Source organism: Mycobacterium sp. ACS4054 (assembly GCF_001667275.1).
GTDB lineage: Bacteria > Actinomycetota > Actinomycetes > Mycobacteriales > Mycobacteriaceae > Mycobacterium.
In genome coordinates this window covers 113,849-340,156 of the sequence record NZ_LZHV01000061.1, presented here as the reverse complement: position 1 = coordinate 340,156, position 226,308 = coordinate 113,849, and the positions used below count along the sequence as shown (strand labels likewise).

224 protein-coding genes, 1 tRNA gene, 4 pseudogenes and 1 riboswitch (2 of these 230 only partly in view) are annotated in these 226,308 nt (G+C 68.0%); of the genes and pseudogenes, 103 read left to right on the top strand and 126 right to left on the bottom strand.

Features of this window, described 5'->3' with window-relative positions:
• The 6 genes from A5730_RS20210 to A5730_RS20185 form a co-directional block, all read left to right on the top strand.
• Positions 1-65, top strand: the 3' end of a protein-coding gene (locus A5730_RS20210) for an acyl-CoA dehydrogenase family protein (RefSeq protein ID WP_067904294.1). The gene continues 1,084 nt to the left of window position 1, outside the view; only the last 65 of its 1,149 coding nucleotides appear in the window; the start codon falls outside the window, past its left edge; the stop codon is at positions 63-65.
• Entirely contained in the window at positions 62-1,657 is a 1,596-nt protein-coding gene (locus A5730_RS20205; protein WP_067904291.1) for an acyl-CoA carboxylase subunit beta, read from the top strand. The genes A5730_RS20210 and A5730_RS20205 overlap by 4 nt, the downstream gene beginning before the upstream one ends.
• Positions 1,658-1,662: 5 nt before the next feature.
• Complete coding sequence (locus tag A5730_RS20200; protein ID WP_067904288.1) at positions 1,663-3,702, top strand: biotin carboxylase N-terminal domain-containing protein; 2,040 nt, start codon at positions 1,663-1,665, stop codon at positions 3,700-3,702.
• Complete coding sequence (locus A5730_RS20195) at positions 3,699-4,865, top strand: acyl-CoA dehydrogenase family protein (RefSeq protein WP_067904285.1); 1,167 nt, start codon at positions 3,699-3,701, stop codon at positions 4,863-4,865. Before A5730_RS20200 ends, A5730_RS20195 begins: the two co-directional genes overlap by 4 nt.
• On the top strand, positions 4,865-5,698 hold the full coding sequence (locus A5730_RS20190; protein ID WP_067904282.1) for an enoyl-CoA hydratase family protein: 834 nt from the start codon (positions 4,865-4,867) through the stop codon (positions 5,696-5,698). The genes A5730_RS20195 and A5730_RS20190 overlap by 1 nt, the downstream gene beginning before the upstream one ends.
• A 106-nt stretch (positions 5,699-5,804) precedes the next feature.
• A complete protein-coding gene (locus A5730_RS20185; RefSeq protein ID WP_055402732.1) occupies positions 5,805-6,407 on the top strand; it encodes a DUF1707 domain-containing protein in 603 nt (200 codons plus the stop codon).
• Between the two features lie 10 nt (positions 6,408-6,417).
• On the opposite strand, the gene A5730_RS20180 is transcribed toward A5730_RS20185, so the two are convergent.
• From A5730_RS20180 to A5730_RS20150, 7 genes are read right to left on the bottom strand one after another with little or no spacing between them, the layout of a single operon-like run.
• The gene (locus A5730_RS20180) at positions 6,418-7,266 is read right to left on the bottom strand and encodes an aldo/keto reductase (RefSeq protein WP_067904279.1); all 849 of its coding nucleotides are present in this window, start codon (positions 7,264-7,266) and stop codon (positions 6,418-6,420) included.
• A gap of 57 nt (positions 7,267-7,323) precedes the next feature.
• Positions 7,324-9,357 (bottom strand): VWA domain-containing protein, encoded by a 2,034-nt coding sequence (locus A5730_RS20175; RefSeq protein WP_082946914.1) that lies wholly within the window; start codon positions 9,355-9,357, stop codon positions 7,324-7,326.
• Positions 9,350-10,735, bottom strand: a complete 1,386-nt coding sequence (locus A5730_RS20170; RefSeq protein ID WP_067904272.1) for an ATP-binding protein — start codon at positions 10,733-10,735, stop codon at positions 9,350-9,352. The genes A5730_RS20175 and A5730_RS20170 overlap by 8 nt, the downstream gene beginning before the upstream one ends.
• A gap of 41 nt (positions 10,736-10,776) precedes the next feature.
• Positions 10,777-12,360, bottom strand: a complete 1,584-nt coding sequence (purH, locus tag A5730_RS20165; RefSeq protein WP_067904269.1) for a bifunctional phosphoribosylaminoimidazolecarboxamide formyltransferase/IMP cyclohydrolase — start codon at positions 12,358-12,360, stop codon at positions 10,777-10,779.
• Positions 12,357-13,004 carry a phosphoribosylglycinamide formyltransferase gene (gene purN, locus A5730_RS20160; RefSeq protein ID WP_067904266.1) on the bottom strand — a complete coding sequence of 216 codons (648 nt, stop codon included), beginning with the start codon at positions 13,002-13,004 and terminating at the stop codon, positions 12,357-12,359. Before purN ends, purH begins: the two co-directional genes overlap by 4 nt.
• Positions 13,005-13,025: 21 nt before the next feature.
• Positions 13,026-14,393, bottom strand: a complete 1,368-nt coding sequence (locus A5730_RS20155) for a DUF6350 family protein (RefSeq protein WP_082946913.1) — start codon at positions 14,391-14,393, stop codon at positions 13,026-13,028.
• 39 nt (positions 14,394-14,432) lie between these two features.
• Positions 14,433-15,308, bottom strand: a complete 876-nt coding sequence (locus A5730_RS20150) for a DUF5336 domain-containing protein (protein ID WP_067904261.1) — start codon at positions 15,306-15,308, stop codon at positions 14,433-14,435.
• Between the two features lie 243 nt (positions 15,309-15,551).
• Here A5730_RS20150 and A5730_RS20145 point away from each other — a divergent pair, with 243 nt between their 5' ends.
• Positions 15,552-16,400, top strand: coding sequence for an LLM class F420-dependent oxidoreductase (locus A5730_RS20145; RefSeq protein WP_067904259.1), 849 nt, complete (start codon positions 15,552-15,554; stop codon positions 16,398-16,400).
• A 78-nt stretch (positions 16,401-16,478) separates the two neighbouring features.
• Here the strand turns inward: A5730_RS20145 and A5730_RS20140 are convergent, their stop codons facing one another.
• From A5730_RS20140 to sucC, 3 genes are all read right to left on the bottom strand, one after another.
• Complete coding sequence (locus A5730_RS20140) at positions 16,479-17,999, bottom strand: acetyl-CoA acetyltransferase (RefSeq protein WP_067904256.1); 1,521 nt, start codon at positions 17,997-17,999, stop codon at positions 16,479-16,481.
• A gap of 66 nt (positions 18,000-18,065) precedes the next feature.
• Complete coding sequence (gene sucD, locus A5730_RS20135; protein WP_067904253.1) at positions 18,066-18,968, bottom strand: succinate--CoA ligase subunit alpha; 903 nt, start codon at positions 18,966-18,968, stop codon at positions 18,066-18,068.
• 12 nt (positions 18,969-18,980) lie between these two features.
• Entirely contained in the window at positions 18,981-20,144 is a 1,164-nt protein-coding gene (gene sucC / locus A5730_RS20130; protein ID WP_067904249.1) for an ADP-forming succinate--CoA ligase subunit beta, read from the bottom strand.
• A 323-nt stretch (positions 20,145-20,467) separates the two neighbouring features.
• On the opposite strand from sucC, the gene A5730_RS20125 reads away from it, so the two are divergent.
• Both A5730_RS20125 and A5730_RS20120 read left to right on the top strand, forming a co-directional pair.
• On the top strand, positions 20,468-21,517 hold the full coding sequence (locus tag A5730_RS20125; RefSeq protein WP_156745869.1) for a M23 family metallopeptidase: 1,050 nt from the start codon (positions 20,468-20,470) through the stop codon (positions 21,515-21,517).
• 1 nt (position 21,518) lies between these two features.
• The gene (locus A5730_RS20120) at positions 21,519-22,085 is read left to right on the top strand and encodes a hypothetical protein (protein WP_067904243.1); all 567 of its coding nucleotides are present in this window, start codon (positions 21,519-21,521) and stop codon (positions 22,083-22,085) included.
• Positions 22,086-22,106: 21 nt separating this feature from the next.
• Here A5730_RS20120 and pcrA read toward each other — a convergent pair whose 3' ends face one another.
• Both pcrA and A5730_RS24830 read right to left on the bottom strand, forming a co-directional pair.
• Positions 22,107-24,440: a DNA helicase PcrA gene (gene pcrA / locus A5730_RS20115; protein WP_067904240.1), complete on the bottom strand. Its 2,334-nt coding sequence runs from the start codon at positions 24,438-24,440 to the stop codon at positions 22,107-22,109.
• 151 nt (positions 24,441-24,591) lie between these two features.
• Positions 24,592-24,921: a hypothetical protein gene (locus A5730_RS24830; protein ID WP_156745868.1), complete on the bottom strand. Its 330-nt coding sequence runs from the start codon at positions 24,919-24,921 to the stop codon at positions 24,592-24,594.
• 64 nt (positions 24,922-24,985) lie between these two features.
• Here A5730_RS24830 and A5730_RS20110 point away from each other — a divergent pair, with 64 nt between their 5' ends.
• Both A5730_RS20110 and pgi read left to right on the top strand, forming a co-directional pair.
• Positions 24,986-25,315 carry a chorismate mutase gene (locus A5730_RS20110; protein ID WP_082946912.1) on the top strand — a complete coding sequence of 110 codons (330 nt, stop codon included), beginning with the start codon at positions 24,986-24,988 and terminating at the stop codon, positions 25,313-25,315.
• Positions 25,316-25,494: 179 nt separating this feature from the next.
• Positions 25,495-27,159 carry a glucose-6-phosphate isomerase gene (pgi, locus tag A5730_RS20105; RefSeq protein ID WP_067904233.1) on the top strand — a complete coding sequence of 555 codons (1,665 nt, stop codon included), beginning with the start codon at positions 25,495-25,497 and terminating at the stop codon, positions 27,157-27,159.
• 6 nt (positions 27,160-27,165) lie between these two features.
• Here pgi and A5730_RS20100 read toward each other — a convergent pair whose 3' ends face one another.
• On the bottom strand, positions 27,166-27,741 hold the full coding sequence (locus A5730_RS20100) for a TetR/AcrR family transcriptional regulator (RefSeq protein ID WP_067904525.1): 576 nt from the start codon (positions 27,739-27,741) through the stop codon (positions 27,166-27,168).
• A 92-nt stretch (positions 27,742-27,833) separates the two neighbouring features.
• Here A5730_RS20100 and A5730_RS20095 point away from each other — a divergent pair, with 92 nt between their 5' ends.
• Positions 27,834-29,153, top strand: a complete 1,320-nt coding sequence (locus A5730_RS20095) for an oxygenase MpaB family protein (protein WP_067904229.1) — start codon at positions 27,834-27,836, stop codon at positions 29,151-29,153.
• 53 nt (positions 29,154-29,206) lie between these two features.
• Here the strand turns inward: A5730_RS20095 and A5730_RS20090 are convergent, their stop codons facing one another.
• The 4 genes and pseudogenes from A5730_RS20090 to cobF all read right to left on the bottom strand — a co-directional run bounded on the left by A5730_RS20090 (position 29,207) and on the right by cobF (position 31,610).
• Positions 29,207-29,956 carry an SDR family oxidoreductase gene (locus tag A5730_RS20090; protein ID WP_067904225.1) on the bottom strand — a complete coding sequence of 250 codons (750 nt, stop codon included), beginning with the start codon at positions 29,954-29,956 and terminating at the stop codon, positions 29,207-29,209.
• A 41-nt stretch (positions 29,957-29,997) separates the two neighbouring features.
• On the bottom strand, positions 29,998-30,468 hold the full coding sequence (locus tag A5730_RS25255; RefSeq protein WP_231994734.1) for a zinc finger domain-containing protein: 471 nt from the start codon (positions 30,466-30,468) through the stop codon (positions 29,998-30,000).
• A 150-nt stretch (positions 30,469-30,618) separates the two neighbouring features.
• Positions 30,619-30,861, bottom strand: a pseudogene (locus A5730_RS25250) (DNA-formamidopyrimidine glycosylase family protein); the annotation flags it as partial.
• 5 nt (positions 30,862-30,866) lie between these two features.
• Positions 30,867-31,610, bottom strand: coding sequence for a precorrin-6A synthase (deacetylating) (gene cobF, locus A5730_RS20080; RefSeq protein WP_067904220.1), 744 nt, complete (start codon positions 31,608-31,610; stop codon positions 30,867-30,869).
• Positions 31,611-31,731: 121 nt separating this feature from the next.
• Between cobF and A5730_RS20075 the strand changes: the two genes are divergently transcribed.
• The 4 genes from A5730_RS20075 (at position 31,732) to A5730_RS20060 (ending at position 36,002) form a co-directional block, all read left to right on the top strand.
• Entirely contained in the window at positions 31,732-32,637 is a 906-nt protein-coding gene (locus tag A5730_RS20075; protein WP_067904218.1) for a diiron oxygenase, read from the top strand.
• 224 nt (positions 32,638-32,861) lie between these two features.
• On the top strand, positions 32,862-33,851 hold the full coding sequence (locus tag A5730_RS20070; protein WP_231994733.1) for a DUF4873 domain-containing protein: 990 nt from the start codon (positions 32,862-32,864) through the stop codon (positions 33,849-33,851).
• Positions 33,852-34,280: 429 nt separating this feature from the next.
• Positions 34,281-35,048 (top strand): STAS domain-containing protein, encoded by a 768-nt coding sequence (locus tag A5730_RS20065; RefSeq protein WP_197506296.1) that lies wholly within the window; start codon positions 34,281-34,283, stop codon positions 35,046-35,048.
• 87 nt (positions 35,049-35,135) lie between these two features.
• Positions 35,136-36,002 (top strand): LLM class flavin-dependent oxidoreductase, encoded by an 867-nt coding sequence (locus tag A5730_RS20060; RefSeq protein WP_055402690.1) that lies wholly within the window; start codon positions 35,136-35,138, stop codon positions 36,000-36,002.
• A gap of 39 nt (positions 36,003-36,041) precedes the next feature.
• Here the strand turns inward: A5730_RS20060 and A5730_RS20055 are convergent, their stop codons facing one another.
• Positions 36,042-36,839, bottom strand: a complete 798-nt coding sequence (locus A5730_RS20055; protein ID WP_197506302.1) for an enoyl-CoA hydratase/isomerase family protein — start codon at positions 36,837-36,839, stop codon at positions 36,042-36,044.
• An 83-nt stretch (positions 36,840-36,922) separates the two neighbouring features.
• On the opposite strand from A5730_RS20055, the gene A5730_RS20050 reads away from it, so the two are divergent.
• Positions 36,923-37,840 carry an SAM-dependent methyltransferase gene (locus A5730_RS20050; protein WP_067904215.1) on the top strand — a complete coding sequence of 306 codons (918 nt, stop codon included), beginning with the start codon at positions 36,923-36,925 and terminating at the stop codon, positions 37,838-37,840.
• On the opposite strand, the gene A5730_RS20045 is transcribed toward A5730_RS20050, so the two are convergent.
• On the bottom strand, positions 37,837-39,777 hold the full coding sequence (locus A5730_RS20045) for a fumarylacetoacetate hydrolase family protein (RefSeq protein WP_067904213.1): 1,941 nt from the start codon (positions 39,775-39,777) through the stop codon (positions 37,837-37,839). The genes A5730_RS20050 and A5730_RS20045 overlap by 4 nt on opposite strands.
• Complete coding sequence (locus tag A5730_RS20040; protein ID WP_067904210.1) at positions 39,774-42,041, bottom strand: ATP-dependent DNA ligase; 2,268 nt, start codon at positions 42,039-42,041, stop codon at positions 39,774-39,776. The genes A5730_RS20045 and A5730_RS20040 overlap by 4 nt, the downstream gene beginning before the upstream one ends.
• A gap of 36 nt (positions 42,042-42,077) precedes the next feature.
• Here A5730_RS20040 and A5730_RS20035 point away from each other — a divergent pair, with 36 nt between their 5' ends.
• Both A5730_RS20035 and A5730_RS20030 read left to right on the top strand, forming a co-directional pair.
• Positions 42,078-43,013, top strand: coding sequence for a carbohydrate kinase (locus A5730_RS20035; protein WP_067904206.1), 936 nt, complete (start codon positions 42,078-42,080; stop codon positions 43,011-43,013).
• Positions 43,014-43,103: 90 nt separating this feature from the next.
• Positions 43,104-44,012, top strand: a complete 909-nt coding sequence (locus tag A5730_RS20030; RefSeq protein ID WP_067904204.1) for a Ku protein — start codon at positions 43,104-43,106, stop codon at positions 44,010-44,012.
• A 10-nt stretch (positions 44,013-44,022) separates the two neighbouring features.
• Here A5730_RS20030 and pstA read toward each other — a convergent pair whose 3' ends face one another.
• The 4 genes from pstA to pstS (A5730_RS20010) all read right to left on the bottom strand — a co-directional run bounded on the left by pstA (position 44,023) and on the right by pstS (A5730_RS20010) (position 48,336).
• On the bottom strand, positions 44,023-44,925 hold the full coding sequence (gene pstA, locus A5730_RS20025; protein ID WP_055404760.1) for a phosphate ABC transporter permease PstA: 903 nt from the start codon (positions 44,923-44,925) through the stop codon (positions 44,023-44,025).
• The gene (gene pstC / locus A5730_RS20020; RefSeq protein ID WP_156745873.1) at positions 44,922-45,857 is read right to left on the bottom strand and encodes a phosphate ABC transporter permease subunit PstC; all 936 of its coding nucleotides are present in this window, start codon (positions 45,855-45,857) and stop codon (positions 44,922-44,924) included. The genes pstA and pstC overlap by 4 nt, the downstream gene beginning before the upstream one ends.
• A gap of 69 nt (positions 45,858-45,926) precedes the next feature.
• Positions 45,927-47,039: a phosphate ABC transporter substrate-binding protein PstS gene (gene pstS / locus A5730_RS20015; protein ID WP_067904197.1), complete on the bottom strand. Its 1,113-nt coding sequence runs from the start codon at positions 47,037-47,039 to the stop codon at positions 45,927-45,929.
• 184 nt (positions 47,040-47,223) lie between these two features.
• On the bottom strand, positions 47,224-48,336 hold the full coding sequence (gene pstS / locus A5730_RS20010; RefSeq protein ID WP_067904194.1) for a phosphate ABC transporter substrate-binding protein PstS: 1,113 nt from the start codon (positions 48,334-48,336) through the stop codon (positions 47,224-47,226).
• Between the two features lie 268 nt (positions 48,337-48,604).
• On the opposite strand from pstS (A5730_RS20010), the gene A5730_RS20005 reads away from it, so the two are divergent.
• From A5730_RS20005 to A5730_RS24825, 7 genes are all read left to right on the top strand, one after another.
• On the top strand, positions 48,605-49,396 hold the full coding sequence (locus tag A5730_RS20005) for an SDR family oxidoreductase (RefSeq protein ID WP_067904192.1): 792 nt from the start codon (positions 48,605-48,607) through the stop codon (positions 49,394-49,396).
• Positions 49,397-49,501: 105 nt separating this feature from the next.
• On the top strand, positions 49,502-50,578 hold the full coding sequence (locus A5730_RS20000; protein WP_067904189.1) for a diacylglycerol kinase: 1,077 nt from the start codon (positions 49,502-49,504) through the stop codon (positions 50,576-50,578).
• Positions 50,579-50,695: 117 nt separating this feature from the next.
• Entirely contained in the window at positions 50,696-51,922 is a 1,227-nt protein-coding gene (locus A5730_RS19995) for an Nramp family divalent metal transporter (protein WP_067904187.1), read from the top strand.
• Entirely contained in the window at positions 51,923-52,978 is a 1,056-nt protein-coding gene (locus tag A5730_RS19990) for a poly-gamma-glutamate hydrolase family protein (RefSeq protein WP_067904185.1), read from the top strand.
• A gap of 23 nt (positions 52,979-53,001) precedes the next feature.
• On the top strand, positions 53,002-53,826 hold the full coding sequence (locus A5730_RS19985) for an LLM class F420-dependent oxidoreductase (RefSeq protein WP_082946909.1): 825 nt from the start codon (positions 53,002-53,004) through the stop codon (positions 53,824-53,826).
• Positions 53,827-53,866: 40 nt separating this feature from the next.
• A tRNA-Arg gene (locus A5730_RS19980) sits at positions 53,867-53,939 on the top strand.
• Between the two features lie 653 nt (positions 53,940-54,592).
• Entirely contained in the window at positions 54,593-55,921 is a 1,329-nt protein-coding gene (locus tag A5730_RS24825; RefSeq protein WP_156745867.1) for a hypothetical protein, read from the top strand.
• A 137-nt stretch (positions 55,922-56,058) separates the two neighbouring features.
• Here A5730_RS24825 and A5730_RS19975 read toward each other — a convergent pair whose 3' ends face one another.
• From A5730_RS19975 to A5730_RS19970, 3 genes are all read right to left on the bottom strand, one after another.
• Positions 56,059-56,292 carry a hypothetical protein gene (locus A5730_RS19975; RefSeq protein ID WP_067904182.1) on the bottom strand — a complete coding sequence of 78 codons (234 nt, stop codon included), beginning with the start codon at positions 56,290-56,292 and terminating at the stop codon, positions 56,059-56,061.
• A gap of 42 nt (positions 56,293-56,334) precedes the next feature.
• Positions 56,335-56,475, bottom strand: a complete 141-nt coding sequence (locus A5730_RS24820; RefSeq protein ID WP_156745866.1) for a hypothetical protein — start codon at positions 56,473-56,475, stop codon at positions 56,335-56,337.
• An 85-nt stretch (positions 56,476-56,560) separates the two neighbouring features.
• On the bottom strand, positions 56,561-58,042 hold the full coding sequence (locus tag A5730_RS19970; RefSeq protein WP_067904177.1) for a DUF4185 domain-containing protein: 1,482 nt from the start codon (positions 58,040-58,042) through the stop codon (positions 56,561-56,563).
• Between the two features lie 318 nt (positions 58,043-58,360).
• On the opposite strand from A5730_RS19970, the gene A5730_RS19965 reads away from it, so the two are divergent.
• From A5730_RS19965 to A5730_RS19950, 4 genes are all read left to right on the top strand, one after another.
• Complete coding sequence (locus A5730_RS19965) at positions 58,361-59,746, top strand: MFS transporter (RefSeq protein ID WP_067904174.1); 1,386 nt, start codon at positions 58,361-58,363, stop codon at positions 59,744-59,746.
• Between the two features lie 221 nt (positions 59,747-59,967).
• Entirely contained in the window at positions 59,968-61,194 is a 1,227-nt protein-coding gene (locus A5730_RS19960; protein ID WP_067904170.1) for an acetyl-CoA acetyltransferase, read from the top strand.
• 1 nt (position 61,195) lies between these two features.
• On the top strand, positions 61,196-62,710 hold the full coding sequence (locus A5730_RS19955; protein ID WP_067904168.1) for a carotenoid oxygenase family protein: 1,515 nt from the start codon (positions 61,196-61,198) through the stop codon (positions 62,708-62,710).
• Complete coding sequence (locus A5730_RS19950) at positions 62,711-63,190, top strand: VOC family protein (protein WP_067904165.1); 480 nt, start codon at positions 62,711-62,713, stop codon at positions 63,188-63,190.
• Here the strand turns inward: A5730_RS19950 and A5730_RS19945 are convergent.
• The 7 genes from A5730_RS19945 to A5730_RS19915 all read right to left on the bottom strand — a co-directional run bounded on the left by A5730_RS19945 (position 63,187) and on the right by A5730_RS19915 (position 70,213).
• Complete coding sequence (locus A5730_RS19945; protein ID WP_055404151.1) at positions 63,187-63,615, bottom strand: hypothetical protein; 429 nt, start codon at positions 63,613-63,615, stop codon at positions 63,187-63,189. The genes A5730_RS19950 and A5730_RS19945 overlap by 4 nt on opposite strands.
• Before the next feature lie 40 nt (positions 63,616-63,655).
• Positions 63,656-64,129: an SRPBCC family protein gene (locus A5730_RS19940; protein ID WP_067904163.1), complete on the bottom strand. Its 474-nt coding sequence runs from the start codon at positions 64,127-64,129 to the stop codon at positions 63,656-63,658.
• 4 nt (positions 64,130-64,133) lie between these two features.
• The gene (locus A5730_RS19935) at positions 64,134-64,319 is read right to left on the bottom strand and encodes an antitoxin (protein ID WP_055404149.1); all 186 of its coding nucleotides are present in this window, start codon (positions 64,317-64,319) and stop codon (positions 64,134-64,136) included.
• A 62-nt stretch (positions 64,320-64,381) separates the two neighbouring features.
• Positions 64,382-66,754 carry a cation-translocating P-type ATPase gene (locus tag A5730_RS19930; RefSeq protein WP_067904160.1) on the bottom strand — a complete coding sequence of 791 codons (2,373 nt, stop codon included), beginning with the start codon at positions 66,752-66,754 and terminating at the stop codon, positions 64,382-64,384.
• Positions 66,751-68,328, bottom strand: coding sequence for a serine hydrolase (locus A5730_RS19925; RefSeq protein ID WP_067904156.1), 1,578 nt, complete (start codon positions 68,326-68,328; stop codon positions 66,751-66,753). Before A5730_RS19925 ends, A5730_RS19930 begins: the two co-directional genes overlap by 4 nt.
• A 38-nt stretch (positions 68,329-68,366) precedes the next feature.
• Positions 68,367-69,476 carry an MBL fold metallo-hydrolase gene (locus A5730_RS19920; RefSeq protein WP_067904153.1) on the bottom strand — a complete coding sequence of 370 codons (1,110 nt, stop codon included), beginning with the start codon at positions 69,474-69,476 and terminating at the stop codon, positions 68,367-68,369.
• Positions 69,477-69,481: 5 nt separating this feature from the next.
• Complete coding sequence (locus A5730_RS19915; RefSeq protein ID WP_067904150.1) at positions 69,482-70,213, bottom strand: enoyl-CoA hydratase; 732 nt, start codon at positions 70,211-70,213, stop codon at positions 69,482-69,484.
• 27 nt (positions 70,214-70,240) lie between these two features.
• Between A5730_RS19915 and A5730_RS19910 the strand changes: the two genes are divergently transcribed.
• On the top strand, positions 70,241-71,713 hold the full coding sequence (locus A5730_RS19910) for a carboxyl transferase domain-containing protein (RefSeq protein ID WP_067904147.1): 1,473 nt from the start codon (positions 70,241-70,243) through the stop codon (positions 71,711-71,713).
• Between the two features lie 102 nt (positions 71,714-71,815).
• Here the strand turns inward: A5730_RS19910 and A5730_RS19905 are convergent, their stop codons facing one another.
• Positions 71,816-72,367 carry a TetR/AcrR family transcriptional regulator gene (locus tag A5730_RS19905; protein ID WP_067904143.1) on the bottom strand — a complete coding sequence of 184 codons (552 nt, stop codon included), beginning with the start codon at positions 72,365-72,367 and terminating at the stop codon, positions 71,816-71,818.
• Positions 72,368-72,471: 104 nt separating this feature from the next.
• Between A5730_RS19905 and A5730_RS19900 the strand changes: the two genes are divergently transcribed.
• From A5730_RS19900 to A5730_RS19880, 5 genes are all read left to right on the top strand, one after another.
• The gene (locus tag A5730_RS19900) at positions 72,472-73,611 is read left to right on the top strand and encodes an FAD-dependent oxidoreductase (RefSeq protein ID WP_067904140.1); all 1,140 of its coding nucleotides are present in this window, start codon (positions 72,472-72,474) and stop codon (positions 73,609-73,611) included.
• Positions 73,612-73,787: 176 nt separating this feature from the next.
• Positions 73,788-74,498: a two-component system response regulator PrrA gene (gene prrA, locus A5730_RS19895; protein WP_156349628.1), complete on the top strand. Its 711-nt coding sequence runs from the start codon at positions 73,788-73,790 to the stop codon at positions 74,496-74,498.
• 15 nt (positions 74,499-74,513) lie between these two features.
• Positions 74,514-75,854, top strand: coding sequence for a HAMP domain-containing sensor histidine kinase (locus A5730_RS19890; RefSeq protein ID WP_067904137.1), 1,341 nt, complete (start codon positions 74,514-74,516; stop codon positions 75,852-75,854).
• 93 nt (positions 75,855-75,947) lie between these two features.
• On the top strand, positions 75,948-76,211 hold the full coding sequence (locus A5730_RS19885) for a DUF2630 family protein (protein ID WP_067904134.1): 264 nt from the start codon (positions 75,948-75,950) through the stop codon (positions 76,209-76,211).
• Positions 76,208-77,785: an NAD(P)/FAD-dependent oxidoreductase gene (locus A5730_RS19880; RefSeq protein WP_067904131.1), complete on the top strand. Its 1,578-nt coding sequence runs from the start codon at positions 76,208-76,210 to the stop codon at positions 77,783-77,785. The genes A5730_RS19885 and A5730_RS19880 overlap by 4 nt, the downstream gene beginning before the upstream one ends.
• A gap of 4 nt (positions 77,786-77,789) precedes the next feature.
• Here A5730_RS19880 and A5730_RS19875 read toward each other — a convergent pair whose 3' ends face one another.
• Positions 77,790-79,082 (bottom strand): citrate synthase, encoded by a 1,293-nt coding sequence (locus tag A5730_RS19875; protein ID WP_067904128.1) that lies wholly within the window; start codon positions 79,080-79,082, stop codon positions 77,790-77,792.
• 130 nt (positions 79,083-79,212) lie between these two features.
• A complete protein-coding gene (gene pdxH, locus A5730_RS19870) occupies positions 79,213-79,872 on the bottom strand; it encodes a pyridoxamine 5'-phosphate oxidase (protein WP_067904125.1) in 660 nt (219 codons plus the stop codon).
• A 72-nt stretch (positions 79,873-79,944) separates the two neighbouring features.
• Here pdxH and A5730_RS19865 point away from each other — a divergent pair, with 72 nt between their 5' ends.
• Both A5730_RS19865 and A5730_RS19860 read left to right on the top strand, forming a co-directional pair.
• Positions 79,945-81,066: a citrate synthase 2 gene (locus A5730_RS19865; protein WP_067904122.1), complete on the top strand. Its 1,122-nt coding sequence runs from the start codon at positions 79,945-79,947 to the stop codon at positions 81,064-81,066.
• Between the two features lie 122 nt (positions 81,067-81,188).
• Positions 81,189-81,647: a VOC family protein gene (locus A5730_RS19860; protein ID WP_067904119.1), complete on the top strand. Its 459-nt coding sequence runs from the start codon at positions 81,189-81,191 to the stop codon at positions 81,645-81,647.
• Here the strand turns inward: A5730_RS19860 and A5730_RS19855 are convergent.
• Positions 81,644-83,338, bottom strand: a complete 1,695-nt coding sequence (locus tag A5730_RS19855) for an FAD-dependent oxidoreductase (RefSeq protein ID WP_067904117.1) — start codon at positions 83,336-83,338, stop codon at positions 81,644-81,646. The two genes, A5730_RS19860 and A5730_RS19855, sit on opposite strands and share 4 nt — an antisense overlap.
• A gap of 20 nt (positions 83,339-83,358) precedes the next feature.
• Positions 83,359-84,384 (bottom strand): diiron oxygenase, encoded by a 1,026-nt coding sequence (locus A5730_RS19850; RefSeq protein ID WP_067904114.1) that lies wholly within the window; start codon positions 84,382-84,384, stop codon positions 83,359-83,361.
• Positions 84,385-84,628: 244 nt separating this feature from the next.
• Between A5730_RS19850 and serC the strand changes: the two genes are divergently transcribed.
• Both serC and sepH read left to right on the top strand, forming a co-directional pair.
• Complete coding sequence (serC, locus tag A5730_RS19845; RefSeq protein ID WP_067904111.1) at positions 84,629-85,747, top strand: phosphoserine transaminase; 1,119 nt, start codon at positions 84,629-84,631, stop codon at positions 85,745-85,747.
• A 118-nt stretch (positions 85,748-85,865) separates the two neighbouring features.
• Complete coding sequence (sepH, locus tag A5730_RS19840; protein ID WP_067904108.1) at positions 85,866-86,657, top strand: septation protein SepH; 792 nt, start codon at positions 85,866-85,868, stop codon at positions 86,655-86,657.
• A gap of 12 nt (positions 86,658-86,669) precedes the next feature.
• Here the strand turns inward: sepH and A5730_RS19835 are convergent, their stop codons facing one another.
• The 3 genes from A5730_RS19835 to A5730_RS19825 are packed head-to-tail and all read right to left on the bottom strand — an operon-like array spanning position 86,670 to position 88,194.
• A complete protein-coding gene (locus A5730_RS19835; protein WP_067904106.1) occupies positions 86,670-86,942 on the bottom strand; it encodes a DUF2537 domain-containing protein in 273 nt (90 codons plus the stop codon).
• The gene (locus tag A5730_RS19830) at positions 86,939-87,766 is read right to left on the bottom strand and encodes an RNA methyltransferase (RefSeq protein WP_067904102.1); all 828 of its coding nucleotides are present in this window, start codon (positions 87,764-87,766) and stop codon (positions 86,939-86,941) included. The genes A5730_RS19835 and A5730_RS19830 overlap by 4 nt, the downstream gene beginning before the upstream one ends.
• A complete protein-coding gene (locus A5730_RS19825; protein ID WP_067904099.1) occupies positions 87,763-88,194 on the bottom strand; it encodes a MarR family transcriptional regulator in 432 nt (143 codons plus the stop codon). Before A5730_RS19825 ends, A5730_RS19830 begins: the two co-directional genes overlap by 4 nt.
• 180 nt (positions 88,195-88,374) lie before the next feature.
• Here A5730_RS19825 and A5730_RS19820 point away from each other — a divergent pair, with 180 nt between their 5' ends.
• Together A5730_RS19820 and A5730_RS19815 are read left to right on the top strand one after the other, a co-directional pair.
• Positions 88,375-88,650, top strand: a complete 276-nt coding sequence (locus tag A5730_RS19820; RefSeq protein WP_067904512.1) for a DUF2530 domain-containing protein — start codon at positions 88,375-88,377, stop codon at positions 88,648-88,650.
• A 30-nt stretch (positions 88,651-88,680) separates the two neighbouring features.
• A complete protein-coding gene (locus A5730_RS19815) occupies positions 88,681-89,136 on the top strand; it encodes an SRPBCC family protein (RefSeq protein ID WP_067904096.1) in 456 nt (151 codons plus the stop codon).
• Between the two features lie 164 nt (positions 89,137-89,300).
• On the opposite strand, the pseudogene A5730_RS19810 reads toward A5730_RS19815, so the two are convergent.
• Positions 89,301-90,077: pseudogene (locus tag A5730_RS19810) on the bottom strand (DUF3027 domain-containing protein); the annotation flags it as partial.
• A gap of 130 nt (positions 90,078-90,207) precedes the next feature.
• On the opposite strand from A5730_RS19810, the gene A5730_RS19805 reads away from it, so the two are divergent.
• Entirely contained in the window at positions 90,208-91,860 is a 1,653-nt protein-coding gene (locus A5730_RS19805) for an MFS transporter (protein WP_067904091.1), read from the top strand.
• Positions 91,857-92,345, top strand: a complete 489-nt coding sequence (locus A5730_RS19800) for a DUF2771 domain-containing protein (RefSeq protein WP_082946907.1) — start codon at positions 91,857-91,859, stop codon at positions 92,343-92,345. Before A5730_RS19805 ends, A5730_RS19800 begins: the two co-directional genes overlap by 4 nt.
• Positions 92,346-92,361: 16 nt before the next feature.
• On the opposite strand, the gene A5730_RS19795 is transcribed toward A5730_RS19800, so the two are convergent.
• From A5730_RS19795 to A5730_RS19785, 3 genes are all read right to left on the bottom strand, one after another.
• Positions 92,362-93,366 carry a glutathione S-transferase family protein gene (locus A5730_RS19795; RefSeq protein WP_067904089.1) on the bottom strand — a complete coding sequence of 335 codons (1,005 nt, stop codon included), beginning with the start codon at positions 93,364-93,366 and terminating at the stop codon, positions 92,362-92,364.
• A gap of 27 nt (positions 93,367-93,393) precedes the next feature.
• Positions 93,394-95,322, bottom strand: a complete 1,929-nt coding sequence (locus A5730_RS19790) for an acyl-CoA dehydrogenase family protein (RefSeq protein WP_067904086.1) — start codon at positions 95,320-95,322, stop codon at positions 93,394-93,396.
• A 101-nt stretch (positions 95,323-95,423) separates the two neighbouring features.
• The gene (locus A5730_RS19785) at positions 95,424-95,837 is read right to left on the bottom strand and encodes a cold-shock protein (protein ID WP_067273548.1); all 414 of its coding nucleotides are present in this window, start codon (positions 95,835-95,837) and stop codon (positions 95,424-95,426) included.
• Between the two features lie 162 nt (positions 95,838-95,999).
• Here A5730_RS19785 and A5730_RS19780 point away from each other — a divergent pair, with 162 nt between their 5' ends.
• From A5730_RS19780 to A5730_RS19765, 4 genes are all read left to right on the top strand, one after another.
• Positions 96,000-96,404, top strand: a complete 405-nt coding sequence (locus A5730_RS19780; protein WP_067904083.1) for a YccF domain-containing protein — start codon at positions 96,000-96,002, stop codon at positions 96,402-96,404.
• Entirely contained in the window at positions 96,401-97,474 is a 1,074-nt protein-coding gene (gene moaA, locus A5730_RS19775; RefSeq protein WP_067904080.1) for a GTP 3',8-cyclase MoaA, read from the top strand. The genes A5730_RS19780 and moaA overlap by 4 nt, the downstream gene beginning before the upstream one ends.
• 4 nt (positions 97,475-97,478) lie before the next feature.
• Positions 97,479-97,757: a MoaD/ThiS family protein gene (locus tag A5730_RS19770; RefSeq protein ID WP_055400239.1), complete on the top strand. Its 279-nt coding sequence runs from the start codon at positions 97,479-97,481 to the stop codon at positions 97,755-97,757.
• 209 nt (positions 97,758-97,966) lie between these two features.
• Positions 97,967-98,180: riboswitch (cyclic di-AMP (ydaO/yuaA leader) on the top strand.
• Between the two features lie 12 nt (positions 98,181-98,192).
• Positions 98,193-99,008, top strand: coding sequence for a transglycosylase family protein (locus tag A5730_RS19765; protein WP_067904077.1), 816 nt, complete (start codon positions 98,193-98,195; stop codon positions 99,006-99,008).
• A gap of 77 nt (positions 99,009-99,085) precedes the next feature.
• Here the strand turns inward: A5730_RS19765 and A5730_RS19760 are convergent, their stop codons facing one another.
• From A5730_RS19760 to A5730_RS19745, 4 genes are read right to left on the bottom strand one after another with little or no spacing between them, the layout of a single operon-like run.
• The gene (locus A5730_RS19760) at positions 99,086-99,511 is read right to left on the bottom strand and encodes a molybdenum cofactor biosynthesis protein MoaE (RefSeq protein ID WP_067904073.1); all 426 of its coding nucleotides are present in this window, start codon (positions 99,509-99,511) and stop codon (positions 99,086-99,088) included.
• Entirely contained in the window at positions 99,508-99,990 is a 483-nt protein-coding gene (locus tag A5730_RS19755; protein WP_067904508.1) for a molybdenum cofactor biosynthesis protein B, read from the bottom strand. The genes A5730_RS19760 and A5730_RS19755 overlap by 4 nt, the downstream gene beginning before the upstream one ends.
• The gene (moaC, locus tag A5730_RS19750) at positions 99,990-100,517 is read right to left on the bottom strand and encodes a cyclic pyranopterin monophosphate synthase MoaC (protein ID WP_067904070.1); all 528 of its coding nucleotides are present in this window, start codon (positions 100,515-100,517) and stop codon (positions 99,990-99,992) included. Before moaC ends, A5730_RS19755 begins: the two co-directional genes overlap by 1 nt.
• Before the next feature lie 8 nt (positions 100,518-100,525).
• On the bottom strand, positions 100,526-100,726 hold the full coding sequence (locus A5730_RS19745; RefSeq protein ID WP_139273158.1) for a hypothetical protein: 201 nt from the start codon (positions 100,724-100,726) through the stop codon (positions 100,526-100,528).
• A 118-nt stretch (positions 100,727-100,844) separates the two neighbouring features.
• On the opposite strand from A5730_RS19745, the gene A5730_RS19740 reads away from it, so the two are divergent.
• Both A5730_RS19740 and A5730_RS19735 read left to right on the top strand, forming a co-directional pair.
• The gene (locus A5730_RS19740) at positions 100,845-103,103 is read left to right on the top strand and encodes a helicase-associated domain-containing protein (protein WP_067904067.1); all 2,259 of its coding nucleotides are present in this window, start codon (positions 100,845-100,847) and stop codon (positions 103,101-103,103) included.
• Between the two features lie 44 nt (positions 103,104-103,147).
• Entirely contained in the window at positions 103,148-104,797 is a 1,650-nt protein-coding gene (locus tag A5730_RS19735) for a DNA repair helicase XPB (protein ID WP_067904064.1), read from the top strand.
• 22 nt (positions 104,798-104,819) lie between these two features.
• On the opposite strand, the gene A5730_RS19730 is transcribed toward A5730_RS19735, so the two are convergent.
• Both A5730_RS19730 and A5730_RS19725 read right to left on the bottom strand, forming a co-directional pair.
• Positions 104,820-105,965 carry a thiolase family protein gene (locus A5730_RS19730; protein ID WP_067904062.1) on the bottom strand — a complete coding sequence of 382 codons (1,146 nt, stop codon included), beginning with the start codon at positions 105,963-105,965 and terminating at the stop codon, positions 104,820-104,822.
• A gap of 10 nt (positions 105,966-105,975) precedes the next feature.
• Positions 105,976-106,392: a Zn-ribbon domain-containing OB-fold protein gene (locus A5730_RS19725; protein ID WP_067904505.1), complete on the bottom strand. Its 417-nt coding sequence runs from the start codon at positions 106,390-106,392 to the stop codon at positions 105,976-105,978.
• Positions 106,393-106,524: 132 nt separating this feature from the next.
• On the opposite strand from A5730_RS19725, the gene A5730_RS19720 reads away from it, so the two are divergent.
• Entirely contained in the window at positions 106,525-106,818 is a 294-nt protein-coding gene (locus A5730_RS19720) for a putative quinol monooxygenase (protein WP_067904502.1), read from the top strand.
• Here A5730_RS19720 and A5730_RS19715 read toward each other — a convergent pair.
• Positions 106,815-107,804, bottom strand: a complete 990-nt coding sequence (locus A5730_RS19715) for an LLM class F420-dependent oxidoreductase (protein WP_067904058.1) — start codon at positions 107,802-107,804, stop codon at positions 106,815-106,817. The genes A5730_RS19720 and A5730_RS19715 overlap by 4 nt on opposite strands.
• 77 nt (positions 107,805-107,881) lie before the next feature.
• On the opposite strand from A5730_RS19715, the gene A5730_RS19710 reads away from it, so the two are divergent.
• Both A5730_RS19710 and A5730_RS19705 read left to right on the top strand, forming a co-directional pair.
• Complete coding sequence (locus tag A5730_RS19710) at positions 107,882-109,111, top strand: FAD-dependent monooxygenase (RefSeq protein WP_067904055.1); 1,230 nt, start codon at positions 107,882-107,884, stop codon at positions 109,109-109,111.
• Positions 109,102-109,965 carry an LLM class F420-dependent oxidoreductase gene (locus A5730_RS19705; RefSeq protein ID WP_067904052.1) on the top strand — a complete coding sequence of 288 codons (864 nt, stop codon included), beginning with the start codon at positions 109,102-109,104 and terminating at the stop codon, positions 109,963-109,965. The genes A5730_RS19710 and A5730_RS19705 overlap by 10 nt, the downstream gene beginning before the upstream one ends.
• 133 nt (positions 109,966-110,098) lie before the next feature.
• Here the strand turns inward: A5730_RS19705 and A5730_RS19700 are convergent, their stop codons facing one another.
• Positions 110,099-112,243 (bottom strand): 3-hydroxyacyl-CoA dehydrogenase NAD-binding domain-containing protein, encoded by a 2,145-nt coding sequence (locus A5730_RS19700; protein WP_067904050.1) that lies wholly within the window; start codon positions 112,241-112,243, stop codon positions 110,099-110,101.
• 4 nt (positions 112,244-112,247) lie between these two features.
• Positions 112,248-113,459, bottom strand: a complete 1,212-nt coding sequence (locus A5730_RS19695) for an acetyl-CoA C-acetyltransferase (RefSeq protein ID WP_067904047.1) — start codon at positions 113,457-113,459, stop codon at positions 112,248-112,250.
• A gap of 177 nt (positions 113,460-113,636) precedes the next feature.
• Here A5730_RS19695 and A5730_RS19690 point away from each other — a divergent pair, with 177 nt between their 5' ends.
• Entirely contained in the window at positions 113,637-114,815 is a 1,179-nt protein-coding gene (locus tag A5730_RS19690; RefSeq protein ID WP_067904043.1) for a pyridoxal phosphate-dependent aminotransferase, read from the top strand.
• Between the two features lie 7 nt (positions 114,816-114,822).
• On the opposite strand, the gene A5730_RS19685 is transcribed toward A5730_RS19690, so the two are convergent.
• From A5730_RS19685 to A5730_RS19670, 4 genes are read right to left on the bottom strand one after another with little or no spacing between them, the layout of a single operon-like run.
• The gene (locus tag A5730_RS19685) at positions 114,823-115,272 is read right to left on the bottom strand and encodes an SRPBCC family protein (RefSeq protein ID WP_082459728.1); all 450 of its coding nucleotides are present in this window, start codon (positions 115,270-115,272) and stop codon (positions 114,823-114,825) included.
• Positions 115,273-115,310: 38 nt separating this feature from the next.
• A complete protein-coding gene (locus tag A5730_RS19680) occupies positions 115,311-115,763 on the bottom strand; it encodes an SRPBCC family protein (protein ID WP_082459729.1) in 453 nt (150 codons plus the stop codon).
• Between the two features lie 57 nt (positions 115,764-115,820).
• Positions 115,821-116,900, bottom strand: a complete 1,080-nt coding sequence (locus A5730_RS19675) for a CaiB/BaiF CoA-transferase family protein (protein WP_067904040.1) — start codon at positions 116,898-116,900, stop codon at positions 115,821-115,823.
• Between the two features lie 5 nt (positions 116,901-116,905).
• Positions 116,906-117,349 (bottom strand): SRPBCC family protein, encoded by a 444-nt coding sequence (locus tag A5730_RS19670; protein WP_067904037.1) that lies wholly within the window; start codon positions 117,347-117,349, stop codon positions 116,906-116,908.
• A 35-nt stretch (positions 117,350-117,384) separates the two neighbouring features.
• On the opposite strand from A5730_RS19670, the gene A5730_RS19665 reads away from it, so the two are divergent.
• Complete coding sequence (locus tag A5730_RS19665) at positions 117,385-119,097, top strand: alpha-keto acid decarboxylase family protein (RefSeq protein WP_067904034.1); 1,713 nt, start codon at positions 117,385-117,387, stop codon at positions 119,095-119,097.
• A gap of 10 nt (positions 119,098-119,107) precedes the next feature.
• Here A5730_RS19665 and A5730_RS24485 read toward each other — a convergent pair whose 3' ends face one another.
• The 5 genes from A5730_RS24485 to A5730_RS19645 form a co-directional block, all read right to left on the bottom strand.
• Positions 119,108-119,293 carry a bacterioferritin-associated ferredoxin gene (locus tag A5730_RS24485; protein ID WP_082946906.1) on the bottom strand — a complete coding sequence of 62 codons (186 nt, stop codon included), beginning with the start codon at positions 119,291-119,293 and terminating at the stop codon, positions 119,108-119,110.
• A 12-nt stretch (positions 119,294-119,305) separates the two neighbouring features.
• A complete protein-coding gene (locus A5730_RS19660) occupies positions 119,306-119,932 on the bottom strand; it encodes a fatty-acid--CoA ligase (protein WP_067904031.1) in 627 nt (208 codons plus the stop codon).
• Positions 119,929-121,332: a FadD3 family acyl-CoA ligase gene (locus tag A5730_RS19655; RefSeq protein ID WP_067904499.1), complete on the bottom strand. Its 1,404-nt coding sequence runs from the start codon at positions 121,330-121,332 to the stop codon at positions 119,929-119,931. The genes A5730_RS19660 and A5730_RS19655 overlap by 4 nt, the downstream gene beginning before the upstream one ends.
• Positions 121,333-121,364: 32 nt before the next feature.
• Positions 121,365-122,555, bottom strand: coding sequence for an amidohydrolase family protein (locus A5730_RS19650; protein ID WP_067904028.1), 1,191 nt, complete (start codon positions 122,553-122,555; stop codon positions 121,365-121,367).
• An 85-nt stretch (positions 122,556-122,640) separates the two neighbouring features.
• Positions 122,641-123,063 carry a lipoprotein LpqH gene (locus A5730_RS19645; RefSeq protein WP_231994725.1) on the bottom strand — a complete coding sequence of 141 codons (423 nt, stop codon included), beginning with the start codon at positions 123,061-123,063 and terminating at the stop codon, positions 122,641-122,643.
• A 109-nt stretch (positions 123,064-123,172) separates the two neighbouring features.
• On the opposite strand from A5730_RS19645, the gene A5730_RS19640 reads away from it, so the two are divergent.
• A complete protein-coding gene (locus A5730_RS19640) occupies positions 123,173-123,919 on the top strand; it encodes an enoyl-CoA hydratase/isomerase family protein (RefSeq protein ID WP_055400288.1) in 747 nt (248 codons plus the stop codon).
• Positions 123,916-124,350: a hypothetical protein gene (locus A5730_RS19635; protein ID WP_067904025.1), complete on the top strand. Its 435-nt coding sequence runs from the start codon at positions 123,916-123,918 to the stop codon at positions 124,348-124,350. The genes A5730_RS19640 and A5730_RS19635 overlap by 4 nt, the downstream gene beginning before the upstream one ends.
• Here A5730_RS19635 and A5730_RS19630 read toward each other — a convergent pair.
• The gene (locus A5730_RS19630; protein ID WP_067904022.1) at positions 124,266-124,979 is read right to left on the bottom strand and encodes a TetR/AcrR family transcriptional regulator; all 714 of its coding nucleotides are present in this window, start codon (positions 124,977-124,979) and stop codon (positions 124,266-124,268) included. The genes A5730_RS19635 and A5730_RS19630 overlap by 85 nt on opposite strands.
• A gap of 195 nt (positions 124,980-125,174) precedes the next feature.
• On the opposite strand from A5730_RS19630, the gene A5730_RS19625 reads away from it, so the two are divergent.
• Complete coding sequence (locus tag A5730_RS19625; RefSeq protein ID WP_067904019.1) at positions 125,175-126,470, top strand: cytochrome P450; 1,296 nt, start codon at positions 125,175-125,177, stop codon at positions 126,468-126,470.
• Between the two features lies 1 nt (position 126,471).
• On the opposite strand, the gene A5730_RS19620 is transcribed toward A5730_RS19625, so the two are convergent.
• The 4 genes from A5730_RS19620 to A5730_RS19605 are packed head-to-tail and all read right to left on the bottom strand — an operon-like array spanning position 126,472 to position 128,946.
• Positions 126,472-126,756: a cytochrome C oxidase subunit IV family protein gene (locus tag A5730_RS19620; RefSeq protein ID WP_067904494.1), complete on the bottom strand. Its 285-nt coding sequence runs from the start codon at positions 126,754-126,756 to the stop codon at positions 126,472-126,474.
• Positions 126,756-127,352 (bottom strand): cytochrome c oxidase subunit 3 family protein, encoded by a 597-nt coding sequence (locus A5730_RS19615; protein WP_067904016.1) that lies wholly within the window; start codon positions 127,350-127,352, stop codon positions 126,756-126,758. Before A5730_RS19615 ends, A5730_RS19620 begins: the two co-directional genes overlap by 1 nt.
• Positions 127,352-128,164, bottom strand: a complete 813-nt coding sequence (locus tag A5730_RS19610) for a hypothetical protein (protein ID WP_067904013.1) — start codon at positions 128,162-128,164, stop codon at positions 127,352-127,354. The genes A5730_RS19615 and A5730_RS19610 overlap by 1 nt, the downstream gene beginning before the upstream one ends.
• A complete protein-coding gene (locus tag A5730_RS19605; RefSeq protein ID WP_067904492.1) occupies positions 128,161-128,946 on the bottom strand; it encodes a hypothetical protein in 786 nt (261 codons plus the stop codon). Before A5730_RS19605 ends, A5730_RS19610 begins: the two co-directional genes overlap by 4 nt.
• Positions 128,947-129,041: 95 nt before the next feature.
• On the opposite strand from A5730_RS19605, the gene A5730_RS19600 reads away from it, so the two are divergent.
• Entirely contained in the window at positions 129,042-129,635 is a 594-nt protein-coding gene (locus tag A5730_RS19600; protein ID WP_067904010.1) for a TetR/AcrR family transcriptional regulator, read from the top strand.
• Positions 129,636-129,656: 21 nt separating this feature from the next.
• Here A5730_RS19600 and A5730_RS19595 read toward each other — a convergent pair whose 3' ends face one another.
• Positions 129,657-130,040 carry a hypothetical protein gene (locus A5730_RS19595; protein WP_197506301.1) on the bottom strand — a complete coding sequence of 128 codons (384 nt, stop codon included), beginning with the start codon at positions 130,038-130,040 and terminating at the stop codon, positions 129,657-129,659.
• A gap of 218 nt (positions 130,041-130,258) precedes the next feature.
• Between A5730_RS19595 and A5730_RS19590 the strand changes: the two genes are divergently transcribed.
• The 3 genes from A5730_RS19590 (at position 130,259) to A5730_RS19580 (ending at position 132,181) form a co-directional block, all read left to right on the top strand.
• Positions 130,259-130,936, top strand: a complete 678-nt coding sequence (locus A5730_RS19590; protein ID WP_067904007.1) for a hypothetical protein — start codon at positions 130,259-130,261, stop codon at positions 130,934-130,936.
• Positions 130,937-130,989: 53 nt separating this feature from the next.
• The gene (locus tag A5730_RS19585) at positions 130,990-131,526 is read left to right on the top strand and encodes a hypothetical protein (protein ID WP_231994732.1); all 537 of its coding nucleotides are present in this window, start codon (positions 130,990-130,992) and stop codon (positions 131,524-131,526) included.
• Between the two features lie 133 nt (positions 131,527-131,659).
• On the top strand, positions 131,660-132,181 hold the full coding sequence (locus A5730_RS19580; RefSeq protein ID WP_067904488.1) for a hypothetical protein: 522 nt from the start codon (positions 131,660-131,662) through the stop codon (positions 132,179-132,181).
• A gap of 38 nt (positions 132,182-132,219) precedes the next feature.
• On the opposite strand, the gene A5730_RS19575 is transcribed toward A5730_RS19580, so the two are convergent.
• The 10 genes from A5730_RS19575 to A5730_RS19530 all read right to left on the bottom strand — a co-directional run bounded on the left by A5730_RS19575 (position 132,220) and on the right by A5730_RS19530 (position 144,884).
• The gene (locus A5730_RS19575) at positions 132,220-133,965 is read right to left on the bottom strand and encodes an MCE family protein (protein WP_067904001.1); all 1,746 of its coding nucleotides are present in this window, start codon (positions 133,963-133,965) and stop codon (positions 132,220-132,222) included.
• Positions 133,966-135,252 carry an MCE family protein gene (locus A5730_RS19570; protein WP_067903998.1) on the bottom strand — a complete coding sequence of 429 codons (1,287 nt, stop codon included), beginning with the start codon at positions 135,250-135,252 and terminating at the stop codon, positions 133,966-133,968.
• On the bottom strand, positions 135,249-136,667 hold the full coding sequence (locus tag A5730_RS19565; protein WP_369829899.1) for an MCE family protein: 1,419 nt from the start codon (positions 136,665-136,667) through the stop codon (positions 135,249-135,251). Before A5730_RS19565 ends, A5730_RS19570 begins: the two co-directional genes overlap by 4 nt.
• Positions 136,668-136,675: 8 nt before the next feature.
• Entirely contained in the window at positions 136,676-137,794 is a 1,119-nt protein-coding gene (locus tag A5730_RS19560; RefSeq protein WP_067904486.1) for an MCE family protein, read from the bottom strand.
• Positions 137,794-138,816, bottom strand: coding sequence for an MCE family protein (locus A5730_RS19555; RefSeq protein WP_067903993.1), 1,023 nt, complete (start codon positions 138,814-138,816; stop codon positions 137,794-137,796). The genes A5730_RS19560 and A5730_RS19555 overlap by 1 nt, the downstream gene beginning before the upstream one ends.
• Complete coding sequence (locus A5730_RS19550; RefSeq protein WP_067903990.1) at positions 138,813-140,075, bottom strand: MCE family protein; 1,263 nt, start codon at positions 140,073-140,075, stop codon at positions 138,813-138,815. Before A5730_RS19550 ends, A5730_RS19555 begins: the two co-directional genes overlap by 4 nt.
• Positions 140,076-140,094: 19 nt before the next feature.
• Positions 140,095-140,940 carry an ABC transporter permease gene (locus A5730_RS19545; RefSeq protein ID WP_055400314.1) on the bottom strand — a complete coding sequence of 282 codons (846 nt, stop codon included), beginning with the start codon at positions 140,938-140,940 and terminating at the stop codon, positions 140,095-140,097.
• A 9-nt stretch (positions 140,941-140,949) separates the two neighbouring features.
• Positions 140,950-141,768: an ABC transporter permease gene (locus A5730_RS19540; protein ID WP_067903987.1), complete on the bottom strand. Its 819-nt coding sequence runs from the start codon at positions 141,766-141,768 to the stop codon at positions 140,950-140,952.
• Between the two features lie 393 nt (positions 141,769-142,161).
• The gene (locus A5730_RS19535; protein ID WP_067903983.1) at positions 142,162-143,367 is read right to left on the bottom strand and encodes a CaiB/BaiF CoA-transferase family protein; all 1,206 of its coding nucleotides are present in this window, start codon (positions 143,365-143,367) and stop codon (positions 142,162-142,164) included.
• The gene (locus A5730_RS19530; protein WP_067903980.1) at positions 143,364-144,884 is read right to left on the bottom strand and encodes an aldehyde dehydrogenase family protein; all 1,521 of its coding nucleotides are present in this window, start codon (positions 144,882-144,884) and stop codon (positions 143,364-143,366) included. The genes A5730_RS19535 and A5730_RS19530 overlap by 4 nt, the downstream gene beginning before the upstream one ends.
• A 280-nt stretch (positions 144,885-145,164) precedes the next feature.
• Here A5730_RS19530 and A5730_RS19525 point away from each other — a divergent pair, with 280 nt between their 5' ends.
• The 6 genes from A5730_RS19525 (at position 145,165) to A5730_RS19500 (ending at position 149,544) form a co-directional block, all read left to right on the top strand.
• Complete coding sequence (locus A5730_RS19525; RefSeq protein WP_067903977.1) at positions 145,165-145,866, top strand: SDR family NAD(P)-dependent oxidoreductase; 702 nt, start codon at positions 145,165-145,167, stop codon at positions 145,864-145,866.
• A 48-nt stretch (positions 145,867-145,914) separates the two neighbouring features.
• Positions 145,915-146,115: a ferredoxin gene (locus tag A5730_RS19520; RefSeq protein ID WP_067903974.1), complete on the top strand. Its 201-nt coding sequence runs from the start codon at positions 145,915-145,917 to the stop codon at positions 146,113-146,115.
• A 46-nt stretch (positions 146,116-146,161) separates the two neighbouring features.
• Positions 146,162-147,526: a cytochrome P450 gene (locus A5730_RS19515; protein WP_067903971.1), complete on the top strand. Its 1,365-nt coding sequence runs from the start codon at positions 146,162-146,164 to the stop codon at positions 147,524-147,526.
• A gap of 119 nt (positions 147,527-147,645) precedes the next feature.
• Positions 147,646-148,077, top strand: a complete 432-nt coding sequence (locus A5730_RS19510) for a hypothetical protein (RefSeq protein WP_067903968.1) — start codon at positions 147,646-147,648, stop codon at positions 148,075-148,077.
• A 55-nt stretch (positions 148,078-148,132) separates the two neighbouring features.
• Complete coding sequence (locus A5730_RS19505) at positions 148,133-148,987, top strand: hypothetical protein (RefSeq protein ID WP_067903964.1); 855 nt, start codon at positions 148,133-148,135, stop codon at positions 148,985-148,987.
• Positions 148,984-149,544, top strand: coding sequence for a hypothetical protein (locus tag A5730_RS19500; protein ID WP_067903960.1), 561 nt, complete (start codon positions 148,984-148,986; stop codon positions 149,542-149,544). Before A5730_RS19505 ends, A5730_RS19500 begins: the two co-directional genes overlap by 4 nt.
• A gap of 22 nt (positions 149,545-149,566) precedes the next feature.
• On the opposite strand, the gene A5730_RS19495 is transcribed toward A5730_RS19500, so the two are convergent.
• From A5730_RS19495 to A5730_RS25450, 3 genes and pseudogenes are all read right to left on the bottom strand, one after another.
• The gene (locus A5730_RS19495) at positions 149,567-150,742 is read right to left on the bottom strand and encodes an acyl-CoA dehydrogenase family protein (protein WP_067903958.1); all 1,176 of its coding nucleotides are present in this window, start codon (positions 150,740-150,742) and stop codon (positions 149,567-149,569) included.
• Positions 150,726-151,736: an acyl-CoA dehydrogenase family protein gene (locus A5730_RS19490; protein WP_067903955.1), complete on the bottom strand. Its 1,011-nt coding sequence runs from the start codon at positions 151,734-151,736 to the stop codon at positions 150,726-150,728. Before A5730_RS19490 ends, A5730_RS19495 begins: the two co-directional genes overlap by 17 nt.
• 124 nt (positions 151,737-151,860) lie before the next feature.
• Positions 151,861-151,929, bottom strand: a pseudogene (locus A5730_RS25450) (nitroreductase); the annotation flags it as partial.
• A gap of 203 nt (positions 151,930-152,132) precedes the next feature.
• Between A5730_RS25450 and A5730_RS19485 the strand changes: the two are divergent.
• The 6 genes from A5730_RS19485 (at position 152,133) to A5730_RS19460 (ending at position 157,184) form a co-directional block, all read left to right on the top strand.
• The gene (locus tag A5730_RS19485) at positions 152,133-152,510 is read left to right on the top strand and encodes a carboxymuconolactone decarboxylase family protein (RefSeq protein WP_067903952.1); all 378 of its coding nucleotides are present in this window, start codon (positions 152,133-152,135) and stop codon (positions 152,508-152,510) included.
• Between the two features lie 9 nt (positions 152,511-152,519).
• Positions 152,520-153,404 (top strand): NAD(P)-dependent oxidoreductase, encoded by an 885-nt coding sequence (locus A5730_RS19480; RefSeq protein ID WP_067903949.1) that lies wholly within the window; start codon positions 152,520-152,522, stop codon positions 153,402-153,404.
• Between the two features lie 230 nt (positions 153,405-153,634).
• The gene (locus tag A5730_RS19475; protein ID WP_067904484.1) at positions 153,635-154,726 is read left to right on the top strand and encodes an amidohydrolase family protein; all 1,092 of its coding nucleotides are present in this window, start codon (positions 153,635-153,637) and stop codon (positions 154,724-154,726) included.
• Between the two features lie 29 nt (positions 154,727-154,755).
• Positions 154,756-155,901, top strand: coding sequence for an amidohydrolase family protein (locus A5730_RS19470; RefSeq protein ID WP_067903946.1), 1,146 nt, complete (start codon positions 154,756-154,758; stop codon positions 155,899-155,901).
• Position 155,902: 1 nt separating this feature from the next.
• A complete protein-coding gene (locus A5730_RS19465; RefSeq protein ID WP_055405450.1) occupies positions 155,903-156,301 on the top strand; it encodes a Rieske 2Fe-2S domain-containing protein in 399 nt (132 codons plus the stop codon).
• Positions 156,302-156,317: 16 nt separating this feature from the next.
• Positions 156,318-157,184 (top strand): alpha/beta fold hydrolase, encoded by an 867-nt coding sequence (locus tag A5730_RS19460; RefSeq protein WP_067903943.1) that lies wholly within the window; start codon positions 156,318-156,320, stop codon positions 157,182-157,184.
• A gap of 5 nt (positions 157,185-157,189) precedes the next feature.
• On the opposite strand, the gene A5730_RS19455 is transcribed toward A5730_RS19460, so the two are convergent.
• Positions 157,190-157,663: a hypothetical protein gene (locus A5730_RS19455; protein WP_067903940.1), complete on the bottom strand. Its 474-nt coding sequence runs from the start codon at positions 157,661-157,663 to the stop codon at positions 157,190-157,192.
• 36 nt (positions 157,664-157,699) lie between these two features.
• Here A5730_RS19455 and A5730_RS19450 point away from each other — a divergent pair, with 36 nt between their 5' ends.
• A complete protein-coding gene (locus tag A5730_RS19450) occupies positions 157,700-158,989 on the top strand; it encodes an NADH-ubiquinone oxidoreductase-F iron-sulfur binding region domain-containing protein (RefSeq protein ID WP_067903937.1) in 1,290 nt (429 codons plus the stop codon).
• Entirely contained in the window at positions 158,986-159,282 is a 297-nt protein-coding gene (locus A5730_RS19445) for a ferredoxin (RefSeq protein ID WP_055405454.1), read from the top strand. Before A5730_RS19450 ends, A5730_RS19445 begins: the two co-directional genes overlap by 4 nt.
• A gap of 24 nt (positions 159,283-159,306) precedes the next feature.
• Here A5730_RS19445 and A5730_RS19440 read toward each other — a convergent pair whose 3' ends face one another.
• Together A5730_RS19440 and A5730_RS19435 are read right to left on the bottom strand one after the other, a co-directional pair.
• On the bottom strand, positions 159,307-160,050 hold the full coding sequence (locus A5730_RS19440; RefSeq protein ID WP_067903934.1) for a hypothetical protein: 744 nt from the start codon (positions 160,048-160,050) through the stop codon (positions 159,307-159,309).
• A gap of 9 nt (positions 160,051-160,059) precedes the next feature.
• Positions 160,060-160,980 (bottom strand): NAD(P)-dependent oxidoreductase, encoded by a 921-nt coding sequence (locus A5730_RS19435; RefSeq protein ID WP_067904481.1) that lies wholly within the window; start codon positions 160,978-160,980, stop codon positions 160,060-160,062.
• A gap of 186 nt (positions 160,981-161,166) precedes the next feature.
• Between A5730_RS19435 and A5730_RS19430 the strand changes: the two genes are divergently transcribed.
• From A5730_RS19430 to A5730_RS19400, 7 genes and pseudogenes are all read left to right on the top strand, one after another.
• Positions 161,167-161,487, top strand: coding sequence for a hypothetical protein (locus tag A5730_RS19430; protein ID WP_067903931.1), 321 nt, complete (start codon positions 161,167-161,169; stop codon positions 161,485-161,487).
• 118 nt (positions 161,488-161,605) lie between these two features.
• A complete protein-coding gene (locus tag A5730_RS19425) occupies positions 161,606-163,273 on the top strand; it encodes an OB-fold domain-containing protein (protein ID WP_067903928.1) in 1,668 nt (555 codons plus the stop codon).
• Entirely contained in the window at positions 163,270-164,157 is an 888-nt protein-coding gene (locus tag A5730_RS19420) for an alpha/beta hydrolase (protein ID WP_067903925.1), read from the top strand. Before A5730_RS19425 ends, A5730_RS19420 begins: the two co-directional genes overlap by 4 nt.
• Positions 164,154-164,969 carry an NAD(P)-dependent oxidoreductase gene (locus tag A5730_RS19415; protein WP_067903922.1) on the top strand — a complete coding sequence of 272 codons (816 nt, stop codon included), beginning with the start codon at positions 164,154-164,156 and terminating at the stop codon, positions 164,967-164,969. Before A5730_RS19420 ends, A5730_RS19415 begins: the two co-directional genes overlap by 4 nt.
• A pseudogene (locus tag A5730_RS19410) lies at positions 164,963-165,778 on the top strand (NAD(P)-dependent oxidoreductase); the annotation flags it as partial. The gene A5730_RS19415 and the pseudogene A5730_RS19410, both read left to right, overlap by 7 nt.
• Before the next feature lie 113 nt (positions 165,779-165,891).
• Positions 165,892-167,097: a cytochrome P450 gene (locus A5730_RS19405; protein ID WP_067903919.1), complete on the top strand. Its 1,206-nt coding sequence runs from the start codon at positions 165,892-165,894 to the stop codon at positions 167,095-167,097.
• A 10-nt stretch (positions 167,098-167,107) separates the two neighbouring features.
• Positions 167,108-167,308 carry a ferredoxin gene (locus A5730_RS19400; protein ID WP_067903916.1) on the top strand — a complete coding sequence of 67 codons (201 nt, stop codon included), beginning with the start codon at positions 167,108-167,110 and terminating at the stop codon, positions 167,306-167,308.
• A gap of 5 nt (positions 167,309-167,313) precedes the next feature.
• Here A5730_RS19400 and A5730_RS19395 read toward each other — a convergent pair whose 3' ends face one another.
• The 9 genes from A5730_RS19395 to A5730_RS19355 all read right to left on the bottom strand — a co-directional run bounded on the left by A5730_RS19395 (position 167,314) and on the right by A5730_RS19355 (position 174,961).
• On the bottom strand, positions 167,314-167,547 hold the full coding sequence (locus A5730_RS19395) for a DUF1330 domain-containing protein (RefSeq protein ID WP_231633779.1): 234 nt from the start codon (positions 167,545-167,547) through the stop codon (positions 167,314-167,316).
• 69 nt (positions 167,548-167,616) lie between these two features.
• Positions 167,617-167,805 carry a ferredoxin gene (locus A5730_RS19390; protein ID WP_067903913.1) on the bottom strand — a complete coding sequence of 63 codons (189 nt, stop codon included), beginning with the start codon at positions 167,803-167,805 and terminating at the stop codon, positions 167,617-167,619.
• Positions 167,802-169,073, bottom strand: a complete 1,272-nt coding sequence (locus A5730_RS19385; RefSeq protein WP_067903910.1) for a cytochrome P450 — start codon at positions 169,071-169,073, stop codon at positions 167,802-167,804. Before A5730_RS19385 ends, A5730_RS19390 begins: the two co-directional genes overlap by 4 nt.
• A gap of 113 nt (positions 169,074-169,186) precedes the next feature.
• Positions 169,187-169,693, bottom strand: coding sequence for a hypothetical protein (locus A5730_RS19380; protein ID WP_067903908.1), 507 nt, complete (start codon positions 169,691-169,693; stop codon positions 169,187-169,189).
• Positions 169,690-170,304, bottom strand: a complete 615-nt coding sequence (locus A5730_RS19375; RefSeq protein WP_067903905.1) for a TetR/AcrR family transcriptional regulator — start codon at positions 170,302-170,304, stop codon at positions 169,690-169,692. The genes A5730_RS19380 and A5730_RS19375 overlap by 4 nt, the downstream gene beginning before the upstream one ends.
• Positions 170,305-170,424: 120 nt before the next feature.
• Entirely contained in the window at positions 170,425-171,573 is a 1,149-nt protein-coding gene (locus tag A5730_RS19370) for a thiolase family protein (RefSeq protein ID WP_067903902.1), read from the bottom strand.
• Between the two features lie 4 nt (positions 171,574-171,577).
• Complete coding sequence (locus A5730_RS19365) at positions 171,578-172,387, bottom strand: enoyl-CoA hydratase/isomerase family protein (protein ID WP_067903898.1); 810 nt, start codon at positions 172,385-172,387, stop codon at positions 171,578-171,580.
• Positions 172,384-173,550 (bottom strand): acyl-CoA dehydrogenase family protein, encoded by a 1,167-nt coding sequence (locus A5730_RS19360; RefSeq protein WP_067903895.1) that lies wholly within the window; start codon positions 173,548-173,550, stop codon positions 172,384-172,386. Before A5730_RS19360 ends, A5730_RS19365 begins: the two co-directional genes overlap by 4 nt.
• Positions 173,551-173,662: 112 nt before the next feature.
• A complete protein-coding gene (locus tag A5730_RS19355; protein WP_067903893.1) occupies positions 173,663-174,961 on the bottom strand; it encodes an amidohydrolase family protein in 1,299 nt (432 codons plus the stop codon).
• A gap of 433 nt (positions 174,962-175,394) precedes the next feature.
• Between A5730_RS19355 and A5730_RS19350 the strand changes: the two genes are divergently transcribed.
• The 8 genes from A5730_RS19350 to A5730_RS19315 are packed head-to-tail and all read left to right on the top strand — an operon-like array spanning position 175,395 to position 181,386.
• Positions 175,395-175,916: a carboxymuconolactone decarboxylase family protein gene (locus A5730_RS19350; RefSeq protein WP_067903890.1), complete on the top strand. Its 522-nt coding sequence runs from the start codon at positions 175,395-175,397 to the stop codon at positions 175,914-175,916.
• A gap of 14 nt (positions 175,917-175,930) precedes the next feature.
• Positions 175,931-177,208 (top strand): aromatic ring-hydroxylating dioxygenase subunit alpha, encoded by a 1,278-nt coding sequence (locus A5730_RS19345; RefSeq protein WP_067903887.1) that lies wholly within the window; start codon positions 175,931-175,933, stop codon positions 177,206-177,208.
• Entirely contained in the window at positions 177,192-177,515 is a 324-nt protein-coding gene (locus A5730_RS19340; RefSeq protein WP_067903884.1) for a hypothetical protein, read from the top strand. Before A5730_RS19345 ends, A5730_RS19340 begins: the two co-directional genes overlap by 17 nt.
• Positions 177,516-177,519: 4 nt before the next feature.
• On the top strand, positions 177,520-178,752 hold the full coding sequence (locus tag A5730_RS19335) for an amidohydrolase family protein (RefSeq protein ID WP_067903881.1): 1,233 nt from the start codon (positions 177,520-177,522) through the stop codon (positions 178,750-178,752).
• Positions 178,724-179,158, top strand: coding sequence for a nuclear transport factor 2 family protein (locus tag A5730_RS19330; protein WP_067903879.1), 435 nt, complete (start codon positions 178,724-178,726; stop codon positions 179,156-179,158). The genes A5730_RS19335 and A5730_RS19330 overlap by 29 nt, the downstream gene beginning before the upstream one ends.
• On the top strand, positions 179,155-180,243 hold the full coding sequence (locus A5730_RS19325) for an acyl-CoA dehydrogenase family protein (RefSeq protein WP_067903876.1): 1,089 nt from the start codon (positions 179,155-179,157) through the stop codon (positions 180,241-180,243). Before A5730_RS19330 ends, A5730_RS19325 begins: the two co-directional genes overlap by 4 nt.
• Before the next feature lie 60 nt (positions 180,244-180,303).
• Complete coding sequence (locus A5730_RS19320) at positions 180,304-181,062, top strand: acyl-CoA dehydrogenase family protein (RefSeq protein ID WP_082946919.1); 759 nt, start codon at positions 180,304-180,306, stop codon at positions 181,060-181,062.
• 60 nt (positions 181,063-181,122) lie between these two features.
• Positions 181,123-181,386 (top strand): DUF4190 domain-containing protein, encoded by a 264-nt coding sequence (locus A5730_RS19315; RefSeq protein WP_067903869.1) that lies wholly within the window; start codon positions 181,123-181,125, stop codon positions 181,384-181,386.
• Here the strand turns inward: A5730_RS19315 and A5730_RS19310 are convergent.
• A complete protein-coding gene (locus tag A5730_RS19310) occupies positions 181,383-182,558 on the bottom strand; it encodes an acyl-CoA dehydrogenase family protein (protein ID WP_067904477.1) in 1,176 nt (391 codons plus the stop codon). The genes A5730_RS19315 and A5730_RS19310 overlap by 4 nt on opposite strands.
• A gap of 242 nt (positions 182,559-182,800) precedes the next feature.
• Here A5730_RS19310 and A5730_RS19305 point away from each other — a divergent pair, with 242 nt between their 5' ends.
• From A5730_RS19305 to A5730_RS19295, 3 genes are all read left to right on the top strand, one after another.
• Entirely contained in the window at positions 182,801-183,451 is a 651-nt protein-coding gene (locus A5730_RS19305; protein WP_055401984.1) for a TetR/AcrR family transcriptional regulator, read from the top strand.
• Positions 183,452-183,611: 160 nt separating this feature from the next.
• A complete protein-coding gene (locus A5730_RS19300; RefSeq protein WP_067903866.1) occupies positions 183,612-184,460 on the top strand; it encodes a mycofactocin-coupled SDR family oxidoreductase in 849 nt (282 codons plus the stop codon).
• A gap of 11 nt (positions 184,461-184,471) precedes the next feature.
• Positions 184,472-185,302: an SDR family NAD(P)-dependent oxidoreductase gene (locus A5730_RS19295; RefSeq protein WP_067903863.1), complete on the top strand. Its 831-nt coding sequence runs from the start codon at positions 184,472-184,474 to the stop codon at positions 185,300-185,302.
• On the opposite strand, the gene A5730_RS19290 is transcribed toward A5730_RS19295, so the two are convergent.
• The 9 genes from A5730_RS19290 to A5730_RS19250 form a co-directional block, all read right to left on the bottom strand.
• Entirely contained in the window at positions 185,299-186,108 is an 810-nt protein-coding gene (locus tag A5730_RS19290; protein ID WP_067903860.1) for an SDR family NAD(P)-dependent oxidoreductase, read from the bottom strand. The genes A5730_RS19295 and A5730_RS19290 overlap by 4 nt on opposite strands.
• Positions 186,109-186,114: 6 nt before the next feature.
• A complete protein-coding gene (locus A5730_RS19285; protein WP_231994723.1) occupies positions 186,115-188,532 on the bottom strand; it encodes a CoA transferase in 2,418 nt (805 codons plus the stop codon).
• A complete protein-coding gene (locus A5730_RS19280; RefSeq protein WP_067903857.1) occupies positions 188,532-189,524 on the bottom strand; it encodes an enoyl-CoA hydratase/isomerase family protein in 993 nt (330 codons plus the stop codon). The genes A5730_RS19285 and A5730_RS19280 overlap by 1 nt, the downstream gene beginning before the upstream one ends.
• 2 nt (positions 189,525-189,526) lie before the next feature.
• Entirely contained in the window at positions 189,527-190,645 is a 1,119-nt protein-coding gene (locus tag A5730_RS19275; RefSeq protein ID WP_067903854.1) for a Xaa-Pro peptidase family protein, read from the bottom strand.
• Positions 190,635-191,876, bottom strand: a complete 1,242-nt coding sequence (locus A5730_RS19270) for a Xaa-Pro peptidase family protein (protein ID WP_067903851.1) — start codon at positions 191,874-191,876, stop codon at positions 190,635-190,637. Before A5730_RS19270 ends, A5730_RS19275 begins: the two co-directional genes overlap by 11 nt.
• 8 nt (positions 191,877-191,884) lie before the next feature.
• A complete protein-coding gene (locus tag A5730_RS19265) occupies positions 191,885-192,946 on the bottom strand; it encodes an amidohydrolase family protein (RefSeq protein ID WP_197506300.1) in 1,062 nt (353 codons plus the stop codon).
• Between the two features lie 159 nt (positions 192,947-193,105).
• Complete coding sequence (locus A5730_RS19260; RefSeq protein WP_067903848.1) at positions 193,106-194,350, bottom strand: cytochrome P450; 1,245 nt, start codon at positions 194,348-194,350, stop codon at positions 193,106-193,108.
• A gap of 1 nt (position 194,351) precedes the next feature.
• Entirely contained in the window at positions 194,352-194,546 is a 195-nt protein-coding gene (locus tag A5730_RS19255; RefSeq protein WP_067903844.1) for a ferredoxin, read from the bottom strand.
• 11 nt (positions 194,547-194,557) lie between these two features.
• Complete coding sequence (locus A5730_RS19250; protein ID WP_067903841.1) at positions 194,558-195,223, bottom strand: TetR/AcrR family transcriptional regulator; 666 nt, start codon at positions 195,221-195,223, stop codon at positions 194,558-194,560.
• Positions 195,224-195,424: 201 nt separating this feature from the next.
• Here A5730_RS19250 and A5730_RS19245 point away from each other — a divergent pair, with 201 nt between their 5' ends.
• Entirely contained in the window at positions 195,425-196,069 is a 645-nt protein-coding gene (locus A5730_RS19245; RefSeq protein WP_067903838.1) for a PAS domain-containing protein, read from the top strand.
• A gap of 9 nt (positions 196,070-196,078) precedes the next feature.
• On the opposite strand, the gene A5730_RS19240 is transcribed toward A5730_RS19245, so the two are convergent.
• Complete coding sequence (locus A5730_RS19240; protein WP_067903835.1) at positions 196,079-196,885, bottom strand: SDR family NAD(P)-dependent oxidoreductase; 807 nt, start codon at positions 196,883-196,885, stop codon at positions 196,079-196,081.
• A gap of 148 nt (positions 196,886-197,033) precedes the next feature.
• Here A5730_RS19240 and A5730_RS19235 point away from each other — a divergent pair, with 148 nt between their 5' ends.
• Together A5730_RS19235 and A5730_RS19230 are read left to right on the top strand one after the other, a co-directional pair.
• Positions 197,034-197,798 carry an SDR family oxidoreductase gene (locus A5730_RS19235; protein WP_067903833.1) on the top strand — a complete coding sequence of 255 codons (765 nt, stop codon included), beginning with the start codon at positions 197,034-197,036 and terminating at the stop codon, positions 197,796-197,798.
• Between the two features lie 100 nt (positions 197,799-197,898).
• Complete coding sequence (locus tag A5730_RS19230; protein ID WP_067903826.1) at positions 197,899-199,530, top strand: multicopper oxidase family protein; 1,632 nt, start codon at positions 197,899-197,901, stop codon at positions 199,528-199,530.
• A 4-nt stretch (positions 199,531-199,534) separates the two neighbouring features.
• Here A5730_RS19230 and A5730_RS19225 read toward each other — a convergent pair whose 3' ends face one another.
• Genes A5730_RS19225 through A5730_RS19190 form a run of 8 tightly spaced genes read right to left on the bottom strand, consistent with a single transcriptional unit; the run spans position 199,535 to position 208,679 of the window.
• Positions 199,535-200,356, bottom strand: coding sequence for an alpha/beta fold hydrolase (locus A5730_RS19225; protein WP_067904466.1), 822 nt, complete (start codon positions 200,354-200,356; stop codon positions 199,535-199,537).
• Positions 200,356-201,348 carry a cyclase family protein gene (locus A5730_RS19220; protein ID WP_067903823.1) on the bottom strand — a complete coding sequence of 331 codons (993 nt, stop codon included), beginning with the start codon at positions 201,346-201,348 and terminating at the stop codon, positions 200,356-200,358. Before A5730_RS19220 ends, A5730_RS19225 begins: the two co-directional genes overlap by 1 nt.
• Complete coding sequence (locus A5730_RS19215; protein WP_067903820.1) at positions 201,345-202,166, bottom strand: coniferyl-alcohol dehydrogenase; 822 nt, start codon at positions 202,164-202,166, stop codon at positions 201,345-201,347. The genes A5730_RS19220 and A5730_RS19215 overlap by 4 nt, the downstream gene beginning before the upstream one ends.
• A gap of 32 nt (positions 202,167-202,198) precedes the next feature.
• On the bottom strand, positions 202,199-203,506 hold the full coding sequence (locus A5730_RS19210; protein WP_067903817.1) for an LLM class flavin-dependent oxidoreductase: 1,308 nt from the start codon (positions 203,504-203,506) through the stop codon (positions 202,199-202,201).
• Positions 203,507-203,508: 2 nt separating this feature from the next.
• A complete protein-coding gene (locus A5730_RS19205; protein ID WP_067903814.1) occupies positions 203,509-205,248 on the bottom strand; it encodes an FAD-binding protein in 1,740 nt (579 codons plus the stop codon).
• Entirely contained in the window at positions 205,245-206,162 is a 918-nt protein-coding gene (locus A5730_RS19200) for a 3-carboxyethylcatechol 2,3-dioxygenase (RefSeq protein WP_067903811.1), read from the bottom strand. Before A5730_RS19200 ends, A5730_RS19205 begins: the two co-directional genes overlap by 4 nt.
• Positions 206,110-207,816 (bottom strand): bifunctional 3-(3-hydroxy-phenyl)propionate/3-hydroxycinnamic acid hydroxylase, encoded by a 1,707-nt coding sequence (locus A5730_RS19195; protein WP_067903808.1) that lies wholly within the window; start codon positions 207,814-207,816, stop codon positions 206,110-206,112. Before A5730_RS19195 ends, A5730_RS19200 begins: the two co-directional genes overlap by 53 nt.
• Positions 207,816-208,679, bottom strand: a complete 864-nt coding sequence (locus A5730_RS19190; protein WP_067903805.1) for an alpha/beta fold hydrolase — start codon at positions 208,677-208,679, stop codon at positions 207,816-207,818. The genes A5730_RS19195 and A5730_RS19190 overlap by 1 nt, the downstream gene beginning before the upstream one ends.
• A gap of 126 nt (positions 208,680-208,805) precedes the next feature.
• Here A5730_RS19190 and A5730_RS19185 point away from each other — a divergent pair, with 126 nt between their 5' ends.
• Both A5730_RS19185 and A5730_RS19180 read left to right on the top strand, forming a co-directional pair.
• Positions 208,806-209,483 carry an IclR family transcriptional regulator gene (locus A5730_RS19185; protein ID WP_055401942.1) on the top strand — a complete coding sequence of 226 codons (678 nt, stop codon included), beginning with the start codon at positions 208,806-208,808 and terminating at the stop codon, positions 209,481-209,483.
• Positions 209,484-209,497: 14 nt separating this feature from the next.
• Positions 209,498-211,114 carry an FAD-dependent oxidoreductase gene (locus tag A5730_RS19180; protein WP_067903802.1) on the top strand — a complete coding sequence of 539 codons (1,617 nt, stop codon included), beginning with the start codon at positions 209,498-209,500 and terminating at the stop codon, positions 211,112-211,114.
• 24 nt (positions 211,115-211,138) lie between these two features.
• On the opposite strand, the gene A5730_RS19175 is transcribed toward A5730_RS19180, so the two are convergent.
• Complete coding sequence (locus tag A5730_RS19175) at positions 211,139-212,359, bottom strand: sensor histidine kinase (RefSeq protein WP_067903799.1); 1,221 nt, start codon at positions 212,357-212,359, stop codon at positions 211,139-211,141.
• Positions 212,360-212,464: 105 nt separating this feature from the next.
• Between A5730_RS19175 and A5730_RS19170 the strand changes: the two genes are divergently transcribed.
• Positions 212,465-213,118, top strand: a complete 654-nt coding sequence (locus A5730_RS19170; RefSeq protein WP_067903796.1) for a response regulator transcription factor — start codon at positions 212,465-212,467, stop codon at positions 213,116-213,118.
• Here the strand turns inward: A5730_RS19170 and A5730_RS19165 are convergent.
• From A5730_RS19165 to A5730_RS19155, 3 genes are all read right to left on the bottom strand, one after another.
• Positions 213,111-214,004 (bottom strand): thiamine pyrophosphate-dependent enzyme, encoded by an 894-nt coding sequence (locus A5730_RS19165; protein ID WP_067904464.1) that lies wholly within the window; start codon positions 214,002-214,004, stop codon positions 213,111-213,113. The two genes, A5730_RS19170 and A5730_RS19165, sit on opposite strands and share 8 nt — an antisense overlap.
• Before the next feature lie 159 nt (positions 214,005-214,163).
• Positions 214,164-215,042 (bottom strand): methylmalonyl Co-A mutase-associated GTPase MeaB, encoded by an 879-nt coding sequence (gene meaB, locus A5730_RS19160; protein WP_067903793.1) that lies wholly within the window; start codon positions 215,040-215,042, stop codon positions 214,164-214,166.
• Positions 215,043-216,182 (bottom strand): thiolase family protein, encoded by a 1,140-nt coding sequence (locus A5730_RS19155; RefSeq protein ID WP_067903790.1) that lies wholly within the window; start codon positions 216,180-216,182, stop codon positions 215,043-215,045.
• 190 nt (positions 216,183-216,372) lie between these two features.
• On the opposite strand from A5730_RS19155, the gene A5730_RS19150 reads away from it, so the two are divergent.
• Positions 216,373-217,230, top strand: coding sequence for a proline iminopeptidase-family hydrolase (locus A5730_RS19150; protein ID WP_369829898.1), 858 nt, complete (start codon positions 216,373-216,375; stop codon positions 217,228-217,230).
• 9 nt (positions 217,231-217,239) lie between these two features.
• On the opposite strand, the gene A5730_RS19145 is transcribed toward A5730_RS19150, so the two are convergent.
• From A5730_RS19145 to A5730_RS19130, 4 genes are all read right to left on the bottom strand, one after another.
• Positions 217,240-218,007, bottom strand: coding sequence for an enoyl-CoA hydratase/isomerase family protein (locus tag A5730_RS19145; protein WP_067903787.1), 768 nt, complete (start codon positions 218,005-218,007; stop codon positions 217,240-217,242).
• A 165-nt stretch (positions 218,008-218,172) separates the two neighbouring features.
• Entirely contained in the window at positions 218,173-219,261 is a 1,089-nt protein-coding gene (locus A5730_RS19140; protein ID WP_067903784.1) for an acyl-CoA dehydrogenase family protein, read from the bottom strand.
• Positions 219,248-220,153, bottom strand: coding sequence for an acyl-CoA dehydrogenase family protein (locus A5730_RS19135; protein ID WP_067903782.1), 906 nt, complete (start codon positions 220,151-220,153; stop codon positions 219,248-219,250). The genes A5730_RS19140 and A5730_RS19135 overlap by 14 nt, the downstream gene beginning before the upstream one ends.
• Complete coding sequence (locus tag A5730_RS19130) at positions 220,131-221,534, bottom strand: class I adenylate-forming enzyme family protein (protein WP_067903779.1); 1,404 nt, start codon at positions 221,532-221,534, stop codon at positions 220,131-220,133. The genes A5730_RS19135 and A5730_RS19130 overlap by 23 nt, the downstream gene beginning before the upstream one ends.
• A gap of 124 nt (positions 221,535-221,658) precedes the next feature.
• Here A5730_RS19130 and A5730_RS19125 point away from each other — a divergent pair, with 124 nt between their 5' ends.
• Together A5730_RS19125 and A5730_RS19120 are read left to right on the top strand one after the other, a co-directional pair.
• Positions 221,659-221,994 carry a 2Fe-2S iron-sulfur cluster-binding protein gene (locus A5730_RS19125; RefSeq protein ID WP_067904458.1) on the top strand — a complete coding sequence of 112 codons (336 nt, stop codon included), beginning with the start codon at positions 221,659-221,661 and terminating at the stop codon, positions 221,992-221,994.
• A gap of 23 nt (positions 221,995-222,017) precedes the next feature.
• Positions 222,018-222,332, top strand: coding sequence for a DUF4286 family protein (locus tag A5730_RS19120; protein ID WP_067904455.1), 315 nt, complete (start codon positions 222,018-222,020; stop codon positions 222,330-222,332).
• A gap of 87 nt (positions 222,333-222,419) precedes the next feature.
• Here the strand turns inward: A5730_RS19120 and A5730_RS19115 are convergent, their stop codons facing one another.
• The 4 genes in view from A5730_RS19115 to A5730_RS19100 are tightly spaced (at most 47 nt apart) and all read right to left on the bottom strand, a layout consistent with a single transcriptional unit that may run on beyond the window.
• Positions 222,420-223,400 (bottom strand): CaiB/BaiF CoA transferase family protein, encoded by a 981-nt coding sequence (locus A5730_RS19115; protein WP_369829901.1) that lies wholly within the window; start codon positions 223,398-223,400, stop codon positions 222,420-222,422.
• A gap of 47 nt (positions 223,401-223,447) precedes the next feature.
• Positions 223,448-224,404 (bottom strand): LLM class F420-dependent oxidoreductase, encoded by a 957-nt coding sequence (locus A5730_RS19110; RefSeq protein ID WP_067903774.1) that lies wholly within the window; start codon positions 224,402-224,404, stop codon positions 223,448-223,450.
• Positions 224,389-224,811, bottom strand: a complete 423-nt coding sequence (locus A5730_RS19105) for a cobalamin B12-binding domain-containing protein (RefSeq protein ID WP_067903771.1) — start codon at positions 224,809-224,811, stop codon at positions 224,389-224,391. The genes A5730_RS19110 and A5730_RS19105 overlap by 16 nt, the downstream gene beginning before the upstream one ends.
• A protein-coding gene (locus tag A5730_RS19100; RefSeq protein WP_067903768.1) for a methylmalonyl-CoA mutase family protein crosses the window boundary here: on the bottom strand, positions 224,811-226,308 show its 3' portion. The gene runs 80 nt beyond the window's last position; 1,498 of the gene's 1,578 nt are visible here — the last part of the coding sequence; the start codon falls outside the window, past its right edge — the gene reads right to left on this strand; its stop codon occupies positions 224,811-224,813. The genes A5730_RS19105 and A5730_RS19100 overlap by 1 nt, the downstream gene beginning before the upstream one ends.

Sequence of the window (226,308 nt, the reverse complement as noted above, 5' to 3'; positions counted from 1 at the left end):
TCGGCGGCGGAACCACCGAGATCCTGACCGCACTGGCCGCGAAAACGCTTGGATATCAATCATGACCGTCCTGCAGTCCACGCTCGACCCGCAATCCGCCGCCTACTCCGACGCGGCGTCGACGGCGGCCTCCCGGCTCGAGGAGATCGACGCCGAACTCGCCAAAGCGCTTGCGGGCGGCGGCCAGAAGTACGTCGAGCGCCACCACGCCCGCGGCAAGCTGACCGCCCGCGAACGCATCGAGCTGCTCGTGGACCCCGACTCCCCGTTCCTGGAGCTCAGCCCGCTGGCGGCCTACGGCAGCGCGTTCACCGTCGGCGCCAGCACGGTCACCGGGATCGGCGTGGTGTGCGGGGTGGAATGCCTGATCGTCGCGAACGATCCGACCGTCAAGGGCGGCACCAGCAACCCGTGGACCCTGAAAAAGATCCTGCGCGCCAACCAGATCGCGTTCGAAAACCGGCTGCCCGTCATCTCGCTGGTGGAATCCGGCGGGGCGGACCTGCCCACCCAGAAGGAGATCTTCATCCCCGGCGGGCGGATGTTTCGCGACCTAACCCGCCTGTCGGCGGCAGGCATCCCCACCATCGCCCTGGTTTTCGGCAACTCCACCGCCGGTGGTGCCTACATTCCCGGCATGTCCGATCACGTGGTGATGATCAAGGAGCGCTCGAAGGTGTTCCTCGCCGGCCCGCCGCTGGTGAAGATGGCCACCGGTGAGGAGTCGGACGACGAGTCACTGGGCGGGGCCGAAATGCATTCCCGCGTTTCCGGTTTGGCGGATTACTTCGCGGTCGACGAGCTGGATGCCATCCGCATCGGTCGCCGCATCGTCGCCCGGCTGAACTGGCGCAAAGAGGGCCCGGCGCCCGGGCCGGTCATCGATCCGTTGTTCGACGCCGAAGAGCTGATCGGCATCGTGCCCGCGGATCTGCGCATCCCGTTCGACCCACGCGAGGTGATCGCCCGCATCGTCGACGGCTCCGAATTCGACGAATTCAAGGCCATGTACGGGTCTTCGCTGGTGACCGGGTGGGCCCGCCTGCACGGCTACCCGCTGGGCATCCTGGCCAACGCGCGCGGCGTGCTGTTCAGCGAGGAATCGCAGAAGGCGACCCAGTTCATCCAGCTGGCCAACCGCTCCAACACCCCACTGTTGTTCCTGCACAACACCACCGGCTACATGGTGGGCAGGGACTACGAAGAGGGCGGGATGATCAAGCACGGCTCGATGATGATCAACGCGGTCTCCAACTCGACCGTCCCGCACATCTCGCTGTTGATCGGTGCCTCCTACGGCGCCGGCCACTACGGCATGTGCGGCCGGGCCTATGACCCCCGGTTCCTGTTCGCCTGGCCCAGCGCCAAGTCCGCGGTGATGGGCGGCGCCCAGCTGGCGGGCGTCTTATCGATCGTCGCCCGCGCCGCCGCCGAAGCCCGCGGCCAGCAGGTCGACGAGGACGCCGACGCCGCGATGCGGGCCGCCGTCGAGGGGCAGATCGAGGCCGAGTCGCTGCCGCTGGTCCTGTCCGGGATGCTTTACGACGACGGGGTGATCGACCCGCGCGACACCCGCACCGTGCTGGGAATGTGTCTGTCCGCCATCGCAAATGGCCCGATCAAGGGGACGTCGAACTTCGGCGTCTTCCGGATGTGAGCCCCATGGTCACTCGAGTGCTGGTCGCCAACCGGGGCGAGATCGCCCGACGGGTGTTCGCCACCTGCCGGCGGCTGGGCCTGGGCACCGTCGCGGTCTACACCGACCCGGACGCCGCCGCGCCGCACGTCGCCGAGGCCGACGCCCGGGTCCGGCTGCCCAAGACCAACGACTACCTCAACGCGGAGGCGATCATCGCGGCCGCCCACGCCGCGGGCGCCGACGCCGTACATCCGGGATACGGGTTCCTTTCGGAGAACGCCGACTTCGCCGCCGCCGTGCAGGCCGCGGGCCTGACCTGGATCGGGCCGCCGGTGGACGCCGTGCGGGCGATGGGCTCCAAGATCGAGTCCAAGAAGCTGATGGCCGCCGCCGGGGTCCCGGTGCTCGACGAGCTCGACCCAGACACGGTCACCGAGGCGCAACTGCCGGTGCTGGTCAAGGCCTCCGCCGGCGGCGGCGGCCGCGGGATGCGGGTGGTGCGCGAATTATCGGCTCTCGCACGCGAAGTGGAGGCGGCGCGCCGGGAGGCGCAATCGGCGTTCGGCGACCCGACCGTGTTCTGCGAGCGCTACCTGCCCACCGGGCACCACATCGAGGTGCAGGTGATGGCCGACGCCCACGGCACCGTCTGGTCCGTCGGGGAACGCGAATGCTCCATTCAGCGCCGGCACCAGAAGATCATCGAGGAGGCCCCCTCCCCGTTGGTCGAGCGCACACCCGGCATGCGGGTCAAGCTGTTCGACGCGGCCCGGCTGGCCGCCGGGGCGATCGGCTACACGGGCGCCGGGACGGTTGAATTCCTCGCCGACGATGACGGCGAGTTCTTTTTCCTCGAAATGAACACCCGGCTGCAGGTCGAGCACCCGGTGACCGAGGAGACCACCGGCCTCGACCTCGTCGAACTGCAGATCGCCGTCGCCGACGTCGCCGAGCTCGACGCCGAACCCCCTGCCGCGCAGGGCCATTCGATCGAGGCCCGCCTCTACGCCGAAGATCCCGCGCAAGGCTGGCAGCCGCAGGCCGGCCACGTGCATACCGTCGACGTACCGGCCGTCGGTGCGCGGTTCACGACGCTCGGACACCGGACCGGGATCCGGCTCGATTCGGGCATCGCCGCCGGATCCACGGTGTCCATCCACTACGACCCGATGCTGGCCAAGGTCATCTCCTGTGCGCCGACGCGCCGCCAAGCGGCGCTGGTGCTGGCCGACGCGCTCGCCCGCACCCGCCTGCACGGTCTGCGCACCAACCGCGAGTTGCTGGTCAACGTCCTGCGCCACCCCGCCTTTCTCGACGGCGCCACGGACACCGCGTTTTTCGACACGCACGGCCTGGAGAAGCTGTCCGCTCCCCTGGCCGACGCCGCCACCGTCCGGTTGTCCGCGATCGCCGCCGCGCTCGCCGACGCCGCGCACAACCGCGCGGCCGCGCCCGTCCTGGGCTCGCTGCCCAGCGGCTGGCGCAACCTGCCGTCCGGCTACCAGGCCAAGACCTACCGCGATGCCGACGGCGGTGAGCACCGCGTCGAATACCGCTTCACCAGAACGGGATTGCGGCTGTCCGACGACGAACAGGTCCAGCTCGTCTCGGCCACGCCCGAGGAGGTGGTGCTGGCCGACGGCTCCGGGGTGGCGCGCGCCCTCACGGTCGCGCGCTACGGCGACGACGTCTACGTCGACTCGGCGCGCGGGCCCGTGCACCTGGTCGCGCTGCCGCGTTTCCCGGAACCGGGTTCGGCCGTCGAACAGGGTTCCCTGGTGGCGCCGATGCCCGGCAACGTGATTCGGATCGGCGCCGCGGTCGGCGACACCGTCGAGGCCGGCCAGGCGTTGATCTGGCTCGAGGCGATGAAGATGGAACACACCATCACCGCACCGACCGACGGGGTGCTCGCCGAACTCAATGTGAAGGTGGGCCGGCAAGTCGAGGTCGGCGCCGTCCTCGGAGTGATCGCAAGCGCGGCGGAGCCGGGCGCGGCGGGTCACGACCATCTCAACCTGGCAAGGGTGGAAGCGCCGCAAGCAGAAGGAGATCCAGCATGACCGACACCAGCTTCATCGAGAGCGAGGAGCGGCAGGCCCTGCGCAAGTCGGTGGCCGCCTGGGCCGCCAACTACGGCAGCGAGTACTACCTGCGCAAGGCCCGCGCGCAGGAGCACACCGACGAATTGTGGTCCGAGGCGGGCAAACTCGGCTTCCTCGGGGTGAACCTGCCCGAGGAGTACGGCGGCGGCGGCGCCGGCATGTACGAGCTGTCGCTGGTGATGGAGGAGATGGCGGCGGCGGGCAGCGCGCTGCTGCTGATGGTGGTGTCGCCGGCCATCAACGGCACGATCATCAGCAAGTTCGGCACCGACGAGCAGAAGAAGCGCTGGATTCCCGGCATCGCCGACGGGACCCTGACGATGGCCTTCGCCATCACCGAGCCCGACGCCGGGTCCAACTCGCACAAGATCACCACCACCGCCCGGCGCGACGGCGGTGACTGGATCCTCAAGGGCCAGAAGGTGTACATCTCCGGCATCGACCAGGCGCAGGCCGTCCTGGTGGTGGGCCGCACCGAGGAGGCCAAGACCGGCAAGCTGCGGCCCGCGCTGTTTGTGGTGCCCACCGACGCCCCCGGATTCACTTACACGCCAATCGAAATGGAGCTGATCAGTCCCGAACGGCAGTTCCAGGTATTCCTCGACGACGTCCGGCTGCCGGCCGATGCGCTGGTGGGTTCGGAGGACGCCGCGATCGCGCAGCTCTTCGCGGGGCTCAATCCCGAGCGGATCATGGGCGCCGCCAGCTCGGTCGGGATGGGTCGGTTCGCGCTCGAAAAGGCCGCCGACTACGTCAAGACCCGCCAGGTGTGGGGCACGCCGATCGGCGCGCACCAGGGGCTGTCACACCCGTTGGCGCAGTGCCACATCGAGGTGCAACTGGCCAAGCTGATGATGCAGAAGGCCGCCGCGCTGTATGACAGCGGTGACGACGCCGGCGCGGCGGAGGCGGCCAACATGGCGAAATATGCTGCGGCCGAAGCGGCTACCCGCTCGGTGGACCAGGCCGTGCAGTCGATGGGCGGCAACGGGCTGACCAAGGAGTACGGCGTGGCCGCCATGCTCGCCTCGGCGCGGCTGGGCCGGATCGCCCCCGTCAGCCGGGAGATGGTGCTCAACTTCGTGGCGCAGACCTCGCTGGGTTTGCCCCGGTCGTACTGATGGAAACGCTGGTCGAATACGCCGGTCCCGCCGACAGCGGCGGACCGTTCGCGCGCCTGACGCTGAACTCGCCCCACAACCGCAACGCGCTGTCGACCGCGCTCGTCGAGCAGTTGCACCGGGGCCTGCGTGACGCCGCGGCGGACCCGGATGTGCGCGCGGTGGTGCTGGGGCACACCGGCAACACGTTCTGCGCCGGGGCCGACCTGAGCGAGGCGGGCGGCGGGGACGCGAGTGGCGATCGCGAGGGCGGCGAAGCCGGGCGAAGCGGGTCGCCACCATCGGCATACGACATGGCCCTCGCCCGCGCCCGGGAATTGACGGCGGTGTTGCGGGCCATCGTGTCGTCGCCCCGGCCGGTGATCGCCGCCATCAACGGGCACGTCCGCGCCGGCGGGTTCGGGCTCGTCGGCGCGTGTGACATCGCCGTCGCCGGCCCGCGCAGCACCTTCGCCCTGACCGAGGCCCGCATCGGCGTCGCGCCGGCGATCATCTCGCTGACGCTGCTGCCGAAACTGTCGCCGCGCGCCGCGGCGCGCTACTACCTGACAGGCGAGACGTTCGACGCCGGCGCCGCGGCGGAGATCGGGCTCATCACGATGGCGGCCGAGGACGTCGACGCCGCCGTCGGCGGGCTGCTCGCCGACGTGGGCCGCGGTTCGCCGCAGGGGTTGGCGGCCTCCAAGGCGCTGACGACGGCCGGGGTGCTGGAGGGGTTCGACCGTGACGCGGAACGGCTCGCCGAGGAATCGGCCCGCCTCTTCGTGTCCGACGAAGCCCGCGAAGGCATGCTGGCGTTCCTGCAGAAGCGCGCCCCTAGCTGGGCAAGTTAGCCAGGTGTCAAACAACCGCCCCCGCTCGGACGGGGCGGCGCGGGGCAACATTGCAGTTTGACCAATCCTCTTGCGGCAATAGCCGGACGTCGTAGGCTCGTGGGTGATGAGCAACTCTGCACAACCCGATGCGAACGACACGCGCGACGAATCGTCGCGCGCGGCCGACACCGATCGCATCCAGATCGCACAGTTGCTGGCCTACGCCGCCGAGCAGGGCCGCCTGCAGCTCAAGGACTACGAAGACCGCTTGACCAAGGCCTATGCTGCGACAACGTACGCGGAACTGGACCAGCTGCGGGCCGACCTGCCGGGCGCACCGGTCAACCCGCGCCGGGGCGGCAAGCCCAACCCGGCGCCGTCCACGCTGCTGCTGGCCCTGCTGAGCGGCTTCGAGCGGCGGGGTCGATGGAACGTGCCCAAGAAGCTCACCACCTTCACACTGTGGGGCAGCGGGGTGGTCGATCTGCGCTACGCCGACTTCACCTCGACCGAGGTCGACATCCACGCGATGTCCATCATGGGCGTGCAGAACATTTTGCTGCCGCCCGAAGTCAACGTCGAAATCCACGGCCGCGGCGTGATGGGCAACTTCGACCGCAGCGTCCTCGGCCAAGGCACGCCCGGCGCGCCGACGGTGCGCATTCGCGGCTGGTCGCTTTGGGGCGGTGTCGGCATTCTGCGCAAGGCGCGCCGCCCGCGCGGGTAGCCCGCGGCCGTCAGCCCGGCACGTAGTCGAACTTGTCGGGGTTGGGCCCGTTGCGTCCCGACTCGCCCTTGTCCAGGGCTGAAATCGCTTCCATGTCGGAATCGTCCAACTCGAAGTCGAATAGCTCGAAGTTCTCTTTGACCCGCTCCGGGGTCACCGACTTCGGAAAGACGATGTCGCCGCGCTGAATGTGCCAGCGCAACACCACCTGCGCCGCCGACTTACCCCGGGCATCGGCGATGCGGTTGATCACCGGGTCGTCGAGCACCTTGCCCTGCGCGATGGGCGCCCACGCCTCGGTGGCGATGCCGTGCTCGCGTCCGTACGCCCGGACCTCCTTGTTGCCGAAGTACGGATGAAGCTCGATCTGGTTGACCGACGGCACCGTGTCGGTTTCGGTGGCGAGCCGTTCCAGGTGCGCCACTTGGAAATTCGAGACACCGATGCTGCGGGCGCGCCCGTCCCGGGCGAACTCTTCGAAAACCTTCCAGGTCGAGACGAAGTCGCCATCGTACAGCGTGGGCAGCGGCCAGTGGATGAGAAACAGGTCCACGTAATCGGATTCCAGCGCCTGCAGCGTTCGGTCGAACGCGCGGCGCGCATCGTCGGGTTTGTGAAAACCGTTGTTCAGCTTGCTGGTGACGAATACGTCGGCGCGATCCAGTCCGGCATCGCGAATGCCTTGTCCCACTTCGGCTTCGTTGCCGTACATCTCGGCGGTGTCGATGTGTCGGTAGCCGATCTCCAGCGCGGTCTTGACCGCCGCGGCCGTCTCGTCGGGCTTGATCTGGAACACCCCGAAGCCAAGCTGCGGGATGCTGACACCATTGTTGAGTTCGATCGTCGGAACCTTGCTCATGCGTCTCCTCCTTCTCGCTCCGTGTACCCGGTCGAGTGAGCACCTATCCCTTAAGGATCAGCGGCGGCGGGACCGGAGGTAGTCACCCACCACCGCCGCACCCAGGCCGTCGAGGTCGGGGACCACGACGCGACCCTCGACGCGCCGGGCGACCTGATCGATGAACCGGGCCAGGCCCGGGTCGCTGCCCAAGCGGAAGATGGTGATCTGCGCGCCGAGGCGGGCCATGTCGTCGAACCCGCGCACGGTGTGGGCGATGGTCCGCGGATGCGGCGGGTAGTCGAAGAACACGGTCGTACCCTCACCCTCGAAGTCCTCCAGGTGAGCGGTGGGCTCGCCATCGGTCACCACCAGCACGACGGGCTGCGCGTTGGGATGCCGTCGCAGGTGACGACCGGCCAGCGCCAACGCGTGATGCAGGTTGGTGCCCTGCTCGTAGACGCCCTCCAGACCGGTGAGCTCGGCGGCCGTCACCGTCCGCGCGTACCGTCCAAACGCGATGATCTGCAAGGCATCCGAACGAAATCGCGTGCACACCAGGTGGTTGAGCGCCAGCGCCGTCTGCTTCATCGGCAGCCACCGATTCTCCATCACCATGGAGAACGACGTGTCGACCAGCAGCGCCACCGCGGCCTGGGTGCGCGTCTCGGTCTCGGACACCTCGACGTCGTCGACCGTGATGTTCAGCGATCCGGCGGCGCCGTCCAGCGTGGCGGTGCCCGCCCGCCTCAGCACCGCGTTGGTCAGAGTGCGGGAGATGTTCCACGGCTCGGTGTCGCCGAACTGCCAGGGCCGGGTGGCGCCGGTCAGTTCACCGGCCGCGCCCGCCCGCCGATGGTCCCGCTCACCGCGCCGGCCGGAAAGCTGTTGCGCCACATCGCGCAATGCCGTCTCGCCGAGCCGGCGCATGGCCTTGGGCGAAAGCCGCCACTGGCCGTCGGAACCGCGGTCCAGGAAGCCCTGATTGACCAGGGCGCGTTCCAATTCGGCGAGCGTGCGGGCGTCGACGGCGGCCTGGTCGCCGAGTTGGCGCGCCAGGGCGTCGAGATCGACATCGTCCATGGTGGCGCCCGGGTAACTCTGCGAAAGCTGCTCGGCCAGTTGCTCGAGCTCCGCGACGTCGGCCAGCGCCTGGGTGCCCTCGCCCATGCCGAACGGATTGTCGCCGGAGAACTGCTCGGACCCCGTCCAGTCCTCCGCCGGCCGGGCTGCCTGCAAGTGCGCGTCGAGCCGATTCAGCGCCTGCATCAGGGAGGGCGACCCGAATGCCTGCTGCGCCAAGGCATCCAGCTCGGCGCGCTGGTCCGGGCTCAGGCTGTTGCGGAAGCGTTGCGCGGCCGCGGCGCGCTTGGCCAGCGAGTCCAGCAGCTCGTCGACATTGCGCGGGTTCTCCGGGAAGAACTCGCCGTGCTTATCCATGAATTCGTCGAAGTCTTGCTGGGTGTCGTCACCGCGGGCGTGCTTGTCGAGCAGCTCGTTGAGGTCGTTCAGCATCTCGTTGACGCGCTGGCGGTCCTCGTCGGTGGCGCCCTGCAGCGCCTCCTTCATGCCGGCGAAGCGCTGGTCGAGCATCTCGCGTCCGAGCAGATCCTTGATCTGGTCGTACTTTTCGCGGGCCTCGTTACTGCGCCAGTTGTAGTCGGAGAGCTCTTGGACGGCCTTGGCGGGTGAGGCGGGCAGCGTGTCGAGCTGCAGTTCGCCGAAGCGGGCATCGTCGTCGAGTGCGCGGGCGAGTTCCTTGCGCTCGGCCAGCACGGCCTCGTCGAGCAGCTTCTTGATCTCCTGCAGGGTGCCGTCCAAGTTGTTGCGGCGCAACAACTCCCGTCGCCGCCGGTTCGCCTCGGCCGCCAGCCGGTCGGCGCCGGGCATGTTCTTGGTGCCGCGGCGCAACAGCTCGGACAACGCGCGGCGCGGCGACGTGCCGGCCATGACGTCCTGGCCGATCTGCTCGAGGGCCTCGCGCAGGTCCACCGGCGGGGCCAGCGGGTCGGGCCCGCCGGTGTACGCCGAGTACCGGGACGAATGGCCTAGTGACGATCGCGAGCGCGGCGAAGCCGGGCGCTGCGGGTCGTCACCATCAGACCTAGCCATAGACGGTTTGGCCCTCCCCGGACACCTTGTCGATGCGCTTGGCCAGATAGAGCGCCTCCAGTGCGAGCTCGAGCGCCGCCGCGCGCTCGCCCTCGGACTGGGCGTTGACCTTGGCCGCGATCTTGTCCACCACCGGCAGGCTCGGGATGGCGGCCAGCACGTCCTTGGCCGACACCCGCTCGCCCGTCGTGACCGCCGAACCGCCCTCGACCGCGGACACCAACGATCCGACATCGATGCCGCCGAGCACCCGCGACGCGGTGTCGGCCGTCGCCCGGCGCAGCAGGTGTTCGAGCACGGCCTGCTCGCGGCCCTCCTCGCCGGATTCGAATTCCAGCTTGCCGCGCAGCACGTCGATCACCGTGCCGAGGTCCACCACCCGGGCCACCGGGTCGGTCTCCCCCAGCACCGCGCCGCGGTGCCGGGCGGCCGCCGCCACGGTCTCGGCCGCCGCGATCGCGAACCGCGCCGACACCCCGGAGCGTTGGTCGACCGAATTGGACTCCCGCAGATAGCGGGCGAACCGGGCGATCACCTGCATCAGGTAGTCGGGCACCTGGGCGCTCAGGTGGGCTTCCTGCACGATCACGCCCACCTCGGCCTCGAGCTCCAGCGGGTAGTGGGTGCGGATCTCCGCGCCGAACCGGTCCTTGAGCGGGGTGATGATGCGGCCGCGGTTGGTGTAGTCCTCGGGGTTGGCGCTGGCGACGACGAGCACGTCCAGCGGCAGGCGCAGGGTGTACCCGCGGACCTGGATGTCGCGCTCCTCCATCACGTTGAGCATCGACACCTGGATGCGCTCGGCCAGGTCGGGCAGCTCATTGACCGCGACGATGCCGCGGTGCGCGCGCGGGATCAACCCGTAGGCGATGGTTTCCGGGTCGCCGAGGCTGCGGCCCTCGGCCACTTTGATCGGGTCGATGTCACCGACCAGGTCGGCGACGCTGGTGTCGGGGGTGGCCAGCTTTTCGGTGTAGCGCTCGCTGCGGTGCCGCCACTCCACCGGCAGGTCGTCGCCCAGCGTCGCGGCCTTGCGGATGGACTCCGGCGTGATCGGCGAGAAGGGATGCTCCCCCAGTTCCGCCCCGGCGATCACCGGCGTCCACTCGTCGAGCAGACCGACGAGGGCCCGCAACAGCCGGGTCTTACCCTGGCCACGCTCGCCGAGCAGGACGAAGTCATGACCCGCGATGAGCGCCCGCTCCAGCTGGGGCAGCACCGTGTCGTCGAAACCCAGGATCCCCGGCCACACCTCGTCACCCTCGGCCAACGCCGTCAGCAGGTTTTCCCGGATTTCCTGTTTGACTCCCCGCTCGCGGTGACCGGCGGCACGCAGTTCGCCGACGGTGCGGGGCAGATTGCTGGGTGATGGCACCACTCCACGCTACGCGTTGCCCCTCCGGCTCACGCGCCGAGCGTTCAGTGAGCGAAGTGGCGGGCCCCGGTGAGATACAACGTGACGCCGGCGTTGGCTGCCGCCGCCGTCACCTCCTCGTCGCGCACCGACCCGCCCGGGTGGACGATCGCCTTCACCCCGGCCGCGGTCAGCGTCTCGAGGCCGTCGGGGAAGGGGAAGAACGCGTCCGAGGCCGCGACCGCGCCGCGCACCCGGTCGCCACCGCGTTCGACCGCCAGCCGGGCGGCGTCGACCCGGTTCACCTGACCCATGCCGACGCCGATGGTCGCGCCGCCGCCGGCGATCACGATGGCGTTCGACTTGACCGCGCGGCACGCGCGCCACGCGAAGACAAGGTCCGTCAGCGTGGCCGGATCGGCCGGTGATCCGGTCGCCAGCGTCCAGTTCGCCGGGTTGTCGCCGTGCGCGTCGAGCTCGTCACGTTGCTGGACCAGCAGCCCGCCGCTGATGGGCCGCAGCTCGGTGCCGCCGGTCAGCGGCTCGGAGGCCACCAGCACTCGGACGTTCTTCTTGCGCGTAAGGGCCTCCAGCGCCCCGGGCGCGTAGGCGGGGGCGATGATCACCTCGGTGAAAATGGTGCTCACATACTCGGCCATCTCGAGGCTGACCTCGGTGTTGGCGGCGATGACGCCGCCGAAGGCGCTCAGCGGATCGCATTCGTGCGCCTTGCGGTGCGCGTCGGCCACCGATTCCGACGAGATGGCGATCCCGCAGGGGTTGGCGTGCTTGATGATGGCGACGCAGGTCTGTTCGTGATCAAAGGCGGCCCGCCAGGCCGCGTCCGCGTCGGTGAAGTTGTTGTAGGACATCTCTTTTCCGTGCAGCTGCTCGGCCTGCGCCAGGCCCGGCCAGGCGCCGGGGTCGCTGTAGAGCGCCGCCTGCTGGTGCGGGTTCTCCCCGTAGCGCAGCATCGTGGAGCGACTCCAACTGCGCCCCAACCACTTTGGGAACGCCGTCGGCGGATGCTCGGGCGCCAGCGTCGACTCCATCCACCCCGCCACCGCGATGTCGTATTCCGCGGTGTGCTGAAACGCCAGCGCGGCCAGCTTTTTGCGCTCGGCGAGGGTGAAGCCGCCGTGGCGCACCGCCGCCAGCACGCCGTCATAGCCGCGCGGGTCGGTGATCACCGCCACGCTCGGGTGGTTCTTCGCGGCCGCGCGCACCATCGACGGGCCGCCGATGTCGATCTGCTCGACGCACTCGTCGATGCTGGCGCCCGAGTCGACGGTCTCGCTGAACGGATACAGGTTGACGACGACGAGTTCGAACGCCGCGATCCCGAGTTCCTCGAGCGCCGCGGCGTGTTCCGGTTTGCGCAGATCCGCCAGCAGGCCGGCGTGCACCCGCGGGTGCAGCGTCTTGACCCGGCCGTCGAGCACCTCGGGGAAGCCGGTCAGCTCCTCCACCCGGGTGACCGGAATCGCCTTCTCGGCAATGGTCTTCGCCGTCGACCCGGTCGAGACGATCTCCACGCCCGCGTCCGCCAGTCCCCGGGCGAGTTCGACGAGCCCGGTCTTGTCGTAGACGCTGATCAACGCGCGGCGGATCGGCCTTTTCGCCGTCTCCGGCCAGTCGTCGGTGCTCATCGATTGGTCGCCTTTCGTCCGATCGTCGCTGTTCTCCCGACCAGGGTCAGGCCGCCGGTCGCGATCTCGGCCACCACGTCCACCAGGAGCTTCCGTTCGGTGACCTTGATGCGTTCATGCAGGGTCTCCTCGCTGTCACCGTCGAGCACCGGCACGGATTGCTGCGCCAGGATCGGCCCGGTGTCGGTCCCGGCATCCACCAGGTGCACCGTAGCGCCTGTGACCTTGACGCCGTAGGCCAACGCGTCGGCCACGCCGTGTGCGCCCGGGAAGGCCGGCAACAGCGCGGGGTGGGTGTTGATGATCCGCCCGTAGAACCGGGAAAGAAATTGCGGCCCAAGTATTTTCATGAAGCCCGCCGACACCACCAGATCCGGGGAGTGCGCGGCGGTGGCTTCGGTGATGGCCGTGTCCCAGGCGCCGCGGTCGGGATGATCGCCGAGCCGGGCCGTGAAGGTGGGCAGCGCCGCCCCCGCGGCGATCTCGGTGGCCAGGCAATCGCGATCGGCGCCGACCGCGACCACGCGGGCCGGGTAGTCGCCGACGGCGGCCTCGAGTAGGGAGCTCAACAGCGAGCCGGTGCCCGACGCCAGCACCACCACCCGTGCCGGCGCACTCGGGGGCACCTGAAGCTGTTCGGCCACAGGGACAGAGCCTAGTGGGAGCTACTCGCCGGTCTCGCGGTCGGGCGCGGTCGGCTTGGCCTCGTCGGGAGGCGGCCCGTCGTCGTCACTCAGCGGGGCCTCGTCGTCGCTGAGGGGCGCGTCATGCTCGGCGGCGTCGTCCGGGTCGCGAAGATCGGTCGGCGCCTCGTCGTCCGGCCCTTCGAAGGCCTCCGCGAAGTCCGCCGGTTCCTCCGGCGGCGCGGGCTTGGGCCGCCGCGGCCGGGCCCGGATGCCCCCGCTCATCACCACCGTGATCCCGCCGACGACCGCGAACCAGAAGAACACCCCGCCCAGCAGGGTCCCCTGGTCGACGCCGACGTCGCCGAAGTTTCCCAGCCGGCCGCTGCCGCCGTAGGCGAGCAGGGACATCGCCAGCGCCCCGATCACCGACGCGACCAGAAGCTTGGCCATCGCCGGGATCAGCGGCAGCGCCCGCCGGGCGCACTGCTGCCCGACGGCCACCCCGGCGGAGGCGCCGATGATCAGCAGCGCCACCCATACCGGCCCGAGCGGCGGCCGGGGGGTCGCGGCCAGGATCGGCAGTGCCGGAATGTCACCACCGAAGACGGTGAACGAACTGAACGTCGCGAAGCCCACATGAGCGCTGGACCCGACCGCCATCGCCGCGGTGCCCACAATGACGTTGGGCGCGTACAAGATCGACAGCACCGTGAGGCTGAACTGCCCGAAGATCGAATCGGTGATGCCGTAGAGGTCTTGCATCGTTGCCCAATGCACCACCAGCGAGCCAGCGGTCACCAGGCCGGAGAGCCCGAGCAGCGCCAGCACGCCGGCCGACGCGGCGCGCAGCGCATCGCCCAGCCACAGCGGCAGCGACGCCGCCGCCAACGCCCGCCGCCCCACCCGCGACCACAGGCCGATCGCGGCGCCGAGGGCGTGCACGACGAGCACGCTGGCGAACGCGCGCAGGGCGCTGGGCGTCTGCAGCTCGGTGATCACCGACGACGCATCATGAATGACCGCCAGGGCGATGGCCGCGATCAGCAGCGGCCCGCCCAGCGCCGACGCGACGACCCAGCGGATCACCAGCCAGGAGGAATACGGGGAGGTGGCCCGGGCGGTGCTGCGCGCGGTCGCCCAGATCATCAACAGCACCGGCAGCAACGGCATGACGCCCAGCTCGCGGCCGCCGATCGAGATCGGCACCTGGTGCACGCCGAGCCACATGCTGGCGATCGCGCCCAGCGCCCCGGTCATGTCGCTGTTCGCGATCAACAGCTGCAGCAGCGTGACGGCGGCGATGATGACCAGGGCCACCACCGCCGGGCCGAACGCGACCCGGACTAGGTCACGCGCCTGGCGAGCGCCCGCCGGCCGGTTGTCCGCGCCCTCCGACACCCTCTTCACTCTTTGGCGTACGTCCCGACTAGCCGCGAGGGCGCACGGTTAGGAGGGCGCTGGACCCGACGGCGACGAGGGCGGCTGCTGCTGCTCCTGGCCGTAGGGCTGCTGGCCGCCGCCCTGTCCGGAGTAATTGGGCGCCGAACCCTCGGAACCGGCCGCGGGCGGCGGGCTGAAGCTGGGGAAGCCGGTGGGCGGCGTGTTAGGTCCTTGCTGCGCGGCCGGCTGGGGGCCCGACTGCGGCTGGGCGCCGAAGCCGCCGGTCTGCACCGCGGTCTGGGTCGGGGCCTGGCTGGGCTGGTAACCGCCGTACTGCGATCCGTAGCCCGGGTGCTGCGGTGACTGCTGCTGACCGTAGTAGGGCTGCTGGCCGTACTGGCCGTACTGCCCGTACTGGCCGTACTGGGCGTAGGGGTCGTATTTCGGCCGGGGCGCCGGCGCGGTGATGACGCCGGCCTCCAGCAGGACGGCGACGACGGCGGCGATCGCTTGCAGCACGGCGCACGCCACCAGCGGCCACATCGCCCAGCCGATCGAGACGCCCGTAGGCAGGTTGATCGTCTCGGTGATGGCCAGCAACGCACCCAAAACCGCGATGACCGCGACGATTCCGGTATAGCTCTTGGCCTTGGGCACCAGGCTCAGCCCCGCGAGCAGCGCGGCCAGGAGCGCGACGATGACCGCGGTGCCCGCGTCACCGGCGCGTCCACCGACGCCCGGGCCCAGGTCGGCGCCGATGGTGAACGTCGGCCCGAAGTTCAGCAGGTACACCGCCAGGCCCAGCACCACCACCGCGATGGTCAGGTAGAGCGGGAGCTTCGACGTGCCGTCGTCGTCCTTGGTGAACGACGGCGTGCCGCCGGTGTAGGAGCCGCCGGGCTGCGCGGGCGGGTATCCGGGGCTACCGGGCGAGTAGGTCATTGGCTCCTCCTGTTGCTGTGCCTTTGAAGTGCCGGTGCGGCCGCCGCGGTTGCATTGCGGCGCTGTGCTTGCGGGCGCGCCGTTCCGTAACCGCCGTGCCCGGCGGGTGCGTCGCGACGCGATCGATCAACCACGCTAGCGCACTTCCGAACGCCCGCGCCGTGACCACCGGCTTGGGCACCGATCCGTGCCGTCAGGGCGGCCGCTTGCTCCGCGGAGGTAGAACACGTTCTAATTCTCTGCATGGATTACGGGCTTGTGCTTTTTACCAGCGACCGTGGCATCTCCCCGGCGGCGGCCGCGAAGCTTGCCGACGAACACGGCTTCACGACCTTCTACGTGCCGGAACACACCCACATCCCGGTCAAGCGGGAGGCGGCCCATCCGACGACGGGTGACGAATCGCTGCCCGACGACCGCTACATGCGGACACTAGACCCATGGGTAAGCCTGGGCGCGGCCTGCGCCGTGACGTCGCGGGTGCGGCTGTCCACCGCGGTGGCGCTGCCCGTCGAGCATGACCCGATCACGCTGGCGAAAAGCATCGCCACGCTCGATCATTTGTCCGGCGGGCGGGTGAGCCTCGGCGTCGGATTCGGGTGGAACACCGACGAGCTCGCCGACCACGGCGTGCCGCCCGCCCGGCGCCGCACGATGTTGCGCGAATACATCGAGGCGATGCGGGAGCTGTGGACCAAGGAGGAGGCCGCCTACGACGGCGAGTTCGTGAAGTTCGGGCCGAGCTGGGCGTGGCCCAAGCCGGTGCAGCCCCACATTCCCGTGCTGGTCGGCGCGGCCGGGACGGAGAAGAACTTCAAGTGGATCGCCCGCAGCGCCGACGGCTGGATCACCACCCCGCGCGACTTCGACATCGACGAGCCGGTGAAGTTGCTGCAGGACACCTGGGCGGCGGCCGGCCGCGACGGCGCCCCGCAGATCGTGGCGCTGGACTTCAAGCCGATTCCGGAAAAGCTCGCCAAGTGGGCCGAGCTCGGGGTGACCGAGGTGCTGTTCGGCCTGCCGGACAAGTCGGAGGACGAGGTCGCCGCTTACGTCGAGCGGCTGGCCGGCAAGCTGGCCGCGCTCGTCTGACGCCGCGTCGGTTCCGCGAGACTGAAACCACGGCGGCCGGTTACGGCGTGTCGTGTGCGTGGTTTACGTGTCGCGAACTCAGGCCGGCGTGCAGCGGTTGCCGTAGTCGAAGGAGCGCACCCGCACCCGCTGGCCCAACGGGTCGCCGTCGACGAGCAGCGCGATCAATTCGTCGTCCTCGGTGGTGGACAGGAAGCGGCTGCCGTCGTCCAGGCGCCCGATGATGATCCCCGTCGGGCGGCCGTCGTCGCGGCGCACCGTATAGGTCTCGACGGTGCCGACACCGTCCGCCTGCTCGGTCACCGGCTCGGTCGCCCAGCTTGCGACCTGCTGCTGCGCCTGCGCGCTGCGGTCGGGCTTCCACTCCGACGGCCGGGTGGAGTACACGCCGACCGAGTACTTGCTCAGGATGCCGCCGTTGGCGCCGACCAGACCGAATTCGCCTGGTGCCCTTCGCATCTGCGCGACGGTCTCCGCGACGGCATGCATCGAGTAGTTGTTGCCGGCGCCGCCGAAGAAGGGCAGGCCACCGGTCAGGGTCAGGCCGCGCGGATCGTCGGGTGCGATCCCCATGCCGTCGCAGATGTTGAACACCGGCACCGGAAAGCAGCTGTACAGATCGAAGGTGGCGACCTCGTCGATGCCGATGCCGGCCATCGCCAGCGCCTCGCGCACGGCCAGCACGTGCGACGGCGCGTGCCCGAGATCGGGGCGTTCCAGCAGCGCCTGCTCCTCGAGGTCGGCGTGGCCGTGCAGGTACACCCAGTTCTCCTCGGGCACCCCGAGACGACGCGCCGCGCCGACCGACATCAGTAGCGCGGCCGCGCCCTGGTTCACCTGATCGCGGGCGACCATCAGCCGCGGGTAGGGCTCGGCGATCATCCGGTTCCGGTCGGTCACGGTGATCAGCTCGTCGACCGTGCGCTCGACCGGCGCGGCGGCGAACGGGTTGCCGGCGGCGATCTTGGTGAAGGGGGCGAACAGCTCGCCCATCCGCCGGCGGTACTCCGCCGGGCCCAGCCCGGTGCCGGCCCGCCGGGCGTTCTCCAGCAGTGCGTACTGGATCGGCGCGCTGGTCAGCCCGTGAATGACGGTGTAGCGCGAGACCAGCTTCTCGATGCCATAGCCCCGGTCCTCCAGGTCGCCGTCGACCGTCTCGGTGAAGTCCGGCTTGGCCTCCGCCTTGGCGAAGTAGCGCAGGGTCGAGGTGGCATCCGAACCGAACACCATCGCGGCCTGCGAGCGGCCCGCCGCGATTTCCGCCGCCAGCTCGCTGATCAGGTGCTGCGGCCCTTGCCCGCCAACGATTTCCAGGATCGCGCGGGACGGCGACGCACCGATGCGGTTGGCCACGGATCGTGGGTAGTTGTTGGACCGGCCCAGCGGGGCCTTGACCACACCGGAGATCTCGAACTGCCGCACACCGGCCACGGTGTCGATGGCCGCGGCCGCGTCCTCGACGCAGGAGTCGTCGATGGCGGCCCGGGCCGCCGCGGCGGCCAGTTCGACGGGCGACATCCCGCGGTAGGTCGGGTCGTCGATGCGCTCGGCGGCCTGACCAACGCCCACCACGACGGGGGTGTTCGGGTCGAGATTCATAGACCAACTATCTACCGCAGGTTGGTCTTCCCCGCCTAATCGGGGGTCAGGCGGCCGGCCCGGGGGCTACAGGCTCTGCAGGATCTCCCGGGCCAGCGCCGCGGTCTCCGACGGGGTCTTGCCGACCTTGACGCCGGCCGCCTCCAGGGCCTCCTTCTTGGCGGCCGCGGTGCCCGACGAGCCGGACACGATGGCGCCCGCGTGGCCCATCGTCTTGCCTTCCGGCGCGGTGAATCCCGCGACGTAGCCGACCACCGGCTTGGAGACATTGGCCTTGATGTAGTCGGCCGCGCGCTCCTCCGCGTCGCCGCCGATCTCACCGATCATCACGATGACCTTGGTGTCGGGGTCCTTCTCGAACGCCTCGATGGCGTCGATGTGCGTCGTCCCGATCACCGGGTCACCGCCGATGCCGATCGACGTGGTGAACCCGAAATCGCGCAGCTCGTACATCATTTGGTAGGTCAGCGTGCCCGACTTGGACACCAGGCCCACGGGTCCCGGGCCCGTGATGTTGGCCGGGGTGATACCCGCCAGCGCCTCGCCCGGCGTGATGATGCCCGGACAGTTCGGCCCGATGATGCGGGTCTTCTGCCCCTTGTCGACGTTGTAGGCCCACGCAAAAGCGGTGTCCTGCACCGGGATTCCCTCGGTGATGACGACCAGCAGCGGGATCTCGGCGTCGATCGCCTCGATGATCGCGTCCTTGGCGAATTTCGGCGGCACGAAGACCACGGAAACGTTGGCGCCGGTCTCCTTCATCGCCTCCGCGACGGTGGCGAACACCGGCAGTTCGACGTCCTTGCCCACTGGGTCGACGTGCGAGACCGTGGTGCCCGCCTTGCGGGCGTTCACGCCACCGACCACATGGGTGCCGGCCTTCAGCATCAGCGCGGTGTGCTTGGTGCCCTCGCCGCCGGTGATGCCCTGGACGATGACCTTGGAATCCTTATTCAGGAAGATCGACATGTGTTGGCTCCCTTACTTGTTCGCCAGCTCGGCGGCTTTGTCGGCTCCGGCGTCCATCGTGTCGGCCTGGATCACCAGCGGGTGGTTGGCCTGGGCCAGGATGCGCCGGCCTTCGTCGACGTTGTTGCCGTCCAGCCGCACCACGAGCGGCTTGTTGGCCTCGTCACCGAGCATGTTGAGCGCGGTCACGATGCCGTTGGCGACGGCGTCGCACGAGGTGATGCCGCCGAACACGTTCACGAAGACGCTCTTGACCTGCTTGTCGTTCAGGATGACGTCCAGCCCCGCGGCCATCACCTCGGCCGACGCGCCACCCCCGATGTCGAGGAAGTTGGCCGGCTTCACCCCGCCATGCTTCTCGCCCGCGTAGGCGACGACGTCGAGGGTCGACATGACCAGGCCCGCGCCGTTGCCGATGATGCCGACGGCGCCGTCCAGCTTCACGTAGTTGAGGTCGTGCTCCTTGGCCTTGAGCTCGAGCGGGTCGGTGGCGTCGCGGTCCTCGAACTCGGCGTGGCCGGGCTGGCGGAAGTCGGCGTTGGCGTCGAGGGTGACCTTGCCGTCCAGCGCCAGGATCCGGTCGTCGGGGGTGCGGACCAGCGGGTTGACCTCGACCAGCGTGGCGTCCTCGGCGACGAAGAGCTCCCACAGCTTGTTGATGGTCACCGCGGCCGCGTCGAGCACCTCGGCCGGCAAATGGCCCTTCTCGGCGATGGAACGCGCGGTCGCCAGGTCGACCCCCTGGACGGCGTCCACCGGGACCTTGGCCAGCCGCTCGGGCTTCGTGGCGGCGACCTCCTCGATTTCCATGCCGCCCTCGACCGAGCACATCGCGAGGTAGGTGCGGTTGGCGCGGTCGAGCAGGAAGGAGATGTAGTACTCCTCGGCGATGTCGCTGGCCTCGGCGACCAACAGCTTCTTGACGACGTGGCCCTTGATGTCGAGACCGAGGATGTTCTTGGCGTGTTCGTAGGCGTCGTCCGGGGTCGCCGCGTATTTGACGCCGCCCGCCTTGCCGCGCCCACCGACCTTGACCTGCGCCTTGACCATCACCGGAGCGCCGACCTCGGTCGCGATTTCCTTCGCGCCCTCGGCGGTGTCGGTCACCCGCCCCGGCGTGGTCGGTACGTTGTGCTTGACGAACAATTCTTTGGCTTGATACTCGAAAAGGTCCATGGGCTCTCTGTCTTCGCTCGACTCAACTGCTAGGCCTCTTGATGGGCGGTGCCGCGTTCGGCGACTCGCACGGACGAACTGTATCCACTGGCCAACCGGCTCTTACGGGCGCGTCCGGCGATGTGGCACAGCTCACGGCCTAGCGGCATACCCGGTTCGTGACTCAAATCACAATTTCCACCGGATTGCGCGACGAGGTTGCCAGGTCCGCAAGTCAGCGGATACCGTCCTAGGGTCCAGATAACGTTATGGTCACGATACGAGGACATTTCAGCTTGTCCCAGCACCGTTTGGCACCTTTTGCTGCCGAAACAGCAGACGTAGTGAGGGTTAGTCGTGCCGCCGGCGGCCGGGGTATCGAGCCCCACCGCAACGAAGTCACCGAAATCCTCCCGCTCGACGGCTTCGACTTCGACGACCTTGATTGGCGCGACGAGGCGGGCGATCTCGGCGACCTCGACTACAGCAACGACTCCACGTTCGACAACGCGGCGCAGGTGCTGCTGGCCCCCGAACTCGACGATCTGAACGACGCCGACGAACCGTCCCCCCGGTGGCTGGCCGCACCGGTGACCGAGGTGCTGCCGCGCGTGGTCATCGAACCCGCCGCCGCGCCGCGGCTCGGACGCGCGCACACCACCGATGTCGTCGGGGTGGCACGGCAGGGCGGGCAGCATCGCAAGCAACCGACCAGCGCGGCCCGGGGTCGCCTGCTGATCTCCGCGATGGCCGCGGGCGCCGCCGCCGCGGCGGCCCACACCGCCACCAGTCACGCCGACACCCCCAAGACCGAGGCCGTGCTGACCGCGAACGCGTCGGCGCTCACCGGGGGCTCCGGCAACAACACCATTCGCGGCGCCCAGGTGGTCGCCCTCGAGCCGGCCGCGACCGCCGCGCTGCACAACCAGGAGCTCGCCAAGGGCGTCGCGTTCGCCAACGATCGCGCGCAGCGCGAGGCGCGGTTGCAGCAGCCGCTCTACGTGATGCCGACCAAGGGCATCTTCACCTCCAACTTCGGGTACCGCTGGGGGGTGCTGCACGCCGGCATCGACCTCGCCAACTCCATCGGGACGCCGATCTATGCGGTGTCCGACGGCGTGGTGATCGATGCCGGTCCCGCCGCCGGCTACGGGGCGCTGGTCAAGCTGCGCCACGCCGACGGCACGGTGACCCTCTACGGCCACGTCAACACCACCCTCGTCAGCGTCGGCCAGCGCGTGATGGCCGGCGACCAGATCGCCACCATGGGCAACCGGGGCAACTCCACCGGTCCGCACCTGCATTTCGAGGTGCTCCAGGGCGGCACCGAACGCATCGATCCCGTCCCATGGTTGGCTAAGCGGGGTCTTATGGTCGGTAACTACGCTGGTTGAGGTGACCGCGCCGAACCAGCCACCTCCCGGTCCGCAACCGCCCGAGTCCACGTCGCCGTCGGATTCCAAGACGCGGATCATCCGTCGCGCACCCACCGGACCGCTCCCCATCGCGCCGGAGTCACCGACCACCCATATTCCGCCGCAACCGCCGCCCTATGCCGCTCCTGGCGCCGGGCCCCGTCCCGCGCTGGCGGGCGAGCCGGGCGGCCGGACGGCCGCCGCCGCCTGCGCCGTCAGCATCGTCAGCGGCTGGGCGACGTCGGTGGTGGCGACCGACCTGATCGCCGGCTGGTGGCGGTCCGACCGGCTGTTCTGCATCGCCGTCGCGTTTCTGGCCCTGGTGTTCGCCGCGGCCACCATTTCGGGCGTGATCATGTTGCTGCAGCGCCGGCCCTTTGGGCGCTGGCTAATCGTGGTCGGCGCGGTGGTCGCGGTGTTGACCTACATCGGGGTGTTCATCGCCGGCGCCCGGGTCGCGTGGATCGTGCACCTGCTGCCGCTACTGCCGATCGCCAGCGTGGTGCTGGTCCTGCACCCGCGAACCAAGCGCTGGCTGGAGGCCTAGCGGGCCCGGCGCCCGCGGCTCCTAGAGCTTGCTGATCGGGGCGTGGTTGTGCATCAGCTTGACCCGCCCCGCGCTGCCGAAATCGATGAGCGACATGGCCGATTCGCCCACCCCGGACACTTCCTCGACGCGGCCCAGCCCGTACTTGTCGTGCGTCACCCGGTCGCCGGGCTCGAGCACCAGCAGCGGGCGCTTGCCCGCGCCCGACCGGGTCGGCGCTGCGCGCGGCGCGCCGAATCGGCCCGCGCCGCTCACCGGCGCGGTGAACGCCGGGGCCGGCGCGGTGCGCCGCCACTCGATGAGTTCCTGCGGAACCTCGCGCAGGAAGCGCGATTCCGGGTTCAGCATCGGCTGCCCCCAAGACGACCGGACGATGGCCCTGCTGAGGTAGAGCCGCTGACGGGCGCGGGTGATGCCGACGTAGGCCAGCCGCCGCTCCTCGGACAGTTCCGTCGGATCGTCCAGCGCCCGCATGTGCGGGAACATGCCGTCCTCCCAGCCGGTGACGAACACCACCGGGAACTCCAGCCCCTTGGCGGTGTGCAACGTCATCAGGGTGACCATGCCGGCGCCGTCGTCGGGAATGTCGTCGCTGTCGGAAACCAGCGAAACCCGTTCCAGAAACTCCGCCAGCACACCGGTGTCCGGCACGTCTTCGTCCTCGGGCGCCTGCAACGACTCGTCCAACGCGGCCGCGTTGGCCCGGTCGGTGCTGAATTCGTGTGCGACGCTGACGAGTTCGTTGAGGTTGTCAAGGCGGGCCAGGTCTTGGGGATCGGTGGAGGACTCCAGCTCGCGGCGGTATCCGGTGCGTTCCAGCACCGACTCGACCAGGTCACCGAGATCCTCGTCGAGGCGGCCCCTGAGCTCGTCGAGCAGTTCGACGAAACCGGCGATCGCCTTCTCCGCGCGCGAATTCAGCATCGGCACTTTGCCTTCGGCGGCGGCCACCAGCGCGTCGGCGAAACTGGCGCCGGTGTTCTCGGCGTACACCGCGACGCAGGCCTCGGCGCGATCCCCGATGCCACGGCGCGGGGTGTTGAGGATGCGCCGCAGGCTGACCGCATCGCCGGGGTTGTCCAGCACCCGCAGATAGGCGACGATGTCGCGGATCTCCTTGCGCTCGTAAAAGCGCACGCCCCCAACGACTTTGTATGGAATGCCCGCGCGGATGAACACCTCTTCGAACGACCGCGACGAGTTGTTGGTGCGGTAGAACACCGCCACGTCGTTGTAGGTGATCTCGCCGCGGTCGGCGAGCGCGTCGATCTCCTCGGCGACGAACCTGGCCTCGTCGTGCTCGTTGTCCGCGACGTAGCCGACGATCAACTCGCCGGCGCCGGCGTCGGTCCACAGCCGCTTATCCCGGCGCCCGGAGTTGCGGGCGATCACCGAGTTGGCCGCCGAGAGGATGTTCTGCGTCGAGCGGTAATTCTGTTCCAGCAGAATGGTTGTCGCGTCCGGGTAGTCGCGCTCGAAGTCCTCGATGTTGCGGATGGTGGCGCCGCGGAAGGCATAGATCGATTGATCGGCGTCGCCGACCACGCACAACTCCGCCGGGGGCACGTCGTCGGCCGATTCCGTGACGCCGTGACCGACGAGTTCGCGCACCAGGACGTACTGCGCGTGGTTGGTGTCCTGGTATTCGTCGACGAGGACATGGCGGAACCGCCGCCGGTAGTGCTGGGCGATCTGCGGGAAGGCCCGCAGCACGGCGACGGTTTCGCCGATCAGGTCGTCGAAGTCCAACGCGTTGGCCGCGCGCAGCCGCCGCTGGTATTCGCCGTACACGGAGGCCACGGTGCGAACCAGGTCGTCGGAATCATCCGTCAGTCTGGCCACGGCGTCCGCGGGGTCGATCAGCTCGTTCTTCAGGTTGGAGATGGCGTTGGCCAGCAGCCGGGGCGAGTAGCGCTTGATGTCGAGCCCCATGTCCCGCCCGATCATCTGCAGCAGGCGGCGGGAATCGTCGGCGTCGTAGATGGAGAAGTTGGAGTTGAGGCCCTCGATCAACGACGCCTGGTTGCGCAGGATCCGTACACACGTCGAGTGGAAGGTGGACACCCACATGGCGCGGGCCCGGTTGCCCACCAGGCGCACCACCCGCTCGCGCATCTCCGCGGCGGCCTTGTTGGTGAAGGTGATGGCCAGGATCTGGCCGACCCCGACTCCGCGTGCCGCGATCAGGTAGGCGATGCGGCGGGTGAGGACCGCGGTCTTGCCCGAGCCCGCCCCGGCCACGATCAGCAGCGGCGAACCCTCGTGCACCACCGCCTGGCGCTGTTGCGGGTTGAGGCCTTCCAGCAGCTGATCTGCTTCGGAGGCCAGATTGGGATCGGTTACGTACACACTCATGTTGGTCCAAACTTACCGCCGCCCACCGACGCAACGCGCCCAGGCGTGAGACCAGGCTAGTGCCCCGGGCGGCCTTCGCCCGCCAAATCCGCCCATGGGAAATGGCGTGTTTCGCGTTGCAATGCTCGGCCGTTTCAAATTGGCGACGCAATTACACGTGAGTACAAAAAGCCGCGCTAAACGCATCGGAGTTTTTCGCCGCCGCCGACGGGGTGGAATCGAAATGGACGCGAACTTCGCTCATTGTTAAGGGAATCCACACCGGCACGCCACCGTGGCGCCCGCGGCCGGCGGCCTCGGACACCGCGCGGCGCCCGGACGTAATGGCCAGTTCATGCGCACATTTTTGCGCGTAAGCCGTTTTTAGTGGCACACTCGTTTTGTGCTCAACGCGCAGTGCCGTCGGCAGGCCTTCGCCCCGAACTGCCGCCGATTTTTCTACGGGTACCGGTTCGCGGTCCCCGTGGTCTAGCTGCTTCACCAGAGCCCCGTGGTCCGCTTCGGCGAAATCGGGGCTCGTCTCTTTTTGTGAGGCCCGAAACCGGATGAGACCACAACCCCCACATCCCGACAATGCGGAGTTAGCAGAGATGAAGGTTGACACGGTGGATACCCCACAGACCGCCGCCGAAGAGTTGAGCATCGACGACCTGCGCCACGAGATCGACCGGTTGGACGCCGAGATCCTCGCCGCGGTGAAGCGGCGCACCGAGGTGTCGCAGGCGATCGGCAAGGTACGGATGGCCTCCGGCGGCACGCGACTCGTGCACAGCCGCGAGATGAAGGTGATCGAGCGCTACAGCGAGCTGGGTCCCGACGGCAAGGACCTCGCGATCCTGCTGCTGAGGTTGGGCAGGGGCCGGCTCGGCCACTGAGGTGCCCAAAGCGCCGCGCTTGCGACCGTCACTAGCCCAATGGTGACGGCCCGCCGCGCCCAGTCCCCCGCAAGCGGGAGGTGCCCCCAGCGCTGCCCTTGCGACCGTCACTAGCCCAATGGTGACGGCCCGCCGCGCCCCGCTGCGCTGCCCTTGCGACCGTCACTAGGGTCGAAAGCATGACCTCCCTGCAAAGCCTCCCCGACATCACCGCCACCCCAGCGTGGGACGCCCTGCGCAGGCATCACGACCAAATCGGCGCGACCCATCTGCGCCAGTTGTTCGACGAGGACCCGGACCGCGGCCGCGAGCTCACCGTCTCGGTGGGCGACCTCTACATCGACTACAGCAAACACCGCATCACCCGAGAGACGCTGCGGCTACTGATCGATCTAGCACGCACGGCTAACCTCGAAGAGCGTCGCGACGAGATGTTCGCCGGCGCCCACATCAACGTCTCGGAGGACCGGGCGGTGCTACACACCGCGCTGCGCCTGCCCCGGGATGCCGAGTTGATCGTCGACGGCCACAACGTGGTCGAGGACGTGCACGAGGTACTCGACCGGATGGGCGACTTCACCGACCGGTTACGCAGCGGTGAATGGACCGGGGCGACCGGGAAAAGAATCCGCACGGTGGTCAACATCGGCATCGGCGGTTCGGATCTGGGTCCGGTGATGGTCTACCAGGCGCTGCGCCACTACGCCGACGCCGGGATTTCGGCCCGGTTCGTCTCCAACGTCGACCCGGCCGACCTGATCGCCACCCTGGCCGACTTGGACCCTGCCACAACGCTTTTCATCGTCGCATCGAAAACGTTCTCCACACTGGAAACGCTGACCAACGCGACCGCCGCGCGCCGCTGGCTCACCGACGCCCTCGGCGACGCCGCGGTGTCCAAGCACTTCGTCGCCGTCTCCACCAACAAGCGCCTGGTCGACGACTTCGGCATCAACACCGACAACATGTTCGGCTTCTGGGACTGGGTCGGCGGACGGTACTCGGTCGATTCGGCGATCGGCCTGTCGGTGATGGCGGCCATCGGCAAGGAGGCCTTCGCCGATTTCCTGTCCGGATTCCACATCGTGGACCGGCATTTCAAGACCGCCCCGCTGGAATCGAACGCGCCCGCGCTGCTGGGGCTGATCGGGCTGTGGTACTCGAACTTCATGGGCGCGCAGTCACGCGCGGTGCTGCCCTACTCCAACGACCTGGCGCGGTTCGCCGCGTATCTGCAACAGCTGACCATGGAGTCCAACGGCAAATCCACCCGTGCCGATGGCACGCCGGTCACCACCGACACCGGCGAAATCTTCTGGGGCGAGCCGGGAACCAACGGCCAGCATGCGTTCTACCAATTGCTGCACCAGGGCACCCGGTTGGTGCCGGCCGACTTCATCGGCTTCAGCCAGCCCCTCGACGACCTGCCCACCGTCGAGGGCACCGGCAGCATGCACGACCTGCTGATGAGCAACTTCTTCGCCCAGACGCAGGTGCTGGCGTTCGGCAAGACCGCCGAGGAGATCGCCGCCGAGGGCACGCCGGCCGACATCGTGCCGCACAAGGTGATGCCCGGCAACCGGCCGACGACCTCGATCCTGGCCGACCGCCTCACGCCGTCGGTGCTGGGCCAGCTGATCGCGCTCTACGAGCACCAGGTGTTCACCGAGGGCGTGGTGTGGGGCATCGATTCGTTCGATCAGTGGGGCGTCGAGCTGGGCAAGACGCAGGCCAAGGCGCTGCTGCCGGTGATCACGTCGGACGACTCGCCGGCGCCGCAGTCGGACAGCTCGACCGACGCGCTGGTCCGCCGCTACCGGACCGAACGCGGCCGCACCAGCTGACAGCCCTCAGCCGGTGCGGCTCATCATGTCGGAGCCCAATCGTCGTACGAAGGTGCGCAAACGTTCCACGGTGGCGGTCTGCGGCTCGCTCAGGTGCAGCTGCAGCAGTTCGCGTCCGGCCGCGTGCAGGATCCGCGCGGTGTATTCCGGGTCATTCACTCCGGGATTGATGCGCAGCAATTCGGTGACGAAGAACTCCAGCACGACGGCCTGCGATTGAGCCAGCCGCGCATACAACTCCGGCGGAGCGCCCTGCGGCGGGAACAGGAACAGCCGCCACGTTGCCGGATGGGCGTCGACCGCGGCGAGCACCCCGTCGAACGCGACGACGAGCGACTGGTCCCCGGCGACGGCATCAAGCCCGGAGACCGCCTCGGCGAATTGGGCGCCGGCCCGGGCCGCCTCACGGTCGATCAATGCGACGAAAAGTCCCGCCGGGTCGCCGAACAGCTGATAGATCAACGACCGATTGATGCCGGCGGACTCGGCGATGCGGTTGGGCGTGGCCGCGTGAAACCCCTCGGCGTCGACGATCGCGTGCGTGACATCGAGGATCTGCTCGCGCCGGCCCTCGGCGGTCATCCGCCGCTTCGGGCTGCCCGCACTCATGCTTGACAGCATAACTAACAACTTGTGAGTATTGCTCACGAACTGTTAGTTAATCGGAGGCAGCGATGGTCACGTACTACCCCGAGCTCGCCGAGCGCGTCCGCAGCCAGCGCGAATTGCAGCCCGACCTGTACGGAGACTTCGACTTCGACCGGCAGCCGGACCGGCTGGCCACGGAGGCGGACGTCGACTCGGCCCTGCCCGCCTGGATCGCCGACCGCGCACCGATTCTGCAGGACGACCGCGTGGTCGAGTTGATGAGCACGGCCACCCTGCTCGGCGACGTCGTCGCCGATCCCTATGCGGCACTGATGACTTCGCACAGCGTCGCCCAGCTGATCGACATGCTCAAGACGGCCTGCCGAGAGGGAATCGGGGCGGTGCCCGACGCGCCCCCCGAGCTGGTTTCGTTCATCGCCGCCATGGAGGCCACCCCGGAGTGGATCGACTTCGACCTGGTCCGGGAGGGCGCTCGCCAAGAGCGGATTCCCGCGGCGCTGCTGGCCCCCTTCATCACGCGCGGGGCCTTCATCGCGACGTTCACAAATACCTACGCCGCGCTGCCGATGGCTCTCACCGGCGCACTCTCGGGCAAGCGGGCCGCGCGCCGGGTGAACGAGACCGCCAGTTTCTTCGCCGTCACCACCCTGCCCGGTGCACTGGACCGATTCGGCCCCGGCTTCGAGGCGGCCGCCATGGTCCGGCTGATGCACTCGATGGTCCGCTACAACGCCCTGAAGAAATCCGACAAGTGGGATACCGCCATATACGGCATGCCCGTGCCGCAGGTCGACCAGATGCCGGCGGGGATGATCGGCCAGTACCTGCTGGCCCGCAAGGCGCGCCAACAGGGCCGGACGGAGTTCACCCCCGAAGAGCGTGCCGTCGTCGAATTCGCCAGGTATCGCTGCTTTCTGCTCGGACTACCGGAAGAGCTCTTGCCCGCGGAACCGGCCGACATCATCCATGTGATGCACGCGCGCTCCGCACTGCTGCGCGACGGATTCGACAGCATCTGTCAAGAACTCGTCCGCGGCACCATGTCGGCCTACTTGCGGCCCGACACCACGCTGTTCGACCGTTGCGCCGAAGCGGTCGAAAAGAGTTTCAGCAAACTCACTTTCGTTCGCACCTTCTGCAACGGGAATCGTGAGATCGCCGAGGCCATGGGTGTCTCGATGGGGCCGACGGACCTCATGCGCGTAGCCCTTACCGCGCCCTTCATCATCGGACGTTTCACGGCGGTGAGCCACGCCAGCCGCATGCCCGTGCTCAGGGACATCACCGACGCCTACGTGATCGGACTTCTCAAGCTACGGCTGGCGACGTACGGTAAGCCCGAATTCACCAGCGACGCAGACCATTACACGCCCGTTCCGCACTGATCGCTGGCATGAGCGTGCGCAGTTGTACGCGTTAGCCCCCCATAGATCAGGGGTCAGGCGAACCACTTGGTGAGCGGGGGCGGCAGCACCCGCATCACCTGCACCAGCGGGGCCCACGGCCACCATGGCACCGCCGCCCGGCCGGGCTCGCGTTCCATGGCGGCGACGAGCGCGTTGACGCCAGTCTCGTTGTCCACCATCAGCATTGTGCTGTTGGACTTGGCGGTCATCTCCGACTCGATGTAGCCGGGCTCGATGACGGAAACCTTGATGGGGCCCTTGGCGTATTCGGCGCGCAGGGATTCGCCCAGCGAGCTCAGCCCGGCCTTGCTCGCGGCGTAGGCGGCCTTGACGCCCGGCACCCCCTTGTTGCCGAGCACCGAGGAGATCAGCACCAGGTGGCCAGAGCCCGCGTCGTTGAACATTTCCAGCGCGGTCTCGATCTGCACCAGTGCGGCCACCAGATTGGTCTCGATGGTGGCCTTATTGGCCCACAGCTTGCCCGAGCCCAGCTTCGCGCCCTTGCCGATGCCGGCGTTGACGATGATCCGGTCGATCCCGCCGAGCTCGTCGCGCAGTTCGCCGAAGACCTTGGGCACCTGCTCGTGGTCGTTGACGTCCAGCGCGGCCACGGCGACCGTGATGTCCGGATACTGTTGCGACAGTTCGGCTTTCAGCTCGTCGAGCCGGTCGGTGCGCCGCGCGCACAGCGCCAGGTCGCGGCCCTTGGCGGCGAAGGCGCGAGCCATGCCGGCGCCCAGTCCGGAGCTGGCGCCCGTGATGAGGATCTTCTGACGAGTCACCCGGGCAGCATATCGACAGGTGTCAAGTCACGGCCCGCCGCCTACTTGAGCAGCCGCGACATCCGCCGGTCGGCCAGCACCTTGCCCCCGGTCTGGCAGGTGGGGCAGTACTGAAAAGACTTGTCCGCGAAGGAGACTTCGCGCACGGTGTCCCCACACACCGGGCAGGGCAGGCCGGTGCGGGCGTGCACCCGCAGGCCGGAACGCTTCTCGCCCTTGAGCGTGGCCGCCCCCTGGCCCACGGAGCGGGTCACCGCGTCGCGCAGCACCGACACCATCGCGTCGTGCAGCGTGGTGAGCTGCTCGTCGGTCAGCTTGCCCGCGGTGGCGAACGGGGAGATCTTGGCGACGTGCAGGATTTCGTCGCTGTAGGCGTTGCCGATGCCGGCGATCACCTTCTGATCCGTGATGACGGTCTTGATCCGCCCGGTGTTGCCGGCCAACAGGCCGGCGAGGTCGTCGGCGCTGAGTTCCAGCGCGTCGGGGCCGAGGGCGGCGATCCCGGGCACCAGCTGCGGATCGTCGACGAGCCAGACGGCCAGCCGCTTTTGGGTGCCGGCCTCGGTCAGGTCGAAGCCGGGCGCCTCGCCGGGCGTGCCCAGGTGCACGCGCAGCGCAATCGGGCCCTTGCCCGGCCGTAGCGGCGCGGCGGCCAGCTTTTCCGACCACCGCAACCACCCCGCCCGCGACAAGTGTGCGATCAGGTACAGCTCGCCGGCCTGCAGCCCGAGGTACTTGCCCCAGCGGTGGGCCCCCGTCACGGGCCGGCCGTGCAGGGCGCTGGGCGACGGGTCGAAGGTCTTCAGCACGGACAGCGCGCCGACGTCGACGCGTCCGATCGTCAGGCCGACGGCGTGGCGGCGCAGATGGTCGGCCAGCGCTTCGACCTCGGGCAGTTCGGGCACGCTCTTCAGTCTGCCGGTCTGAGTAAATAGGTGTCCATGATCCAGCCGTGCCGCGCCCGGGCCTGCGCCCGCAGCTCCGCGATGCGTGTCGCGACCTCGCCGACCGTTCCCGCCACCAACAGCTCGTCGTCAGTGCCTAGGTAGGCGCCCCACCAGATCCGGGTGTCGGGCGGGCACGCCTGGAAGGAGCACTCGGCGTCGAGCATGACGACCGCGGACCCGGCCAGCCCGTGGGCGCGCAGCTTTCTGCCGGTGGTGATCAGAACCGGTTCGCCGACCTCGTTGAGCGGGATGCGGTGCCGGGCGGTCAGCGCCTGCACGGCGGTAATACCGGGGATGACGTCGAAGGTGAAGTCGAGCTCCGCACCGACGGCGTCCAGGATGCGCAGCGTGCTGTCGTAGAGCGACGGATCGCCCCAGGCCAGGAAGGCGCCCACGCCGTCGGGTCCCAGCTCGGCGGCGATGGCCGCGGCCCAGACCCGCGCCCGCGCCGCGTGCCAGTCCGACACCGCCTCGCGGTAGTCGGCGTCGGCCGCCCGTTTGGGGTCGGGCAGCTCGACGAAGCAGTAGCCCGGTTCGCGGATGAATCGGGCGCAGATGGCCCGGCGCAGCGCCACCAGGTCGCTCTTGCGCTCGCCCTTGTCCATCGCGAAGAACACCTGGGTGTCGTTGAGCGCCTCGATCGCCTGGACGGTCAGGTAGTCGGGGTCGCCGGCGCCGATGCCGATGACGTGGATGTGCCGGCCCACGAAACCTCCTCCTCGCTGAGCCCAGATTGCCGAATCGATATCGAGAGGGCCTAGTCGGGACCAAAAGTACCCAGTACCATGGGTACCGTCTGCAGCACCCAATGAAGGGACGCCAGCGAGAATGACTACTGCGGTTAAACCAGATGGGCCCAGCCGGGAGGAGTTCTCGGAGCGTCTGCTGAAGGGCTCGGTCAAAAAGTCTTACGAGCCGGTCGTCGACATCGACTGGGACGCCCCGCTGGATCCCGACAAGTTCTACCTGCCGCCTCGGCTGGTGTCGCTGTATGGCACGCCGATGTGGGACGAGATGACCCGCGAACAGCAGATCGAGCTGTCGCGTCAGGAGTTGGTCAACACCCTGTCGGCCGGGATCTGGTTCGAGAACATGCTCAATCAGTCGTTGCTGCGGACGATCCTGCACGAGGACCCGACCAGCCGGTCGACGCACTACAAGCTGACCGAGCTGGGCGACGAGACCCGCCACATGGTCATGTTCGGCAAGGCCATCGAGCGCATCGGCGCAAAGCCGGTGCGCCCCGGGCGGTTTCACCGGATGATCATCAACGCGCTGCCCCTGGCCTTCCAGCGCGGCTCGATGCTGTGGGTGGCCGCGCTGATCGGTGAGGAGATCTTCGACTCGCTGCAGCGGCAGATGATGGACGACCCGGAGTTACAGCCGATCATCCAGCGGCTCATGCGAATTCACGTCACCGAGGAAGCGCGCCACATCCAGTTCGCCCGCGACGGCGCTCGCAAACGCGTCGCCGAGATGCCACGCCTCAACCGGTGGTTCATGGCCAATATCAACGGCCTGGGCGGCTACTTCTTCAATTACCTGTTCAGCAACCCGATCCCGTATGCGCGCACGGGCCTGGACCCGAAGCGGGCGCGACGGGCCGCGCGGACCAGCCCGCATCGCCGCGACATGCAGGTCGCCGGCTTCGCCCCACTGGCGGCGTTCCTGACCGAGGTGGGGCTGCTGGGTCCCATCGCACGCCGCGGCTGGAAGCGCAGCAGGTTTCTGTGACGCGGCCGCCCGCCCCCGGCGAGCCCCGCCACCCGATCGCCCTGCTCGGCGCGCCCGACGGCCCCCGCTCGGCGTTACTGGCTGCCGGCGTCACCGACTTCGTCGTCGTCCCCTCGGCGGTCCAAAGCACGTTCGACGACGCCACCGACACCTGGCTGTTGACCACGGCCGACGGGGAGGACGTGCAGGCGCGGGCCGTCGTCGCCGGCGGCCCGCCGCCGTTCGTGCCCTGGCTGCCGGACATCGCGGGCCGCGACGAGTTCGTCGGCGCGTCGTTTCACGCCGCCGCCTGGGACCCGGATTTCGATCCGTCCGGCAAGCGCATCGCCGTCGTCGGCGTCGACGCCACCGCCGGCCACCAAATCCACGGGCTGATCGAATCCGCGGCGTCGGTCACCGTCTTCGCGCACGCGCCGCGCCGCGTCGTCACCGAACTCCCGCGGTGGCCGACCCGCGCCAAACGCTGGCTGCGGCGCCGCATCCGGCCGCCGCGCGCGACGGTCAAGGTGGCCACCGCGCCGATCGAGGCGGTGACCGCGACGGGCCTGCGCACCCGCGACGGCGTCGAGCACCACCTCGACGCGGTCATCTACGGCACCGGGTTCTCGATCGCCGGCGAACTGCCCGACCGGGCCCTCGTCGGTTCCGGCGGGCTGACCATCCGGCGGGCGTGGCGCGACGGCATGGAGCCGTTCTACGGGATGGCGGTGTGCGGATTTCCCAACTACTTCTTCCTCACCGGCCCCGACACCGACGCGCAGGCCCGCTACGTCGCCGAGTGCCTGCGGCTGATGGAGCGCACGTCCAGCAGCCGCATCGAGGTGCGCGCCAGCAGCCTGCGGGTGTTCAACGACCGCGCCCAGCTGGCACCCGACCGGCCTCCCGCGGCCGCGGCCGTCTTCGACCTGTCGGCGAGCGCACCCGAGCGCGACGACACCTATGACGGGGCGGCGACGCTGGAAGTCGCCGGCGCCCGTCATCCGGTCCGGGTGCGGCTCGCCGGTCACCTCGACCCGATCGACGGCCGCTACCACTGGCAAGGAACGGTGTCCGGTTCGCCGTCGCGGCCGCTGCCCGACGATGCGCTCAAGCAAGCGCGAACCGCGACGCTGACGGTCGGCCGGCGCAGCGCCGCCGCGCGCATCGTCGAACAAACGCCGTGGGGCACGCACTCGATCGCCGGCGTGGGCGCGCCGCCGTACGCATCCCGCTGACCCCTTTTCGCCTGCTTATCGCGATATTTTCCGGGCGTTTGGGCACCCCCGCAACGGGGTAACCCCGGCGAGTGCGCGTGCTGCGCAGCGAATTCGAACGATATGTTCGGTGCGGTAGAGGCGGGGGCCTCGAACGGGTGGGGACTGGCACGCGCCTCACTCATACCGCGCCCCCTGCGTCGCGCGCTCGGCGCGCCGCCCCCGTGGGCTGCTCTTTCCGTTGGCGTCTTGGCCGCTGCACCCGAATTAGACTTTTGCCGCTGAGGGCGGATACTCAAGCAGTCGGCCCGGCAGTGATTCGAGGAGCAGCGATGGAACCCGACGGCAGGACCCAGATGGGCAGCCGCGTTGCGACGTCCCATCCGTCGTCGCCCGCCCGGGTGTTCGAGCGCCTCGACACCACCGGTCCGGCCACGGAGAGGGGTCGCGGTGGCGAGCTCGGTAGCTGAGTCCCCCAGCACGCTGGCCGTCGCGACGCGGACGGACGAATCGGTCACCGTGCTGACCGTCGACGGCGTGCTCGACACCACCAACTCCGCGGCCCTGCGCGACCACATCCTGCAGGCCACGTTGGACGAACCCGCCGCCGTCGTCGTCAACATCTCGGCGCTCAAGGTGCTCGCCGAACTGGCGTGGTCGACCTTCATCGGGGCGCACTGGCAAGTCCGCAGCAACCCCAATGTGCCGATCGTGTTGGTCTGCGCGCACCGCGGCACCCGCGAGTCGATCGCCCGCAGCGGCGTCGCCTACTTCATGCCGGTCTACTCGACCGAGAAGGCGGCGATGAAGGCGCTGGGTCAGCAGAGCCGGCGTGCGGTGCGCCGCGCCGACGCGCAGCTGCCCGCCGACCTGACCAGCCTGCGCGAATCGCGGCGCCTGGTCCGCGAGTGGCTGACCGCGTGGTCGCAGTCCACGCTCATCCCCGTCGCGCTGGTCGTGGTCAACGTGTTCGTCGAGAACGTGCTGGAACACACCGCGAGCGTGCCCGTGATGCGGATCGAGAGCCACGGCGCGACCGCGACCATCGCGGTGTCCGACAGCAGCCACGCCCCGGCCCTGCGGCTGCCGTCGTCGGGCCCCGGCATCGACGTCTCCGGCCTGGCGATCGTCGATGCGTTGTCCCGGGCGTGGGGCAGCACCCCCACGTCGTCCGGCAAGACGGTGTGGGCGGTCATCGGCCCCGAAAACCAGCTCTGACGCCTTATTGTCTGGGAACCCGCGCACGGGTAGAACTAGAACACGTTCTAATCTCGTGTGACGACCCGTTCCAGGAAGGCGGATCACGTGCGGTTCACCTACGCGGAGGCGATGACCGACCATCGGTACTACATCCCGCTGGCCCAGGCGGCCGAGGCGGCGGGGTATCACGCGATGACGATCGCCGACAGCATCGCCTACCCCTTCGAGTCCGACTCGAAGTACCCGTACACGCCGGACGGCGACCGCGAGTTCCTGGACGGCAAGGAGTTCATCGAAACCTTCGTGCTGACAGCGGCTTTGGGGGCGGTGACGACGAAGTTGCACTTCAATTTCTTCGTCCTCAAGCTGCCCATCCGGCCGCCGGCGCTAGTGGCCAAGCAGATCGGCTCGTTGGCGGCGATGACCAACAACCGGGTGGGTTTCGGCGTCGGCACCAGCCCCTGGCCGGAGGACTACGAGCTGCTGGGCGTCCCGTTCGCCAAGCGCGGCAAGCGCATGGACGAATGCATCGAGATCATTCAGGGCCTCACCACAGGTGACTACTTCGAGTTCCACGGCGAGTTCTACGACATCCCGAAGACCAAGATGACGCCGGCTCCCACCCAGCCGATCCCGATCCTGATCGGTGGGCACGCCGACGCGGCGCTGCGCCGCGCCGCGCGGCTGGACGGCTGGATGCACGGCGGCGGCGACCCGGAGGAGCTCGACGGGCTGATCGCCAAGCTCAAGCGGTATCGGGAGGAAGCGGGCAAGACCGGGCCGTTCCAGATTCACGTCATCTCGGTCGACGCCTACACCGTCGACGGCATCAAACGCCTCGAGGACAAGGGCGTCACCGACGCCATCGTTGGCTTCCGCATTCCCTACATCAAGGGCAAGGACACCGAGCCGCTGGAGACCAAGATCCGCAATCTGGAGATGTTCGCCGAGAACGTGATCGCGAAGGTCTAGCCTAGCGGCGGGCCGCCGCCATCAGGCAGCGGCGGTCCCTCACAGCCGATCCCACTTCGGGGCCCGCTTCTCCCGGTGCGCCATGGCCGCCTCGACGGGATTGTTGGTGAAACCGCTGAGGATCTGGGTGCGGTTCTCGATCTCGATGGCGTGGCGCAAGCTCGGCGCGTCCAGCGCCGCGTTGAGGCCGATCTTGGTCTGCCACACGCCGTAGGCGTTGTTCTCGGCGAACGAGCGGGCGACCTTCAGCGCGGCCGCCATGAGCTCGTCGGCGGCCACCACCTCGTGCACCAACTTGATGCGGTAGGCCTCGGCCGCGTCGATGATCCGGCCGGACAGCATGAGTTCGCGCGCCACCCCGGCGCCGACGATCTTCGGCAGGAGGTAGCTGGTGCCCATGTCCATCGACGAGAAGCCCGCCTTGATGAACGCAGACCCGAACCGGGCCTGCTCGGACGCGACCCGGACATCGGAGACAAGTGTGAACGCCAGCCCTCCCCCGACGGCGACGCCGTTGACCGCGGCGACCACCGGAATGGGCAACTCGTAGATCCGGATGAACAGGTCGGCGAGCCGGACCTGGGAGTCGTAGTTGACCTTGAACGGCGGGGTCGACGGCCTGGGCTTGGTCCACGGCTCGCCGGTGCCGCTCAGGTCGGCACCCGCGCAGAATCCGCGACCGGCGCCGGTCAGGATCGCGGCCCTGAACTCGCCGGCGGCGAGTTCGGCCAGGGCGTGGTCCACGCCGTCGATCAGCGATCCGTCGATGGCGTTGAGACGCTCGGGGCGGTTCAGGGTGACGAGGGCGATGTCGTCTTCGAGGGTTTCCAATTCCACTGCGGGCATGGAGAAACCGTAGGCGACGCGGAAGTTCACGGAAGGGGCATACGGTGGTTTTGCCGCGACGTCGAAGGAGAACCATGGCACGAACCGAAGGTGACAGCTGGGACCTGGCCAACAGCGTGGGAGCGACGGCCACCATGGTCGCCGCCGCCCGGGCCGCCGCGAGCAAGCGGCCGCAGCCGGTGATCACGGATGACTTCGCCGAACCCCTGGTGCGTGCCGTCGGGTTGGACGTCTTCACCAAGCTGGCCAGCGGTGAACTGGATTCCGACGAACTCGAGCGGACCGTGGGCTTCGCCCGGATGGTCGACACGTTCGCGGCCCGCGCGCGGTATTTCGACGACTACTTCGCCGCCGCCGGCGAAGCGGGGCTGCTGCAGGTGGTGATCGTGGCGTCGGGTCTGGATTCGCGCGCCTACCGGCTGCGCTGGCCGATCGGAACGATCGTGTACGAGATCGATCAGCCCGAGGTGATCGCGTTCAAGGCTGCGACGATGTCGGAGATCGGGGCGGCGCCCACCGCCAAGCTTCGCGAGGTCGGGATCGATCTGCGCGAGGATTGGCCGGCGGCGCTTCAGGACGAGGGCTTCGATCCGGCCCACCCCACCGCATGGCTCGCCGAGGGGGTGCTGATCGGATGGCTCCCCCCGGAGGCCGAGGTTCGGCTGCTGGATTCCATCATCCCGCTGTCCGCCGAGGGCAGCCGGTTCGCCGCCGACTACGGAACGGTGACCGGGACTTCGCCGGAGGCCCAGGAACAAGCCCGGCTGATGAACGAGGGCTGGCGACGATGGGGACTCGACATGGATCTCGGCAAGTTGACGTACCCGGGCGAGCACACCGACGTCGCCGCGCATCTGCACGACAACGGGTGGAACACCAACCAATCCCGGCTGACCGATTTGTTCGCCGCCGCGGGGCTGCCCGAGCTGGGGCCGGCCGCGCAGCAGGTTCCGTCCACCACCATCAGTTTCGTTCGGGCCGTTCGGGTTTAGCCGGCACCCCGCTTGGCCAGCCACTCGGCCTGCATCACCAGCAAGGCCATCACCTCCAGCTGCGGGGTCTCGGGGTCCAGTTCGCGGTAACGCTGGTAGACGTTGACGACGACGCGCTCCGCGTCCAGCCAGGTCCCGTACTTGCCGAGGTCTATGGTGTCCGCCGCCTCGGACCACGACAGGCCGCGGCGATACGCGGCCTCGGCCTGTTCGGACACATGCGCGAGATACCCACGGACGGCGCGGATTCCGTCCGGGTCGCTGACGGGCCCGTGGCCGGGCACCACCGTCGGCGCGTCGAGCCCGATCATGGTGTCGCACGCGGTGATCCAGTTGGCGATCGGGCCGGCCCACACGATCGGGGTGCAGCCGATGAACAGCAGGTCGCCGCCGAACAGCACCCCGGCGTCGGGCACGTGCACCACCGAATCCGCGGCGGTGTGCGCGGGGCCCAGGTTCAGCAGGTCGACGCGCCGCCCGCCCACCTCGATGGTCAGGTCGCGCTCGAAGGTCTGATCGGCATTGCGCACCGTGATGCCGCTGAAGTCGAAGTGCCCGAATCGGTCTCGCGTGTAGGGCGTCGCGACCGGGCCGAGGTTCGCGGTCTGCGCCATCGCCAGCATCTCGGGCGCCATGCCGTGCGCGATCTCCTCGGCGGTGCCCCTCGCGGCGATGATCCGCACCGAGGCGTCGAGCAGTTGATTGCCGTGGGTGTGGTCCCCGTTGGAGTGCGTGATCAGCGCGTCGGTGATGGGTGCCGTCGAGGTGAGATCTCGCATGGCGGTGAGCATTTCACGAGTCAGCGCCAGGTCGAACAGGGTGTCGACGAGCAGCGACGCCCCGTCTCCGGCGACCAGCCCGGCGTTGCTCCAGCCGTAGCCGCCGTCCGGCAGCGTCCAGGCCCATACCCGGTCGGCGATTTGGTGCAGGCCGCGAGTGTAGGGCACCTTCGCCGGCGCGCGGTTCACCCGGGGAGCGGCGGGCGCGGCGTCCGGGTTGGGCCGGGCCGCCAGCGGGTGCGGCTCGCCGCTGGCGCGCACGGTCTGCCGGGTCTCGCCGAGCCCCTGGACTTGCAGCGTGACGACGTCACCGTCGTGCAGCCAGCCGGGGAACGCGTCCAGCGCCGCCGGGTTCAGGTGCTCGACCAGCGTGCAGGTCGGCACGGTGCCCGACCCGATGACGTCGCCGGGGGCGAGGGTCACGCCGCGCGAGGCGTAGGAGATGACTTCGCCGAAGCTCCAATCCATTTGGGCGGTCGACCCCGATCCGATCACGGCGCCGTTGACCAGGGCGGTGACCTGCAGGTCCAACTTGCCGTCCCGTCGGTAGGGCTCGAGTTCGTCCGGCGTCACCAGGTACGGGCCCAGCGTGACGCCGCTGTCCTTGCCCTTGCCCTGGCCGATCCCCAGTTGGCTTTCCATCTGCTGCAGGTCGCGCGCGGACCAATCGTTGAAGATGGTGTAGCCGGCGATCGCCCGCTCGGCCTCGTCGACGGAAAGGTCCCGCCCGCCGGTGCCGATGACCGCGGCGATCTCCAATTCGAAGTCCTGCCACGCGCTTCCGGGCGCGGTCGGGGCGTCGTCGTAGGGGCCTAAAACGGTTGCGGGGCAGGCGAAGTAAAACGCGGGGATGCGATACCAAGTGTCGGCGAGTGTCCGCCCGGCGCCGAGCGCCGCCTGGCAGTTGCGCATGTGATCCAGAAAGCACAACGAGTCGCGGATGGACGGCGGGCGCGGGATGGGTGCCAGCAGCCGCACCCCATTCACGGGCACCGGCGCCGCGGCCTGCAGCGCCTCCTCGCCCGCCGCGCGCAAGCCCTCGGCGCCGCGCCCGATCAGCTCGAGCAGCGTCACACCCGCGGGCATCGCGTGGACGGCGTCACCGGAGAGCACCCCGGTGCGTTCACCGTCGGCGTCGGCGTAGGTCACCCATTTCATTCGCGCACCACCTCACTCGGGTCCTTGTCGGGCCTTAGCCCACGCCAACTCGATTGGCGCAGCCGGTCATCCGGGGTCCACTCGCTATAGCGCACCTCGCCCACCAGCACGGGCTCGACGTACGTCACGCCGCGGGCCTCGCTGCGGGGAAGGGGCGGGTCGAACGGGGATCGGTCGGTGTGCAGCGGCGCCAGGGTCTTCTTCAGGTTGGCCAGGTCGCGTTCGGTGAAGCCTGTGCCGACCCGCCCGGCGAAGTGCAGGCCGCCGTCGGTCGGGATGCCCATCAGCAGTGAGCCGATGCCGCTGCTGCGCCCGCCCTCTCCGGCCTTCCACCCGCCGATCACGACTTCCTGCGTGTTCCAATGCTTGTCCTTGATCCACGACGCCGAGCGGCGGCCGGGCTGATAGGTGGAGTCGCGCTTCTTGGCGACCACGCCCTCCCAACCGTGTTTGGCGGAATGCTCCAGCGCCTGCTTGCCGTCGCCCGGCAACAACTCGGGGACGATGAGGCCGCCGCCACTGGCCAGCATTTCCAACAGCTTTCGGCGGTCCTGGTAGCGCGCCCGCAGCAACGACCGCCCGTCCAGGTACAGCAGGTCGAACGCCCAGAATTCCACCCGGCTCCCCCGCCCCCGGTTCTGCATCGCGTGAAAGCTCGGCACCCCGTGCGCGTCCAAGACGACGGCCTCGCCGTCGAGGACCACGTGGTGGTCGGCGAGATCGGCTGCCAGCGTACGCAATTGGGGATACTCGTTGGTCACCTCGCGGCCCCGCCGGGACCGCACCCGCAGGTCGCCGTGGTCGATCTCGACCAGCAGCCGGTAACCGTCCCATTTGCCTTCGAAGGCCCATTGGCCCGCCTTGCGCGCCGCGATCGAGCCGTGGGTGGCGAGCATGGGTGCGATCCCGTCGAAGTCGAAGGCCTTCTGCTCCTTCATCCGGTGCGCCAGCCACTGGTTGCCGTTCGTTTGAATCAGGGCGTAGCGGCCGGAGACCTTGTTGCCGTGCAGGTTGACGATGACCTCGTCCTCCAGGAACTTCTCCGCCTCGTAGGTGCCGGCGTCCCAGATGATCACCTTCCCGGCGCCGTACTCCCCTTTGGGGATGTTGCCCTCGAAGGTGGCGTATTCCAGCGGATGATCCTCGGTGTGCACCGCCAGGTGGTTCACCGAGGTGGTTTCGGGCAGGTTCTTCGGCACCGCCCACGACACCAGCACGCCGTCGCGCTCCAGCCGGAAGTCATAATGCAGCCGGCGGGCGTGGTGCTCTTGGATGACGAACGAATTGCCTTGTCCGGTGGTGGGTTTGGTCCGCGGAACCGGCTCCGGGGTTTTCGATGCGTCTCGCATGCTGCGGTACTTGCTCAGCCGGTCCGGGACGGCGACATCCTGGTCGAGGGCCGCCAGCAGGTCGCCGTCGCGCGCCACCCGCTCCAGGACCTCGTCGTAGCGCAGCTGGCGCAGCGCCGGATCGCCGATCTCCGCCCAGGTGCGTGGCGCCGCTACCGTCGGATGTTCGCGTCCGCGCAACGAATACGGTGCGATGGTCGTCTTGGATCCGTTGTTCTGGCTCCAGTCGAGGAACACCTTTCCCGCCCGCAGGCTGCGGGTCATGGTTGACGTGACCAGCTTGGGCATCGACCGCTCCAGTTGCTGGGCAACCCGTTTCGCCAATACCGTGGCGCCCTTGCTGCTCACCGGCTCCGCCAGCGGGGCGTACAGGTGCAGGCCCTTGCTGCCGCTGGTGAGCGGGAACAGCGTCAGCCCGATCCCGTCCATCAGATCGCGGACGGCGTGGGCCACCTCGCACAGCTGCGCCATGGTCACGCCTTCGCCGGGGTCGAGGTCGAACACCAGGCGGGTGGCCGGGCCGGGCTTGAGCTCCTCGGCCTTGCTCCGCGTCCACTCGGCGACGAACCGCCACTGCGGCACGTGCACTTCCAGGGCGGCCTGTTGCGCGATCCAGGCCAGCCCCTCCGGGGTGTCGATGATCGGATACGTCGTGGTGCCGGACCGGTGCGTGACGCTGGCGCGCGGCAGCCAGTCCGGCGCCGACGAGGCCAGTTGTTTTTCGAAAAATGAATCCTGCTCGACGCCGTTGGGCCAGCGCTTGCGGGTGGCCGGGCGGCCCGCGACGTGCGGGATCATCACCTCGGCGATCCGGGTGTAATAGTCGAAGACGTCGCGCTTCGTGGTACCGGTGGCGGGGTACAGCACCTTCTCGGCGTTGGTCAGCCGCACCCGGGGCGCCGCCGTCGCACTCATAGTGTCAACGTACGTCGTCTGGCGAGGGGTGAGGTTATGGCCCGCGGGCTGGTGATCGGCGAGGCGCTGATCGACAGGGTCGAAAACTTCGGTGATGCCGGGCGCGGAGTCGCCGAGCATGTCGGCGGCAGCCCGCTCAACGTCGCGGTGGGGCTCGCCCGGCTCGGCCACGAAATCGACTTCTTGACCCACATCGCCGACGACGAAGCCGGCAGGCGCATCGCCGAACACCTCACATCCGCTGGCGTCCAGCTGGTTCCGGGAAGCACGTCGGCGCGCCGGACGCCGACCGCGCGCGCGACGATCGGTGAGGACGGCACGGCGACCTACACATTCGACCTGGACTGGCGGCTGGCCGGCACGCCCGAAGCCGCGCCGCCCCTGTTGGTGCACACCGGGTCCATCGCCGCCGTGCGCGAGCCCGGCTGCCTCGCCGTCGCGGCGCTGCTCGACGCCTACCACGTGTCGGCCACCGTGAGCTTCGATCCCAACGTGCGCCCGTCGCTGATCACCGACCCGACGCTCGCCCGCGCGCGCATCGCGCACCTGGTGGAGCGCAGCGACATCGTTAAGGCCAGCGACGAGGACCTGAGGTGGATCGCCCCCGATCACCAACCGGAACGCACCGCGAGAAGCTGGCTGGCCTCGGGGCCGGCGGTCGTCGTCGTGACGATGGGCGCCCGCGGGTCGCTGGCGTTCTGCGCGGCCGGCGAGGCGCGGGCGGCGGCCCGGCCGGTGCGGGTGGTGGACACCGTCGGCGCCGGCGACGCCTTCACGGTCGGCCTGATCGACGCGCTGTGGGGAATGGGAGTGTTGGGCGCCGACCGGCGGGCCGCCCTGCGCCGCATCCCCGTCGACGCCCTGACGGCCGCGCTCGAGGCGGCCAGCCTGTCGTCGGCGGTGACCGTCGGCCGCGCCGGGGCGGACCTCCCCGATCGCGCCGCGCTGCGCGCCCAGGCAAACGGGCCCTAGCCCGCCGGCAGGCTTCGATGCGGTCACGAGCTGCGGCGCGACGGCCCCGCGTCCTGTTAGCCGGCGAACTGTATGGGCATACTGACTTACATGCGCTCCATCTGGAAGGGCTCTATCGCGTTCGGACTGGTCAACGTCCCGGTGAAGGTGTACAGCGCCACCCAGGACCACGACATCAAGTTCCATCAGGTGCACGCCAAGGACAACGGGCGCATCCGATACCAACGCGTGTGCGAGGTGGACGGCGAGGTCGTCGAATACCGGGACATCGCCCGGGCCTACGAATCCGACGACGGCCAGATGGTGATCATCACCGACGACGACATCGCCACCCTGCCCGAGGAGCGCAGCCGCGAGATCGAGGTGCTGGAGTTCGTGCCGGCCAGCGAAGTCGATCCGATGCTGTTCGACCGCAGTTACTTCCTGGAGCCCGATTCCAAGTCGTCGAAATCCTATGTGCTGCTGGCCAAGACGCTAGCCGAGACGGATCGGATGGCGATCGTGCACTTCACGCTGCGCAACAAGACGCGGCTGGCGGCGTTGCGGGTCAAGGACTTCGGCAAGCGCGACGTGATGGTGGTGCACACCTTGCTGTGGCCCGACGAGATCCGCGACCCGGATTTCCCGGTGCTGGACAAGAAGGTTGAGATCAAGCCGGCCGAACTCAAGATGGCCGGTCAGGTCGTGGAGTCGATGGCCGAAGACTTCAACCCCGACCGCTACCACGACACCTACCAGGAGCAGCTGCAGGAGCTGGTCGACGCCAAACTCGAAGGCGGAGAAGCGTTTACCACCGAGGAGCAGCCCAAGGAGCTGGACGAGACCGAGGACGTCTCGGACCTGCTGGCCAAGCTGGAGGCCAGCGTCAAGGCGCGCTCCGGTGGCGCAAAGGCTCCGGCCAAGAAGGCGCCGGCCAAGAAGACGGCGGCGAAGAAGACCGCCGCCAAGAAGACCGCGGCGAAGAAGGCGCCGGCCAAGAAGGCCGCTTCGAAGTCCTGACCCGGCGCGCTCAGCGCCGGCGGGTCGCCAGGAACCGGGTCGCCGCAGCGATCAGGTTGATCACGGCGACGATGATGATCAGGCTCAGCGCCGCACCCCAGATGCGCAGGAAACCGGCGTGTTCGGGGTTGGTGAGCTCGGTGTAGATCAGCAGCGGCAGGGAGGCCATGTTGCCGTGGAAGATGTCGACGTTGATCGACCGGCTGTATCCGACCAGCACCAGCACCGGGGCGGTCTCGCCGACGACCCGGGCGACCGACAACAAGACCCCGGAGACGATGCCGGGCATGGCGATCGGGAACACGATCCGCATGATGGTCTTCCATTTGGGAACGCCCAGCGCGTAGCTGGCTTCCCGCAGATCGTCGGGCACCAGCCGCAGCATCTCCTCGGCGGACCGCACCACCACGGGCAACATCAGCAGCACCAGCGCCAGCGACACCGCGAACGAGCTCTGCTGGAATCCCAGGGTGGCGATCCAGAGGCTGAAGATGAACAGCGCCGCCACGATGGAGGGCACCCCGGCGAGCACGTCGACCATGAACGTCGTCAGCCGCACCAGCCGCCCGGAACCGTATTCCACCAGGAAAACGGCCGTCATCAGCCCCAGCGGCACGGACAGCAGGGCGGCCACCCCGGCCTGCACCACGGTTCCGTACAGCGCGTGATAGATGCCGCCGGCGAACTGCTCCGGCAGCACGCCGTGCAGCGAATGCGTCCACCAGCCGGTCCGGGTGACCGCGTACCAGCCGCGGGCCACGACGACCGACAGCACCCAGACCAGCGGAACCAGCGCGATGAGGAAGGAGGCGACGAAGAAGACGGTGGCCGCGCTGTTGGTGATCCGGCGCCGAAAGCTCACGGGCCGGAACGCCTGGGTTTTGACCGGCCGGTCGAACACGCTGGCCGTCATCCGTTGACCTTCCCGCCGGCGATGGCCCGCGCCAGCGCGTTGACGACGAAGGTCAAGACGAACAGCGCGAATCCCGCGGCGATGTAGGCGCCGGTGGGCAGCGGTTCGCTGAATTCGGCTGCGGCGGAGGCGATCTTGGAGGCGAAGGTGTAGCCGCCGTCGAACAGCGACCAGTTTCCCGGGCGCGCGGCCGAGCGCAAGATGATCAGCACCGCCACGGTCTCGCCGAGCGCGCGCCCCAAGCCCAGCATCGACGCCGCGATGACACCGCTGCGGCCGAACGGCAGCACGGTCATCCGCACCACCTCCCACTTGGTGGCGCCCAGCGCCTGCGCCGCTTCCATCTGGATGTGCGGGGTCTGGCGGAACACCTCGCGGGACACCGAGGTGATGATCGGCAGGATCATCGCCGAAAGGACGATGCCAGCGGTGAAGATGGTTCCGCCGCCGGCCAGCGATACGTTGCCCTGCCTGAACAGGAACAACCAGCCCAGGTTGCGGTTGAGGAACGCCGCGACGGGCTCGATCTTGGGCGCCAGCACGAAGATGCCCCACAACCCGAAGATGATCGAGGGCACCGCGGCCAGCAGGTCGACGACGGCGCCGAACGGGCGGGCCAAACGCTTGGGCGCGTATTGGGTGAGGAACACCGCGATCCCGACCGCCACCGGCACCGCGAGCACCAGCGCGGTCAGCGAGCTCAGCACCGTGACCATCAACAGGTCGCGGATGCCGAAGGCGAGCTTAGCCGGGTCGGTGGTGCTGAACTGGGCGCTGGTGAAGAAGTTCGCGTGGTTGACCCGCAACGCCGGAACGGCACGAATCAGCAGAAACACCGCGATCAGCAGGATCGCGACCACGATCGTCGACCCGGCAGCGGCGGCCAGCAGCTTGAAGAGCCGGTCCCCCCGCCGAGCGGAGGGCGCGCCCAGCGCCTTGAGCCCGGGATTTTTCGGGGTCGACGGGCTGGCTACCGCTCCTCGGGTCACTACCACCTCAAATCACGTGATGGCGTTAATAGCGGCCGACAGTCTCGACTTGAACGAGTCGGGAATGGGAATGTACCCGTTGTCGGCCAGGCCACTCTGCCCCGCACCGATCGTACTTTGCAGGAACGCCTTCACGGCGGTGCCGACCTGTGAATCGGGATACTTCGAGCAAACGATCTCGTACGTCGCCAGCACGATCGGGTAGGACCCGGCTTGGGTCGGCTTGTAGAAGGACAGCGTGTCGAGCACCAGGTCGTTGCCCTGGCCGCTGATCTTGGCTCCGGAGATGGTCTTGCCGACCGAGTCGGAGCTGATGGCGACGGCGTCCGGGCCGGCCGGCGTGACGACCTTGGCCATGCTCAATTTCTGCGCCTGGGCGAACGACCACTCGTTGTAGGTGATCGACCCCTCGGTGGCCTTGATCGCCGCCGATGTGCCGTCGTTGCCCTTGGCGCCCTCGCCGACGCCGCCCTTGAACGTCTTGCCGGCGCCCTTGCCCCACGCGCCGTCGGAGGCGGCGTCCAGGTACTTCTGGAAGTTGTCGGTGGTGCCCGACTCGTCGTTGCGGAACACCACGTGAATCGGTTCGGCGGGCAGCGTGACGCCGGGGTTGAGCGCGGCGATGGCCGGGTCGTTCCAGGTCGTGATCGCGCCGTTGAAGATCTTCGCCGCCGTGGGACCGTCGAGGCTCAGCGAGCTCAGGCCCTTGACGTTGTAGGTGATGGCGATCGGGCCGAACACCACCGGCAGGTTCCACGCCGGCGAGCCGCAGCGCTGCTGTGCCGCGGCGTATTCCTTCGCGGCGAGCGGCGAGTCCGAACCGCCGAAATCGGTTTGGTTGCCGTTGAATTCGCTGATTCCGGCGCCCGAGCCGTTGGCCGTGTAGTTCAGCGTCTGGCCGGAGCAGGCCTGCTCGAAGGCGTTGACGAACCGCGTCATGGCGTTGGCCTGCGCGGTCGACCCGCTGGCCTTCAGCGTCTTCTTCCCGCCGCAGCTGACCTTGCCCGACGAGCCGCTCGTCGCGCCGCTCTCGCCCGTGGCGTTCTTGTCACTTCCGCACCCCGACAACACCAGCGCGCCGGCGGTCACGACGCTCAGCGCGGCACCGAATCGGTTGAGTTTCAAGTCACTTCCTAACGGTAGGGAGGAAACATGTGTGCCGACGTCCTGTTGGCAATCGAGCGTCGACCGGCGTCTCTCGCAGCAAGGAAGCTAACAGCAACAAGGTTAACGTTGGGCAAATTGCTGTCGGCTGATTGTCGCTGGCCAAGGCGGCTTGAGGGAGCCCCGCACACCTGTGCAAGGGTGCTCACGAAATGGCGTCGATCGCCGCCGACAGCCGGGACTTGAACGACTGCGGGACGGGAACGTAGCCGTTGTTCGTCAAGCCGTCCTGACCGGCACCCACAGTGCTCTGCAGGAACGCCTTCACGGCCGCGGCGACCTGCGGGTCGGGATACTTCGAGCAGACGATCTCATACGTCGCGAGCACGATGGGGTAGGAGCCGGGCTGGGTCGGCTTGTAGAAGGAGAAGGTGTCGACGACCAGGTCGTTTCCGTCCTCGCTGAAGTCGGCGCCGGCGATCGTCTTGCCGACCGAGTCGGCGCTGATGGCCACGGCGTCCGGGCCGGCCGAGGTGACGACCTTGGCCATGTCGAGCTTTTGCGCCTGCGCGAACGACCACTCGACATAGGTGATCGAGCCCTCGGTGGCCTTGACCGCCGCGGACGCGCCGTCGTTGCCTCTGACCCCTTCACCGACGCCGCCGTTGAACGTCTTCCCGATGCCCTTGTCCCAGACGCCGTTGGCGGCCGAGTCCAGGTATTTCTGGAAATTGTCGGTGGTGCCGGACTGGTCGTTGCGGAAGATCACCCGGATCGGCTCGGCGGGAAACGCGACGCCGGGGTTCAACGCCGCAATGGCCGGATCGTTCCACGCGGTGACCGCGCCTTTGAACACTCGCGCGGCCGTGGGGCCGTCCAGGTTCAGCGAAGCGACACCGGCAACGTGGAAGGCGATCGCGATCGGGCCGAACACCACCGGCAAATTCCAGGCCGGCGAACCGCAGCGTTGCCGGGCCGCGAAGTATTCGATGGACGCGAGCGGCGAGTCGGACCCCGCGAAATCCGTTTGATCGCCCGTGAACTCGCCGATACCCGCGCCCGAACCGTTCGGCGTGTAATTCAGCGTCTGGCCGGGGCAGGCCTGCTCGAAGGCCTTGATGAAGCGGGTCATCGCGTTCGCCTGGGCGGTCGACCCGCTCGCCTTCAGCGACTTCGCCCCGCCGCAGCTCACCTTGCTGGTCGAGGTTCCCGGCCCGCCGCGGTCCCCGGCCCCGTTCTCGTTACTTCCGCAGCCCGCCACCGCCAGGGCAACCACGGTCGCGACGCCCAGCGCCGCACGAAATCGCTTCAGCCGCAAATTGATTCCCGACGGGAGAAGTCAACCATGATCGCCACCATTCGCTAGCCGCCGCGCGCCGGCAAATTTTTCAGCACTAAGGCTAACGCCGCGCGAATGATCTCGCAGTGGACGCGAACGGCGGCCGGGTCGTCCGGTGGCCGATGGGCAGCGGGCGTTACATCGCGCCGCCGATATGCAAAAGTAGAACCTGTTCCAGAAATGCCGCATCCGAGACGGCCGGGCTTGCTACCGTGTCGGCTGACAACTTGGGCGAAGAGAGGCCGCAATGATCCTTGACAGATTTCGTCTCGACGACAAAGTCGCCGTCATCACCGGTGCCGGCCGCGGCCTCGGGGCCGCCATGGCGGTGGCTTTCGCCGAGGCGGGCGCCGATGTGCTGATCGCCTCGCGCACGGAATCGCAACTAGAAGCCGTCGCCGAAGAGGTCCGCGCCGCCGGACGGCGGGCGCACATCGTCGCCGCCGACCTGGCCCACCCGGAGGCGACCGCCGAGCTGGCCGGCCAGGCCGTCGAGGCCTTCGGGAAACTAGACATCGTCGTCAACAACGTCGGCGGCACCATGCCCAACACGCTCCTGACCACCTCGACCAAAGACCTCAAGGACGCGTTCACCTTCAACGTCGCCACCGCCCACGCGCTCACCATCGCGGCGGTGCCCCTGATGCTGGAGCACTCCGGCGGCGGCAGCATCATCAACATCACCTCGACCATGGGCCGGCTGGCCGGACGGGGTTTCGCCGCCTACGCCACCGCCAAGGCCGCGCTGGCGCACTACACCCGGTCGGCCGCGCTGGACCTGTGCCCGCGCATCCGCGTCAACGCGATCGCGCCGGGATCGATCCTGACCTCCGCGCTGGACGTGGTCGCGTCCAACGACGAACTGCGCGCGCCGATGGAAAAGGCGACCCCGCTGCGCCGCCTCGGCGATCCCGTCGACATCGCCGCCGCCGCAGTCTATTTGGCGTCACCGGCGGGCAGCTTCCTGACCGGCAAGACGCTCGAGGTCGACGGCGGCCTCACCTACCCCAACCTCGACATCCCCGTCCCGGACCTGTGACCCCTTGACGCGCGAGCAGACGCAAACTCGCCTGCGCGCCCCGCAGTTCATGCGATTTTGCGTCTGCTCGCGGTCGTGAACCAACCACCCCCTAAGGAGACCGTCATGCCCATCCCCGTCGTCCAGCTGGGCACCGGCAATGTCGGCGTCCACGCGCTGCGAGCGCTCATCACCAACCCCGAGTTCGAGCTCAGAGGCGTCTGGGTGTCATCGGACGCCAAGGCCGGCAAGGACGCGGCCGAGCTTGCCGGACTTGACGATTCGACCGGCGTGCTGGCCAGTACCGACCTGGACGCCGTGTTGGCCACCGGCCCACAGTGCGCCGTCTACAACGCGCTGGCCGACAACCGGTTGCCCGAGGCGCTGGAGGACTACCGGCGCGTCCTGGCCGCCGGGATCAACATCGTCGGCAGCGGTCCGGTCTTTCTGCAGTACCCGTGGGAGGTGATCCCCGAGGAGCTCATCAAACCCATCGAAGACGCTGCGCGCGAAGGGAATTCGAGCGTGTACGTCAACGGGATCGATCCCGGCTTCGCCAACGACCTGCTGCCGATGGCACTGGCCGGCACCTGTCAGAACATCCAGCAGATTCGCTGCATGGAGATCGTCGACTACGCCACCTACGACAGCGCGGCCGTCATGTTCGACGTGATGGGCTTCGGGAAGCCGCTCGACGAGATACCCATGCTGCTGCAACCCGGCGTGCTCAGCCTGGCGTGGGGATCGGTGGTGCGGCAACTGGCGGCGGGCCTGGGCCTATCCCTCGACTCGGTCGCTCAGGAGTACGTGCGCGTGCCGGCGCCCGAGGACTTCGACATCGCCTCGGGGCACATCCCCAAGGGCAGCGCCGCCGCGTTGCGGTTCGAGGTGTTCGGCATGGTCGACGGCGACCCCGTCGTGGTCCTCGAACACGTGACCCGGCTGCGCGAGGACCTGTGCCCCGATTGGCCGCAGCCCGCCCAGCACGGCGGCTCCTACCGCATCGAGATCACCGGCGAACCGTCGTATGCCATGGACGTCTGCCTGAGCAGCCGCAAGGGCGACCACAACCACGCCGGACTGGTCGCCACCGCGATGCGGGTGGTCAACGCGATCCCCGCCGTTGTGGCCGCCCCGCCGGGAATCGTGACCACGCTGGACCTTCCCCTGATCACCGGCAAGGGGCTCTACCTGCCCGGGTGAGTGGCGCGCCGACGGCCGAGGCTTATCCGGCCGAATGACGGGTAGCCCTCCGGTGAACCCATAGTGTTCGGCTAACCTCACTTTTCTATTCGGCTGTAGGAATCGAGGGGCGACACGTTGACGCGGAGCAGCCAGGACTCGCTCAAAAGCAGTTGGTATCTGCTCGGGCCCGCCTTCGTCGCCGCGATCGCCTACGTCGACCCGGGCAACGTCGCGGCCAACGTCAGCTCCGGCGCGCAGTTCGGATACCTGCTGCTGTGGGTCATCGTGGTGGCCAACGTGCTGGCCGGGCTGGTGCAGTACCTGTCGGCCAAGCTCGGCCTGGTGACCGGGCGCTCGCTGCCCGCGGCCATCGGCAAACGGATGGGCCGTCCGGTGCGGCTGGTGTACTGGGTCCAGGCCGAACTCGTCGCGATCGCCACCGATATGGCCGAAATCGTCGGTGGCGCAATCGCTTTGCGCATCCTGTTCGATTTGCCGCTGTTGCTGGGCGGGATCATCACCGGGGTGGTGTCCCTGCTGCTGCTGGCCATCCAGGACCGGCGCGGGCAGATCATCTTCGAGCGCGTCATCACCGGGCTGCTGCTCGTCATCGCCATCGGGTTCGCGGCCAGCTTCTTCGTGAAGACGCCGCCGCCGGATGCCGTGCTCGGCGGACTGGTGCCGCGATTCCAGGGCACCGAAAGCGTGCTGCTGGCCGCCGCCATCCTGGGCGCCACCGTCATGCCGCACGCGGTATACATGCATTCCGGCCTGGTCCTGGACCGGCACGGGCATCCCGCCGAGGGCTCGCATCGACGCCTGCTGCTGCGCGTCACCCGGCTGGACGTGGTGCTGGCGATGGCCGTCGCGGGAACGGTGAACGCCGCGATGCTGCTGGTCGCCGCGATCAACCTGCAGCACCGGGACGTCAGCGCCTCCATCGAGGGCGCGTACTCCGCGATCCATAACACCCTGGGCGCGACCATCGCGGTGCTGTTCGCGGTCGGACTGCTGGCGTCGGGGCTGGCGTCGTCCTCGGTGGGCGCCTACGCCGGCGCGATGATCATGCAGGGGTTGCTGCACCGCAGGATTCCGATGCTGGTGCGCCGCTTGGTCACGGTGTGCCCCGCCCTGGTGATCTTGGCGTTCGGGTTCGACCCCACCCGCGCGCTGGTGCTGTCCCAGGTGGTGCTGTCCTTCGGCATACCGTTCGCGGTGCTGCCCTTGGTGAAGCTGACCAGCGACCGCGAGCTGATGGGTGAGGACACGAATCACCCCGTCACGACGGTTATCGGTTGGGGCGTCGGCGTACTGATTAGTCTGCTTAACGTGGTGCTCATCTGGCTGACGGTGACCGGCTAAATGCCGGCCCGCCGGCACGCCTACTTCGCATACGGGTCGAACCTGTGCGTCAGGCAGATGGCGCTGCGGTGTCCCGACGCCGCCGATCCGCGGCCGGCGGTGCTGTCCGATCACGACTGGCTGATCAACCAGCGGGGGGTGGCCACGGTCGAGCCGTGCGCCGGCACCCAGGTGCACGGCGTGGTCTGGCAGATCTCCGACGGTGACCTGGCGACGCTGGACAGCGCCGAGGGCGTGCCGGTGCGTTACCGGCGCGACCGGCTGACCGTGCACACCGACGACGGACCAGCCCCGGCCTGGGTCTACATCGACCACCGGGTGACGCCGGGTCCGCCGCGGCCGGGTTACCTGCCCAAGATCATCGACGGCGCGGTTCAGCACGGGTTGCCGCAACGCTGGATCGACTTCCTGCGGCGCTGGGATCCCTCCCGCTGGCCGCGCCGGGCGTCGGCGTCCGGGCCTGCGCCGCAATCGCTTTCGGCGTTGCTGGCCGAACCCGGAGTGACCGAGTCCGGCCAATTGCGGTCGCGGTTCGGCTTTCTCGCCATCCACGGCGGCGGACTGGAAGAGATGACCGACGTGATCGCCGAGCGCGCCGCCGACGCCGCCGGCGCGTCGGTGTACGTGCTGCGCCATCCCGACCGCTACCCGCACCACCTGGCGTCGGCGTTGTTCGACCCGGCCGAGTCGCCCCGGCTCGCCGAATTCCTCGACCATGTCGACGTCGCGGTGTCGCTGCACGGCTACGGACGCATCGGGCGCAGCACGCAACTGCTGGCCGGCGGTCGCAACCGCGCGCTGGCCGCGCACCTGGCCCGCCACATCCAGCTGACCGGCTATCAGGTGGTCACCGATCTCGAAGACATTCCGCCGGAGTTGCGGGGCCTGCATCCTCACAACCCGGTGAACCGCGTACGCGACGGCGGGACCCAGCTAGAGCTCTCCCCCCGCGTGCGCGGCATCAGCCCGCGCAGCCCGCTGCCCGGGTCCGACGGCCTGTCGCCGGTCACCAGCGCCCTGGTGCACGGATTGGCCGAAGCGGCGCGTAGTTGGTAATTGTCCCCCTCGGTTGAACGGAGTTGTTGGTGGCCAAGGATTTTCGCTTCGGAATGAGCATGCGCTTCATCAAGTCACGCGAGGCGTTCGTCGAGAAGGTCAAGCGCGCCGAGGACGTTGGATTCGACATCCTCTGTGTGCCAGACCATTTGGGGGCGGCGTCCCCGATCGCCGCGCTCACCGCGGCCGCCATGGTCACCGACAAGCTCAAGCTGAGCATGTATGTGCTCAACGCCGCCTTCTACAAGCCGGCCCTGCTCAGCCGCGATCTGGGCGACCTGGACAAGCTCAGTGAGGGCCGTCTCGAGATCGGGCTCGGCACGGGATACGTCAAGGAGGAGTTCGACGCCGCCGAGCTGCCCTACCCCAGCGCCGGCGCCCGGGTCGACTACCTCAAACACATGACGACCTATCTCGCGGAGCATCACCCGAAGACGCCGATCCTGATCGCCGGCAACGGCGACCGGGTGCTGACCATCGCCGCCCGGCACGCCCACATCATCGGGCTGACCGGTTCACGGGTGAAGGAGGCCGACGACCCGCTGACCGAACGCATCGAGTTCGTCCGCAACGCCGCCGGCGAACGATTCGACTCGCTGGAGCTGAACCTGGCGATCACCGCCATCCCCGCCGAGGGCGAGACCATGCCCGACCTGAGGATGACCCGGCAGTACGCCCCGGAGCTGTCCGACGAGGAGTTGCTCGAGCAGACCTCGGTGCTCAGCGGGACGCCGCGGGAAATGGCCGACCGGCTGAACTTCTACCGCGAGAAGTACGGAGTCACGTCCGTCACGGTGCAGGACAACCACATCAAGAACTTCGCGAAGGTCATCGCGGAATTGCGCTGAGCCCGTCCGTGCCCAAGCGGCCGGTAAGCTCAGTCGGTCCGCCCTCGTAGCTCAGGGGATAGAGCACGGCTCTCCTAAAGCCGGTGTCGCAGGTTCGAATCCTGCCGGGGGCACAGGCCGAATGTATGACGTCGGGTGATGCCTAACGGATCTATGTCGGTTGATGGCCGACAGTGTTTCGGCTGATGCGTGACAGTTGTTTCGGCTGATCGGTGACACTCCCTGATGAAGGAGTTGAGCGTGGCTGAGCAGCGGTATCAGGCCGTGATGGTGGCGATGGATCTTCGAACTACTTGTCTCGCGCGTGGAAGACCACCAGATCTTTAAGGCTCTGGCCCAAGAGAGTCGTGACCGCGTTCAATCACTTGCGCACCGACTTTGCCACCATCGCCACGAACGAGGCAACCGGCTTGTTTTGCGCCTAAACCCTTGAGCCGTTGTTCTTTACGAGGGGGAACCCGACAGATGCAGTCTCCGGGCCGAACGCATGATGATTGATTCATTGAATCCGGACACGTCGACCCAATGATCGCCTAGCCTCTCAGATGCGACTGTCGGGAGTCGATCCGCTCGTTAGATGTGATAGCCAAGGGGGGCGATGTGTCGCGCCTGACATTGCGGGCTCCGGCGACCTTGATCTGGCCTCAAGTCGTGAGTCCTTCGCTGACTGGACGAGTGCGGGAGAGCCGCTTTAGGAACGTCCTAACTCCGAGCCCTTCGTCGCATGCTTAGGGTCAAGGTTCAGCGCCCGCGTGGACTCCGGCGCTTGAAGTTGAGCACCTTCCGCGACCCAATTCCCAAAACCGTGGCGGATGTGACAAGACGAGCGGATGCCTATCAGCAGCTGTTCAGCCCGCACCTTGATGTGCTGCGAGCGGCATACGGCGAATCTATCGACGAGCATTTGCGCCAGTTCTGCACAAACGAGCCGGCAACCATGCGCCGCACCACCAGGACTTTTTCGTGGATTTCTGGTGTCGTTTGCGCGATAGCAATTGTGTGTTTATACGCCAGTTCGCAAATGCCTTTTTGGTGGAGAATGTCTGCGTATCCTAGCGGACCTCTTCACATGCCCGACAGGCAGTTTTGGCAGGCCGAATGGGGCATTATTAGCAGTGCCATCCTTCTGTTCGCAATAGTTTACAGCACTGACTGGACAATTCGCTTATCGCGTTACGAGCTCCGGAAGGTCTTCAAATTGGCACTCCATGAGCCGCGAAGTCGACTGTTCGCGCCCTACATATACAAGCCTGAGAATGCATTTAGGCGACCTTCGGCAATGTTTGCAGTCGGAATAGCCGCATTTTCCGTTGAACTATCTACTCAAAGCAGTAACGTGTACTGGTCAACTCTGCTCAACGCCTTTGGAATAGTGTCGATATCGATGTCAGCAGTTGTGTTGGTACTTTTCGCGGGTATCGGAAACTCCCTATTTTGGCAGACAGCGATACCAGTCGACATCAATGCCTTCTACCGGGTATGTACCATACTGTGGGCCCTACCGGGTCTGTCCAAAGATATCGAACTTCGCCGCTATATTATTGGCCAGTTGAGCTTACTGGCAAACGCCTTCGAGTCATTCATCCCAAAAAGGCTAGGCCTCATTGGGAATAATCCGTCGGAAGTGTCGGCGGAGCAGTTTTATAGAATTGCGGCTAGCATCCGCGAACTACGCATGTGGGTTGCGTTTCCGCAACCGGGCACCGGACAGTCGCTGGGTGAAAGAATAGCCTTCACGGGGGGCGCAATAGCATCCCATCATTACCACTACTTGATCCCTCCGGGCGAAACTCCTGTGCCCTTGGCACTGCTCACGTGGCGTCAGCGGCTGGTAAAATTCCTGCGGCATGCTGCTTTTGGGGTAATACCCTTGGTTGGTCTCTTACTTGCCAAATTGGTGATTTACATCTGTAACGAGAGTAAAGAACCCGGCGCAACGCCTTTCCAGCTCAGCCCTCAGATAGTGGGTGTTTGGACCGTTGTCAGCGTGGTCTGGATAGTCGTGAGTGTGGCAGCGAGCGACCCAGACTTCAAAGAGAAGATTGCTGCGACAAAAGACACCGTCAACTGGTTCACAGGCCGTAAGCCCGCATGATGAACGTGGTTCCTGCTCAGTCCGGCTCGAAGGCTAGGTCACGCGGAAGTCTCGCCAGCTGCGCTACACCCGGGCTCGCTCGCAGCTAGCTTCAGCCGTTGCGCGCTTAGTCGCAGGTTCACATCCTGCCGGGGCACTCAGGGCCTGATCCCGTAGCCCTCGCCGTCGTCGGCCAGGTACGTGACGTCGTACCACAGTCTCGGTGGCTGCACGCCGGTGTCGTACTCGTCGGTGGGGGTCGCCCGATCCAGCCGGACGTCGGTCAACAGCGGATTGTTCGCGCGGACATAGTCTTCCAGCTCAGCGAGCAACGCGTCGCCCGTCAGGGTCGGATCCGCGAGCGCCCTACCTTCGCGCTTCGCCCAACTCACGCGTTACATCTTGCCCCGAGGGGCCGGGCGCGACGCGATGGGTTAGGTGGCCATCCGCCCGTCGAGCACGATGCCCAACCGGACAGCGCCGTCCCTGCGGTGCACGCCCTCGATGCGCACCTCGATGTCCGGCCGCCGCGGCTTACCGGCGGTCGAGGTGGCCGGGTTCTGGAAGGTGATCATCCTCGATCTCCTCATCTCGCTGGGCCCCCGCTTTATTCAGGGTGCGACATCTATACCGACAATTCGGGGTGCGACACGATCACGATTAGGGCAAGACGGTGTGCATCAGCATCACGTCGTACGCCGACCACAACGACAGGTTGAAGTACAGGTCCCGACCCGACGACCAGGGGTGGATCATCGGCGCGTAGATGCCGCCGGGCATCGAGAACGACGACACGAGCGGCTGCTCGGGGCTCCACGGTCCCTCCGGCGTCGGCGCCGTCCGCGCCACCACGTCGTTGCTGCCGCCGTTGGTGTAGAGCACCAGGTACTGCTTCAGATAGTTGTTGTACTGGGCCGACATCTCGCCCACCGGGCCCGGGAAGATCGGCGTCGCCGCGCCCGGATTGTTGGGCACCCAATGGCCGCCGTTGTCGCCGTTCCAGTACTGGTACTTGGTCAAGTCGGGCAGCTGGCCCGGGGGCACGCGCGACAGGAACGCCGCGCCGCCGCGCCCCGACGGGGTGCCGAACTGATACAGGTAACCGTCGTTGCCCTTCATGAAGGCGCCCATCTGGAAGTTCTCGTTGCCGGGGGTGTACCCGGCTCCCGGGATGGCGTCCGGGGAGGCCGTGCGGATCGAGGTGGGGAAGATCCCCCAGTTCTGGCCGTTGTCGTTGGACCTGGCGATCGCCGAGTAGTTCGTGCTCCATTCGCCGTCACGGCCCCACTGCCGGATGGACATGTAGCTCATGTACTGCGTCCGGCCGATCGAGATGCCGGCGGTCGGGATGATCCCCGTCTCGTGCGCCGCCTTGTGGATGGTGTTGACCACCTGCTTGGACAGGCTCGTCGCCCACACCGGCGAACCGGAGTACCGGTCGTTGGGGACGCCGTCGGCGATGTGGATCCCGTGCGACAGGTCATGGTCTGAGCTGCGGAACAGGGTGTTGTAGCGCCACTGCTGACCCTTGACCTTGCAATAGCCGAAGGTGTCGCCGAAGGCCATCAGGACCTGGCGGTTCGCGGGATCGCCGTTGTCCCAGGCGATCCCGAGGTCGGTGCCCGAGATGCTGAAGCGTTGCAGGGTCTTGTTCGGGCCGTCGGGGCCGGTCACCCAGTCGACGAGCGACGTCGGCGCTCCCGCGATCGAGGGCGGCGGTGGCGCGGGTTGCGGCTGCGGCTGCGGGACCGGGGCGGCGTTGGGCTGCAGCTGACCGGCGTTCGGCGGCTGCGGCAGACCGGGAGCGGGCGGGTTCGGTCCGGGTGGCAGGACCTCGGCCTGCGGCCGCATCGGGGCAACCTGGCGACCGGGAGTCGTCGGTTTGAGGAACTGGGAGATCAGCGGGCCCAGCCGGGGCAGGGGTGCCTGGTCATTGGTGTGGGACGGCCGGCGCCCTGTCGGCGGCTGGACCACCGGTTGCGGTGCGGGCACCGCGGGCTGGGCGGCCGGGGGGTCGATGTTGGCTTCCGGGGCGCCGCACGGGGTGGCGTTCGCCGACGGCGCCGGGCCGACCACGTAGACGAGCCCGACCGCGGCCGCCGACGCCATCGAGAGCGACACACTTCGAAGAATCGCCGACATGTAACACCTTTCGAGCGGCGGGACACCGCATTGACGTCCGCAGTTGGCTCATGTGACGATAGTGATCAGCGCGGCTGTTGTGACTAGTGATGCGACGATAGGTACGTTTCCGTGACCGTGTCGCAACGAGGCCGATTCCGCCGCCGGCCGGTTTGCTCCTGTCCCGTTTTGCGCAGCCAGCGCCCATGGGGCCCGTTTCCTGCGCGGGTCCTCCGTCGGGACCCCGTGCGGTCAGCACCGGGGCCGAGTACGCTCCCGTCGTTGGCCGGGTTCGGCAAACGCCACGGAGGCCTCGCGGCCCGCCAAGGAGGGCGACCGATGCGTGATGCCGTGCAGGACAAGCTGTTCGGAGAACAGGCGTATCTTCGCCGGGTGGTCGCCGCGTCCATGGCCGGCACGGTCGTGGAGTGGTACGAATTCTTCCTCTACGGGACCGCGGCCACCCTGGTCTTCAGCAAGGTGTTCTTTCCGCGCGGCGGCAACGAACTCGACGCGATCCTGGCCGCCTTCGTGACCTACGCGGTCGGCTTCGCCGCCCGCCCGCTCGGTGGCATCGTCTTCGGCCAGCTCGGTGATCGCTTCGGGCGCAAGAAGCTGCTGCAGCTCAGCCTGCTGCTGGTTGGCGTCGCCACCTTCGCCATGGGCTGCCTGCCCACCTATGCCCAGATCGGCTACTGGGCCCCCGCGTTGCTGGTGGTGCTGCGCTTCCTCCAGGGCTTCGCCGTCGGCGGCGAATGGGGCGGGGCGGTTCTCCTGGTCGCCGAGCACAGCCCCAGGGCCAGCCGCGGTTTCTGGGCCAGCTGGCCGCAGGCCGGCGTGCCGGGCGGCAACATGCTGGCGACCGTGGTGCTGCTGGTGCTCACCTCGACGCTGCCCGACGCGGCCTTCCTCAGCTGGGGTTGGCGGGTCGGCTTCTGGCTGTCCGCGGTCGTCGTCCTGATCGGTTACTACATCCGCACCAAGGTGACGGACGCACCGATCTTCCACGAGGCGCAAGAACAACCCCAAGCCCTCGATGCCAACCGGTTCGGCGTTGTCGAGGTGGTGAAGCGTTACCCACGCGGCGTTTTCACCGCCATGGGGATGCGGCTGGGCGAAAACACCATGTACTACCTGGTGGTCACCTTCTCCATCACCTATCTCAAGGTGCACGTGCACGCCGACACCAAGGCGATCCTGTGGTGGCTGCTGGCCGCGCACGCCGTGCACTTCGCGGTCATTCCGCTCGCCGGCAGCCTCAGTGACCGATTCGGCAGGCGCCCAATCTATTTCATCGGCGCCCTCGCAGCATGCAGCTGGGGCTTCTTCGCCTTCCCGATGATGAACAGCGGACGCCACGCGATCATCCTGTCCGCGATCGTAATTGGACTCGTGTTTCATGGGCTCATGTACGCGGTCCAGCCGGCCGCGATGGCCGAGATGTTCCCCACCCGCATGCGGTATTCGGGGGTGTCGCTGGGCTACCAGGTGACTTCGATAGCGGCGGGCTCGCTCGCACCGATCATCGCGGTGCGCCTGCTCGAGACCTACAGATCTGCGGTGCCCATCGCCTGGTACCTGGCGGCCACCGCGGTGGTCAGTGCGCTGGCCGTCCTGGCCGCCGCCGAGACGAAGGGCGTCGACCTGGCGGCGATCGACCTCGCCGACGCCCGCCACCGGAAGGCCGGCCCGGAGCCCACCGACCTCGTGGAGGGGGCCGCCTGAACCCCGGCGCCGAACGATGTTGTGTCCGCATGTTTGTGTACGGCCGTACGGGGCAATGTTTCATGAGAGGCGCACGCGTCGGCCGGCCTTCGCGTTCGCCTAGGTCCCGTCGGTTCAGCCCGAGAGCCGACGGGGCCGCCCTCTTTTTGGCGACCCTTTCCCCCGCGACCGCTCGCGGATACGCCTGAACGACGGGGCGATCCAGGAGTACCGTGCGGCGTATGGATGGCTCGTCAGGCGTGTGGATCCTGGGCGGTTGGCAAACCGATTTCGCCCGCAACCTCACCAAGGAGGGCCGCGACTTCGCCGCCCTGACCGCCGAGGTCGTCGAGGGGACGCTCGCCTCTGCGAAGGTGCAGGCGGCCGACATCGAGGTGGTCCATGTGGCGAACGCCTTCGGCGAGATGTTCGCGAGCCAGGGCCACCTCGGGGCGATGCCGGCCACGGTGTGCGCCGACCTCTGGGACGCCCCGGCGTCCCGGCACGAGGCGGCGTGCGCGTCGGGCAGCGTCGCGACGCTGGCGGCGATGGCCGATCTGCGGTCGGGCGCCTACGGCACCGCGCTGGTGGTGGGGATCGAACTCGAGAAAACCGTGCCCGGTGACACCGCCGCCCAACACCTGGGTGCCGCCGCGTGGACGGGACACGAGGGGGCCGGCGCGCGGTACCTGTGGCCGTCGATGTTCGCTGAGGTCGCCGACGAGTACGACCGGCGCTACGGCCTGGACGACGCCCACCTGCGGGCCATCGCGCAGCTGAACTTCGCCAACGCACGGCGCAACCCCAACGCACAGACCCGGGCGTGGACCGTCCCCGACCCCATCACCGACGACGACGCGACGAATCCCGTCACCGAGGGCCGGCTGCGGCGCTACGACTGCAGCCAAATGACCGACGGGGCAGCGGGATTGGTCTTGGTCGGCGATGCCTACCTGCGCGACCATCCCGACGCGCGACCCATCGGCCGCATCGACGGATGGGGGCACCGCACGGTGGGGCTGGGACTGCGACAGAAACTGGACCGCGCCGCGGACGACCCGTACGTCCTTCCGCATGTGCGGGCCGCGGTGCGCGACGCGTTGCGGCGCGCGCGGCTGACCCTCGAAGACCTCGACGGGTACGAGGTGCACGACTGCTTCACCCCGAGCGAATACCTGGCCATCGACCACATCGGGCTGACCGGCCCCGGCGAGTCCTGGAAGGCCATCGAAAACGGTGAAATCGAGATCGGCGGCCGGCTTCCCATCAACCCCAGCGGCGGGCTGATCGGCGGCGGCCACCCGGTCGGGGCCTCGGGCGTGCGCATGCTGCTCGATGCGGCCAAACAGGTCAGCGGCGCGGCCGGCGAGTATCAGGTGGAGGGGGCCAACACGTTCGGCACGCTCAATTTCGGCGGCAGCACCGCCACGACCGTGAGTTTCGTTGTCAGCGCGGCGGAGGGGGCCTGATATGGACGTCGAGATCGTCGGCAAGTTCCTGTCCACGCTGCCCGAGGACGACGACCACCCGTACCGGACCGGGCCCTGGCGCCCGCAGACCACCGAGTGGGACGCCGACGACCTCACCGCCGTGGAGGGCGAACTCCCGCGCGACCTGGACGGCATCTATCTGCGCAACACCGAGAACCCGCTGCATCCGGCGCTGAAGACCTATCACCCGTTCGACGGCGACGCCATGCTGCACATGGTCGGCTTCCGCGACGGAAAAGCCTTCTACCGCAACCGCTTTGTTCGCACGGACGGGTTTCTGGCGGAGAACGAGGCCGGCGAACCACTGTGGCCGGGGCTGGCCGAGCCGGTGCAACTGGCCAAGCGTGACCAGGGCTGGGGCGCCCGCACCTTGATGAAGGACGCGTCGAGCACCGACGTCATCGTGCACCGGGGCGTCGCGTTGACCAGCTTCTACCAATGCGGCGACCTGTACCGCGTCAACCCATACTCCGGCGAGAACCTGGGCAAGGAGAGCTGGAACGGGCGCTTCCCGACCGATTGGGGCGTGTCCGCGCACCCGAAGGTCGACGGCAAAACCGGCGAACTGCTGTTCTTCAACTACAGCAAGCGGGACCCGTACATGCGCTACGGCGTCGTCGACCAGAACAACGAGCTGGTCCACTACGTCGACATCCCGCTGCCCGGGCCCCGCCTACCGCATGACATGGCGTTCACCGAAAACTACGTGATTCTCAACGACTTTCCGCTGTTCTGGGACCCCAGGCTGCTCGAGCAGGACGTGCACGCACCGCGGTTCTACCCCGACATCCCGTCCCGCTTCGCGATCTTGCCCCGCCGCGGCGGCACCGACGACATCCGTTGGTTCGAGGCGGACCCGACGTTCGTGCTGCACTTCGTCAACGCCTACGAGGACGGCGACGAGATTGTGCTCGACGGTTTCTTCGAGGGCGATCCCTCCCCCGCCGACACCGGAGGATCGAAGTGGGACAGGCTGTTTCGCTTCCTCGCGTTGGACCGCCTGCAGTCGCGGCTGCACCGGTGGCGTTTCAACCTCGCCACCGGCGCCGTGCGCGAAGAGCGGTTGTCCGAGTCGATCACCGAATTCGGCACCATCAACCCCGACTTCGCCGCCGGCGACTACCGCTACGCCTATGCCGCCACCGGCAAGCCGGGCTGGTTCCTGTTCGACGGGTTGGTCAAACACGACCTGCGCACCGGAAGCCAGCAGGCGTTCTCCTTCGGCGACGGGGTCTACGGAAGCGAAACGGCGATGGCGCCACGCGTCGGGGCCACCGGCGAGGACGACGGTTATCTGGTCACCCTCACCACCGACATGAATGCCGACGCCTCCTACTGCGTGATCTTCGACGCGGCCCGGCTCGAAGACGGGCCGGTGTGCAAACTTCAACTGCCGGAACGCATTTCCAGCGGCACCCATTCGACGTGGGCACCCGGCGAGCAGCTGCGGCGCTGGGATACCGCGGAGTCGGCGGCGAGCGCGGTGGGGCTATAGATGGACGAGCACCGACGCCACCGCACGCACTGGCCGGCGCAGCTGGCCTCGATCGGCGGCATCCGTTTCGCGCGCCGCTCGGCCAACTTCGAAGAGACCGTGCGCTTCTACCGTGAGCTCGTGGGGTTGCCGCTCTTCGAGACGTTCGGCGAGAGCTACGGCAGCAACGGCGCGATCTTCGGCCTGCCCAGCTGGAACCTGACGCTGGAGATCGTGGAGTCCACCGAACCCGTCGCGGTGGACCATCACGAACAGCTGTGCCTGTACTTCCCGGACCGGCAGGCGCAGCAGGCGGCGATCGCGCGGCTGCAGGAGGCCGGCCTGGAACCCACCGAGCAGCATCCGTACTGGGAGGCGACGGGCGCGGTCACCTACCGCGACCCCGACGGCCGCGAAATCGTGTTCGCGCCCTTCGTGTTCGGCGTCAACGAGCCGAGCGACAGCGCCGCCTCGGGCACACACGAGTTCCCGTCGAACTAGCGCCCGGACCGACCCGACACCAGGGCCGCGACGACCGCCGCGATCGAGCACACCACCGCCCCGGCCTCGGCCACCGCGCCGACATAAAGGCCATATTGGGCCGAGACCGGCGGATTGACGTTGAGCTTGTAGTACCACACCGTGAGCGCGACGATCAGCAGCGAAATCAGAAGTGCGCCAACCGAAGCCAGCCGCACCGACAGGCCCCGGCCGACCATCGCCCCGGTCACCAGCAGCGCCGAGGACAGCAGCACGATGAGCTGACCGGCGCCGAACCCGCGGGGAAGTTCGAGGTTGCCGTGCGCGCCCCCGATGGCGTTGGCCCAGCCCCCGCCGTTGACCGCCGTCGTCAGCCATGGCAGCCACGCGCTGGCCGAGATCACCACCGCGAACAGCGCCACCAGCCAACCCGGGCGCAGAGTCATGTAGCGAGACTAGCCGACGCGGCGCCGCCGACCGGGGCCCTCAGCGCCGAACGCCGCCGTGTCCGTTCATGCCCGGGTCGGGCCTGGTGAACACCGTGACGAAGTTCTGCAGCGACGCGTCGATGTCGCCGCGCAGCGCGGCCGCGACGATCATGCCGATCGGCCCGAACAGCGCCGGGCCGCCGAGGTGCACGTCGAAGCTGACGGTGGAGCCCTCTTGCGCGGGCTGGACTTTGGCCATCAGCTTGACCTTGACGCCGCCGACGCCATCACCGTTGAGGGTCATGCCCTCCGGCGGCTTGTACCGGACCACCGTCCACTTGATCCGGTTGTACATGCCCTTGACTTCGACGATCGACTCCACGACCGTGCCCTTGTCGATGTCGTCGGGCAGCTTGCTGCGCCACACCCGGTGAATGGTCAGCCAGTCCTTAAACCGGGACAGGTCCGAGGCGTGCTTCCAGGCCACCTCGGGGGGCAGCGGGACGTCGATGGATCCGGAAAGTTTCGCCATGAGCTCAGTTCTCGTTGTCGCCTTTTGCGGATTCGGCCGCCTTCTTGACCTCGTCTTGCACTTTGTGGATGGTGTCGGAGTACTTGCCCTGCGTCTTGTCGTCGACGAATTCGCCGGCCTTGTCGATGACCGTCTCGACCTTGTCGGCATTCTGCGACAGCAACTCTTTGGCCTTGTCCAGGAATCCCATGTACCCCGTCCTTTCCCCGCCGGAATCCTACTAAGCCTTCGGGTCCGCGCTCTCGCCGGTGGTCAGCGCCACAACCGCGGCTGCACGCCCAGCATCCGGGCCCGGATCCACCACATCGCCTCCACGGCGGCGGCGCCCAGCACGCCGATCCCGACGGCCGTCGACGTCACCGCGACGTTCGATGGGTCCAGCAGGAACGCCTTGCGGGCCAGCGGGATGCTGAAGATCACCACGTAGGCCAGCCCGGAACCGATGACCAGCGCGATCCGCCACCACTGGTAGGGGCGGGCCACCACCGCGAGCACCCACAGCGCGGTCATCAGCAGCGTGATCAGGGCCGCGGTCGACGCCTGCTCCTGTTGCTGGAACGTCGCGTGCCGGCCGTGGTAGGCCAACAGGTACGACGCGAATGTCGCGCTGCCGACGATCAGCCCCGAGGGCAGCGCCGAGCTCAGTACCCGCCGCACGAACCCGGGGTTGGCGCGTTCGTTGTTCGGGGCGAGCGACAAGATGAACGACGGGATCCCGATGGTGAACCACGCCGCGATGGTGACGTGGATCGGCTGGAAGGGGTAGAGCAAGGGATCGGCCTTGATCACCTTGGAAAACAGGCATTCGATGCCCACCAGCAGCGCCAGCAGCACCGAGTAGACCGTCTTGGTCAGGAACAGGTTGGCGACCCGCTCGATGTTGCCGATCACCCGCCTGCCCTCCGCGACCACGTACGGCAGGGTGGCAAACCTGTTGTCCAGCAACACGATCTGCGCGACCGCACGCGAAGCCGGGCTGCCGGCGCCCATCGCGACGCCGATGTCGGCGTCCTTGAGGGCCGGCACGTCGTTGACGCCGTCGCCGGTCATCGCGACGGTATGCCCGTGCGATTGCAGGGCATGCACGATCGCCCGCTTCTGGTCGGGTCGCACCCGGCCGAAGGTGGTATACGCGTCCAGCGCGTCCGCCAGTTGCGGGGGCTCCGACGGTAGGTTGCGCGCGTCCATCGTCTCGCCGCGCAGCCCGAGCTTGTCGGCGACGGCGCCGACCGACACCGCGTTGTCGCCGGAGATCACCTTGACCGAAACCCCTTGTTCGGCAAAATAATCCAGGGTTTCCGCCGCGTCCGGACGCACCCGCTGTTCCAGGACCACCAACGCCGCAGGAGTGACGCTACCCGGGGCGTCCGGGTGGTCGACGGGCAAGTCGCCGGTGCCGAGCAGCAGTACCCGCAGCCCCTGCGCGCCGATCCGCTCGGCCTGCTCGGCGGCCGCCGATGCCGGATCGAGCAGCACGTCGGGCGCCCCGATCACCCAGTTGCCGTGGTCGGCGTAGGACACCCCGCTCCACTTGGTGGACGACTTGAACGGCGCCGTCGCCGTGGCGGTCCAGCCGGGTGGCCGCTGGTAGGTCTCGGCGATCGCCTGCATGCTGGCGTTGGGGCGCGGGTCGGCGGCGGCCAGCGCCGCCAGGGCGTCGACGATGCGGTTGCGCTGTGCCGCTTCGCATTCCTCGACGCCCGCCACGCGCATGCCGTTTTCCGTGAGGGTGCCGGTCTTGTCGGCGCACACCACGTCGACCCGGGCCAGTCCCTCGATGGCGGGCAGCTCCTGGACCAGGCACCGGCGCTGGCCCAGCCGGACCACCCCGACGGCGAACGCGACCGACGTCAGCAGGACCAGGCCTTCGGGCACCATCGGCACCAACGCACCCACCGTCCGCAGCACGGACTGCCGCCAGCCCGTGTGCGTGGTGAACAACTGGGTGTAGAACGTCAGCAGACCGGCGGGCACCAACAGGTAGGTGATGAACTGCAGGATGCGGTTGATGCCGTTGCGTAGTTCGGATTTGACCAGGGTGAACTTGCTGGCCTCCTCGGCCAGCTTGGCGGCATAGGCCTCCGGGCCGACCTTCGTGGCGCGGTAGGCGCCCGTTCCGGCCACGACGAAGCTGCCCGACATCACGGGGTCGCCGGTGGCCTTGCCGATCGGGTCCGCCTCGCCGGTCAACAGCGACTCGTCGACCTCCAGGTTCGTCTCCTCGACGACCTGGCCGTCGACGACGATCTGGTCGCCCGGTCCGAGTTCGATGATGTCGTCGAGCACCACCTCGGCGGGCGAGCGGGTGCTGGTCCCGGATTGCCTGCGCACCAACGGTTTCGCCTGCCCGACGATAGCTAGGGCGTCCAGCGTCTGCTTGGCGCGGATTTCCTGGACCATGCCGACGACGCTGTTGGCGACGATGAGCAGGCCGAACATCCCGTTGATCAGCGAACCCGTCGCCAGCACGATCAGCAACAACACCCCCAGGATCGCGTTGATCCGGGTGAAGACGTTGGCCCGCACGATGTCCGCGATGCTGCGGGTGGCGCGTTCGCGGACCGCGTTGCTCTTGCCCTCGGCGACCCGCTGCGCCACCTCGGCATCGGTCAGGCCGGCGATCATCGGGTGAACGTTCCCAACTTGTCCGAGTCGTAGTACTCCAGGTTCAGGGTGTTCCCGGCGAACACGGCCTTGGAAACCGTTCCGGGCGGGGCGTTTTCGTCGACCAGACCGAAGGTGAAGGTGTCGCCGTCCCAGTGCGTCAGGGCGACCGTCCGGTTCTTCGGCCCCATCGCCAGTTGCAGGGCGCCGTCGCGTTCGGTGACGACGGCCGGGCCCCAGTAGTCGCTGGCGTAGACGCCGGCGTAGTCGCGCAGCGGTCTGGCCGGGGCGGGGGTGGCGGGTGGCTGCTTGCCCACCAGCGAGCCCAGCGGATTGTTCAGCCAGCCGATCGCCTTCTTGTAGAGGGCGGCCCAATCCTCGCGGATCTGGCCGTATTGCACGAGGTCCATGAACTGGGCCGTCAGGGTTTCCGGGATGCCGTAGGGGGCGCCGTTCGTCAGCGCGACGATGCCCAGATCCTCGGAGGGCAGCACCACGAAGTTGGTCGCCGCGCCCAAATCGAAAGCGCCGGAATGGCTGTATTCGGTGCGCCCCGAGGAGTCCACCGACGCGTTGAAGCCGTATCCGTAGAAACCCGAGCGCCCCTTGGGCGTCGACGCGGGCACCGACACCGTCTGCGGGCTGATGGCCGGCAGCAAGGCCTCCGCCGACGCGACCCGCTGTCCGTTGTAGGTTCCGTTGCCCAGCAACATCATCAGCCAGCGGGCCATGTCGTTCACCGACGAACTAACGCCCCCGGCCGGCGACTGGGGATCGGGATCGCGCTGGAATCGGGGCTCCCACTTGTCGGCGACCTTGATGTGGTTGACCGCGCGGTTGGGCCGCGCGACGAAGTCGGCGAAGCGCGAGCTGGTCGACGTCATTCCCAGCGGGCGGTAGAGCACCTCGTCGGACAGGTCCTCCCACGACTTGCCCGCCGCGGCGGCCACCGCCTCGGCCGCGGCGGTCACGCCGTAGTTGGTGTAGGCGTAGCTGGCCCGAAATGGGGCCAGCGGCAGGTACTTCAGCCGCTCGAGGGTCTGGCGACGGTCGTAGCCGAGGTCTTCGAGTTTGTCGCCGGCGTGGTCGGGCAGCCCGGAACGGTGCGAGTACAAGTCGCCGACCGTCACGTGGCCGGTGACGTACGGATCGCTCAGCGCGAACCACGGCAGCTTGGACGTCACCGGGGTGTCCCATGCGACGACGTGGTCGCTGACTTCGTGCGCGACCACCGTAGCGCCGACCGATTTGGAGACCGAGGCCAACTGGAAGACGGTGTCGGCGTCCACCTTGTTGTCCTGCCCTTGTCCCTTGCTGACATCTCTGAGTCCGAAACCCTTGGCGTACAGCACTTTTCCGCCGTGGACGATGGCCACGGCCATCCCCGGGGCGCCGGTGGCTTTCATCAGGTCGCCGGCCAGGCCGTCGACCTTAGCGACGGCGTCGTCGATGCGGCCGGCGGGGATCGCCAGACCGGACACCTCGTTGGGCGGTGCGTCAGAGAGCGCGGGCGGGCTGGAGGCCGGCTGTGCGGGCCCGCATCCGGTCACGCCGAGCAGCACCGCGGCGGCGGCCGCGGCCGCGCGTTTCGTCATGGCGGCACTCTAGCCCGGGGAGTTGCCGGGCCCCCGGATCAGAGCCGCCACCAGGGATTCGATTTCACCGCCGCGGGATCGATGCGTTGGCCGGGGGCGGGGACGGCCACGTTGACCCGTTCGGTTCCCGCGGCGACGAGCAGGCGTTCCACCGGCTCGGCCCACGGGTGCGGTGCCAGCCGGAAGGTGCCCCAGTGGATCGGCACGAGCAACCCCACCTCGGTGAGATCCCGGTGCGCGCGCACCGCCTCCTCGGGATTCATGTGCACGTCCGGCCATGCGGTGTTGTAGGCGCCGATGGGCAGTAGGGTCAGGTCGAACGGTCCATGCTCTTCGCCGATGTGCGCGAAGCTCTTGGTGTAGCCGGTGTCTCCGCCGAAATACGCGCGATGGTTCGGCCCGGCGAAGGCCCACGACGCCCACAGCGTGGTGTTGCGGTCCAGGAAGCGGCCCGAAAAGTGCCGCGCCGGCATGCAAGTGATGGTCAACTGGTCCACCTGCTGGCTCTGATGCCAGTCAAGTTCGACAATCCGGTGCTCGGGGATGCCCCACGCGCGCAAGTGGGCGCCGACGCCCAGCGGCACGAAGAACGGGGCCCGCTGCGTGCGGGCCAGCGCCGCCACCGTGTCGATGTCCAGGTGGTCGTAGTGGTCGTGGCTGATCACCACCGCATCGACGGCGGGCAGCCCCTCCAGCTGCACCGGCGGCGGATGCAGCCGCTGCGGGCCGACGATGTCCGAGGGGGAACACCGGTCGCTCCACACCGGGTCGGTGAGCACCCGGTAGCCGTCGATCTCCAGCAGCGCCGTCGAGTGACCGAACCAGCTGACGGCCAGCCGCCCGGGATCGCCGTCGAAGATCGCCGGCGCGGCCAACGGGATCGGCGCCGCCGGCCGGCCCACGCTGCGGTTCGCGATCAGCTCCCACAGCACGAGCCGCAGTTCCTCGCGGTCCATCGTGGACTCGGAGGCGGGCTCGAGGTTGACGAAGACGCCGTCGCGGTAGTTCGGTGATGCCTCCGTCACCGCCCGGATCGACGCGGGGTGAGCCCCGAGGGCCGCCGGCGCGCCGTGCAGCGCCCGCACCACCCAGCCACCGGCCGCCAGCGACGCCGTACCGGCGGCCAGTCGCAGCGCCCCCCGCAGCATGACCGTCAGGCCCCCTGGAACTTCGGCGGCCGCTTCTCGATGCGCGCGACCTGGGCTTCGATGACGTCCTGGCTGCCCCAAGCCCGGTCGAAGAGCTCCTTGTGCTCGGGGGCGGCCTCCTCGATGGCGCCGTCGTCGTTCAGCACCCGCTTGGCGTGCTGAATCGCCAACGGCGCCAGGCCGGCGATCTCGGCGGCCCAGGCCTGGGCGTCGGCCAGCGTCCCGATGCGGTTGGCCATCCCGGTCTGCAGCGCGACGTCGGCGGTGAGCTTCTCCGCGGTGAGCAGCATGGCCCGGGCGCGGCCGTGACCGACCAGCGATGACAGCCGCCGGATGCTCCAGTTGTCAAGGGCCAGGCCGTATTTCGACGTGGGGAACTGGAAGAACGCCTCCGGCGCGACGACCCGCAGATCGCATTGCATGGCCAGTTGCAGGCCCGCGCCGATCGCGGGGCCGTTGACGGCGGCGATCACCGGGATCAGCGTGGTGTCCATCACCCTGTGCAGCTCGATGAGCCGGTCGGGGTAGTCGGCGGCGAACGCGTCGCCGCTCAGGTCGGCGCCCGCGCAGAACGCCGTGCCCTGGCCGGTCAGCACGATGGCCCGGACGGTCCCGTCGCTCGCCTTCTGGAAGGCCTCCCGCAGCTCCTCCACCAGCTGGGAGTTGAGGGCATTGCGGCGCTCGGGCCGCCGCAGCTCAATGGTCAGCACGGCTTCGGCCTGGGTAACACCGATCATGGCAGCCACCCTATATAGCCTCGTCTCGTGAGTCGTATCACGGCTGCTCAGCTGCGGGACGCGGTGCTGGACGAGGGCTCTTTCGTCCGCTGGGACAGCGAGCCGCTCGCCATCCCGGTCAGCGAGGCGTACGCGCGCGAGCTGGCCGACGCGCGGGCGGCCAGCGGCCTGGACGAATCGGTGCTGACCGGCGAGGGCCGGATCTTCGGGCGCCGGGTGGCGGTGGTGGTCTGCGAGTTCGGCTTTCTCGGCGGCTCGATCGGGGTGGCGGCCGCCGAACGGATAACCATCGCGGTGCAGCGGGCGACCGCCGAGGGGCTGCCGCTGCTGGCGTCGCCGAGCTCCGGCGGCACCCGCATGCAGGAGGGCACGGTCGCCTTTCTGCAGATGGTGAAGATCGCCGCCGCCGTCCGCCTGCACACCCGCGCCCACCTGCCCTACCTGGTCTACCTGCGCAACCCGACCACCGGCGGCGTGTTCGCGTCGTGGGGTTCGCTGGGGCACGTCACGGTCGCCGAGCCCGGCGCGCTGATCGGGTTCCTCGGGCCACGGGTGTACCAGCTGCTCTATGGCGAACCCTTTCCCGCGGGCGTCCAGACGGCGGAGAACCTGCAGCGCCACGGCGTGATCGACGGTGTCGTCCCGGTGGGTGAGCTGCGCCGGATGCTGGACCGCGCGCTGACGGTCATCGCCGACCCGCCCGAGCCCCTGCCGGCGCCACCGCCGCCCGCGCCGCCCCCCGACGTGCCGGCGTGGGACTCGGTGGTGGCCTCCCGACGCCCGGACCGCCCGGGCGTCGGGCTGCTGCTGCGCCACGGCGCCACCGACCCGGTGTTGCTGTCGGGCACGGGCCAGGGCGAGGCGGCGACGACGCTGTTGGCGCTGGCCCGGTTCGCCGGCCAGCCCGCGGTGGTGCTCGGCCAGCAGCGGGTGACGGGCGGGATGGTGGGGCCCGCGTCGCTGCGGGAGGCCCGGCGCGGCATGGCGCTGGCCGCCGAGCTGCGACTGCCGCTGGTGCTGGTGATCGACACCGCCGGCCCCGCGCTGTCGGCCGAGGCCGAACAGGGCGGGCTGGCCGGGCAGATCGCCCAGTGCCTGGCCGAGCTGGTGACCCTCGATACCCCGACGGTGTCGGTGTTGCTCGGGCAGGGCAGCGGCGGGCCGGCGCTGGCGATGGTGCCCGCCGATCGGGTGCTGTGTGCGTTGCACGGCTGGCTGGCGCCGCTGCCGCCGGAGGGCGCGAGCGCGATCGTCTTCCGCGACACCGACCACGCCGCGGAACTCGCTGCGGCGCAAGGCATCCGGTCCGCCGACCTGCTGGCCTCGGGCATCGTCGACGCCGTCGTGCCCGAGCATCCCGACGCGGCCGACGAGCCGGTCGAGTTCTGCCACCGGCTCTCGCGCGCCATCGCCGCCGAACTGCGGGGGCTGCGCGCGCTCCCCGACGACGAGCGCCTGGCCGCCCGATTGGGGCGCTACCGCCGCATCGGGCTGCCGTGACGGCCGGCGGCTTTCGCGACACATAAACCACACACACGACACGCCGTGGCGAGAGTGTGTGGTTTATGTCTCGAGGCGCGGGCTGACCTGACGTCTCGCGACTCAGCCCTCCGGCAGCCCGAGGTAGCGCTGAATCGTCGGGCCCAGCCACTCCACGATCTCCTCCCGGCTCAGCTCGACGACCGGCGGCAGCCGTAACACGAAGCGGCACAAGGCCATTCCCAGGATCTGCGTCGCGATCAGCCCGGCCCGCACACCGACGTCGCTCGGCGGCACGAAGGACGCCACCAGCGGTTCGATCTGGCTTCCGAAGATCTCCTGCATCCGTTGCGCCGCTTCGCCATTGGTGGCGCTGGACCGCAGCAGGATCACCAGCGCCTCGTCACCCTCCCAGCGTTCGAGAAAGTGCCGGACCAGCGAGCGCCCGACCTGCGCCGGGTCGGCCGCGGCCAGGTCGGGAAAGCGCAGGTCGAACTCGGCGGCGGCGGCGAACAGTTTGTCCTTGCTGCCGTAGTACCGCATGACCATCGCGGGATCGATCCCGGCGTCCGCGGCGATCGCCCGAATGGTCGCGCCCTGAAAACCCACGGCGCCGAATCGCTCGCGGGCCGCCGCCAGAATTACCGCCTTCGTCTCGTCCGACGACCTTCTCATGCCAACGATTGTAGGCCAACAGCTGTTGACATAGCGCCGCCGGCGCGCCAGCATGGAGGTATGTCAACAAGCGTTGACCTACCCACGAGGGAGAGGAGCCGGCCATGCAAGACACCGATGTCCTGGTGGTAGGCGCAGGTCCGACCGGTCTGACGCTCGCGGCCGCACTGCTGCGCCGCGGAATCGGGGTGACCGTGGTCGACAAAATGGCGGCCGGCGCCCACACGTCGCGCGCCGCCGCCGTCAACGCCCGCACCCTGGAGGTGCTCGAAGAGCTCGACGTGTCCCGGCGGATGGTCAAGGCGGGGCTGATCGCACCGCGATTCACCATGCGGCAGGGCCGGCGCATCCTGATGCCCGTCGACTTCGACGCGCTGCCCTCGGCCCACCCGTACACGCTGATGCTGTCCCAGGCCGACACCGAGCGGCTGCTGCTCGAGCGGCTCCGCGAACTCGGCGGCGACGTGGTCCGGCCCAAGGCGCTGAGCCGCATCACCCAGGACGCCGACGGTGTCACGGCGACGTTCGACGACGGCGACACCATCAGGGCGCGCTATGCCGTCGGCGCGGACGGCATGCACAGCACCGTGCGCGCGCAAGCCGGAATCGGCTTCCGGGGCGGGGAATTCGCCGAATCGTTCACGCTGGCCGACGTCCGGGTGACCGGCGAGGCGCCGCGCAACGAGGTGATCCTGTTCTACGCCAAGGACGGCCTGACGGTGCTGGCGCCGCTGCCCGGCGACATCTTCCGCGTCGTCGCGCCGACGGCCGACGCGCCCGAGCGGCCGTCGGCCGAGTTCGTGCAGGCGCTGCTGGACGCCCGGGGCTTCGGCCCGGGGCGAACGGTGGTCACCGAGCTGGTCTGGGGGTCGCGGTTCCACATCCATCACCGCGTCGCCGACAGCTACCGGGCCGGCCGGCTGCTGCTGGCCGGCGACGCGGCCCACGTGCACAGCCCCGCCGGGGGCCAGGGCATGAACCTGGGCATCGCCGACGCGGCGGCGCTGGCCGGGGCGCTCGCCGAGGTCCTGCGCGGCGACCTGGTCGCCGCGCTGGACGCCTACAGCGCCACCCAGCGCGAGCGCGCCGAGCGGGTGCTGAAACTGACGGGGCGGCTAACCCGGGTCTCGACGCTGCCGCGCCCGCTGCGACCCCTGCGCAACGCGGGAATGCGGCTGGCCGCACGGTTTCCCGCGGTGCGGCGGCAGCTGGCGCTGCGGTTGGCCGGGCTGGCGGCCCGTTAAGCCAAACCCGCACGAGCCCGGCGTGACTCGCCGCATCCGAGCGAATCCCGAAGGACGGCACCCCATTTCGTCCGCACGCCGATACCAGCGGGCAGTTGCGGCGCAGCGTCGAAACCGTAACCTTTTGGGCACCGGCGGCCCATCCTGGGCGCCGCCGCGACGAACAATCAGGCAAGATGGGCGGCATGGACACCGGTGGGATCTCACCTCGCGTCTTGGTCGTCGACGACGACTCCGATGTGCTCGCCTCACTCGAGCGCGGCCTGCGGCTGTCCGGGTTCGAGGTGTCGACCGCGGTCGACGGCGCGGAAGCCCTGCGCAGCGCCACCGAGACCCGGCCGGACGCGATCGTGCTGGACATCAACATGCCCGTCCTGGACGGCGTCAGCGTCGTCACGGCGCTGCGGGCGATGGACAACGACGTCCCGGTGTGCGTGCTCTCCGCCCGCAGCTCGGTCGACGACCGGGTGGCCGGGCTCGAGGCCGGCGCCGACGACTACTTGGTCAAGCCGTTCGTGTTGGCCGAGCTCGTCGCGCGGGTCAAGGCGCTGCTGCGTCGTCGCGGCGCGACGGCAACCTCGTCGTCGGAAACCATCACCGTCGGTCCGCTGGAAGTGGACATCCCCGGCCGGCGCGCCCGGGTCAACGGCGTCGACGTCGACCTGACCAAGCGGGAGTTCGACCTGCTGGCGGTGCTGGCCGAGCACAAGACCGCGGTGCTGTCCCGCGCGCAGCTGCTGGAGCTGGTGTGGGGTTACGACTTCGCCGCCGACACCAACGTGGTCGACGTCTTCATCGGTTACCTGCGCCGCAAGCTGGAGGCCAACGGCGGTCCCAGGCTGCTGCACACCGTCCGCGGAGTAGGGTTCGTGCTGCGCATGCAGTAACCAGGTCGAGCGGCGATGAATTTTGTGTCCCGAATCCTGACCCGTACGCCGTCGCTGCGCGCCCGGGTGGTGGTGGCGACGGTGATCGGCGCGGCGATCCCCGTTCTCATCGTCGGCATCGTCGTCTGGGTGGGCATCACCAACGACCGCAAGGAGCGGCTGGACCGCCGCCTCGACGAGGCCGCGGGTTTCGCCCTCCCGTTCCTGCCGCGCGGTGTCGACGAAATTCCCCGCTCCCCCAACGGCAACGACGCGATCATGACGATCCGCCGCGGCGACCTGGTCAAGTCGAATTCCGATGTCACCCTGCCCAAGCTGGCCGTCGACTACGGCGACGCCTACGTCAACGGCGTGCGCTACCGCGTGCGCACGGTCGAAATCCCCGCGCCGGAGCCGACATCGCTGGCCGTCGGCGCGACGTATGACGCGACGCTCGCCGAAACCAACAACCTGCACCGGCGGGTGCTGCTGATCTGTGGCTTCGCCATCGTCTCGGCGGCGGTGTTCGCCTGGCTCCTGGCCGCGTTCGCGGTGCGGCCGTTCAAACAGCTCGCGCAGCAGACCCGATCGATCGACGCCGGGGACGAGGCCCCGCGGGTGGAAGTGCATGGGGCCACCGAGGCCGTCGAGATCGCCGAAGCCATGCGGGGCATGCTGCAGCGAATCTGGAACGAGCAGAACCGCACCAAGGAGGCGCTCGCGTCGGCGCGCGACTTCGCCGCCGTGTCGTCGCACGAGCTGCGCACCCCGCTGACCGCGATGCGCACCAACCTCGAGGTGCTGTCCACCCTGGACATGTCCGACGACCAACGCAAAGAGGTGCTGGGCGACGTCATCCGCACCCAGTCGCGCATCGAGGCCACCCTGAGCGCCCTCGAACGGCTGGCCCAGGGCGAACTGTCGACATCCGACGACCACGTGCCGGTCGACATCACCGAGCTGCTCGACCGCGCCGCCCACGACGCGATGCGCATCTACCCCGACCTCGACGTCTCGCTCGTCCCGTCGCCGACGTGCATCATCGTCGGGCTGCCCGCCGGATTGCGCCTGGCCGTGGACAACGCGATCGCCAACGCCGTCAAGCACGGCGGCGCGACGCGGGTGCAGCTGTCGGCGGTGAGCTCGCGCGCCGGGGTGGAGATCGCCATCGACGACAACGGCGGCGGCGTGCCCGAAGAGGAACGCAGCGTGGTGTTCGAGCGGTTCTCCCGGGGATCGACCGCGTCGCATTCGGGGTCCGGGCTGGGGCTGGCCCTGGTCGCCCAACAGGCCCACCTGCACGGCGGGACCGCCGCCCTGGAGAGCAGCCCGCTGGGCGGCGCGCGGCTGGTGCTGCGCCTGCCGGGCCCGAGCTGAACGAGTTCGCCCACCGCGCAAGGCTTTTGACCGGCTCCGCGCCCGGGCCCGCCCAACCGATGCGGTCCGCGGAGGGTCGGGCACACTGGAGCGATGGGTAACGGCAACAAACCGACCGACAACGACACGCTGGCACACATCCGCGAGCTGGTCGCCGAGGAGAAGGCCCTGCGGGCGCAGCTGCAGCAGGGCGACATCTCCGAGTCGGAGGAACACGATCGCCTGCGCCGGCTCGAGGTCGAGCTCGACCAATGCTGGGACCTGCTGCGACAGCGCCGGGCGCTGCGCGACACCGGTGGTGACCCGCGGGAGGCGGAAGTGCGTCCGGCAGACGAGGTCGAGGGCTACCTGAACTGAGCGGCGACGCGGCAGACGTCGACGCCGTAGTCATAGGCGGCGGCCACAACGGCCTGGTGGCGGCGGGATACCTGGCGCGGGCGGGTCTTCGGGTGCGGTTGCTGGAGCGGCTGGGGCACGTCGGCGGGGCCGCCGTATCGGCGCAGGCCTTCGACGGGGTCGGGGTCCGGCTGTCGCGGTACTCCTACCTGGTCAGCCTGCTGCCACCGCGCATCGTCGACGACCTGGGCGCCGCCGTGCGGTTGGCGCGCCGGCGTTATTCCTCGTACACGCCCGACCCGGCGACCGGTGGGCGCCGTGGGCTGTTGATCGGCGCGGGCGGCGACACGTTCGCGGCGATCGGCGCCGACCCCGACGCGCGCGGGTTCGCCGCGTTCTACCAACGCTGCCGCCTGGTGACCGGGCGGCTCTGGCCGACGCTGCTGGAACCGTTGCGCACCCGCGAGCAGGCCCGCCGGCACGTCGTGGGCGACCACCCGGAAACGGCGGCCGCGTGGCACGCCCTGATCGAGGAGCCGATCGGGCATGCCATCACCGCGGCCGTCGACAACGACGTGGTGCGCGGGGTGATCGCGACCGACGCGCTGATCGGAACGTTCGCCCGCCTCGTCGACCCGTCGCTGATCCAGAACGTGTGCTTCCTGTATCACGTGCTCGGCGGCGGGACCGGGGACTGGGATGTCCCCGTCGGCGGGATGGGCGCGCTGACCGATGCCCTGGCCAGGGCCGCCGTCGGGCACGGCGCCGAAATCACTACCGGCGCAGAGGTTTACGCTGTCGAACCGGACGGCCTGGTCCGGTATCGCGCCGGGGACAAGGAGCGACTGATCCGGGCCCGGTTCGTACTCGCCGGGGTCACGCCGGCCGTGCTCGCCGGGCTGCTTGGGGAACGACCGCCTGCCCCCGCCCAGGGCGCGCAGGTCAAGGTGAACATGGTGCTGCGGCGCCTGCCCCGGTTGCGCGACGGCGGCGTCACACCCGAGCAGGCCTTCGCCGGGACGTTCCACGCGAACGAGACCTGGGCCCAGCTTGACGGCGGGTACTCGCACGCGGCCGCCGGGCAGGTCCCGGATCCCCTGCCCTGCGAGGCCTATTGCCATTCCCTGACCGACCCGAGCATCCTGTCGGCCGACCTACGGGAATCGGGCGCGCACACCATGACCGTGTTCGGCCTGCACACCCCCCACTCGCTGTTCGACGGCAGCTATTCCGGCGCCCTGCGCGACCGGCTGACCGAATCGGTGCTGGAGTCGCTGAATTCCGTTCTGGCCGAACCGATTCAGGACGTCTTGATGGACGACGCCCAGGGCCGGCCGTGCATCGAGACGACGACCACCCTGGACCTGCATCGCACGCTACGGATGACCGCCGGCAACATCTTCCACGGCGGCCTGGCCTGGCCCTTCGCCGACGACGACGACCCGCTGGACACGCCGGCCCGGCAATGGGGGGTGGCCACCGCGCACGAGCGGATCATGCTGTGCGGCTCCGGCGCCCGCCGCGGCGGCGCGGTGTCGGGCATCGGCGGGCACAACGCCGCGATGGCGGTGCTGGCCTCGCTGGCTGGTTGCTAGCCGGCTAGCGCGCGTCGATCGTCTGGTAGTCGCGCTCGGTGTAGCCGGTGTAGATCTGGCGGGGGCGGCCGATCTTGCTGTCGCCCTCGTCGTGCATCTCGCGCCAGTGCGCGATCCAGCCGGGCAGCCGGCCCAACGCGAACAGCACGGTGAACATCCGGACCGGGAAGCCGAGCGCCCGGTAGATCAGCCCGGTGTAGAAGTCGACGTTCGGGTACAGCTTGCGCTCGACGAAGTAGTCGTCGGTCAGCGCCGCCTCTTCGAGTTCCTTGGCGATGTCCAGCAGCGGGTCTCCCCCGAGCTTGGCCAGGATCTTGTCGGCCTGTTCCTTGACGATGCGGGCGCGCGGGTCGTAGTTCTTGTAGACCCGGTGGCCGAAGCCCATCAGCTTGACGCCCTCTTCGCGGTTCTTCACCTTGCGCACGAACTCGCTGACGTCGTCGCCACTTTCGCGGATCTGGTCGAGCATCTCGAGCACCGCCTGGTTCGCGCCGCCGTGCAGCGGCCCCCACAGCGCGTTGATGCCGCCGGAGATCGACGTGAACAGGTTCGCCCGGGACGATCCCACCAGCCGCACCGTCGACGTCGAGCAGTTCTGCTCGTGGTCGGCGTGCAGGATCAGCAGCATGTCCAGCGCCCGCACCACCTCCGGGTCGGCCTGGTACGGCTCGGCGGGCAGCCCGAACGTCATCCGCAGGAAGTTCTCCACCAGCGACAGCTTGTTGTCCGGGTAGAGGAACGGTTGCCCGACGGACTTCTTGTAGGCGTACGCGGCGATGGTGGGCAGCTTGGCGAGCAGGCGGATGGTCGACAGCTCGACCTGCCGGTTGTCCATCGGGTCCAGCGCGTCGGGGTAGTAGGCGCTGAGCGCGTTCACCACGCTGGACAGCACCGGCATCGGGTGCGCGTTGCGCGGGAAGCCGTCGAAGAAGCGCTTCAGGTCCTCGTGCAGCATGGTGTGCAGCTGGATCCGCTTGGTGAATTCCGCGAGCTGATCCTTGTCCGGCAGCTCGCCGTAGATCAGCAGGTAGCTCACCTCGATGAAGGTCGACTTCTCGGCGAGCTGCTCGATCGGGTAGCCGCGGTAACGCAGGATCCCGGCGTCGCCGTCGATGTAGGTGATGGAGCTCTTGCAGGCGGCGGTGTTGACGAAGCCGTTGTCGAAAGTCGTGTGCCCGGTCTTGGACAACAGGGGACCGAGCGCAATCCCGTCGGCACCTTCGGTGGCGCGAACGATCTCAAGGTCGATCTCGCCCCCCGGGTACTTCAGAGTTGCGGTGTCGTCGGTGTCGGCCACGAGAACCCCTTTGCGCTCTGGCTGGTATGGCTGCCCTGACTAGGTGCTTATAGGTGAAGGTAGTCGTTGTCGCGTTCGCGTGCCTGCCCGGGGTCGGGTCTGCGGCGTCGCACCGGCCCCTCGGCTCGGGTCAGGGCTGCAGGCGCTCGACCCGGTCGCCGATGACCCGGATCCGGTTATGCAACCGGTTCTCCCGCCCCTGCCAGAATTCGACCTCCTCCGGGGCGAGCAGGTAGCCGCCCCACCCCGGTGGCACCGGGACCTGCTCGCTGTCGGCGAAGCGCGCGGTCACCTCGGCCAGCTGGTCGAGCAGGGCCGCCCGCGAGGCGATCGGACGCGACTGCTGCGAGGCCCACGCCCCCAGCTGCGAGCCGCGCGGCCGCTTGGACCAGTAGTCCTCGGTGACCTCTTCAGTGACCTTGCTCACCGCGCCGCGGATGTGCACCTGCCGACCCAGCAGGTACCAGGGAAAGGTCACCGACGCATACGGCGTCACCGCCAGGTCGGCGCCCTTGGCCGAGTCGTAGTTGGTGAAAAATGTGATCCCCGACTCGTCCACGCTCTTGCACAGCACCGTCCGGCTCGTCGGCCTGCCGTCGGCGACGGTGGCCAGGACCATGGCGTTGGGTTCGGCGACGCCCGAGCCCTCCGCGTCGTCGATCCATTTGCGCAGCAAGGCAACCCAGCCGTCGTCGAGCCAATCCGCGTCGAGATCCGGACTGCCGTCCTTTTCCACCGATCCGTACTCCACGCGCATTCTCTGCAGGTGCTCACGGTCTGGTCCGGCCATCGCGCCAACGCTACCGGGGCTTGCTACCGGCCGGTAGCGTCGGCGCGAAGCTGGGGTGCGAGAATTTTCGGTATGACTGTGGTCCCCGAAGACTTTGTCCCCGGCCTCGAAGGCGTGGTCGCGTTCACCACCGAGATCGCCGAGCCGGATAAGGACGGCGGCGCGCTGCGCTACCGCGGCGTCGACATCCAAGACCTGGTGAACCAGCAGGTCACGTTCGGCGAAGTGTGGGCCCTGCTGGTCGACGGGAAGTTCGGCCACGGATTGCCGCCCGCCGAGCCGTTCCCGCTACCCATCCACACCGGCGACGTGCGCGTCGACGTGCAAGCGGGCCTGGCGATGCTGGCCCCGATCTGGGGCTACCGCCCCCTGCTCGACACCGACGACGCCACCGCCCGCGACCAGCTGGCCCGGGCCTCGGTGATGGCGCTGTCCTACGTCGCCCAGTCCGCGCGCGGCATCTACCAGCCCGCCGTCCCGCAACGCGTCATCGACGAATGCTCGACTGTCACAGCCCGTTTCATGACGCGCTGGCAGGGCGAGCCCGACCCGAGGCACGTCGAGGCGATCGACGCCTACTGGGTCTCGGCCGCCGAACACGGCATGAACGCCTCCACCTTCACCGCGCGGGTGATCGCCTCGACCGGGGCCGACGTCGCGGCGGCGCTGTCCGGGGCGATCGGGGCCATGAGCGGGCCGCTGCACGGCGGCGCGCCGGCGCGCGTCCTGCCGATGATCGAAGAGGTCGAGCGCACCGGCGACGCCCGCGGCCTGGTCAAGAAGATCCTGGACAGCGGCGACAAGCTGATGGGCTTCGGGCACCGCGTCTACCGCGCGGAGGACCCGCGGGCGCGGGTGCTGCGCGCGACCGCCGAGCGGCTGGGCGCGCCGCGCCACGAGGTCGCGGTCGCGCTCGAGCAGGCCGCCCTGGGCGAGCTGCGCGAGCGCCGTCCGGACCGCGCCATCGAGACCAACGTCGAGTTCTGGGCGGCCGTGATCCTGGACTTCGCCCAGGTACCACCCAACATGATGCCGGCGATGTTCACCTGCGGGCGCACCGCCGGCTGGTGCGCGCACATCCTCGAACAGAAGCGGCTCGGCAAGCTGGTTCGCCCGTCGGCCATCTACGTGGGTCCCGGCCCGCGTAGCCCCGAGTCCGTCGAGGGTTGGGACCGCAGCCTCACCAACGCCTAGTTGTCGGTGCCCGGCGATTTAATGGGTGTCGCCGCGATGAGTTTGCGTCGCGGGAGCAGTCATAACTCGCGAGCCTGCCCGTCCCGGGCCGGCCTGGGAGACCGACAGCAAGGAGAACGACAATGGCACCTAACATCGAACCCGCCCTGTCCCCGCACCTCGTGGTGGACGACGCCGCCGCCGCAATCGACTTCTACGTCAAGGCCTTTGGCGCCGAGGAGATAGGGCGTGTGCCCCGTCCGGACGGAAAACTCGTCCACGCGGCGGTGCGCATCAACGGCTTTCTCGTCATGCTCAACGACGACTTCCCCGAGATGTGCGGAGGCAAGTCGATGACGCCGAAATCCCTGGGCGGCACCCCGGTCACCATCCACCTGACGGTCACCGACGTCGACGCCAAGTTCCAGCGGGCGCTGGATGCGGGCGCCACCGTGGTCGCGCCGTTGGACGACCAGTTCTGGGGTGACCGCTACGGCGTGGTCGCCGACCCGTTCGGCCACCACTGGTCGATGGGGCAGCCGGTCCGCGAGGTCCCCTACGAGGAGATCCAGGCCGCGATGGCGGGGCAGGGCGCCGGCTAGCCCAGCAGCCGGTCCAGCAGCCCGCGTCGCTGCGGCGGCGCGGGCTCGGCGGCGGCAGCGGCGGCGAGCATGTCGGCGACGTCGGTGAACTTGTTGCGCGGGCGGCCGTCGCCGCCGCGGGCGATCTCGGCGGCGTCGATTGCCCGCCAGCCGCACGCGTCGAGGGCGTCGGGCTGCCGGGCCCGGACCAGGTTGTCCAGCGCCCGGCGCCCGGCCGCCGGATCGCCGAGCTTGCCGGCGTTGAAGTCCTCGACCAGGGCATGAACGGTTTGCAGCGAGCACGATTTGTTCGTGCCGATGAACCCGCTGGGGCCCCGCTTGATCCAGCCGGCGACGTAGGCCCCGGGCACCGGCGCCCCGGAGTCGGGGTCGACCACGCGCCCGCCGTCGTTGGGCACGACGGCCGCCGACTCGTCGAACGGCAGATCGCGAATCGGCTTGCCGCGGTAGCCAATTGAGGTCAGCACCAGGCCCGCCTCCAGTTGGCTCAGCTGGTCGGTGCCCGTGACGGCGAACTCGACGCCGGTGGCGCGTTGGTCACCCAGCACCCGATTCGGGGTGAGCTGGTAGGCGAGCCTGATGCGCGGCGCCTCGGAGTTGTGGGCCGGCGCCGAGTCGTCGCCGAGCTTGCTCAGTATTTCCAGCTTGCGCCTGGTCAAGCCGTCCGTGACGGTGGCGAGATCGGCCGCGACCAGCTCGTGGTCGGCCGCGCTGAGCACGACATCGGACGAGCCCGTGAGCCCGATCAGTTCGGGCAGGGTGAATGCCGACTGCGCGGGGCCGCGCCGGGCGGCGACCACCACCTCGCGGACCGCGGAGCCGCGAAAGGCCGCCAGCGCGCGGTCGGAGATGTCGGTCCGGGCCAGGTCGTCGGGATCGGCCGTGAGCACGCGGGCGACGTCGAGGGCGACGTTCCCGTTGCCCACGATCACCACCCGCTCGTGGCCGAGATCGACTGGCAGATAGGCGAACTCGGGATGCCCGTTGACCCACGCGACGAATTCGGTGGCGGTGCCGGTGCCCGGCAGGCCCATGCCCTCGATCTCCAGGCGACGGTCGTCGGGGGCGCCCACGGCGTACAACACGGCGTGATGGTGGGCGAGCAGATCGGCGTGGCTCAAGTGCCTGCCGACCTCGACGTTGAGGTAGAACCGGAAGCGGCGGTGACCGGCGACGCGGTCGAAGAGCCGGGTCACCCGCTTGGTGTTCTGGTGATCGGGGGCCACGCCGGCGCGCACCAACCCGTACGGCGTGGGCAACTTCTCAAAGACGTTGACGCGCACGCCATGCTGGGTGAGCAGTTCGTCGGCGGCGTACATCGCCGCCGGCCCGGACCCCACGATGGCCACGGTCAGCGGCCGCCGGCTCGCACGCACCTCGGCCGCCGGCAGCACCGGCGCCAGCTTCGAGGTCGGCGGCAACTTCTCACCCTTTGGCAGCTCCGGGTAGAAGGACGCGTTGATCTCGACGAACGGCAGCTGCTTGGTATCCAGGCGGGTGTCAGGAGCGATCGCGCCGACCGGGCAGGCGCTCACGCACGCCCCGCAGTCCACGCAGGCAACCGGATCGATGTAGAGCATCTCCGAGGTGGCGAAGCCGGGCTCGTCGGGCGTGGGGTGGATGCAGTTCACCGGGCAGGCGAAAACGCAGGACCCGTCGTTACAGCACGACTGGGTAATAACGTGCGGCATAGGCGATTACCCGTGCGGCCCTAGGCGGCCGGCGCCGCGGCCAGGTGCCGGCGCTGCGGCTCGCTGCGGTAACGCGACGGCTTGCCGTCGATCTTGCAGAGCCGCCACATGAGCCGCGCCGAGCGCGTCTCCATCAGCCCGGTGTCGTGGGCCAGCATCCGGACGTCACCGAACATGTCGCTCAGCCACTTTCGCGATTCCGGCGAGCGGAAGAACAGCTCCCGCTTCACCTCGCGAGGAATGTCGAACTCCTGCCAGAACGCCTTGGGCGGCACCACGATCGCCCGGCACAGGACCTTCATCGTCAGCGGCAGGTACAGCGCCGTCCAGAACCGCTGGCGGCGCGTCAACTGCGGCACCCGCCGGCGCAGGAACTCATGGGCGAAGGAGATGTGCCGCGCCTCCTCGGCCACGTGGATGGCCATCACCCGCTCCATGATCGGGTGCAGCGACTTGCCTTCGCGCAGAACGTTTTTCTGCGTGTGATCGATCGGCTCCTCGCCAGCGAGCACGCCGATGAAGAATGCCACCGGCAACGGACCGGCGACCAGGGGAACCAGCGGCGAGAGCCACTTGAGCAGCCGCGGCATGCCCGGAACGTCGGCGCCGACGCGGTTGACCATCTCCTGGAACATCATCGTGTGGTTGCACTCTTCGACCGATTCGTGCAGGCAGTACCGGTATTCCGGGGACCCGTTCGGCACCCAGAACGTGTAGTTCATCAGTCCGCGGATCAGGATCGACTCGAAGTGCAAACCGACCTTGGCCACGTTGGCCTGGCGCCACATGCCGATCTTGATCTTGCGCTCGTCCGACTGCGCCCGATACCACGGGTGGCGACCCAGGGGGTCGGTCTCGGGCAGGATCCACCGCGGGTCGTTCTCCGTGACGGCGAATTCCGCTGAATCCCAATCGATGTCGGTATACGGGTTGAAATTTCGCCGCACCGACCCCTCGGACAATGTGGCAAGCGTGTTGACGTATTCGGTGTCGTCGCGCACTTCCATATTGCGGCGCCAGCGCCGAACCATGCGTGTCCTGGCCATATCCAAGCCTCCCCAACGAGGTTTACATTTGGACGTGCTGTGTCCAGACAGTACCGCAGGTACCGCATATCTTCCAGACCCGGTTGCGGCACTGTGAACTGACCAGTGGTCACGGTTTTGGTGTGCCCTGCGTCACAGGGCGCGAAACGCCGAGCGGTCGCGGCCAGCGCTTTCGCCGGGGCCCGGGTCGCCCGCGATCGGACCGCCGCGTGGCCGGTCAGGTCCGCTCACTACCCTGTTGGGCATGGCTGACCAGCTCGAGGTTCCCGCTGACATCAAACCCCGCGACGGCCGCTTCGGATGCGGCCCTTCCAAGGTCCGGCCCGAACAGTTGGAGGCGCTGACCACCACCGCGGCCCCGCTGTTCGGCACGTCGCACCGGCAGGCGCCGGTCAAGAATCTGGTGGGCCGGGTCCGGACGGGAGTCGCCGAGCTGTTCTCGGTGCCGGACGGCTACGAGGTCATCCTCGGCAATGGCGGCGCGACGGCGTTCTGGGATGCCGCGGCGTTCGGGTTGATCGACGAGCGCTCGCTGCACCTGTCCTTCGGCGAGTTCAGCTCGAAGTTCGCCTCGGCGGTCGCGGGCAACCCGTTCGTCGGCGACCCGATCATCATCAAGGCAGACGCGGGCAGCGCCCCCGAGCCGCAGGGCGATCCCTCGGTCGACGCGATCGCCTGGGCACACAACGAGACCTCGACCGGGGTCGCGGTGCCCGTGCGCCGTCCCGCCGAAGCCGGGGACGCCCTGGTTCTCATCGACGCGACCTCCGGCGCCGGCGGCCTGCCGGTCGAGATCGGCGACACCGACGCCTACTACTTCTCCCCGCAGAAGAATTTCGCCAGCGACGGCGGCCTGTGGCTGGCGATCATGAGCCCGGCGGCGCTGGCGCGGGTCGAATCCATCGCGGGGTCCGGCCGCTGGGTGCCCGACTTCCTGTCGCTGCCGATCGCGGTGGACAACAGCCTGAAGAACCAGACCTACAACACCCCGGCGATCGGCACCCTGGCGCTGATGGCCGAGCAGCTGGACTGGATGCTCGGCAACGGCGGGCTTCAGTGGGCGGTCAAGCGCACCGCCGACTCGTCGCAGCGGTTGTACTCCTGGGCCGAGGAGCGGTCGTACACCACGCCGTTCGTGGCCGACCCCGGGCTGCGGTCCCAGGTGGTCGGCACCATCGACTTCGTCGACGACGTCGACGCCTCGGCCGTCGCGAAGGTTTTGCGGGCGAACGGCATCGTCGACGTCGAGCCCTACCGCAAACTCGGGCGCAACCAGTTGCGGGTCGGGATGTTCCCGGCGGTCGACCCCGACGACGTCAGCGCCTTGACGCAGTGCATCGACTGGGTGGTCGAAAACCTGTAACCGCCTCGCAATCAGCCCGCAACCGCCCAGCGTGTCACCACAGGTTGAGGGCGTCAGCTGCACTAGAGTGCGCACGAGACGGGTCCGTCGACCTGCACGGAGCCTGCGAGGAGAAACCATGCGGGAACTCAAAATGGTTGGGATCGGCGCCGACGGCAAACACGTCATCTGCGAGGCCGGCAACCCGGAGGAGCAATTCAAACTGGCGGTCGACGATCAGCTGAAGGCCGCGGTGCGCGGCGAGACCATCCCGACCGAGCAACCGCAGCTCGACATCCAGGTGACAAACATGCTGAGCCCCAAGGAGATTCAGGCCAAGATCCGGGCCGGCGCGTCCGTCGAACAGGTGGCCGCGGCGTCGGGCTCCGACATCTCGCGGGTCCGCCGGTTCGCGCACCCCGTGTTGCTGGAACGCGCCCGCGCGGCGGAGTTGGCCACGGCCGCGCATCCGGTGCTCGCCGACGGCCCCGCGGTGCTCACCCTGCTGGACACCGTGAGCGCGGCGCTGGTGACGCGCGGTCTGGAACACGACCGGCTCAGCTGGGACGCCTGGCGCAACGAGGACAGCCGCTGGACCGTGCAGCTTGCCTGGAAGGCCGGCCGGTCCGACAACATCGCGCACTTCTCCTTCGCCCCCGGCGCGCACGGCGGAACGGTCACGGCCATCGACGATGCGGCCAAGGAGCTGATCGATCCGAACTTCGACCGCCCGCTGCGGCCGCTCGCGCGGGTGTCGCACGTCGACTTCGAGGAGCCGGCGAAACCGGCCGCAGCCCCCGCGCAAGCCGCGCAAGCCACGCAAGAGGAGCCCGCCCGGCCCGAGCAGCCGGTGCACACCCGACGGGGTAAGCCCGTCATCCCGGCGTGGGAGGATGTGCTGCTCGGCGTGCGCTCGGGCGGACAGCGCTAGCCTTTTTTGGCGTTACCGCGCCACCGTCAAAGCGAGCAGCGTCAGCCACGCCCCCGCGACCCCGATTCCCGCGCCCAGCAAAAACCAGCGCAGCACCAGCTTGTGACGCCATCCCCACAGGGTCGGCGCCAACCCGCCCGCCGCCACGAGGTTGAGCGCGACCGCGAGCAACGGATGCACCCGGACCAGTCCCAAACTGAGCACCACGATGGCGGCCCCGGTCACTGCGGCCACGAACCCCGCGACCGTCAAACCCGTTGCCCAAGGCACGGAATCGTCGGTCACGAGCCGAGCCTAACCCGTTCGTAGAACGCCAAAGCCCCCGCAGTGGCGACGTTGAGCGAGTCGGTGCCGCGCGACATCGGGATGCGCACGCGGACGTCGCTCATGCGCAGGGTCGCGGGCGTCAGCCCCGGCCCCTCGGCGCCCACCAAGACCGCGACGCGTTCGTCGCGCGCGGCCGCCATGGCCTCGGGCAGAGCGCAGGCCCTGGTGTCCGGGGTCATCGCCAGCAGCCGAAATCCCTTGTCTTTGAGCGTGGCCAGCTCGGCGGGCCAGTCCGTCGCTCGGGCGTACGGGACCAGCAGCGCGTGGCCCATCGAGACGCGGACGGCACGACGGTACAGCGGGTCGGCGCAACCGCCGCCGAACACCACCGCGTCCACGCCGAGTCCGGCCGCGTTGCGAAAGATCGAGCCCAGGTTCTCGTGATCGTTGACGCCCTCGAGCACCGCGACGGTTCGGGCATGGTCGAGCAGTTCGGCGACGCCGGGTTCCGGCACCCGCCGGGCGGCGGCCAGCACCCCGCGGTTGAGGTGGAAGCCCACCACTTGCGCCATGACGTCGGCGGAGGCCCGGTAGAACGGCGCAGCATTGCCGGCGAGCTCGGCGGCGATCTCGCCGAGCCGGCGCTCGGTGCCCAGCAGGGCGTGCGGGGTGAACCGGGAGGCCAGCATGCGCTGCACGACCAGCACGCCTTCGGCGATCACCAGTCCCTTGCCCGACGGCAGGTCGGGACGACGATCGACGCTGTTCAGGTCGCGGAAATCGTCGAGCCGCGGGTCGTCCGGATCGTCGACGTCCTGAACGTTCAGGCCATCGTGGCTCACGGGCCTTCGTCGACCAGGGCCAGCATCAGGTCGGCCGCGCTGCGCAGGGTGTCGCGTTGCTCGCTGTCCAGCGTCGCCAGCCGCTTGGCCAGCCACTCCTGGCGGGCGCGGCGAGTGGCTTTCACCAGCTCGGCGCCGGACTGGGATACCGAGACCAGCACCTGCCGGCCGTCGACCGGATGCGGGGCGCGATCCACCAGGCCCATGTCGGCCAGCGAGGCGATCACGCGGGTCATCGACGGCGGCCGAACCCGCTCGCGAATCGCCAGCGCGCCGGGCGTCATCGGGCCCTCGTTGGCCAGCGTGGCCAGCGCCGACAGCTGCGACAACGACACCGGTGACGACGGGTTTCGAAACCGGAGTTGGCGGGCCAGCCGCATGACCGCCAGCGACAGGTCGCTGGCCAGCCGCGCATCGCTGTCAGGCATGGCGCGAGGTTACACGCAACGTCGAGGAATCGGGATACGAACCCGTGAACGTCGGATGTTGTCCTCAGCGCCGCCGGCGGCGGGTCGCCGAAGCGCTTGCCCCGGCGCGTAACCCGCGCTTTCCGCCCGGCCGCGCCACCGTCCGGCGGCCCGCACCCGCGGCGGGCTATGTTGATCGCGATGTCTGTTGAACCCGGCCGGGCCCGCGAAGCCCCGCCGCTGCCGCCCGCGCTACTCAACGCGTGGCCGTTCGTCGCGCTCGGCGCGCTGGGCTGGCTGGCCGCGCTGGCCGCCGCGTTTCTCGTGCCCTCGCTTCAGAGCTGGCGCCCGGTCACCCTGGCCGGGCTCGGCGTCGGGGCGCTCGGCACCGGGATCTTCGTGTTACAACTCGCCGAGGCCCGCCGCGGCGCGCGCGGCGCTCAGGCCGGGCTCGAAAACTACTTCGAGCACGACTAACCCGCACTCGACACCAACCCGGGAGGATCGATGGTAGCCCCGCTGCTGCAAGCCCAAATCGATATCGACGCACCGGTTTCCAAGGTGTGGGAGTTGATATCCGACCTTCGGCGGATGCCGGAGTGGAGCCCGCAATGCCGCTGGATGAAGAGCTTCGGCCCGCTGCGCCAGGGCACGCGCACCCTCAACCTCAATCGCCGTAACCGGATGTTCTGGCCGACCACGTCCACCATCGTCGAGGTCATCCCCGAGACGAAGCTGGCGTTCCGCGTCCAGACCAACGGCACGATCTGGAGCTACGAACTCGAACCCACCGGCGCGGGCACCCGGGTGACCGAAAGCCGGCACGCCGAAAACGGCGTCACCGCGTTTTCGAACCTGTCGGTGAACACGCTGTTCGGCGGCACCACCAACTTCGAACGCGAACTGGTCGACGGGATGAACACCTCGCTGGCCAGAATCAAGGCCGCCGCCGAAAAGGGCTAGTCCGCCTGCGGCTGCTCGGGCTCCGGCGTTTCGGGTGCCTCGGGCTGGGGCTCGGGGGTCTCGGGCGTCTCGGGCGTCAACGCCGTCGGCTCCGGTTCGGGCTCCCCGCCACCGTCCGGCGCAGCCTCCTCGGCGCGGGCCTGGACCGGCTCGGGCGCCGCCGGCGGCGCCTCCGCGACATCGAGCACGCCGTCGTCGTACGGCTCGTAGGCGGGCGACCCGGTGCCCGCCGGGGCCGGGGTGTCCGAATGCGCCCCGCATCCGTACTGCTTGTCGACGATCTGCCCGTCGGCCGACAGCTCGTTGCCGCACACCCCGAACATCGCGCCTAGCGATCCCGCCAGGGGCAAGAAGAAACCGCAGTCGCGGCACACCCGTTTGGTGGAGCGCGCCATCGGTGAGTCGGGGCCGTGATCGCCGGTGTGCCATCGTTCGGCCGCCTCGGCGCGGCCCCAGGCACTCATCACCCAACGCCGGCCCAGCCCGACCTCGGCGGCGGTCTCGTCGACCTGCGGGTCACCGCTGGCGGTGTAGCCGGGGACCAGTCGCGGATCGTCGGCCGCCGGCGCCAGCAGGTCTCCCGGGCTCAAGTCGCCCGGGCGCACCCGCTGATCCCATGGCACCCACTCGGGCGCCAGCAAGGCCGTCGGTCCCGGGATCAGCACCACCTCGCTGACGGTGGCGTGGTCGGCGCCCGGGTGCGCGGCGACGACGACGGCCCATTGCCAGCCCTGGTAACCGGGCAGATGCGCCAGGAATCGGTGGGTGGCCGCGGCCGGATCCTCGTAGCTGACGCCCAGGTAGTCCCCCACCGCCTCGGCGCCGCTGAACTCCACGACGGCGGCCCTGGCCTGGTCCACCGCGCCCGTGAGCAGCCCCGCCAGGCCCTCGGGCCACTCGGCCACGGTCGCCACGGCGGATTCCTCGATCGGCCCGGTCACGCTGTCCCCTTCCTGCATTGCGGTTCCAATACTAGGTTGGCGAGCCACACCCCGTACCTGCAGACGCATGTCGTCGCCATAGGGGAGAATCTCCAACGTGTCTGGACGGCGGCGTGACGATCCGGGCCGCGTGGCCTCCAACCCGGGGCGCCGGCCCCGCAATGGGGCCCACAATCAGCATCCGGGCACGGCCAACTACCCCGCCGGCGAGGGCGCCGACCAGCGGACCCGCCGGCCCCCGCCGATGCCGAGCGCCAACCGCTACCTGCCGCCCATCGGCCAGGAGTCGGAGCCGGATCCCATCGACAGCCCGCCACCGCGGGGCGCCGCGGCCGGCGAACGAATCACCGTCACCCGCGCCGCCGCGCTGCGCAGCCGCGAGATGGGTTCGCGGATGTACTGGATGGTGCAGCGCGCCGCCACCGCCGACGGCGCCGACAAGTCCGGTCTGACCGCGCTGACGTGGCCGGTGGTGGCCAACTTCGCGGTGGACGCCGCGATGGCGGTGGCGCTGGCCAACACCCTGTTCTTCGCGGCGGCCACCGGGGAGAGCAAGGGCCGGGTGGCGTTGTACCTGCTGATCACCATCGCGCCGTTCGCGGTCATCGCGCCGCTCATCGGCCCCGCGCTGGACCGGTTGCAGCACGGCCGCCGCGTCGCCCTGGCCGCGTCGTTCGTCCTGCGGACGGCGTTGGCGCTGGTGCTGATCATGAACTACGACGGTGCCACCGGGAGTTACCCGTCCTGGGTGCTCTATCCGTGCGCGCTGGCCATGATGGTGTTCTCCAAGTCGTTCAGCGTGCTGCGCAGCGCGGTGACCCCGCGCGTCATGCCGCCCACCATCGACCTGGTGCGGGTGAACTCGCGGCTCACCGTGTTCGGTCTGCTCGGCGGCACCATCGCCGGCGGGGCCATCGCGGCCGGGGTCGAGTTCGTCTGCACGCACCTGTTCAAGCTGCCGGGCGCGTTGTTCGTCGTCATCGCGGTGACGGTCGTCGGCGCCTCGCTGTCCATGCGGATCCCCCGCTGGGTCGAGGTGACGGCGGGTGAGGTGCCCGCCACGTTGAGCTACCGTCAGCAGAGCGAACCGCAGCGGCGAAGCTGGCACAAAGAAGTCAAGAGGGTCGGCGGAACGCTGCGACAGCCGTTGGGCCGCAACATCATCACCTCGTTGTGGGGCAACTGCACCATCAAGGTCATGGTGGGCTTCCTGTTCTTGTACCCGGCTTTCGTCGCCAAGGCACACCAAGCGAGCGGCTGGGTTCAGCTGGGCATGCTCGGCATGATCGGCGCGGCCGCGGGCATCGGCAATTTCGCCGGCAACTTCGCCGCCGCGCGCCTGCGGCTGGGCCGGCCGGCCGTGCTGGTGGTGCGCTGCACGCTGGCGGTCTCGGCGGTCGCGCTGGCGGCGTCGGTGGCGGGGACCCTGGCGGCGGCCGTGATCGCCACGCTGGTCACGTCGGGCTCGAGCGCCATCGCGAAGGCCTCGCTGGACGCCTCTTTGCAGAACGATCTGCCGGAGGAATCGCGGGCGTCGGGGTTCGGGCGCTCGGAGTCGACGCTGCAGCTGGCCTGGGTGCTGGGCGGCGCCGTCGGCGTCTTGGTCTACACCGAACTGTGGGTCGGCTTCACCGCGGTCACGGCGATACTCATCCTCGGGTTGGCGCAGACACTCGTGAGTTTCCAAGGGAATTCGTTGATCCCCGGCCTCGGGGGGAACCGGCCCGTCATGGTCGAGCAGGAGGGCGCGCTTCGCGGCAGCCCGGCGGTGGTGCCCGAGTGAAACGCGGTGTGGCCGTGCTGCTCGCCGGCCTGATGACGGTGGTGTGCGTGGCGGTCGGTGTCGGCACCTGGCTGCTGGTGCGCCCGTCCGGTGCGCAGCGCCCGGAGATCAGCGCGTACTCGCACGGCCACCTCACCAGGGTGGGGCCCTACCTGTACTGCAGCGTGCTCAACCTCGACGACTGTGACACCCCGCAAGCCCAGGGCGAACTGAAGGTCAGCGAGCGCTATCCGGTCCAGCTCTCCGTGCCCGACGCGATCTACCGGGCACCGTGGCGGTTGCTGCAGGTCTATGAGGATCCAACCAACACCACCAGCACCATCTTTCGGCCGGCCACCCGGTTCGCGGTCACCATCCCGCCGGTCGACCCGCAGCGCGGGCGCCTGGTCGGGATCGTCGTCCAGTTGCTGACGCTCGTGATGGATCCCGCCGGCCAGCTGCGTGACGTCCCGCACGCGGAATGGTCTGTGCGCCTGACCTATTGAGCCGCGCTCGACGCGGCTAGGCACCGTGGCCCGCGGGCACCCGCTCCCCCTCGACCGGTGGCCCCGGCGGTGTGCCGTCACCGAAAGGCTTGCCGCCCAACGCCTCCCGGCCATGCGGCGAGAGCCAGCCCGTCAGGTCCGGCCCCTTGGGCACGATCCCGGTGGGGTTGATGTCGGCGTGCACGATGTAGTAGTGCTGCTTGATCTGGACGAAGTCGACGGTGTCGCCGAACCCGGGTGTCTGGAACAGGTCGCGGGCATACGCCCACAACACCGGCATCTCGGACAGCTTGCTGCGGTTGCATTTGAAATGCCCGTGGTAGACCGGGTCGAAGCGGGCCAGCGTGGTGAACAGCCGGACGTCGGCCTCGGTTATTGTGTCGCCCACCAGATATCGCTGATCGGCCAGGCGCTCACTCACCCAATCCAGCGCCGTGAACAGCCGGTCGTAGGCCGCGTCGTACGCCTCCTGCGAGCCGGCGAAGCCGCACCGATACACCCCGTTGTTGATCTCGGTGTAAACCCTCTTGTTGACCTCGTCGATCTCGGCGCGCAGCGGCTCGGGATAGAGCTGCGGTGCGCCGTCGCGGTGGTAGGCCGTCCATTCGGTCGAGAAGTCCAGGGTCATCTGCGCGAAGTCGTTGGTGACGACCGCCCCCGACGGGACGTCGACGAGCGCGGGCACCGTGATGCCCTTCGGGTAGTCGGGGAAACGCTTGAAGTAGGCATCCTGCAGCCGGGGGATTTGCAGCACGGGGTCGACGCCGCCCGGGTCGAGGTCGAACGTCCAACTGCGTTCGTCGTGGGTGGGTCCGCAAAACCCTATGGACATAACACTTTCCAGGCCGAGCAACCGCCGGACGATGATGGCGCGGTTGGCCCATGGACAGGCTCGGGCAACGATCAGCCGATACCGTCCGGGTTCCACGGGGTAGCCGTCTCGCCCGTCGGCGGTGACGCGGGTAGTGATGTACTTGGTGTCACGGGTGAATTCACCCGTGCCGGCAACGTAGGTGGCCATATCTCCCGCGTCTCGCTCGAATGTCGGTCAGGAACTCAGAAATCGCCGAGCCAGGTTCGTCTCGGTTGATGCGCCCTGCTCCCAGTGGGCGATCCAGGGCCCGGTGCCCTCCGACTGGTCGATGATGCCCTGCTCGAGCCAGGTGTAGCGGCCCTGGAGCACCTCGCGGGTCAGCCGGACATCGCGGCCGTCGGTATTGCTCCACAACGCATCGAATAGCGCATCGACCCGCAGGGTGGCCTGCCGGCAAAACGCATCGGCCAGCTCGTAGGCCTGTTGACCGACCGCCGGGTCCACGGCCCTCTGCGCCTCGGCCCGCACACAGGCCGCCGACATCGCGAACAGCTCGGCACCGATGTCCACGATCCGCCCGAGGAACCCCTGGCGCTGCTCCAACTTGGCCTGCCAGCGCGCCATCCCGTAGAAGGTGTTGCGGGCCAGCTTGCGGCTGGAGCGTTCCAGGAACCGCAGGTGCGACGCCAGCGGTCCGAATTCACTGTAAGCGCTGGGGCGCTGTCCTTCTCCAAAAACCAGCTGGGGCAACCACTTTGCGTAGAAACCAGTGGCGCCTACCGCTGCCGTCGCCTTTTGCCGCAAACCCGCGTCGGGCTTCGCGAGGTCACCGGCCGCCGACAAGTGGGCATCGACCGCCTCCCGGGCGATGAGCAGCCTCATGATCTCGCTGGATCCTTCGAAAATGCGATTGATCCGTAAGTCCCGCGCTACCTGTTCCACCGGCACCGCCCGTTCGCCGCGCGCGGCCAGGGACTCCGCCGTCTCGTAGCCCCGCCCACCGCGGATCTGCATGACCTCGTCGGCGATGATGCACGCCATCTCGCTCGACCACAGCTTGGCCAACGCCGCCTCGATCCGGATGTCGTTGCGGCCTTCGTCGGCCATCTGCCCGGACAGCTCGAGCACCGCGTCCAGCGCATAGTTGGTCGCCGCGATGAACGAGATCTTGCGTGCCACCGCTTCGTGCTCGGCCAGCGGCTTGCCCCATTGGACACGCTCTCCCGACCACTCGCGCGCCACCTTCAGACCCCACTTCGACGAACCCGTCGCGATCGCGGGGATCGACAGGCGCCCGGCGTTGAGCGTTGTCAGCGCGATCTTCAAACCGTCGCCCTCGCGGCCGATCAGGTTTTCGCTGGGCACCCGAACGCGGTGCAGCCTGGTCAACCCATTCTCGATGCCGCGCAGCCCCATGAATTTGTTGCGCCGCTCCACGGTGATTCCGGGTGAATCGGCCTCGACGACGAAAGCGCTGATGCCGCCGCGATGCCCATCGCTGCGGGGCACCCGGGCCATGACCACGAGCAGTTCGGCGACCACGCCGTTGGTCGTCCACAACTTCACGCCGTCGAGCTCGTAGGCCGTCCCGTCGTCGACCGGTGTTGCCGTCGAAGCCAGCCGGGCCGGATCCGAACCCACGTCCGGCTCGGTCAGCAGGAACGCCGATATGGCCCCCGCGGCGCACCGGGGCAAGAACCTCTTCTTCTGCTCCGGGGTCCCCGCAAGTTTCAGCGGCTCCGGCACCCCGATCGATTGATGGGCCGACAACAGCGCACCGAGGCTGGGATGAACGGAGGAAACCATCATCAGCGCCCGGTTGTAGGCCACCTGCGACATGTTCAGGCCGCCGTATTCCGACGGAATCTTCATGCCGAAACAGCCCAGTTCGGCCAGACCCTTCACATACTCGTCAGGAATTTGCGCATCGCGTTCGATGACGCTGCCATCAACGCCGCGAAGGAAGTCGCGCAACGTGTCGAGAAACGCGCGGGTGCGCGCCTCGTCGGCATCCGACGGTTTGGGGAAAGGGTGGATGAGCTCCAACGGAAAGCGACCGAGGAACAGTTCCTTTGCGAAAGATGGTTTATCCCAACCGGTTTCGCGAGACTCCTCGGCCAGTGCCCTGGCTTGCTCCTCGGTGACCTGCGCTTGCTGTGCCATCGCAGCCTCCTTGCTCGACGACCGTGGCGAGGTGGGAGTACCCCCTGACCGGCACTTCCTCACCCCTTGTGCGCACGCGGGCGGCACCCGGCGCCGACGAGCTAGGCGTCGAGCTCCCGGGCGACGGCCCGAACCACCTCGGACACCCGGCGAGCGGTCTTGCGGTCCGGGTAGCGCCCCTTGCGCAGCTCGGGCTGAACGGCGCTCTCCAGCAGCGTGATCATGTCCTCGACCATGCCGTGCAGTTCGTCGGGGCTGTGCTTGTGCTCGGCGGGCGTCTCGCGGCGGCCCTGAGCCTTGGTGAGGCTGGGTGGCGGCTCAATCAGCTTGAGGCTCAGCGCCTGAGGCCCGCGCCGCCCGGAGGCGATGCCGAACTCCACGCGCTGGCCCGCTTTGAGCCCCTCGACCCCAGCGGGCAACGCCGACGAGCGGACGTACACGTCTTCGCCGTCCTCTTGCGACAGGAAGCCAAACCCCTTGTCGGCGTCGTACCACTTAACCTTGCCGGTCGGCACTGGTCTCACCTGCTTGTCTAACGGATCAATAGAATGGCCAACACAATAAGCGTCCCGCCTGCGCAGGACGCCGTTTGGTCCTTGATCCTACTCGGGTGCTTGCCTGACGAGCACCCCCGTTATTGCCCACTCGGTACACTGGGCGGTACCGGTGGAGGAGATATGCGCCTGATCCTGAACATCATCTGGCTCGTGTTCGGCGGCCTGTGGATGGCCGTCGGATACGTCGTCGCGGCGCTCATCAGCTTCCTGCTGATCATCACCATCCCGTTTGGTTTTGCGTCGCTGCGCATCGCCTCGTACGCGTTGTGGCCGTTCGGTCGCACGATCGTCGACAAGCCGACCGCCGGGACCGGTGCCCTGATCGGCAACGTGATCTGGGTGGTGTTGTTCGGGATCTGGCTGGCGCTCGGTCACCTGATCAGTGCGGCGGCGATGGCGATCACCATCGTCGGCATTCCGCTTGCCCTGGCGAACCTCAAGCTGATCCCGGTGTCGCTGATGCCGTTGGGCAAGCAGATTGTTCCGGTCGACTCCCCGCCCCGATACTCGGCGGTGGCCGCATGACGCTGACCGCCCTCGGGCTTCCCTCGGTGCCGGGCCGCACCGACGGCCTGCCCGACGCGCCGGCCACCGGCCCGCTGATCGACACCTACGGGCGGGTGGCCACCGACCTACGCGTCTCGCTGACCGACCGCTGCAACCTGCGGTGCAACTACTGCATGCCGGCCGAGGGCCTGGACTGGCTGCCCGGCGAGCGGCTGCTGCGCGCCGACGAGCTGGCGCGGCTGTTGCACATCGCCGTCACCCGGTTGGGCGTGACCAGTGTCCGGTTCACCGGAGGCGAGCCACTCTTGGCGCGACACCTCGGGGAGGTGGTCGCGGCGGCGGCGGCCCTGCGCCCGCGGCCGGAGATCTCGCTGACCACCAACGGCGTCGGGCTGGCGCGGCAGGCCGCCGCGCTCGCCCGGGCGGGCCTGGATCGGGTCAACGTGTCCCTGGACAGCGTGGACCGCGACCACTTCGCGGCGATCACGCGCCGCGACCGGCTCAGCGATGTGCTGGCCGGCCTTCAGGCCGCCCACACCGCGGGGTTGGCGCCGGTCAAGGTGAACGCCGTGCTCGACCCGGTCACCGGGCGCGAGGACGTCGTGACACTGTTGCGCTTCTGCCTCGAGCACGGCTACCAGTTGCGGGTCATCGAGCAGATGCCACTCGATGCCGGCCATCAGTGGCGGCGCGGCGCCGCATTGAGCGCCGATAACGTGCTCGACGCCCTGCGCCCGCACTTCCGGCTGCGTCCCGACCCCGCGCCGCGGGGATCGGCGCCCGCCGAGCTCTGGCTGGTCGACACGGGCCCGGACACGCCGAGCGGCAAGTTCGGTGTCATCGCGTCGGTTTCGCACGCGTTCTGCTCGGCCTGTGATCGCACCCGCCTGACGGCCGACGGCCAGGTCCGCAGCTGCCTGTTCTCCGCCGAGGAGACCGACCTTCGGACCTTGCTGCGCACCGGCGCGTCCGACGACGCGATCGAGCGCGCGTGGCGCGTCGCGATGTGGGGCAAGCCCGCCGGTCACGGCATCAACGACCCGAACTTCATCCAGCCCGCTCGTCCGATGAGCGCGATCGGTGGCTAGCCCGATGGGTGAGGCCGCCGTCGAGCAAGACGGCATTGCGGTGACGGTTCGCTACTTCGCGGCCGCGCGGGCGGCGGCGGGGGCCGAGGCGGAGACGGTGGTGGTGCGTCCCGGCACCACCGTGGGCGGTCTGGTCGAGCGCCTGGCCGTGCGGGGCTCTCGGCTCGCGACGGTGTTGAGCCGGTGTTCCTACCTTTGCGACGGGGTCGCCGTACGCGACGAGACGGCACCGTTACGCAGCGGCAACACGATCGACGTTCTACCCCCCTTCGCTGGGGGCTGAAACTGTGAAATATCTCACGTAACGGAACGATAACGACGCAATCACGCTCCGATATCGAGTGCTATGACCTGCGTGAATGGCGTGTGTTCCTTGGCTTTTCGCAGGTGGCCGAGAGGGAAACGCCGGGTTTCGCAGAACGTGACGGGACCAACAGAAACCGCTACGTTTCTCCGAAGGCTCGCCAAGACAACCGAATTGGCGAACCTCCCCTCCCTATCGCGCCGAGCTCCATCCAATAGGCGGGGGCCCACCGAACCTACGTGGATGGAGACGGGGGACCCACCGGTCCACCGTGATCGGACTGGGGCCGCGTGCGGCCCCTTGGGGTGAAGCCGACATCGTTTCGCAGAAGCGATGACGGCCGGGTGGCCTCTCCAACCCGAACCCGACAGCTGACCTCGCAGGCGCGTGACGAGAGAGGATTTTTCACGGCCTATGAGTGGACGTCACCGTAAGCCCAGCACGTCGAACATCAGCGTCGCCAAGATCGCCGTCACCGGCGCGGTCCTCGGTGGCGGCAGCATCGCCCTGGCCGGCCAGGCGGCCGCGGCCACCGATGGCGAGTGGGACCAGGTAGCCCGTTGTGAGTCGGGCGGCAACTGGGCGATCAACACCGGCAACGGCTACCACGGTGGCGTGCAGTTCAGCGCGAGCACCTGGGCCTCCCACGGCGGCGGCCAGTACGCCCCGTCGGCCGAGTTGGCCACCAAGGAACAGCAGATCGCCGTCGCCGAGCGCGTGCTGGCCACCCAGGGCCGCGGCGCGTGGCCGGTGTGCGGTGGCCCGCTGTCGGGCGCGACGCCGCGTGAGGTCCCCGCACCCACGGGCCTGGACGCGCCGCTGGATGCGCCCGGCCTGAACGGTCAGCCGGCTCCCCCGCCGGCGCCCGCGCCGGTGCAGTTGACGTCCTTCGGCCAGGCCGCGCCCCCGGCGGACCTGCCGCCCGCGCCTCCGGCCGACGCCGTGCCCCCCGCGCCGCCCGCCGACGTGCCGCCGGCCCCTCCGGCCGACGCCATGCCGCCCGCGCCGCCCGCCGACGTGCCGCCGGCCCCTCCGGCCGACCTGCCCCCGGCGCCCCCGGCCGACGCGCCCGTCGTCGACACCGGCTTCCACGGTTTCGTGCCGGCCAACATGCCGCAGGAGGTTTCCTCGGTGGGCTACACGAAGCAGCTGTGGGACGCCATTCGGTCGCAGGACATCCAGGGCAACGACGCGCTCGACGCGATCGCCCAGCCGGCTCCCACCACCTAGGGGCCACCCGCCAGACTGCCCGGCACGCCCCGAACGTTTCCGCTTCGGGGCGTGCCGGCATTCCAAGCGTCACGGGGTTAGGCGGAACCCACCCATTCTTCGGTTCCGTCGTCGAAGAACTGGTGCTTCCACACCGGCAACCGCGCCTTGATGGTGTCCACCAGAAGCGCGCAGGTGGTGAACGCCGCCTGACGATGGTCGGCCGCGACCGCGGCCACCAGCGCCGCCTCCCCGATGTGCAGGGCACCGATGCGGTGGCTGGCCGCGATCGCGCGCACCCCGCCGGACTGTTCGGCGACCTCGGCGACGACCTCCGCGATGACCTCCGTGGCCGACGGGTGCGCGGAATACTCCAGCCGCACCACCCGGCGGCCGCCGTCGTGGTCGCGAATCATGCCGACGAAGCCGACAACGGCGCCGGCCGACTGATGGCCCACCAGTTCCTCGTGCTCGGCGAGGGAAATCGGCTGTTCGGTCATGGCGGCGCGCAGGACGCGCGTCATCGCTGGTGGTCTCCGCCGGCGATTTGGTCGAGCGCGTGGTCGAGCACGTCGGCGAGCACCCCGAGCCCGTCGCGCACGCCGCCGGGCGACCCCGGCAGGTTGACGATCAGCGTGCGGCCCGCCACCCCGCACACACCGCGGGACAGCACCGACGTGGGCACCTTGGGCAGCCCCGACCGCCGGATCGCGTCCGCCAGCCCCGGGATCATGTAGTCCAGCACCGCGACCGTCTGGTCGGGCGTGCTGTCGCTGGGCGAGATGCCGGTGCCCCCGGAGGTGATGACGACGTCGACCTCGTCGTCGATGGCCTTGCGCAGTGCCTCGCCGACCGGCTTGCCGTCGGCGACCACCTCCGGGTCGGGCAACGAAAACTCCCGCTCACCAAGCCATTCGGAGATGATCGGCCCGCACTTGTCGTCGTATACGCCGGTGGAGGCGCGGGTGGAGGCGATGATGACGCGCGCGGTACGGGCGCTCATCAGCGCACCCACGTCCCGGTCTTGCCGCCTTCCTTGCGCAACACCCGAATGTCGTCGAGGCGCGCGGCGGGGTCGACCGCCTTGATCATGTCGTAGAGCGTCAGACCGGCCACGCTGACCGCGGTCAGCGCCTCCATCTCCACGCCCGTGCGGTCGGTGCTGCGTACCGTCGCGATGATCTCGATCACGGACTCCCCCACGGTGAAATCGACGTCGACTCCGGTGAGCGCCAGCTGGTGGCACAGCGGAATCAGGTCACTGGTGCGCTTCGCCGCCAGAATGCCCGCCACCCGGGCGGTGGCCAACGCGTCGCCCTTGGGCAGGCCGCCGGCCGAGATCAGCTCGACCACGCGCGGCGAAGTATGCAGGGCTCCCGCGGCGACCGCGGTCCGCTTGGTGGCTCCCTTACCGGTGACGTCGACCATGTGCGCGGCCCCCCGCTCGTCCAGGTGCGACAGCGCACCCGCCGGGGATTCTCCCGACGCCCAGGTCGCCGCGGGCTTGGCGGCCTCAGAGGCCCTAGCCATCCTGGCGCCTACCGATTAACGACGGTGACCGGGTGCAGGTAGGGCAGGTCAGTGGAGGGCAGCGGGAACACCAGCTCGCCGAAGGGAGACAACGCTCCCGTCCGGTCGGTCACGAGTTCGCTCACCGCGTGGTCGTCGGGGTCCGTCGTCGGCCACCCGTTGTCGACATACCTGGTTTTGCGGGCCTTGCCCTCAGCAGTGTCAGCCACGTCGTCCATTCTGACAGGTCGCTCCTGCGCCCGTCCTGCAAGACCGTCAGTTCGACCGGCGACCTGCCGACATTCGCGGCCTACGTGGGACCCGCCGACTGTTTTACGCTGGTCAGCAATGACCGACAACACCCCGGATATCCCGCTGGGGTCGTGGCTGGCCGACTTGTCCGACGAGCGGCTGATCCGACTACTAGAGCTGCGGCCGGACCTCGCCCAGCCGCCGCCCGGCAGCATCGCCGCGCTGGCCGCGCGCGCCCAGGCCCGCCAGTCCGTCAAGGCCGCCACCGACGAACTCGACTTCCTGCGGCTGGCGGTGCTCGACGCGCTGTTGGTGCTGCAGGCGGATGCGACGCCCGTACCGACCGCGAAACTCCTGGCGCTGATCGGTGAGCGCGCCCCCGAGGCCGACGTCGTGGGGGCACTGGACGATCTGCGGGAGCGCGCCCTGGTGTGGGGCGACGCGGCTCTGCGCGTGGCGCCCGACGCCGGCACGGCGCTGCCGTGGCACCCGGGCCAGGTCACGCTCGAGGACGCCTCCCGTAGTGGCGAACAGATCGCCGCGCTCATCGACGGCCTGGACCGGGCCCAACTCGACGTGTTGGAGAAGCTGCTGGAGGGTTCCCCGATGGGCCGCACCCGCGACGCCGCTCCCGGCGCCCCCGTGGACCGGCCGGTGCCCCAGCTACTCGCGTCGGGCCTGCTGCGCCGCATCGACGCCGAGACGGTGATCCTGCCCCGCCACGTCGGGCAGGTGTTGCGCGGCGAACAGCCCGGCCCCATGCAGTTGACGGCACCCGACCCGGTGGTTTCGACCACCACCGTCGACGACGTCGACGCGGCGGCCGCCGGTGCCACCATCGACCTGCTGCGGGAACTCGACGTCCTCATCGAAACCCTGGCGGCCGCACCGGTTTCCGAACTGCGCAGCGGCGGCCTGGGGATTCGCGACGTCAAACGGCTCAGCAAGACGGCCGGCATCGACGAGTCGCGGCTGGGCCTGATCCTCGAGGTGGCGGTCGCGGCCGGGTTGATCGCCAGCGGCATGCCCGATCCCGAGCCCGCCGCCGGCGACGGGCCGTACTGGGCGCCGACGGTGGCCACCGACCGGTTCACGGCGCTGTCCACCGCGGAACGCTGGCACCTGCTGGCCACCAGCTGGCTGGACCTGCCGAGCCGGCCGGCCCTGATCGGGACCCGGAGCCCCGACGCCAAACCCTATGGCGCCCTTACGGATGCGCTGTATTCGACGGCCGCGCCGCTGGATCGCCGGCTGCTGCTGAGCATGCTGGCCCAATTGCCCCCGGGCGCGTGCGTGAACGCGGTCGAGGCGTCGGCGGCACTGATCTGGCGGCGACCCCGCTGGGCCAAGCGACTGCAACCCGGCCCGGTGGGCGACCTGCTGGCCGAGAGCCACGCGCTGGGCCTGGTCGGTCGCGGGGCGCTCAGCTCCGCCGGCCGTGCCCTGCTCGACGACGGCACCGACGCCCAGGCCGCGATCGACGCGATGGCGCGTGCCCTGCCCAAACCGATCGACTACTTCCTGGTCCAGGCCGACCTGACCGTGGTGGTGCCGGGCCCGCTGCAACGCGACCTCGCCGAGCAACTCGCCGCCGTGGCCACCGTCGAATCGGCCGGCACGGCGATGGTGTACCGCATCAGCGAGCAGTCGATCCGGCACGCGCTGGACGTGGGAAAGACCCGCGACTGGATGCACGCCCTGTTCGCTAAGCACTCCAAAACCCCTGTGCCGCAGGGTCTTAGCTACCTCATCGACGATGTCGCGCGCCGGCACGGCCAGCTGCGGATCGGCATGGCGGCATCGTTCGTGCGGTGCGAGGACCCCGCGCTCCTGGCGCAGGCCGTGGCCGCGCCCGCGACCGAAGGGGTGCAACTGCGCGCCCTGGCACCGACGGTTGCGGTGTCCCCGGCACCGATCGGCGAGGTGCTGGTCGCGTTGCGGGCGGCGGGCTTCGCCCCGGCGGCCGAGGACTCCACGGGCGCCATCGTCGACGTCCGGCCACGCGGGGCCCGGGTGCCCACGCCGCAGCAGCGCCGGCCGTATCGCCCGATGCCGCGCCCCAACAACGAAAGCCTGAACGCGGTGGTGGCGGTGCTGAGGAAGGTGACCGCCGCACCGTTCGGCAACGTTCGCGTCGATCCGGCGATCACCATGTCGCTGTTGCAGCGCGCCGCCAAGGAACAAGAAACGTTGGTGATCGGTTATTTGGATGCCGCCGGTGTCGCCACCCAGCGGGTGGTGTCGCCGATCAGCGTTCGGGGCGGTCAGCTGACCGCCTTCGACTCGGCGTCCGGGCGGCTGCGCGACTTCGCCATCCACCGCATCACGTCGGTGGTGTCGGCCAACGGCCGATAATGGGTTTCGATGACTCGCGAGAGGGATGAGGAGGAACGGCGCCATTGACTGACGGCCCGTTGATTGTGCAGTCCGACAAGACGGTGCTGCTCGAGGTCGACCACGAGCAGGCCGGAGCGGCGCGCGCCGCCATCGCGCCGTTCGCCGAGCTGGAACGCGCGCCCGAGCACGTGCACACCTACCGCATCACACCGCTGGCGCTGTGGAACGCCCGCGCGGCCGGCCATGACGCCGAACAGGTCGTCGACGCGCTGGTCAGCTTCTCCCGCTACGCGGTGCCCCAGCCGCTGCTGGTCGACATCGTCGACACGATGGCCCGCTACGGCCGCCTGCAGTTGGTCAAACATCCCGCGCACGGCCTGACGCTGGTAAGCCTGGACCGCGCGGTGCTCGAGGAAGTGCTGCGCAACAAGAAGATCGCGCCCATGCTCGGCGCCCGCATCGACGACGACACCGTCGTCGTCCACCCCAGCGAGCGCGGCCGCGTCAAGCAGATGCTGCTCAAGATAGGTTGGCCCGCAGAGGATCTCGCGGGTTACGTGGACGGCGAGGCCCACCCCATCAGCCTGGCGCAGGACGGCTGGCACCTCCGCGACTACCAGCAGATGGCCACCGATTCGTTCTGGGCCGGCGGGTCGGGGGTGGTGGTGCTTCCGTGTGGGGCCGGCAAGACGCTGGTCGGCGCCGCCGCGATGGCCAAGGCCAGCGCGACCACGCTGATCCTGGTGACCAACATCGTCGCGGCACGGCAATGGAAGCGCGAGCTGATCGCGCGCACCTCGCTCACCGAGGAGGAGATCGGCGAATACTCCGGTGAGCGCAAGGAGATTCGGCCCGTCACCATCTCGACGTATCAGATGATCACCCGGCGCACCAAGGGCGAATACCGGCATCTGGAGCTCTTCGACAGCCGCGACTGGGGGCTGATCATCTACGACGAGGTCCACCTGCTGCCGGCGCCCGTGTTCCGCATGACCGCCGACCTGCAATCCAAGCGACGCCTGGGCCTGACCGCCACGCTGGTGCGGGAAGACGGCCGCGAGGGCGACGTGTTCTCCCTGATCGGCCCCAAGCGTTACGACGCGCCGTGGAAGGACATCGAGGCCCAGGGCTGGATCGCGCCGGCGGAGTGCGTCGAAGTGCGGGTCACCATGACCGACAACGAGCGAATGCTGTACGCCACCGCGGAACCCGAAGAGCGCTACAAGGTTTGCTCCACGGCGCATTCGAAGATCGCCGTCGTCAAGTCGGTGCTGAGCCGGCATCCCGGCGAGCAGACGTTGGTGATCGGCGCCTACCTCGACCAGCTCGACGAGCTGGGTGCCGAGTTGAACGCCCCGGTGATTCAGGGGTCGACGCGAACCAGGGAACGCGAAGAGCTGTTCGACGCGTTCCGCCGCGGTGAGGTGTCGACGCTGGTGGTGTCCAAGGTCGCCAACTTCTCCATCGACCTGCCGGAAGCCTCTGTGGCGGTGCAGGTTTCGGGGACCTTCGGTTCGCGCCAAGAGGAGGCCCAGCGGCTGGGCCGGTTGCTGCGGCCCAAGTCCGACGGGGGCGGCGCGATCTTCTACTCCATCGTCGCCCGCGACAGCCTGGACGCCGAATATGCCGCGCACCGGCAGCGCTTCCTCGCCGAGCAGGGTTACGGGTACATCATCCGCGACGCCGACGACCTACTGGGCCCGGCGATCTAGGGTCACCACCTCGCGGTAGCGGCTAAAGCGACAGGATGGTCGCCGATGCGGTGCCGGGCGCGCCGTACACCTGCGCCAGGCCGACGCGCGGGTCGCCGGGCACCTGACGTTCGCCCGCCTCACCGCGCAGCTGGCGCACCAGTTCGTGCATCTGCCGCAGCCCCGACGCGCCGATCGGCTCGCCGTTGGCGATCAGCCCGCCGTCGGTGTTGACGGGCATCGAGCCGTGGATCTCGGTGGCGCCGTCGGCCAGCAGCTTCTCCTGCTCGCCGTCGGCACACAGGCCGGTCTCGGCCATGTGGATGACCTCGTTGCCGGCGTCGGTGTCCTGCAGCTGGGCTACGTCGACGTCCTCGGGCCCGATGCCGGCGGCCTCGTAGGCCGCCTTGGACGCGTACACCGTGGGTGAGACGTCCTCATCCAGCGGGGCGAAGGTGGCGTGCACCTCGTAGGCGCCGTACCGCCGCGTGCGAATCTCGCAGGCCCGCACGTACACCGGCTTGTCGGTGTACTTGTGCGCGATGTCGGCCCGGCACATGATCACCGCGGCGGCGCCCTCGTCGGGCGCGCAGAACATGTACTGCGTCAGCGGGTAGTTGAGCACGGGCGAGTTGAGGATCTCCTCTTCGGGAATCGGCTTGCGGCGGAACGCATTCGGGTTCAGCGCGCCGTTGCGGAAGTTCTTGGCCGCCACCTTCGCCAGCGTGGCCTGCGAGATGTTGTGGTCGTGCAGGTACTTGTTGGCCTTCATGCCGAAGAATTTGGTGGTGACGAACTGACCGTTCTGCGCGTACCACTGCGGCAGCGCCAGCTTCGCGGGGTCGTCGGTGAACGCGCCGCGCGGGTGCTTGTCCAAGCCGATGGCGATGCCGATGTCGTACTTGCCCAGCCGGATGGTGTCGGCAGTCTGCTGGATGGCGCTGGCGGCGGTGGCGCAGGCGTTGAACACGTTGGTGAACGTGATGCCGGTCAACCCCACCAAACGCGTCACCGCGTCAGGGTTGGACACCTCGTGGCTACCGCCGAAGCCGAATTGGATGTCCTTCCAGTCCACCCCGGCGTCGGCCAACGCGGATTGGATGGCCTCGGCGCCCATCTGCATCGCGGTCTTGTCGAACCGGCCGAACGGATGCAGGCCCACGCCGATGATGGCGACATCGTTGGTCATCTCAGTCTCCCTATGCGACCGGCCGGAAGGCGAACGTCATGATCTCGGCGCCCTCGTCATCGGTGGTCAGCGGCACCATGGTCAGCTCGACCTCCTGACCGAACTGCAGCTTGGCGGGGTCATTCTCGGTCAGCCGGCCCTCCACCCGGATCACGTCGTCGAGCTGCACGAGGCCGACGCCGAACGGGACGAAGTCCTTACCGGTGGGGCCCGCGTAGGGGGCCCCGGGCGGGAAGCCCTGGGTGGTCCACGCGACGAGGGTTCCGCGGCGCGGCAGCAGCACGTCGGTCATCTCGCCGAGGCTGCAGCGCGGGCACCACTGTTGCACCGGAAAGGTGGTGGCGCCGCAGCTGCCGCACCGGCTGCCGATCAGCTGTGGGCTCTCGTCGGGCCAGGTAGAGATCTCGGGGGCAAGGGCCTTTTGCATCGGGGGATCCTCCAGCAGCGCCAAACAGAATGTTGCTCACTGAACCGTATAACAGCTTTCCGAAAAGTGGAAACCGCATTCTCATTCTTGTGCCCGATGCTGCGCGACTGGACCCGCGGATATCTTGAGACCATGCCAGTCACGGTGATACTCGAACTGAAGTTCAAGCCCGACGCGGTGCCGCAGGCGCGCGACGTCATGGGCCGGGCGCTGCGGGACACCCGCGCCTTCGCCGGGAACGTCCGCACCGACGTGCTCGTCGACGAGGACGACGACGCCCACTGGCTGATCTACGAACTATGGGACTCGGTCGAGCACGACGAGACCTACCGCGCGTTTCGCGCCGGCGAAGGGAAACTGACCGAGCTGCCCCCACTGCTGGCCGCGCCCCCCGTCAAGAAGCGGTACGCGACGACGGACATCTAGCTCAGCGCGGGGATCACCTCGCGCTCGAACAACTCGATGCCGGACCGGTCGTACGCCGCCTCCGGGAAATAGCAGATGGCGTAGTCGCATCCGAGGTCGCGTAGCCCGGCGAGCCGCTCGATCACCCGTTCCGGGGTGCCCGTCGCCGAATCGGGTCCGCTGCCCGCGGCGAGCATCGCATCGGCGGCGGCCTCGGGCACGTAGCGCACGATGCGGTCGCGCACCCGCTGCAGCCGGTCCTTGACGTCGGCATCCGACGTCCCGACGACCGCGTTGACGTTGGCCGAGCGCACGATGGCATCGAAGTCGGTGCCCACCTGCTCGCAGTGCTGCGCCAGCACCTCCGACTTGTGGGCGAACGCCTCGGGTTCCGGCGCGAAGTTGGTGTACTGCGCGTACTTCGCCGCGATGCGCAGGGTGACCTTCTCGCCACCGCCGGCGATCCACAGCGGAATCCCGTTGTCCTGCAGGGGTTTGGGTGACACAATCGCGCCGTCGACCTGATAGTGCTTGCCGTCGAAGCTGACCCTGCCGTCGCGCCAGGCGTCGCGCATGATCTGGACGCCCTCGTCCAGCCGGCCCAGCCGCACACCAGCCGAGGGGAAGCCGTAACCGTAAGCGCGCCATTCGTGTTCGTACCAGCCACCGCCGATGCCCATCTGGATCCGCCCACCGGAGATGACGTCGGCGGTCGCCGCGACCTTGGCCAGGTACACCGGGTTGCGGTAGCTCATCGCGGTGCACATCTGGCCGAGCTTGATCCGCGACGTGACCGCCGCATACGCGGCCATCAGCGACCACGCCTCGTGGGTGGCTTCGTCCGTCGGCATCGGGACGGTGTGAAAGTGGTCGTACACCCACAGCGAGTCCCAAGCGCTGTTGTCGGCGTAGGTGGCAAGGTCGCGCATCACCGCCCAGTGCCTCTCCGGTTCGATGTCGACCAGATCCATTCGCCAGCCTTGCGGGATGAAGAGACCGAAGCGCATAGCAACGGACTCTAGCCCGATCGTTCGGCGGGGTCCGCCGCTAGGCTGGTCCATCGTCAGGCAAGCGGGAGGTCGTCGTGCGGGTCCTCGTCTCGGGCGCCAGCATCGCCGGCCCCGTGCTGGCGTACTGGCTGACCCGCCGCGGCTTCGACGTCACCGTCGTCGAGCGGGCGCCCGCGCTGCGCAAGACCGGCGGCCACGCCGTCGACCTGTTCCGGCCCGCGATGGAGATCTCGGCGAACATGGGCGTCCTGCCCCAGATCGAGGCGCTCGCCACCGGAACGAACCGCATGACCATGCACCGCGAGGGCCGGGCGCGGCCCTTCGAGATCGACCTCACGAAGATCTACGCCGCCACGTCGGACCGGCACGTGGAGATCATGCGTGACGACCTCAGCGAGATCTACTACGCCGCCGGCCGCGACGACGTCGAGTACCTGTTCGGCGACTCGATCACCGCGATCGACCATGAGGGCGACGTGACGTTCGAGCGGGCCCCGGCCCGCCGGTTCGACGTCATCGTGGGCGCGGACGGCCTGCACTCCAACGTCCGGCAGCTGACGTTCGGCGACGAAGCCGGCCTCACCCGGTTCCTCGGCGGTTACCTGGCGGTGGTATCGGCGCCGAAGGCATTGGCCAGCGCCGGCGAGATGACCTGCCACGTCGGCGTGGGCCGCCTCGCCGGCATCTACACCGCCGAGCACTTGGCCGACGCGCGGGCGGTCTTCCTGTTCCGCAGCGAGCGAGAGCTCGACTACGATCATCGGGATGTGTTGCGGCAGAAGGAATTCGTGCGTGAAGCCTTCGCGCGCATGCACGAGCAGGTGGACGGCTGGCTGGGCGAAATCGACCGCACGCCCGCGTTCTACTTCGACGCGATCAGCCAGCTGCGGCTCGACAGGTGGTCGCGGCGGCGGGTCACCCTCGTCGGCGACGCGGGGTACTGCCCCGGCCCCGCGGTGGGCGGCAGCACCAGCCTCGCGGTGCTCGGCGCCTACGTGCTGGCCGGGGAGCTGGCCCGGGCGGAAGGCGACCACCTGCGCGCGTTCGCGGCCTACGAACTGCAGATGCGCGAACCGGTGCACCGCAGCCGGGCCTTCGCGCGCGGCGCCGCCAAGGGCATCATTCCCGGCTCGCGACTGGGGGTGTGGGCCTTGACCCGCGGCGCCCAACTGGTGTCGCTGCTGCCCGGGACCCTCTCCCGCTCGCTGGCGAAGCTGAACACCAGCGGCGTCCGGATGCACGATTCGATGCCGGTACCCGACTACGGCGAAGACGACGAGAGGAGAGATGCCCCATGGAACTGACCGGTGTCGGAATCTGGAGCAGCCAACTGCGTTACGGTGACCCGTCCGAATCCGCCGAGGCCGCAGCGGAATTGGACGAGTTGGGCTTCCCTGCGCTGTGGATCCCCGACGTGGGCGGCCCGGTGTTCGACGCGGTCGGCAACCTGCTCGCCGCGACCAAGCGGACCGTGATCGCCACCGGGATCCTCAACCTGTGGATGCATTCGGCCGGCGACGTCGCCGATTCGTACGCGGCGCTCACCGACGAGCACGGGGACCGCTTCCTGCTCGGCATCGGGGTCAGCCACGCACCGCTGATCGACGCCGGCCAACCCGGGCGCTACCGCAAGCCGCTGGCGGCGACGGCGTCGTTCCTGGACGGGCTGGACGCCGCGTCGCGGCCAGTCCCCACCGGGCGACGGGTCCTCGCCGCGCTCGGGCCGAAGATGCTGACCCTGTCCGCCACCCGCGCCGCCGGGGCGCACCCCTACCTGGTCACCCCGGAGCACACCGCCTCCGCGCGTTCGACGTTGGGTGAGGGCCCGCTGCTGCTGCCCGAGCAGACGGTGATCCTCACCGACAGCGCCGACGAGGCGCGCCGCCTCGGAACGGATTGGCTGCGTTCGTATTTGGCGCTGCCCAACTACGCCAACAACCTGCTGCGTAGCGGCTTCTCCGAAGAGGAGGTGGCACGGGTGAGCGACCGGCTTTTCGACGCGATCATCGCGTGGGGGGACGAGGAGGCGATCATGCGCAGGGTCGCCGACCACCGCGCGGCCGGCGCCGACCACGTCTGCGTGCAAGTGCTGCTGGCGGATCCGAAGGCCTTCCCGCGCGAGGAATGGCGCCGGCTCGCCGCCGCCCTCAAGGGGTAACCCCTCTCGCGCCGCGACACATGACCTGTTGCGGCGACACGCCGGTCGTCGCCGCAGAGGTTCATGTCTCGATGCGCCGGCACGCAAAAGCCCCCGAAGCTCAACGGCTTCGGGGGCTCTTGCGAGAAGCACACTACGTCAGCGAAGCCGGCGGGTTGAAGCGGTCGCCGTACTTGGCGGCCAGCTCGCGGGCGCGGGCCACGAAGGCCTCCTTGCCCGTCCCGCCGGCGCCTTGGTAGCCGACGATGAACTGCGCGCTACCACCGGTCCACGGCGGGAACCCGATGCCCATGATCGAGCCGATGTTGGCGTCGGCGGTCGACGTCAAAACGCCCTCGTCGAGGCACTTTTGGGTTTCCAGCGCCTCGGCGAACAGCATGCGATCGATCATGTCCTGCAACGGAATCTCCGCGCTGCCCGACTTGAACGTCTCGCGCAGGCCCGGCCAGAGGCCGGTGCGCTTGCCGTCTACGTACTCGTAGAAGCCGGCCCCCTTCAACCGCGACGGGCGACCGATCTCGATCATCTTCTCCACGACGGCCTCGGCCGGGTGCGGCTCGTAGGTGCCGCCGGCGTCCTCCACACCCTTGCGGGTGGCGGTGGCGATCTTGTGCATCAGCTCCAGGTTGAGCTCGTCGGACAGCTGCAGCGGCGGCGCCGGGTAGCCGGCCTGCGAGCCGGCGTGCTCGATGCTGGCCGGCTCGACGCCCTCGCCGAGCATTGCGAGCGCCTCGTTGACGAAGGTGCCGATGACGCGGCTGGTGAAGAAGCCGCGGCTGTCGTTGACCACGATCGGGGTCTTGCCGATGGCCAGCGTGTAGTCGAACACGCGGGCCAGCGCCTCGTCGGAAGTCTTCTCGCCCTTGATGATTTCGACCAGCGGCATCTTGTCGACCGGCGAGAAGAAGTGGATCCCGATGAAGTCCTCCTGCCGCTTGACGCCGGTCGCCAGGCCGGTGATCGGCAGCGTGGAGGTGTTGGACCCGAGCAGCGCGTTGGGTTCGACGATGTCCTCGATCTCACCGAACACCTTGTGCTTGAGTTCCTGGTTCTCGAACACCGCCTCGATCACGAAGTCGACACCCTTGAAGTCGGCGGGGTCGGCCGACGGCGTGATGCGGTCCAGCAGCGCCTTGCTCTTCTCCTCGGTGGTCTTGCCGCGCTGAAGCGCTTTGGCCTCAAGCTTTTCCGAGTAGCCCTTGCCCTTCTGCGCGGCCTCGAGGCTGACGTCCTTGAGCACCACGTCGTAACCGGCCTTGGCCGAGACATAGGCGATCCCGGCGCCCATCATGCCCGCGCCGAGCACACCGATCTTGTTGATCTTGACCGGCGCGATGCCGTCCGGCCGCGAACCGCCGCCGTTGATGTGCTGCAGGTCGAAGAAGAACGCCTGGATCATGTTCTTGGCGACCTGGCCGGTGACCAGTTCGGTGAAGTAGCGGCTCTCGATGCGGGTGGCGGTGTCGAAGTCCACCTGCGTGCCCTCGACGGCCGCGGCCAGGATGGCCCGCGGCGCCGGCATCGGCGCGCCCTTGAGCTGCTTGCGCAGCAGCGACGGGAACGACGGCAGAATGGCCGCCAGCGCAGGTGACGACGGCGTGCCGCCGGGAATCTTGTAGCCCTTGACGTCCCACGGCTGGGTGTGCGACTCGGGGTTGGCCTTGATCCACGCCTTTGCCGCGGGCACCAATTCGTCGACGCTGCCAACGATCTCGTCGACCAGGCCGTTGTCCTTGGCCGCGGCCGGCTTGAACCGGGTGCCCTGGCTCAGCACGTTGAGGAAGCCGTTCTGGATGCCGAGCATCCGCGTCACCCGGGTGACGCCGCCGCCACCGGGCAGCAGGCCCAACGTGACCTCGGGCAGACCCAGCTGGACGCCCTTGACGTCGGCGACGATGCGGTGGTGGCAGGCGAGCGCGATCTCCAGACCGCCGCCGAGCGCCGCGCCGTTGATGGCGGCCACCACCGGCTTGCCCAGGGTCTCCAGGGTGCGCAGGTCGCGCTTGATGTCCTCGACCTCGGCGAAGACCTCACCGGCGTTCTCGGGCCCGGCGGTGATCATGCTCTTGAGGTCACCACCGGCGAAGAACGTCTTCTTGGCGCTCGTGATCACCACACCGGTGACCGAATCCTTCTCCGCGACAAGACGTTCGACGGCCTTGTGCATCGATTCCTTGTAGTGCTCGTTCATCACGTTGGCCGACCCGGTCGGGTCGTCCAAGGTCAGCGTGACGATGCCGTCGGCATCCTTGTCCCACTGAATGGTGTTCTCTGCCATGGTCTTAAACCCTCTCGATGATGGTGGCGACACCCATGCCGCCGCCGATGCACAGTGTGATCAGCGCGCGCCGGGCGCCGCGGCGCTCGAGCTCGTCGACCATGGTGCCCAGGATCATGGCGCCGGTGGCGCCCAGCGGGTGGCCCATCGCGATGGCGCCACCGTTGACGTTGAGCTTCTCGTCGGGGATGTTCAGGTCCTTCTGGAACTTCAGCACGACCGACGCGAACGCCTCGTTCAGCTCGAACAGGTCGATGTCGTCGACCGTCAGGCCGGCCCGGTCGAGCGCCTTCTGGGTGGCCGGCGTCGGGCCGGTCAGCATGATCGTCGGGTCGGCGCCCGTGGTGGCCGTGGCGACGATGCGGGCGCGCGGGGTCAGGCCCTGCGACGTGCCCGCCCTCTCGTTACCGACGAGTACCAACGCAGAGCCGTCCACGATGCCCGAGCTGTTGCCGCCGGTGTGGACGTGGTTGATCTTCTCGACCCAGTGGTACTTCTGCAGCGCCACGTCGTCGAAGCCGGCCATCGCGGCGAGGCCCTCGAACGCGGGCTTCAGCTTGGCCAGGCCCTCCATCGTGGTCTCGGGGCGCATGTGCTCGTCGTGGTCGAGGATCAGCAGGCCGTTCTGGTCGCGGACCGGAACCACCGACTTGGCGAAGTAGCCGCCCGACCAGGCCGCCGCGGCCAGCTCCTGCGAGCGCAGCGCGTAGGCGTCGACGTCGTCGCGGGAGAAGCCCTCGATGGTCGCGATCAGGTCCGCGCCGATGCCCTGCGGGACGATGTAGGCGTCGTAGGACGTGGCCGGGTCGGCCATCATTGCGCCGCCGTCGGAGCCCATCGGGACGCGGCTCATCGACTCCACACCGCCGGCGAGCACCAGATCGTCCCAGCCGGACCGGACCTTCTGCGCGGCGGTGTTGACGGCCTCCAGCCCGGAGGCGCAGAACCGGTTGAGTTGCACGCCGCCGACGGTGTCGGGCATGCCGGCCGCGATCACGGCGGTGCGGGCGATGTCGCCGCCCTGGTCACCCACGGGTGATACGCACCCCAGGATGACGTCACTGATCAGGCTCTCGTCCAGATCGGGGTGGCGCCTGCGCAGCTCCTCGATCAGGCCGACGACCAGGTTCAGCGGCTTGACCTCGTTCAACGAGCCGTTCTTCTGCTTGCCGCGGGGGGTGCGGATCGCCTCGTAGATGAAGGCTTCTTCGGACATGTCGAGTTCCTCTTCGCGAATGGGGTTTCGGATCCGGATTACACCCTAAACCAACCTGTTGGTTGGGAGTAATGGCCCTGGTCAGAACGCCGAACGTGCGGCCAGCCGCACGCTCGGCGCCGAACGTGCGGCCAGCCGCACGTTCCGCGGGAAGCACCGGCCCTAAGCTCGACCAGCATGACGGTGTCGCGCCTGCGCCCCTACGCGACCACGGTGTTCGCCGAGATGTCGGCGCTGGCCGCGCGGGTCGGTGCGGTCAACCTCGGTCAGGGTTTTCCCGACGAGGACGGGCCCGCGGCCATGTTGAAGGCCGCCCAGGACGCCATCGCCGAGGGCAACAACCAGTACCCGCCCGGCATCGGGGTGGCGTCGCTGCGGCACGCCATCGCCGCCCAGCGGCGGCGGCACTTCGGCATCGAATACGACCCCGACACCGAGGTGCTGGTGACGGTCGGGGCCACCGAGGCGATCGCGTCCGCCGTGCTCGGCCTGATCGAACCCGGCTCGGAGGTTCTGCTCGTCGAGCCGTTCTACGACTCCTACTCGCCGGTGCTGGCGATGGCCGGCGCGCACCGGGTGGCCGTGCCCCTGGTCCCGCACGGGCGCGGCTTCGCCCTGGACGCCGACGCCCTGCGCGCCGCGGTGACGCCGCGCACCCGCGCTTTGATCATCAACTCGCCGCACAACCCGACCGGCACCGTGCTCAGCGAGGCGGAGCTGCGGGCCATCGCGGAGGTCGCAATCGCCGCCGACCTGTTGGTGATCACCGACGAGGTCTACGAGCACCTGGTGTTCGACGCCCACCGGCATCTGCCACTGGCCGGATTCGCGGGGATGGCCGAGCGCACGGTCACCATCTCCAGCGCGGCCAAGATGTTCAACTGCACCGGCTGGAAGATCGGATGGGCTTGCGGCCCAGCGGAACTCATCGCCGGGGTGCGCGCGGCGAAGCAGTATCTGAGCTACGTCGGTGGCGCGCCGTTCCAGCCCGCGGTGGCCCTGGCGCTCGACACCGAGGACGCGTGGGTGGCCGAGCTGCGCAACTCGTTGGCGGCCCGGCGGGACCGGCTGGCCGCCGGGCTGTCCGACATCGGCTTCGAGGTGCACGACAGCGCCGGCACCTACTTCCTGTGCGCCGACCCGCGCCCCCTGGGCTACGACGACAGCAACGCCTTCTGCGCGGCCCTGCCCGAGAAGGCGGGCGTGGCCGCCATCCCGCTCTCACCGTTCTGCGACCCGGCCGCCGCGCACGCTCAGGCGCAGGCCCAAGTGTGGAATCACTTGGTGCGCTTCACCTTCTGCAAACGAGAGGACACCCTCGACGAGGCGATCCGCCGGCTGGCAGTTCTGCGGTGACGTCCGCCTAGCTCGCCGGACCGAAGCCCTCGAGCACGCGCTTGCGCAGGCCCTCCAGCGCGGCATGCAGGATCTTCTTGCGGGCCCGGTTGACCCAGAACTCGGGCAGCGGCGCCCACGGTTCGACCGTGATGGTGAATCGGACGCGGGTCTTGTCGTCGCTCACCCGGCTCAGGTTGTACTCCCCGTGCTGGCCGCGTTGCTGAGCCGTCCTGGCCGCGTCCCACACCATCCAGTCCGGGCCCCAGTGGTATTCGAGCAATTCCGTGTCGTGAATGCCCGTGACGGCGATGGTGACCTTCACATGGTGCGGGCGACCGTCGGGATATTTGTCCACGACCTCGACCCGCTTGTGCACCGACGACCATGACGGCACGGCGTCCATGTCGGCCAGCGCCTCCAGGATCACCTCCGGAGGCGCGTCGATCACGATTTCCGACGATGCTTGGACGGCCACTGCTAATAAGTTAGCAACCGCTCAGGCCGTCCCGAAGGCTATTCCGACTCCGCATCGTTGCCGCGCTTTACCAATTCGCACAATCCCTTTACCGCCGAGTCGAGGACGCTTTCGCTGGCTCGCCGGACGATGAAGGCGGGCATGGGCCGGCCCGGTTCGACCGTCACATCGAAGCGCACCCGGGTCTTGTCGAGGCCCTCGGGTTTGAGGTTGTACTCGACATGCTGGCCGTGCTGCTGGGAGGTCCCTTTGGCGTCGTAGACAACCCAATCGGGGCCCCAGTGATATTCCAGGATCTCCCTGTCGACGAGGCCCAGAATCTTGATCGTGGTCTTGACGTGGTGGGGCCGACCGTCGGGATAACGGTCGATCACTTCGATGTTCTTGTGCAACGGTGACCACGTCGACAGGACGCCGACATCTGTCAGCGCCTCCATGACCACTTCTGGCGGCGCGTCGACGACGAATTCGCGTGATGCTTTTACGGCCACTTAGCTCAAGCTAGCAACGTCTGGGCGCTGGCGGGTCGATACGGTGTAAGACGTTGGCTACCAATCGATTTCGGAAAGGGGCGTGGTGACCGCCGGCGGCCGCCCGACCGGAGCCGCCGGGGTGCGCGAGAAGCGCGGTCCGGGCGCGGCCTGGTCCACGCCGTGGGCGGTGATCACCGTGGACCGCGCCCTCAGGTGCTCGTCGGCCGCCGCCTCGCTCCACGTCAGCACCGGGGTGACGCAGGCGTCGGTGCCGGCGAAGGTGGCGGTCCACTCGTCGCGGGTGCGGCTGGCGAAGCGTTTCGCGAAGACGTCGTACATCCGCGGGTAGGAGCCGATGTCGAGCTGGCCGGGCACCTCCTCGGGCGAGAGGCCGAGCCCGTTCAGCAACGCCGCGAAGAACTGCGGCTCGATGGCGCCGACCGCCATGTACCCGCCGTCGGCCGTCTCATAACAGCGATAGAACGGGGCGCCTCCGTCGAGCAGGAACGATTCGCGCCGGTCCCGCAGCGATCCGGTCGACTTCATGGTCCACATCATCTGGGCCAGCAGACTGACGCCGTCCACCATCGCCGCGTCGATGACCTGCCCCTTGCCCGAACGTTCCCGCTCGTACAACGCGGCCGCGATGCCGAGCAGCACCAACATCGAACCGCCGCCGAAGTCGGCGACCAGGTTCAGCGGCGGCATCGGCGGCCGGTCCGCGTAACCCAGGGCGGACAGGGCGCCGGTCTGCGACAGGTAGTTGATGTCGTGGCCCGCCGGGCGGGCCAGCGGTCCCTCCTGCCCCCAGCCGGTGATCCGCGCGTAGATCAACCGCGGATTGACCGCCGCGCATTCGTCCGGACCGATGCCGAGTCGCTCGCAGGTGCCGGGCCGGAAGCAATCCAGTAGCACATCGGCCTTGGCGACCAGCTCGAGCAGGACCCCCGGTTGAGTCTTGACGTCCAGGTCGACGACCCGCTTCCCGCGGTGCAGCAGATCGCGGTCCTCGGGCGGCATCACCAAGCCGCCAGGCCGCCGCACCCGCACCACGTCGGCGCCGAGGTCGGCCAGCATCATGCCCGCGTGCGGTCCCGGTCCGATTCCGCCGAGCTCGATCACCCGCACCCCGGCCAGGGGCCCGCCGCCGCCCACCGCGGCTACTTGCCCTTCTTCACCTGCAGCACCCGCTCGCGCAGCGCCTTGGTCGCCGAATCGATCGTCCCCTTCACCGCGCGCTTCAGGACGAAGCCCGGCAGGGGCACGTTCGGGTCGGCGAGCAGTTCGAACTTGACCAGCGTGGCGTCCCCCTGCGGGATCAGGGTGTACTTCCCGTCCTGCGCCTTCTGCTGGGACGAGCTCACCAGCTTCCAGCTCACCGTGTCGTCGGTCCAGGTGTAGGCCACCACCTGTTCGTCGGTGATGCCGGCGACCCGCACCTTCATCTTCACTTGGCTTGGGCGCCCGTCGTCGCCGGTCGACAGGATCTCCGCACTTTGGTGGGGCTCGGACCATTCGGGCATCGCCTCGAAATCGGCGATGACGTCCAGAATCTCCTTCGGACTGGCTTCGATGACGATGTCGCGGGATTCTTTGAGTGCCATGGCCCGCACGATACTGAAACGGCGTCCCGCCCGGAATGAATTCGGCAGGTACCGTCGTGCTTGTGACTGACGCCGTCAACCAGCCCCTCTACACCGTCGGCGACTACCTGCTAGACCGCCTCGCCGAACTCGGCGTCACCGAGATCTTCGGCGTTCCCGGCGACTACAACCTCGAATTCCTCGACCACATCGTCGCCCACCCCGCGATCCGCTGGGTGGGCAACGCCAACGAGCTGAACGCCGGCTACGCCGCGGACGGGTACGGTCGCCTGCGCGGAATGTCAGCAGTGGTAACGACTTTCGGGGTGGGTGAACTGTCGGCCGCCAACGCCATCGCCGGCAGCTACGCCGAGCAGGTGCCCGTCGTACACATCGTCGGCGGGCCCTCCAAGGACGCCCAGGGCACCCGGCGCGCGCTGCACCACTCGCTGGGCGACGGGGACTTCGAGCACTTCCTGCGCGTCAGCCGCGAGATCACCTGTGCCCAAGCCAACCTCATGCCCGCGACCGCCCGCCGCGAGATCGACCGGGTGCTGTCCGAGGTGCGGGAGCAGAAGCGGCCCGGCTACATCCTGCTGTCCACGGACGTGGCGCGCTTCCCCACCGAACCGCCCGGTGCGCCGCTGCCCCGCTACACCGGTGGCACCAGCCCCCGCGCGCTGGCGCTGTTCGTCGAGGCCGCCTCCGATCTCATCGCCGACCACCAACTGACCGTGCTGGCCGACCTGCTGGTCCATCGGTTACAGGTGGTCAAGGAACTCGAAGCCCTGCTGGCCGCCGACGTGGTGCCCTACGCCACGCTGATGTGGGGTAAGAGCCTGCTCGACGAGAGCTCGCCGAACTACCTGGGGATCTATGCCGGATCGGCCAGCGCCCCGGCGGTGCGCGCCGCGATCGAGGAGGCGCCGGTTCTGGTGACCGCCGGGGTCGTGTTCACCGACATGGTCAGCGGCTTCTTCAGCCAGCGGATCGACCCGGCGCGGACGATCGACGTCGGGCAGTACCAAAGCAGTGTGGCGGGCGAGGTTTTCGCGCCGCTGGAGATGGGGGCGGCGCTGGAGGCGTTGGCCACCATCCTGTCCCGGCGGAAAATCGCGTCGCCGCCGGTGGTGTCGCCGCCCGCCGCGGCCCTGCCCCCGCCTCCGCCGCGCGATCAACCGCTGACCCAACAGCTGCTATGGGACCGCCTGTGCACAGCCCTGACGCCGGGCAACGTGGTCCTGGCCGATCAGGGCACCTCGTTCTACGGTATGGCCGACCACCGCCTGCCCCAGGGGGTGACCTTCATCGGTCAACCGCTTTGGGGCTCAATCGGTTACACGCTGCCCGCGGCGCTCGGGGCCGGGGTGGCGCATCCGGAGCGGCGGACGGTGTTGCTGATCGGCGACGGCGCGGCGCAACTGACGGTCCAGGAACTCGGCAACTTCTCGCGGGAGGGGCTGTCCCCGGTCATCGTGGTGGTGAACAACGACGGGTACACCGTCGAGCGCGCGATCCACGGAGAGTCGGCGCCGTACAACGACATTGTCAATTGGAAGTGGACGGACATCCCGAACGCCCTGGGCGTCGGCGACCATTTGGCGTTCCGGGTGCAGACCTACGGTGAGCTCGATGACGCCCTGACCGCCGCCGCGCAGCACCAGGACCGCATGGTGCTCGTCGAGGTGGTCTTGCCGCGGCTCGAAATCCCGCCGCTGCTGGTCGAACTCGTCCAACCGATGTCGCCGGACGGCAGCGTTCGCCGCTGAGTCCGCCGCGTCAGGGTCGGCTGGGTGCGCCGTTCGGGTCGGACGATCGCAGCATCGCCTGCACGGTCCGCCGGCAGCGCCCGCAGTCTGCGCCCGCCCCGCAGGCCCGGGCGACGTCCTTGGTCGTGCAGGCGCCGGCCTCTACCACCTCGGCCACCGTTTGGCTGGTGACTCCGTTACACAAGCAGACGAACATCCAGGTGGCCGCTCAGTCCGCCTCGATGCGCATCATGTTGGTGAATTGGCCGACGAAAATCGGCGGATAGGGCCCCACCCCGGCACCGGACATCCACTCGGCCGCGGCGTCCGGATGCTCGATCCACCGCTGCGCGCTCTCTTCGTCGGGCAACTCCGACATGATCAGCACCTCGTGCTCATCGTCGAAGGCCTGGAAGATCCAGGTCTTGCGGATGCCGGCCGCCACGAATCTGTCTGTGGCCGAGGCGACTTCGGCGGTCAGCGCCGAGACGTCATGAACCGAGGCGATGGTGGCCACCACCACGCCGGGCGCCTCGGGGCTCGCCGTGGGCGCCGGGACGAGCCGGTGGACGATCTCGCCTGCGAAGACCGCGGGAATGTCGTCGACGCCCGCCGCGTCGAACCAGTCGAAGAAGACCCGGGAGCGCAGCAGTTCGACGATCGGCTCGCGGCTGTGCACTCCGATCATCACCAGCACGCGGCCGTAGTCATGCGTCGAGGTGTAGACGAGCACGTGGTGGGCGCCGATGTCGGCCAGGGCCGCCTTGCGGCGCTCGAGCAGCGGCCATACCCGGCTGGGATCGGGAACGCGATAGTCCGACGCGATCACCATCGAATGAATGTCGCCGTCAGTCAACGGAGTTGGTCCTTCATCACTTTTCCGGTGGCGTTGAGCGGCAGCTCGTCGAGGAACGCGATGGATCTCGGCGCCTTGAATCCAGCCATCCGCTCTCGGCACCATAGCAGCAGGTCCTCCTCGGAGACCTGGCTTTTCGCAACCACGAATGCCTTGCCGACCTGGCCGAGGCGGTCGTCGGGGACCCCGATGACGGCGGCTTGCGCCACCGCCGGATGTTCCAGCAGGTAGCCCTCGATCTCCGCCGGGTAGGCGTTGAACCCGCCGACGATGAACATGTCCTTCTTGCGGCCGTCGATGCGCAGCCGGCCGGCGGCATCGAGGCGGCCGAGATCGCCGGTGTGCAGCCAGCCGTCGGGGTCGATCGCCGCGGCGGTGCCCTCCGGGTCGTCGAGGTAGCCCTGCATGACCCCGTAGCCGCGAACCAGCACCTCTCCGTCGTCGGCGATGCGCACCTCGACCCCGTCGCACGGCAGGCCCGCCGTGGTGGCCACGTCCTCGAAGGAGTCGCCGGGCCGGGACAGGGTGACGTTGCCGGCCTCGGTCAGCCCGTATCCAGTCATCAGCGTCCGGAAGGGAAGTTCGCCGTGGATGCGGCGCACCAGTTCGACGGGGATGTCCGCGGCGCCGGTCACGCCCGCCCGCAACGTCGACAGCCTGGCCTTATCACGCACCGTCAGCAGCGAGTGATACAGCGTCGGCGGGCCGGGCAGCATCGTGATGCGTTCGCGGTCAATGAGATCCACCACCGTGTCGACGTCGAAGACCGCGACCGGCAGCATCGTCGCACCGCGCAGGAAGGAGGTGATGAGTCCCGCCTTCAGGCCGAACGTGTGGAAGTACGGGTTGATCTGCAGGTAGCGGTCGCCCTCGCGTAGATCCGCGAGCGTCGCCCATTCTTCGTACATGCGCAGCGTCTGTTGGTGATTCATCATCGCGCCCTTGGGGCGACCGGTCGTGCCCGAGGTGAAGATGATGTCGCAGATGTCGGTCCCGCTCACCGCCCGCTCGAACGGCGAACCGCTGGAAAGGAAGTCGGATTTCAGATCGATGACCGGCGTCCCGGCGGGCGCGGTGTAGTCCTGGCCCAGAAAGCCCTTCTGCACCAGGACGGCTTTGACGCCGCTGCGCGCGATGATGTCGCCGGCCTCTTCCGTCTTGAATCGGGTGTTGACCGGCACCAGCACCCCGCCGGCGGTGAGCAGGCCGAAGGCCGCGATGATCCACTCGACGGAATTCGGCGCCCAAACGGCGACCCGGTCACCCTTGCCGACGCCGAGGTCCGCGAATGCGCCCGCGGCACAACGAATTCGCTCGACGAGCTCGGTGAAAGTGAAGCGCAGCGGACCGTCGACGGCCGCTTCCGCGTCGCCGAAGCGGTCCGCCGCGCTCAAGACCATCTCGGGGATGGTCTGCCACGGCCCAGGGACCGTCACACCGTGACGAGCCGACCGAGGTTGCCGCCCATGATCTTTGCCTGGTCGTCGGTGGACAGGTGGGACAGCGCGTTGACGTAGAACGTCGGCTCCGCCAGTCCCTCGGGGTGCGGCCAGTCCGAGCCGTACAGCACCTGATCCACACCGACGAGGTTGATCAGGTCGTCGATACCGTCCTCGAAGAACGGGCTCACGTGGATCCGGTTCTTGACCATCTCGACGGGGTCGCTCGGGAAGGCTTCCGGGGCCTTGCGGAAGACCTCGGCCAGACCGTCCAACAGCGGGGTCATCCATTTCGAGCCCGCCTCGACGATCGCGACCTTCAGCTTGGGGTGCCGGTAGAGCGCGCCGTGAATCACCCACGACCCCACCGCATCCTGGATCGGCCGCCACTCGTTGAGGATGCCCATCGCGTTGGTCTGGAACGGAAGCATCTCCTGCTCGGCGCCGTCCCACTCCGAGGTGTAGCGGGAGTAGCCGCTGTCGGACGAGTGCATGCCGACCAGCAAGTCATGCTCGACGACCCGCTCCCAGAACGGGTCGAACTCGGGCACGGCGAACGACCGGGGACCGCGGAAGCCGGGAACCGGCGCCGGGCGGATCAGGATGCAACGCGCACCGCGCTTGACGGCCCACTCCAGCTCCTCGATCGCCTTCTCGACGATCGGCAGGGTGATGACCGGGGTCGTGAAGATGCGGTTCTGGTAATTGAAGCCCCAGACCTCGTCGAGCCACTCGTTCAGCGCGTGGATCAGGACGTGGATGGCGACAGGGTCGTCGCGCAGCCGCTCCTCGAGCAGGCTGGCCAGCGTCGGGAACATCAGGGTGCGGTCCAGCCCCAGCTCGTTCATCTTCTCCAGCCGCGGGCCGGGCTCGAAGAACGCCGGGATCGCGCGCATAGGCTCGCCGAACAGTTCGCGCTTGCTCTTGCCCTCCGGGTTGCCGTATTTGAAGTACTCCTCCCAGGCGCCCGGCCGGGCGACGACCTCGAAGGTCGGATTGGGGATGTAGTTGCTGATGTGGCCGCGGATCGCGATCTTCGTCCGCCCGTTGATCTGGACGTACTGGACGTAGTCCTTGTACTCCTTGGGCAGGAATTTGGTCAGCGCCTCCGGCGGCTCGTAGAGATGGTTGTCCGCGTCAAAGATCGGAAACGGGACGTCCTCCCGGTGCGACAACTGGCCCATGAGATCCTCCTTCGCGATTTTTGAGAATTGTATTCTCTACGGCCGTCCGTCCGCAACGCGCCCCCGCCGATTGGGTCCTACGTCGTCAGCACGTCACGGTGATTTTGAAAGAAGCGGAGGCCGGCTCACCGGGTTTGTCGGTCTTGTAGCCGTTGGCGGTGCCGCTGATGGTGTACTTGCCACCACTCATGCTGGTGTCCGCGTTGCCGTCGCCGCCCCGGGAGTACATCCCGCTGAACCCGCCCAGGTTTCGGATGTGTACGGAGGTGGCCGCCGGCTGTTGCGCGCTCTCGTCGATGACGACCTTCGCGCCCGAAAAATCGCCGCCGATGTCGATCGTCCGGGTCCACTCCAACTGGCCGCACTTGACGATGTGGAAATTGCGATCGTTACCGTCGATGGTCACCGACGCCGTGCTGGCGATCTGGGATGGTGGTCGCGAGGAGCACGCCCCAAGCAGCGCGACGGCGAGTGCCGCGACAACCGCGGCCGCCCTTCGGTCCGGCACCGGCACTCCTATCTTCGCTGCAGATAGCTCTTCGGCCTGCAGCGACGATGTTATTCTCGCACCGGGAGAATGCCAATATCGTCCGTTCTCGTCCAAGGAGCAATAACGCATGGTGGACCTGGAGATCGATGACGGGTTGGCGGTGCTGACCATCGATCGCCCGCACGCGCGCAATGCGATCGCGCTGGACACCATGCAGCAGCTGGAGAAGGCGCTGGACGCGGCGGCGGGCGCCAGGACTTTGGTGATCAAGGGCGCGGGCGATCGGGCGTTCGTATCCGGCGGCGACCTCAAGGAGTTGCGCGCGTTGCGCACCGAGGAGGACGCCGCGGCGATGGCCAAGCGGATGCGCGCGATCTGCGATCAGCTGGCCAGTTTCCCCGCGCCGGTGATCGCCGCGCTGAACGGCCACGCCTTCGGCGGTGGCGCCGAGGTCGCCGTCGCGGCCGACATCCGGCTGGCCGCCGATGACATCAAGATCGCCTTCAACCAGGTGGAGCTCGCGATCATGCCGGCCTGGGGCGGCGCCGAGCGGCTGGCCGCTCTCGTCGGGAAGAGCCGGGCGCTGCTGCTGGCCGGCACCGGAACCGCCCTCACCGCACAGGAGGCCGAGCGGGTGGGCCTGGTGGACCGGGTGCTGCCCCGCGCCTCGTTCGACCAGGGTTGGCAGTCGGTCGCGAGGTCGCTGGCCCGCCACCCGGGGGTCGAGATAAAGCGCGTAATCAGCGGGGTTTCGGCGGACGAAGCGATAGCATCCTTTGCACGGCTGTGGGTTGCCGACGCGCACTGGCGGGCCGCAGAGCGGGTGATGAACCGCACCGCAAGTGCGCCACGGGCCGTCGGAGGAGCGAGATGACGGGCAGACGGTTGGGCGTGGGCGCCGCGGCCCTGTCGGCGGTGCTGGTGGGTGCGAGCGGTCTACCCGTGAGCGCGGGCCACGCCAACGCCGATCCGGAGCCGGTCATGCATCACGTGAAGTACACGGTCAGCGCGCAGAATCCGATCTACACCGACATCTATTACCTGGACCACCAGCCGGCCGTCTTCGCCGATTACAGCCACAACCCGTACTCCTTCACGCCGCACGTCGACGTCGATATCGCGCCGGGCAAGCCGTGGAGCTATGAGCTGGACCTGTCAAAGCCCGATGTGTACGCGATGGTCGTGGCGAGCACGGGCACCGAACCCGGGACGCCCAACCTTCACTGCGACTTGGCGGTGGACGGCGCCGTCGTCGTATCCAAGGACGGCCCCAAAGGCGTGCTTTGCTCGCTGCGGAACTGGTGAACCACCCAGGTCTGCGGGATTCCTTCGATCGGTCGCGGCTCGCCTTCCAGGCGGCGCAGATAACGTTCGACCAACTCCACGGTTTCGGCGTGACCGCCGGACATGCCGATCGCCTGCTCCAGCACCAGCATCCGCGACAAGCTGGTCATCATTACCGTCCAGACCACCGCCGGCACGTCTTCGTTCTCCGCGCCGTAGCGCTGTAACGCGGCGGCCACCGCCTTGCGCTGCTCGTCGCGAAAACGTTCGGCGTAGTACGCGATTTCGGCCCGCATGTCTTTGCGATGATTGGCCAACGCCATGAATTCCATCGAAATCCGGGTGAACCCCGGATCGGTGCCGAACCGCCAAAGCGCCCACAATGGCTGCGGCGATTGCAACAGCTGAGCCTGCGCCTGCAGCCCTTCATCCGCGCGGCGGCGGAAGACCTCGACGAACAACTCCTCCATGGTGCGGAAGTAGTAGTGCACGAGCTGAGGTTTCAGCCCCGCCTTGCTCGCCAGGCGTCGCGACGTCACCGCGGCATAGCCCTCCTCGAGCATCAGCTGCTCGGCGGCATCGAGCAACAGGCCGCGATTTTTCGCGTCCGGCGCCCCGATCCTGCGGGCCCCGGAAGAGGCAGATGTCATGTCCCCGCTCCGTACTGTGTGCCATCCCGTGCCGACCACTCGGATCGTATCGTGGCGCGCCGGCCCCGACCTTGACCCTGACATTACCGCCATGCTAAGCAGGTGCTCAGCAGATTTTTCGATCTCGGAATCACCGCGGCGCCACTTCCTGCCGCCGAACATGACCGGTAACCCAGCCCAGGGAGACGCAATCCGATGAGCAACTACGAGTCGATCGACTTCTTCACCGATCCGTCTCTCGTCCCAGATCCGCACCCCTACTTCGACTACCTGCGCAGTCAAAACCCGGTGTTGCGTCTGCCGCACTACGGCGTTGTCGCGGTCACCGGGTACGACGAGGCCTGCGAGGTCTACAAGGACCCGGAGACCTTCTCCAACATCGTCGCGCTCGGCGGGCCGTTCCCACCGTTGCCGTTCCAACCCGAGGGCGACGACATCAGCGCCCAGATCGACCAGCACCGCAGCTCCTTCCCGATGAACGAGCACATGGTCACCATGGATCCGCCCGACCACACCAAGGCGCGATCGGTGCTGGCGAAGCTGCTGACGCCGAGCCGGCTGAAGCAGAACGAGGAGTTCATGTGGCGCCTGGCCGATCGTCAGCTCGACGAGTTCCTGAACAACGGCGAATGCGAATTCATCGCCGAATACTCAAAGCCGTTCGCCACCTTGGTGATCGCCGACCTGCTGGGCGTGCCGGAATCCGACCACAAGGAGTTCCGCAAGGTCTTGGGCGCCGATCGTCCCGAGGCGCGGGTGGGCGCGCTGGATCACGAGTCGGTCGGCATCAACCCGCTGGAGTGGCTCGACGAAAAGTTCTGCAACTACGTCGAGGATCGGCGGCGCGAGCCGCGCAACGACGTCCTGACCTCGTTGGCGTCGGCGAAGTACCCCGACGGGTCGACGCCGCCCGTCATCGAAGTCGTCCGCTCGGCGACGTTCCTCTTCGCCGCCGGCCAGGAAACCACGGCCAAGCTGCTCAGCGCGGCGCTGCAGGTACTCGGGGATCGACCGGACATCCAGCAGGAGCTGCGTGACGACCGCAGCCTCATCCCCGGGTTCATCGAGGAATCGCTGCGGATGGACAGCCCGGTCAAGAGCGACTCCCGGCTGGCCAGACGGGCCACCACCGTTGGGGGAGTAGACATTCCGGCTGGCACGGTCGTCATGGTGCTGCCGGGGGCGGCGAATCGCGACCCGCGCCGGTTCTCCAACCCGCACGAGTTCGACCTGCACCGGCGCAACGTGCGCGAGCACATGGCGTTCGCCCGGGGCGTGCACTCCTGCCCCGGCGGACCGCTCGCCCGGGTGGAGGGCCGCGTCTCGATCGAGCGTCTGCTGGACCGGATGTCGCACATCGAGATCGACGAAGCCCACCACGGGCCGAGCGTCGACCGTCGCTACACCTACGAGCCGACGTACATCCTGCGCGGCCTGAGCGAACTGCACCTGAGGTTCACCACCGCGGACGCGGTAGCGGTCGCGGGCTGACTCACAGCTTCAAACCGACGAAGTAGCAGCCGAGCATCGCGGCGGCCATCACCGCCACCCACGCGTCGGTGAGCCGGCACAGCAGCACCGGAGCGTTGCGGACCTCCATGAACTCGAGAAAGATGATGCGCACTTTGACAAGTGCGATCACGATGACGCTCGACGTGACCACCGCGCTGGATCTCAGCGATCCGCCGGCGGAACGGTCTATCCACAGATAGGTCAGCGTCAGCGACGCCAGGATCAGCCACACCACCGGCAGCCGTTTGTTGAATTTGATTCCGATCACCTCACCATGTAGAGCAGCGCGAAGATGAGCACCCACAGGAAATCGACGGTGTGCCAGTAGGTGGCGCAGGTTTCGACGAGCTGTTGAGACTCCGTCGGCTCGTGGGCTTTTCGCGCCTTGCCGCGAAGTTGGTAGACGATGACGCCGAGGGCGACGAAGCCGATCAGCAGGTGCACGAAGTGGATGCCGGTGAGGAAGAAATAGTAGGTGAAAAAGTCGTTGCTGCCCAGGCCGTTTCCCATGCGCACCAACCGGGCCCATTCGAACACCTTGACGCACAGGAAAATCGCGGCGAAGGCCGCCGTGATGAACGCGTCCCGCAGGGCCGCCCGGTGGGCGCCGGCGCGGGCCGACTGGACACACCGCGCCACCGACCAGGAGCTCAGCAGCAGGACCAGGGTGTTGAATACCCCGATGCGCAGGTCGAGGTGCGCCTGCGACTGCAGAAAAAGCTCGGGGCCGCGAGCACGGGAGAACAGGTAGAAACCGAAATATGCGGTGAAGACCAGGGTCTCGAACAGCACGAAGGCCCACATATCGGGCTGACCGGGCACGAATCTGACCCGTTGGTTCTCGTCGGCGATTTCGGTCATCAGGCAGCCGCCTCTTTTGCCGGCAGGTCGGGCAGTGGTCCGGTGCCGAAGTCTTCGCGGCGGATCATTTGAAACAGCATCACGATGAAAGTGACTTGGTAGACGCCGAATACGACCATGTCCAGCCACCAGGCGATCTCGCCGTCCCACGCGAACACGCCACGCCGGAAGATCCAGCACGGCGCCACCACCACCTCGGTCAGCGCGTTGCACAGGTTCAGATACCCGAACCACTTGGGGAACACCCGATTCTTGTCGAGCAGGATGGCCACCATCCAGATCAGCGAGCCGATCAGGAACACCCCCATGGTGCCGTCAAAGGACAAGAAGGCGAAGTCGTACAGCCAGCCGATCGCCTCGGGGTCGCGCTCGGGTCGCAGGGTGCCGACGATCAGCGCGATGTTGAGCAGCAGCATGCCGGGAACCGCGCTGAGCGAATAGATGAGCAGATACGAATACCCGAAGGCGCGGCTGACCGACATGCGCCGCATCGAGTACGCGATCAGCGCATTGTTGACCGCGATCATGCCGCTGATCGCGAAGATGATGCCGAAGCCGACCGGTATCCCGAGGCGGCGCTCGGAGAACCAATGGGCCTGCGTGGCGAGATCCCAGGTGGGTTCCGGCGGGGGCTGGACCTGCGCCACGATGAAGAACATCGGGAAGAAGATGGTGTAGAACGCCATCAGCGTCCCCCACGCCAACCACAGTTCTCGCTTGGGGTTATGCCCGATGTGCCAGCGGATCCGCCGGGGCAGCGACCCCGTGGGTGGTAGGGCCGGCGTTGTCGGCGGTGTGATCACCGCGCTCATGCGCCAACCAGTTCGCCTGCGGGCCCGTGGTTCTCGGCGCGCTCGCGACAAACGGCCCGGGCCAGGACGACGCCCATCACGACGATCCAGACGGCGATCGCCACGTTTTTCACCCAGAACGACAGGAAGCCGTCCCACGCCAACGGTCCGGTCAACGAGACGCCGACGAACGCGGCGGGCACAAGTGCGACGGCCACCAAAAGGTTGAAATGAGCCACCCAGCGAGCGAACACCGGGCGCGACTGATCATCGAAATGGATTGCCAGGGCCAGGATCACGCTCTGGCCTATCAGGAAAGGAACGAGGATCGTGAAGGTGATCCAGCCGAAGTCGTTGAGCAGCTGGGTCAGCCCGGGACTGCGCTCCGGACGAAAGGCGGCCAGTAACCAGCAGACGTTGGCGACGAGGAACAGGGTCGGGCCGCCGGCCGCGCAACCCAGCATCGCGTAGGAGAAGATAGGCGTCCGGTGCGCCATCCTGCGGATCTGCAGCACGATCAGGGCCAGGATCGGGACCAGGCACACGCCGAACCAGTTGAACACGATCATGCTGTACCGGATCTCCGGGAGATGGGCCGGATCGCGGTAGAACGCGGCGACCTGTTCGGCGGACATCGACGGCGACATCGGCGGGTTGAACCCTGGGAAGACCAAGAACGCCGCGATCCAAAGGACCAGGGCCGCGGGCAGAGTCCACAGCAGGATCAGCTCACCGTCGGTCCGCCGCGGCGCGGCCCGCGTCGTCCCCCGGGCCGGCGCATCGCCCCCGTCGGCGTCGGACATCAGCACCCCTCCCGAGATCGGCTACCACACACGGCTAGTCAGCGAAGCTAGCCGATCGGCTAGCTTGGGTCAATAGCATCGTCTAGTCTCGGTGCGTGGGAACAGCACGGCAACACCTCACCGGCGAGCACTTCTGGCTGATCGAGCACAGCCCGGCCCGGACGCGGGTACTCGATGCCGCGCTGGATCTGTTCGCCACCCACGGCGTCAGCGGTACGTCGCTGCAGATGATCGCCGACGCCGTCGGCATCACGAAAGCCGCTGTCTACCACCAATTCCGGACCAAGGAGCAGATCGTCATCGCCGTGACCGAGCGCGAGCTCGGCCGGCTCGAGCCGGCGCTCGAGGAGGCCGAGGCGTACGGCGACGGGCCACAAGCACGAGATGCCTTGCTGGTCCGGGTGATTGAGATGGCCGTCCGAGACCGCCGGCTGGTGCGCACGCTGCAATTCGACCCCGTCGTCGTCCGACTGCTGGCCGAGCACAAGCCCTTTCAGCTCTTCATGGACCGCCTGTACCGGGTGCTGCTGAGCGACGCGGGCCTGGACGGGCGGATCGAGGCGGCCATGTTCTCCGGCGCGCTCAGCACCGCCGTCATGCATCCGCTGGTCGCCGACATCGACGACGAGACATTGCTCGACCGGGTCACCGATTTGAGCCGGCGCCTACTGGGTCTGCCCCGCGACTGACGTTCGTGGCGGCTCAGCGTGCTACGTGTCGGCGCGCACCCAGGTCATGACACCATCGTGGGCGAAACACACCAGGAACAGACCATCCGGCGCTTGGGCGACGTAGTTCTGGTAGTTCTGGCAGTTGGCGCCTTCATCCTTGACCCCCGCCATCGGCGGTGACCGGAACCAGCGCGGCTGGTATCTCCTCGGCGAACCGCAGAACATCAGCCGCCCGGGCTCCGAGGCGAACGAAACGTAGCCATCGGCGACACCGAAGGCGTAATAGGTGGTGTTGTCACACGGCGCACCCAGAACCTGATGCGGCATGATGCCCGGGGTGCAGGCCGGGTAGTCGCAGACCGTCGGTCCCGCAGACGATGGCGGCGCCGCCAACACGCCGGCGCCGACCAACGCGGCAGCCATCGCCACGATGAATCGCACCCAATTACTTTGCCACACCCGGAAAGAAAATTCTCCTCCTTGGAGAAGATCAGCCGAGCCCCACGGGGCCGGGCTTTGCAGCGGTTGAACCGCCACCGTCAGCGATGCTCCGAGCGCGCGTATTTGCGCACGTAAGGGCCGCGAAAGCCGCCTGCCGATGGCGGCTTTGGGCGGATTCGCAGGTGATAAGCTCCTTCTCCGTGCACGATCCGGAGGAGCCCGACGCCGACCACGGCGACGACCCGGACATCGACGACGAAGTCGCCACCGCCGAAGCGCGCGCCGAGGCGGCTCGGGCGCGCCTGGCAAGGTTGCGCGAGGCGGCCGAACCCGGGGACCGGAAGTCGGCCCGTTGGCGACTGCGGCGTCCGCGGCGACCGCGTTGGCTGCGGCGCCCGGGGCGCAAAACCATGGCCGCCGCCGCCGGCATCCTGCTCGCCTCCGGTTCGCTGGCAGCCAGCGGTTACATGGTGTGGCAGCACCGCGCTACCGTGCACAAGCAGCGGCTTGCGGCGGAGTTCACCGCCGCGGCACGGCAAGAGATCACGGCGCTGATGTCGATTGACGCCAACCATGCCAGAGACGACTACCAGCGCATCATCGACGACTCCACGGGCGACTTCAAAAGCCAGATGGCGGCGATGTCGGCGATCATGGCCAAGCAGACCCAGGACGCGAAGGTGAGCAGCAAGGGCACCGTCGAAGCCGTCGCGGTCGAGTCGATGAGCGACAATTCGGCGGTCTTGCTCGTAGCGGCGCGATCCGATGTCACCAACGCGGACAACACCCATCGACCACCCGTGATGTGGCGGATCAGCGTTGGCCTCGCGCGGGACGGTGGTCAGCTCAAGATGTCGAAAGTCGATTTCCTGCAATGACTGTCGAGCCTGGTTCACCCGGGGACGGCACGGAACCCGAACCTGCCGACGAGATGGGGTCACCGCCCGCGTCCCGCACCGACCGGCCGAGGGTCGGCAAGCGCTGGATCCGCCGGTGGCGCTTGATACTCGCGACGGTGGTGGTTGCTGCCACGGTGGGCACCGCCGCCGGTTTGTACTTCCACTTCTACCGGCCGGACCAACAGGTCGGTGACGCGGCGGCGCGCCGCGCGATCCAGACGGCGTCGGACGGCGCCGTCGCGGTGCTGTCGTACGCTCCCGACAACCTGGACCGGGATTTCGCCAAGGCGAAGTCGTATCTCACCGGTAATTTCCTCGCCTACTACACCAAGTTCACCGAACAGATCGCCGCGCTGGCACAACAGAAGCACGTCACTGAGACAGCGCAGGTGGTTCGGGCCGCCGTTTCCGAGCTGCACCCGAATTCGGCGGTGGTGCTGGTATTCGTCAATCAAACGGCCACCAGCAAGGAAAAACCGCAACCGCAGACAACGGCGAGCATCGCCGTGGTGACATTGACGAAAGTCAAGGGTTCCTGGCTGATCTCGAAGATGGATCCGCTGACGTGACCGCACGTCGTTTTGGTCCAATCGGCATTTTGTCCGCGCCGAAGCGGTGTTAATCTCATTGCGCAAAAGCCGCAAGCGATGTCGAAAACCGAATAACAATGTCGGTTGCTGAAAGCGGTTGGAGGAGCGCCTGATGCGTTCAGTTCGAACATTCACCACCGCAACGCTGGTCGCCGCCACGGTATTCGGCGGCGTGAGCACGGCGGCCATGGCCCGGGCGACAACCAAGGAAGAAGTTGCCGTCAACGGGACGTTCCGCGCCACCTCCATCGGCGACTGGGCCCAGCGCAACGATCAGTACTTCGGCGAGCCGACCGTCGTGCAGACCTGGACCATCAGCTCGACGTGCGAGACGTTCCAGGAATGCCACGGCACGGTGACCAGCGACCAGGGCTGGACCGCGCCCCTCTACATGAACGACGGGGAGATGTGGAAGGTCAAGCGCGAGGTGCCGAACTGGGAGCGGTGCGAGGACGGCACCGCGTTCACCGGATCGCAGACCTACTATTTCTATCCGGTCAACCAGTACGGCGGATACCAGCTCGGGTCGTCGACCTACGCCGGAAAGGACAAGACGGTCGGCCCGTCGGGTGCCTGCGGCCAAAACCAGTGGCTCGACATCACGATGCCGCTACGCCTGGACAAGTTGAGCTGACGCGGCGCTCATAGCCTTTCGTACCGCCCCGGCGGCCGCTAGGTGGGAAGCATGTCCTGCCATGTCTTGGGGGCTTTGGGCGCAACGAGATCCGACTGCTGGTACAGCTTCCCGTCCGGACCCACGTAACGACCCGTACGGGGGTCATACCGGGCGATCGTGACCGACGGCACCGGCTTGGTGGCTCCCCCACCGAATGAGCTCGGCGCGGCCTGCGGGCCCGCGCCGCCGGCCGGGTCGGGCGGTGTGGCGTCGGCCGGTGCGGGCGGTGCGGGCGCGGCCGGCGGCGGGGGAAGTTCCCCTGCCGCAGGGACATCGAGCGGCGCGATGGGCGGAAGGTCGGCGGACATTCTCGACATGGGCGCCAGCGGCGGTGGTCCCGACGACGGCACGGGCGGCACGGCCGCTCCGACGGTGCCCGGTGGCGGATTTTCGCCCCGCGGCCCCGCCGGCGTCCCGCGCGGCACGGCCCCCGGCGGAAGCGGCGTTCCCTCGACCGGGCCAAAGATCCTGTCGTTGGTGGTAACCCGGTCATCGGGCGGGACGCCCTGCGCGAGCAGGTTCGGGTCCAGCGGGTAGGGGCCAAGCACGTGCTGCTTCATCGCCAGCGGCATGTACGGCTTGTCGCTGTTGCAGATTTCGACGGTGGGCGCGCGTTTGCCCGGATGACCCATGCAGGGGTAGTTGCGCGCACCGCGGACACCGATCGGTGAGTCCTGCGGAAGCTTGCAATACAACCCGTCCGGGGTGTCGATGTCGGTCAGGTCGTCCGGGGATCGCCAGGTGTTGGGCGGCATGAAACCGACCGTGCAGATCGGCGGGTCGTCGATCGTGAGCGCGAAATCGCCTTGGGCCGTTCCCTCGGGATGGTTCGGTGCCGCGGCGGCCTGCTCGATCGCGACCGCCGACGGCAGCAACACCAGCAGCTGCTCCAGGGACGGGTGGTAGGTGACGCCGATCTGGCCGATGGTGGTCAGGTTGGCGAGCAGCACCGGCAGCGTCGGCTTGATCTGCTCGAAGAGCCGCGACGCCTCGTTCGCGGCTTCAGGCCCGTTTTGCAGGATGGTGCGGAAATGGGAGTCGTTGTCCACCAGCACATCCGAGATGCCGGCGAAGCTGCGTGCCCACGTCCGGATCGAATCGGCCGTGCGCGCTTGGGAGTCCAGCAGCGGCCCGGTGTCCTCGGTCAGGGCACGGGTGCGATCGACGACGCCGTTGGCGTCGCGGGACAGCGTCTGCGAGGAATCGATCAGCGACCCCAGGTCGTAACCGGTGCCGTTGAAACCCTGGAAGGACTCGTCGAGCAATTGGCCGAGTTTCGTCTTCGGGATGCTTTGCACCAGGGCGTTGACCTGGTCGAGCATCGGCCCGACCGGCTGCGGAATCCTGCTGTCGCGCACGGAGATCACCGAACCGTCATGCAGGTAGGGCGGTGAATCGGTCTTCGGCCGCAAGTCCACGTACTGCTCACCCACCGCGGAGACACTGAGCACCTCGGCGGTGAGGTCGGCGGGGACCTTCGGCGAAGTGGCAAGCGACAGTGTCGCTTTCGCGCCGGTCGGCGTCAGGCCCACCGAGGTGACCTTGCCGAGTTGGACCCCGCGGTAGGTCACGTTGGAGAACCGGTACAGCCCGCCGGTGGCCGGCAACTCCAGCGTCACCGTCATCCGGCCGATGCCAAGCAGGGTCGGCGCCTGGATGTAGTAGAGCACCATCGCGATCACGCCGATGGTCCCGGCGATTGCGAAGACCGCCAGCTGAATCCGAACGAAACGCGTCAGCATCTATCCACCCGCTCCCGTCGGAGGCGCCTCTGCGGGCGGCGTTTGACCAGCGTCGGATGTCGTCGCCGCGGCCGGCGCAGGTCCGGGCAGCGGTGCCGGGCCCGGCGGCGGCCCGGAGAACGGGGCCGCGGGCCGTGGGCCGGGTAGCGGCGGCAACGCATTGGGGTCGACCCACGGCGGCCTTATGGGGTCGTGCAATGGATCGTGGGTGTACTGCAGGTAATACGGGTCGCCGGGCGCCGGCACCAACGGCTGGTCCAACTGGCCCCAGTGCGTCCCCAGCATCAGTCCTCGCTTCAGCCGCGGAATGGACAGGTCCAAGTCGACGTGCAGGTTGAAGTAGTCACCCCGGATCGCTCGATCGACGAAGTTCTGGGTGAACGGGAACACGAACGCCGCCGCGATCGCGGTGCCCAATTCCGGTCCGACGTCGGCGAGCGCCTTGATGGTCGGCTCCAGGTTCTGCAGATTCTTGACCAGGTCGGCCTGGGAGTCGTTGACCAACCGGGTGGCGGTGTTGCTGAAGACGCGCAGCTTGTCCAGGGCGGCGGTCAGCCGTGGGCGCTCCTTGATCAGCACATCGAGGGCGGGCGGAATCTTCTGCAGCGCCTGGGTCAAAACGTCGCGTTGGTCGGCGAATGTGCGGGCGAGCCGGTTCAGCGCCTGGATGGAGTCGACGAGGTTGTTCCGCTGATCGTCGAGCGTTCCGACGAACGTGTCGAGGCGAGTGATCAGGTCACGCACGGCGCCCTCGCGTCCGGACAGTGCGGCGGAGAAGTTGTGGATGATCTCCCCGATCTGCCCCAGGCCGCCGCCGTTGACGACCGCTCCCAGCGACGAAAGCGTCTGCTCGGTCGACGGGTAGGCCGATGACCGACTGAGCGGGATGGTGGCCCCCGGCTGCAGGCGTCCGCTGCCCTGTTGGCCGAGCGGCGTATTGAGCTCCACGTGCATGGACCCCAGCAGGCTGGTCTGGCCGACGGTGGCCACCACGTTGGCCGGAACCACGACGTCGCGCTTCACCGAGATCTCGACGTCGGCGTGCCACCCTTGCACTCGCATCGTGCCGACGCTGCCGACGACGACATCGTCGATCATCACCGGCGAATTCGATTCCATGGTGCCGACATTGGGGAGTTCGACATGGTAGATGTTCGCCCCCGGTCCGCGTCCGACCGCGCCCGGCAGCGGTAGCGAATTCAGGCCGTGGAACGCGCATCCCGTCGCCGTCAACACCACACAGCAGCCGACGGCGAACACCCGCCGAGCCGCTACCCCGGCGATCATCGCAGTCCCCCGTCCGTCGGCAGCAGCATGTCCGAGGTGGTCTGCGCCGGGGCCGGCGGCGGTGGTGCCATCGGCGTGGTCGGCGGGGGCGGCAGCGGCATCGCCGCGCCCGGTATCGGCGCGGGCGGAACCGCCCCCGGGGGTCCAACCGGATCACCGGGCAAGCCGGTGTAGGCCGATACCGCTGGCGGGATCTCGGGCGGCCCGGGCTTCGGGCCCTCGCCGCCGGGCGCCAGGCGCGGTTCGCTGTAGAGGATGTTGGACGGGTCCACCGACTTCTGCAGGAAGATGTTGATGGGGATCGGCAGGTTGTTGAAGTTCAGCACCCGCAACCCGGGTCCGAGGAACATCGAGCACAGCTTGCCCGATTCGACCGCGGTGACGTTCTCGATGGCGCCGAGGGCCGTGCAGCCGGGCACGGGCAGCGGAACCATCAAACCGGAAAACACGGGGTTCGCGAAGTTCATGATGCCGAATCCGCCCACGATGGTTCCGGTGTCGGCGTTGTAGTCGTTGAAGAAGTTACCCAACGCGTTCGGCGCCGCGTGCAGGATGTTTTCCAAGGCCATGTGCTGGTCGACCAAAACCTGTGTGACATCGGCCAATCGGGCGATCTGCTCGCTGGTCTGGTTGCGCGTCCCGGCGATGAAGCGCTGCACCTCGCCGACCGCCGTCGACAGGTCGGTCAGCGCCGCGTCCAGGTCGGACTTGCTGTCGTTGACCACACTGGTGAGCGTGGCCAGGCGGTCGTTGAACTGTACGAGCTGAACGTTGCTGTCGCGCAGCGCGCCGACGAACGTCTGCAGGTTCTTGATGATGTCGACGATGTTGCCGCTACCGTTGGCCAGGATCCGGCCCACCCCCGACAGTTGACCGAGCGTCTGGCGCAGCTTGTCGCCGTTGCCGTTCAGCGCGTCGGCGGCGCTGTCGATGAACCGGCCCACCGACGTTCCCGACACCCCGCTCTTGGGTCCCAAATCCGTTGCCAGCCGCATCAACTGGGTCTTGACCTCGTCCCACTCGACCGGCACCGCGGTTCGTTCGACTCCGATGACCGCCCCGTCGCGCATGACCGGCCCACTGTCGCGATAGGCCGGCGTGAGCTGCACGTAGCGAGCGGACACCAGATTCGAGGCGACGATCACCGCCTTGGCGTCCGCCGGGATGGGCACGTCGCGGTCCACCTTGAGGACCATCTTGGCCTGGGTGCCCTGCGGCTGAATGGATTTGATGTTGCCGACTTTGACGCCCGACACCCGCACCTCGTCGTTGGGATAGATCGCGGTGGCGGTAGTGAAGTAGGCGGTGATCGTCTTCGGCCCGAAGAACGTGTTGCGGACGAGCACGGCCGCTCCGGCGGCGATGAGGACGACGAGGACGACCGCGCCCAGCGCCGCCAGCCTCCTGCGGGGCATCCCGGCGATCATTGGGACCCCCCGATCCTGCCGCCCAACGTGCAGGCCGGGCACACCGGAATACCGTTGTAGGGCCAGGGAGTCAGCGACCGAGGCAGCGGCGACGGGTAGCCAGGGCCTTTCGAGGTGTCGAAGGTGCGGAAGCCCCAGAGGTAGTCGATGATCGGCTGGAAGAGCTGGGGGGCAAGGAAGTTCGGCACGAAGGCCTGATAGGCGTACATGCTGGAGATGCCCTCACCGACCGTGATCTGGAACTTGGCCAGACCCGGCAGCGCCTTGCTGATGTTGTCGCGGTTTTTCTCCAGCATCGCGTTCACCGAATTCAGCCGCTCCAGCGTCGGCGCCAGTTTGGCTTCGTTGTCGTGCACCAACCCCGTCAGCTGTTTGGCCACCGCCGAGGTGTTCGCCAGCAGGTCCACGATCTCCTGCCGCCGGGCCACCAGCACCTGAAGCAGGGTGTCGGAGTTGAGGATCAGCTTGTTGACCTGCTGACTGCGTTCGGAGAGCACCCCGGTGACATCGCCGGCGCTCTTGAACAGCTCGCCCAGACTCTTGTTGCGGCTGTTGAGGGTTCGCGACAACCGGGTGAGCGCGTCGAAGGCCGGCCCCATTTGCGGAGCGATCTGGTCGAGCGTCGACGCCAGCGTGTCCAGAGACTGGTTCAGCGCCGTGGTGTTGGTTCCGGCCGTGTCGGTCGCGAAATCGCTGACCGCCTCCGTCAGCGAGTAGGGCGACGACGTGCGCGAGACGGGAATGAGGGCCATCGGGTGCAACGTGCCGGTGCCGGCGGACTCCAACGTCAGCGTCCGCTCGCCCAGCAGCGTGCCGGTGCGGATGTGCGCGGAGGTCTCCGATCCGAGCAGGACATTGCCCTTCATCGCGAACGTCACGAGCGCATCGCCGCGACGCAGCTTCACATCCGACACCGTGCCGACCTTTACGCCCGACACGAGCACCGGATTGCCGGTCGCCAGGCCGCCGGCTTCGGTGAACAGCGCTTGGTACCTGACCATCGTCGCCCACGAGATGAACCGATCGGGCGACAAGCCCACCAGAATCACCATCACCGCCAGAATGACGCCGATGAGTCCGGCCTTGACGAGCCCAGCTCCGCGATACTTGAGCATCAGGGTTCCGTGCACCTTCCAGCTTCTGACCTGAATATCGGGGCCTTCACCGTCCTGCCCTGAAGATCCGTGCCGCGTAATTCCAACTGGCACAGGTAGTACGGGATGGTTGCGCCGTTCACACCGAGCCGAACCAGCTTGCGATAGTTCTTCGGCGCCTTCCCAAGCGCCGCGTCGAGGCGGTCCTTGTCGTTGTCGAGAATCGGCGCCAATCGGCTCAACTGATCGATGGTGCCGGCCAGCGGCGGCCGCGCGCTGCTCAACAGATCCGCCAGCGAGGCGGTTCCGTTGTCCAGGGCTTCGATGGCGGAGCCGATTGTGTTGCGGTCATCGGACAGCCCGCTGACGAGCCGCTCGAGCCGGTCGATCGCGCCCGAGAACTTGTTGCCGTCCTTGGAGATCGTGCCGATCACGATGTTGAGGTTGTCGATCAGTTGCTGCACGGTCTGATCGTTGTCCGCCAAGGCATTTGAGAACGACGTCGTCTTGGCGAACAGCGACTCGAGGGTCCCGCCCTGCCCCTGGAAGACCTGCAGCAATCCCGAGGTCAACGCGTTGACGTCCTGCGCGTTCAGGCCCTGGGTAACGGGTTTCAGTCCGCCGAGCAGCAGATCGAGGTCGAGCGCGGGCGCCGTGCGGTTGACGGGAATCTGGCCGTCGGCCGGCAGCCGCTTGGTCGAGCCCGGACCGTCGACGAGTTCGAGGTAGCGATCGCCCACCAGGTTCAGGTAGCGGACCGCCGCCCTGGTGCCCTCGGTGAGGACGACGTTGCGGTCGGCGTCGAACTTCACCACGACTTTCTTGTCCGGCTGCAGCGAAACGCTGTTGACGGTGCCGACCCGGATGCCGGCGACGCGCACCGACTGTCCCGGCTTGAGGCGTGAAACGTCGGTGAACACCGCCGAATAGCCGTTCGTCGCCCCGGTCCGGTACTGACCGAAGATGAAGAACAGGAAGGCGGTCAGCATCGCCATCACGACCGCGAAGATCGCGAACTTGATCAGCGTGGCGCGGGTTCTCATCCGGGCATTCCCACCATGGCCGAGTTGCGTGGCGGGCCCGCGATCGGCCCGTACAACAGCTGCTTGAGCAGATCGGAGTTGATCAGCACCTGCGGGTTTCCGTAGCCCACCGGGTCGGCGCCGATGTCGGTGATGAACTGCTTGGGATGCGTGTTGAACGGCAGGTTCGGCAGACCCATGCAGTGCGGGCCGCCGGTCGCCGCGACCTTGGGCAGGTTCGTCGGATACCGGTAGCGTTCGCCGCCCCACGTGAGGCTCGCCGAGATGTTGATGCTCGGTTCCGACAACGGCGGGCCATGCGCGACGTTGATCAACCCGCCGAACCCGCAGGTGAACACCTCGTGATACACGCTGGTCAGATCCGTGGTCGGCACCAGCAGGTGCAACACGTTCGTCAGCGGTTGACGGTTCGTCGACAACACGTCATTGCCGATGTCGGCGAGGCCGATTGCGCTGATCAGCAGCGCGTCCAGGTTGTGTTGCTCGTCGACGAGCGTCTTGCTGATCCGGGTCGCGTTGGCCGCGGTCTTCACCAGGTTCGGCGCCGCGTCGGCGTAGGCGTTGGACACCACCGGCAGGACCGCGAGGTCGTGCCGGAAGGCGGGCAGGCTCGGCTCCAGCCTGGCGAGGAAGGAGTCCAGGTCGCTCAGGGCCTGGCCAAGCTGTGGGCCCCGCCCGCTGAACGCCTGGGCGAGCGCGCCCAGCGACTCGTTGAGCTTTGGCGGGTCGATGTGCGACAGCACCGACACCAACTGCTGAAATACCGTGTTGACTTCGACCATGACGTGCTGGCCCTGCAGGGTCTCGCCACTGTGTAGCCGCTGGGCCGACGGTTGCTCAGGCTCCACCAGCTCGACGGACTTGGCGCCGAACACCGTCGACGACGCGATGTTGACGAGAACGTTGCCGGGAATGAAGCGCAACTGCGACGGGTCCATCGCCAAGTGAATGGCCGCTTGGCCGTTGGGCAGCGATTCGACGGATGCGACCTTGCCCACCTGGACGCCGCGCATCTTCACCTTCGCGTCCGGGTTCATCACCAGGCCGGCCCGTTGCGAAATCACGGTCACCGGCACGGTTTCGGTGAAGGAGCCCTGAAACAGGCCGACCGCCACCGCGAAAATCAGGCCGATGATGACGACGGTGATCAGACCGAGCAGGGGCGGCAGGTAGTTGCGCCCGGCCGGCGGCCGGGCGTGACCGGCGCGCGGGTGCCGGCCGCCACCGGCGCCGCGACCCGCTGGCACACTCTGCGTCACTGCCCTTTCACCTCCTCCACTAACCGGACAGGTTGAAGTTGCCGTTCGTACCGTAGATAGACAGCGAGACCAACAGCGTTACCGAAACCACGACGATCAGCGAGGTGCGCACCGCGTTGCCGGTCGCGTTGCCGACACCGGCCGGCCCGCCGGAGGCGAAATAGCCGTAGTACGTGTGGATCAGCAGGATGGTGAGTGCCATCAGGATGGCCTGCAGGAACGACCACAACAAGTCGATCGGGTTCAGGAACGTGTTGAAGTAGTGCTGGTACAACCCCTGCGACTGACCGAGCAGGAACGTCGTGGTGAACTGACTGGCCAAAAACGACAGGATCACCGCGATGCTGTACAGCGGCGTGATCGCCATCATCCCCGCCAGGATCCTGGTGCTGACCAAGTACGAAACCGGCCGAATGGCCATGCTTTCCAACGCGTCGACTTCTTCGTTGATCCGCATGGCGCCCAGCTGAGCGGTCACCCCCGCGCCAAAGGTCGCCGCCAGGCCGATCCCGGCGACCACCGGCGCCGCGATGCGCACGTTGATGAACGCGGCCAAAAAGCCCGTCAGCGCCTCGATTCCGATGTTGCCCAGCGAGGTGTAACCCTGAATGGCCAGGGTGCCGCCCGCCGCCAGCGTCAGGAAGCCGACGATCACCACGGTTCCGCCGATCATCGCCAAAGTGCCCGCGCCCATGCTGATCTCGGCCACCAGTCGGACGACTTCGCGCGTGTAGTGGGTGGCCGCGAACGGCACCCCGGCGAGTGCCTTGCCGTAGAACAGGGTGTGGTCGCCAATCCGGCCCAGCGAGGCGACCGGCCTCTCGAATTGGCGGAACAATCGCGGGTATGCGGCCCTCAGCGCCATTGGCAGCCCCTACTTCGCCGTCATCTTGATGCCGATCGCGGTGACGACCACGTTGACGACGAACAGGGACATGAATGCGTAAACCACGGTTTCGTTGACCGCGTTGCCAACGGCCTTGGCGCCCCCGCCGGTGATCGACAGGCCCCGATAGCAGGCGACCAGGCCGGCGATGAGGCCGAAAAGCGCTGCTTTGACGCACGAAATGATGACTTCGGGCACGCCGGTGAGCAAGGTGATGCCCGCGGCGAATGCGCCGGGATTGACGTCTTGCACAAACACCGAGAAGACGTAGCCGCCGAGGACGCCGATGATGACGACGAGGCTGTTCAAAAGGAAGGCGACCAATCCGGACGCCAGCATGCGCGGGGTGACCAGCCGTTGCACCGGGTTGATGCCCAGCACTTCCATCGCGTCGATTTCTTCACGAATTGTTCGCGCCCCCAGGTCCGCACACATCGCGGTGGCGCCCGCGCCCGCGACGATGAGCACCGTGACCAGCGGTCCGAGCTGGGTGACGGCACCGAACGCGGCGCCCGCACCGGATAGGTCCGCGGCGCCCAGTTCCCGCAGAAGGATGTTGAGCGTGAAGCTGACGAGGACGGTGAACGGGATCGCCACCAACAGGGTGGGGGCCAGCGACACCCGCGCGACAAACCAGGACTGCTCCAGGAATTCCCGCCACTGGAACGGCCGGCGGAACACGAACTTGACCGCATCGGCCGACATCGCGCACAAGGCCCCGACGGCCTGCATGGGCCCCGAGATGTCCCATTTCAGTTTCAGCTGAGGCAATCCCGCCGACCAGCGGTCTGCTCCCTTTGTTGCCATCGGCCTCAAACCCTTTCCTGAGTTATGAGACCGATGGTCTTGTTGTGCGCCGCGGGCTGCGGTAGATTCGGCTGAGGCAACGGCCAGGAGGGCGAGCAGTCGACGGCGAAACGCCCAGTCGGCAGCCCAAATTCAGCGACTACGTCGGGCATGACAGCACTGTCCATCCTCACGCCAGGCCCTCCGTTCTGTTGCGTGAGACGCGCATCAAAACGTGGGGCCCCATGTCTTGAAGCGTCCGGCGATTATGACTCATGCCGAGTCCGGGCGGAATGGAAAACGCATAACCGTTATCCGACAAGCCATCAGCACACCGCTTAGCCGGGGCAACTTGGTCGCAACCGGCGCGACGGTTGGCTCGAACATGTGGGAAACCTCCGGTCGCTGGCGTACTCAAGTGACGGCGCCGGCCGTCTTCAGCTCGATGATGCGATCCCAGTCCAGCCCGAGTTCCATCAGGATCTCGTCGGTCTGCTCGGCGAAGCCGGGCGCGGGACCGGTCTGCGGCGCCGCCACGTCGAACTGGACCGGGTTGGCGACCAATTCGAGCTCGCCCGCGCGCACCATGTACTCGTTCGCCCGAATCTGCGCGTCGTCCGCGGCCTGCAGGGTGTCCTGCACCGGGGCCCACGGGCCGGTAAGCGTGGCGAAGCGTTCGCTCCACTCGGCCAGCGAGCGGGTCGCGATCGCCTTCGTCAGCATCTCCACGGCGTCCGCGGTGTTCGCGGCGATCGATTCCACGGTGGCGAAGCGGGGATCGTCGGCCAGCTCCGGCAGGTCGACGTGCCGGCAGACGTCGGCCCAGAACTTGGTGGGCTGCATCATCACGAACGAGATGTAGCGTCCGTCGGAGGTGGTGTAGAGGCCCACCAACGGATTGTTCGGGGCGCCGTGCACACCGGGTGGCGGCGCTTCCATCCGCTGTCCCAGATGCTTTGTCAGCGCGACGGTGTGCCCCATCGCCCAGAAGCCACTGCCCAGCAGCGACACGTCGACGACGGACGCTTCGCCGGTGCGTTCGCGTTTGAGTAACGCCGCCGCGATGCCGCCGGCGAGGTTGGTGCCGGAGATGGTGTCGCCGTAGGCCGGGCCGGGGGGCGCGATCATGCCGGGCATCCCCGCCGGGGTGATTGTCGCGGCGGTTCCGGCCCTGCACCAGAACGCGGTCATGTCGTAGCCGCCCTTTTCGGACTCGGGGCCGCGCGGACCGAGCGCGCTCCCGCGGGCGTAGACGATCTTCGGGTTGACCGTACGAATGTCCTCGACGTCGATGCCGAACTTCTTCCGGTGAGCGGGAAGAAAACTGGTCAGGAAGACGTCGGAGCGGCGGGCCAGCTCGTAGAGCACCTCCTTGCCTTCCGGCACCGACATGTCGAGGCCGATGCTGCGCTTGCCCCGGTTGGCGTGCTCGATGTTGGGGTTCGGGTCGCCCTCGACGCGCAGCATGCCGGTCTGGCGCAGTCCGCGCTGGGGGTCGCCCGTCACCGCGTGCTCGACCTTGACCACGTCCGCGCCCCACTCGGCGAGCACGGCGCCGGCCGAAGGGACGAAGCCGTACATGGCCACCTCCAGGACGCGGATCCCCTCCAGCGGCCTCATGCCCGGGCCACCGCGGCCGGCACCGCAAACGTCTTGCGTTCCAAAAATTCCTCCAGCCCGGCGACACCCATCTCGCGGCCCACCCCCGACTGCTTGAAGCCGCCGAACGGGCTGTCGGCGGCGAAGTAGTTGCCCCCGTTGACCGAGAACGACCCGGCCCTGATGCGGCGCGCCACCGCCAGCGCGCGGTCCTGGTCGCGGCTGAACACCGCGCCCGCCAATCCGTAGATCGAGTTGTTGGCGATGCGCACCGCGTCGTCATCGTCGTCGAACGCGATGACCACGAGGACGGGTCCGAAGATCTCCTCCTGCGCGATCTCGCTGTCCGGGTCGACGTTGGTGAGCAACGTCGGCGCGTAGAAGTAGCCGGGATCCAATCGCTTGCCGCCGGTCACCAGGGTGGCCCCGGCGGCGACGGCCCGCTGGACCATGCCGTCGACCTTGTCCCGCTGCCGCTCGTTGATCAGGGGACCCATCAGCGTCTTGGGATCGGCCGGATCGCCGTGGCGCACCTTGGCGAAGTTCTGCGCGATCAGCTCGACGATCTCGTCGTGGTGCGAGCGGGGCACCAGCAGCCGCGACGTCAACGCGCACCCCTGTCCCGCGTGGGTCACCATGCTGAACGCCGCGAACATGGCCGCGCCGGCGAAGTCGGCGTCGTCGAGCATGATCACCGCCGACTTGCCGCCCAACTCCAGGAAGACACGCTTGATCGTGTGGCTCGCGGCGGCCATGATCTTGCGCCCGACGGCGGTTGAGCCGGTGAAGGTGACGACGTCGACGTCGGGGCTGGTGGTCAGCGCCTCGCCCGTCTCGGGGCCCGAGGAGGTGAGCACGTTGACCACGCCGTCGGGGATGTCGGTGTGGTTGGCGATCAGCTCGCCGAGCGCGAGCGTGACCAGCGGTGTGTCGGGAGCGCCCTTGAGCACCACGGTGCATCCGGCCGCCAGCGCCGGGGCGAGCTTCGCCAGGGCCAGCTGGTTCGGGTAGTTGTAGGCGATGATCGCGGCGACCACCCCGGCGGCTTCCTTTTCCACCCAGCGGTGATGGAGCATGCCACGCGATTCCCTGTCGCCCAGGTCTTCGGAGAACTCGTAGTCGCGCAACAGGTCGGCGTAGAAGCGCACGATGCCGATCGGGTCGTCCAGCTGGGCGCCCTGGGTCAGCGCGCGGGTGGCGCCCACCTCGGCGATGGTGAGCGCGCGCAGCTCGTCGGCGTGTTCGACCAGCGCGCGGTGCAGCTGATCGAGGCAGCGGATCCGCAACTCGACGTCGGTCGGCCAGCCGGTGGTGTCGAATGCGCGCCGGGCCGCCGCGATCGCCGCCTCAGCCTCCGCGACACCGGCGTCCGGGGCGTGCCCGATGACGGCGCCGGTCGCGGGATTGCCGGACGGGAACGTCCTGTCGGTGGCGACCAGTCGGCCACCGATCAAGAGCCGGCGGTCGACGGGTGACTCCGGCGCGGCGTTCTCGATGGTCGCTGTGATCGCAGGCTCTGCCGTGTCCTGGGCAGGCATCCGCACTCCCTAATGTGGTGACGGTCACGATAATTTCATTCTCTTCCCCGGCGAATCTTACATTCGAGTCTCGATAATTCAAGAAACTCTCAGGAATGAGACCCGGCCACTGACCAGCGCCGCAGCCGCCAGCGGGGCGCCGGACGACGCAGTTTGACGCAGGCCAAACACGGTTTCCCGAGTGTGTTGCACGCCGCTTCGGCCTGAGAGTAAGGTTCTCATAATTGCAAGCGAGATTCTTTGTGGCTGAGACGGTCACCTCGGGAGTAGAGGTCTCAACGTGAAGACTGCGGTGGTCACCGGTGGCGGATCCGGCATCGGTCTTGCCGTCGTGCAGCGGTTGCGCGCCGACGGCCTCGACGTCGCCACGATCGACCTCCGCCCATCGGACGACGACCACTCTTTCACCGCGGACGTCACCGACCGATCGCAGGTGGACGCCGCCCTGACGGCGATCCGGGCCCAGCTCGGGCCGGTCACCGTGCTCGTCAACGCGGCGGGGCTGGACGGCTTCAAGCGCTTCAACAACATCACCTTCGACGACTGGCGGCGGGTGATCGACGTCAACCTCAACGGGGTCTTCCACACCATCCAGGCGGTGTTGCCCGACATGCTCGAGGCCAAGTGGGGGCGGATCGTCAATATCTCTTCGTCGAGCACGCATTCCGGCGCGCCCTACATGAGCCACTACGTCGCGGCCAAGTCCGCGGTCAACGGGCTGACCAAATCCCTGGCACTCGAGTACGGCCCCAGCGGCATCACCGTCAACGCCGTGCCACCCGGTTTCATCGACACCCCGATGCTGCGCGCCGCGGCGGAGAAGGGATTCCTGGGCGACATCGACGAGACCATCGCGCGGACCCCCGTACGCCGGATCGGCAGGCCGGAAGACATCGCGGCCGCCTGCGCCTTCCTGATATCCGAGGAAGCCGGCTACATCACCGGGCAGATATTGGGCGTCAACGGCGGTCGCAACACCTGAGCCGTCGCAAGGTATTTGAGCCCCAACGAACCACCGCAAGGAGCCACCGTGAAGGTCTGGGTTGATCCGGAGCGCTGTCAGGGCCACACCCTGTGCGCGATGATCGCGCCGGAGTCGTTCGAGCTCAGCGACATCGACGGCAGCTCTTCCGCGGTCGACGAAGTGGTGCCCGCCGATCGGCAGGACCAGGTTCGTGAGGCCGCGCAATCCTGCCCGGAGCAGGCCATCATCATCACCGACGACGCCTGAACCGGCAACCGGTACTGACCGACGAAATGCGTAGGGAGACAGATCTTTGAGTGTCGACGACGTCGTCAGCGACAGCGACCGCAAGAAAAACACCTTCCACTTCGACCGGCATTCGCCGGAGTACCGGTCACAGTTCAAGGCGATCACCAAGGAGATGCACGCCAAGTGCCCGATGGCATGGAGTGACACCTACGGCGGGCATTGGGTCGCGGCCGGCAGCCACGAGGTCTTCGAGCTGGCCCGCTGCCCCGCGGTGTCCAACGACCACGACATCCACGGGGAACGCCGTGGCTACAAAGGCATTTCGATCCCCACCGCCAGCCGCGTCAGCGCGGTGCGGGGCGGCATCCTGGAGATGGACGAACCCGAGCACCGCATCTATCGGACGGTGCTTAACCCCTACCTGTCGCCAGCCGCGGTCAAGCGCTGGGAGCCCTTCATCGACGACGTCACGCGCGCCTGCCTGGACGAGAAGATCGAGGAGGGCAGCATCGACTTCGTCGACGACTTGGCCAACATCGTGCCGGCCGTCCTGACGCTGGCCATGCTGGGCATTCCGCTGAAGAAGTGGAACATGTACAGCGAGCCGGTGCACGCCGCGGTCTACACCCCCGAGCACTCCCCCGACATCGAGCGCGTCACCGAGATGCACCGCCAGATGGGGCTCGACATGGTCAACACCATGATCGAGATCCGCGAGAATCCGCGGCCCGGAATCGTCAACGCGCTGTTGCAGATGCGCATCGACGGCGAGCCCGCCCCGGACCTGGAGATCCTCGGCAACCTCGGCCTGGTCATCGGGGGTGGCTTCGACACCACCACCGCGCTGACCGCCCACTCGCTGGAATGGCTCGCCGAGCATCCCGCCGAACGCGAACTGCTCAGCGAGCAACGCAAGACGCTGTTGGACCCCGCGACCGAAGAATTCCTGCGTTACTTCACCCCCGCACCCGGCGACGGCCGGACATTCTCGGACGACATCGAACTCGACGGCACGCGATTCAAAGAGGGGGAACGCCTATGGATTTCCTGGGCGATGGCCAACCGCGACCCGGCGGTGTTCCACGACCCGGACGACATCGTCCTGGACCGTAAAGGCAACCGCCACTTCAGCTTCGGATTGGGCGTGCACCGGTGCGCCGGATCGAACGTGGCGCGCACCGTGTTCAAATCCATGCTCACCGCGGTCCTGGACCGGATGCCCGACTACCAGTGCGACCCCGAGGGCACAGTTCACTACGAGACCATCGGCGTCATCCAGGGCATGCGTAAGTTGCCGGCCACCTTCACCCCCGGCCGAAAGGTCGGCGCCGGCCTGGACGAGACGTTGGAGAAGCTGCAGCGCATCTGCGACGAACAAGAGCTCGCCAGGCCGATCACCGAGCGCAAGGAAGCCGCGGTCATCGACTGAACCGACCTCGGCGGGCCGCGCCGGGCGGTGGACTGCCGCAATTTTGCCGAGTAGACCTGTTCAGCGGGACCGCGCCCTATATTTGGGCCAACCGCCTGTGCAGAGATGGGAGAGCATCGGTGAAGACCTTCGCAGTCAGCCTCGCGCTGGCCACGGCCGCGTTGACTCTCACGCCCACCGCCCACGCGGACATCCAGATCGGCAACTACCGGCTGGACACCCCGCGCGATCCGGGCCACAGCTGGATTTTCGCGATTCGACCGTGCCGGTACGACCAGGGACCGGAATGCCTGACGGTCCAAGCGATTGCGCAACCCAACGGGCAAGCCGCGCCCTGGAAGTCGGATGCTCACCTGGCCAACGGCCAGTACACCCTGCCCGTCGACGTGCCAGACGGTGTGCGCTGTGGGGTCCAGTTCTTCCCCTCGCACGACGTTTACACCTGGGACGCGGTGACGATGGCGGGTCAGGTCGTCTCGACGTACGACACGGGCTGCGGCGGCGGACCGGGGGGCACCAGCAGCTGGCCGTTCTCGCTCGTGCGATGGTAGCCGCGTGAGACGCACAGGAGTCAGTCGATCATGAGGGCGACGGGCAGCATGCGCGATGGCTGAGGCCAAGAAACCGCCGCAGGGTCCGGCCGCCTCGAAGGCCGACACGATGGCCTTGATCGAGGAGGCCGAGGCCGCAGCCGCCGAAGCCGAGGCGCTGGCGGCCGCGGCGCGCGCCCGCGCCCGCGCCGCCCGGCTCCGCCGCGAAGCCCAGGCCGCCGAGGACGCCGGGGCCGCCGAAGCCGGCGAGGAGAAATCGCCGGACGCCGACGAGGACGCGACCGGCACCGCCGAGGCGGAGACCGACGACGACGTCACCGACACGGTCGAAGCCACGGATGCCGACGAAGCGGAGACCGAGGACGAGGGCCCGCAAGACGCGGAATCGGAGGCCGAGCCCGCCCGCTCCCGGCGCCGGCTGCACCTGCCGTCGCTGTCGGTGGCGTGGAAAGCGGCCGCCATCGTGCTCATCGTTGCCTTCACCGGCGCCAGCGGATACATGATGTGGGAACGTCACGAAACCGTGCAGCGCAACCAGCGCACCGCGAACTTCATCGCGGGGGCCAAACAAGGCGTCATCAACATGTTCTCCATGGACTTCAACAGGGCCAAGGAGGACGTCCAGCGGGTGATCGACAGCTCGACCGGCCAGTTCAGGGACGACTTCACCCAGCGCGCAAAGGATTTCACGACCGTCGTCGAGCAGTCCAAGGTGGTCACGACGGGATCGGTGAGCGCGGCGGCCGTGCAATCCGTCGACGGAAACTCCGCGCTGGTACTGGTCGCCGCGTCGTCGCGGATCTCCAACGCCGCGGGCGCCAAAGACGAGCCACGCAACTGGCGGTTGAAGGTGACGGTGACCGACGATGGCGGGCAATACAAAATGTCGAAGCTGGAGTTCGTTCCGTGAGCGAAGACACCCCTGAGATCGACACCGCCGAGCCGTCGAAGGCGAGTGCGGGCGGCGAGACCCGCGCCTGGCGGAAGGTGAAAGTCGTTCCCGCCGTTCTGATTTTGCTGCTGTTGATTTCCGGTGGCGCGGCGACCTGGCTGTACTTCAACCAGTACCGGCCCGACAAACAAACCGACGCCGGCGTCGCGAACGCGGTCATCGGCGCGGCGTCCGACGGAACGGTCGCGTTGCTGTCCTACTCGCCCGACACCCTCGACAAGGACTTCGCCGCCGCGAAGTCGCACCTGTCCGGGGATTTCCTGTCGTATTACAACCAGTTCACCGACCAGATCGTCGCTCCGGCGGCCAAGCAGAAGTCGCTGAAGACCAGCGCTCGGGTGATCGGTGCCGCGGTCTCGGAGTTGCGGCCCGACTCGGCGGTCGTGCTGGTGCTGGTCGACCAGAGCACCACCAGCAAGGACAACCCGGACCCGGCGATGGCGTCCAGCAGCGTGCTGGTGAGTCTGGCCCGGGTCAACGGCCAGTGGTTGATCACCAAGTTCGACCCGGTCTAGCCACCCGCATTGCCAGGGGCGGCTAACCCCGCGGGAGGCCGAGCACCCGCTGGGCGATGATGTTGCGCTGGATCTCCGAGGTGCCGCCGGCGATCGTGCCCGAGAAGCTGCGGGCGTAGCGCTCGAACCAACTGGCGAAGTAGTGGTCGAGGTTCATGTGCGCGTAGGGGCCCGTCAGGGCGGGCTGGCGGAGCCCGTCGGATCCCGCCGACGTCAGCGCGAGCTCCATGCCGCGCAGCTCGGCCTCGGACCCCAGCAGCTTGAGCACCGAGATCGCCGCCACGTCGTCTTCGCCGCGCGCGGCGCGGGCCAGGGCCACCGAACCCAGCAGCCGCAGCGCCTGCTTGTCCATGATCGTGCTGGCGTACTGATCGCGCTCGACCTCGGTGCCGGGCTGGAAGTCGTCGATCATGTTGTCGAGTCGATCGGCGAAACCCAGCCACATCATTGTGCGTTCGTGGCCCAGCGAACCGTTGGCGACCCGCCAGCCCTGGTCGAGTTCACCGACCAGATTCTCCGCCGGCACGCGGACATCGGTGAAGAACACCTCGTTGAAATCCAGGTCGTCGGCACCGCAGATCGACGGGAACGGCCGGCGCACCACACCAGGGGTGTCGGTGGGGATGATCAGCGCGCTGATTCCCTTGTGCTTCGGCACATCTGGGTTGGTCCGCACGAACGTCAGCAGCACGTCGGCGTCGTGGGCGCCCGAGGTCCACACCTTCTGGCCGTTGACCACGAAGTGATCGCCGTCCAGCACCGCGCGGGTGCGCAGCGACGCCAGGTCGGAGCCCGCGCTGGGTTCGCTCATCCCGAGCGACGCGGTGATCTCGGCCCGCAGGATCGGCACGGCCCAGCGCCGCTTCTGCTCGTCGCTTCCGAACGACAACAGCGAAGCGCCAACGATATTCACGCCCTGCGGGTTGAAGCTGTGGTAGATCCGACGGCGGCTGAGTTCCTCTAGGTAAACGAACTGCTGGATGACCGTCGCGTTGCGGCCGCCGAACTCCGGCGGCTGGCTCGGCAGCAGCCAGCCGTTGTCGAACAGCAGCCGCTGCCAGTCGCGAGCCCATTGCGGCATGTGCGAGACGGAGCGCGGCCGCTCGAGCGTTTCGCTTGCGGGGGGCAGGTTTTCGTCGAGGAACGCCGAAAACTCGGCCCGGAACTCCTCGACGTCGGAATCAAAAGTCAGCTGCACGGTATTCCTCCGCGATCCGCGCCCGGTGCTCGGCCGCGCCGCCGAGCATCAGCTCACCCGCTTTGGCCCGCTTCAGCGCGAACTGCAGATCGTTCTCCCACGTGAATCCCATTGCGCCATGGAGCTGTAGGCCGTGCCGGAAGACCAGCGACTGGCATTCCCCCGCCGACGCCTTGGCCATCGCCGCCGCCAGCCGGCGGCGCGGATCGTCGGCGGCGATCGTCAGCGCGGCGAAGTACGCGAGCGCGCGGGCGCGTTCCACCGCGACGTGCATGTCGGCCGCCTTGTGCTGGACGGCCTGGAACGAGCCGATCGGCACACCGAACTGCTGACGGCTGCGCACGTGTTCGAGCGCCAGGTCGAGGATGCGTTGGCAGGCGCCGACCATCGTGATCGCCATGCCCGTCAAGGCAATATGCCGCGCGCGCTCACAATCGACGGCGAGGCGGGCGGTGTCGGGCACGCGGACTTCGTTGAACGACAAGTCGGCGAGGTGCAGGACGGGGTCGAACACCGCGACCCGCCGGGCGGTTACCTGATTGGCCCCGGCGAGGAACACCCCGGCGTCGGTCACCACCGCCAACCGGTCGACCCGATCGCCGTCGAGCACATGGCGCGCGGTCCCGTCCAGGACCCAGCCCTCGGCGTCCCGGTGCGCCACGACACCGGCGTATACGGCGGTGCCCGACTGGTGCGGATCGAAGTGCTCGGCGGCCAACGGCGCGAACTGACTCATCGTCGCCAGGAACGGGGTGGGGTCGGTGGCGTGCCCCAGCTCCTCGAGGATGATGGCGAGCTCCACCGTGCTCTCGGGGTCGTTCAGCTCGGTCCAGCCCTGGTCGACGTAGGCCTTCCACAGTCCTTCCCAGAGGGGCGTGGGGTCGCCATTGTCCTCGGCCACGCTCCGGACCAGCGAGGGCGGGCACTGCTTGGCGACGGCGTCGCGCACCGTGCTCTGCCACAGCCGCTGATCAGCATCGAATTCCAACAGCATCCGCGCCGCCTCCTGTCGTCACCGCCCATCGCGAGAATAGCATTCTCCGATGTGGAAGTAATAATCTCGGAATGCGGTCATGGGCTCACCAACCGCAGGTAGCGGACGCCGCGCGAACCTAGCCGTCGGTGAAACGTCGGATGGTTCGCGCCGTCGACATCACTTCCCAGACGTCAGTGCTTGCGCCGGCCACTGCCTCTCCCCAGACGGCGAATATGAAGGGGGACGGCCGAATTGGTCGACGGCGAGTCCGGGGCGGATGTGGTGTGCGCCCGCGAAAGCTCGAATGGGGTGCATTGACACCTCGACTGTAGACCGCGCGGCAGGGGCCGCGATGGAAGACTGCGCTCGGGGCGATTGCAAGCGCCGACGCCTCCACGACGAAGGAGAAGAACATTGGATCGCGAAACCTACCAGCGGGGACTGCACGTCCGCTCCGAGGTGCTCGGCGAGGAGTACGTCAACCGCGCCCTTGCCGACGCGGACGACTTCACCGGGCCGCTGCAGGATCTCGTCACCGAATACTGCTGGGGAGCCATCTGGGGTCGCGACGAGCTGCCCCGCAAGACGCGCAGCATGCTCAACCTGGCGATGATCTCGGTGTTGAACCGGCCGAACGAATTACGCACGCACGTCAAGGCGGCGCTGACCAACGGCGTCAGCCGCGAGGAGATCCGCGAGATCTTCCTGCAGGTGGCGATTTACGCCGGGGTGCCGGCGGCCGTCGACAGCTTCCGCATCGCGCGCGAGGCCTCCGCCGAGCTAGGGGACTAGGGCCGCGTCGTGGAGGTGGGATTCATCGGGCTCGGCAACATGGGTTTTCCCATGGCGCGCCGCCTGATTCAGGAAAGCCATGAGGTCGTCGCCTTCGACACCCGCGAGGCGGCGCTCCAGCGCATCGTCGATCTCGGCGCGCGCGCCGCGTCGTCACCGAAGGAAGTCGCCGACCGTACCGAAACCGTAATGGCCAGCCTCCCGACGCCGCTCGCCTCGCTCGAGGTCGCAACGGGGGTGCTCGAGGGGGCACGGGTCAAGCGCTATGTCGACCTGTCCACCGTCGGCAGCCGCACGGCCGTGCAGATCCATGACCGGCTCGCCGAGCGAAACATCGCGGCACTCGACAGTCCGGTGAGCGGCGGGGTCGGCGGCGCGGAGAAGGGCGCGCTCGCGGTCATGGTGTCCGGCCCGCGCGCCGAATTCGACGCTGTGCGAACCGCACTCGCGGTGATCGGCCGACCCTTCTACGTCGGGCCCAAACCCGGCTCGGCGCAGACGATGAAATTGGCCAACAACATCCTGGCGGCCAACGTCCTGGCCGCCACCGCGGAGGTCGTCGTGATGGGCGTCAAGGCCGGTCTCGACCCCGGCGTGATGATCGAGGTGCTCAACGCCGGCTCGGGCGCGACCAGCGCCAGCCGCGACAAATTCCCCCGCGCGATCCTCCCGCGGACCTTCGACTACGGGTTTGCCACCGGGTTGATGGTCAAGGACGTGCGCCTGTATCTGGATGAGGCGGAGGCGCTCGGCGTGCCGACGGACGTCGCCGCAACCATCGCCCGCCTCTGGGAGCAGACCGCGGATGAGCAGGGCGCCGATTCCGACTTCACCGCGGTGATCAAACCTTTCGAGAAGGCCGCCGGGGTGACCGTGGGCCGCCCGCCCGAGTAAGTCCGTCAGCGCGCTTCGACCGGCGCCGGACCCCTGCCAGGACCATGAGAATGGTATTATTCCGATTTAAGAACGCTACTTGCACGCCAACCGCGAAAGCGCCTCCCACCAGGGGCGATGGTTAAACGAAACGCTTACGGGAAACCCATTGATGGACCGCTGAAGAAAATGTTAGATTATCTATCATATGACCCGAGTGGGGTCGCTTTGACTGCCGATGGATGGCCTTCGTGATCGAACACGCCGACGGGACCCGCACACCGCTCATCGACGCGAGCGTGCACATCTTCTTTCCGTCCAACAAGGCGCTGCGGGAGACCCTGCGCGAGCCGTTCAAAAGCCGCGGCTTCCCCGATTACGAGATGGACTGGTACGGGGCCCCGGGCGGTGAATACGCGCCCGACACCGAAGGCCCGGACCGCCAGTACCCCGGCTCGGACCCGGAATTCGTTGCCGGCGAACTATTTTCGAAGCGCGGCGTCGACATCGCGGTGCTGCACCCGATGGCGCGCGGCATCATGCCGGACCGCCACCTGGGCAGCGCGCTGCACGCCGCACACAACGAGATGATGGTGTCGAACTGGCTGGAATCCCACGAGTTCGGCGAGCGGTTCCGCGGCACCATCCGGGTGAACCCCGACGACATCCCCGGCGCGCTGCGCGAGATCGAGCGGTGGCGCGCGCACCCGCGGGTGGTCCAGATCGGCGTTCCCCTGCAATCCCGCGAGCTCTACGGCAAGCCGCAGTTCTGGCCGCTGTGGGAGGCCGCGGTCGACGCCGGCCTCCCGGTGGCCGCCCATATCGAAGTCGGCTCCGGCATCGCCTTTCCGCCAACCCCGAACGGGAACACCCGCACCTACGAGCAGTACGTCAGCTTCATGGCGCTGAATTACCTCTATCACCTGATGAACATGATCGCCGAGGGAGTATTCGAGCGCTTCGACGGCCTGAAATTCGTCTGGGGTGACGGAGCGGCGGACTTCTTGACGCCGTTCATCTGGCGGATGGACACCTTCGGCCGGCCCCACCTGGAGCAGACGCCGTGGGCGCCGCGGATCCCCAGCGACTACCTGCCCGGTCACGTGTATTTCGTTCAGGGCAGCCTCGACGGCCCCGGTGACACCGAGTTCGCCGGCGAATGGTTCGGCTTCACCGGCAAGGACGACATGGTGATGTTCGGCTCCAGCTACCCGCACTGGCAGTGCGGCGACATCACGAAGCTTCCCCGCGCGCTGTCGGCGCAACAGCGCGAGAAGCTGTGCTGGCGCAACGCGGCGCAGCTCTACAACATAGACATCCCCGCCGGGGTGGGCGCACAGTAGAAGCACGACGTGAGACCGAGGAGTTTGCGATGACGTTGACCCATTCGCAGGAGCGGGTTCCCGCTGCCGAGCGCATAGCCGTCCGCTGCGTCGACTCAGATGTCCACCCGGCACCCAAGCGCGGCGAACTCCTGCCCTACATCCCCGAGCCCTGGCGCAGCAAATACTTCCTTACGCGCACCGTGGGTGAGCAGATTTACTACGACGCCCCCGACTACGCCCACTCCTATGCGATGCGGGTGGACTCCTTTCCCCCCAACGGCGAATTCCCTTGCAGCGACCCGGATATGGCGTTTCGCCAGCTGATCATGGAGGCCGGTTCCGACATCGCGATCCTGGAACCCGCCGCCTACCCGGCGCGCCTGCCCGAGGCGCAGCACGCGATGTCGAGCGCGCTGAACGAGTGGCAGGCCAATCACTGGCTGGACAGCCACAACAACTGGCACCAGCGGTGGCGCGGTTCAATTTGTTGCGCCATCGAGGAGCCGGAAGAGTCCGTCCGCGAGATCGAGAAATGGGCCGGGCACCCCTACATGGCCCAGATCCTGATCAAGGCCGAGCCGCGGCCGTCGTGGGGACACCCGAAGTACGACCCGATCTGGGCCGCCGCCACCAAGCACGACATCACCGTGAGCTGCCACCTGTCGCGTAGCCAATTCGACGAGCTGCCCATTCCGCCGGTGGGGTTCCCCAGCTACAACCACGACTTCATGGTGACCTACTCGCTGCTGGCGGCGAACCAGGTGATGAGCCTGATCTTCGACGGCGTGTTCGACCGGTTCCCGACGCTGCGGATCGTCTTCGTGGAGCACGCGTTCAGCTGGATCCTGCCGCTGATGTGGCGCATGGATTCGATCTACGAGGCCCGCAAATCGTGGGTGGAGATCAAACGCAAGCCCTCGGAGTACGTCAAGGACCACATCAAGTTCACCACCCAGCCGCTCGACTATCCCGAGGACAAGACGCAGCTGACCCGCGCGCTGGAATGGATGGAGTGCGAGAAGATCCTGCTCTTCTCCTCGGACTACCCACACTGGACGTTCGACGACCCCCGCTGGTTGGTCAAGCACCTGCCGAAGGCGGCCCGCGACGCGGTGATGTACAAGAACGGCATCGCCACTTACCACCTGCCCGAGACCGTGCCGGTCCTCGAAGGTCAGACGCGGGTGCTCTGAGTTGACGGAAGAAACCAAACGGCCCGAGCCCCGTCTCGCCCAGGGCCGCGAGCACGTTGTCGCCACGGTCGACGAGATCCCGCCGGGCAAGCACAAACTCGTGCCCATCGGCCGGCACGGCGTCGGCGTCTACAACGTCAACGGCAGCTTCTATGCCATCGCGAATTATTGCCCGCACCAGGGCGGTCCGCTCTGTTCGGGCCGCGCGCGGGGACGCACGATCGTCGACGAGACCACCCCGGGCGACTCGGTCATGGTGCGCGACCTGGAGTACATCTATTGCCCTTGGCATCAATGGGGTTTCGAGCTGGCGACCGGCACCACCGCGGTCAAGCCCGAATGGAGTATCCGCACCTACCCGGTGCGCGTCGTCGGCAACGACGTTCTGGTGCAGGCCTAACCACAGGAGAATTCGGGTGCCTTCAATCGAGATCAACGGGGGAAATGTCGTCTACGAAATCCTCGGGGAATCCGGAGATCTCATTGCCCTGACGCCGGGCGGCCGGTTCAGCAAGGAGATCGAGGGCCTGCGCCCGCTTGCCGACGCGCTCGCCGCCGGCGGCTATCGCGTGTTGTTGTGGGACCGCCCCAACTGTGGCGCCTCCGATGTGCAGTTCTACGGCCAGAGCGAATCGCACATGCGGGCCGAGACGCTGCACAAGCTGGTAACCGGGCTGGGCTTCGAGCGCTGCATTCTCGCCGGCGGCTCCGGCGGCGCAAGGGACTCCATGCTGACCACGATGCTCTACCCCGGGATGGTCACCAAGCTCGTGGTGTGGAACATCGTCGGCGGCATCTACGGCACCTTCGTGCTCGGCTCCTTCTACATCGTGCCCAGCATTCTCGCGGTGCGCGGCACCGGGATGGACGGCGTGGTGAAGGTGGCCGAGTGGCGCGATCGCATCGAGGAGAACCCGAACAACAAACAGCGCTTCCTCGACTTCGACGCTGGCGAATTCCTCAAGGTGATGCTGCGCTGGCTCAACGCTTTCGTTTCCAAACCGGGGCAGACGATCCCGGGCGTCGAGGACGAGATGTTCGACCGAATCAAGGTGCCCACGTTGATCATTCGTGGCGGCGAGAACGACATGGATCACCCCAAGCGGACCTCGCTCGAGGTCAGTTGCCTGATCAAGGGATCGAAGCTCATCGATCCGCCGTGGCCGGAGGACGCGTGGGAGCGGGCGTCCGAGGACCGCGCGGCTGGCCGGGTGCAGCACTTCAACATGTTCGACACGTGGGTGCAGGCCGCGCCCGCGATCCTCGAGTTCCTCGGCTCGTGACGGCGCTAGCGGGTGCGGATGTGAACCTCGCAGTTGAGCGACGCCTCCAGGGCCGTGTGCACCCGGCTCTCCGGGATGTGTTCGAGGTCGGACTCCCGCAGCGTCACGTACACGATGTCGAAACCGTCGTCGCCCGGCGTCCGCTCGATGTCACCGGTGAGCCCGAAGCCGGACAGCACCCCGCGCGCGTCGTCGTCGGTGCCCCGGCTGATGAAGGTGACCACTCCGGGAACCGGCCCGGCGCCGAATACCTTGGCACACAACTGGATCGCCGTACTCCTGGCCGCTTCCACGTCTTCGGCCCCGATCAGCAATTCGACTTCACGGCGGCCCGCGGGCATCGCCGCGAGGTCGTTCTCGACCACGTCGGCCCCCGCCGCACGCGCAAGCCCGAGGAGCTCCGCCATGCCGTCTCGTAGCTGCGCGGCCGTGCAGGCGCTGTCCGGGTCGACGTTGACGCGCACCACCGCAGTTCGCATGTGCGCAAGCCTAACTAAGACGATGGCAGGCCGGCCGTGAACACCACCCAATCCACTTCCGTCACCACCGCCACCCCGCCGGGGCTCGAACCGCGGCTGCTGGCCGACCAGAGGGAAGATCTCGCGGCCTACCGAAGGCTCGGCGGGTACCGGCCCCTCGACGACACCGAGGAATTGCTGCGCGAGGTGGAATCCAGCGGGCTGGTCGGCCGCGGCGGCGCGGCCTTTCCTCTTGCGGTGAAGTTGCGCGCGGTGCGCGACAACGGTCGCATCGCCGGCGGCGCCGTCGTCGTCGCGAACGGTGAAGAGGGTGAACCGGCTTCAGTCAAAGACCGCTGGCTGCTGCGCAATCGACCCCACCTCATCCTGGACGGACTGCGGTTGGCCGCCGCGATAGTCGAGGCCGACCGCGCCCACGTCTACGTGTCCGACCCGGAGTCCGCGCACAGCGTCGAAACCGCCCTCGGCGAGCTCGATTTCGGTGCGCTCGGCGTCACGGTCGGCATGCTCGCCGTGGTGCCCGGCTATGTGGCCGGCGAGGAGACCGCCGCCGTCCGCGCGATCAACGGCGGCCCGGCCAAGCCGACGGACAAGCCCCCGCGCCCCTTCGAAACCGGCGTCGACGATCGTCCGACGTTGGTGAGCAACGTCGAAACCCTGGCCAATCTGCCCTTCCTGCAAGGCCACGGCTCGTCCGTGTTCCGCGCGCAAGGCACGTCGCTGTCCCCGGGCACCTTCCTGGCCACCATCACCGGGGCCGGCCGCCCGCCCGTCCTCTACGAACTCCCCCACGGCCTGCCGTTCACGGAACTTATTGCCCTGCATGGTGTTTCACCCGACCAGGTGCGCGGCGCCCTGATGGGTGGCTACTTTGCCGGCCTGCTCAACCGCGCCGTGCTGGACACCACCTTGGACCACGAAACCATGCGGCGCCTCGGCAGCGGTCTGGGGTGCGGCGCGATCTCGGTGATCACCGACGACTGCCCCGTCGCCGTCGCGGCGTCGGTACTCGCCTACTTCGACCGGGAGAACGCCGGGCAGTGCGGATCGTGCTTCAACGGGACCGCGGCGATGGCGGCCGCCGCCGGTGCGCTGCGCGACGGCGCCGCCACGACGGAAGACGTCGAACGGTTGCGCCGCTGGTCGGTGCTGCTGCGCGGCCGCGGCGCCTGCGCGACGCTGGACGCCGCCACCAACGTGGCCGCCAGCCTGCTCGGTCAGTTCCCCGCCGAAGTCGCCGCGCATCTCGACGGCACCTGCCAGGGCTGCGCCCGCGGCGCGTTTCGCGCCGACCGGCCCTACGAGGCGGAACGGAGGCACGCATGAAGATCCGCCTGGACCGCACCGTCTGTGACGGCTTCGGCATCTGCGCGAAGTACGCGCCCGGATACTTCTCGCTGGACGACTGGGGTTACGCGTCCCTCATCGGCGATGGCACCGTAGCGGAGTCCGATCGCGATGCCGTCATGCGCGCCCTGATGGACTGCCCCGTGCACGCCATCGCCGAGATCGGCGAGCGCACCTCCCCCGCCCCGCACCCACCGCTCACCGACGCGGAGGATCCCGCCGCGCATCTGAAAACCGAAGAGAACGAGGCGGAGTGGGGATTCACGCGCTGATCACACCGCGGTCCGGGCGACCCACTACGGTACATACCGGTCCCACTCGTAGGGCACCACCGCGAAAAGCGGTGCGGCGAACAAGGGTTGGACACCCGGGTCCGCCCAGCGGGCCGTGAGCGCCGGACCCAGCCGTACGGCGGTGTCAACCGGGTCGTCGTCGAGGAAGCAATACGTGATCGACTGCCCCCCTTGGGCGCTGGCCAGATTCGCGTCGACCTGCCGCGAGAGCGCGGACCAGACACCGGCGACGCCGGCCACCTCCAGCAACGGGTTCGTCGCCGCCGATCCCCGCTCAACCAACACGAACGCGCCCCGCACGGGCAGCCAGGGCAGGACGTCGGATCCCACCTTGACCCGAGGCGAGGCCACCTTGCTCTGCACCTCGTAAACTCCGCGCTCGACGGGCGGCAGCAGCGGGAGCTTGCGGCCGGCGTTCCCGAGCGCCGTGGACAACTCGTTGAACCCGCGCAGCCCCGCCCGGTCGGTGAAGAAGTACGTCATCACGTGATCCACCCGATCCAACGGGCCGCCGGTGACCGCCCGCGCGGAGCGGCAGGCCGGCGTCGACACCAACCGCAACGAGGCACGCACCGCCGCCAACCGGTGTTGTTCCGGTCGGTGATCGAGGGTGTGCCAGCACAGGTAGTCGGCGTCCAGCCCCTCGGGATGGCGCGTCGCCATCGACACGAACAGCGTGGTGATCTCCCCGCGTCCGGCGGCGAGGACGTCGGCGACCTCGTCGGATGGCGTGCCGGGAAGCTGCATGGCGCGACCTCAAGCCCTCGTCGAATCGTGTTCGGGCAGCGTGATTTCGGGGTGCCGGGCCGCGATCATGCGCCGGAATCCCTCACGCCAGGGCACTTTCGTGCGGCCCAGCACCTCGTGCATGCGGGTGACATCCGGCCATAGCGGTGGATGCGCCCGCGGCGTGTACTCGAAGATCGGCTCGACACCGATCAACTGCCCCATGAACGTGCAGTAGTCCTCGACGCTCACCGTCTCGCTGCCGGCCCAGTTCACCACCACCGGCGGCACCGCGGCGACCTCCATGGCGCGGATGCCGAGTTCGACGTAGTCGTCTTCATAGATCGGGTTGTAGTTGTTCGGCTTGTCGGGGTGCAGGCGAATGGGTTTGCGCGCCAGCATCGCATCGAGGCGGTCGGCGGGCGCGCCGCCCTGTGGCCCATAGGTTGAGCAGATCCGGATGATGGTCAGCGGAACCCGATAGTGCCTGGCGATCCAGGTGCACACCGCCTCCGCCGCCACCTTCGAGAAGCTGTAGTTCGCGCGCAGTGGCACGCCCGGCGGGTCGGTCTCCACCAGCGGGCGCTGCCCCTGATACCCGTAGATCGAGCCGGTTGAACAGAACACGAAACCCTTGGCGGCGCGGCAGTGGTGGAGCAGTTCGCCGGACATCCGCGCGTTTGTCTCGACGCAGCGGTCCCAGTCGCCCGCACCGGTGTCCACTGCCGCGTGAAAGACGTAGGTGAAATCCTCCGGAAGCATGGAGAGGTCGCCGGCGGCGATGTCCAGCGCGACGGGTTTGATGCCGGCGTCGACGAGCCGTTGTCGGTCGGCGGGATCCTTGAGGCGCGCCGCACCCCACACCTCGTTGTTCGTCGCCAGGGCCCGCGCGATGGGAAACGCGATCTTGCCCGTCGCCCCGGTGATGAGGATCTTCTCCGCGTCGAGCAACAAGCCTCCCAATGTGAAGTACTTGATATCCAGCTGGGAGCATAGCGCCCGCCCGGCACAAGCCGGCACGGGAGGCGGTGCTCGGCGCGCGCCGGCCCCCGAATGTTTTTGCACGTGGTCAAGGCGGTTCCGCCGGAATAAGCTGGCATCAGCCAAGCTCAGGACGGCCCCAATGGGAGGCCCACCATGGAGTGGTTTGTTCGCCGGCCGACCGCCGTCATCGCGGCCGCCTTCACGGCGATGGCGGTTGGGGTGATCGCGACCCCGGCAATCAGCTCCGCGGACTGCGAGCGCAACATGTCGTTCAACCCGGCGACGCTCGAGTGCAAACCGCCCCCGCCACCACCGCCCTGGTACACACCCCCGCCGCCGTACGCGCCGTCCTTCGCCGGGCAGGCCGTGCCGCCGCCTCCGCCCCAGCCGTGGTGGACATCGGAGCCCCCGATGTGGAGCGTCGGCTTCCACCAGTGGGGCATCTATCTGAACGGCGTCTGGGTGCCGCTGTGAACCTGGTGCAGCAGAACGCCACCTGGATCGCGCCTGCTGGGAAGTGATAACGTAATTCTCCGATTCGTATAACGGCCCTACCAGGTAGCGGCGAGGCCGTTCGACTCGCGGAGGTGACGTGTCAGCAGCACCGCGACGCCCCCTGCCCCTGATCACGCAGGACAACGAATTCTTCTGGGCATCGGGCGCCGACGGCACGCTGCGGCTGCAGGCATGCAATAGCTGCGAATCGCTGATCCATCCGCCCGCGCCGGTATGCCGCTATTGCCGCTCACTGGATGTGGGAGTGCGCGCGGTCTCCGGCAGGGGGACCCTGGCCGGGTTCACCGTGAACCATCGGTTCAGCCTGCCCGGCATGCCGGCGCCGTACGTGATCGCCCAGGTCGCCATCGCCGAAGATCCCCGGGTACGGCTGACGACCAACATCGTGGAGTGTGAGCCCGAGCGGCTCGAGCTGGGTCAACTAGTGGAGGTCGTCTTCGAACAGGTCGAGGACGTCTGGTTCCCGCTGTTTCGCCCCTTGCAAGACGAAGCGGCGGACGCCGAACTCGCTCCGTTACCCGCAGACGAGATCGCGCCCGAACGGTTCGGCGAATACGTCCGGCCGATGCTGACCGCCGAGAAGTTCGAGGACAAGGTCGCGCTGACCGGGATCGGGATGTCGCCCATCGGCCGCCGGCTGATGCAGCAGCCGCTGGCGCTGACGGTGCAGGCATGCGAGGCGGCGATCGCCGACGCCGGGCTGACCTTCGCCGACATCGACGGCCTGTCAACGTATCCCGGCGCGATCAACGTCGGCGGATTCGGAGAGGGCGGCGTCACCGCCCTCGAGGCCGCGCTCGGCATCCGACCGACATGGCACAACGGCGCGATGGAGACGTTCGGCCCGGGCGGCTCGGTGATCGCCGCGATGCTCGCGGTGGCCGGCGGACTGGCGCGTCACGTGCTGTGCTTCCGGACGCTGTGGGAAGCCACCCACGGCGAGCTGATGAAGCAGGGCAAGATCGCGCCCTCAATGGGCCGGATGTCGGGCTGGCAGATGCCATTCGGCGCCACCTCGGCCGCCCACACGCTGGCGATGAACGCGCAGCGGCACTTTCACCGGTACGGCACCACCAGGGAGACGTTGGGCTGGATCGCGCTGAACCAGCGCGCCAACGCCGAGCTCAACCCGACCGCCATCTACCGCGCCCCGATGACAATGGACGACTACCTGAACGCGCGGCCCATCACCACACCCTTCGGCCTCTACGACTGCGACGTGCCGTGCGACGGCGCGATCGCGGTCATCGTCTCCGCCGCCGATGCCGCCCGTGACCTCGCCAAGCCGCCCGTGCTGGTGGAGGCGGTGGGCACCCAGATCGTTGAGCGAATCGACTGGGACCAAAGCACTTTGACCCACGAACCGCAGGTGTTGGGCCAGGCGGCGCACGTGTGGACCCGCACCTCCCTGCGGCCGGCCGACGTCGACGTCGCCGAACTCTACGACGGCTTCACCATGAACTGCCTGTCCTGGATCGAGGCGCTGGGCTTCTGCGGGATCGGTGAGGCCAAGGAATTCCTGGACGGCGGCAAGAACATTGCGCGCGACGGCCTGTTGCCGCTCAACACTCACGGCGGCCAGCTCTCGCACGGCCGCACGCACGGCATGGGTCTTCTGCACGAGGCCATCAGCCAACTCCGTGGCGAGGCGGGCGACCGCCAGGTCGTCGATGCCCGCGTCGGCGTGGTCAGCAGCGGAGGCCTGACTCCCAGCGGCGTGCTCCTGCTGCGGGCGGACACATGACGCCGCCGCGCCCCCGGCTGGTGATCGTCGACGGCGTGCCGATGTCGGCACTCGTCTGCGAAGCGGAGCAACCCAGGGCCGTGATCGCGGCCATCCACGGCGGCGGCACCACCGCCGTCTATTTCGACTGCCCGGGCCACCCGGCCTACTCCCTGCTGCGGACGGGTGCGGCGGCAGGATTCACGGTGGTGGCGCTCGACCGTCCCGGCTACGGCAGCTCGGCGCCTTATCCCGAGGCGATGGCCGAGGGTGGGCAACGCGTCAACCTGGCGTATGGGGCGATCGACCGCATCCTCGGTGAACGCCCAAGCGGCGCCGGCCTATTCGTGTGGGGCCATTCGGGCGGATGCGAGCTGACGATGCGGATGGCCGCCGACGCGGCCGCGGTCGGCCTGCTGGGCATCGAGCTCGCGGGCACGGGCCGGCACTACCACCCCGCCGCTCGGGAAATACTGAGAACGGCAACCCGCGATAGCCGCCCGCCGGGCATGCGCGGGCTGCTGTGGAGCCCGGAGGAGCTGTACCCATCCGAGGTCCTCGGCGGCGCAACGGTTTCCCCCTCGGCGCCGGCCTACGAGGATCAGATGGTGTCGAACTGGGCCCGCCAGACCTTCCCGGAGCTCGCGCCCGCCGTTCGGGTCCCGGTGCATTTCAGCATCGCCGAGCACGAGAAGGTTTGGCAGGCCGATGATTCGGCGGTGACGGAGATCAGCGCCCTGTTTTCCGCGGCGCCGCGATTCGTCGTGCATAGACAGCCGGGGGCCGGGCACAACATCAGCCTGGGTCACGCCGCCCCCGAGTACCACGCGAATGTCCTTGCGTTCGTGGAGGAATGCGTGGCCGCGCGGCCGGCCGAGCCCGAGCCCGATCGGGAGGCCGGATGAGAGTCGGATTCATCGGGCTGGGCAGCCAGGGCGGACCGATGGCGCGGCGGATCGTCGAGGGCGGTTACGAGACGACGCTATGGGCGCGCAGGCCCGAGACCCTCGAGGCGTTCGCCGACACACAGGCGAAGGTCGCGCAATCCCCGGCCGAGCTCGGCGCGGCCAGCGATCTGGTCTGCCTGTGCGTCGTGGGCGACGCCGACGTCGAACAGCTCACCGGGGGCGAGCAGGGCCTGTTGGCGGCGATGAGGCCGGGCGGCGTGATCGCGGTGCACAGCACCGTGCACCCCAACACCTGCCGGGACCTGGCGAACCGGGCCGCGAGCCAAGGCGTTTCGGTCATCGACGCGCCGGTGAGCGGCGGCGGTCAGGCGGCCGCCGAAGGGCGCCTGCTGGTGATGGTCGGCGGGGACGCCGATGTGGTCGAGCGGTGCCGTCCGGTCTTCGCCACCTACGCCGACCCGATCGTCCACCTCGGTGAGCTGGGTTCGGGCCAGACCACCAAGCTGCTGAACAACCTGTTGTTCACCGCCCACCTCGCCACGGCGGCCTCCGCGCTGTCGCTGGCCGGCGCGCTGGGCGTCGATCCGGGCCGTCTCACCGAAGTCGTGTCACGCAGCAGCGGGAACAGCTTCGCGCTCAACGCCCTTGGCGGCATCGGCGGGCTGGAGCGGCTGGCCGCCGTGGCCGCGACGCTGCTGCAAAAGGACGTCCGCCTGGTGGTGGACCTGGCCGATCGAGCCGGGGCCAGCGGTGGCGCCGTGCTGGACACGGCCGACGCGGCCCTGGCCCTCATGGGACATCCGAGATGAGGGTGGGGTTCGTCGGTGCGGGGCGGATGGGCCGGCCGATGGTGGCCCGGCTGGTAGCGGCCGGGTGCGACGTCGTCGCCCTGGGCCGGACCGCGGACAAGCGCCGCGAGCTCGAACGGCTCGGCGCGCGGGCCGTCGGCGAGCCGGCCGAGGCGGGTGCGCACGCCGACGTCGTGGTGCTCTGCGTGTTCACCGATCAACAGGCGCGGGAGGTCTGCCTGGACGGCGGGCTGCTGCCCGCCATGTCGCCCGGCTCGGTGCTGATCATCCACACCACCGTGAGCCCGACGACGATCGACGCCGTCGCCGCCCGCGCCAACGACGTCGACGTCGTCGACGCCGCGGTCAGCGGGGGCCCGCAGCATGTTGCCGCCGGCCGGCTCACGTTGTTCGTGGGCGGTTCCGACGACGCGGTGACGCGGGTGCGCCCGGTGCTGGACTGCTACGGCGATCCCGTACTGCATGTCGGTCCGCGTGGCTGCGGCCAGAAGGTGAAGCTGGTCAACAACGCCTTGTTCGCCGGTCATATCGGGCTGCTCGCGGAATCGGTCAGGCTGGGCGAGCGGCTGGGCGTGCCGGAGCCGACCCTGCTGGGCGCGCTGTCGCACGGCAGCGCGAGCAGCCGCGTCCTGAGCCTGGTGGCGGCGGGCGGTTCCGTCGCGTCGTTCCTCGAGGCTGTGGGCGAATTCGTGAACAAGGACGTGAGCGTGGTGCGCGGGGTCGCCGAGGAACTCGGTGGCGATCTGGGTGCCTTGAACCACGTCATCAAGGCCTTCGAATCCAAGACGACCGCGCCGAAGGGGGTTTGAAATGCTCGCGTTTCGGTCTTTCCGGTTCGTCACGAAGGTATTACCGTTACCGTTACAGTCAACCACTCCGCTGTAACGGTTTCAGCCCGCCCTCGCCGCTGAGGAGAGATTCAGTGACAAAACCGAAGGTCGTCTTCGATCCGTACTCCGAGGACTACTACAACAACCCGTTCGACATTTACCGCCGCATGCGGGAGGACGCGCCGCTGTATTACGACGAGAAAGAGGACTTCTACGCGCTGACCCGCCACGTGGACGTCGCGGCGGCGTTCAAGGACTTCGAGACGTACTCCTCGGCGCGCGGCTGCGACCTGGCGATGGTGCGCAAGGGCATCTCGCCCGAGCAGAAATCGATCATCTTCATGGATCCGCCCGAGCACCGCCACATGCGCAGCCTGCTCAACAAGGCGTTCACCCCGCGGGCGATCCAATCGCAGCGCGAGACCGTCATCGAGGTGATCGACAAATACCTTGGCGCCGCCGACCCCGACAACTTCGATGTCGTGCAGGATTTCTCGGGACCGTTCCCGGTTGAGGTCATCACCCGGATGGCGGGGGTGCCCGAGGAGTACCGCCAGCAGGTGCGCCACTGGATCGACACCAGCCTGTCCCACGAGCCGGGCCAGATCGAGATCAGCGAAGCCGGCATGCAGGCCAACATCGACACCGCGATGTACTACTTCGGACTGGTGCAGGAGCGGCGCCAGGAGCCGCAGGACGACATGATCAGCCGGCTGATCGCGGCCGAGGTCCCGGGCGAAGACGGGCAGCTGCGCAAGCTCGACGACATCGAAATCTGCGGGTTCGCAACCCTTCTCGGCGGCGCGGGCGCCGAGACCGTCACCAAACTGCTCGGCAACGCGGCGGTGATCTTCGCCCGTCACCCCGAGCAGTGGCAGAAGCTACAGGAGGATCGCGACAAGATCCCCGGCGCGGTGGAAGAGCTGCTGCGCTACGAGGGACCGGTGCAGTACAACGTCCGCTACACGCTCAAGGAGGCACACGTCAGCGGTGGGGTGATTCCCCCGGGCAAGCCGGTGTTTCTGTGCGGCGCCGCGGCGAACCGCGATCCGGAGGCCTTCACCGACGCCGACACCTTCGACATCGAGCGTGACCAGACCGAGGCCCAGCACCTCGGGCTCGGTTACGGGATTCACAGCTGCCTCGGGGCGGCGCTGGCCCGCATGGAAAGCAGGATCGCGCTCGAGCGGCTCCTCGACTTCATGCCGCGCTACGAGGTGGACTGGGCGGGCTGCCAACGGGTAACCATGCAAAACGTCGCGGGCTGGAAGAACGTGCCCGTCAAGATACTTCGTTAAGGGGGTTGCCGTGACGAAGAAAATCGAAGTCGATTGGGGACTCTGCGAGAGCAACGGCGTCTGCATGGGCATCAATCCGGAGATCTTCCTGCTCGGCGACGACGACATGCTGAGCGTGCTGCAGGAAGAGGTCACGCCGGAAAACGAACATGACGTGCGCGAGGCCGTGCGTCAGTGCCCTCGGCAGGCCATCTCGATCGTCGGTGAGTAGGACGCTCAAAAACCGGAGAGGATGACGGCGTTGCAGTCGGCCGCCGCCTGCCGCAGTTTTGCCGCCTTTTGATACCCCTCGGACTCGTACCAGGCGCGCGCGGCGTCCACCGACTCGAATTCCAGCACGACGGTCTGGTCGCCGTGCCAAGTGCCCTCGATCACTTTGGGCGCGGTGTCCACCGCCAGAATGGTGGCACCGGCCATCGCCGAACCGGCGGCCTTGCCATAGGCCTTCATGCCCTCCGGGTCCTTGATGGCCTCCGTGAGGATGACGTACCCTTTCGCCACTGAATCTCCTTGACTGGATTAGATTTTGCAGATGGCCTGCTCGGGACAGCACTCGATGGCCTCCTGGGTGGCCGCCTCGAATTCCGTTGGGACGTCTGACGCTATCGCCTCGGCGTAACCATCGTCAGTGAGGCTGAAAACCTCGGGGCACAGCGTCGTGCAGACGCCATGGCCGCGGCAGCGCTGGTCGTCGACTGTGACTTTCATGCCGGGGTGAACTCCAGGTGCAGCTCGGTCAGCCCGCGCAGGATGTAGGTCGGAACGTATTGGTACCGGCGGTCATTCGCCGGCCCGTGGACCTTCTCGTTGATCCTGATGTCGGACGTCCGGTCAAGCAGGCGCTCGATCGCCACCCGGGTTTCGGCGCGGGCCAGCGGCGCGCCCGGGCAGCTGTGGATACCGCGCCCGAACGAGATGTGCTGACGGGCGTTCTTGCGGGCCGGGTCGAAGGTGGTCGGGTCTTCGAAGCGGCGGGGATCACGGTTGGCGGCCGCCTGCACGACCATCACGGTGGTGCCGGCGGGCAGGTCGACGCCACCGACGTTGGCGGGCACCCGATTCAATCGGAAGTCGCCCTTGACCGGGCTCTCGTGCCGCAACGACTCCTCGATGAAGTTGGGGATCAGGCTGCGGTCCTTGCGCAACTGCGCCTGGATGTCGGGCCGCTCCCCGAGCGTCTGCAAGGCCGCGCCCAGCAGCCGCACGGTGGTCTCCTGGCCGGCCGAGAACACGTTGCTGGCAACCCGGGCCACGTCTTCGACCTCCGGGGTCGAGCCATCCGGGTAGGTGGCGGTGGCCAGACCGGTCAGCACGTCCTCACGCGGCTCGCGCCGGCGGTCGCGGACGTAGTCGGAAAAGAGGCCGTAGAGGAATTCCAGCGGGCTGTGCGCCAGCGAGCCCTTGGTGCCCCCGACGCCGCCACCCGAGTGGTCGCGGATGCCCTTGACGAACTTGTCGCGATCCTCCTCGGGCACGCCGAGCAGGTCCGCGATGACCAGCAGCGTGAACGGGCCGGCGAAGCCCTTGATCCAGTCGCCGTGGCCGGGTGCCAGGAACGTGTCGAGCACTTGGTCGGCGAGCACCCACATGGCGTCCTCGTTCTCCTTGAGGCGCTTGGGCGTGATCAACCGCATCAGTAGCGAGCGGTGGTTGGTGTGGGTCGGCGGGTCGAGGGTGGGCAGCTGGTCGCTGAACGGCAGCTCGTCGCGGTGTTTCTCGATCAGCTCGGTGATGTCGTCACCCACCAGCGGCACCGGAAAGCCGGGGAACGGGCCGGTCACCGAGATGCAGGAGGACCACGTCTCGGCGTCGTTGAGCACCGCGCACGCCTCGTCCCAGCCGGTGATCATCGTGACGTCGTGATGGCTCTCCCGGGTGACGGGGCACCGCGCGCGCAGCGCCTCGTAGTAGGGGTACGGGTCCTCGATGAGCTCGCTGCCGCGGAAGAAGTCCAACTCGGAGAATTCGCTCGCCATCTCCCGCTCCTCGAATCTCGGCTAGTGAGAACGCGCCTCTCGCAGATGAGTATTACATTTCCACATGGCAAGGTGGTCGTCAACGAGGGGGGTCGGCGCGTGAGACGGCGGTGTCAGCTGGCGGGAACCAGATCCGCCGCGACCGACGGCCACGCCAGCAGCCCACTGCGGAACGTCTCGACATGGCCGATGGAGACCTGCCCAAGCGCGGCGGCGGCCAGGGCCTGGGCCTTGAATGTGCGGGCGGCCATGCTCAGCCGGTGCTGCACCAGGCCGACGCTGTCGTCGAGCTCGGCCGGCCAGTTCTCCCCCCACAGCGTGACCTCGGTGACGCCGTGATCGAGGGCCTGCAACACCCCTCGGCGCACGCGCGAATCGCACCCGAACAGGTCCGCCGCGGCCGCCAGGGCCTGCGGACGGGGACGTGATTGCGCCGCCGCCAGGGCGTCTTCGAGGTCTACCACCCGGGCGCCCAGGATCTGCAGCGGCCGGTCGTCCGGGTGGTCGGCGACGAGGACGCTGACGTCCCATCCCGCCATCGACCGGTCGAAGAGCCAGCCGCCGGCGAAGCGGACGACGTCGACGACGGTCGCCGCGACCACGTCGAGCCGGTACCTCATGTCCCCGCGCGGCTCGTCTGCGGGGCGAAGTCCCGCGCCAGTGTCTCGGCGTACTGCTTGAACGCCTCGGTTAGCGGTATCGATGGATCGAGCAACCATGTGGTTTCCATTCCGTGGACGAAGGCGAGAATCTCCACCGCCTTGACGGCGGGGGCTATGTCCGTGCGGTACCGGCCATCCGCCTGCCCACGGCGGATGAGGTCGGCGACGATGTCGGTCGCCGCGCGATGCCGGGCCAGCATCCGGTCGTGCAGCGGGGCGTCGGGAAGGATGTTTTCGACGAGCAGCACCGTGAACGTCCCGACCAGTTCGGGTGCCCGGTTGAACCGGTCCGCGACCTGGGCGATCTGGGCGAACAGATCGCCGGTCCGGTCGGCGTGCAGGTCGTCGTCGAGGTCGCGGGCATCGAGGACGGCGTGCAGCAGCTGCTCTTTGGATTCGAAGTGATGCAGCAGGCCCGCGGGGGTGACCCCGGCCTCGCCGGCGATTTGGGCGAGGGTGGTGCTGCGCCAGCCGTTGCGGGTGAGCAGCCGTTGCGCGACGTCGAGGATCCGCAGCTTACGGTCCTCGCCCTTGGCGAGCAACGTGTCGTATGGCCGTGCGTCTGGCACCGGACTCCTTTGACCGACTGGAGGACTGAACCAACCTAGTGAACAAACAGTAGGTTAGTTGGGCCGCTGTGACAAGGGTCACCCAGGGGACGGTTTTCTCGCGGTGGGGCCTCGCCGGGGCTAGCCCACGAGTTCGACCAGGGTGGCGTTGGCGGTGCCGCCGCCCTCGCACATGGTCTGCAGCCCGTAGCGGATCCCGTTCGCGCGCATGTGGTGCGCCATCCGGGTCATCAGCACCGCCCCGGACGCGCCGAGCGGGTGCCCCAGCGCGATGGCACCGCCGAGCGGGTTGACCAGGGTGGGGTCCGCCGCGGTCTCGGCGATCCACGCCAGCGGCACCGGCGCGAAGGCCTCGTTCACCTCGAACACGCCCACCTCGGCCAGCGGCACGCCGGCCTTCTTCAGCACCTTCTCGGTCGCCGGGATCGGCCCGGTGAGCATCAGCACCGGATCCGCCCCGGTCACCGCGCCGGCCAGGTACCGCACCAGCGGGGTGAGCCCCAGTTCCACCGCCATCTCCGCCGTCGTCACCAGCAGCGCGGCCGCGCCGTCGGAGATCTGCGAGGAGTTGCCCGCGTGGATCACGCCGTCCTCGGTGAACGCCGGCTTGAGTCCGGCGAGCTTGTCGACCGTTGTGCCCCGCCGCACGCCCTCGTCGGCGGCAACGATTGTTTCGTCGTCGGTGAACACCGGAACGATCTGATCGGTGAACGCGCCCGCGTCCTGGGCCGCGGCGGCCCGCTCGTGCGACTGGGTGGAGTACTCGTCGAGCCGGGTGCGGGAGAATCCCCACTTCTTGGCGATCATCTCCGCCGACAGCCCCTGGTTGAACGAGAAGTCGTCGTAGCGGGCGAGGACCTTCGGGCCGTACGGCATGCCGGTCGCCCGGGCCGAACCGAGGGGAACCCGGCTCATCACCTCGACGCCCCCGGCGACGACGACGTCCTGCTGGCCCGACATCACCGCCTGCACGGCGAAGTCGAGCGCCTGCTGGCTGGACCCGCACGCGCGGTTGACGGTGGTCCCCGGGATGGTCTCCGGCCAGCCGGCGGCCAGGACCGCGTAGCGGCCGATGTTGCTGGACTGGTCGCCGACCTGAGACACACAACCCCAGACCACGTCGTCGACGATCTCCGGGCCGACCCCGGCGCGTTCCAGCAGTTCGTTGAGGACGACGGCGGACAGGTCGGCGGGGTGCACCCCGGACAGGCCGCCGTTGCGCTTCCCCACCGCGGTGCGCACGGCTTCGACGATGACTGTTTCCCGCATGTCCCTACTCCGCATCCTTGGATTTCGATAGCGTCCACCGGCCAGTAAACGACGGCTCCCGCCGTGCGGCGAAGGCGGCATACGCCGCGGCCGCGTCCGCCGTCGCGAAATTGCCGACCTGCGCTCGGGCCTCGTTGGCCAGCGCGTCGCGCATGGTGCCGTGCGCGCCCTCGTTCAGCAGGGCCTTGGTGTGGGCCAGCGCGATCGGGGGTCCGGCCGCCAGGCGGCCCGCGAGGTCGTCGACGAAGCCGTCGATCTGCTCGCCCGGCACCACCCACGTCACCAGGTTCAGGGCGTGGGCCTCCCCGGCGTCGATCGTCTCGGCGAGCAGCGCGAGCCGCTTGGCCTGCTGCAGGCCAACGAGTTTGGGCAACAGCCAGGAACCGCCGAGGTCGATCGACAGGCCCCGCTTGGAAAAGATCTGGCAGAACGTCGATTCCGGTGTGGCGACGACGAAGTCACAGCCGAGCGCGAGGTTCCATCCCGCGCCGACGGCCACTCCGGTCACCTTGGCGACCGTGGGGATGGCCAGCTCGTGCAGGGCCAGCGCCACGTCGGTCAGGCGCTGCAGCTTGTAGTTCGGATGGGTGTCGTCGGGAACCGAGATGTCGGCGCCCGAGCAGAAACTGCCGCCGGCCCCGGCGATTACCAGCGCGTGCACGGTGCGGTCGTGCCCGGCGGCGTGCAGGGCGTCGCGCAACGCGACCCACAGCTCGGGGTTGATCGCGTTCTTACGACGCGGCCGGTTGAGGGTGAGCGTGCGTACCCCGTCGCGGTCCTCTGACAGCAGCACGGCCCCCTCGGTCGCGCTCAATAGCTCCTCGGCAATTTCAGGACGTTGGATCCCAGGAAATTGAGGATCATCTCCTGACTGACCGGCGCGATCTTCATCAGCCTGGCCTCGCGGAAGTACCGGGTGATGTGGTACTCCTCCGCGTAGCCCATGCCGCCATGGGTTTGCAACGCCCGGTCCGCGGCTGTGAAGCCCGCGTCGGCGCACAGATATTTCGCCGTATTCGCCTCGCGCCCACAGGGTTTGCCGTTGTCATACAGCCAGGTGGCCTTGCGCAGCATCAGCTCGGCGGCGTCGAGCCGTGCCAGCGAGTCGGCGAGCGGGAACTGCAGGCCCTGGTTCATGCCGATGGGCCGGCCGAAAACCTCGCGCTCGTTGCCGTATTTCACCGCCTTGTCCAGCGCCACCCGACCGATGCCGAGCGCCTCGGCGGCGATCAGCATGCGCTCCGGATTCAGGCCGTCCAGGATGTATTGAAAACCCTTGCCCTCCTCGCCGATTCGATCCTCGACGGGTACTTCGAGGTTGTCGATGAACAACTCGTTGGAGCTGACGGCGTTGCGACCCATCTTGCGGATGGGCCGAACGTCGACCCGGCTGCGGTCGAGATCGGTGATGAACAAGGTCATCCCGTCCGTCTTCTTGGTGACCTCGTCGTAGCTCTGGGTGCGGGTGAGCAACAGGATCTTGTCCGACTCCATCGCTTTGGAGATCCAGACCTTGCGGCCGTTGACGATGTAGCGATCGCCGTCGCGTTTGGCGAAGGTGGTGATCCGCGACGTGTCGAGCCCCGCGCCGGGCTCGGTGACGCCGAAGCACACGTGCACCTCACCGGTGGCGACCTTGGGCAGTGTGCGGGCCTTGAGCTCGTCGGAGCCGTGCACCACCACCGGTTGCATGCCGAAGATGGACAGGTGAATCGAGCTGGCGGCGTTCATGGCGCCGCCGGATTTGGCGACCTCCTCGAGCAGGATGGTGGCCTCGGTGATCCCGAGGCCGTGACCGCCGTATTCGGTGGGAATCGTCATGCCCAGCCAACCGCCGTCGGCGATGGCCTTATAGAACTCGGTGGGGAACTCGTGCGCGGAGTCTTTTTCCATCCAGTACTGGTCGTCGAACTTGCTCGCCAGCTCGGCGACCGACCGGCGGATCAGCTCCTGGTCATCGGTCAGCTCGAAGTTCATTCCGGCGCCGGGCACTGCTGGCTCTCCTCTTCGTTCAGCGCGAGCAGACGCAAATTCGCATAGTCGCCACCGGAGTTATGCGAGTTTGCGTCTGCTCGCGGGACCGGCGACCTTAGTCCTTGTTGCCGGTGAGGGCCTTCGCGTTGGCCGCGAACTCCGCGAAGGACGAGCCGCCTCGGGAGTCCTTGTCGTGGCCCTTCGCCTTGATGGACACGTCGTGTCCCTCGGCGGCCTTGCGCAGGGCGCCGACGGTCGCCTGTTCGCGCGAGATGTGCGTGAACGGGTCGAACGAGTACCACCGCATGGCGTTCTCGTAGGTCATCTTGTTGATCTCGTCGTCGGGAACGTTGTTGAGGGACAACACGTCCCACAGCTCTTCGGGCGCACCCGGCCACATCGAGTCGCTGTGCGGGTAGTCGGCTTCCCAGCAGATGTTGTCGATGCCGATCATGTTGCGCAGCGCGACGCCGACCTTGTCGCTGATGAAGCAGGTCAGGAAGTGGTCGCGGAAAACCTCGCTGGGCAGCTTGCCGCCGAAGTTCTGGTGGGTCCAGGCGGAGTGCATCTCGTAGGTCCGGTCCGCCCGCTCCAGGAAGTAAGGGATCCAGCCGGTTCCGCCCTCGGACAGCGCGATCTTGAGGTCCGGATATTCCTTGATCGGCCGCGACCACAGCAGGTCGGCGGCGGCCTGCACGATGTTCATCGGCTGCAGCGTGATCATCACGTCCATCGGCGCGTCCGGCGCGGTGATGGCCAGCCGCCCCGAGGACCCGATGTGCACGTTCATCACGGTGTTGGTGTCCACCAACGCTTTCCACAGCGGGTTCCAGTACTCGTCGTGGAAGCTGGGATAGCCCATCGCGGCGGGGTTTTCGGTGAAGGTCAGCGCGTGCACGCCCTTCTTCGACACCCGGCGCACCTCGGCCGCGCAGGCCTCTGCGTCCCAGATCACCGGGATCGCCATGGGGATGAACCGGGCCGGGTACGCCCCGCACCACTCGTCGATGTGCCAGTCGTTGTAGGCCTGCACCAGCGCGATCGAGAACTCCGGGTCGTCGGTGGCGAACAGCCGCCCGGCGAAGCCCGGGAAGGACGGGAAACAGATCGAGGCCAGGATGCCGCCGGCGTTCATGTCCTTGACGCGCTCGTCGACGTTGTAGCAACCCGGTCGGATCTCGTCGAGCCCCGTCGGCTCGATGCCATACTCCTCCTTGGGCCGACCGGCGACCGCGTTCAGCGCAACGTTCGGGATGACCGTGTCGCGGAACTTCCACATGTCCGAGCCGTCGGCGTTGTGCACCAGCCGCGGCGCGTCGTCGATGTACTTCTTCGACAGGTGGTTCTTGAACATGTCCGGCGGCTCGACGGTGTGGTCGTCCACGCTGATCAGCATCATGTCTTCTTTGTTCATGGCCGTTGCCCTTCCATCGGGTCCGTCTGTTCGATTCCGCTCCCACGCGGCCTCGGCGAATCGCTGTCCCGTGCCAAGATCACTAAAATGAAAACTATCTTCTCGTCAGGCGAGAATCAACATCCAGCGGACACCACGACCGGCGTTCGTCGTCTGACCAGCGGCGGAACCCGCCACTAATTTGGCCGGCCCGAAGCGGCGCCGGGCCGGGGTGGCCGCAGCGGGTCGGGGTAACGCGGTCCGTTCGCCGCCGTTTGCGCTGCAAAAAGCGCGCCGCGACCGTCGCCGGCGCGCCCGGCATCCGCCCCCGGACCGGCCCCCGACCGGCGGCATTGACCGGCCGCGCGATTCATGCAACTCTATTGGTTGGAAATGAGAATACGATTCTCCTTGACCGAGAGGTGGCCGGGAGGATGGCGAGAGGAGAGCGCGGATGCGGTTGCCGCCGCTGCCGGCTGATCAGTGGGACGACGCCACCCATAAGGCGCTCTCGGCGATGCGCAACGCGGAGTCCAACAACGCGCTCAGCACCCTGGCCCACCACCCGGCGCTGGCCAAGGCGTTTCTGCGGTTCAACGTTCACCTGTTGACCTCGTCCACGCTGCCCCCGCGGATCCGCGAACTGGCCATCCTGCGGGTCGCGCATCGCCGCGACTGCGCCTACGAGTGGTCGCACCACGTCCGCATGGCCAAGGACGAGGGAATCACCGACGACGAGATCGCCGCGGTGAGACGGGGCGAGGCCGCCGACGAGTTCGAGCGCGCGGTGATCGACGTCGTCGACGAGCTCGAGGAGAAATCGCAGCTTTCCGACGAGACATGGTTCGCGCTCGGCCAACGCCTGGACGACCAGCAGCGGATGGACTTCGTATTCACGGTCGGCTGCTATGCCGCGCTGGCCATGGCCTTCAACACTTTTGGCGTGCAGCTCGAACAAGCCGATCAGCAACGATAAGAGAGGTAAGAACGTTGCCCCACTTCCCGAAGCCGGCCGCCGGCAGCTGGACAGAAAATTATCCCGAACTCGGGACCGCACCGGTCGACTACACCGACTCGATCGATCCGGCGTTCTTCGAGGCCGAGCGCGAGGCGGTCTTCAGGAAGACCTGGCTCAATGTTGGCCGGGTCAACCGCCTGCCGCGCGCCGGCAGCTACTTCACCAGAGAACTGCCGTCTGCCGGCAAGGGCACATCGGTGATCATCGTCAAGACCAAGGAGGGGGCCGTCAAGGCGTTCCACAACGTCTGCCGCCACCGCGGAAACAAGTTGGTGTGGAACGACTTCCCCAACGAGGAGACCTCCGGCACCTGCCGCCAGTTCACCTGCAAGTACCACGCCTGGCGGTACAGCCTCGACGGCGACCTGACCTTCGTCCAGCAGGAAGAAGAGTTCTTCAACCTCGACAAGGCCGATTACGGCCTGGCGCCCGTCCGCTGCGAGGTGTGGGAAGGCTTCATCTTCATCAACTTCGACGACAACGCGGCGCCGCTGATCGACTACCTCGGGCCGCTGGCCAAGAGCATCGAGGGTTACCCCTTCGGGGAGATGACGGAGACCTACTCCTACCGGGCCGAGGTCGGCAGCAACTGGAAGCTGTTCATCGACGCGTTCGTCGAGTTCTACCACGCGCCGATCCTGCACCAGGGGCAGTACACCAAGGAAGAAGCCGCCAAGATCCAGAAGTACGGCTACGAGGCGCTGCACTACGAGGTGGCCGGCCCGCACAACCTGCAGTCGACGTGGGGTGGCCAGGCACCGCCGACGGACATGTCCATGGTCAAGCCGATGGACCAGGTGTTGCGCAGCGGCTTGTTCGGACCGTGGGACAAGCCGGAGATCATCGAAAAGCTGGAGCTTCCACCGGGTGTCAACGTGAAGCGGGTGCCGCAATGGGGCATCGACTCGTGGCTCTTCTACCCGAACTTCATGCTGTTGATCTGGGAGCCGGGCTGGTTCCTCACCTACCACTACTGGCCGACCGCGGTGGACAAGCACATCTTCGAGTGCACGCTGTACTTCGTCCCACCACGCAACGCGCGGGAGCGCCTGGCCCAGGAGTTGGCCGCCGTGACCTTCAAGGAATACGCGCTGCAGGACGCCAACACGCTGGAAGCCACCCAGACCATGATCGGTACCCGGGCCGTCAAAGAGTTCCTGCTGTGCGATCAGGAAGTCTTGATCCGCCATCTGCACAAGACGACCGGTGACTATGTAAAGGAGTACCAGCGCAATGGCGCTTCCGTCTGAATTCGCCGATCTCGAACCCTATTTGGACTGGGACCTGGCCACCGAACCCGAGCGCTACGCCAAGCGGCTGGCCTCGACGATGGCCGAAATGCAGGCGTTCTACGACGCGGCATTCCCGCGGCTGGACGACGTGATCGCCTACTGTGACAAGTACCCACTAGACGATCTGCCCGAGGACGCACAGACGCTCATGCACATGATGCAGTCGCTTGTCATGGTGTCGTTTCCGATCGAGGCGTGGAAACAAGCGCGGGTGCCCGACAGCGGCGCGGCCTGGGTGGAGTGCATCAAGGAACCGGTGATCTAAAAAGGTGCTGACACTCAAGGCCGCGGGACTGCTGGACGTCGACGCCGGCGAGATCCTGCGGCCCGGCGTGGTGCAGGTCGAGGGCGACCGGATCGTCGGCGTCGGGGGCGATCCCGACGGCGACGTCCTTGACCTCGGCGACCAGATCCTCCTGCCCGGGTTGATGGACATGGAGGTCAACCTGCTGATGGGGGGTCGCGGCGAAAAGCCCGGGCTCTCACAGGTTCAGGATGACCCGCCGACGCGGGTGTTGCGCGCGGTCGGCAACGCGCGGCGCACGCTGCGCGCCGGATTCACCACCGTGCGCAACCTGGGCCTGTTCGTCAAGACCGGTGGGTACCTGTTGGATGTCGCGCTGGGCAGGGCCATTGACGCGGGCTGGATCGACGGCCCGCGGGTGGTGCCGGCCGGGCATGCGATCACTCCCACCGGCGGCCACCTGGACCCGACGATGTTCGCGGCGTTCGCGCCCCACGCGCTGGAGCTGACGGTCGAGGAAGGCATCGCCAACGGGGTCGACGAGATTCGCAAGGCCGTGCGCTACCAGATCAAACACGGCGCCGAGCTGATCAAGGTCTGCTGCTCGGGCGGCGTGATGTCGCTGACCGGACCGCCCGGCGCGCAACACTATTCGGATGAGGAGCTGCGCGCGATCGTCGACGAGGCGCACCGCCGTGGCCTGCGGGTGGCCGCGCACACGCACGGCGCGGAGGCGGTCATGCACGCCGTCGACGCCGGCATCGACTGCATCGAGCACGGCTTCTTGATCGACGACGACGCGATCGCGTCGTTGGTCGAGCACGGCACCTTCCTGGTGAGTACGCGGCGCCTGGCCGACGGAGACGCGATGGACGTCTCGCACGCGCCGCCGGCGTTGCAGGCCAAGGCCGCCGAGATGTTCCCCAAGGCGCGGACGTCCATACTGGCTGCCTACGAAGCCGGCGTGAAGATCGCGGTCGGGACCGACGCGCCCGCGATCCCGCACGGCCGCAACGCCGACGAGCTGGTCACCCTGGTCAATTGGGGGCTGCCGCCGTTGGCGGTGTTGCGGGCGGCGACGGTGACCGCGGCCGAGCTGATCAACTCGACCGACCGCGGACGGCTCGCGACGGGCCAGCTCGCCGACATCATTGCGGTGCCGGGAAACCCGTTGGAAGACATCACCGTTACCCAGAACGTGAGCTTTGTCATGAAAGGCGGCAAGGTCTATGTCGACAAATCAGCCAACTCGAACTGACGACCTGGTCGAGATTCAGCAGCTGCTGGCCCGCTACGCGGTCACCATCACCCAGGAAGACATCGACGGGCTCATCGACGTCTTCACCCCGGACGGAACCTACAGCGCATTCGGCTCCACGTATAAGTTGGACAGGTTCCCCGAGCTGGTGGCGGCGGCTCCAAAAGGGTTGTTCCTCACCGGAACCGCCTTGGTGGAAAACATCGACGGCGATTCCGCGAGCGGGACCCAGCCGTTGTGCTTCATCGACCACGCCACGCATGACATGCGGATCGGCTACTACCGCGACACCTACGCCCGCACCACCGACGGCTGGCGGCTGAAAACCCGTGCCATGACGTTCATCCGGCGCAGCGGCGTGCACGACTCCGGGCGCCCGCACGCCGTCGGCCGTCCCACACCGTGAATGTCGAGGAGTTCCGCGCGGGTTTGTGCGCGTGGCTCGACGACAACGACCTGACGCCCGGGGCGGATCACTCGCTGCACGGCCACATGCGGCAGTTCGCCAGGGTCAGTCGCGCGCTCTACGACGCCGACTGGATGCGCTACGGCTGGCCCACGGAAGTGGGCGGGCTGGGCGGTCCCGCGGTGCTGCGCGCGATCGTCGGCGAAGAGGTGGTCGGTCGCCGACTCGCCGAACCCGGGCCCTATTCGATGCTCGAGGTGCTCGCACCCACGATGATCGACTACGCCCCGGCCGAGCTCGCCGCCGAGATGGTGCCGCGGCTGCTCAGCGGCGAAGAACATTGGTGCCAGGGCTTTTCCGAGCCGGGATCGGGCAGCGACCTCGCCTCGCTGACCACCCGCGCCACGCAGCAAGGCGACAACTGGATCGTCAGCGGGCAGAAGGTGTGGACCAGCTTCGCGCAATTCTCGACGCGCTGCATCCTGCTCACCCGCACCGCGCCCGGCCACGACGGCATCACCGCGTTCTTCGTCGACCTCGACACCCCGGGCATCACGGTCCGGCCGCTGCGGACGATGCACGGCGTGGACGAGTTCTGCGAGGTGTACTACGACGACGTGGTGATCCCGTCCGGCCGGATGCTCGGCCGGCCCGGCGACGGCTGGAAACTCGCGATGGACCTGCTCCCCTATGAGCGGTCCACCTGCTTCTGGCAGCGCATCGCCTACCTGTACTCCCGGTTCGACGAACTCATCGCGCAGGCATCCGACACCGACGAATCCAGCCTTGGCGCAGCCTATTTAGCGCTGCACACATTGCGCTGCCGGTCCCGCGACACCCAGCACCGGCTGCGCGCCGGTGCGCGGCTGGGGCCGGACACGTCCATCGACAAGGTGCTGCTGGCCGGCGCCGAGCAGCGCCTCTACGACACCGTCCGCGACCTGCTGCCCGGCGCGCTCGAGCTGGACGACACGCCGTGGCGGTCGGAGTACCTGTACTCGCGCGCCGCGACCATCTACGGCGGCACCGCGGAGATCCAGCGCAACATCATCGCGCGCCGGCTGCTCGACCTCGGGAAGGAGTGAACCGTGGAGTCGACGGATCCCGAGTCGCTGCGCCTGCTGGAAGGTTCGCTGCGCACGACGATGGCCGCCGCATCCGGGGCCAAGCTCGACGCGGCGCTGAAAGAACTGGGCTGGCACGACATGCTGGACGAAATGTCCGATGCCGCCGTCCCTTTGGTGTTCCGGCTGCTCGGCGAGACGGGCGCGCACGCCCCGGTGCTCAACGACGTCGTGCTGCGGGCGACGGGCGGGGCGCCGGGGGGCGCCCCGCCGCTGCCCTTCGCCGGCGGCTCCTGGGTGATCTGGGAACGCGGCGATGCCGTCGGCTCCGCGGTCGACGAGTCGCTGCCGCTACGTCGCGCCCGGCGGGGCGATTCGCTGCCGCCGGCCGCGCTGGACGCGGGGCGGCGCGCGCTGGGCTGGTGGTTGCTGGGCACGAGCCGGGCCATGCTGTCCCTGGCACGCCGCCATGCCCTCGATCGCGTCCAGTTCGGGCGGCACATCAGCTCGTTCCAGGCGATCCGGCACCGGCTGGCCGAGACGCTCGTCGCGATCGAGGGCGCCGAAGCGACCCTGCACGTCGCCGCGCAGTCCCGAGACCACGATGGCCTGGCCTCGCTGCTGGCCAAGGCCGCCGCCGGCCAGGCCGCGCTGACCACCGCCCGGCACTGCCAGCAGGTGCTCGGCGGGATCGGCTTCACCGCCGAGCATCCGCTGCACCACCACGTCAAACGGTCGCTGATCCTGGACGGGTTGCTGGGTAGCGCGCGCGAACTGACCCGCGAGGCGGGAAAGGCGTTGCTGGATAACGGGTCCGCCCCGCGGTTGGCCCAGCTCTAGCCGAACGGGACCGCAAAGCTGCGCGTAGACTGCGTCTGGCCGCCGAGAAGATGGGACCCGATGAGCCAGCCCGACGCACCACGAAACGAGATGGGCGTCGCTGCGCTGCTCGTCGGCGTGGTCGCGCTGCTGACCTGCTGGATGCTGCTCGGCGTGCCGTTCGGCATAGCGGCGGTGATCACCGGAGACGTCGCCGGCCGGCGCGCGCAGCGGGGCGAGGCCACGAACGCGCGAACCGCGTTGGCGGGCATGGTGTTAGGGGCGGTGTCGATCGCGGCCGGGATCGTCGCGATCGGTTACTACGCCTGGGTGGACGCCCGTTAGTTCCGTGGCAACCCGAGCACCCGCTCGGCGATGATGTTCCGCTGAATCTCCGACGTGCCGCCGGCGATCGTCGCGGCGAAGCTGCGCGCGTAGCGGTCGAACCAGCTGCGGTAGTGACTGTCAAGGTTCAGCGGGGCGAAGGGGGCCGTCACCGCGCGGTAGACGAGCCCGTCGGCGCCCGCGGAGTCCAGCGCATCCTGCGACGCCCGTTGCAGCGCCTCGGAACCCAGCAGCTTGAGCACCGACTGGGCCGGTACGTCCTCTTCCCCACGCGCGGCCCGGGACAGTTCCGCCGACCCCAGCAATCGCAGCGCGTAGGCGTCCATCACCAGGGTGGCGTAGCGGTCCCGCTCCAGCGAACCGGACGGCCGGTAATCGATGCTCAACTCGTGCAACAGGTCGACGTACCCCATCCACAGCATCACGCGTTCGTGTCCGAGGGAGCCGGTGGCCACGCGCCAGCCCCCGTTGAGCTCGCCCACCAGATTCCCGACCGGCACCCGCGCGTCGGTGAAAAACACCTCGTTGAAGTCGATTTCGTTGCTGTCGCACATCGAGGCGAACGGTCGGCGCACCACACCGGGCGTGTCCGTCGGGATCAGTAGCACGCTGATTCCCTTGTGTTTCGGCGCCTTTGGGTCGGTCCGCACGAACGTCAGCAGCACGTCGGCATCGTGGGCGCCCGACGTCCAGACCTTCTGCCCGTTGACGACGAAGTGATCGCCGTCGAGCACCGCCCGTGTTTTGAGCGACGCGAGGTCCGAACCCGCTCCGGGTTCACTCATCCCCAGCGACGCGGTGATGTCGGCCCGCAGAATCGGCACCGCCCACTCCCGCTGTTGCTCGGGGGTCCCGAAGGACAACAACGAGGCCGCGATGATGCCCACGCCTTGCGGATTGAAGCTTTGATAGATGCGCCGGCGCCCCAGCTCCTCCAAGTACACGTACTGCTGCAACAACGTGGCGTTGCGCCCGCCGAACTCGGGCGGGTTGCCCGGCAGCAGCCACCCGCTGTCGAACAGCAGTCGTTGCCAGCGCCGGGCCCACTCCGGGACGTGCGAACTGGAGCGGGGCCGTTCGAACGCCTCGGCCTCGGAGGGCAGATGCGCGTTCAGGAAGTCGACGAATTCGGAGCGGAACGCCTCCACGTCGGCGTCAAAGGCGAGCTGCACGGAACTCCCCGCAACGGTCGTGAGCAGTCCGCTGCGTCGGTAGATCATGATTTCCGCCGACGGCGCGGTTCGCTCTTATGATTACGCTTCCAAACACACGTCTAAGAGAATAGTATTCTCGTGACGAGAAAGTTACAATCTCAGACACATGATCCGTGAGGGGGTCGAGCGCAGCGATGTCACGGCGTTCTCCGGTAGAGTCCAATCATGTTCTCCCCTCGCGGCAATCAGGTGAGTCGGCCGTGACCAGTCCGAGCGAAGAGCCGGCCTGGAAGCAGCGCGCCGTCGAGAGGTCCATCAAAACGGCGAAACTGCGCGCCGCGCAGCGTGTTCAGCGCTTCCTCGACGCCGCGCAGGCCATCATCATCGAGAAGGGCTCCACGGACTTTACCGTCCAGGAAGTCGTCGACCGGTCGCGTCAGTCGCTGCGCAGCTTCTACCTGCAGTTCGACGGCAAGCACGAGCTGTTGCTGGCGCTGTTCGAAGACGCGCTGAGCCGGTCCGCCGACCAGATTCGTGCCGCCACGGAGAGCCAGGCCGATCCCCTGGAGCGGCTGAAGGTCGCCGTCCAGCTCCTCTATGAGGCCTCCCGCCCAGATCCGACGGCCAAGCGGCCGCTGTTCACCGACTTCGCACCGCGGTTGCTGGTTACGCATCCCGCCGAGGTCAAGGTGGCGCACGCCCCGCTGTTGGCTTTGCTGACCGAACTGATGGAAGCGGCCTACGACGCCGGCAAGCTGCGCAAGGGCGTCAACGCGAAGCGCGTGGCCGCGATGACCATGCAGACCGTCATGTTCATCGCCCAGTCCAGCGGCGGCTCCGACGACGCGACCATCCATCCCATCACCAGCGACGAGGTGTGGGATTTCTGCTCGCGCGGCTTCGTCGGCTAACGCGTCCCCGCTCCACTGATCACATAGCGCACGCCATTTGCTGCCGAGAATCAGATTCTCTAATATTTAGAATCACAGATAGCCAAAACGGATTCGTCGTTGACACCGCGACAGGGCCGGCGCCGAGGCGTGCGACAAGTAGTCAGGAGTTGAGGTAGCCATGACCGGACGTGTTGAGGGCAAAGTCGCTTTCGTCACCGGAGCCGCGCGCGGACAGGGCCGCAGCCACGCGGTGCGGTTGGCGCAAGAGGGTGCCGACATCATCGCGATCGACATCTGCAAGCCCATCCGCGACGGCGTCACCGACACCGCGATCCCGGCGTCCACGCCCGAAGACCTCGCCGAGACCGCCGACCTGGTCAAGGGGCACAACCGGCGGATCTTCACCGCCGAGGTCGACGTGCGCGACTACACCGCGCTGAAGGCCGCGGTGGACAGCGGCGTCGAACAACTCGGGCGGCTCGACATCATCGTGGCCAACGCCGGAATCGGTAACGGCGGTGACACCCTGGACCAGACGAGCGAAGAAGACTGGACGGAGATGATCGACATCAACCTGGCTGGTGTCTGGAAGACCGTGAAAGCCGGTGTGCCGCACCTGAAGTCGGGCGGCCGCGGCGGCTCCATCATCCTGACCAGTTCGGTCGGTGGGCTGAAGGCCTACCCCCACACCGGACACTACGTCGCCGCCAAGCACGGTGTCGTCGGGTTGATGCGGGCCTTCGGAGTCGAGTTGGGCCAGCACATGATTCGGGTCAACTCGGTGCATCCGACCCACGTCAAGACGCCGATGCTGCACAACGAGGGCACCTTCAAGATGTTCCGCCCGGATCTGGAGAACCCGGGACCCGACGACATGGCGCCGATCTGTCAGCTTTTCCACACCATGCCGATCCCGTGGGTGGAGCCGATCGACGTCAGCAATGCGGTGCTGTTCTTCGCCTCGGACGAATCCCGCTACATCACCGGAGTGACCCTGCCCATCGATGCCGGTAGCTGCCTGAAATAGAGTGCCGTCCCATGGACGGATTCGAAGGTCGCGGAACGGTCGTCACCGGCGGTGCGAGTGGTATCGGTCTGGCCACGGCCACCGAGTTCGTCCGCCGGGGGGCCCGCGTGGTGCTCGCCGATGTCGATCAACCCGGCCTGGAGCAGGCGGTAAACCACCTGAGCGCCCAGGGATTCGACGCGCACGGCGTGGTGTGCGACGTCCGGCAGCTCGACGAGGTGGTTCACCTGGCGGACGAGGCCTTCCGCCTGCTGGGCAGCGTCGACGTCGTCTTCAGCAACGCCGGCATCGTGGTCGCGGGTCCGATCGCGCAGATGACCCACGACGACTGGCGCTGGGTGATCGACATCGACCTGTGGGGCTCCATCCATGCCGTCGAGGCGTTCGTGCCGCGGCTGCTCGAACAAGGCACCGGCGGACACATCGCCTTCACCGCGTCCTTCGCCGGCCTGGTGCCCAACGCCGGCCTCGGGGCCTATGGCGTCGCCAAATACGGCGTGGTCGGGCTGGCGGAGACGCTCGCCCGTGAGGTCAAGGACGCCGGAATCGGCGTATCGGTGCTGTGCCCGATGGTCGTGGAGACCAAGCTGGTCTCCAACTCGGAGCGGATCATGGGCGCGGACTACGGGATGAGCTCTTCGCCGGAAGCGGCCGGCGGGACCCTGCCGACGCAGGACGAGGGCGTCGGCGTGGGCGACGTCGCCCGGTTGACGGCCGACGCGATTCTGGCCAATCGCCTGTACGTGCTGCCGCACGAAGCCGCCCGCGCCTCGATCCGCCGCAGGTTCGAGCGCATCGACCGCTCTTTCGAAGAGCAGGCCGCCGAGGGGTGGGCCCACTAGCCCGACGGGCCGAGCCGGTAGTCGCCCGTCGCCGGATCGTGATACCAACCGCTCGCCGCGTGCGTGCCGCCGTCGACGTGCAAGGTCTGCCCGGTCAGGTAGGCCGACATTCGGGACGCCAGAAACACCGCGACACCGGCGATTTCGTCGACATGACCGGGGCGCCCCAGCGGCACGACGTGGCCGACCCGGGCCAGCGCCGCTTCGCCGCCGAGCTGCGCCAGCCCCTCGGTGAGTGTGATATCGGGCGCGATCGCGTTGACCCGGATGCCGTGGGGCGCCAGCTCCAGCGCCGCGGTCTGGGTGTAGTTGATGACCCCGGCCTTGGCCGCCGCATACGCCGCATAGCCGGGGGCGGCGCGCACGCCCTCGATCGACGTCACCGAGATGACGCTGCCGCCCTGGCCCGCCGACACCATCGCCCGCGCGACGCGCTGCGTGCACAGCAGCACGTGGCGCAGATTGGCCCGATAGAGCGCATCCCAACCGTTCTCGGTGGTTTCCAACAGCGGCGACGCGAACACCCCTCCGGCGTTGTTGACCAGGATCGTCGGCGTGCCAAGCTCGGCGGTCGTGCGCCGCAACGCGTCGTCGACCTGGGCGCTGTCGCGCACGTCGGTCGGAATACCCAGGGCACCAATGGATTCCGCGGCCTGCGCGCAGGTGCGCGGGTCACGCTCCCAAATGGCCACCGAGGCGCCGAAGGCCGCCAACCCGGCCGCGACCCCGCGGCCGATGCCCGCGCCGCCGCCGGTCACCACCGCCACGCGGCCGGTGAGCAGGATGTTCGAGGGATCGATCGCCATCGTCGGTCACATCGCCGGTGCGCGGCCGATGACGCCGCCGGCTTCCAGGTCGGCGATTTCCGCGTCGCTCAATCCCAGCTCGGCCAGCAACTCATGGTTGTGTTGCCCCAGCAGCGGCGCGTGCTGGTGGTGGAACTTCGACGGCCCGGCGGACGACCTCATCGGCACGGTGCTGAGCCTAGCCGGACCGTTCACCGGGTGGTCGACTTCCTCGAAGAAGCCCCGGAAGGTCAGCTGAGTGAGTTCCGCCTGGCGGTGGGGTTGCATGACCTTGGCGACCGGAACGCCGGCGTCCCACAGGGTCGCGACGATATCGTCCGCGCCGCGCCGCTCACACCACGCGGCCATCCGCGCGTCGATGAGGTCGTGGTGCTCCCTGCGCCCGCTTGCGGTGGCCAGCTTGGGATCCGTTGCCCACGAGGGGGATCCGATCGCCACGCACAAACCGCCCCACTGCTTGTCGGTGCACACCGCCACGGCCACCCAGCTGTCGAGCCGCCCGAATTCGTCGACGTCGGCGCTGCGGTAGAGGTTTTGCGGCGCCGCCGTGGGACCTCGGTTGCCCGCGCGTTCCAGCAGCGCCCCGTAAGCGGAGTGCTCGATGATCTGCTCGGCGGCGATGCTGAGCGCGGCGTCGACCATCGCCGCTTCGACGAACACGCCCTGCCCGGTGCGGCGCCGGTGTTCGAGCGCCAGCAGCAGCGCGTTCGCGGCGTGCAGGCCGGCGTTGGGGTCGCCGATCGAGTAGGGGTCGTACGGTGTGCGGTCGGGATATCCGGTGAGCCAGGTCAGCCCGGCCGCCGCCTCGATGACGTAGGCGAATGCCGGGTTGTCGCGCCACGGGCCCTGCAGGCCGAAGCCGGGCATCCGCGCCATCACGATGTCGGGCTTGATCCGTCGAACCGCCGCGAAATCGAGGCCGAGCTGGTCGAGCACGCGGGGGGTGAAGTTCTCCACCAGCACGTCGCAGGTCGCGATGAGCCGGCGCAATAGCTCCCGGCCGCGCTGGCTGTGCAGGTCCAGCGTGAGCCCTTTCTTGTTGGTGTTGAGCGCCGCGAAGATCGGCGACCTTTCCCACCACTGGTTTTCGGTGACGGGCACGCCGGCGATCAGTCGCGTCCCGTCGGGACGGCGGGTGGACTCCAGATGGATGACTTCCGCGCCCAGCATCGCCAACAGGTGGGTGCAGCAGGGACCGGCCCAAAAGGTCGTCATGTCGAGGACGCGAATCCCGTTCAGGGGCAGCCGATTTGCGGACCCGACCGGCAAGGGGCGGGGAGCCAGGTCGGCCGCGCGGTAATGCGCCGTGTGTTCGCCCAGGCGTGGGGCCGGTTGCGGCGGGCGCAACCGCGCGGGGCTCAACCGGTAGGGATGGCCCGGTTGCTGAAAGCGGCCGCACGGGTCCGGCACGAACGAGCCGCGTTCGCGGAAGTGGTCGAGCGAGGCGACGTTGGCGCCGTTGGCGACCGGTGCGTTCGGAATCCGGAAGGCCGTTGCGAGTTCCCGGATCTCGTCGACCGTGTTGCTTTCGAACCATGCGTAGATCTCGTCGGCGTTCAGCGTGGCGCGCTCGGTGATGGTCAGTTCCGAATCCTCGTCGATCCACTCGGGGTGGCCGACCATCGCGCACAGGTCGAACCACTGCTGCGCGGTCCCGCAGCCGACATCCACCAGCCCGTCCTTGGCGCGTGCCACGCCCGGAACGGTGACGCGCCGCGCGTCTCGCCAGGGCCGCCCGAGCATCTCGAAATAGGTGACGGGGTAATAGGTCAGGCACAGGATCTGGGTTTCCAGCATCGACAGGTCGAGCAGTTCGCCGGGGGCGCCGCCGGCCCGGCCGTAGCGCGATGCGAGCATGGCCGCGCTCGCATACGCCCCGGCCAAGTAGTCCCCGACCTGGCCGCCCACGAACACCGGGGCGCGGTCCGATTCGCCGCGCCCGAGGCCGACGATGCCGCCCGACCATGCCTGCAGGGTGAATTCGGTGGCCGTCCGGCCGCGCCACGGCCCCTCCAGCCCGAAGGCGGTGATCGACAGGACGGTGAGGTGGGGATGACGGCGGTGCAGCGCCGCGGGCGTGAAGTCCGGGTGCTCGGCGACTTTCGAGCCGCCGGACCACACCACCGCGTCCGCGGCGGCCAGCAGCGCGTCGACCAGCGCGACGTCGGCGGCGACCGCCGGATCCGCAACGACGCTGCGCTTCGACCCGGCCAGAAAGCTGAACAACGCCCCGTCGCCGCCGGGTGGTATCACGGCCCCCGACGCGGACCAGCGGCGCAGCGGATCACCCTCTGGCGGCTCGACTTTGACGACATCCGCCCCGCCGTCGGCAAGCAACTTGGTGCAATAGGCGCCCGCTATTCCGGTGGACAGTTCGACCACGGTGTAGCCGGCCAGCGCTAATTCGACGGTGGATTCCCCCACTACCGCTTCCGCTTTCGGCCGTGCTCCTTCTTGGCTTCCCCGTTCTTGCGTCCCTTCTTGCTCAAGCGCCATTCCGGCGGGAACTTGTCGTCGTTGTCTTTCACCGCCGCGCCCAGACCCCGGTCGACGGCGTCGGGGAGCATGAAGTCGTCACCGTCGGGGCGGACGACGCCGCCCATCGACTCGAAGAACCCGCTCAACATGCTGCCCATGTACTCGCCCTGGAACTGTTTCATGATCTCGAAGAAGACCTTCTGCATGAACACCGTGTCGGTGGGGCGGTTGCGCGCGCACGCCAGCGCATAGCGTTGCACCTCCGCCTCGAGCTCCTCTCTCGGCACCACGCTGTTGAGGAAGTTGCAGTCGTACATCTCCGCGGCGGTGAAAGCCCTTCCGGTGAAGACCATCTCCTGGAACTTCCGGATCCCCATGGTCTGCGCCCACCACCACATTCGTGGCCCCCAGCCGTAATACCGGAACGAGGGATGCCCGAACAGCGCGTCCTCGCTGGAGATCACCAGATCCGCGTCGGCCGCCTGGTAGAAGTGCCAGCCGTAGCAGTAACCCTTGGCCTCGAGGATGCTGATCTTCTTGAAGTCCTGCAGGCCGCGGATGCCCGAGTTCGGGTTGGCGTACCACTGGCCCAGGGTCGCGCCGCGCCGAAACGAGCCCTCGGGGGGAAAGCTGACCTCGTCGCCGCCGACCCGGTATTCGGCGAGCCGGTCACTCGGATCCTCCGAGTTCTGCGCCGCCATTTCCTCGGTGAGGTCCGCACCCGAGCCGAGGTCATCGCCGGCCCCGCGGACCACCAGCACCTTGACCTCGTCGTCGATGGACGCGCGGTGCAACAGGTCGGCGTAGCGCAGCCGGGCGGCGATGGTGGGCGCGTTGAGCTGGCCGGGCCGATCGAACGTGATTGTGGCGATTCGGGTTTCGGCATCCTTGTGATATTTGACGATCTCCTCGGGCCCGGGTGGGGACTTGCCGGTCATGGCTATTCGCGCCAGAACGGGCTGGCGGTCAACACCTCGGGGCCGTCGGCGGTGATCAATACGGCTTCGCGCCCGAAGACCGCGCCGATCCCCTGTTCCCAGACGTAACCCGTCACGGCCAGCACCATGCCCGGTTCCAGCCGTTCCCCGGCCGCGGTCGCGGGCAGGTGCTTGGAGATGACGGGCGGGTCGAAGCCCATGCCCAGGCCGCGGGCCACCGGCATCGGCGGCGCCGGCTCCCCCGCGGCCCGATACGCGTCCAGCAATTCGCTCGCCCCCGCGCCGGGTTGGCAGGCGGCCAACAGCCTGTCCCACAAGCCTTCCCAACGCCGATACACCGCCCCGGCGCCGTGCGCGGTGCCCGCGGGCCAGGTGCGGCCGACCTCGCCGATGTAGCCACCCGCCAGCACGCCGGCCGAGAACGCCACCAGGTCACCGTCGTTGACCCGGCCGTCCGCTGCCGGGCGCTGCCACGGATGATCGGGCGACGTCACCCACGCGACGTCCTGGTTCGACGGGGTGCTGACGCCGCCGCCCGCGATGGCCTCCAGCAACGCGCCGGCCAGCGCCTGTTCGGTTGTCCCCGGGCGCAGTTCGGACACGGCGGCGGCCAAGCCCGACTCGGCGACCGAAATGGCCTCCCGCAGCGCCGTCACCTCTTCGGCCGTCTTGACGCGCCGGGCGGCCCGCATCGCCAGCTCGCCGTCCACGAGTTCGGCATTGGGGAACGCCGTCGGCAGCAGTTGAGCGAAAACCGGTGAAATCGCGTCGGTTCCGACCCGCCGGGCCGTGTCCGCCCCGTCGATGCGCTGCAGCGCGGACATGGTGTTCATCGGGTTCCACGAGATGCCGTACAGGTTCTCGTGCGGGATGTCCTCGGGAACGCCCTCGTCCCAGGTGCTGAGCAGATGTATCGCCCCGGTCGAGCGCACCAGCACACACGTCGGGCCGAACGGCCGGGTGCCGGCGACCCACAACTGCGGCGCCCCCGTGACGTAGCGGACGTTGGCTTGGCGACCCAGCACCAGGACGTCGAGGTCCTGCGCCGCCATCTGATCCAGCACACGCTGGCGCCGACCGCAGCGCAGCGCGCGGTTGTCGGGCAGGACCTCAGTTGCCATAGGGGTCATACGGGTAGTCGGTCAATCGGATCCAGCCCTCCTCGGTGATTACCAAGACCTCCTCGCTGCGGTAACCGCCGGTGCCGTCCTCCCACACCACCGGTTCCAGGACCAGCACCATGCCCGCTCGCAGGACGAACTTCTCGTCGAAGTCCGCTCCGAGATCGGTTCCGATCATGGGCATTTCGGCGGCGTTCACGCCGATGCCGTGACCCAGGTAAAAGTGCGGCAGCCACGGCTTGGCGCCGCCGTTGGCGTTGATGGCCGCCCGCCCCAGGTCCGCCGCGGTGGCGCCGGCCTTCACGACACCCAGGACGGCGGACATGATCTCGAACCACTTGTCGAATTGCGCCCGCTGGCGTGGCGTCGGGTCCTTGCCGACGATCCAGGTGCGCCCGAAGTCCGAGCAGTAGCCGTGGTAGGTGATGCTGACGTCGGTCCACAGCACGTCACCCTCGGCCAGTTCGCGTTCGGTGCTCAGCAGCGGCAGCGCAAGGTCGCCGTGCGTGGTCCACACGCCCTCGGCCTTGCTGGGCGGCATCACCTGCCAGATCGGTTCGAGCATGCTGGCCGTGGCGCCCAGCTCGAAGGCCCGCCGCAGAAAGCTCGCGGACAGGTCGGACTGTCGGATTCCCGGGGCCAACCGCTTGTGGACCTCGACCATCGCCTCGTCGGTGATCCGGATGGCGGTGCGCATGCAGGACAACTCATCCGGCGTCTTGACCGCCTTGGCGGCGCTGACAATTGCCGACGCGTCGACGGGCGGTCCGCCGGGGAACAACGTCTTCGCGGCGCGCGACATGGCGCCGGTGCACTCGTCGACCGCTACGACCGCTTGGACGGGAACCAAATCGGCCAGCCGGCGCGCGAATCCTTCGACCCCCTCGTCGAATTCGAGATACACCGGCCCGTGCACGTGATCGGCCGGCAAGTCGGACTCCAGCGAGGCGCCCTCGCGGAACGGCAGGAACAAGTGCGGCCACTCGTCGGTGGCGAGCACCACCGCGACCGGTCGCTCGACATAGGACAAACCGGCATCGCCCAGCGGCCAACTGGTGCCGGTGGCATAGACCACGGCGCTGTTGCCGAGCAGAATCAGCGCGTCGACGCCGCGCTCGGCCATCGCCGAGCGCAGCCGGGCCCCGGTCTCACGCCGCATGCGGCCCATATCGGGCGTCTCGGGTATCACCAGGCTGCCGGTGCCCGCGCCCGCTTGCGCGAACGTTGTCATCGGGCCCCCTACAGGCCCAGGAACTTCGTGACGTTGCCGCTCACGATTTTCGCTGCGTCGGCGGGGCCGACGGCGTCGACGACCGCGGCCAGCGACTTTTCGGAATAGCCGTAGGTGCTTTCGTTGTGCGGGTAATCGCTGGACCACATGACCTTGTCCACACCGATCTTGTCGATCAACTGCAGGCCGAGCGGATCGACCATGAATGACGCGCTCATGTGGTTGTCCCAGTAGTACCGCACATCGTGCTGCAGCGGGCGGTTGAACATGTGCCGGTAGGACGCCACCAGGTGTTCGGCGTCCTGCAGCGCCCACGGCACCCAGGCGATGCCGCCCTCGAACCAACCGATCCGCAGGCCCGGATGGTCGTCCAGGATGCCGCCGAAGATGTACTTGGAGAACGTCTCCCGGAACCCGTCGATGTTGATCATCATGCCGACGACGACGCTGTTGAACTCGGTCGGGCTCTTCGGCGGCGTTTCCCCGATGTGGTGCGTGACCGGAAGGCCGGCGGCCTCGATCTCGTCCCACACCGCCCGCATCGCGGTGCTGGAGTAGTCGATCGGGTTGCCGTCGTCGTCCTTACCGGGGTTCAGCGGCATCAGAAAGGTCTTCAGCCCCAGGGACTTCAGCTCCTCCAGGGTCTTGCGCGCGCCCTGCGGGTCCCACCAATTGATCAGCCCGGCGCCGTAGAAGTGGCCGCCCGAGCGCTCCTGCAGTTCGGCGATGTACTCGTTGTAGATGCGGAAGGCGAGTTCGCGCAGCTTCTTGTCGGGGTAGTGGAAGAGCGCCAAAATCGCGTTGGGGAAGGCCAATTCCTTGTCGACCCCGTCGTCGCGCAGTTCCTGGATGCGCGCCTCGATATTGGTACTCGCGGCCCCGGGCAGGTCGTCGTACTGCATCAGCACCGCGCTGAAGTCGCCGGGCAGGAAGGACTGGCCCTTGCGACCGACCTGATAGGCGCCGTCCTCGTACCAGATCCGCGGCGCCTTGTCTTTGAGGTCGTCCGGAAAGCGTTGATAGAAAATGTCGTCCGCCAACGAGATGTGGTTGTCCGCGGAGAACACCACGGTCCCGGCCGGCAGGCCGACATCCGCGCCCGACGCGTGACCGCGGCGATTCTTGGGGGCGCCGAAGCCTTCGGGTGGGTAAAGCGAAACGGTGCTTGCTTGAGTCGTCATCATTGACCCTCCATTCGGATCGGCATTGTTGAGAGTAGCGACCTGGGGCTACCAGGTCACCGGAAGTTCGTAGACGCCGTAGGCGAGCCGGTCGTCCTTGAAGGGCACGTCCTCGACTCCGATGGCCAGTTCCAGCGTGGGGACGCGACGGAACAGGGTGCGATAGACGATCTGCAGCTCGGCACGGGCGAGCTGTTGGCCCACGCATTGATGGCGGCCGTAGCCGAAGGCGACGTTGCGGTCGGCCCCCGAGCGGTGCAGGTACAGCCGGTCCGGTTCGGGGAAGGCGTCCGGATCCCAGTTGGCCGGGGCCAAGTCGATGATGATGCCTTCGCCGGCGCGGATCGTCTCCCCGGCAATGTGGATGTCTTCGAGGGCGACGCGGCGCTGCCCGTTCTGAATGATGCTGAGGTAGCGCAACAATTCCTCGACCGCGCTGGCGATGACCTTGTCGTCGTCGGCGTCGCGCAGGACGGCCAACTGGTCCGGGTTGACCAGTAGGGCCAGCACCCCGAGACCGATCATGTTCGAGGTGGTCTCGTGCCCGGCGATCAGCAGCCCGGTGCCCAGCTGGGCCGCCTCTTTCACGCTCAGTTCGCCGGCCTTGACGCGCTCGGCCAGGTCGGAAACCGCGTCCTGCGCCGGATCCTCCATTTTGGCCTCGACCAGTTGCGCGAGGTACTTATTCAGACTCATCGCGCCTTTGACGGTGTCTTCGCCCGTCGCGTAGCGCGCGAGCCCGACGTTGGCGTGGTGCTGGAACATCTCGGCGTCCTCATAGGGGACACCGAGCAGCTCGCTGATCACCAGCGACGGAACCGGCAAGGCCAACGCGGTGACGATATCGGCGGGCTGCGGGCCGGCCAGCATCGCGTCGATGTGGTCATCGGTGATCTGCTGGATGGTCGGGCGCAGGCCCTCAACTCGCTTGAACGTGAAGGGTTTTGACAACATGCGCCGAAACCGGGTGTGCTCTTCGCCGTCGGCGGTGAAGACGGACCGCGGCCGCTTGTGCACTGTGGACAACATGCCCGCGTTCCAGTGCGGAAACCCCGGCCGCCGATCGTCGACGCTGACCCGCGAATCCGAGAACAGTTCCCGCACTTGCTCATAGCCGGTGATGAGCCACGGGGTGCTCCCATCCCAGATGCGCACCCGGGACAAGGGTCGCTCTTGCGCAAGCGCCATGACATCCGGCGGCGGCGCGAAGGGGCAGCCCGCCCGCCGCGGCATCGGATAATCCGGGATCTCGGTCGCCTCGACGGCGGAAGCGTTCGTCAGCGTTTCTGACATCTCATTCCTCGATCTGAATGGCCAGCGCGGGGCACGCCGCGGCCGCTCGCCGGGCGCCCTCCGCCTCATCGGCGGATGGATTGGGGTTGAGCAGGACAACGACGCCGTCCTCGTCGCGCTGGTCGAACACATCGGGCGCGTTCAGCACGCAATTGCCCGACGAAGCGCAGACGTCTTGGTCGACAGTCACTTTCATCTGCAGACCTCTCATTCGTACGGGGTGACGGGCGCCAGCCACAGGCCCACAATCGCATCGATGAGACCCGAGGCGGCGGCCCGCCAGGAGCGCTGGGGCGGCGAGGCGCCCGCGGCAAGCGATCGTTCCCGGTCGGCACAGGTGTGCATCAACAGGTTGCGGGCCATGATGTTTCGCTCGAAGTGCACTTCGGCCGGCAGGTCGGGCAGGCAGCGGTTGATGCCCTCGACCACCTGCACCAGGGATGGCGAGCTGAGGGCCCCCTTGACGATGATGTGGTAGTACGCGGGATCGGTCATCGCCTGCGCCGCGAAACGCGCATACCAGGTGGGATTGCCGAGCTCCTCCAGATGATCGGTGAGCGGTCGCACCAGGCAGGCCACCCAGTCCCTCAGCTCGGTCGAACCACCCGCTTCGAGCAGCTCGGCCACCATCCGCTCGCGCAGCTGCTCGACCGGTCCCCGGTGCTTGTGTTCGATCGCGCGGACCAGGTCGGCCTTCGTGCCGAAGTGGTAGCCCACCGCGGCGTTGTTGCCCTGGCCGGCGGCCTCGCTCACCTGCCGGTTGGACACAGCGAACATGCCGTGCTCGGCGTACAACCGCTCGGCCGCAACGAGGATCGCTTCCTGCGTGGAACTGGCCCGCTCGGTGCGAACTGCCCGGCCGATGGTGGTCACCCGGCTAGTCAACCGTGGCCCAGCGATTAAGTCAAGCGATTGATTTAATTAGTTGGCGCCCGCTCGCGCCCACTTCGGTGCCACTCAGCCGGCAATGGGTGACAAAGGTCCCTCGCCCGAGGCTTCCGCGCTGGGTCACGATGGCCTCTTGCGTTCGGGAACGCGGCGGTGTCAGGACGGTGAATCATTGGTGGGTGCGGGATGTTGTCAGCCAGCCGGGTATCGGCGATCGAGGATTCCGCGTGGTTCCAGTCGAAGTGGTCGCCGTACCTGTTGGCCGACGCCGACTTGCGCATCCGCGCGGTGAACTCCGCCTGCGAACGCGTGTCGGGGCATCCGCGCGAAGAGTTGGTGGGCCACCAGCTGTTCGACGTCTTCCCGGACAACCCGGCCGATCCCGAAGCGGACGGCGTGGCCAACGTCTCCGCGTCGCTTGATCTGGTCTTCCGCCGTGGGGTCCGGCACTGGATGGGAGTCCAGCGCTACGACCTTCCCGACCGGCAGAACCCGGGCGCATTCGTCTACCGGGTCTGGACACCGATGAACGACCCGATCAAAGACGGCAAGAAGACCGTCGCCGTGCTGCAGCACGCCCAGGACGTCACCCGCGTCGTACCGCCGACGCCGGAAGAGCGCGCGTATCCGAAACTCTTCGAGTTGAGAAGGGCGGCGGAGGTGCTCGGGCGCCAGTTCCCCGACCTGCCCAGCGAAGCGGTGCTCGGTGTGCTGGCACATTCCCACAGCGTGGTCATGGAAAGCGTTGGGGCGCAAGACCTCGAACGCGCCCAGGCGCTGGCCAGGCTCCGCCTGGAAACCCACGCCGGGCATCCGGCGGAAGAGCCCTGACGCGGTCCCTCACTCGCCCTTGCGGGGGCGGATCACCTTGCCGGCGGACGTCCCCCCGTCTACCGGCAGCACGGCCCCGGTGACATAGCGCGACCGGTCGGTGGCGAAGTACAACGCCGCCTCGGCGACGTCATCGGGCGTTCCCTCGCGCTTCAGTGGCCGGTCATCACGCATCCCTTGCCGAATCTTCGCCTCGAACCGCGCCAGCTCGTCTGGATCCACATCGACCGCCGACGACGCCAGGATCGGCGTGGGTATGCTGCCGGGGGCAATCGCGTTGACCCGAATCTCGTAGCGCGCCAGTTCGATTGCGGCGGACTTGGTGAACTGGATGACTGCGGCCTTCGATGCGCGGTAGATCATCACCCCGCCGCCCGCCTGGATCCCACCGATCGACGTCAGGTTGATGATCGATCCGCCACCGCTTTCGGCCATGTGCCGAGCGGCATCTCGAGTGCCGGCCATCACCCCGAGGACGTTGACCCCCATCACCCGGTGGAAGTCGGCCAGATCATCGTCGAGCAACCGGCGCAACGGGCTCGAGATTCCGGCGTTGTTCACCATGATGTGCAGGGCGCCGAACGTCTCGACGGTCGCGGCGACCAGCGCCGCGACCTGTTCGGGATCGGAGACGTCGGTTCGCCGAAACAGGGCGGCGGCGCCCGATGCGGCGGCCAGCTGCTCTCCCCTCTCGGCCTCGACATCGGCGATGACGACCCGCGCCCCCTCGGCCACGAACCGTTCCACGATTCCGCGACCGATGCCGGAGGCGCCGCCGGTCACGATGGCGACCTTGCCTTCCAATTCGTTGACCACCCGACGAGTTAATCCGCGCCGACCGCGTTAAGTCAAGCAGTTGATTTAAGCGGGCCCGGGCGATCGGTAGGCCCCAAAGGGTTTCGCTCACCCCACACACCCGCCATGCTGGGAGCGCCAGTTCATCGGGAAACTCGGGAGGAAGCTCATGAAGGTTCTGGTCGTCGGGGGTAGCGGACTCATCGGATCACAGGTTGTCGCCCAGCTCGCCGAGCTGGGACACGAGGCCATCCCCGCCTCGCCGAGCTCGGGGGTCAACACCATCACCGGGGAAGGCCTCGCCGATGCCCTCGCCGGCGTCGACACCGTTGTGGACGTCTCCAACTCGCCGTCCTGGGCCGACGACGATGTCCTGAACTTCTTCACCACCTCCACCCGCAACCTCCTCGACGCGGAGCGGGCCGCCGGCGCGCGGCACCACGTCGCTCTCTCGATCGTGGGGGCCGACCGGGCGGCCGAAAGCGGTTACATGCGGGCAAAAGTGGCTCAGGAAAAAGAGATAGTGGAATCGGGATTCCCGTATTCGATCGTGCGGGCGACTCAGTTCTTCGAATTCGTTGGCGGCATTGCCGATTCGATGGCCGACGGCGACACGGTCCGCGCCCCGCACGGCGCGTTTCAGCCCATCGCCGCCGCGGACGTCGCCACGGCCGTCACCCGCGCCGCGGCCGGGGACCCGGTCAACGGCGTAATCAATATCGCCGGGCCGGAAAAGCAGGGTATGGACGACTTCATCCGGGCCCGGTTCGCGGCCACCGGCGACCATCGCCAGGTGATCACCGACGACGGTGTCCGCTATTACGGCGCGTTGCTCGACGATCGCAGCATCGTTCCGGTCGACGGCGAAGACGCGACCATCTACCCGACCACGTTCGGCGATTGGATGGCCGGGGTGTCGAGCGACGCCAAGTAGCCGACCGCCGTTGCGACATCAACCGCGGCGGTAGTTGCGCTGAGCCCTCCGGCCGAGCACGGTATAAGACGCCGAAGATCGATGACGACGAGGAGCGGCGATGCCTGTGCCCCCCACGAGCGATGTCACCGCCCAAAGCGCTCAGCTGACCAGGCGCGGATTCATGGCGGCCGGCATCGCCGGAGGGTTGGCGCTCGCGGCGTGCAGTCAGTCCAAGCCCGCGCCGTCGGCCAATGCCCAGTTGGCCGCCGCCATCGACGCGGCGGAGGCCGCCCGGCCGCACAGCGGCCGAACCGTCACCGCCAGCCTGACCGCCCAGCAGGTCCAGGTGGATCTGGGTGGGCCCGTTGTCCGTACGTTCGCCTACGGCAACACCATCCCGGGTTCACCGATCCGGGCGCGAATCGGCGACGAGCTGGTGGTCACGGTGTCGAACCGGCTCGACCACCCGACATCGGTGCACTGGCACGGCGTCGCCCTGCGCAACGATATGGACGGCGCCGCGCCCGCCACGCCGAACATCCCCGCCGGCCAGGACTTCACCTACCGCTTCTCCGTCCCGAATTCGGGCACCTACTGGGCCCATCCGCACACCGGCCTGGACGCGGACATGGGCCTGTACCTCCCGGTTATCGTCGACGACCCGACCGAGGGCAACTATGACGCCGAATGGATTGTGGTCCTTGACGATTGGACCGACGGACTCGGAAAGTCTCCGCAGCAGCTCTACACCGAACTGACCAGCCCGAACAAGCCCAGCACGCCGAGCCCTCCCCCGACCACGACCACAACGCCACCCACCACGTCGACGACGTCGACCACCAGCGAGACCGCGACGACGACGTCGAGCAGTGAGACTTCGACGACACCGACCAGCGCGCCGAGTCCCGCCCCGATGCCGGAGGGGAACGTCGGTAAGAGCGATCTGCTCGGTGGCGACGCGGGAGATATCGCCTACCCCTACTATCTGGTCAACGGGCGAATTCCCGCCGCTCCCATGACCTTCAACGCGAAGCCCGGCCAGCGCATCCGGATCCGATTCATCAACACCGGCTCCGACACCACCTTTCGCGTCGCGTTGGCCGGTCATTCGATGACGGTCACCCACACCGACGGATACCCCGTGGTGCCGGTCCAGGTCGACGCCCTGCTCATCGGCATGGCCGAACGCTACGACGTCGTGGTGACCGCCGCGGACGGCGTCTTCCCGCTGGTCGCCTTGGCGGAGGGCAAAAACGCACTGGCGCGCGCGCTGCTGTCCACCGGGTCCGGCAGCGCGCCGGACCCGGGATTTCAGCCGCCCGAGCTGAACCGGCGAGTGGGCACGATTGAAATGTTCACCGCGACAACCCCGGTCAACCTGGGCCGGCCGCAGCCCGGCCTGAACCTTCCGGTCGTGCTGGGCGGCAACATGGTCCAATACAACTGGACGATCAACGGAAAGCCTTACAGCAACACCGAACCCCTGCACGTCCGGGAGGGCGAACGGCCCACCATCACGTTCGACAACCCCACCATGATGTATCACCCGATCCACCTGCACGGGCACACCTTCCAACTGATCAAGGCCGACGGTAGCCCCGGTGCGCGCAAGGACACCCTGATGGTGCTGCCCAAGCAGAAGCTGCTCGCCGTTCTGGTGGCCGACAACCCGGGCCTGTGGGTGTTGCACTGCCACAACACCTATCACCAGGAGGCCGGCATGCAGACCCGGCTGGACTACGTGTTCTAGCAGGTCAGGCGTCGGCCAGAAAATTCAGCAACAACTCGTTGACCACCGACGACTGCTCGATCTGCGGGCAGTGGCCCGCCCGGTCGACCACCACCGAGCGGGCGCCGTCGATCTGCCTGGCGATCTGCGCGGCCCAGCCGGAGGGAAGGAGCTTGTCGTGGCCTCCCTCGACGACCAGCGTCGGCACCGTGATGCGCTCGTACGCCCGGGCACTCGACGGCGTGCCGGACGGCGTGGCACCCGGGCGACGAAATCGCGCCGCGGCCACCGCCTCCCATGCCCCCGGCGCGGTGCTGGACTCGTACCGGCGCCGCACGTACTCGTCATCGGTGGGGTATCCCGGGTCGTGAAACAGGGCCTCGACGATGCGGCGCATGCCCGTCGGCGTGGCGTCATATTGTTGCAGCGCCTCGAAGTGTTGATTCTGTTGAATTTCGCCGCCCCCGCAGATGATTGCCAGGCTGCGGGCCGGCAGCAGGGGCGTGTCCGAGGTGGCGTCGGTGAGCAGGTTGATGGCGCCCATCGAGTTGCCCACGAAGTGCGCGGAGTCGATGCCGAGCAGCTGGCAGAACCGCGCCACGTGGCGGATTCGCATCGCGCGCCCGTCCACGAAATCGATCACCTTGGCCGACTGCCCGAAGCCCAACTGGTCCGGCGCCAGCACTCGGTGCCGGGCGGCGAGCGCCGCGATGTTGCGCTCCCAGCCGAGTTCGGCGCAGGCACCGAACTCACCGCCGTGCAGTAGCACCACCGGCTCGCCGTCGCCCGCTTCCAGATAACTGGTGAGCAGGCCGTCGACCAACATGGTCTTGCGACGGGTCTGGATCACTTGATCGCTATCGGGTTCACCGGTGAGCCCACGGCGCCGACGACCCGCAGGGGCGGCGCGACGAGCTGGAACTCGTACACGCCGTCGGCGGCGCAGTCCTCGGCCAGCGCGGTGAGATCCCAGTATTCGCCGAAGATCATCCCCATGTCCCGCAGGCAGAGCAGGTGCAGGGGAAAGGTGACTCCTTCCACGCCCGACACCAGGTCCTCTACCTGAAGGTTGTCGGCGGCCACCGCGGCGATCTCGTGATCGTGCAGCCACTGCGCGCATCGCCAGTCCAGCCCGGAGTAGCCCTCGGTCTTGTTCCCCGTCATGGCAAACCTTGTCCACCAACCGGTCCGGATCAGCACGATGTCGCCTCGCCCGATCGTCACGCCCTGCGCGCGAAGCACGTCGTCGAGTTCTTCCGGGGAGATCGGGTTGCCGGCTTCGAGGAAGATCTCGGCGCCCCGGTGGCGAACCAAATCCAGCAACACCCCGCGGGACGTGATGCCCTTGACGTCGACCTTGTCGATGCCACAGTGGTAGGCGCCCATGCTGGTCACCGAATCCGCGGCGAAGCCGTTGTAGAGGTGATCGTCGTAGTAGACATGGGACAGCGCATCCCACTGGCTCGCCGCCTGCAACGGCATGATGATGATGTCGTCGTTGAAACGAAACGGGTTGTCGGCGGTCATGTAGCCACTCAGCTGCTGCGCTAACGGGTTACGTGGCCAACTGGGTCCATACTTGGCTAGCGTGTTCACGTCGCCGCCGTCCACCGTCATGACGTGGACCGGGTTGTGCCGGAACTCGAAGGCGCCCTGCGGCCCCGACGCGCCGAAGTCGACGCCGAGCGGAAACACCTTGCCGTGCCTGACCAAACCCGCGGCCTGGGCGATCTTGTCCGCGGTGATGAAGTTCAGCGTGCCCAGCTCGTCGTCGTCACCCCACCGTCCCCAATTGGAGACGTCACGCGCGACCCGTCGGAAATCGGTCAAGTCGGTCACGGGGCTCCTTCCTGCCCTAGGAGGTCACGCGCAATCGCGGCGCCCACGTTGCCGCCGTCGACCCAGAGGATCTGCCCCGTGATATAGCTGGCGGCACCACTATTCAAGAAGAGCAACACCGCCGCCTGCTCGGCGGGGTCGGAAACCCTGCCTAGGGGCTTGGGGATGTCGTCGAGGAAGCCCTGCCCGTAGGCCGTGCGCAGCTGATCGAGGATCGGGGTCTCGGTGACCCCGGGCCCCGAGCAGTTGATGCGAATGCCCTTGGCGCCCAGCGGCGTAGCGCTTCGCGCGGTATAGAAGATGATCGCTTCTTTGGACAGCTGGTAGCCGTTGCCCAAGATCTCGGGATTGGCGTGGCACCAATCGATGCCCTCCTGCATCGTCGCGGTGTTCAGCAGGGGCGCCACCGCCGAGGCATGTTCGCGATAGGAAGCCGCGGCGAGCGATGAGACACTGACAATCGACGATCCCGCGACCATCATCGGTACCAGCGACTCGGTCAGGTGGCGCAGGCCCAAAAAATTCACCGTGGCCACCAGCGCCGGGTTACCGATCCCCGACGAGACACCGGCGACATTGAACAGCGCGTCGACCGGTCCCCCGATCGACGCCACGGCGTCGTCGATCGAATGCCGGTCAGCGAGGTCGATCTCACGGAAGTCGGTCAGCCCGAAGTCGGGCCGGCACTTGTCCAGCCCGATGACATCGGCACCCAGTTCCGTGAGCTGGCGGACCACATGCCCACCGATGCCCGAGGCGCATCCGGTCACCACCGCCCGGCGGCCGTCGTAACGCCAGAGCGCGTCGATGGTTCCCAAGGCCGTCTCCTAGTTCAGCGACCTTCACCGAGTCACTTCTGCTGCTGCTGTTCTTTCAACCGCTGGGCCGCCTGCACGCGGCCCTCGTTTATTTCCGCCATGGCTTCGGGGATCTCGCTTGCGGTGAACTTACCGCCCCGACCGGTCGGCAGGCCGCCAAACGAGTACCGTTCGTCGAACTGCGGTGCCGTGGATGCCGGCCGCCGCGCCTCCACCTTTTCGATGACGGGCTCGAGCCGCTTGGCCTTCTCGGCCACCGCCTTCGCGTCGCGCTCGATGAACTCGGGCAGCACCTCTTTGCCCATCAGCTCGATGGACTCCATGGTGCCCTCGTGGCTGCGGGGGTTGAGCAGCAGGATGATCTCGTCGACGCCGCTTTCCTCGTAGCCGCGCAGGAATTCTCGGACGGTCGTGGGCGATCCGATCGCCCCCCGCCCCGGGCCGTACGCCAGCGTCGGATCCTTTTCGACCTCTTCGAGATACCGCTTCCACACGCCGGTCCGTCCGGGGGTGTGCACCCCCGTCATGTAGTAGTGCATGATCCCGAACGAGAAGAAGCCGCCGCCCTGCCCCAGCCGTTGCAGCGCCTGCTCGTCGGTCTTGGCGACCATCATCGACAGGTCGCCGCCGATGGCCAGGATGTTCGGATTGATGCGCGGCGTGACGGGCACGCCGTTCTCTTCGAATTCCTTGTAGTAGCCGTTCACCCGCTCGGTCAGCGGCCCCGGGCCGGTGTAGGCGAAACTCAAAGCGCCGATAGCCTTTTGGGCGGCCATCTGCACGCTGGCCGGCCGCGTGCATGCGACCCAGACCGGCGGATGCGGCCTCTGCAGCGGCTTGGGAACGACGTTGCGGGCCGGCATCTGGACGTGCTCACCGTTGAAGCCGGTGAACGGCTCCTCGATCATGCAGCGGATCGAGACCTCGAGGGCCTCCTCCCATTGGGCCCGCTTGTCGGCGGGATCGATGTTGAATCCACCGAGTTCACCCACTGAGGAGGATTCCCCGGTGCCGAATTCGACTCGGCCGTTGGAGAGCAGGTCGAGGGTGGCGATGCGTTCGGCGACGCGGGCCGGGTGATTGACCACCGGCGGCAGGTGCATGATGCCGAATCCCAGCCGGATGTTCTTGGTCCGCTGGCTGGCTGCGGCCAGGAATATCTCGGGCGCCGTCGAGTGGCAGTACTCCTCGAGGAAGTGGTGCTCGGTCAGCCAGACGGTGGAGAAGCCGGCCTTGTCCGCGGCCTCCACCTCGTCGAGGCACTCTTGCATCATGACGTGCTCGTCGTCGGGTGCCCACGGCCGCGGCAGGGCGAACTCGTAGAACAGGGATACTTTCATCGCTACCTCCTATGAGAATTAAGGGTCCGGTTGGCTGCATGTGCGGCAATGTGATTCGCCGCAACAAACCCGAAGGTCATCGCGGGGCCGATGGTGGCGCCCGCCCCGGCGTAGCTGCGTCCCATCACCGGCGCGGAGGTGTTTCCCACCGCGTACAGCCCGGGCAGCACGCTGTCATCGTCGGTCAGCACCCGCGCGTATTCGTCGGTGCGCAGGCCACCCGAGGTGCCGAGGTCGCCGAGGACGATCCGGAACGCGTAGTAGGGCGGGTCGCCCAGCGGGTGCAGGTTCGGGTTGGGCAGGGTCGGATCGCCGTAGTAGTTGTCGTAGACGCTGTCGCCCCGGCGGAAATCGTCGTCGTGACCCGTGCGGGCGAGTTCGTTGAAGCGGCGGGCGGTTTCGGCCAGATTCGCGGCCGGCACGCCGATCGCGGCGGCCATCTCCTCCCACGTCCCCGCCGCCTTGACGACGCCGGATTCGAGCCAAGCCCGGGGGACCTTACGGCCCGTGGGCACCGGCGCACCCGGGATCTTGGGGATGGGAAGGTGCCCGCCGATGACATAGCGATTCCACGACCTGTGGTCGGTGATCAGCCAGCAGGGGATGTGGGTGACCCCGCTCTGGTGGCCATCGATCATGGCGTGGCCAAAATCCATGTAGGGCGCCGCCTCGTTGATGAAGCGCTTGCCGTCGCCGTTGACGATGAACTGTGCCGGCATCATGCGTTCGTTGAGCATGAATTGCATGCGGCCATCCGGCCATTGGATGGCGGGAAACCACCACGCCTCGTCGAGCAGGTCGGTTGCGGCGCCCAGCTTTTGGGCCGCGCGGATGCCGTCTCCCATGGCGGCGGGGTTACCGAAACTCCAGTCCTGGTCCACCACGGGCAGCAGTTCCTTGCGCCAGGCCAGGTCGTGGTCGAAGCCGCCGGAAGCCAGGATGACGCCGCAGCGCGCGCCGATCCGCTGCTGGATTCCATTTCGTTCCACCGCCGCACCCGTCACCGCGCCGTCGGCGTCGGTGAGCAACTCGGTCATCGGCGAGTCCAGCCACAGCGGGATGCCACGTTCGGTCATGGTCAGTCTGAGGCGGGCGGCCAGGGACTGCCCGATGGCGGCCATCCGCTCGCCGAACACCCGCGCCCTGACCATCCGCGCGATCAGCTTGAGCAGTACGCCCTTGCCGGCCCAGGATTGCCGGATCCGGTAGAAGGCCCGAAGTTCCTTGGGTCCCAGCCAGATTCCCTTGGGCGCCAGTGCGAGGGGTCGCAGGAGGCGCCGCTCGTCGGGGCCCAGCGCGCGCAGGTCGATGGGCGGCACGTTGATCGTGCTGCCGAGTTCGGACCCGCCGGGAAGTTCCGGATAGTAGTCCGCGTAACCGGGCTTCCAGACGAATTCACACCAGCCGGAGAGCCGTTCGAGCAAGGCGAGCATCATTGGTGCGGATTCGACGTACTGCCGTATCCGCGCCTCGCTGACGAGTCCGTCGGTGATCCGCCGCAGGTACTCGACCACACCCTCGGGTGCCGGCGCGTAGCCCTCCCTGCGCTGCGCGGGCGCCCCCGGCACCCAGATGCCGCCCCCGGACAGCGCGGTGGAACCACCGAAGTACGAGGACTTCTCCACGACCAGCGCGTCCAGGCCGGCGGCGTTGGCCGTCAGGGCGGCGGTCATCCCTCCGCCGCCCGATCCGACGACGAGCACGTCGACCACGTGGTCGAAACCGTCCGCCGCGCCGGTCATTTCGGCACGGCCGTTCTGATGGCGAAGCCGGCGATCAGTTCTTCGGCCGGTTTGTAGTAGCGCTCGACGGTGTCGTAGGGCCCGCCGCGGGCCAGCGCCGCGAACGCCGCGACCCAGGTTCGGATTTCCTGGGCCGAGCTGCCGCCCTCGTGGGCGACGAACGAGTTCGACCACTGGTCGAGTTCGTCCAGCCACCCGCCGTCGATGATCTCGAGAAAGCGCTGATCCCACACCGGGTTCAACGCCTGCAGGTCGCTGTCGCCGGCCGCGAAGCGCTTGGCCGCGTCGATCACGGCGGCCTGCCGGGCCTGCCGCTGCTCGGCCGTCATCGGCCGGCCGTGCACGATGCGCTCGAGCACCGGCGGCGGCGCGGTGGCCGGCGTGGGCACCGGCGGGCTGTGTGAAAGGCCGCCGGATCCCAGCAGCAACACCCGCTTGTCCAACGTGGCCAGATACGAGCCGACCGCGGTCCCAAGCGCACGGCAACGACGTAATGGCCCCAGCGGCACGCCGATCGCGTTGATGAAGATCGGTATCACCGGGCGGGAAGTGGCCTCTCCGAACAGCTTCTCGAGCGGCTGGACGGTGCCGTGGTCCACCTCCATGCAGGCCGAAACCGCGATGTCGACCCCGGCGTCGAGCACGGCTTCCGCGCACTCGGTGGCGAGCTGCTCGGGAACGTGCAGCGGGCCGGCATGGGTGCCGTAATCCCCAACCCCGTTGGCGCTCGTGCCGATACAGAAGGGCGGCATCATCTTGTGGAAGAACCCGTTGTAGTGGTCCGGGGAGAAGATGACGACGAGTTCGGGGTCGTAGTCGGCGACGAACCGTCGCGCGTCGGCGATCGCGGCTTCGATGTCGTCAAGCAGGTCCTGCGGCGGCCCCGGAAGATTCAGGAGCGGGCTGTGCGACATACAGCACAGAGCCAGTGCCACTTTGCGTGTCACCCCCTCTCGGGGTGAGGGGGAGCGCGGCAAGGAGCGCGGCGCTCAGGTCGGGGGCGCGCTGGGCGATGCAGGCGCCGGCGATGCACCGATCGGGACGCAGGAACAACACCGACTCCTGGTGGGTGTCGAACCACGATTTGACGGCACCGCTACCGTCGCCGACGATCACGACGTCGGGATCGTCGTGTCCGGTCCAATGCAGCTGGGTCAGGGGTCGCAGCGCAATGAACTTCGCGCCCAGCGCTTTCCAGTTCGCGAAGGCGACGTCGCCGAGTATCTTGCGCGGGTTGTTGTTCCAGCACAGCACGGCGAACCAGTCGCCGATTACGTCGTCCAGCAACACGTCCCGCTGCTCGCGGGTGTCGACCCGTGGCTGGATGAACAGGGTGCCCACCGGTGAATCCGCCCGCCCGGGCGCGCTGTGCACGACGGCACCCTGCTCGTAACGGGGCATCGGTTTGAACCGCATCTCCAGGACATAGCGCTTGAGCGACGGGACGATCGACGCGGAGCGCACCAGGAGGTCGCGCGCGCCGGCCACCCTGCGGTTGGTCGGCGAGATCACTCGACCCACCATGGTGGAGAGGTCGATCATCGCTCGCGCGTGCTTGCGCCGCTCGATGTCGTAGGTGTCCAGCAGCTTCTCGTCGGCCCGGCCGCTCACGACCGCGGCGAGCTTCCAACCGAGATTGGCAGCGTCGCGGATTCCGCTGTTGTAGCCCTGGCCCTGCCAGACCGGCATCAGGTGCGCGGCGTCCCCGGCCAGCAGCAGCCGGCCCTTGCGGAACGCGCCGGCGATCCGCGAGTGGTGGGTATAGACGCGCCGCCGGATCACGTCGACGCGCTCCGGGTGCGGCACCATCCGGGCCAGCATCTGGGTCAGGAACGCCGGGTCTTCGGCCTGCTCGTCGGTTTCGTCGGCGTGAATCATGAACTCGAACCGCCGGATTCCGTGCGCGATCGAGATCGAGGCGTACGGACGTTCGGGGTCGGCGCCGACCTCGCTGTTGGGGTGGCCGAGCGGGTCGTTGGCGACGTCGACCACCAGCCAGCGCGTCGAGGATGTCGTCCCGTCGAAGGACACGCCCATCATGCGGCGGGTCATGCTGCGACCGCCGTCGCAGCCGACCACGTAACGCGTTCGTAGGCTGGACGATTCGTGGTCGCGTCCGCCACCGAGTTCGACGGTCACGCCGTCGGCGTCTTCCCGGCATGCCGTCATCGGACGTCCCCACCACACGTCGACGTGCTCGAAACGGTCCAAGCCGGCCAGCAGTTCGGCGTCGACAAGCGGTTGGACGAAGCCGTTACGCTTCGGCCAACCGAAACGCGCGTCGGGCGGGGCCATTTCGGCGAGCACGCGGCGCTTGGCGTCGACGAAACGCAGGATCTGGTTGGGCACCGTGTGCGGGACGACCCGGTCGGCCAGCCCCACCGACTGGAACGTCCGCAGCGCCTCGTCGTCGAGCCCCACCCCACGTGGATAGTCGATCAGCGTGTCGCGTTCTTCGACCACGACCGTGCGGATGCCGCGCAGGCCAAGGATATTGGCTAACGTCAGGCCGACCGGTCCCGCCCCGACCACGACTACGTCGGTCTCGATTCCCGCCCGCTCGACCATCACCGCCCCAACAGGAAGTCGAGGTGTAAACGATTGAAGGTCTTCGGATCCTCGTACTGCGGCCAGTGCCCGCAGCCGGGCATCACCTCGAAGCGCGCGCCCGGGATCATCGACGCGATGCGGCGACCCTCGGCGACGTCGGCGGTGGGGTCGTCGCTGGTCCACAGCACCAGCGTCGGCGCGATGATCGCGCCGTATTCGTCCGGGCCGATGATGTTGCGCGCCCGAATCTCGGGGTCCTGCAACGCCATGATGTCGCGCATGGCATCGACGAATCCCGGTTGGCGATAGACGCGTTGGCGGCTGGCGACCAAGTCGTCGTAGTCCTTGGACTTGTCCGCCATCAACCACTTGATCCGCGCTTGGACCGTCTCCCACGTCGGGTCCTCGGCGGCCGCCATCGACAGGGTGATGATCCGCTTCATCACCACGGGATCGGCTTGGGAACCGCCGGCGGTGTTGAGGACGAGCCGGTCCACCACGTCGGGATGGTCGATCGCGGCGCGGGCCGCCACCCAGCCGCCCAGCGATTCGCCGCTGATGCCGGCGCGATCGACGCCGATGGTGCGCAGGACGGCCATCAGGTGCTCGACGTAGTGGCGGACCTCCAGCGGGTGGCCCGGCTTGTCGGTGTAACCGTGGCCCAGCATGTCGATGGACCAGGTCCAGAAGTGCTCGGCGTGCGCGGCGAGGTTGCGCACGTACGCCTCGGCGTGGCCGCCGGACCCGTGCAGCAGCATCAGCACCGGGTTGCCCGGGTCGCCGGCCCGCAGGTAGCGGGTCCGCACGCCGCCGGCCTGGAGGTAGCCCTGCTCAAACGCGACGCCCTGAAGATCGCTCCAGATGCTCTCGAACTCCGCCACGATCCCTCTCTGGCCCAAAGTCGGGGAAATCTCGTTCTCGTTTTTGACGTATCGTGTGTGCTAATATCGCACACTAATGTGCGTTATATATAGAGCTTCGCTCTCGGGCCTGGGTCTGTCAAGGCTGTGACGGGTTCGGGAACCGGTTCGCAGACGCTGGCCCGGGGGCTGACCGCGCTGCAAATGGTCGCGGAGTCCCCCGCCGGGCTCACCGTGCAGCAGCTCGCCGACCAAGTCGGGGTGCATCGCACGATCGCCTACCGGCTGCTGACGACGCTGGCGGAGTTCCGGCTGGTGGCCAAGGGAGAGGACGGGCGCTATCGGCCCGCCGCCGGACTCGCCGTTCTGGGCGCGTCATTCGACCGCAACGTGCGCCAACTCAGCCTGCCAACGCTGCGTGCGCTGGCCGACGAGCTCGGCACCACGGTGTCGTTGCTCATCGCCGAGGGCGACCAGCAGGTGGCCATCGCGGTGATCGTGCCCAGCCACGTGGCCTACCAACTGTCGTTTCACGAAGGCAGCCGCTACCCCCTGAACCGCGGCGCCGCCGGAATCGCCTTGCTCGCGAGCATGCCCCCGCGTCCGGGGGAACGGGACCTGGTCACCCGCGCACGCGAATGCGGGTGGGTGACCACGTACGGCGAAATCGAGCCGAACACCTACGGCCTCGCCGTCGCGGTGCGCCGCCCGGCCCCGTCCCCGCCAACCTGCATCAACCTCATCTCGCACCGGGAAGACGTGGTGATGCGCGGAAAAGACGCAGTCGTCAAAGCCGCGAGGCAGTTGTCCGAACTGCTGAGCTGAAGGGATACCGATCCATGTCGTGGGACATGCAAGCCGACGTAGTCGTACTCGGCAGTGGTGGCGCCGGGCTTACCGCCGCCCTCACCGCGGTGGCGTCCGGGGCTTCGGTGGAGGTCTTCGAGAAGGCGCCAACCGTTGGCGGCACCACCGCGGTGTCGGGCGGCGTGGTGTGGATTCCCGCCCATAATCGTTCGCCCGAAGGGGAATTGACGACCGCCGACGCGCTGCGATACCTGCGCGCGCAATCCCTCGGCTCGATGGACGACGAGCTGGTCGAGACGTTCGTGCACACCGGTCCGGCCATGCTCGACTTCGTCGAGGCACACAGCGGCCTGCGCTTCGAGATCGCCACCGGTTTCCCCGACTATCAGCCCGAGTTGCCGGGCGGGCAACCGACCGGAGGCCGATCGCTTACTGCCGCTCCCTTCGATCTCGCGCAGTTGGGCGAATGGGCCACGCGGATCACGTCGTTTCCCGCCGACTGGTCCAACGTCGGTTTCGACGCCGAGACCAGGGCGCGTCTGCACGCGGCGATCGACGAACGAACCAGCCACCTCTGCGTCGCCGGCACCGCGTTGATCGCGGGGCTCCTCAAAGGCCTGCTGGACGCCGGGGTCACCCCGCACACCGGCGCGCGCGCCGAACAACTGATCGCCGAGGGCGGAGAAATCACCGGGGTGCGGATCAGCCTTGCGGGACGCACCGTCAACGTTCGCGCCCGGCACGGCGTCATCCTGGGCACCGGCGGCTTCGAATGGGATCCCGCTCTGGCGCAGGCCTTTCTGCGTGGCCCGATGCACGGCGCGGTCTCTCCGCCAAACAACACCGGGGACGGTCTGCGCATGGCGATGGCACACGGCGCCGACCTGGCGAACATGGGTGAGGCCTGGTGGGTACCGATCGTGCAGATCCCCGGCGACACCATCGACGGCAAGCCCCGCAGTCGCAGCGTGCGGTTGGAACGAACGCGGCCACGCAGCATCATCGTCAACTCGGCGGGGCGCCGCTTCGTCAACGAGGCATGCGATTACAACTCGATGGCCGGCGCCTTCCACTACCTCGATCCCCGCGGTGGCTACGTCAACGACCGCGGCTGGATGGTGTTCGATGCAATTCACTTGCAGCGCTACGGATTCCTGGGTGTCGAACCGGGGCAGCCCGTTCCGGACTGGTTCTGCGAGTCGGCCGACCTCACCGAGTTGGCCGCCAAGGCGGGCATCGACGCCAACGGCTTGATCCGCACCGTCGAGGACTGGAACCGCCACGTGGCCGCGGGGGCCGACCCCGACTTCGGGCGCGGATCCAGTGCCTACGACGGCTATTGGGGCGACGACAGCGCGACCACCCTCGCCGGCAAGACCCTCGGCCCGATCGACACCGCCCCCTACTATGCGGTGCCCGTGTGCATCGGCGCGATGGGCACCAAGGGCGGCCCCCGCACCGATCGCGACGGGCGCGTGCTGCACGTCGGCGGCGACCCGATACCCGGGCTGTTCGCCGCGGGCAATGCGATGGGGGGCGTCACCGGACGGGCCTATGGCGGTGCGGGCGGGACACTGGGTCCGGCAATGGTTTTCGGTTACCGCGCCGGCCACGCGGCCGCCACCGGGAAGTCCGTCGACCTGAAGTAGCGGGCCGCGAATGTGGGTGGCGGCCTATCGCGCGATCGGCAGCTCGATGCAAACGTGGGTGCCCACCGGCCCGTCGAGGAAGATGAACCTTCCCCCGGCGGCCTCGATGCGGGCCCGGTGGGAAGCGACTCCGATGTGGCCTTCGCCCAGGCGGCGCGCCATCGTCTCGTCGTCGAACCCCACGCCGTTGTCGTTTACATGCAAGACGCAGGTCTCGTCGGTGATGCCGAGCATGATCGAGGCGCTGTCGGCCCGCGAATGTTGCACCACGTTGGACAGCAGTTCGCGCACGGCACCGAAGACCACCGGGTCGATCTCGCTGCGAATCGGGTAATCGATGTCGGTCTGAATCTCGATACCGGATCGTTGCGCGGTGACGGTGGCCAGTTGCTGAACCGCGGCCGCCAAGCCGACCTGCTCGAGGACGGCCGGATGCAGCTCAAAAGTCGCCTGCCGCAGTCGCTCCGAGGCCAGTTGCAGACCGGCCATCGCGCGCGCGACGCGGTCATCACCGGGCAGCGCCGCGTCCAACTCGACGAGTTCCTGACGCACCGCCAGGATGTCCTGCAGCGGGCCGTCGTGAATGGATTCCGATATCCGCCGCTGCTCGACGTCGGACGCGGTCATGGTCTGAGCGAGCAGCTCCTCGCGCAGCGTGCTGAGCCCGGCCACCGAACGGGTGTGCCGCTCCTCGACCCGAACGGCCACAAACGCGGTGACACACAGGAATCCGTACAGCAGGAACCGAAACGTGGCCTCGGTGACGCCGATCGAGCCGACCATCTCCGGGTCCTCGAGGACCGCGATCGCGAAACCCACCATCGAAAAGATCAGCACGACCGTCGCCCGCCGGGACGAGACGTCGAGGCCGATCAGGATCGGCAGCGCCGTCATGATGAGGAGGGGATGGAGGCCGTTGGTGGACAAAACCTGGAAGACCGTCAGCACGACCACGTCGATGACGGTGAACGTGAAGGGCTCCAGGCGGCCGACCTGGGCCAGCCGGCCCCGGCCGAGCGATCGCCGGCTGCGCGGGAAGGCCAGCGCCAGCGCGCACGTCGCGACGACCGCGTACGCCACGATCAGCTGAGTTTGCTGAGCCCACTCCGACCGGCGGGTGCCGCTGAGCATCGCGGCCACCATGAGGCCCACCACGCCGACCCGCAGGACCGACGCGAGCCGGTAGGAGCGCAGCTGGTGAAGCTTGCGCACCCGGCCCAGTTCCGCGTCGCTGGCGACCGCCACGCGAACACCGTACTCACCCGCGCGGTCATCTCACGGCAAAGCGCCCGGACACGCATCGCACTTTTCTCCAATTTGATCGACGCTTTGCGGGCTAAACTCATCGCCATGGCCGGCCCAGCGACGCCCGACATGGTGCGGGTGGTTGTGGGCGACGATCACCCGCTCTTTCGTGAGGGCGTGGTGCGTGCGCTCTCGGCGAGCGGTTCGGTGGATGTGGTCGCCGAGGCGGAGGACGGCTCGGCGGCATTGGAATTGATCAAGCAGCACCGGCCCGACGTCGCCCTGCTCGATTTCCGGATGCCCCGCATGGACGGCGGCCAGGTGGCGGCGGCGGTGCGCAAGCAGGAACTGCCGACCCGCGTGCTGCTGATTTCGGCCCACGACGAGCCCGCCATCGTGTACCAGGCACTGCAGCAGGGCGCCGCCGGGTTCGTGCTGAAGGACTCGACCCGCAGCGAGATCGTCAAGGCCGTCCTCGACTGCGCGCAGGGCCGCGACGTGGTGGCGCCCGCCCTGGTCGGGGGCCTCACCGCGGAGATCCGCCACCGGGCCGAGCCGACCGGACCCGTCCTGTCCGCGCGAGAACGCGAGGTGCTGAACCGGATCGCGCGTGGTCAAAGCATCCCCGCGATCGCCGGCGAACTGTACGTCGCCCCGTCGACGGTCAAGACGCACGTGCAACGCCTCTACGAAAAGCTCGGCGTCAGCGATCGCGCGGCCGCCGTCGCCGAGGCGATGCGGCAAGGACTGCTCAGCTAGCGGCCGACCAGTGGTCCGGCTCGCTGACGGCCGCCGCCCCCTCCGCCCGCAGCGCGTTCGCGAAGGCCGCGGCCTCGGCCACCAGGTGGCGAGCGCGGCGCTCCACCTCGTAGAGGTGGCCGGCGCTCACACCGGCGCGGGTCAGCTCGCGTCGGGCGAAAACCAGTGGGTCGACGCCGGAGGGGTGGTTGGTGCGGTAGGTGACCGCCTCGACCATGCTGGGTCCGGCGCCGGCGCTCGCGCGATCCGCCGCCTGGGAGACCGAATCATACACGGCTCCAACGTTTTTGCCGTCCACCGACAGCACCGGTAGTCCGTGGCGCTCCCGCGGGCCCCGGCGCACGCCGGATGCCTCGCGGATGTTCTCGACGACGAACACCACGGGGAGCCGCCACGACAACGCTATGGCGGCGGCCGATTTGAACTCCGCGGAATTCACCGCGTCATCCCCGATGACGCACAGCGTGACGTTGCCCTCGCCGGCCACCTGCTGGGCATAGGCGTCACCAAGGGCGAACAGGATCGACTGCCGCAACGGGTCCGCGCCGGCGAAGATCTGCTTCCATTCGGTCGCGAACGGGCTTTCCTTGCGACCGACGGCCACGGCCGGGCGGGGGGTGATCATCTCGGCGATGGCCGGCCCCAGGGGCAGGAGGTGGCCGACCCGCTGGGCGTGCTCGAAATGGCGGATCGAGGTGCTCATGATGTCGCCCGGCCGCAGGGCGGCGATGGTTCCGACGGCCACGGCCTCCTGGCCGAACGCGGCCACCATGGGTCCGTTGAGCAACCCGTCGATGCGCGACTCTTCGAGCGCCATGTCGAGCAGTCGCAGGACCCACATGCGGCGGTACAGCTCCAGCTGCTCACCGACGTTTGCGGCCGACATTTCGGGGTTGCGAGCCATCTGCGGGGTCTCCTCACTCATCGCGGATCGTGCCGTTGGGCACAAGATCAAGGTAGGGAGATTTGCCCGGCCGCAACTCCGCCGATCGGTCCGCGAACGGGGTGAATCCCGGTTCCCCCGATCGGGGGACACGAAGAGCGCTTAGTCCTGGTCGCAGGGGGTCGGCGAGAGCAGCTGGTCGGCCGCCGAGTACGGGTCCTGGTCACCGTCGACGACGGTCTGGGCGAGCCGGTCGAGCTCCGGCCTGCCCCGCAGCCGGGTTTGGGCCAGCGACAGGATCTGCGCCCGGGCGCGCGCCCGCCGGCGGGCGCGGCTGTCGGCGCGGTGGTGGTCTTCGATCGCGGCCACCAGCTCCGCAATCCCCTCGCCGCGGTCGGCGACGAGACTCACGATCGGCGCATCGGTCTCGGCGCGCAGATCCCGCACGGTCTGTTCGGCGCCGTCGCGGTCCGCCTTGTTGACGACGACGATGTCGGCGACCTCCAGCACGCCCGCCTTGGCGGCCTGGATCGCGTCGCCGGCACCGGGATTGAGGATGACGACGGTCGGGTCGGCGACGGCGGCGATCTCGATCTCGGACTGGCCCACCCCCACCGTCTCCAGCAGGACCACGTGGTAACCGATCGCCCCGAGCAGCCGGATGGCCGCGGGGACCGCGGCGGCCAGGCCCCCGAGGTGACCGCGGGTGGCCACCGACCGGATCAGCACGTCGGAGTCGTTGATGTGCGCGGCCATTCGGATTCGGTCGCCCAGCAGGGCCCCCCCGCTGAACGGTGACGACGGGTCCACGGCCAGCACCGCCACCCGGTCCCCCCGCTCCCGGTAGGCGCCGACGAGGGCGGCGATGGTCGTGGACTTGCCCGCGCCCGGCGGCCCGGTAATGCCGATGACGTTCACCGGTGACGGTTCGATACCGGCGAGCACCTCGTCGCGGCGTTCGCCCTCGACCAGGGAAAGGAGCCGACCCGCCGCGCGCGGAGATCCCTTGCGCGCGCCCTCGATCAGCTCGGCGATGTCCATTTAGGGGGCTGGCACCTCGATGACGGTGGCCGACCCCATGCCGCCGCCCGCGCACATGGCCGCGACCCCGATGCCGCCGCCGCGGCGGCGCAATTCATGAATCAGCGTGACGAGCATCCGGGCTCCCGTCGCCGCCACCGGGTGGCCCAACGAGCACCCGCTGCCGCTCACGTTGACCATGTCGGGGTCGAGCTCGAGCAGCTTGACGGTGGCCACGCACATCGCGGCGAAGGCCTCGTTGATCTCGAAGAGGTCGACGTCGGCGACCGAAAGCCCGCCGCGCGCAAGGGCTTTCGGGATCGCCTCGACCGGCGCCAGCCCGGTGATCGCCGGGTCGACCCCGACGGACGCCCAGGACCGCACGGTGGCCAGAGCCGGGAGGCCAAGCCCGTCGCTCGCGATGGTCAGCACGGCCGCACCGTCGTTGGCGCCGCAGGCGTTGCCCGCCGTGATCGAAAAGCCCTCGATTTCGGGGTGTAGCGGCTTGAGCGCGGCCAGCTTCTCCATGGTGGTGTCGCGGCGCGGGTGTTCGTCGACCGTGAACAGCCCGTGCGGCGTGTCGATTCCGACGATCTCTTCTTTGAAGCGGCCCTCGTCGATCGCGGCGATGGCGTTGCGGTGCGAGCGCAGCGCCCACGCGTCCATCTCCTCGCGACTCACGCCGGCCTTGACGGCGGCGTTCCAGCCGACGGTGATCGACATGTCGAGGTTGGGCGCCTCGGGGCTGTCGGGGTGGGTCGGGGGAAACCAGTCGACCCACTCCCCGTCGGCGTGGATCCGGGAGCGCGGCGAGGTGGAGGCCGAGTTGACCCCTCCGGCGATCACCAGCTGATCCATGCCGGCACGCACGCTCGCCGCCGCGCTCTGCACCGCCGCCTGGCCGGCCGCGCAGTGGCGATTGTTCGCCAGGCCGGGCACCTGGGTCAGGCCGGCGGTGATGGCCGCGTGGCGCGCGATGACGCCGCCGCCATACAGCCCCTCCCCGAGGATCACGTCGTCGACCTGCATGGGGTCCAAGTCCCTGACGGCTTCGGAGACCACGTGGTGCGCGAGGTCGAAGGCGCTGGTGTCGCGCAGCGTGCCCTTGCGGGCAGTGCCAATGGGCGTGCGTAGGGCGGACACGATGACGGCGTCAGGCACGGGTCTTCTCCGTTCAGCGAGCGCGTTGCGGGAGTTCGACGACCCCCGCGATTTATGAGAACACTATTCTCTCATTCTGAGAGTCAGCGTTGCAAGGAGCGGTCGGCTCGCGAGCAGTCGCAAAATCGCATATACCAGCATCGCGGGGTGCGATTCTGCGTCTGCTCGCCAACCAGGAGGCTCGTCGGCAATGGACGGAATGATCGCGGTTCCGGGCGGCAACGTGTGGTTCGAGCGCGTCGGCGGCGGACCGGGCCTTCCCCTGCTCGTCGTGCACGGCGGGCCCGGGTTGCCGCACACCTACCTGCGTTCGCTTCAGCGGTTGGCCGACGAGCGCGAAGTCATCTTCTGGGACCAGCTCGGATGCGGCAACTCCGAGCGCCCCACGAACCGCGAACTCTGGACCATGCAACGGTCGGTGGCCGAAATGGACGCCGTCGTAAAGGGCCTCGGCCTCAACGGCTTTCACCTCTTCGGCAACTCGTGGGGCGGGATGATGGCGCAGCAGTACGCGCTCGACGTGCCGTCGCGAGCCGTCAGCCTCACCATTTCGAACAGCATCGCGTCCATCCCACAGTTCTCGCAGATGGTGGCCCGGCTGAAAACCGAACTCGATCCCGAAACGCAATCCGCCATCGATCGGCACGAGGCCGCCGGTACCACGCATGCGGCGGAATACCAGGATGCCATCCGCACCTGGAACGAGACCTACCTGTGCCGCGTGCGCCCTTGGCCCGCAGAGCTTTTGGAAGCCTTCGCCAACATGGGCACCGACATCTTCGAGACCATGTTCGGGCCGAGCGACTTTCGCATCGTGGGGACGGTCCGCGACTGGGACGTCTTCGACCGGTTAGCCGAAATCACCCTGCCGACCCTCATCCTCGCCGGCAGGTTCGACGAATGCGTGCCCGAACACATGTGGGAGATGCATCGACGCATCGCCGGCTCGCGCTATGAGCTGTTCGAGTCGACCGCTCACATGCCCTTCATCGAGGAGCCGGACAAGTTCGACCGAGTGATGCGCGACTTTCTGCGGCTGCACGACTGAGCGGCGCCCTCAGTTCTTGCCGGCCGCCAGCTTGGTGACGATCGTCCGGAAGTCTTCGGTCGTGAACGACTGCTGCTCGGCCGACAGGGCATAGTCCAGGCTGGCCAGCACCGCCCGCTCGAGGTGGATGTTGAGCACCCGCTTGGTGCTTTCGACCGCCTGCTGGGGCAGCTCCAAAATCTTCTTGGCACAAGCGATCGCCTCCGCGAGCGGGTCGGCGGCGACGTGGTTGGCCAGCCCGAGTTCGACGGCGCGTTGCGCGCTGATCCGGGTGCCCGTCAACGCGAACTCCTTGGCCAGCAGCAGGCTGATGTGCAGCGGCCAGGTCAGCGGACCGCCGTCGGCGGCAACCAATCCCACCTGCACGTGCGGATCAGCGAGGTAGGCCTCTTCGGCGATATAGACGATGTCGCTCAGCGCCACCAGGCTGCAGCCGAGCCCCACGGCCGGGCCGTTGACCGCGGCCACCACCGGAATACGGCAGCGCGCCATGCCCAGCACGATCTCGCGGCCGTCCCGAATGGTCTTGGCCCGCAGGTCCGCATCGGCCGACAGCTCCTTGAGATACGAGAAGTCCCCGCCGGCCGAAAACGCCCTGCCCGCCCCGGTGATGACCGCCGCGCGGGCGGTGGGGTCATCGGTCAATCTCTGCCACAGGCGCGCGAGCCCGACGTGCAGGTCGTCGTTGACCGAATTGAGCGAGTCCGGCCGGTTCAAGGTGATGATCCGCAGCGGACCGTCGGCTTGGACGTCGATTTCGGCAGGCATGTCGTACACGTCAGACTCCTTCTATGGTCGTGACCCGCTTCACCCGGGCTACGCCCGCGTTCGCGATCACTCCTTCTATAGTCGTGACCCGCTTCACCCGGGCTACGCCCGCGTTCGCGATCACTCCTTCTATAGTCGTGACCCGCTTCACCCGGGCTACGCCCGCGTTCGCGATCACTCCGCCAATCCCAAAATGCGTGAAGCGATGATGTTCTTCTGTATCTGCGATGTCCCGCCCATCACGCTCTGCGCGCGGCTGTACAGGTACGCGCCGAGCAGGTCCGGATCGCGGGTCCCGGTGACCGCCAGCGCGGCGTGTCCCACGGATTGCTCGACCCAGGTCATCAGCAGCTTGTCGAGCGAGCCTTCGGGCCCGTGCGACACCCCGTCCAGCTGTTCGGACAACCGCCGCCGGACGTGATGGGTGAGCATCTCCGACTGAACCGCCGCCCACGCGAGCTCTTCGGACACCGGTCCGTCGTTGCGGGCGTACAGGCTTCGCACCAGCTTGCCGTAGCGGGCGGCGTAACCGAGCGTCGAGGGTTCGCGTTCGTGGCCGACGACGGTCATGGCGACCGCCCACCCGTCGCCCGGGGCTCCGACCATCCGGTCGGCCGGTATCTTCGCGTCGTCGAAGAACACCTGGCCGAATTCGTTGGTCACGCCGTTGATCATGCGCAGCGGGCGCTGTTGCACCCCAGGCTGTTTCATCTGAAGCACGAAGGCCGACAGGCCGCGGTGCCGCTTGGCGTCGGGATCGGTGCGGGCCAGCAGCAGGCACCAGTCCGCGACATCGGAGTAGCTGGTCCAGATCTTGTGCCCGTTCACCACGTAGGTGTCGCCCTCCAGGCGCGCGGTCGTGGTCAGCGAGGCCAGGTCCGAGCCCGCGCCGGGCTCGCTGAAGCCCTGACACCAGCGCTCCGTGCCGTCGATGATGCCCGGCAGGAACCGTTGGCGCACTTCGTCATTGGCGTGCCGGCCGATCCCGTAGATCAGATAACCCACACTGGGACGCGGCGGGGCGCCGGCCCGGGCGAGTTCCTCGTCCACGATGACGTCATAGACCGGCGGCAATTCCTGCCCGCCGTACGCCCGGGGAAACGACAGCCCGAAGAAGCCCTCGCGGTACAGGGCCCGGTGCCAATCGGCCTGACGGGCCCAGTACTCGTCGCCGGACCCGGAGAATTCCTTCGCGTGCACGGCAAGCCAGGACCGCAGTCGCTGCCGGAAGGCGGCTTCTTCTGGTGAGTCACGAAAGTCCAAGATCGATCTCCTTCAACGCGACGGGCCACAGCTCCGTCGAGATCAGGGCGCGGCGCAGGTGGACATGCACCAGGCAGTCCCAAGTGTTGCCGATCCCGCCGTGCACCTGAATGGCCGTCTCGCAGACGGTTCGGGCGGCGCGCGCGCAGTAGACCTTGGCCATCTGCGCGGCACGGATGGCGTCGGCGGGCGGCAGCTCGTCGACCGCCCATGCGGCGTGCCGAGACACGCTGATCGAACCTTCAATCAGTGCAAGGCTTTCGGCCAGCAGATGGGCGACGGCCTGATAAGACCCGATCTGCTTGCCGTATTGCTCGCGGATCTTGGCGTAGTCGACCGCGACGGCGTGCGCACCCCGGGCGACACCGACCAGGTCCGCCGTCGTGGCGACCAGCGCGAGCGCTCGCCATTGCGCCGCGACGTCGGCGGACACTTCGCCCAGCGCCACCGGCGTTCCCGCGATCGTGGCGTCGCTTCGGGTCAGGTCCACACCATCGATCAAGTCCTGAACTTCGGCGGCGAGCACCCCGCCATCGGAAACCCAAAGGGCTCGCTGGGCGCCCCGCGCGTCGATGGCGCGACCGTCGACCGCGATTGTCGCGCCCGCGCCGTCGGCGCCGACGTGGCGGGCCAGGTCGTCGGCGAGCACCGGACCGAGAAACGGAGTGTCGACCAGCCGGCGCCCGAATTCCTCGGCGACGATGGCCACCTCGACGCCCGACGCCCCGTCGGAGCGCAGTGACCGCCAGCCCGTCCCGGCAATCTGCTTGTCCAGACGCGCAATTCGGCCCTGGTCGTCGAGATCCTGGACCGCCGAGGGCCCCAGGTCATCGGCGAACTTGGCGGCGGCGTCGCGCAGTTGCTGTTGTTCAGCTGTCAGACGTACATCCATAGCGCTCCTTCAGCACTCGGCGCAGTACCTTGCCCGAGGGCAGGCGAGGAATGTCGGGCACGAACACCACCCGGCTGAGGTGTTTGTAGGAAGCCAGCCGCTGATCCACCCGGGCGGTGAGTTCACCGGCATCGACGGGCGCGCACGTCGCGACGGCGGCGACCACCGCCTCCCCGTTGAGCCCGTCGGGCACACCGAACACCGCGCAGTCTTTGACGGCCGGGTGGCCGTGCAACACCGTCTCGATTTCGGCGGGCGCGACCTGAAAGCCGCGCACCTTGATCATCTCCTTGCGGCGGTCGGTGATGCGCAGCCAGCCGCCGGTGTCGATCCAGCCGACGTCGCCGGTGCGGTACCAGCCGTCGTCGATTACCTCGGCGGTCGCTTCCGGCGGCAGGTAACCGGCCATCAGCGACGCGGACCGCGCCTGAATCTCCCCGATCTCCCCCGGGCAGACGGGCTCGCCCGTCTCCAGCGAGACCACCCGCACGTCCACGCCCGGCACGGGACGCCCAACGGAATCCAGGCGCGCGCCCTCGATCGGATTGCACGCGATGACAGGCAGTTCCGTGGTCCCGTAGGCCGGGACCCAGCCCACGCCGGTGCGCCGCGTCACGGTCCGCGCGACGTCGGCGCTCACGGGCGTGGCGCCCCACATGATGTAGCGCAGCGAGGACAGGTCATAGGACTCGAGCCTGGGATGCGAGGCGATGGCCAGCGCGATGGGTGCGACCGCCATTTCGACTGTGATGCGGTCGTTTTCGATGTGATGCAGCATCCGTTCGATGTCGAACCGGGAATGCAGCCGCAGGCTGGCCCCGGTGCGCAGGGCCGTGAGGATGTTGAGCAGGCCGAGGATGTGCGACGGCGGCGTGGCGATCTGGATGCGGTCGTGCCGGGTCAGCTGCAACGCCTCACGCCACTGCCGCACGGCCTCGTCGAGCGCCGCGTGGGTGTGCCGGACGGCCTTCGGCAACCCGGTGGTGCCGGAACTGAACACCAGCACCGCGTCGGACGCCTGCGGCGGTACCGCGTTCGTCGGCTCGCCGGGGGCGACGGGCTCGTCGAGGTGCAGCATCGGCATGACACCGGCCAGCACCGGATGGTCCCCGACGGCGTGCGCCGGTTCGGTGATTGCGAGCGCGTGGTCCACCTCGTCGCGCTTCCAGGCCGGGCTGAGGAGCACCGCCGTGGCGGCCAGCCGCCAGATTCCCAGCACGGCTGTGACGAATTCCGGGCGGTTGGACGCCATCACCGCGACCCGCTGACCTGCCGCGACACCGTTCTTGGCCAGGGCTGCGGCCCAGCCGTCGGCCAGCGCGTCGAGCTGGGCCGGGCTGAAACGCCGTTCCTCGAACACGACCGCGGCCGGCTCGGTCACGTCCCGTCCTTCCCTGACAGGCCGGGCTGACCTGACATCCCCACAAGCTTGAGAAGATCCTATCGCTCTGTGAGAATAGTATTCTCTATAGTGAAGAATGCAAGTACGGGAGGGGGCGGTCGAGGTGACAGTCACCCGAAGCATCGAGGAGACCCCACGGGTGACAAATCCGTCAAACGGCTCCGGCGCGGGCACGGTGACCATCCACATGGACCGCAAGAAGGTCTCGGTGCCGCTGGTCCCCGGCGAGACGCTCTTGCAGAGCGCGCGGCGGGCCGGCCTGGAACCGCCGTTCAGTTGCGAGGCCGGTAACTGCGGCACGTGCATGGCCAAGCTCGAGGAGGGCCACGCGACCATGCGGGTGAACGACGCTCTGGACGATGACGAGGTCGCCGAGGGCTACATTTTGACGTGCCAGGGCGTGCCGGATTCGGAGTCGGTCACGGTGCGCTACGAGTAGCGGCCCGAGGAGAGGTGGCGGCGATGGCCAAGGGAATCATGTACGTCGAAAGTCGGCCCAGTTCGCCCGAACGCGAACAGGAATACAACACCTGGTACGACGAAGTCCACATACCCGAACTGCTGGCGCTCGACGGAATAGTCGCGGCGCGACGGCTGCGCCCCGTTGACGGGCAGGGCCCCTATATCGCCATCTACGAACTCGAGGGCGACGACCTGCAGGCCATCTTGGACAACATGATCGCCAACGCCGGCCAGCTGCACATGTCCGACGCCCTGTTACTGGATCCCGCGCCCATTCCGAAACTGTTCAAGACGACCAGCGAGCGGAGCCGCTAATCCCGATGGCGACGTGTCGATGACGCCGAGCGTGCGGCTGGCCGCACAGTCGAGCCCGAGTGTGCGGCCAGCCGCACACTCGGCGGATTAGTCGCTCAATTCCGGCGGCGGCCGGTATTGCGGCTCGTAGCCCGAGACGTGGATCGGGCTCCCGACGAGGCGGAAATCCCCCGCGGTCACAACGACTTCCGGCGTCGCGTCGAGCGCCTCGGGCAGCGTCCGGACCGCCGCCGCCGGCACCCCGAGCGGGCGCAGCCGCCGCTCCCAGCCGGCGGCGCTGTCGGTGGCCAGCATCGCCGTGACGACGGCCAGCACCTCGTCGCGGCGGGCCACACGCTCGGCCATCGTTTCGAAACCCCCGATGCCCGCTTCGGCGGCGAACGACTTCCAGAAGCCGTCGTGCGTGATGAACAGCGCCAGATACCCGTCGGCGGTCGGAAAGAGTTGGGCCGGAACATAGTAGGAATGCGCCCCGTGGGGCCGCCGCTGTGGCCGGACCCCGCTGTTGAGATACGCGGAGGCGTGATAGTTCAGCTGCGAGAGCATGACGTCGCGCAGCGAGACGTCGACTTGGCCGCCGGTGCCCGAGATGATCTTGGCCAACAGCCCCAGCGCCGCGGTCATCCCGGTGGAGTTGTCGGCCGACGAGTAACCCGGCAGGGTCGGGGGGCCGTCCGGGTCACCGGTCAGGGCGGCGGTGCCCACACCGGCCTGCACCACATAGTCGAAGGCGGGATCGTCGCCGCCGTACAGGCCGAAGCCCGTAATCGCCACGCACACGATGCGCTCGTTGTGCCGTCGCAGCGTCTCATACGTCAACCCAAGACGGCGGATCGCCGATGGCTTCAGATTGACCAGCAGCGCATGCGATTCGGCCACCAGCTCACCCAGGCGTTGCTGACCCGTATCCGAGTTCAGGTCCAGACAGATGCTCGACTTGTTGCGGTTGAGGCTGGCGAAGTAGGTGGCCCCGACACCGCGGGAGATCTCGCCGCCACGCGGTTCGATCTTGGTGACCTCGGCGCCCAGGTCGGCGAGCAGCATGGTCGCGTACGGGCCGGCCAGCATCGTGCCGACCTCGAGGATGCGTATCCCCGCGAGCGGTCCGGTAGACGTCACCGCAATTCCGTTGCGAGCGCGGCGATCATCTCACGGGTGCGGCGCTTGGAGGCGACCAGCTCCTCGCGGTTGTCCCCGATGGGCAGCAGCCGCACCGACAGGTCGGTCACGCCGGCGTCGGCGAATCGGCGCATCCGGGTCAGGATGGCCTGCTCGTCACCGGCCGCACACAGGTCGCCGACATCGCGGGCATCACCGCGGTCCAGCAGCCGCTGGTAGTTCGGCGACACCTCGGCCTCACCCAGGATCCGGTTGGCCCGCTCCTTGGCCTCGTCGACTTGTGCCGGCGCACAAAGGCATACCGGGATGCCTGCGACGATGCGCGGCGCGGGGCGTCCGGCGTCGGCGGCGGCTTTGGTGATCTTCGGCGCGATGTGGTCTCCGATGGCCCGCTCGTCGGCCATCCACAGCACGGTGCCGTCGGCGAGCTCACCGGCGATCTGCAGCATCACCGGCCCCAGCGCGGCGAGCAGCACCGGCATCGGAGTGTCCGCGCCGATCGCCAGCGGATTGTGCACGGTGAACGAATCATTTTCGACGTCAACCGGTCCCGGCCCGGCGATAGCGGCGTTGAGCACCTGCAGGTAGTCGCGGGTGTAGGCGGCCGGCTTCTGGTACGGCACGCCGAGCATGTCACGGATGATCCAGTGGTGCGACGGCCCGACGCCCAGCGCCAACCGTCCACCCGCCACGGCATGCGTCGAGAGCGCTTGGCGGGCAAGGGCGATCGGATGCTGGGCCTGCAGCGGCACCACCGCCGTGCCCAGCTCGATGCGCGAGCTGTGCGCGGCCATCAGCGAAACCATGGTCAGGCAGTCGAAGTCGTTGGGCACCTGCGGCATCCACGCGGTGTCCAGCCCCGCGGCCTCGGCCCATGCGATGTCCGAGGCCAGCCTGTCCACCTTGCGGGCCATGTCGCCGCGCTCGGCGCCGATCATCACTCCGACGCGCACTGTTCCTCCACGGGTTCGGGGGTGCCGGTCAGGGTGCGGATTTCCCGCACCAGCACGTCGAGCGGTGTGCCGGTGGGGAATACCGCTGCGGCGCCGGCGGAGAGCAGCTTGGGCACGTCGGCGTGCGGGATCGTTCCCCCGACGACGACGGCGCCGTGGGCGGCGTCGGCGGCCCGCAGCGCCTCGATGGTGCGGGCGGTGAGCGCCAGGTGCGCGCCGGACAGGATGCTCAAGCCCACGACCGCGACGTCCTCCTGGACGGCGATCGAGGCGATGTCCTCGATGCGCTGCCGGATGCCGGTATAGATCACCTCGAAACCGGCGTCGCGCAGGGTGCGGGCGACGATCTTGGCGCCACGGTCGTGGCCGTCCAGGCCGGGCTTGGCGACGAGAATCCGGGCCGCCACTAGAACACCACCGGTTGCTGGAACTCGCCCCACACCGCCTTGAGCGCGGCGACCATTTCGCCGACCGTGCAATAGGCGTTGGCGCAGTCGATCAGCTTGTGCATCAAATTGTCGTCTCCTTCGGCGGCGCGCGACAGCGCCGTCAAACTGGATTGCACCGCGGCCGAATCCCTTTCGGCCTTCACCTTGGAGAGGCGCTTCAGCTGAAGATCGCGGCCCTCCGCGTCCAGTTCGTAGGTCACGACATCGGGTTCGGGCTCGTCGGTCACGAACCGGTTGACTCCGACGACGGGCCGGGAGCCACCCTCGATGTCCTGATGCACGCGGTAGGCCTCGTCGGCGATCAGGCCCTGCAGGTAGCCGTCCTCGATGGCGTGGACCATGCCGCCGTGTCGTTCCAGGTCGTCCATGATCTCTACGATCCGGGCTTCGGTCGCGTCGGTCAGTGACTCGACGAAGTAGGAGCCCCCCAGGGGGTCGGCGACGCTGGCGACGCCCGTCTCATAGGCGAGGATCTGCTGAGTGCGCAGCGCCAGTGTTGTGGTTTCTTCGGTGGGCAGGGCGAACGGTTCGTCCCACGCGGCGGTGAACATCGACTGCACACCGCCCAAGACCGCGGCCATCGCCTCGTACGCGACCCGGACGACGTTGTTGTGCGCCTGCGGCGCGTACAGCGACGCGCCGCCGCACACGCAGCCAAAGCGGAACATCGATGCCTTGTCCGTGGTCGCCCCGTACCGCTCCCGCACGATCGTCGCCCAACGGCGCCGCCCCGCACGGTATTTGGCGATTTCTTCGAAGAAGTCCCCATGGGTGTAGAAGAAGAAGGAGATCTGCGGGGCGAACTGGTCGATCGTCATCCGACCCCGCTCCACCACGGTGTCGCAATACGTCACCCCGTCGGCGAGGGTGAACGCCATCTCCTGCACCGCGTTGGCGCCCGCGTCGCGAAAATGCGCGCCCGCCACCGAAATCGCGTTGAAGCGTGGCACCTCGGCCGCGCAGAACTCGATCGTGTCCGCGATCAGCCGCAGCGACGGCTCCGGCGGCCAGATCCAGGTTCCCCGGGACGCGTACTCCTTGAGGATGTCGTTCTGGATGGTGCCGGTCAGCTTCGCCCGCGGCACCCCCTTCTTCTCCGCGGCCGCGACGTAGAACGCCAGCAGGATGGCCGCCGTCCCGTTGATCGTCATGCTCGTGCTGAGCTTGTCCAGCGGGATGCCGTCGAACAGGATCTCGAAGTCGGCCAGGGTGTCCACCGCGACGCCGACGCGGCCGACCTCCTCGCCGAACTCGGGATCATCGGAGTCGTAGCCGCACTGGGTCGGCAGGTCCAGCGCCACCGACAGCCCCGTCCCGCCTTGCTCGAGCAGGTAGCGGTAGCGGCGATTGGATTCCTCGGCGGTGCCGAAGCCCGAATACTGGCGCAGCGTCCAGAGCTTGCCGCGGTAGCCGGACGCGAAGTTACCCCGGGTGAACGGGAATTCCCCCGGCGCC

Excerpts from the sequence above, each read along its gene's own strand:
- A5730_RS20205 (WP_067904291.1), top strand. The coding sequence starts at position 62 with ATGACCGTCCTGCAGTCCACGCTCGACCCGCAATCCGCCGCCTACTCC.
- A5730_RS20200 (WP_067904288.1), top strand. The coding sequence starts at position 1,663 with ATGGTCACTCGAGTGCTGGTCGCCAACCGGGGCGAGATCGCCCGACGG.
- A5730_RS20195 (WP_067904285.1), top strand. The coding sequence starts at position 3,699 with ATGACCGACACCAGCTTCATCGAGAGCGAGGAGCGGCAGGCCCTGCGC.
- A5730_RS20190 (WP_067904282.1), top strand. The coding sequence starts at position 4,865 with ATGGAAACGCTGGTCGAATACGCCGGTCCCGCCGACAGCGGCGGACCG.
- A5730_RS20185 (WP_055402732.1), top strand. The coding sequence starts at position 5,805 with ATGAGCAACTCTGCACAACCCGATGCGAACGACACGCGCGACGAATCG.
- A5730_RS20180 (WP_067904279.1), bottom strand. The coding sequence starts at position 7,266 with ATGAGCAAGGTTCCGACGATCGAACTCAACAATGGTGTCAGCATCCCG.
- A5730_RS20175 (WP_082946914.1), bottom strand. The coding sequence starts at position 9,357 with ATGGCTAGGTCTGATGGTGACGACCCGCAGCGCCCGGCTTCGCCGCGC.
- purH (WP_067904269.1), bottom strand. The coding sequence starts at position 12,360 with ATGAGCACCGACGACTGGCCGGAGACGGCGAAAAGGCCGATCCGCCGC.
- A5730_RS20150 (WP_067904261.1), bottom strand. The coding sequence starts at position 15,308 with ATGACCTACTCGCCCGGTAGCCCCGGATACCCGCCCGCGCAGCCCGGC.
- A5730_RS20145 (WP_067904259.1), top strand. The coding sequence starts at position 15,552 with ATGGATTACGGGCTTGTGCTTTTTACCAGCGACCGTGGCATCTCCCCG.
- A5730_RS20140 (WP_067904256.1), bottom strand. The coding sequence starts at position 17,999 with ATGAATCTCGACCCGAACACCCCCGTCGTGGTGGGCGTTGGTCAGGCC.
- sucD (WP_067904253.1), bottom strand. The coding sequence starts at position 18,968 with ATGTCGATCTTCCTGAATAAGGATTCCAAGGTCATCGTCCAGGGCATC.
- sucC (WP_067904249.1), bottom strand. The coding sequence starts at position 20,144 with ATGGACCTTTTCGAGTATCAAGCCAAAGAATTGTTCGTCAAGCACAAC.
- pcrA (WP_067904240.1), bottom strand. The coding sequence starts at position 24,440 with ATGAGTGTGTACGTAACCGATCCCAATCTGGCCTCCGAAGCAGATCAG.
- A5730_RS20110 (WP_082946912.1), top strand. The coding sequence starts at position 24,986 with ATGAGACCACAACCCCCACATCCCGACAATGCGGAGTTAGCAGAGATG.
- pgi (WP_067904233.1), top strand. The coding sequence starts at position 25,495 with ATGACCTCCCTGCAAAGCCTCCCCGACATCACCGCCACCCCAGCGTGG.
- A5730_RS20100 (WP_067904525.1), bottom strand. The coding sequence starts at position 27,741 with ATGACCGCCGAGGGCCGGCGCGAGCAGATCCTCGATGTCACGCACGCG.
- A5730_RS20095 (WP_067904229.1), top strand. The coding sequence starts at position 27,834 with ATGGTCACGTACTACCCCGAGCTCGCCGAGCGCGTCCGCAGCCAGCGC.
- A5730_RS20075 (WP_067904218.1), top strand. The coding sequence starts at position 31,732 with ATGACTACTGCGGTTAAACCAGATGGGCCCAGCCGGGAGGAGTTCTCG.
- A5730_RS20050 (WP_067904215.1), top strand. The coding sequence starts at position 36,923 with ATGGCACGAACCGAAGGTGACAGCTGGGACCTGGCCAACAGCGTGGGA.
- A5730_RS20045 (WP_067904213.1), bottom strand. The coding sequence starts at position 39,777 with ATGAAATGGGTGACCTACGCCGACGCCGACGGTGAACGCACCGGGGTG.
- A5730_RS20040 (WP_067904210.1), bottom strand. The coding sequence starts at position 42,041 with ATGAGTGCGACGGCGGCGCCCCGGGTGCGGCTGACCAACGCCGAGAAG.
- A5730_RS20035 (WP_067904206.1), top strand. The coding sequence starts at position 42,078 with ATGGCCCGCGGGCTGGTGATCGGCGAGGCGCTGATCGACAGGGTCGAA.
- A5730_RS20030 (WP_067904204.1), top strand. The coding sequence starts at position 43,104 with ATGCGCTCCATCTGGAAGGGCTCTATCGCGTTCGGACTGGTCAACGTC.
- pstA (WP_055404760.1), bottom strand. The coding sequence starts at position 44,925 with ATGACGGCCAGCGTGTTCGACCGGCCGGTCAAAACCCAGGCGTTCCGG.
- A5730_RS20005 (WP_067904192.1), top strand. The coding sequence starts at position 48,605 with ATGATCCTTGACAGATTTCGTCTCGACGACAAAGTCGCCGTCATCACC.
- A5730_RS20000 (WP_067904189.1), top strand. The coding sequence starts at position 49,502 with ATGCCCATCCCCGTCGTCCAGCTGGGCACCGGCAATGTCGGCGTCCAC.
- A5730_RS19990 (WP_067904185.1), top strand. The coding sequence starts at position 51,923 with ATGCCGGCCCGCCGGCACGCCTACTTCGCATACGGGTCGAACCTGTGC.
- A5730_RS24820 (WP_156745866.1), bottom strand. The coding sequence starts at position 56,475 with ATGATCACCTTCCAGAACCCGGCCACCTCGACCGCCGGTAAGCCGCGG.
- A5730_RS19970 (WP_067904177.1), bottom strand. The coding sequence starts at position 58,042 with ATGTCGGCGATTCTTCGAAGTGTGTCGCTCTCGATGGCGTCGGCGGCC.
- A5730_RS19965 (WP_067904174.1), top strand. The coding sequence starts at position 58,361 with ATGCGTGATGCCGTGCAGGACAAGCTGTTCGGAGAACAGGCGTATCTT.
- A5730_RS19960 (WP_067904170.1), top strand. The coding sequence starts at position 59,968 with ATGGATGGCTCGTCAGGCGTGTGGATCCTGGGCGGTTGGCAAACCGAT.
- A5730_RS19955 (WP_067904168.1), top strand. The coding sequence starts at position 61,196 with ATGGACGTCGAGATCGTCGGCAAGTTCCTGTCCACGCTGCCCGAGGAC.
- A5730_RS19950 (WP_067904165.1), top strand. The coding sequence starts at position 62,711 with ATGGACGAGCACCGACGCCACCGCACGCACTGGCCGGCGCAGCTGGCC.
- A5730_RS19945 (WP_055404151.1), bottom strand. The coding sequence starts at position 63,615 with ATGACTCTGCGCCCGGGTTGGCTGGTGGCGCTGTTCGCGGTGGTGATC.
- A5730_RS19940 (WP_067904163.1), bottom strand. The coding sequence starts at position 64,129 with ATGGCGAAACTTTCCGGATCCATCGACGTCCCGCTGCCCCCCGAGGTG.
- A5730_RS19935 (WP_055404149.1), bottom strand. The coding sequence starts at position 64,319 with ATGGGATTCCTGGACAAGGCCAAAGAGTTGCTGTCGCAGAATGCCGAC.
- A5730_RS19930 (WP_067904160.1), bottom strand. The coding sequence starts at position 66,754 with ATGATCGCCGGCCTGACCGATGCCGAGGTGGCGCAGCGGGTCGCCGAG.
- A5730_RS19925 (WP_067904156.1), bottom strand. The coding sequence starts at position 68,328 with ATGACGAAACGCGCGGCCGCGGCCGCCGCCGCGGTGCTGCTCGGCGTG.
- A5730_RS19920 (WP_067904153.1), bottom strand. The coding sequence starts at position 69,476 with ATGCTGCGGGGGGCGCTGCGACTGGCCGCCGGTACGGCGTCGCTGGCG.
- A5730_RS19915 (WP_067904150.1), bottom strand. The coding sequence starts at position 70,213 with ATGATCGGTGTTACCCAGGCCGAAGCCGTGCTGACCATTGAGCTGCGG.
- A5730_RS19905 (WP_067904143.1), bottom strand. The coding sequence starts at position 72,367 with ATGAGAAGGTCGTCGGACGAGACGAAGGCGGTAATTCTGGCGGCGGCC.
- A5730_RS19900 (WP_067904140.1), top strand. The coding sequence starts at position 72,472 with ATGCAAGACACCGATGTCCTGGTGGTAGGCGCAGGTCCGACCGGTCTG.
- prrA (WP_156349628.1), top strand. The coding sequence starts at position 73,788 with ATGGGCGGCATGGACACCGGTGGGATCTCACCTCGCGTCTTGGTCGTC.
- A5730_RS19890 (WP_067904137.1), top strand. The coding sequence starts at position 74,514 with ATGAATTTTGTGTCCCGAATCCTGACCCGTACGCCGTCGCTGCGCGCC.
- A5730_RS19885 (WP_067904134.1), top strand. The coding sequence starts at position 75,948 with ATGGGTAACGGCAACAAACCGACCGACAACGACACGCTGGCACACATC.
- pdxH (WP_067904125.1), bottom strand. The coding sequence starts at position 79,872 with ATGGCCGGACCAGACCGTGAGCACCTGCAGAGAATGCGCGTGGAGTAC.
- A5730_RS19865 (WP_067904122.1), top strand. The coding sequence starts at position 79,945 with ATGACTGTGGTCCCCGAAGACTTTGTCCCCGGCCTCGAAGGCGTGGTC.
- A5730_RS19860 (WP_067904119.1), top strand. The coding sequence starts at position 81,189 with ATGGCACCTAACATCGAACCCGCCCTGTCCCCGCACCTCGTGGTGGAC.
- A5730_RS19855 (WP_067904117.1), bottom strand. The coding sequence starts at position 83,338 with ATGCCGCACGTTATTACCCAGTCGTGCTGTAACGACGGGTCCTGCGTT.
- A5730_RS19850 (WP_067904114.1), bottom strand. The coding sequence starts at position 84,384 with ATGGCCAGGACACGCATGGTTCGGCGCTGGCGCCGCAATATGGAAGTG.
- serC (WP_067904111.1), top strand. The coding sequence starts at position 84,629 with ATGGCTGACCAGCTCGAGGTTCCCGCTGACATCAAACCCCGCGACGGC.
- sepH (WP_067904108.1), top strand. The coding sequence starts at position 85,866 with ATGCGGGAACTCAAAATGGTTGGGATCGGCGCCGACGGCAAACACGTC.
- A5730_RS19825 (WP_067904099.1), bottom strand. The coding sequence starts at position 88,194 with ATGCCTGACAGCGATGCGCGGCTGGCCAGCGACCTGTCGCTGGCGGTC.
- A5730_RS19820 (WP_067904512.1), top strand. The coding sequence starts at position 88,375 with ATGTCTGTTGAACCCGGCCGGGCCCGCGAAGCCCCGCCGCTGCCGCCC.
- A5730_RS19815 (WP_067904096.1), top strand. The coding sequence starts at position 88,681 with ATGGTAGCCCCGCTGCTGCAAGCCCAAATCGATATCGACGCACCGGTT.
- A5730_RS19795 (WP_067904089.1), bottom strand. The coding sequence starts at position 93,366 with ATGGCCACCTACGTTGCCGGCACGGGTGAATTCACCCGTGACACCAAG.
- A5730_RS19790 (WP_067904086.1), bottom strand. The coding sequence starts at position 95,322 with ATGGCACAGCAAGCGCAGGTCACCGAGGAGCAAGCCAGGGCACTGGCC.
- A5730_RS19780 (WP_067904083.1), top strand. The coding sequence starts at position 96,000 with ATGCGCCTGATCCTGAACATCATCTGGCTCGTGTTCGGCGGCCTGTGG.
- moaA (WP_067904080.1), top strand. The coding sequence starts at position 96,401 with ATGACGCTGACCGCCCTCGGGCTTCCCTCGGTGCCGGGCCGCACCGAC.
- A5730_RS19770 (WP_055400239.1), top strand. The coding sequence starts at position 97,479 with ATGGGTGAGGCCGCCGTCGAGCAAGACGGCATTGCGGTGACGGTTCGC.
- A5730_RS19765 (WP_067904077.1), top strand. The coding sequence starts at position 98,193 with ATGAGTGGACGTCACCGTAAGCCCAGCACGTCGAACATCAGCGTCGCC.
- A5730_RS19760 (WP_067904073.1), bottom strand. The coding sequence starts at position 99,511 with ATGACGCGCGTCCTGCGCGCCGCCATGACCGAACAGCCGATTTCCCTC.
- A5730_RS19755 (WP_067904508.1), bottom strand. The coding sequence starts at position 99,990 with ATGAGCGCCCGTACCGCGCGCGTCATCATCGCCTCCACCCGCGCCTCC.
- moaC (WP_067904070.1), bottom strand. The coding sequence starts at position 100,517 with ATGGCTAGGGCCTCTGAGGCCGCCAAGCCCGCGGCGACCTGGGCGTCG.
- A5730_RS19740 (WP_067904067.1), top strand. The coding sequence starts at position 100,845 with ATGACCGACAACACCCCGGATATCCCGCTGGGGTCGTGGCTGGCCGAC.
- A5730_RS19730 (WP_067904062.1), bottom strand. The coding sequence starts at position 105,965 with ATGACCAACGATGTCGCCATCATCGGCGTGGGCCTGCATCCGTTCGGC.
- A5730_RS19725 (WP_067904505.1), bottom strand. The coding sequence starts at position 106,392 with ATGCAAAAGGCCCTTGCCCCCGAGATCTCTACCTGGCCCGACGAGAGC.
- A5730_RS19720 (WP_067904502.1), top strand. The coding sequence starts at position 106,525 with ATGCCAGTCACGGTGATACTCGAACTGAAGTTCAAGCCCGACGCGGTG.
- A5730_RS19715 (WP_067904058.1), bottom strand. The coding sequence starts at position 107,804 with ATGCGCTTCGGTCTCTTCATCCCGCAAGGCTGGCGAATGGATCTGGTC.
- A5730_RS19705 (WP_067904052.1), top strand. The coding sequence starts at position 109,102 with ATGGAACTGACCGGTGTCGGAATCTGGAGCAGCCAACTGCGTTACGGT.
- A5730_RS19700 (WP_067904050.1), bottom strand. The coding sequence starts at position 112,243 with ATGGCAGAGAACACCATTCAGTGGGACAAGGATGCCGACGGCATCGTC.
- A5730_RS19695 (WP_067904047.1), bottom strand. The coding sequence starts at position 113,459 with ATGTCCGAAGAAGCCTTCATCTACGAGGCGATCCGCACCCCCCGCGGC.
- A5730_RS19690 (WP_067904043.1), top strand. The coding sequence starts at position 113,637 with ATGACGGTGTCGCGCCTGCGCCCCTACGCGACCACGGTGTTCGCCGAG.
- A5730_RS19670 (WP_067904037.1), bottom strand. The coding sequence starts at position 117,349 with ATGGCACTCAAAGAATCCCGCGACATCGTCATCGAAGCCAGTCCGAAG.
- A5730_RS19665 (WP_067904034.1), top strand. The coding sequence starts at position 117,385 with ATGAATTCGGCAGGTACCGTCGTGCTTGTGACTGACGCCGTCAACCAG.
- A5730_RS24485 (WP_082946906.1), bottom strand. The coding sequence starts at position 119,293 with ATGTTCGTCTGCTTGTGTAACGGAGTCACCAGCCAAACGGTGGCCGAG.
- A5730_RS19655 (WP_067904499.1), bottom strand. The coding sequence starts at position 121,332 with ATGGTCTTGAGCGCGGCGGACCGCTTCGGCGACGCGGAAGCGGCCGTC.
- A5730_RS19650 (WP_067904028.1), bottom strand. The coding sequence starts at position 122,555 with ATGGGCCAGTTGTCGCACCGGGAGGACGTCCCGTTTCCGATCTTTGAC.
- A5730_RS19640 (WP_055400288.1), top strand. The coding sequence starts at position 123,173 with ATGGTGGACCTGGAGATCGATGACGGGTTGGCGGTGCTGACCATCGAT.
- A5730_RS19635 (WP_067904025.1), top strand. The coding sequence starts at position 123,916 with ATGACGGGCAGACGGTTGGGCGTGGGCGCCGCGGCCCTGTCGGCGGTG.
- A5730_RS19630 (WP_067904022.1), bottom strand. The coding sequence starts at position 124,979 with ATGACATCTGCCTCTTCCGGGGCCCGCAGGATCGGGGCGCCGGACGCG.
- A5730_RS19625 (WP_067904019.1), top strand. The coding sequence starts at position 125,175 with ATGAGCAACTACGAGTCGATCGACTTCTTCACCGATCCGTCTCTCGTC.
- A5730_RS19615 (WP_067904016.1), bottom strand. The coding sequence starts at position 127,352 with ATGACCGAAATCGCCGACGAGAACCAACGGGTCAGATTCGTGCCCGGT.
- A5730_RS19610 (WP_067904013.1), bottom strand. The coding sequence starts at position 128,164 with ATGAGCGCGGTGATCACACCGCCGACAACGCCGGCCCTACCACCCACG.
- A5730_RS19605 (WP_067904492.1), bottom strand. The coding sequence starts at position 128,946 with ATGTCCGACGCCGACGGGGGCGATGCGCCGGCCCGGGGGACGACGCGG.
- A5730_RS19595 (WP_197506301.1), bottom strand. The coding sequence starts at position 130,040 with ATGGCTGCCGCGTTGGTCGGCGCCGGCGTGTTGGCGGCGCCGCCATCG.
- A5730_RS19585 (WP_231994732.1), top strand. The coding sequence starts at position 130,990 with ATGGGGTCACCGCCCGCGTCCCGCACCGACCGGCCGAGGGTCGGCAAG.
- A5730_RS19580 (WP_067904488.1), top strand. The coding sequence starts at position 131,660 with ATGCGTTCAGTTCGAACATTCACCACCGCAACGCTGGTCGCCGCCACG.
- A5730_RS19575 (WP_067904001.1), bottom strand. The coding sequence starts at position 133,965 with ATGCTGACGCGTTTCGTTCGGATTCAGCTGGCGGTCTTCGCAATCGCC.
- A5730_RS19570 (WP_067903998.1), bottom strand. The coding sequence starts at position 135,252 with ATGATCGCCGGGGTAGCGGCTCGGCGGGTGTTCGCCGTCGGCTGCTGT.
- A5730_RS19565 (WP_369829899.1), bottom strand. The coding sequence starts at position 136,667 with ATGCCCCGCAGGAGGCTGGCGGCGCTGGGCGCGGTCGTCCTCGTCGTC.
- A5730_RS19560 (WP_067904486.1), bottom strand. The coding sequence starts at position 137,794 with ATGCTCAAGTATCGCGGAGCTGGGCTCGTCAAGGCCGGACTCATCGGC.
- A5730_RS19555 (WP_067903993.1), bottom strand. The coding sequence starts at position 138,816 with ATGAGAACCCGCGCCACGCTGATCAAGTTCGCGATCTTCGCGGTCGTG.
- A5730_RS19545 (WP_055400314.1), bottom strand. The coding sequence starts at position 140,940 with ATGGCGCTGAGGGCCGCATACCCGCGATTGTTCCGCCAATTCGAGAGG.
- A5730_RS19540 (WP_067903987.1), bottom strand. The coding sequence starts at position 141,768 with ATGGCAACAAAGGGAGCAGACCGCTGGTCGGCGGGATTGCCTCAGCTG.
- A5730_RS19535 (WP_067903983.1), bottom strand. The coding sequence starts at position 143,367 with ATGAGGCCGCTGGAGGGGATCCGCGTCCTGGAGGTGGCCATGTACGGC.
- A5730_RS19530 (WP_067903980.1), bottom strand. The coding sequence starts at position 144,884 with ATGCCTGCCCAGGACACGGCAGAGCCTGCGATCACAGCGACCATCGAG.
- A5730_RS19505 (WP_067903964.1), top strand. The coding sequence starts at position 148,133 with ATGGCTGAGGCCAAGAAACCGCCGCAGGGTCCGGCCGCCTCGAAGGCC.
- A5730_RS19490 (WP_067903955.1), bottom strand. The coding sequence starts at position 151,736 with ATGCTGTTGGAATTCGATGCTGATCAGCGGCTGTGGCAGAGCACGGTG.
- A5730_RS19470 (WP_067903946.1), top strand. The coding sequence starts at position 154,756 with ATGACGTTGACCCATTCGCAGGAGCGGGTTCCCGCTGCCGAGCGCATA.
- A5730_RS19455 (WP_067903940.1), bottom strand. The coding sequence starts at position 157,663 with ATGCGAACTGCGGTGGTGCGCGTCAACGTCGACCCGGACAGCGCCTGC.
- A5730_RS19445 (WP_055405454.1), top strand. The coding sequence starts at position 158,986 with ATGAAGATCCGCCTGGACCGCACCGTCTGTGACGGCTTCGGCATCTGC.
- A5730_RS19440 (WP_067903934.1), bottom strand. The coding sequence starts at position 160,050 with ATGCAGCTTCCCGGCACGCCATCCGACGAGGTCGCCGACGTCCTCGCC.
- A5730_RS19430 (WP_067903931.1), top strand. The coding sequence starts at position 161,167 with ATGGAGTGGTTTGTTCGCCGGCCGACCGCCGTCATCGCGGCCGCCTTC.
- A5730_RS19420 (WP_067903925.1), top strand. The coding sequence starts at position 163,270 with ATGACGCCGCCGCGCCCCCGGCTGGTGATCGTCGACGGCGTGCCGATG.
- A5730_RS19415 (WP_067903922.1), top strand. The coding sequence starts at position 164,154 with ATGAGAGTCGGATTCATCGGGCTGGGCAGCCAGGGCGGACCGATGGCG.
- A5730_RS19395 (WP_231633779.1), bottom strand. The coding sequence starts at position 167,547 with ATGAAGGCCTATGGCAAGGCCGCCGGTTCGGCGATGGCCGGTGCCACC.
- A5730_RS19390 (WP_067903913.1), bottom strand. The coding sequence starts at position 167,805 with ATGAAAGTCACAGTCGACGACCAGCGCTGCCGCGGCCATGGCGTCTGC.
- A5730_RS19385 (WP_067903910.1), bottom strand. The coding sequence starts at position 169,073 with ATGGCGAGCGAATTCTCCGAGTTGGACTTCTTCCGCGGCAGCGAGCTC.
- A5730_RS19380 (WP_067903908.1), bottom strand. The coding sequence starts at position 169,693 with ATGAGGTACCGGCTCGACGTGGTCGCGGCGACCGTCGTCGACGTCGTC.
- A5730_RS19370 (WP_067903902.1), bottom strand. The coding sequence starts at position 171,573 with ATGCGGGAAACAGTCATCGTCGAAGCCGTGCGCACCGCGGTGGGGAAG.
- A5730_RS19360 (WP_067903895.1), bottom strand. The coding sequence starts at position 173,550 with ATGAACTTCGAGCTGACCGATGACCAGGAGCTGATCCGCCGGTCGGTC.
- A5730_RS19355 (WP_067903893.1), bottom strand. The coding sequence starts at position 174,961 with ATGAACAAAGAAGACATGATGCTGATCAGCGTGGACGACCACACCGTC.
- A5730_RS19350 (WP_067903890.1), top strand. The coding sequence starts at position 175,395 with ATGCGGTTGCCGCCGCTGCCGGCTGATCAGTGGGACGACGCCACCCAT.
- A5730_RS19340 (WP_067903884.1), top strand. The coding sequence starts at position 177,192 with ATGGCGCTTCCGTCTGAATTCGCCGATCTCGAACCCTATTTGGACTGG.
- A5730_RS19330 (WP_067903879.1), top strand. The coding sequence starts at position 178,724 with ATGTCGACAAATCAGCCAACTCGAACTGACGACCTGGTCGAGATTCAG.
- A5730_RS19320 (WP_082946919.1), top strand. The coding sequence starts at position 180,304 with ATGGCCGCCGCATCCGGGGCCAAGCTCGACGCGGCGCTGAAAGAACTG.
- A5730_RS19315 (WP_067903869.1), top strand. The coding sequence starts at position 181,123 with ATGAGCCAGCCCGACGCACCACGAAACGAGATGGGCGTCGCTGCGCTG.
- A5730_RS19300 (WP_067903866.1), top strand. The coding sequence starts at position 183,612 with ATGACCGGACGTGTTGAGGGCAAAGTCGCTTTCGTCACCGGAGCCGCG.
- A5730_RS19295 (WP_067903863.1), top strand. The coding sequence starts at position 184,472 with ATGGACGGATTCGAAGGTCGCGGAACGGTCGTCACCGGCGGTGCGAGT.
- A5730_RS19290 (WP_067903860.1), bottom strand. The coding sequence starts at position 186,108 with ATGGCGATCGATCCCTCGAACATCCTGCTCACCGGCCGCGTGGCGGTG.
- A5730_RS19280 (WP_067903857.1), bottom strand. The coding sequence starts at position 189,524 with ATGACCGGCAAGTCCCCACCCGGGCCCGAGGAGATCGTCAAATATCAC.
- A5730_RS19275 (WP_067903854.1), bottom strand. The coding sequence starts at position 190,645 with ATGGCAACTGAGGTCCTGCCCGACAACCGCGCGCTGCGCTGCGGTCGG.
- A5730_RS19270 (WP_067903851.1), bottom strand. The coding sequence starts at position 191,876 with ATGACAACGTTCGCGCAAGCGGGCGCGGGCACCGGCAGCCTGGTGATA.
- A5730_RS19260 (WP_067903848.1), bottom strand. The coding sequence starts at position 194,350 with ATGTCAGAAACGCTGACGAACGCTTCCGCCGTCGAGGCGACCGAGATC.
- A5730_RS19255 (WP_067903844.1), bottom strand. The coding sequence starts at position 194,546 with ATGAAAGTGACTGTCGACCAAGACGTCTGCGCTTCGTCGGGCAATTGC.
- A5730_RS19245 (WP_067903838.1), top strand. The coding sequence starts at position 195,425 with ATGTTGTCAGCCAGCCGGGTATCGGCGATCGAGGATTCCGCGTGGTTC.
- A5730_RS19235 (WP_067903833.1), top strand. The coding sequence starts at position 197,034 with ATGAAGGTTCTGGTCGTCGGGGGTAGCGGACTCATCGGATCACAGGTT.
- A5730_RS19230 (WP_067903826.1), top strand. The coding sequence starts at position 197,899 with ATGCCTGTGCCCCCCACGAGCGATGTCACCGCCCAAAGCGCTCAGCTG.
- A5730_RS19210 (WP_067903817.1), bottom strand. The coding sequence starts at position 203,506 with ATGAAAGTATCCCTGTTCTACGAGTTCGCCCTGCCGCGGCCGTGGGCA.
- A5730_RS19205 (WP_067903814.1), bottom strand. The coding sequence starts at position 205,248 with ATGACCGGCGCGGCGGACGGTTTCGACCACGTGGTCGACGTGCTCGTC.
- A5730_RS19200 (WP_067903811.1), bottom strand. The coding sequence starts at position 206,162 with ATGTCGCACAGCCCGCTCCTGAATCTTCCGGGGCCGCCGCAGGACCTG.
- A5730_RS19195 (WP_067903808.1), bottom strand. The coding sequence starts at position 207,816 with ATGGTCGAGCGGGCGGGAATCGAGACCGACGTAGTCGTGGTCGGGGCG.
- A5730_RS19180 (WP_067903802.1), top strand. The coding sequence starts at position 209,498 with ATGTCGTGGGACATGCAAGCCGACGTAGTCGTACTCGGCAGTGGTGGC.
- A5730_RS19170 (WP_067903796.1), top strand. The coding sequence starts at position 212,465 with ATGGCCGGCCCAGCGACGCCCGACATGGTGCGGGTGGTTGTGGGCGAC.
- A5730_RS19165 (WP_067904464.1), bottom strand. The coding sequence starts at position 214,004 with ATGTCGGCCGCAAACGTCGGTGAGCAGCTGGAGCTGTACCGCCGCATG.
- meaB (WP_067903793.1), bottom strand. The coding sequence starts at position 215,042 with ATGGACATCGCCGAGCTGATCGAGGGCGCGCGCAAGGGATCTCCGCGC.
- A5730_RS19150 (WP_369829898.1), top strand. The coding sequence starts at position 216,373 with ATGGACGGAATGATCGCGGTTCCGGGCGGCAACGTGTGGTTCGAGCGC.
- A5730_RS19135 (WP_067903782.1), bottom strand. The coding sequence starts at position 220,153 with ATGGATGTACGTCTGACAGCTGAACAACAGCAACTGCGCGACGCCGCC.
- A5730_RS19120 (WP_067904455.1), top strand. The coding sequence starts at position 222,018 with ATGGCCAAGGGAATCATGTACGTCGAAAGTCGGCCCAGTTCGCCCGAA.
- A5730_RS19115 (WP_369829901.1), bottom strand. The coding sequence starts at position 223,400 with ATGCTGGCCGGCCCGTACGCGACCATGCTGCTCGCCGACCTGGGCGCC.